Annotated in this window: 147 protein-coding genes, 3 tRNA genes, 3 rRNA genes and 8 pseudogenes (1 of these 161 only partly in view); 73 read left to right on the top strand and 88 right to left on the bottom strand. The window is 41.8% G+C overall.

The features are described from left to right. The first annotated feature begins 83 nt into the window (after window positions 1–83). Window positions 84–545 (top strand): hypothetical protein, encoded by a 462-nt coding sequence (locus IPP77_13275; GenBank protein ID MBL0310596.1) that lies wholly within the window; start codon window positions 84–86, stop codon window positions 543–545. Window positions 546–826: 281 nt separating this feature from the next. On the opposite strand, the gene rrf is transcribed toward IPP77_13275, so the two are convergent. The 5 genes from rrf to IPP77_13250 all read right to left on the bottom strand — a co-directional run bounded on the left by rrf (window position 827) and on the right by IPP77_13250 (window position 6,072). Continuing rightward, window positions 827–939: ribosomal RNA gene (rrf, locus tag IPP77_13270) — 5S ribosomal RNA — on the bottom strand. 212 nt (window positions 940–1,151) lie between these two features. Further along, window positions 1,152–4,027, bottom strand: a 23S ribosomal RNA gene (locus IPP77_13265). A 229-nt stretch (window positions 4,028–4,256) separates the two neighbouring features. Next, window positions 4,257–4,330 (bottom strand) — tRNA-Ala (locus tag IPP77_13260). Window positions 4,331–4,388: 58 nt separating this feature from the next. Continuing rightward, window positions 4,389–4,462: transfer RNA gene (locus tag IPP77_13255), tRNA-Ile, on the bottom strand. Window positions 4,463–4,544: 82 nt separating this feature from the next. Continuing rightward, window positions 4,545–6,072 (bottom strand): 16S ribosomal RNA (locus tag IPP77_13250). The 16S, 23S and 5S rRNA genes sit together here with 2 tRNA genes alongside, the layout of an rRNA operon. A gap of 706 nt (window positions 6,073–6,778) precedes the next feature. Between IPP77_13250 and IPP77_13245 the strand changes: the two genes are divergently transcribed. The 4 genes from IPP77_13245 (at window position 6,779) to IPP77_13230 (ending at window position 14,342) form a co-directional block, all read left to right on the top strand. Continuing rightward, window positions 6,779–7,279 carry a DUF1761 domain-containing protein gene (locus IPP77_13245; GenBank protein ID MBL0310595.1) on the top strand — a complete coding sequence of 167 codons (501 nt, stop codon included), beginning with the start codon at window positions 6,779–6,781 and terminating at the stop codon, window positions 7,277–7,279. Between the two features lie 570 nt (window positions 7,280–7,849). Continuing rightward, a complete protein-coding gene (locus IPP77_13240; protein MBL0310594.1) occupies window positions 7,850–10,918 on the top strand; it encodes a T9SS type A sorting domain-containing protein in 3,069 nt (1,022 codons plus the stop codon). 100 nt (window positions 10,919–11,018) lie between these two features. Beyond that, window positions 11,019–12,680 carry a S41 family peptidase gene (locus IPP77_13235; GenBank protein MBL0310593.1) on the top strand — a complete coding sequence of 554 codons (1,662 nt, stop codon included), beginning with the start codon at window positions 11,019–11,021 and terminating at the stop codon, window positions 12,678–12,680. 6 nt (window positions 12,681–12,686) lie between these two features. After that, a complete protein-coding gene (locus IPP77_13230) occupies window positions 12,687–14,342 on the top strand; it encodes a S41 family peptidase (protein MBL0310592.1) in 1,656 nt (551 codons plus the stop codon). A 60-nt stretch (window positions 14,343–14,402) separates the two neighbouring features. Here IPP77_13230 and IPP77_13225 read toward each other — a convergent pair whose 3' ends face one another. The 3 genes from IPP77_13225 to IPP77_13215 form a co-directional block, all read right to left on the bottom strand. Further along, window positions 14,403–15,872 (bottom strand): right-handed parallel beta-helix repeat-containing protein, encoded by a 1,470-nt coding sequence (locus IPP77_13225; GenBank protein ID MBL0310591.1) that lies wholly within the window; start codon window positions 15,870–15,872, stop codon window positions 14,403–14,405. Window positions 15,873–16,375: 503 nt separating this feature from the next. Continuing rightward, window positions 16,376–17,317, bottom strand: coding sequence for a transcription antitermination factor NusB (nusB, locus tag IPP77_13220; GenBank protein ID MBL0310590.1), 942 nt, complete (start codon window positions 17,315–17,317; stop codon window positions 16,376–16,378). 96 nt (window positions 17,318–17,413) lie between these two features. Continuing rightward, window positions 17,414–18,505: a Glu/Leu/Phe/Val dehydrogenase gene (locus IPP77_13215; GenBank protein ID MBL0310589.1), complete on the bottom strand. Its 1,092-nt coding sequence runs from the start codon at window positions 18,503–18,505 to the stop codon at window positions 17,414–17,416. A 166-nt stretch (window positions 18,506–18,671) separates the two neighbouring features. Between IPP77_13215 and IPP77_13210 the strand changes: the two genes are divergently transcribed. From IPP77_13210 to IPP77_13195, 4 genes are all read left to right on the top strand, one after another. Continuing rightward, on the top strand, window positions 18,672–20,468 hold the full coding sequence (locus IPP77_13210) for an ABC transporter ATP-binding protein (GenBank protein MBL0310588.1): 1,797 nt from the start codon (window positions 18,672–18,674) through the stop codon (window positions 20,466–20,468). 67 nt (window positions 20,469–20,535) lie between these two features. Next, the gene (locus IPP77_13205; protein ID MBL0310587.1) at window positions 20,536–20,982 is read left to right on the top strand and encodes a DUF3276 family protein; all 447 of its coding nucleotides are present in this window, start codon (window positions 20,536–20,538) and stop codon (window positions 20,980–20,982) included. 264 nt (window positions 20,983–21,246) lie between these two features. Beyond that, complete coding sequence (locus IPP77_13200; GenBank protein MBL0310586.1) at window positions 21,247–23,205, top strand: KUP/HAK/KT family potassium transporter; 1,959 nt, start codon at window positions 21,247–21,249, stop codon at window positions 23,203–23,205. Between the two features lie 195 nt (window positions 23,206–23,400). Next, window positions 23,401–23,808, top strand: coding sequence for a hypothetical protein (locus IPP77_13195; protein MBL0310585.1), 408 nt, complete (start codon window positions 23,401–23,403; stop codon window positions 23,806–23,808). A gap of 187 nt (window positions 23,809–23,995) precedes the next feature. On the opposite strand, the gene IPP77_13190 is transcribed toward IPP77_13195, so the two are convergent. Next, window positions 23,996–24,400, bottom strand: coding sequence for a hypothetical protein (locus tag IPP77_13190; protein MBL0310584.1), 405 nt, complete (start codon window positions 24,398–24,400; stop codon window positions 23,996–23,998). Between the two features lie 195 nt (window positions 24,401–24,595). Between IPP77_13190 and IPP77_13185 the strand changes: the two genes are divergently transcribed. Beyond that, window positions 24,596–24,775, top strand: a complete 180-nt coding sequence (locus IPP77_13185; protein ID MBL0310583.1) for a hypothetical protein — start codon at window positions 24,596–24,598, stop codon at window positions 24,773–24,775. Window positions 24,776–24,949: 174 nt separating this feature from the next. Beyond that, a complete protein-coding gene (locus IPP77_13180) occupies window positions 24,950–25,363 on the top strand; it encodes a hypothetical protein (GenBank protein MBL0310582.1) in 414 nt (137 codons plus the stop codon). 3 nt (window positions 25,364–25,366) lie between these two features. On the opposite strand, the gene IPP77_13175 is transcribed toward IPP77_13180, so the two are convergent. The 3 genes from IPP77_13175 to IPP77_13165 form a co-directional block, all read right to left on the bottom strand. Beyond that, on the bottom strand, window positions 25,367–27,940 hold the full coding sequence (locus IPP77_13175; GenBank protein ID MBL0310581.1) for a glycoside hydrolase family 3 C-terminal domain-containing protein: 2,574 nt from the start codon (window positions 27,938–27,940) through the stop codon (window positions 25,367–25,369). Between the two features lie 42 nt (window positions 27,941–27,982). Next, window positions 27,983–30,178, bottom strand: a complete 2,196-nt coding sequence (locus IPP77_13170; protein MBL0310580.1) for an AAA family ATPase — start codon at window positions 30,176–30,178, stop codon at window positions 27,983–27,985. A 117-nt stretch (window positions 30,179–30,295) separates the two neighbouring features. Further along, window positions 30,296–30,652: a hypothetical protein gene (locus tag IPP77_13165; protein MBL0310579.1), complete on the bottom strand. Its 357-nt coding sequence runs from the start codon at window positions 30,650–30,652 to the stop codon at window positions 30,296–30,298. 339 nt (window positions 30,653–30,991) lie between these two features. Between IPP77_13165 and IPP77_13160 the strand changes: the two genes are divergently transcribed. The 10 genes from IPP77_13160 (at window position 30,992) to IPP77_13115 (ending at window position 39,121) form a co-directional block, all read left to right on the top strand. Continuing rightward, on the top strand, window positions 30,992–31,534 hold the full coding sequence (locus IPP77_13160; GenBank protein ID MBL0310578.1) for a hypothetical protein: 543 nt from the start codon (window positions 30,992–30,994) through the stop codon (window positions 31,532–31,534). 211 nt (window positions 31,535–31,745) lie between these two features. After that, window positions 31,746–32,318: a hypothetical protein gene (locus IPP77_13155; GenBank protein MBL0310577.1), complete on the top strand. Its 573-nt coding sequence runs from the start codon at window positions 31,746–31,748 to the stop codon at window positions 32,316–32,318. Beyond that, window positions 32,315–33,613, top strand: a complete 1,299-nt coding sequence (locus IPP77_13150) for a DUF4407 domain-containing protein (protein MBL0310576.1) — start codon at window positions 32,315–32,317, stop codon at window positions 33,611–33,613. Before IPP77_13155 ends, IPP77_13150 begins: the two co-directional genes overlap by 4 nt. Further along, the gene (locus tag IPP77_13145; protein MBL0310575.1) at window positions 33,603–34,154 is read left to right on the top strand and encodes a DUF4407 domain-containing protein; all 552 of its coding nucleotides are present in this window, start codon (window positions 33,603–33,605) and stop codon (window positions 34,152–34,154) included. The genes IPP77_13150 and IPP77_13145 overlap by 11 nt, the downstream gene beginning before the upstream one ends. A 146-nt stretch (window positions 34,155–34,300) precedes the next feature. Beyond that, on the top strand, window positions 34,301–34,561 hold the full coding sequence (locus IPP77_13140) for a hypothetical protein (protein MBL0310574.1): 261 nt from the start codon (window positions 34,301–34,303) through the stop codon (window positions 34,559–34,561). Continuing rightward, entirely contained in the window at window positions 34,554–36,191 is a 1,638-nt protein-coding gene (locus IPP77_13135; GenBank protein ID MBL0310573.1) for a hypothetical protein, read from the top strand. Before IPP77_13140 ends, IPP77_13135 begins: the two co-directional genes overlap by 8 nt. Further along, window positions 36,188–36,691 (top strand): hypothetical protein, encoded by a 504-nt coding sequence (locus IPP77_13130; protein ID MBL0310572.1) that lies wholly within the window; start codon window positions 36,188–36,190, stop codon window positions 36,689–36,691. Before IPP77_13135 ends, IPP77_13130 begins: the two co-directional genes overlap by 4 nt. A gap of 389 nt (window positions 36,692–37,080) precedes the next feature. Continuing rightward, window positions 37,081–37,293 carry a hypothetical protein gene (locus tag IPP77_13125; protein ID MBL0310571.1) on the top strand — a complete coding sequence of 71 codons (213 nt, stop codon included), beginning with the start codon at window positions 37,081–37,083 and terminating at the stop codon, window positions 37,291–37,293. Between the two features lie 11 nt (window positions 37,294–37,304). Further along, a complete protein-coding gene (locus tag IPP77_13120; protein MBL0310570.1) occupies window positions 37,305–37,685 on the top strand; it encodes a putative toxin-antitoxin system toxin component, PIN family in 381 nt (126 codons plus the stop codon). A gap of 200 nt (window positions 37,686–37,885) precedes the next feature. Continuing rightward, window positions 37,886–39,121 carry an ABC transporter permease gene (locus IPP77_13115; GenBank protein ID MBL0310569.1) on the top strand — a complete coding sequence of 412 codons (1,236 nt, stop codon included), beginning with the start codon at window positions 37,886–37,888 and terminating at the stop codon, window positions 39,119–39,121. On the opposite strand, the gene IPP77_13110 is transcribed toward IPP77_13115, so the two are convergent. The 5 genes and pseudogenes from IPP77_13110 to carA all read right to left on the bottom strand — a co-directional run bounded on the left by IPP77_13110 (window position 39,122) and on the right by carA (window position 43,941). Continuing rightward, entirely contained in the window at window positions 39,122–39,709 is a 588-nt protein-coding gene (locus IPP77_13110; GenBank protein MBL0310568.1) for a carboxypeptidase-like regulatory domain-containing protein, read from the bottom strand. A 30-nt stretch (window positions 39,710–39,739) separates the two neighbouring features. After that, window positions 39,740–40,663, bottom strand: coding sequence for a DUF1295 domain-containing protein (locus IPP77_13105; protein ID MBL0310567.1), 924 nt, complete (start codon window positions 40,661–40,663; stop codon window positions 39,740–39,742). A 152-nt stretch (window positions 40,664–40,815) separates the two neighbouring features. After that, a pseudogene (gene eno / locus IPP77_13100) lies at window positions 40,816–42,104 on the bottom strand (phosphopyruvate hydratase). 25 nt (window positions 42,105–42,129) lie between these two features. Then, window positions 42,130–42,831, bottom strand: coding sequence for a hypothetical protein (locus IPP77_13095; GenBank protein ID MBL0310566.1), 702 nt, complete (start codon window positions 42,829–42,831; stop codon window positions 42,130–42,132). Beyond that, a complete protein-coding gene (gene carA / locus IPP77_13090; protein ID MBL0310565.1) occupies window positions 42,832–43,941 on the bottom strand; it encodes a glutamine-hydrolyzing carbamoyl-phosphate synthase small subunit in 1,110 nt (369 codons plus the stop codon). A gap of 101 nt (window positions 43,942–44,042) precedes the next feature. Between carA and IPP77_13085 the strand changes: the two genes are divergently transcribed. The 14 genes from IPP77_13085 to IPP77_13020 all read left to right on the top strand — a co-directional run bounded on the left by IPP77_13085 (window position 44,043) and on the right by IPP77_13020 (window position 57,105). Then, window positions 44,043–44,525 (top strand): YkgJ family cysteine cluster protein, encoded by a 483-nt coding sequence (locus IPP77_13085; GenBank protein ID MBL0310564.1) that lies wholly within the window; start codon window positions 44,043–44,045, stop codon window positions 44,523–44,525. Window positions 44,526–44,549: 24 nt separating this feature from the next. Then, window positions 44,550–45,815, top strand: coding sequence for a DUF2029 domain-containing protein (locus IPP77_13080; protein ID MBL0310563.1), 1,266 nt, complete (start codon window positions 44,550–44,552; stop codon window positions 45,813–45,815). A 42-nt stretch (window positions 45,816–45,857) separates the two neighbouring features. Next, the gene (locus IPP77_13075; GenBank protein ID MBL0310562.1) at window positions 45,858–47,087 is read left to right on the top strand and encodes a 2-oxo acid dehydrogenase subunit E2; all 1,230 of its coding nucleotides are present in this window, start codon (window positions 45,858–45,860) and stop codon (window positions 47,085–47,087) included. Between the two features lie 27 nt (window positions 47,088–47,114). Continuing rightward, window positions 47,115–47,312, top strand: a complete 198-nt coding sequence (locus IPP77_13070) for a gliding motility protein GldL (GenBank protein ID MBL0310561.1) — start codon at window positions 47,115–47,117, stop codon at window positions 47,310–47,312. Between the two features lie 29 nt (window positions 47,313–47,341). Next, window positions 47,342–48,673 carry a carboxylesterase family protein gene (locus IPP77_13065; protein MBL0310560.1) on the top strand — a complete coding sequence of 444 codons (1,332 nt, stop codon included), beginning with the start codon at window positions 47,342–47,344 and terminating at the stop codon, window positions 48,671–48,673. A 107-nt stretch (window positions 48,674–48,780) separates the two neighbouring features. Next, window positions 48,781–49,125 carry a hypothetical protein gene (locus tag IPP77_13060; protein MBL0310559.1) on the top strand — a complete coding sequence of 115 codons (345 nt, stop codon included), beginning with the start codon at window positions 48,781–48,783 and terminating at the stop codon, window positions 49,123–49,125. A gap of 21 nt (window positions 49,126–49,146) precedes the next feature. Further along, the gene (locus IPP77_13055) at window positions 49,147–50,157 is read left to right on the top strand and encodes an AI-2E family transporter (protein ID MBL0310558.1); all 1,011 of its coding nucleotides are present in this window, start codon (window positions 49,147–49,149) and stop codon (window positions 50,155–50,157) included. 36 nt (window positions 50,158–50,193) lie between these two features. Continuing rightward, a complete protein-coding gene (locus IPP77_13050; protein MBL0310557.1) occupies window positions 50,194–50,403 on the top strand; it encodes a hypothetical protein in 210 nt (69 codons plus the stop codon). Beyond that, window positions 50,400–50,756 carry a hypothetical protein gene (locus tag IPP77_13045; GenBank protein ID MBL0310556.1) on the top strand — a complete coding sequence of 119 codons (357 nt, stop codon included), beginning with the start codon at window positions 50,400–50,402 and terminating at the stop codon, window positions 50,754–50,756. The genes IPP77_13050 and IPP77_13045 overlap by 4 nt, the downstream gene beginning before the upstream one ends. Window positions 50,757–50,958: 202 nt before the next feature. Next, a complete protein-coding gene (locus tag IPP77_13040; GenBank protein ID MBL0310555.1) occupies window positions 50,959–52,653 on the top strand; it encodes a TonB-dependent receptor in 1,695 nt (564 codons plus the stop codon). Between the two features lie 149 nt (window positions 52,654–52,802). Continuing rightward, the gene (locus tag IPP77_13035; GenBank protein MBL0310554.1) at window positions 52,803–53,006 is read left to right on the top strand and encodes a hypothetical protein; all 204 of its coding nucleotides are present in this window, start codon (window positions 52,803–52,805) and stop codon (window positions 53,004–53,006) included. A 57-nt stretch (window positions 53,007–53,063) separates the two neighbouring features. After that, window positions 53,064–54,806, top strand: a complete 1,743-nt coding sequence (locus IPP77_13030) for a T9SS type A sorting domain-containing protein (GenBank protein MBL0310553.1) — start codon at window positions 53,064–53,066, stop codon at window positions 54,804–54,806. Window positions 54,807–55,120: 314 nt separating this feature from the next. Continuing rightward, complete coding sequence (locus IPP77_13025) at window positions 55,121–56,290, top strand: NADH:flavin oxidoreductase (GenBank protein ID MBL0310552.1); 1,170 nt, start codon at window positions 55,121–55,123, stop codon at window positions 56,288–56,290. Then, on the top strand, window positions 56,287–57,105 hold the full coding sequence (locus IPP77_13020; GenBank protein MBL0310551.1) for an SDR family NAD(P)-dependent oxidoreductase: 819 nt from the start codon (window positions 56,287–56,289) through the stop codon (window positions 57,103–57,105). The genes IPP77_13025 and IPP77_13020 overlap by 4 nt, the downstream gene beginning before the upstream one ends. Window positions 57,106–57,119: 14 nt before the next feature. Here the strand turns inward: IPP77_13020 and IPP77_13015 are convergent, their stop codons facing one another. Next, on the bottom strand, window positions 57,120–57,467 hold the full coding sequence (locus IPP77_13015; protein ID MBL0310550.1) for a helix-turn-helix transcriptional regulator: 348 nt from the start codon (window positions 57,465–57,467) through the stop codon (window positions 57,120–57,122). 330 nt (window positions 57,468–57,797) lie between these two features. On the opposite strand from IPP77_13015, the gene IPP77_13010 reads away from it, so the two are divergent. Both IPP77_13010 and IPP77_13005 read left to right on the top strand, forming a co-directional pair. Further along, entirely contained in the window at window positions 57,798–58,058 is a 261-nt protein-coding gene (locus IPP77_13010; protein MBL0310549.1) for a hypothetical protein, read from the top strand. Beyond that, a complete protein-coding gene (locus tag IPP77_13005) occupies window positions 58,055–58,879 on the top strand; it encodes a hypothetical protein (protein MBL0310548.1) in 825 nt (274 codons plus the stop codon). The genes IPP77_13010 and IPP77_13005 overlap by 4 nt, the downstream gene beginning before the upstream one ends. A gap of 151 nt (window positions 58,880–59,030) precedes the next feature. On the opposite strand, the gene IPP77_13000 is transcribed toward IPP77_13005, so the two are convergent. The 5 genes from IPP77_13000 to IPP77_12980 form a co-directional block, all read right to left on the bottom strand. After that, window positions 59,031–59,948 (bottom strand): diacylglycerol kinase family lipid kinase, encoded by a 918-nt coding sequence (locus tag IPP77_13000; protein MBL0310547.1) that lies wholly within the window; start codon window positions 59,946–59,948, stop codon window positions 59,031–59,033. A gap of 21 nt (window positions 59,949–59,969) precedes the next feature. Next, on the bottom strand, window positions 59,970–60,749 hold the full coding sequence (locus IPP77_12995; protein MBL0310546.1) for an SDR family oxidoreductase: 780 nt from the start codon (window positions 60,747–60,749) through the stop codon (window positions 59,970–59,972). 93 nt (window positions 60,750–60,842) lie between these two features. After that, window positions 60,843–62,075 (bottom strand): hypothetical protein, encoded by a 1,233-nt coding sequence (locus tag IPP77_12990; GenBank protein MBL0310545.1) that lies wholly within the window; start codon window positions 62,073–62,075, stop codon window positions 60,843–60,845. Between the two features lie 15 nt (window positions 62,076–62,090). After that, the gene (locus IPP77_12985; GenBank protein ID MBL0310544.1) at window positions 62,091–63,182 is read right to left on the bottom strand and encodes a hypothetical protein; all 1,092 of its coding nucleotides are present in this window, start codon (window positions 63,180–63,182) and stop codon (window positions 62,091–62,093) included. Window positions 63,183–63,186: 4 nt separating this feature from the next. Next, on the bottom strand, window positions 63,187–64,977 hold the full coding sequence (locus IPP77_12980; GenBank protein ID MBL0310543.1) for a response regulator: 1,791 nt from the start codon (window positions 64,975–64,977) through the stop codon (window positions 63,187–63,189). 137 nt (window positions 64,978–65,114) lie between these two features. Here IPP77_12980 and IPP77_12975 point away from each other — a divergent pair, with 137 nt between their 5' ends. Next, complete coding sequence (locus IPP77_12975; protein MBL0310542.1) at window positions 65,115–66,386, top strand: alkaline phosphatase family protein; 1,272 nt, start codon at window positions 65,115–65,117, stop codon at window positions 66,384–66,386. Window positions 66,387–66,401: 15 nt separating this feature from the next. Then, window positions 66,402–67,271 carry a lysophospholipid acyltransferase family protein gene (locus IPP77_12970; protein MBL0310541.1) on the top strand — a complete coding sequence of 290 codons (870 nt, stop codon included), beginning with the start codon at window positions 66,402–66,404 and terminating at the stop codon, window positions 67,269–67,271. 486 nt (window positions 67,272–67,757) lie between these two features. On the opposite strand, the gene infB is transcribed toward IPP77_12970, so the two are convergent. From infB to hflX, 4 genes are all read right to left on the bottom strand, one after another. Then, complete coding sequence (infB, locus tag IPP77_12965) at window positions 67,758–70,445, bottom strand: translation initiation factor IF-2 (protein ID MBL0310540.1); 2,688 nt, start codon at window positions 70,443–70,445, stop codon at window positions 67,758–67,760. An 84-nt stretch (window positions 70,446–70,529) separates the two neighbouring features. Beyond that, window positions 70,530–71,786 (bottom strand): transcription termination/antitermination protein NusA, encoded by a 1,257-nt coding sequence (nusA, locus tag IPP77_12960; protein ID MBL0310539.1) that lies wholly within the window; start codon window positions 71,784–71,786, stop codon window positions 70,530–70,532. Window positions 71,787–71,899: 113 nt separating this feature from the next. After that, entirely contained in the window at window positions 71,900–72,298 is a 399-nt protein-coding gene (locus IPP77_12955) for a hypothetical protein (protein MBL0310538.1), read from the bottom strand. A 138-nt stretch (window positions 72,299–72,436) separates the two neighbouring features. Then, entirely contained in the window at window positions 72,437–73,669 is a 1,233-nt protein-coding gene (gene hflX / locus IPP77_12950; GenBank protein MBL0310537.1) for a GTPase HflX, read from the bottom strand. A gap of 181 nt (window positions 73,670–73,850) precedes the next feature. On the opposite strand from hflX, the gene IPP77_12945 reads away from it, so the two are divergent. Further along, on the top strand, window positions 73,851–74,105 hold the full coding sequence (locus IPP77_12945; protein ID MBL0310536.1) for a hypothetical protein: 255 nt from the start codon (window positions 73,851–73,853) through the stop codon (window positions 74,103–74,105). A gap of 284 nt (window positions 74,106–74,389) precedes the next feature. Here IPP77_12945 and IPP77_12940 read toward each other — a convergent pair whose 3' ends face one another. Beyond that, window positions 74,390–79,363: a M4 family metallopeptidase gene (locus IPP77_12940; protein MBL0310535.1), complete on the bottom strand. Its 4,974-nt coding sequence runs from the start codon at window positions 79,361–79,363 to the stop codon at window positions 74,390–74,392. Between the two features lie 798 nt (window positions 79,364–80,161). On the opposite strand from IPP77_12940, the gene rpoB reads away from it, so the two are divergent. Next, window positions 80,162–83,974, top strand: a complete 3,813-nt coding sequence (gene rpoB, locus IPP77_12935; protein MBL0310534.1) for a DNA-directed RNA polymerase subunit beta — start codon at window positions 80,162–80,164, stop codon at window positions 83,972–83,974. A gap of 603 nt (window positions 83,975–84,577) precedes the next feature. Here the strand turns inward: rpoB and IPP77_12930 are convergent. Together IPP77_12930 and IPP77_12925 are read right to left on the bottom strand one after the other, a co-directional pair. Next, complete coding sequence (locus IPP77_12930) at window positions 84,578–85,021, bottom strand: hypothetical protein (GenBank protein MBL0310533.1); 444 nt, start codon at window positions 85,019–85,021, stop codon at window positions 84,578–84,580. Continuing rightward, window positions 85,000–85,398, bottom strand: coding sequence for a hypothetical protein (locus IPP77_12925; GenBank protein MBL0310532.1), 399 nt, complete (start codon window positions 85,396–85,398; stop codon window positions 85,000–85,002). Before IPP77_12925 ends, IPP77_12930 begins: the two co-directional genes overlap by 22 nt. A gap of 85 nt (window positions 85,399–85,483) precedes the next feature. Between IPP77_12925 and IPP77_12920 the strand changes: the two genes are divergently transcribed. Then, the gene (locus IPP77_12920; GenBank protein ID MBL0310531.1) at window positions 85,484–85,777 is read left to right on the top strand and encodes a hypothetical protein; all 294 of its coding nucleotides are present in this window, start codon (window positions 85,484–85,486) and stop codon (window positions 85,775–85,777) included. Between the two features lie 63 nt (window positions 85,778–85,840). Continuing rightward, a complete protein-coding gene (locus IPP77_12915) occupies window positions 85,841–86,602 on the top strand; it encodes an MBL fold metallo-hydrolase (protein MBL0310530.1) in 762 nt (253 codons plus the stop codon). A gap of 223 nt (window positions 86,603–86,825) precedes the next feature. Here the strand turns inward: IPP77_12915 and IPP77_12910 are convergent, their stop codons facing one another. From IPP77_12910 to IPP77_12890, 5 genes are read right to left on the bottom strand one after another with little or no spacing between them, the layout of a single operon-like run. Then, window positions 86,826–87,452, bottom strand: a complete 627-nt coding sequence (locus tag IPP77_12910; protein MBL0310529.1) for a T9SS type A sorting domain-containing protein — start codon at window positions 87,450–87,452, stop codon at window positions 86,826–86,828. 8 nt (window positions 87,453–87,460) lie between these two features. After that, window positions 87,461–87,976 (bottom strand): hypothetical protein, encoded by a 516-nt coding sequence (locus IPP77_12905; protein ID MBL0310528.1) that lies wholly within the window; start codon window positions 87,974–87,976, stop codon window positions 87,461–87,463. After that, window positions 87,951–88,340, bottom strand: coding sequence for a hypothetical protein (locus tag IPP77_12900; protein ID MBL0310527.1), 390 nt, complete (start codon window positions 88,338–88,340; stop codon window positions 87,951–87,953). Before IPP77_12900 ends, IPP77_12905 begins: the two co-directional genes overlap by 26 nt. After that, the gene (locus IPP77_12895; GenBank protein MBL0310526.1) at window positions 88,337–89,860 is read right to left on the bottom strand and encodes a T9SS type A sorting domain-containing protein; all 1,524 of its coding nucleotides are present in this window, start codon (window positions 89,858–89,860) and stop codon (window positions 88,337–88,339) included. Before IPP77_12895 ends, IPP77_12900 begins: the two co-directional genes overlap by 4 nt. Next, window positions 89,857–94,251: a T9SS type A sorting domain-containing protein gene (locus IPP77_12890; protein MBL0310525.1), complete on the bottom strand. Its 4,395-nt coding sequence runs from the start codon at window positions 94,249–94,251 to the stop codon at window positions 89,857–89,859. The genes IPP77_12895 and IPP77_12890 overlap by 4 nt, the downstream gene beginning before the upstream one ends. A 278-nt stretch (window positions 94,252–94,529) precedes the next feature. Between IPP77_12890 and IPP77_12885 the strand changes: the two genes are divergently transcribed. The 10 genes from IPP77_12885 (at window position 94,530) to IPP77_12840 (ending at window position 103,697) form a co-directional block, all read left to right on the top strand. After that, window positions 94,530–96,014, top strand: coding sequence for an amino acid permease (locus tag IPP77_12885; protein ID MBL0310524.1), 1,485 nt, complete (start codon window positions 94,530–94,532; stop codon window positions 96,012–96,014). 35 nt (window positions 96,015–96,049) lie between these two features. Continuing rightward, the gene (locus tag IPP77_12880) at window positions 96,050–97,504 is read left to right on the top strand and encodes an amino acid permease (protein MBL0310523.1); all 1,455 of its coding nucleotides are present in this window, start codon (window positions 96,050–96,052) and stop codon (window positions 97,502–97,504) included. Window positions 97,505–97,635: 131 nt separating this feature from the next. Then, complete coding sequence (locus IPP77_12875) at window positions 97,636–99,156, top strand: sodium-dependent transporter (protein ID MBL0310522.1); 1,521 nt, start codon at window positions 97,636–97,638, stop codon at window positions 99,154–99,156. A gap of 11 nt (window positions 99,157–99,167) precedes the next feature. Continuing rightward, window positions 99,168–99,311, top strand: coding sequence for a hypothetical protein (locus tag IPP77_12870; GenBank protein MBL0310521.1), 144 nt, complete (start codon window positions 99,168–99,170; stop codon window positions 99,309–99,311). A 5-nt stretch (window positions 99,312–99,316) separates the two neighbouring features. After that, complete coding sequence (locus IPP77_12865; protein ID MBL0310520.1) at window positions 99,317–99,856, top strand: adenine phosphoribosyltransferase; 540 nt, start codon at window positions 99,317–99,319, stop codon at window positions 99,854–99,856. A 135-nt stretch (window positions 99,857–99,991) separates the two neighbouring features. Next, on the top strand, window positions 99,992–101,149 hold the full coding sequence (locus IPP77_12860; protein MBL0310519.1) for an acyl-CoA dehydrogenase family protein: 1,158 nt from the start codon (window positions 99,992–99,994) through the stop codon (window positions 101,147–101,149). A gap of 54 nt (window positions 101,150–101,203) precedes the next feature. Then, window positions 101,204–101,398 (top strand): 30S ribosomal protein S21, encoded by a 195-nt coding sequence (locus tag IPP77_12855; protein ID MBL0310518.1) that lies wholly within the window; start codon window positions 101,204–101,206, stop codon window positions 101,396–101,398. An 890-nt stretch (window positions 101,399–102,288) separates the two neighbouring features. Continuing rightward, the gene (locus tag IPP77_12850) at window positions 102,289–102,966 is read left to right on the top strand and encodes a hypothetical protein (protein ID MBL0310517.1); all 678 of its coding nucleotides are present in this window, start codon (window positions 102,289–102,291) and stop codon (window positions 102,964–102,966) included. Between the two features lie 222 nt (window positions 102,967–103,188). Further along, complete coding sequence (locus tag IPP77_12845; protein MBL0310516.1) at window positions 103,189–103,425, top strand: hypothetical protein; 237 nt, start codon at window positions 103,189–103,191, stop codon at window positions 103,423–103,425. Then, on the top strand, window positions 103,416–103,697 hold the full coding sequence (locus IPP77_12840) for a hypothetical protein (GenBank protein MBL0310515.1): 282 nt from the start codon (window positions 103,416–103,418) through the stop codon (window positions 103,695–103,697). The genes IPP77_12845 and IPP77_12840 overlap by 10 nt, the downstream gene beginning before the upstream one ends. A gap of 62 nt (window positions 103,698–103,759) precedes the next feature. Here the strand turns inward: IPP77_12840 and IPP77_12835 are convergent, their stop codons facing one another. Both IPP77_12835 and IPP77_12830 read right to left on the bottom strand, forming a co-directional pair. Then, window positions 103,760–104,311 carry a hypothetical protein gene (locus IPP77_12835; protein MBL0310514.1) on the bottom strand — a complete coding sequence of 184 codons (552 nt, stop codon included), beginning with the start codon at window positions 104,309–104,311 and terminating at the stop codon, window positions 103,760–103,762. Between the two features lie 9 nt (window positions 104,312–104,320). Further along, the gene (locus IPP77_12830; GenBank protein MBL0310513.1) at window positions 104,321–105,265 is read right to left on the bottom strand and encodes a DUF4476 domain-containing protein; all 945 of its coding nucleotides are present in this window, start codon (window positions 105,263–105,265) and stop codon (window positions 104,321–104,323) included. A 228-nt stretch (window positions 105,266–105,493) separates the two neighbouring features. On the opposite strand from IPP77_12830, the gene atpG reads away from it, so the two are divergent. From atpG to IPP77_12785, 9 genes and pseudogenes are all read left to right on the top strand, one after another. Further along, window positions 105,494–106,384: an ATP synthase F1 subunit gamma gene (atpG, locus tag IPP77_12825; protein ID MBL0310512.1), complete on the top strand. Its 891-nt coding sequence runs from the start codon at window positions 105,494–105,496 to the stop codon at window positions 106,382–106,384. Between the two features lie 88 nt (window positions 106,385–106,472). Further along, window positions 106,473–107,105 carry an SMC-Scp complex subunit ScpB gene (gene scpB / locus IPP77_12820; GenBank protein ID MBL0310511.1) on the top strand — a complete coding sequence of 211 codons (633 nt, stop codon included), beginning with the start codon at window positions 106,473–106,475 and terminating at the stop codon, window positions 107,103–107,105. A gap of 44 nt (window positions 107,106–107,149) precedes the next feature. Beyond that, window positions 107,150–107,446, top strand: coding sequence for a hypothetical protein (locus IPP77_12815; protein MBL0310510.1), 297 nt, complete (start codon window positions 107,150–107,152; stop codon window positions 107,444–107,446). Window positions 107,447–107,767: 321 nt separating this feature from the next. After that, a complete protein-coding gene (locus tag IPP77_12810) occupies window positions 107,768–107,995 on the top strand; it encodes a DUF433 domain-containing protein (GenBank protein ID MBL0310509.1) in 228 nt (75 codons plus the stop codon). 2 nt (window positions 107,996–107,997) lie between these two features. Further along, a pseudogene (locus IPP77_12805) lies at window positions 107,998–108,334 on the top strand (DUF5615 family PIN-like protein). Between the two features lie 93 nt (window positions 108,335–108,427). Continuing rightward, entirely contained in the window at window positions 108,428–111,928 is a 3,501-nt protein-coding gene (locus IPP77_12800; protein ID MBL0310508.1) for a gliding motility-associated C-terminal domain-containing protein, read from the top strand. Between the two features lie 86 nt (window positions 111,929–112,014). Then, a complete protein-coding gene (locus IPP77_12795; protein MBL0310507.1) occupies window positions 112,015–113,073 on the top strand; it encodes a PorP/SprF family type IX secretion system membrane protein in 1,059 nt (352 codons plus the stop codon). Continuing rightward, window positions 113,070–115,052 carry a PD40 domain-containing protein gene (locus IPP77_12790; protein ID MBL0310506.1) on the top strand — a complete coding sequence of 661 codons (1,983 nt, stop codon included), beginning with the start codon at window positions 113,070–113,072 and terminating at the stop codon, window positions 115,050–115,052. Before IPP77_12795 ends, IPP77_12790 begins: the two co-directional genes overlap by 4 nt. Window positions 115,053–115,187: 135 nt before the next feature. Then, on the top strand, window positions 115,188–116,147 hold the full coding sequence (locus IPP77_12785) for an rRNA pseudouridine synthase (GenBank protein MBL0310505.1): 960 nt from the start codon (window positions 115,188–115,190) through the stop codon (window positions 116,145–116,147). Between the two features lie 393 nt (window positions 116,148–116,540). Here the strand turns inward: IPP77_12785 and IPP77_12780 are convergent, their stop codons facing one another. Next, window positions 116,541–117,776, bottom strand: a complete 1,236-nt coding sequence (locus tag IPP77_12780) for an MFS transporter (protein ID MBL0310504.1) — start codon at window positions 117,774–117,776, stop codon at window positions 116,541–116,543. 151 nt (window positions 117,777–117,927) lie between these two features. Between IPP77_12780 and IPP77_12775 the strand changes: the two genes are divergently transcribed. After that, window positions 117,928–118,101 (top strand): hypothetical protein, encoded by a 174-nt coding sequence (locus IPP77_12775; GenBank protein MBL0310503.1) that lies wholly within the window; start codon window positions 117,928–117,930, stop codon window positions 118,099–118,101. 158 nt (window positions 118,102–118,259) lie between these two features. On the opposite strand, the gene IPP77_12770 is transcribed toward IPP77_12775, so the two are convergent. The 23 genes and pseudogenes from IPP77_12770 to IPP77_12660 all read right to left on the bottom strand — a co-directional run bounded on the left by IPP77_12770 (window position 118,260) and on the right by IPP77_12660 (window position 147,591). Then, on the bottom strand, window positions 118,260–121,373 hold the full coding sequence (locus IPP77_12770) for an efflux RND transporter permease subunit (protein MBL0310502.1): 3,114 nt from the start codon (window positions 121,371–121,373) through the stop codon (window positions 118,260–118,262). A 6-nt stretch (window positions 121,374–121,379) separates the two neighbouring features. Then, a complete protein-coding gene (locus IPP77_12765) occupies window positions 121,380–122,477 on the bottom strand; it encodes an efflux RND transporter periplasmic adaptor subunit (protein MBL0310501.1) in 1,098 nt (365 codons plus the stop codon). A 17-nt stretch (window positions 122,478–122,494) separates the two neighbouring features. After that, window positions 122,495–123,751: a TolC family protein gene (locus tag IPP77_12760; protein ID MBL0310500.1), complete on the bottom strand. Its 1,257-nt coding sequence runs from the start codon at window positions 123,749–123,751 to the stop codon at window positions 122,495–122,497. 75 nt (window positions 123,752–123,826) lie between these two features. Next, window positions 123,827–124,606: a HAMP domain-containing histidine kinase gene (locus IPP77_12755; protein MBL0310499.1), complete on the bottom strand. Its 780-nt coding sequence runs from the start codon at window positions 124,604–124,606 to the stop codon at window positions 123,827–123,829. Window positions 124,607–124,653: 47 nt separating this feature from the next. Then, entirely contained in the window at window positions 124,654–125,193 is a 540-nt protein-coding gene (locus tag IPP77_12750; GenBank protein ID MBL0310498.1) for a hypothetical protein, read from the bottom strand. Further along, window positions 125,190–125,876: a response regulator transcription factor gene (locus tag IPP77_12745; GenBank protein ID MBL0310497.1), complete on the bottom strand. Its 687-nt coding sequence runs from the start codon at window positions 125,874–125,876 to the stop codon at window positions 125,190–125,192. Before IPP77_12745 ends, IPP77_12750 begins: the two co-directional genes overlap by 4 nt. 810 nt (window positions 125,877–126,686) lie before the next feature. Further along, window positions 126,687–128,423: pseudogene (locus tag IPP77_12740) on the bottom strand (HAMP domain-containing protein). A gap of 1 nt (window position 128,424) precedes the next feature. Continuing rightward, on the bottom strand, window positions 128,425–129,549 hold the full coding sequence (locus IPP77_12735; GenBank protein ID MBL0310496.1) for a sensor protein KdpD: 1,125 nt from the start codon (window positions 129,547–129,549) through the stop codon (window positions 128,425–128,427). Continuing rightward, on the bottom strand, window positions 129,549–130,577 hold the full coding sequence (locus tag IPP77_12730; protein MBL0310495.1) for a porin: 1,029 nt from the start codon (window positions 130,575–130,577) through the stop codon (window positions 129,549–129,551). Before IPP77_12730 ends, IPP77_12735 begins: the two co-directional genes overlap by 1 nt. A gap of 169 nt (window positions 130,578–130,746) precedes the next feature. Then, complete coding sequence (locus IPP77_12725; GenBank protein MBL0310494.1) at window positions 130,747–131,307, bottom strand: K(+)-transporting ATPase subunit C; 561 nt, start codon at window positions 131,305–131,307, stop codon at window positions 130,747–130,749. Between the two features lie 12 nt (window positions 131,308–131,319). Continuing rightward, window positions 131,320–133,311, bottom strand: coding sequence for a potassium-transporting ATPase subunit KdpB (gene kdpB, locus IPP77_12720; GenBank protein ID MBL0310493.1), 1,992 nt, complete (start codon window positions 133,309–133,311; stop codon window positions 131,320–131,322). A 35-nt stretch (window positions 133,312–133,346) separates the two neighbouring features. Beyond that, window positions 133,347–135,046, bottom strand: a pseudogene (gene kdpA, locus IPP77_12715) (potassium-transporting ATPase subunit KdpA). A 128-nt stretch (window positions 135,047–135,174) separates the two neighbouring features. Next, window positions 135,175–135,252 (bottom strand): K(+)-transporting ATPase subunit F, encoded by a 78-nt coding sequence (kdpF, locus tag IPP77_12710; protein MBL0310492.1) that lies wholly within the window; start codon window positions 135,250–135,252, stop codon window positions 135,175–135,177. Window positions 135,253–135,502: 250 nt separating this feature from the next. Continuing rightward, a pseudogene (locus IPP77_12705) lies at window positions 135,503–136,848 on the bottom strand (sigma-54-dependent Fis family transcriptional regulator). 228 nt (window positions 136,849–137,076) lie between these two features. Further along, window positions 137,077–137,553 (bottom strand): GyrI-like domain-containing protein, encoded by a 477-nt coding sequence (locus tag IPP77_12700; GenBank protein MBL0310491.1) that lies wholly within the window; start codon window positions 137,551–137,553, stop codon window positions 137,077–137,079. A gap of 101 nt (window positions 137,554–137,654) precedes the next feature. Continuing rightward, window positions 137,655–138,032, bottom strand: a complete 378-nt coding sequence (locus IPP77_12695) for a transposase (GenBank protein MBL0310490.1) — start codon at window positions 138,030–138,032, stop codon at window positions 137,655–137,657. 504 nt (window positions 138,033–138,536) lie between these two features. Then, complete coding sequence (locus IPP77_12690; GenBank protein MBL0310489.1) at window positions 138,537–139,076, bottom strand: pentapeptide repeat-containing protein; 540 nt, start codon at window positions 139,074–139,076, stop codon at window positions 138,537–138,539. A gap of 53 nt (window positions 139,077–139,129) precedes the next feature. Beyond that, window positions 139,130–140,278: a Na+/H+ antiporter NhaA gene (gene nhaA / locus IPP77_12685; GenBank protein ID MBL0310488.1), complete on the bottom strand. Its 1,149-nt coding sequence runs from the start codon at window positions 140,276–140,278 to the stop codon at window positions 139,130–139,132. A gap of 180 nt (window positions 140,279–140,458) precedes the next feature. Next, window positions 140,459–143,685: pseudogene (locus tag IPP77_12680) on the bottom strand (type I restriction endonuclease subunit R). Then, on the bottom strand, window positions 143,682–144,290 hold the full coding sequence (locus IPP77_12675) for a hypothetical protein (protein MBL0310487.1): 609 nt from the start codon (window positions 144,288–144,290) through the stop codon (window positions 143,682–143,684). Before IPP77_12675 ends, IPP77_12680 begins: the two are co-directional and overlap by 4 nt. 93 nt (window positions 144,291–144,383) lie before the next feature. Next, window positions 144,384–144,800, bottom strand: a complete 417-nt coding sequence (locus IPP77_12670) for a hypothetical protein (protein ID MBL0310486.1) — start codon at window positions 144,798–144,800, stop codon at window positions 144,384–144,386. A 2-nt stretch (window positions 144,801–144,802) separates the two neighbouring features. After that, window positions 144,803–146,023, bottom strand: a complete 1,221-nt coding sequence (locus IPP77_12665) for a restriction endonuclease subunit S (GenBank protein MBL0310485.1) — start codon at window positions 146,021–146,023, stop codon at window positions 144,803–144,805. Beyond that, window positions 146,007–147,591, bottom strand: a pseudogene (locus tag IPP77_12660) (N-6 DNA methylase). The gene IPP77_12665 and the pseudogene IPP77_12660 overlap by 17 nt, the downstream one beginning before the upstream one ends. A gap of 401 nt (window positions 147,592–147,992) precedes the next feature. Between IPP77_12660 and IPP77_12655 the strand changes: the two are divergent. After that, on the top strand, window positions 147,993–148,367 hold the full coding sequence (locus tag IPP77_12655) for a hypothetical protein (protein MBL0310484.1): 375 nt from the start codon (window positions 147,993–147,995) through the stop codon (window positions 148,365–148,367). A gap of 75 nt (window positions 148,368–148,442) precedes the next feature. Here IPP77_12655 and IPP77_12650 read toward each other — a convergent pair whose 3' ends face one another. Continuing rightward, entirely contained in the window at window positions 148,443–149,360 is a 918-nt protein-coding gene (locus IPP77_12650; GenBank protein ID MBL0310483.1) for a ribonuclease Z, read from the bottom strand. A gap of 15 nt (window positions 149,361–149,375) precedes the next feature. Beyond that, on the bottom strand, window positions 149,376–149,744 hold the full coding sequence (locus tag IPP77_12645) for an STAS domain-containing protein (protein MBL0310482.1): 369 nt from the start codon (window positions 149,742–149,744) through the stop codon (window positions 149,376–149,378). Window positions 149,745–150,071: 327 nt separating this feature from the next. Here IPP77_12645 and IPP77_12640 point away from each other — a divergent pair. Beyond that, window positions 150,072–152,616 (top strand): annotated as a pseudogene (locus IPP77_12640) (ATP-dependent Clp protease ATP-binding subunit). A 36-nt stretch (window positions 152,617–152,652) separates the two neighbouring features. Here the strand turns inward: IPP77_12640 and IPP77_12635 are convergent. The 19 genes from IPP77_12635 to IPP77_12545 all read right to left on the bottom strand — a co-directional run bounded on the left by IPP77_12635 (window position 152,653) and on the right by IPP77_12545 (window position 174,632). After that, window positions 152,653–153,612, bottom strand: a complete 960-nt coding sequence (locus IPP77_12635) for a pentapeptide repeat-containing protein (protein ID MBL0310481.1) — start codon at window positions 153,610–153,612, stop codon at window positions 152,653–152,655. A gap of 74 nt (window positions 153,613–153,686) precedes the next feature. After that, a complete protein-coding gene (locus IPP77_12630; protein MBL0310480.1) occupies window positions 153,687–155,345 on the bottom strand; it encodes a C1 family peptidase in 1,659 nt (552 codons plus the stop codon). Window positions 155,346–155,505: 160 nt separating this feature from the next. Next, entirely contained in the window at window positions 155,506–155,895 is a 390-nt protein-coding gene (locus IPP77_12625; GenBank protein ID MBL0310479.1) for a hypothetical protein, read from the bottom strand. Between the two features lie 19 nt (window positions 155,896–155,914). Further along, window positions 155,915–156,613: a phosphatidylserine decarboxylase family protein gene (locus IPP77_12620; GenBank protein ID MBL0310478.1), complete on the bottom strand. Its 699-nt coding sequence runs from the start codon at window positions 156,611–156,613 to the stop codon at window positions 155,915–155,917. A 117-nt stretch (window positions 156,614–156,730) separates the two neighbouring features. After that, the gene (locus IPP77_12615; GenBank protein ID MBL0310477.1) at window positions 156,731–157,555 is read right to left on the bottom strand and encodes a phosphatidate cytidylyltransferase; all 825 of its coding nucleotides are present in this window, start codon (window positions 157,553–157,555) and stop codon (window positions 156,731–156,733) included. Next, on the bottom strand, window positions 157,552–158,433 hold the full coding sequence (locus IPP77_12610; GenBank protein ID MBL0310476.1) for a CPBP family intramembrane metalloprotease: 882 nt from the start codon (window positions 158,431–158,433) through the stop codon (window positions 157,552–157,554). The genes IPP77_12615 and IPP77_12610 overlap by 4 nt, the downstream gene beginning before the upstream one ends. A gap of 236 nt (window positions 158,434–158,669) precedes the next feature. Then, window positions 158,670–159,290, bottom strand: coding sequence for a class I SAM-dependent methyltransferase (locus IPP77_12605; GenBank protein ID MBL0310475.1), 621 nt, complete (start codon window positions 159,288–159,290; stop codon window positions 158,670–158,672). Between the two features lies 1 nt (window position 159,291). Further along, window positions 159,292–159,729 (bottom strand): DsrE family protein, encoded by a 438-nt coding sequence (locus IPP77_12600; GenBank protein MBL0310474.1) that lies wholly within the window; start codon window positions 159,727–159,729, stop codon window positions 159,292–159,294. A gap of 163 nt (window positions 159,730–159,892) precedes the next feature. Then, window positions 159,893–160,585, bottom strand: coding sequence for a MarC family protein (locus IPP77_12595; protein ID MBL0310473.1), 693 nt, complete (start codon window positions 160,583–160,585; stop codon window positions 159,893–159,895). 82 nt (window positions 160,586–160,667) lie between these two features. Then, window positions 160,668–161,675, bottom strand: a complete 1,008-nt coding sequence (locus tag IPP77_12590; protein ID MBL0310472.1) for a HipA domain-containing protein — start codon at window positions 161,673–161,675, stop codon at window positions 160,668–160,670. Continuing rightward, complete coding sequence (locus IPP77_12585) at window positions 161,672–162,001, bottom strand: HipA N-terminal domain-containing protein (GenBank protein ID MBL0310471.1); 330 nt, start codon at window positions 161,999–162,001, stop codon at window positions 161,672–161,674. The genes IPP77_12590 and IPP77_12585 overlap by 4 nt, the downstream gene beginning before the upstream one ends. A gap of 127 nt (window positions 162,002–162,128) precedes the next feature. Next, window positions 162,129–162,338: a helix-turn-helix transcriptional regulator gene (locus tag IPP77_12580; protein MBL0310470.1), complete on the bottom strand. Its 210-nt coding sequence runs from the start codon at window positions 162,336–162,338 to the stop codon at window positions 162,129–162,131. A gap of 382 nt (window positions 162,339–162,720) precedes the next feature. Further along, window positions 162,721–162,996, bottom strand: a complete 276-nt coding sequence (locus tag IPP77_12575; protein MBL0310469.1) for a hypothetical protein — start codon at window positions 162,994–162,996, stop codon at window positions 162,721–162,723. A 202-nt stretch (window positions 162,997–163,198) separates the two neighbouring features. Further along, window positions 163,199–163,591: an HIT family protein gene (locus tag IPP77_12570; protein MBL0310468.1), complete on the bottom strand. Its 393-nt coding sequence runs from the start codon at window positions 163,589–163,591 to the stop codon at window positions 163,199–163,201. A 35-nt stretch (window positions 163,592–163,626) separates the two neighbouring features. Next, a complete protein-coding gene (gene greA, locus IPP77_12565; GenBank protein MBL0310467.1) occupies window positions 163,627–164,100 on the bottom strand; it encodes a transcription elongation factor GreA in 474 nt (157 codons plus the stop codon). Between the two features lie 159 nt (window positions 164,101–164,259). After that, window positions 164,260–165,339, bottom strand: coding sequence for a PorV/PorQ family protein (locus tag IPP77_12560; GenBank protein MBL0310466.1), 1,080 nt, complete (start codon window positions 165,337–165,339; stop codon window positions 164,260–164,262). A gap of 28 nt (window positions 165,340–165,367) precedes the next feature. Next, the gene (locus IPP77_12555; protein ID MBL0310465.1) at window positions 165,368–169,537 is read right to left on the bottom strand and encodes a hypothetical protein; all 4,170 of its coding nucleotides are present in this window, start codon (window positions 169,535–169,537) and stop codon (window positions 165,368–165,370) included. Window positions 169,538–169,585: 48 nt separating this feature from the next. Beyond that, on the bottom strand, window positions 169,586–173,380 hold the full coding sequence (locus tag IPP77_12550; protein ID MBL0310464.1) for a carboxypeptidase regulatory-like domain-containing protein: 3,795 nt from the start codon (window positions 173,378–173,380) through the stop codon (window positions 169,586–169,588). A gap of 244 nt (window positions 173,381–173,624) precedes the next feature. Further along, on the bottom strand, window positions 173,625–174,632 hold the full coding sequence (locus IPP77_12545) for an aminotransferase class I/II-fold pyridoxal phosphate-dependent enzyme (GenBank protein ID MBL0310463.1): 1,008 nt from the start codon (window positions 174,630–174,632) through the stop codon (window positions 173,625–173,627). Window positions 174,633–175,565: 933 nt separating this feature from the next. Between IPP77_12545 and IPP77_12540 the strand changes: the two genes are divergently transcribed. The 6 genes from IPP77_12540 (at window position 175,566) to IPP77_12515 (ending at window position 180,522) form a co-directional block, all read left to right on the top strand. Then, complete coding sequence (locus IPP77_12540) at window positions 175,566–177,707, top strand: SurA N-terminal domain-containing protein (GenBank protein ID MBL0310462.1); 2,142 nt, start codon at window positions 175,566–175,568, stop codon at window positions 177,705–177,707. 127 nt (window positions 177,708–177,834) lie between these two features. Next, the gene (locus IPP77_12535) at window positions 177,835–178,356 is read left to right on the top strand and encodes a DUF2480 family protein (GenBank protein MBL0310461.1); all 522 of its coding nucleotides are present in this window, start codon (window positions 177,835–177,837) and stop codon (window positions 178,354–178,356) included. A gap of 3 nt (window positions 178,357–178,359) precedes the next feature. Beyond that, window positions 178,360–178,641 carry a hypothetical protein gene (locus IPP77_12530; GenBank protein ID MBL0310460.1) on the top strand — a complete coding sequence of 94 codons (282 nt, stop codon included), beginning with the start codon at window positions 178,360–178,362 and terminating at the stop codon, window positions 178,639–178,641. A 44-nt stretch (window positions 178,642–178,685) separates the two neighbouring features. After that, window positions 178,686–179,330 carry a lytic transglycosylase domain-containing protein gene (locus IPP77_12525; GenBank protein ID MBL0310459.1) on the top strand — a complete coding sequence of 215 codons (645 nt, stop codon included), beginning with the start codon at window positions 178,686–178,688 and terminating at the stop codon, window positions 179,328–179,330. 51 nt (window positions 179,331–179,381) lie between these two features. Continuing rightward, window positions 179,382–179,454 (top strand) — tRNA-Phe (locus tag IPP77_12520). Window positions 179,455–180,093: 639 nt separating this feature from the next. After that, window positions 180,094–180,522 (top strand): hypothetical protein, encoded by a 429-nt coding sequence (locus tag IPP77_12515; GenBank protein ID MBL0310458.1) that lies wholly within the window; start codon window positions 180,094–180,096, stop codon window positions 180,520–180,522. Window positions 180,523–180,675: 153 nt separating this feature from the next. Here the strand turns inward: IPP77_12515 and IPP77_12510 are convergent, their stop codons facing one another. Further along, window positions 180,676–180,984, bottom strand: a complete 309-nt coding sequence (locus IPP77_12510) for a hypothetical protein (protein MBL0310457.1) — start codon at window positions 180,982–180,984, stop codon at window positions 180,676–180,678. Between the two features lie 335 nt (window positions 180,985–181,319). Between IPP77_12510 and IPP77_12505 the strand changes: the two genes are divergently transcribed. Together IPP77_12505 and IPP77_12500 are read left to right on the top strand one after the other, a co-directional pair. After that, window positions 181,320–182,135 carry a hypothetical protein gene (locus tag IPP77_12505; GenBank protein ID MBL0310456.1) on the top strand — a complete coding sequence of 272 codons (816 nt, stop codon included), beginning with the start codon at window positions 181,320–181,322 and terminating at the stop codon, window positions 182,133–182,135. 265 nt (window positions 182,136–182,400) lie between these two features. Continuing rightward, window positions 182,401–182,727 carry a hypothetical protein gene (locus IPP77_12500; GenBank protein MBL0310455.1) on the top strand — a complete coding sequence of 109 codons (327 nt, stop codon included), beginning with the start codon at window positions 182,401–182,403 and terminating at the stop codon, window positions 182,725–182,727. 55 nt (window positions 182,728–182,782) lie between these two features. Here IPP77_12500 and ligA read toward each other — a convergent pair whose 3' ends face one another. The 5 genes from ligA to pyk form a co-directional block, all read right to left on the bottom strand. Next, window positions 182,783–184,882: an NAD-dependent DNA ligase LigA gene (gene ligA, locus IPP77_12495; GenBank protein ID MBL0310454.1), complete on the bottom strand. Its 2,100-nt coding sequence runs from the start codon at window positions 184,880–184,882 to the stop codon at window positions 182,783–182,785. Window positions 184,883–184,956: 74 nt separating this feature from the next. Then, complete coding sequence (locus IPP77_12490; protein ID MBL0310453.1) at window positions 184,957–185,193, bottom strand: 4a-hydroxytetrahydrobiopterin dehydratase; 237 nt, start codon at window positions 185,191–185,193, stop codon at window positions 184,957–184,959. Window positions 185,194–185,199: 6 nt separating this feature from the next. Then, the gene (locus IPP77_12485) at window positions 185,200–186,252 is read right to left on the bottom strand and encodes a M42 family metallopeptidase (protein MBL0310452.1); all 1,053 of its coding nucleotides are present in this window, start codon (window positions 186,250–186,252) and stop codon (window positions 185,200–185,202) included. Window positions 186,253–186,331: 79 nt separating this feature from the next. Then, the gene (locus IPP77_12480; protein ID MBL0310451.1) at window positions 186,332–187,282 is read right to left on the bottom strand and encodes a hypothetical protein; all 951 of its coding nucleotides are present in this window, start codon (window positions 187,280–187,282) and stop codon (window positions 186,332–186,334) included. A gap of 29 nt (window positions 187,283–187,311) precedes the next feature. Further along, a protein-coding gene (pyk, locus tag IPP77_12475; protein MBL0310450.1) for a pyruvate kinase crosses the window boundary here: on the bottom strand, window positions 187,312–187,457 show its end. The gene runs 1,285 nt beyond the window's last position; 146 of the gene's 1,431 nt are visible here — the last part of the coding sequence; the start codon falls outside the window, past its right edge; the stop codon is at window positions 187,312–187,314.

The raw sequence follows: 187,457 nt of genomic DNA, 5'->3' as shown, positions 1-187,457 counted from the left end.
GAGTTAGTGAAAAGAAATTCGGAGGGAGCTATGAAATAGAAAATGAAGGCAACTTTTGGGGTGTTACGGAAACTAGACCCTACATGCGATTACTCAGTATGAAGGCAGAATGGTTGATAGCCCAAGGGAAAAGACACAATGCTATGGAGTTGTATGAAAAACTATTGCGACTGCATCCCGATGATGCTATAGGTGCCCGTTTACCACTCCAGGTGCTCTATCTTGAATTCAAGGAGTACGATAAATTTATTGAACTTCAGGAGCGATTCTCTGACGGGTTTTCAGTGCATCATCATTACAACTACGCGCTCTATTTGTATATGGTCCAGGCAGGGGAAGATGAACTGGATGAAGCGATGGATGAGGCTATCGAGTTCAATCCGTATGTTCTTCCATATCTACAGGGCAAAAAGAAAATAAAAGATCAGTATCTTACCCGGTATAATCCAAAAGACGAAAGCGGTGCCACGGTATATTGTGTAGATGCTTTATACCTATGGCATCAGCAATACGGTATTCAAAAATGGCTAAAGAAATTTAGCTGAGATAAAAGGGCATCATAAATTATTTAGAGCAAAACACGAGCAGGACTCATTATCAAACGGCGTGTAAATACCTGAGACACATGGTTAAACTTGGTGCACGAGAAAAAGTAGATAAAATGATCGAGGCATTCAGGAAAAAATATGCCAATCGGCGGGCATTAATAGAGGAACTCAGAAGAGTTTAGATATACCTTTCCGACGGTAAGATAGCCCCCTCCATTTTGCGAGTTGAGTACAAAAAAAAAGCCTCTCCGATTACTCGAAGAGGCTTTTAAAAAATAAGGAGGCGACTACCTACTCTCCCGGAGGTTTAATCCAGTACCATCAGCGTGGAGGGGCTTAACTTCTCTGTTCGGAATGGGAAGAGGTGATCCCCCTCGCTATAGTCACCCTTATCATAAGGGTTTAGTATTTTGATATGAAGTAGATAGTATTTAGATGGATTACCATCTTAACCGTCCGACCGGTATTAAGTTTAAAACTTAATACTAGCTACTTGATACATTTACTAAATCCAATAAATTAACATATTGGTGTTAATGAAGATAATTGATTCAATTCCAGATTCTGCACTATCCTTTTAAGGGGATGAGAGAACTAAAAAAAATTAGAAAGTAAACGGGCAATTAGTATCACTCGGCTTTGATGTTACCACCTTTACACCTGTGACCTATCAACGTAGTAATCTTCTACGACCCTTAAAAGAAATCTCATCTTGAGGTTGGCTTCGCACTTAGATGCTTTCAGTGCTTATCCCTTCCGAACATAGCTACCCTGCAATGCAGCTGGCGCCACAACAGATACACCAGAGGTTCGTCCGACACGGTCCTCTCGTACTAGAGTCAGCTCCTCTCAAATTTCTAACGCCCGCAACAGATAGGGACCGAACTGTCTTGCGACGTTCTGAACCCAGCTCGCGTGCCACTTTAATGAGCGAACAGCTCAACCCTTGGGACCTTCTCCAGCCCCAGGATGTGACGAGCCGACATCGAGGTGCCAAACCTCCCCGTCGATGTGAGCTCTTGGGGGAGATCAGCCTGTTATCCCCAGCGTACCTTTTATCCTATGAGCGATGGCCCTTCCATGCGGAACCACCGGATCACTTTGACCGACTTTCGTCCCTGCTCGACTTGTTTGTCTTACAGTCAAGCACGTTTGTGCCAATGCACTCTACGTACGGTTACTAAGCGTACTGAGGGTACCTTTGGAAGCCTCCGTTACATTTTGGGAGGCGACCACCCCAGTCAAACTACCCACCAAACATTGTCCTCCTTTTCCGGAGTTAGAATCTAATCAAAGGAAGGGTGGTATTTCAAGGTTGACTCCACGAGAGCTGGCGCTCCCGCTTCAAAGTCTCCCACCTATCCTACACATCATTTAATCAAATTCAGTGTTAAGTTGTAGTGAAGGTGCATGGGGTCTTTCCGTCCCGTTGCGGGTAATCGGCATCTTCACCGATACTTCAATTTCACCGGGCTCGCGGTTGAGACAGTGCCCAGATCGTTACTCCATTCGTGCAGGTCGGAACTTACCCGACAAGGAATTTCGCTACCTTAGGACCGTTATAGTTACGGCCGCCGTTTACTGGGGCTTCAGTCGGTAGCTTCGCATTGCTGCTGACCACCTTCCTTAACCTTCCAGCACCGGGCAGGAGTCAGACCCTATACTTCATCTTTCGATTTAGCAGAGTCCTGTGTTTTTGTTAAACAGTCGCCTGGGCCATTTCACTGCGCCCCACCGAAGTGGGGGTCCTTTCTCCCGAAGTTACAGGACTATTTTGCCGAATTCCTTAGCCGCGGCTCACCCGAGCGCCTTAGAATATTCTTCTCGTCTATCTGTGTCGATTTCCGGTACGGATTGCTTTAACCTAGCCTTAGAGGTTTTTCTTGGAAGTCTGATTAGGTGTACTATCACGTCCCCCGAAGGTTCTGTGTACTGTCATGTTTCAGCATCAACTGCGGATTTTCCTGCAATCGATATACCTACGCACTTTAACGAACTATTCCGTCAGTTCGCGGCACTTTCACTACTCCGTCACCCCATCGAAATTTAAGCAAGTAACTGAATATTAACTAGTTTTCCATCGGAGGTCGCCTTTCGGCTGGTCCTTAGGATCCGACTAACCCTGATCTGATTAACATTGATCAGGAACCCTTAGGTTTATGGCGAATAGGTTTTTCACCTATTTTATCGTTACTTATTCCTACATTTTCTTTTCCAGAAGCTCCAGCATGCCTTACGATCAATCTTCGCTGCCGCTGGAATGCTCCCCTACCAGTCTTTCGATGCCATATCTTCGGTACTATATTTGACACCCGGTTATTCTTCCGCGCCCGATCACTCGACTAGTGAGCTGTTACGCACTCTTTAAATGATTGCTGCTTCCAAGCAAACATCCTAGCTGTTATAGCAATCGGACATCGTTTGTGTGACTTAATATAGATTTTGGGACCTTAGACGATGGTCTGGGTTGTTTCCCTCTCGGCAACGGACCTTATCACCCACTGCCTCACTGCTGGATAAATTATATAGCATTCGGAGTTCGTCAGGGTTTGGTAGGCGGTGAAGCCCCCTAGCCCAATCGGTAGCTCTACCTCTATATAAATAATTCCAACGCTGCTCCTAAAAGCATTTCGGGGAGTACGAGCTATCTCCCAGTTTGATTAGCCTTTCACCCCTACCCACAAGTCATCCGGAAGCTTTTCAACGCTTATCAGTTCGGACCTCCATGACGTGTTACCGTCACTTCATCCTGCTCATGGGTAGATCACAAGGTTTCGCGTCTGCCGCCACTGACTATCGCCCTATTCAGACTTGCTTTCGCTACGGCTTCGACCGTTAAAGATTAACCTTGCCAGTGACGAGCAACTCGTAGGATCATTATGCAAAAGGCACGTCATCACACCACGAAGGTGCTCTGACCGCTTGTAAGCATACGGTTTCAGGTTCTATTTCACTCCGCTGTTCGCGGTTCTTTTCACCTTTCCTTCACAGTACTAGTGCGCTATCGGTGTTTGAGGAGTATTTAGCCTTACCAGATGGTGCTGGCAGATTCCCACAAGGCGTCTCCGACCTCGCGGTACTCAGGATACTACTACGTATAAGATTCTTGCGATTACGGGACTATCACCCTCTATGGTGCAACTTTCCAGATGCTTCTTCTGTTAATCTTAATTCGATATTGTAGTCCTACAACCCCAGAAAGGCAAGCCTTTCTGGTTTGGGCTTTTTCCTTTTCGCTCGCCACTACTCAGGAAATCACTAAATTGTTTTCTCTTCCTGGGGGTACTTAGATGTTTCAGTTCTCCCGGTTAGCGTTCTTCTTGCGAAGAACAATACCACTTCATGGTATTAGGTTGCCCTATTCGGAAATCTTGGGATCAAAGTGTATGTGCCACTCCCCGAAGCTTATCGCAGCTTATCACGTCCTTCATCGCCTCTCAAACCCAAGGCATCCACCGTATGCTCTTAGTAACTTTCAAATTTTCATATAATTTTTGCCCATTCCGGCTTTTGCTCCGGAATAGATGAAATTGAATTTTTTTCTTCATTAACTTACCAATATGTCAAAGAACTTTTTTCAGCAGCCAATAGTTTTTGGGAGGATAATCCTACTGGCCAACGTTGTGAATCATTGAATGATTGATTAACTTTGATTTGCTTCAATTTATTTAAAGAACGATCAATTCATTTAGAAGAACTTATTTTTTGTGGAGGATATCGGAGTCGAACCGATTACCTCCTGCTTGCAAGGCAGGCGCTCTAGCCAAATGAGCTAATCCCCCATTTGTCAGTAGGCGTTTACGCGCAGTTGGTTGTACCACTTCGCTTTCGCTGATAATGTAGTCCCGCGCAGATTCGAACTGCGGACCTCTACATTATCAGTGTAGCGCTCTAACCAACTGAGCTACGAGACTAAGTGGCATTTCAAGAGTTTTAATCGAGCAAAATTTTTGAAATAATGGTAGAAACATAGAGCAGAACAGGAAAATGCTCTAAAAAGGAGATATTCCAGCCGCACCTTCCGATACGGCTACCTTGTTACGACTTAGCCCCAGTTACTGGTTTTACCTTGGACAACTCCTTGCGGTTATCGTCTTAAGGTACACCCAACTTCCATGGCTTGACGGGCGGTGTGTGCAAGGTCCGGGAACGTATTCACCGCAGCGTTGCTGATCTGCGATTACTAGCGATTCCAGCTTCATGAAGTCGAGTTGCAGACTTCAATCCGAACTGAGACGGGGTTTTTGGGATTCGCTCCACTGTCGCCAGTTGGCTGCTCTTTGTCCCTACCATTGTAGCACGTGTGTAGCCCTAGGCATAAAGGCCATGATGATTTGACGTCATCCCCTCCTTCCTCTCTGTTTACACAGGCAGTCTCTTTAGAGTCCCCGACATTACTCGCTGGCAACTAAAGATAGGGGTTGCGCTCGTTGCGGGACTTAACCCAACACCTCACGGCACGAGCTGACGACAACCATGCAGCACCTTGTAATCTGTGTATTGCTACAAAAACCCCTTTCAGGATCGGTCAAACTACATTCTAGCCTAGGTAAGGTTCCTCGCGTATCATCGAATTAAACCACATGCTCCACCGCTTGTGCGGACCCCCGCCAATTCCTTTGAGTTTCATCCTTGCGGACGTACTTCCCAGGTGGTAAACTTAACGCTTTCGCTTGGACACTAACAGTATATCGCTAATGTCGAGTTTACATCGTTTAGGGCGTGGACTACCAGGGTATCTAATCCTGTTTGATCCCCACGCTTTCGTGCCTCAGTGTCAATACACGCCTAGTGAACTGCCTTCGCAATCGGTGTTCTATTACATATCTAAGCATTTCACCGCTACATGTAATATTCCATCCACCTCGACGTGATTCAAGCTAAGCAGTATCAATGGCAGTTCCGGAGTTGAGCTCCGGCATTTCACCACTGACTTACAAAGCCACCTACGCACCCTTTAAACCCAGTGAATCCGGATAACGCTTGCACCCTCCGTATTACCGCGGCTGCTGGCACGGAGTTAGCCGGTGCTTATTCCTCTGGTACCTTCAAGGCGGGATGAATCCCACTTTTTATTCCCAGAGAAAAGAAGTTTACAACCCAGAGGGCCTTAATCCTTCACGCGGGATGGCTGGATCAGAGTTGCCTCCATTGTCCAATATTCCCTACTGCTGCCTCCCGTAGGAGTCGGGCCCGTGTCTCAGTGCCCGTGTGGCTGATCGTCCTCTCAGACCAGCTACCGATCGTCGGCTTGGTGAGCCGTTACCTCACCAACTAGCTAATCAGACGCACACTCATCTTATACCACCGGAGTTTTAATATTAAAAAGATGCCTTTTCAATATGTTATGGGGAATTATTCTCAGTTTCCCGAGGGTATGCCCCAGTATAAGGCAGATTGTGTACGTGTTACGCACCCGTGCGCCACTCGTCAGCAGGTATTGCTACCCCTGTTACCGTTCGACTTGCATGTATTAGGCCTCCCGCTAGCGTTCATCCTGAGCCAGGATCAAACTCTCCGTTGTAAAAGAGTTAGATCCCTTTTCAATATGTATTTTAATAATTCAAAAGAAAAGGAAAATTAATGTTGAAGCATCATTTTACCTGTTCATATTTTCTATGTTTCTATCCAATATTTCAAAGAACTTTTGCTATCCCAATATCTTTCGATACCGGTTTAACACTTGCGATTTATTCTCTTTTTTCAAGAGCGAAAAATCAATGTTTCGAAGAACGATTTTGAAACGGGGCGCAAATATATGTTTTTCGCTTTCGCATTTCCAAATCTGTAGCTATTTATTTTCAGAAAATATTTTTCTGTTGCTACGTTCAAGGCGACAAATCCCTGTATCCGCTTTGGCGGACATTAGTTTCTTAACCCTAATGTTTGTTATGTAGTCGCTGTCCCAGCGGCTTAGCTTTTTAAGGTGGCTGCTCTGTGAGCGCTCTTCAATACCTTGAGCTTATTTATGTACTACGATGGACTCCGATAAATCGGTGTGCTTTGTGTATGATGAAAGCGTAATCACTACGCTTTTTTGTCTTTTTTGAATCCCTCAGCTTCGATTTAAAGAACGTTGTTTTTTCTAAGGGAGCGCAAATATAAAGCGGCTTTCGGGTTTTGCAAACAATACTGCATTTATTTTTAGAAAATATTTCTGTGCCGGTGGATATATAGGTAGTCTCACAGTGTAATTGACGTATTATTGAACTCACCAAAAAACAAAAACTATGCAACTTAACTTTCCCATTCTTGCCGCTTCGGCACTCATCCCTCTTGCATTAGGTTTTATATGGTATAACCCCAAAGTATTCGGAAAAGCCTGGATGAAATCTGCCGGCATGACCGACGACACGATGAAGGGCGCCAATATGATTCTGATTTTTGCGCTTACATACGTCTTTAGCTTTTTCCTCGCTATGGGTGTCAATTTCATGGTGATTCACCAATGGCATTTGTTTTCTATGGTGATGAACGACCCCGGCATGAGCGACCCGAACTCTGCTGTCCATACTATGCTTAAAGACATGATGGCAAAATATGGAAATGACTTTCGCAGCTACAGACACGGAGCTTTGCACGGCTTTATAGGAGGGGTGGAGTTTTCCCTGCCTATCATTGGTATCAATGCCTTGTTTGAAAGAAAGAGTTTTAAGTACGTTGCTATCAATGTGGGCTTTTGGGTGGTCTGCATTACTATAATGGGTGCTTTGATTTGTCATTTTCGTTGATTGTTTTCCGTTACTAAAGTAGTCGGACTGTTTTTCATAGACCCGCCGCTCTTTTCTTCTCTCATTTCTATAAGAACGCCTACTGTTTTAATCCAACGCCTAAAAGTGTTGGTTAAAACAGAAGGCGTTTTGCTTTAATTATAGATGGTGTTTGGATTCAATCGCGGGATAAATTGCTTTTGCTTCAATAATTCGAGTTTTTAACGCAAAAGCTCGAATTATAGCTTTAATAACTTGAATTATTGCTCCTATAACTTGAGTTTTTAGAGAGAAAACTCAAGTTATAGCTCCAAAAACAACTATTTTTAGTACATAAACTCGAGTTATTGATCCGATAACTGGAGTTTCTAGAGCAAAAACTCGAGTTTCTAATCCAAAAACTCGGATTTTCTTGCGTGAACCAGTTAAGTCTTTAAATCAATGGATTGTAAAAGATAAAATCTGTTGCAAACTCGAGATTTTTATTTGAAATATGAAGCGGTTACTATTTGGAACAAATATTTAACATCGTTCGACAAGCCCAATCTGCTCTCTGAAAAATTTTACTTTTAAGCCTCAAACCCACTCGCTATGCTTCAAACTTTCCGCGTATCTATTAAGGCTCAGCTCTTGGTCTTGGTTTGTTTCTTCGCCCTGAACCCCGCAAAAGCGCAATGGGTGCAGATACCGGATGCCCAGTTTGCGACTATTTTAGCGCAAGCATTTCCCGGTAGTGTCGTAGGTGGTATGATGGACACAACTTCTCCCGCCGTTCTGAACGCAAAGAGTTTACACTGCGGGTTCGCCGATATAAGCACATTAGAAGGCGTGCAATATCTTGACAGTTTAGAATATCTAAATTGTACTGGTGTAGGGGGGCTCAATATTAATAGTATTCCTGCATTGCCGCCAAGACTTATCGAATTAGTATGTTCAGGAAATCCTCTGAAGACCCTACCTCCTTTACCTAAAACCTTGGCTCATTTATCCTGCCTACACAGTTCTCTGGATAGCCTCCCAGATCTACCAGCTTCTTTGATAAATCTGGATTGCAGTGATAACCTCTTAATAAGCCTGCCTGTACTTCCTGATTCGTTGAAAACGTTATTCTGTGATGATAACTTTCTTAATCAGCTACCTTCTATTCCCTTAAGTGTGCAACAACTCTGGTGTTCTAATAACCAGCTAACTAGCCTTCCCCCGCTGATTGGAGTTTATGATTTAGCGTGTCGGTCTAATTCTCTGATTTCATTATCTTCTCTACCACAAACTATGGGCTATCTGGACTTATATGATAACCCCAATCTTTTATGCTTGCCGCCTTTCAAATTTATAGCTTATAGTATGAGTATTGGGAACACGGGGATTAAATGTTTACCAAATAAAATTGGACATATAAGTTCTATACCATGGCTTGACGCGTTTCCAGTATGCAATTTATTTAATACCGACGGATGCGAGGTAGGATGGAATATTCGAGGTAGTATTTATACGGATGATAATGCCGATTGTGTACAACAATCCAATGAACAGAAGCCGTATCCATTGAAGGTTAATTTATATCAGTCGGGCGTACTGTCGCAGTCGGGCTACTTTCACGGGGGCAACTATTCTTTTGATACAGATTTATCAAGCTACACGGTTGAGATAGATACCGCTGCTTCTATCTTTCATTTGGAAGTTACCTGTCCACTTTCAAATAGTAGAACGGTTAACGTTACGGCACTTGATTCTTTAAAGTACGGAATTGATTTCGGACTAAAATGTAAGCCGGGTTTTGATGTAGGTGTTTGGAATATTCTCGGCAACAGATTTCGCCCATCATGGAATGAACAGATAAATATTAAAGCCGGAGATTTGGCAAATAACTATGGCGTGTATTGTGCCGGTGGTGTCAGCGGTAGTGTCAGTGTTTCGTTTACTGGTCCGGCCAAATATATTTCACCTGCCAGCGGAGCATTAACACCAAACAGTGTTGTTGGGAATACGCTGACTTATAATATTGCTGATTTCGGTGCGGTGAATGCTGCGAAGGATTTCAATATCATTGTTCAAACGTATACTACAGCACAAGCAGGTCAACAGGTGTGCTTTACAGTAAATGTTACTCCAACCGCTGGCGATAATAATCCAAGCAACAATGTATTGACCCAATGCTTTACCGTTCGCACTGCTTTTGACCCGAATGACAAAACAGTTTCTCCTGCGGGGATTATTGATGCCACGAATGATTGGCTGACTTATACCATCCGCTTTCAAAACACGGGCAACGATACGGCGATTCATGTGTATATAGAAGATACGCTCGATACCAACCTCGATATGGCTTCGTTTGATTTGCTGGCTTTCAGCCATCCGAACGTGACGCAGGTGTTGCCGGGCGGTGTGGTGAAGTTCAACTTTCCCAACATCTACCTGCCCGACAGCATTGTGAACGAGCCGCTGAGTCATGGCTATGTGCAATATCGGGTGAAGCCAAAGAGCGGTCTTCCTTCTGCTACACACATCACCAACACGGCCTTTATCTATTTTGATTTCAACGCCCCGGAGGTGACCAACACGGTCGAAAATCTATTCTGCATTCCTGACACCACCAACCTGTTGGGTTACGTATGTCCCGGAGGTGAAGGCTATTTGTTTAATGATACCTTGAGATTTGATACAGGCAATTACAGTGCTTCGCTTATCGGGGATGATGGTTGTGATTCGTTGGTGAACTTGGATTTAACGATGCTCAATGCGTTCCCCTTAATCAATGTTTACGATACGGTCTGTGCCGGCAAGCCCTATTTATTTAAAGATACGGTGATCTACATGCCCGGAGTATATTTCAGAACCTTTCAATCGGTGCATGGTTGCGATTCTGTAGTCAATCTGTATTTGGCGCTTCGCCCTACTAAATCAGTCAGTGCTAATCTCAGCATTTGTTTTGGAGAATCGGTTCTGTTCCATGATACTTTGAGGAGTGTTTCGGGCAGTTACTCGGCTTTATATACAGCGAGCAATGGTTGCGATTCTACTTATGTTCTGAATCTGACTATAAAACCCAAAGCCTATTCCACCTCGTCTGTTTCTATCTGCAAGGGCAAAAGCTACCGGTTCAAAGGACAGGACTTAACTGAACCGGGTACCTATAACGACACTCTGACAACCGGGAATTGCGATTCAACTATCACCATCTATCTGACCGTAGATAGCAATGATGTTTTCATCCATCAGGTTTCAGGAGATACACTGCTTGCCGGAGGTCAAGGCAGCATTACATGGATGGATTGCACGAATAATCAAATTGTGGCAAATCAAACGGATAGTATTTTTACAAGCCCAATCTTTGGCAGGTACGCAGCCATATTTACAAAGAACGATTGTATGGATACCACAGAATGTATGACTGTAGGCTATACCGCGCTTCCTTCATCCGGTGTTTCGGCTTTGAATGTTTATCCTAATCCGAATACCGGTCAGGTTACAATAGAATTGGGAGAGATATTACCTACTGTTGAAGTAACAATCACAAACGTTTTAGGTCAAGAGGTTAGCCACTCCGTGCATCATAATTTATCTGCTATCCACCTTCCAATTAAGGGTGCAAGTGGGGTGTATTTTCTGACGGTGAGATCAGGCGATGAAACGAATGTGGTGAGAATCGTGAAGAAGTGATCTTTACCTCTCTTTAACTTCTTTTCAAACCCTATCCGCAACAAATTCTACATCTTCGCGTTTACAATACATGTCTGCGAACAATTTTGAGAGGAGCCTGATGAATAAAATGAAAAAACACGGAGTGATGGCCGCTATTCTGGTAGCGAGCATCGTTACACTCGCCTTTAGCAGTTCTTCCTATTTCGAAATCACCAAGAACCTCGACATTTTCACTACGCTCTATAAAGAGTTGAATACGTATTATGTAGATACGCTCAATCCTGAAAAGCTGATGCAGAGCAGCATCCATGAAATGCTCAATTCTTTGGATCCCTATACCGATTTTATTTCTGAGGAAGATATGGAAGATTATCGCACACAAACAACCGGTAAATACGGCGGCATCGGCGCACTGATTGGCACCCGGGGTGAGTGGGTGACGGTGACGGAGCCTTATGAAGGTTTTCCTGCCGACAAATCGGGGTTGCGCGCCGGTGATAAGATTATAGAGGTGGATGGCAAGGTGGCCAAAAATTATAAGACCGACCAGGTGAGTGCCATGTTGAAAGGCAAACCGGGGACAGAAGTGGTCGTCAAAATAAAGCGATTGAATAAAGACGGAAACGAAGATGAACTGACGGTGCGTTTGACGCGCGAGGAAATAAAAATCCGAAACGTTCCCTACTATGGAATGATAACCGATGAAGTGGGTTATATCCGGTTGGGGGGCTTCACCGAAAGGGCAAGCATGGAAGTGAAAGCGGCACTGGAATCGCTGGAAGCAAAAAATAAAATCAAAGGATTGGTTTTTGATTTGCGGGGCAATCCCGGTGGCTTGTTGCACGAGGCCATTAACGTGGCTAATATTTTCGTGGATCGAAACCTCCAGATTGTTTCGACCAAAGGCAAACAAGAGGAATGGAACAAATCCTTCCGGTCGCTTAACGACCCGGTAGATCTGAAAATTCCATTAGTGATATTGACCGACGGCGGCTCTGCTTCGGCAGCGGAGATTGTGGCTGGCTCCATGCAGGATTTGGACCGCGCTGTGATTATTGGCCAGAAAACCTTTGGCAAAGGCTTGGTGCAGTCCACGCGCCCGGAACCATATCAGGCCAAGTTGAAAATCACCTCCGCCAAATACTACATCCCTTCCGGTCGCTGCATTCAGGCCATCAACTATGCCGAGCGCAACGAAGATGGAAGTGTGAAACGCATTCCCGACTCCTTAAAAGTGGCTTTCAAAACCAATAACGGCAGAACCGTTTATGATGGCGGAGGCATTGATCCCGATATCATTCTGGAACCGGAGAAGCTATCCAACATCGCCATCAGCCTGTTGAGCAAAAGCCTGATTGCTGACTATGCTACTGAGTATCGCGCAAAGCATGATAAAATTGGCAGTCCGCGGGAGTTCAATATCGGCGACGCCGGTTATGCAGATTTTGTAGCCTGGGTTTCTAAGAAGGATTATGACTACACCACACGCAGCGAAAAACTATTGGAAGAATTCAAATCAACTGCCGAAAAGGAAAAATATCTCGATGCGGTTCAGCCCGATTTGGAAGCGATGAAAAAGAATATGATACACGACAAAGAACAGGATTTGGTGAAAGAAAAAACACAGCTCAAAGAGTTGCTCGAAGAAGAAATCGTTTCCCGCTATTATCTCTACAGCGGCAGGCTTCAGTCGGTTTTTCGCAAAGACCCGGAGGTAAGAAAAGCGATAGAAATATTGAATGACAATTCAAAGATGAACGAAATCTTGGCAAAGAAATAAGTGATCATGAAAAAGAAACTCCTTACCCTCCTTGCCGGTCTCGGATTGTTCATCAGCTTGATGTCCTTTGCCGATTATTATTTTGACATCTCGAAGAACATGGATATTTTTTCTTCGGTGTTCAAAGACGTGAACAATTATTATGTAGATGACATAGAGCCATCTAAACTGATGCGCACGGGCATTGATGGCATGTTGAAAACGCTTGATCCCTACACCAATTATTATTCCGGTTCGCAGATTGAAAACGCCCGCATTCAACAGGGTGGAAAATTTGGTGGCATGGGCATTGAGATTGAAATGATGAATGGCTATCCGGTCATTACTTCGGTCACGCAAGGACAACCCGCCGACAAAGCGGGCATGAAGGTGGGCGATGTGATTCAGATGATTGGCGGAGCCTCGGCAAAGGATCGCAAGAAGGAAGATGTAGATAAAATTCTGGTAGGGCAGCCAAAGGCGCAAATCACTTTAAGCGTGGAAAGAAAAGTTTCGATGGACGAAACTAAAATCCTTCCCTTTGTGATTGCGCTCGAAGAAATTCAGGAGACCAGCGTTCCTTTCAGCGGCATGGTTACGCCGGAAATAGGCTGCATCAAGCTCAAGATATTCAATGAAAATGCCGGTAGAGATGTGAAGGCTGCCTTCGATAGTTTGAAGTTGGCAAACCCGAATATGAAAGGCATCATCCTCGACCTGCGTAGCAACCCCGGCGGTTTGTTGAACGAGGCGGTGAACATCGTGAACGTGTTCTATGGCAGGAATGAACTGGTGGTGAATACCAAAGGGAAAGTGGCCGAGTGGAACAATACCTTCCGCACGTTGAACGAGCCTTCGGATACAAAGATTCCTTTGGTGATGATTACCAACTCGATGAGCGCATCGGCTTCCGAAATTGTTTCAGGCACCATGCAGGATTATGATCGGGGCGTGGTGATTGGACAGAAAACTTACGGCAAAGGCCTCGTGCAAACCACGCGCAATCTTTCCTACAACACCATGTTGAAAGTGACAATCGCTAAATATTATATCCCCTCCGGTCGTTGTATTCAGGCGATTAATTATGCCGAGCGCAATGAAGACGGAAGCGTGAAGCGCGTGCCCGATTCGCTGAAAGTAGCTTTCAAAACTCACAACGGAAGACTGGTGTGGGATGGCGGTGGCGTTGACCCCGATGTGATGTTGCCCAAGCCGGAACAAAGCAAAGTCGCGGCTTTTCTCATTGAGAAACATTATCCTTTTCAATTCGCTACTCAATACCAAATGTTGCACCCCTCTATCGAAGAACCGGGCCGCTTCAAGCTGACTGAAAATGACTTTAATGAATTTGTAATCTTCTTGAAACACAAAGACCTGTCTTACAAAACTGAAACTGAAGAAAAACTGGAAGCGCTGAAAAACGCTACCAAGGATGAAAAATATTTCGATGCAGTCGAAGTCTCTTATGAATCTATCAGCAAAAAACTACTGGCCGATAAACAAAACGATCTGATCACGCACCGTGATGAAATCATGCACCTGCTTGAAAACGAAATCGTAGGTCGCTATTACTATGCCTACGGCAAGGTCAAAAAAAGTTATCAGAATGACACCGAAGTAGCTAAAGCCATTCAGCTACTGAACACGCCTAAAGAATATCAGGAGATTTTGGCGGGGAAGTAAGCCCCTACAGACTTGCTAAGTCTTGAAGACTTAGCAAGTCTTATTTTCCATTTGATTTTGTCAAAGTTCTATTAACCACCCCATTCTCATCGAAGATGTATTCTTCATCTCCAATTTAAAAACATACAAAGCCCTTCCCAAATCTCCGGAAAGGATTCCTCTTTTCTTCCCACTGAAAACCATTTTCCCCGAAAGGTCATAGATAGAAACTACTTCTTCGGCCAAAACGGTTGACCAGGAAATGGTCTTTGAATTCAATTCATTCAAAGCAGTAATCATCGGAAATTCGAAAGCGCCCGCGTCGGGATTACTGCCCTGTGAGCGGGCATTGTTTTCTATATCGGTAGAAGGCACAAAAGCACCGGCCAAAGAAGCCCTGCCCAAATCAATCGCCAAACTGGAGGGAGACAGATGATAATCGTTCACAGCGCTATCGGCAAATAGCAGTGTCGGAACAGATAGCAAAGAATTCAAATCGTTGTTGGTGGTTGATTTCCATTGAGCGAAAGTCATGTTAGTACTTCCTCCGTTATTGCTCATTCTGTCAACCAATACATTATAGTCACTATGAAAACCTGCAAGCGAGGCCGCATCAATGCTGATGCTGCCACGAAAATTATGGGGGCTGTAAAATATATTGTTGAATACAATATTGCCCGAACTGCTATCGCTGATATTCAGCGCCCATCGTGCGTACATAGATTGAAGTATGGTATTGTTCACCACCACATTATTTTTTGCTCCCTCCGCTGCATCTATCCGATATAAAGAGATTCCGCTGGCGTTATTGTTATAAAGCAGGTTGTTCTGAATGCGCGAACTCTGTACTCCATCACAGTTAATTCCTGAACCGCCCGCTTGTCCATTATTAAAAATCACATTGTTCTCTACCAACGCATTACTGATAATTCCATCGCCGGGTTGCAGGTTGAAGTCGGCGTTCATGTGTATTCCTGCGGCATTGTTTCCCCAACAAATATTATTGCGGATGATAGGATTGTCGGCACTGTTGCCAAAATAGATTCCATGTTCAGCAATAGAGCGGCTACACTCGTTGAACTCAATCAAAATGTTTTCGCTGAAACCGGTCAGGATGCCCCACTTGCCGCAACTGTCGGCTATATTATTTCTGAAGATAATTCCCGTGTCCGATACTGCACGGAATCCTGCCCTTGCAACTCCATAAACCTTGAATCCCTCGATGGTCACATAACTGGCTCCTTCCAGATTGATGCCGTCGGTCGTGGTTGCATTGCGAAGGTTGATTAATACACCGGGCAATGCAGCAAAAATAATTCGTTGAGATGGCGTGCCACTTTTAATATGGTAAAACCCCGCGTATGTTCCGGGCAGCACCGATACCGAATCACCGGGCTGCACCACATCAGATGCTTTCTGTAAGGTGAGAAAAGCAGTTGCGGGAGTCAAACCATCGTTGCCGTTACTGCCCGCCGGACTGACATGATAGGTATTGGCGAAAATGGATGGGGCGAGGAGCAGAAATAAAACGAAGGGTAAAAAGTGTTTCATAGCCGGGTGTTTAAGAAAGAAGAGAATCGAAGATAATATCTTCAAAGAATGATGGTGGCAATTGTGTTGGTCGGGAAATTGGTCATTTGGCTTCAGCCATTAGAGGGAAAACAGCCAATGGCACTTTTATTTTCACAAATCCCTTATTTCTTTAAATATCAATCATTTTAACGCCAAAAATGCAAAAATGGATGTCACTATTCCATTTCCCGCTACCCATATTCCATTTTCCCCAGCCATTATTTCATTTTCCCCGGCATCAATTCGGTTTTCCCCGACCTATATTTTATTTCCCCCCACCTGTATTCCATTTTCCCCGATACATATTTTGTTTCCCCCAGCCCGTATCCCATTTTCCCCTGACAGTAATTCATTTCCCTAAAACACAAATTTAGTTTCCCATCCATGTTATCGTCAATGGTCGGGCTAAGGCAAATAATTCAGCGCCTTGAACGCCTGTTGCCTAAAAGAATGGAGTAAAAAGTGATGAAAAAATGGAGATTCTACTCCATCAAGCCTCTGCCGAACTTCTTGATTTCGCCTTTGTCCTGCATTTCGTTTTTGATGCGGTCCAGAACGCCGTTCACGAAGTCCTTGCTTTTGGGAGTGCTATAGAGTTTTGAGATGTCTATATACTCGTTGATGGTAACCTTGATCGGAATGGTGGGAAAGTGTTTGAGTTCACAGACGGCCATCTTCAACAGAATGAGGTCGAGAATCGCCACGCGGTCCATGTCCCAGTTTTTCAGCTTCGGCTGAATGATGGCGCCCAGTTCTTCGTTTAGTTGTATGCACTTGGCCAGCAGGTCGAGCGCAAACTTTTGCTCCTCGGCCCAAGCATCCATGCTCAGAAAAAAATTGTTCTTCTTGTTTTCATCAAAGGCATCAACATATTTGCCGGTGACGTGCAGCAAAAGCGCATTGTCATCATCATAGTTGATGAAATGCTCCTCCAAGTGCTGTTCCAATTCCTTATTGGTAGCAAAAATTTTCTTGAAGATAAACGAGATGATTTCTTTATCCTCTTTGGCCGTTGGTTGTTCCAGTTTGGCATAGTCCTTATACTTCTGCTTAGTGGCCAGTTCGATAAACAAATTGCGAACGGTGCCTTCGCTCACCATGTGGCGAATGTTTTCCTTTTTCACAAAGTCATTGTACAAGGCATCTTGCTCCAGAAACAGAATGATGCGATTAGCGGCAATGGTGGTGCTGGCTTTTTCATCTTCCTCGGTCTTGATGTATTTAGCGAGGCGCTTGGCCTTGTCCACCAGCGAGTACTGACAGACATCCATAAGAAATTGAAGATGGGTGAGATAGAGCGAAACCGACCTTTGAATCTGAGTCTTGAGCAGTCCTTCCAGTCTGGTTAATGGAGTGTCATGATCCATTTCCCAGGCATATAGTGCCTGCATTACTTTTATTCTAAGATTCCGTCTGCCTAACATGATTTTGTTTGTATTGAGGTGCGAAGGTATGAATGTGTCGAAGTGGGGCGGTGTTAGTTTACATCAACACCTGAACACCCCAACACTTTCGTTAAATTATTTGCCCTTTGCTTTTTCAATACGCTCTACCGCCATTTTAATGGCAGCTTCCTGAGTGGGTATCTTTTCGGCTTTTGCTTTGGCAAAAATATCGAGGGTGCGCGGGTAAATATTTTCCACTATCGCGTCTGTTTCTTTTTGGCTGAGGGTATGTACCTCGCGGTAACAGTTGATGACTCCTCCAGCGTTAATCAAAAAGTCGGGTGCAAAGAGAATTCCTTTGTCCACCAACATTCGTCCGTGCAGGTTTTCGTCTGCCAACTGGTTGTTGGCTGCGCCGGCAATGATGGAACATTTCAATTTCGGGATTGTCTCGCTGTTGACCGTAGCGCCCAAAGCACAAGGAGAGTAGATGTCCACGTCGAGGCTATAAATTTCATTCGGATCCACAATCGTCGCCTTAAACTCCTTAGCAACTTCTTCCAGATGCTGTTTGTTCAGGTCGGTAACAAAAACCTTTGCCCCTGCTCTGGTCAAATGCCCAACCAGCGTATGGCCTACATGCCCAACGCCTTGCACCGCTACTTTCTTTCCTTCCAGAGATTCGCTGCCGGTCTGTTCTTTCACGCTGGCCTTAATGCCCAGAAACACTCCGTGAGCGGTCACCGGCGAAGGGTCGCCCGTGCCACCTGCCGAAAGAGGCTTTCCCGTAACATGCTTGGTTTCTTGCATCACCACGCTGATGACTTCGGTCGAAGTGCCTACATCTTCTGCGGTGATATATTTTCCATTCAGACTTTCTACAAACTTTCCAAACCTTCTCCAGAAGGCATCGTCGCGCTTGATTTTATGGTCGCCGATAATGACCGCCTTTCCGCCGCCGAGATTGATTCCGCTGATGGCAGATTTAAAAGTCATTCCGCGCGAAAGGCGAAGCACATCCCATAAAGCAGCAGATTCGTTTTCGTAATTCCAGATGCGGCAGCCACCTAAAGCAGGCCCTAAAACAGTATTGTGCACAGCGATGATTCCTTTCAAACCGGTTTCTTCATCGTTGAAGTACATCACCTGTTCATGCCCCATCGGCCCCATCATTTCAAACACATTCGCTTCTTTCTTTTCTACACTTTGCATTACGCTTCCTGTCATAATCAATTCAATTTTTACTTAGTTTCACATTTTTTTGCGGGCGCAAAGTTGGCAAGGAATTCGGTTTTACCAAACAAAGAAGGGTTTTTAGACCTATGAGAAAGTCGAGCATTGCAGGCCAACTACGTCCGCCGGAGGATTCCCAAAAGTATAATCAAGAAGTAAAGTGAAGCATTTAGCAAGTCTCAATAAATATTTTGTTCGTTATAAATGGAGGATCATGGCAGGAGTTCTGTTCGTGATTTGCGCCAACGCGCTGAACGTTTACAATCCCATCATTACCAAAGACGCGGTGGATCTGATAGCTAAACATCTGAAAGATGTCCATACTTCAGGTGAATTAACCACAACGATACAAACGCAAATAGGCTGGCAAGTGTTTTATCTGTTTTTAAAATATTTGGCTGTTGCCCTTATGGCCGGTGGATTTACTTTCCTGATGCGGCAAACAATCATTGTTGTTTCTCGAAAGATTGAGTTTGATTTGAAGAATGACATTTATGAGCATTACCAGAAATTAGATCTGGCCTTTTATCGTCGCAATAACACCGGCGACCTGATGAACCGGATCACCGAAGATGTCAGTCGGGTACGCATGTACATGGGGCCTGCCGTTATGTATTCGGTCAATCTGATTTTTGCCATCCTCTTCGCACTTACTTCCATGTTGCTCATCAATCCGGTGCTGACCATGTGGGTGATGATTCCCTTTCCGATTCTCTCTTTTATCATTTACTACGTCAACGAACTTGTAGAAAAGACCAGCACTGAAATCCAGACCAAGCTTTCTGAGTTGACTACTAATGCACAAGAAACTTATTCCGGCATCCGGGTGATTCAAGCCTATACCCGAGAAAAAGATATGATGATGCATTTTGAAAGAGAAAGTGAAGAATACAAGCAGAAGCAATTGAAAATGGCAAAGATTAATTCTGTCTATTTTCCGATCATGATATTTTTGATTGGGTGCAGTATCATCATCGTTGTATATGTGGGAGGGATACAGGTAGGTCAACAAAAACTTTCTCCGGGAGCCTTGGCGGCTTTCTTGATGTACACCAATATGCTGATGTGGCCCGTGAGCGCTCTGGGCTGGACCGCCTCCATAGTGCAACGAGCTATTGCATCGCAAAAGCGTATCAATGATTTTCTCGATCAGCAGCCCACGGTTAAAGATGAGATCAGTCTAGAAAAGGAAATAAAAGGAGATATTGTATTTGAGAATGTATCTTTTACCTATCCAGATACCGGCCTTCAGGCATTGAAAGATATTTCCTTTCACATCAAGCCGGGACAACGACTCGCCATTATTGGCCGAACCGGTTCCGGCAAAACTACGCTGGCTGATTTGTTGATGCGCATGTATGACGCTACGCAAGGTGAAATTCGTATAGACGGAACACCAATAAAAGAATTTCAGCTCGGTTCGCTCCGGCGCCAAATTGGATTTGTCCCTCAAGATGTGTTTCTGTTTTCTGAGACTATATCAGAAAACATCACCTTTGGTTTAGATGAATCAGATGAAGAAACCGCCAGCCGCTTTGCAGAATATGCTTCCATCAAAAATGAAATTGAAGAATTTCCAATGGGGTTTAAAACTATGGTGGGCGAACGCGGTGTAACCCTCTCCGGCGGACAAAAGCAACGCATTTCTATTGCACGCGCATTGGCCAAGCAACCGAATATTCTTTTGCTGGATGATAGTTTGAGTGCCGTGGACACTGCCACCGAAAAACGTATTCAGCAAAATCTTGAAAAAGTATTGGATGGCAAAACTGCCATTATTATTACCCACCGGATATTCTCTCTGATGAGGTTCGATAATATAATTGTGCTGGATGACGGCAGGATCATTGAACAAGGCAAACATCAGGAACTTCTGGATAAGGCAGGAGCCTATGCCGATATATATAACCGGCAGTTGACGGAGCAAAAAAACGAATCCGTGGCTGAATCGCTATAATATTTGTTCAGGAATAATATATATTAGCCGACCTAAAACCAGTGGTAACAAACAAAATATAAAGCAAGTGGAGAAAAAAGGTACTAACGACAAATTTGAAGGCTTTTTCAGTAAGAGATTAAAAGCCGGAATCCGAACTTATTTTTTTGATGTGAAAGGAGGACGCGAAGGAGCCTATTTCTTGTCTATATCTGAAAGCAAGAAAAGAAGAGATGGTGAAGGATATGAAAGTCATAAGATTTTCCTGTATCCAGAAGACTTTAAAAAGTTTGCCGAATCGCTTCAGGAAGCCTTAGATTATGTCAAGACCGAACTGATGCCCCAATTTGATTTCGAGGCTGGACGACCAGAACAAGAGCGAACCAGCAACCATAGTTCTCCGGGAAATAACAAACCGCTGGCATCTATGCCTCCGGTTACAGAGAAAAAATCTTTGATTGACCATGACAAATCAGAAGTCAACTCTTCTACTCCTCCGCCCATCACCGACGATGAGCAGATAGATTGGAAATAAAAGACTTCTCTTACTCCATCTATAAATGACCTAACTGTTCTTCCCGTTTCCCATCTTCTTTTCGAAGGGCTGATTTAGTCCGCCTCTATCTCATTTTTATTGATTTTTCTACCATAAATTTTTCATTGGCGATTGGGCACATCCCATTCATTTCCGTTTACATTTGCGCCTTGTTAATTTTTATGCCTTTTTCTGGTAAGCACATTTATAATTATCCCCTTTATCAATATTTACCGGGTTCCACTTTAATCATGAACGGATAATATGAAAACAGAACCTCGCGGGCATGGAATTAAACTAAGTGCCGCTGGATTACTCATCACACTGGGAATTATTTATGGTGACATTGGAACTTCACCGATTTATGTGCTCAATGCCATCGTCGGTGGTCAAGTCATTTCCAATGATTTGGTCTATGGCGGTATTTCCTGTGTTTTTTGGACGCTCATCATTATCACAACAATCAAGTATGTTTTTCTCGCTCTGAATGCCGATAATCGAGGGGAGGGAGGGATTTTTGCGCTCTATGCCTTGATTCGCAGATATAAAGTTCAATGGACGATCATTCCGGCCATCATCGGTTGCGCGGCGTTGATAGCTGATGGATTTATTACGCCACCAATTTCTATTTCCTCTGCCATTGAAGGATTGAGAATTCTGAATCCAAATATACCCACAGTACCCATTGTTATAGCCATTCTAATAGCGCTTTTCACCTTTCAACAATTCGGAACTAAAGTCGTAGGGGCAATTTTTGGACCGGTTATGTTGATTTGGTTCACCATGATTGGCACCTTGGGAATCATTCAAATCGTTCAATACCCCACAGTACTTCATGCGTTCAATCCATATTACGCTATCAATCTGCTGGTAGCCTATCCGGGAGGTTTTTGGCTTTTAGGTGCGGTGTTCCTCTGTACTACCGGAGCGGAGGCTTTGTATTCAGATTTAGGTCACTGCGGCAAAGGCAATATCCGGGCCGGATGGATTTATGTTTTGATCATGCTGGTGTTCAGCTATTTTGGACAATCAGCCCATTTGCTTCGTTTGTATCATGGACAGGTTTGGCCCGAAGGGCATTCTACCTTCTATGCACAAATGCCCACTTGGTTTTTGCCTATTGGGATTACGGTAGCCACTCTGGCAGCCATCATTGCTTCACAAGCGGTCATCACCGGTTGTTTCACCTTGGTAAACGAAGCGATGAAACTTCGATTGTGGCCCACTTTAAAAGTGATCTATCCCACCACGCAGCAAGGACAGATTTATATTCCAGGTATCAACTGGTTTCTTTTAGCCGGTTGTATTGCCGTGGTCATGTTGTTCCGCCAATCCAGTAACATGGAAGCGGCGTATGGACTGGCCATCACCTTCGATATGCTGATGACGACCACCCTGCTCACCTACCTGATGTATATGCATCGCCGACCAGCCTTAATGACTTGGGGTATCCCCGCGGTATTCCTGACCGTAGAGCTTTCTTTCATGATTTCTAACCTGTTGAAATTTGCACATGGCGGTTGGTTCACTATCATGATTGCTGCGATACTTTTCTTTGGCATGTGGATATTCTATAAAGCACGTCAACTCCGCAAGAAACATATTGAGTTTGTTGAAATCAACGATTACATCCCTGCTCTAAAAGAATTGATGCACGATGAATCTATTCCGAAGGAGGCAAACAACTTAGTGTTTATGAGCATGGCAAATGACAAAAGCCATATTGACTCGAACATTATTTATTCCATTTTCCGCAAACGACCGAAACGAGCAGATATTTATTGGTTTGTACATGTCGAAATTACCAATGATCCCTTCGGTGCTACCTATTCGGTGGATCCGGTGGTGAAGCGACGAATCTTCTTCGTACGACTTTCTTTTGGATTCAAAGTAGAACACAAAGTAAATTTGATGTTTAATAAGATTGTAGAGGAAATGGTCAAGAGCGGAGAGATAGATGAGTTGTCACATTACCCTTCGCTACGAAAGTTCAATATGCCTGCCGATTTTAAATTTATCATTCTCAATAGCCGAGTAGCCATTGACGATGCCCTGACTCCTGTAGAACAGTTTTTCGTGAAATCATATCGGTTTATTAAAACCATTTCACTGACAGCCGCCGAAGATTTTGGTTTGGAACTGACCAACGTAGAAGAGGAAACGGTACCCATCCGAATAGCTGCTTCCACCAAAATTGATTTGAGGAGAGTGGATGCTTTATAAAATCACTTATTTTAATGCTATCCTAAACTTTTTGTCAAAAACCATTTGGGTAAAAAGAGGCGATTTTAATTTCCCATTTTGACAAGAACATCAAAGTAGAGAGAATGATGTCAGCCTCTTCTTGCTGGTGACGTTTGCTCCGATATTATTTTGGAAAACTAAACACCAGCAAGAGCGAGAGACCAAATAAATGTGATGTTGGCAGCGGCAGCTTATAACTTCAAGCGAGTCATCAATCAGGCTTCGAAAGTTGACCTTTCTTTCGTTACCCAAAAAACACTTCCTATCCCGATTGATACAGCCGCTCTTTTGATTAAAACAGCGGAGGTTTTGATTAGAAAAGCTGCCTGTTTGACCGATATAGCGGCTGCTTTGATCACAATAGCGGAAGATTTGATTAAGAATGCCGATGTTTTGATTGAATTAGCCGCTCTTATGATTAAGATAACCACGGTTGTGATTGATATAGCAAATGATATAATCAAGATAGCCACAGATATGATTAAGATAGAGAAAGACTTAACCGATATAGCGGCTGATTTGATTGATATAGCGGGGAAATTGATTAAGAATCGGGGGATTATTGTTGATAATCGTTTGTGAGAGAGGCGATTACAAACGTAACACTCAAATCAAATTATTTTTCTACACAATTCTGATTCTTTGATGCAAATTTTCCGTTTCAGGACTTCTGCCTTTGTTGGCGTTTAGTTCATCTTTTGGAAACTAAACACGAGCAAGGGCGAGTGCTTTTTGTCCAAGGAAATGTTTCGGAGGGTATAATCTTCTATCAAAGTAATTTTCCAAACTCGCCAAGACTCCTTTCATAACCCTTTAACAGCAGATTGAATTGTTCCTGAATAGGTGTAAAGTCCTTCGGCAATTTCCTAAACTCGTTTGCTACTGCCTCATTATCCTTGGCTACTTCGCGAAATGAATAATAGAAGAGGATGAATTCATTGAAATAAATACCCATTTCCCGATAAACCGCATCCATTTTTTGGAAATAAACAGCACTTTCTTTCAGCAGGAGGTCTAAATTTTTTGTGTCTGTCAATGAGCGGAGCGTGGCTTCAAAACTCTCGATTAGCTTATAGGATTCCTGATAAGTTTTGATTGACCTTTCCTGTTGCTCACAAAAATCATTTATCACTTCATGAACCGGACTAAGCTTAAAAACGTTTTTACTGGCCATATTTTTCTAAATGTAAGAATCAGGAAGCTAAAATGGGAGGAAATTGCGAAATCCCCAAAAGGAAATTAAGATTTCACTATCGGTTGGTGTCTCACCCACCGATAATCAATCTGCCGCAACTGCGCTGATTTTTGTTGGAAATGGGGAGGATTATGTTGTGCACTAATTCATCGAGGAAAACTTTTAATTTGCTGAATGGACGTGCAGAAAAGTTGGGCGATTGGAAATAATTTTATAAAGGAAGCTATAAAACTTTCTTCAGAAATTTTAGATTCATTAAATAAAAAAATACCTGAGGTGCCCACTCAACAACTGGTTTTTTATGATTTTGCAATCAGGGCACATTGCTGTCTCAAAGCTTCTCGTTTACTTTAGGATGAATTTTTAAACCAAAAACGATTCAAACTTTCTCTAACAATCCAGCTTAGAGTAGGTGTGTTAGATTTTATAACCTTCATTTATCTATATGATTTTCGCAAAGACGAAGCAAAATTTAAAATAGAATATGACAGACTCAATCATACATTTTATTCATGGTTAGAAAATAATATGAAAACTTCACCTCCAGAATCCCGAGAAGAAGTAGATAAGTTTTTAAAGATTCACTTCCCTTTGAAATTTGAACCAGCCGGTGGAATTAAGGACAAGATTAAGGCACCAACGATATTAAATATGAAGGAGGCAACGGAAAGTAGTGACCTTGGTGAATATATTCCAACAGCGTATAATCTTTATCGAATGTTCTCTCAATACGAGCATTATTCAGAAGTTTCCCGAAAGTTTATGGTAAGAGAAGTTGAACACGACTTAGAACTATTTATGGTCGCCATTGATTGTGTCTTTATGCTACAATATTTCAGTTTTCAACTTTTGAATATTGAGAGGGAGTTTATTACAAGATATAGAAACCTACACCATCATTATCTGCTTTCGTATGGTGAAGGCCAAGTAGTAAAAGTATAATTGCTACTCCACCCCCACCTTCACCTCCTTCAAATCCTTATCCGCAGAAGACGAGCCGATGAGTAAAGCGTATTCGCCTTTATCAGTTGTAAAACCTTTCCCTTTTTTAAATGAAGCAAGCGTCTGCGCCGATACATCAAAAGAAACGGTTTTGGTTTCTCCGGCTTTAATCGCTACACGCTCAAAACCTTTCAGTGTTTTAACGGCTTCGCCTACTGCAGTGCCTTTCCCTTTTACATAAAGCTGCACTACTTCCTCTCCATCGCGAGTTCCAGTGTTCTTTACATTCACGGAGATTTTGGCAACGGGTTTAGAAGCTGTTATCGTTCCCCCTTTGGGGGCTAGGGGGCTGTATATAAAACTAGTGTAGCTCAGTCCATATCCAAAAGGATAGAGCGCCTCGCCATCAAAATAGCGGTAGGTCTTTCCCTTCATATTATAATCATGAAAGTCGGGAAGCTGTGCTGCGTTCTTATAGAAGGTGACCGGTAGGCGCCCTGCCGGATTATAATCTCCGAACAATACATCGGCCAGCGCAGTGCCGGATGCCTGTCCGCCATACCAGCTTTCTACAATTGCGGAGATGTTGGCCTTCTCCCAGTTAATGCTCACTGCGCTTCCGTTCACCAGCACCAGTACCACCGGTTTACCGGTGGCCACGATTTTCTTTATCAGGTCTTCCTGAGTAGAAGGAAGTTCCAACGCTATCCGGTCGCCACCGCTGAAGCCGGGTACTTCCACATCCATCTCCTCCCCTTCCAATCTCGGCGACAGTCCTCCGCAGAAAACCACTACATCGGCTTGCCTTACTGCTTCGAGTGCCCTCTTTTCGCGTTCCATATCGGGCAGCGACCAGAGTAACACAAAAGGAGAACGAGGTGCATTAACTCCCACCAGCACCTTGATATGATATGCCTTGCCCTTTTCCAAACTCACCTGTTTGAGCGAGAAATCATTGTCGGGATCATTGCCGTCTGTTACAAGCAAGGAATCATCAAGAAATAAATCGAAATCATTTCCTCCGCGGCAACCGAGATAATATTTTCCTGAAAGTGGCGGCACTAAAACACCCGTCCAACGCACAGAGAAATCACCTTTCATATCCGCAGCCATCACATCTATCTCCGTATCCACTTTTGATTTTACCGGTTCACCTTTGGCCTCTTGGTTAGAGAAGTATTCGGCTTTCAATCCTTTCACCTTTTTATCCGCTGTCGTAAACAAATAATCTACGTTCACCGGTTCTACATAGGGCACACCGGGCGCTACTTCGCAACCGGTTTCATACAAAACCTTCGTATTTGAAGATACCTTGTTTTTGATTCCTTCTAAAGGCGTGGAGACAGAGGTGGGGAAGCCGTTATAGTTCGCTAACAAACAATGTTCATCATTGGCATTGGGGCCAATGACGGCGATGGTTTTTATATCCTTCTTTAAGGGCAGTGTATTCTTTTCGTTCTTCAACAGCACGATGGATTTAAGCGCAGCCTCCTCGGCTAAAATACGATGAGCTTTTGAATCTACCTCCTTCTCTCCGAGTTTAGAAAAAGGAATCTTATCATCAGGGTCAAACATGCCCAGACGAATGCGCGCTTCAAACAAACGCTTGACCGAAACATCAATCTCTGATTCTTTAATCAATCCTCTTTTGACGGCATCTACCAATTTGAAATATTGTCTGCCACAATCCAAATCAGTACCGGCCTTCACGGCCAATGCCGAAGCCTCTGCCGCATCCTTCGCCTGTTTGTGCCCTCCCCATATATCATTAATTGCACCGCAGTCTGAAACTACATATCCCTTGAAACCCCACTCTTTGCGCAAAATAGAATCGAGCAAGGGATCATTGCTGCAACAAGGTTTCCCGCGTACACTGTTGTAGGCGCACATCAGCGAATGTACCTGGGCATCTTCCACACTCATTTTGAAAGCCGGCAAATAGGTTTCGCGCAAATCATATTCTGATACCTCAGCGTTGAAAGTGTGCCGCTCAGACTCCGGGCCACTGTGCACCGCATAATGCTTTGCAGTAGCAATCGTTTTAAAATACTTTGGATCATCCCCTTGCAAACCACGAATGAATTGAACAGCCATTTGTCCGGTCAGGTAGGGGTCTTCGCCATAAGTTTCCATACCCCGCCCCCAGCGCGGATCTCGGAAGATATTGATATTCGGCGACCAGAAAGTCAATCCCTGATAGCGAAGACGCTGACCTTTCGATACGGCGATGTTAAACTTTGCGCGTGCTTCATCAGAGATAGCTGTTGCCACACGGTGCATCAAATTTTTATCCCAAGTGGCAGCTAACCCAATGGCTTGCGGAAAAGAAGTAGCGAGTCCGTTGCGCGCTACGCCATGCAAGCCTTCGTTCCACCAATTATATTCCGGTACTTTCAAACTGTCAATAGCCGGTGCGTGATAAAGCAGTTGTGCGACTTTTTGTTCCAACGTCATGCGCGATACCAAATCATTCACCCGCTCCACTACCGGCGCATCAGGATTAAGGTATTTATAACTTGATTGCGCCTGACAAAAAACAGATGCGACCAGATAGGACAAGAGGAGATATGTTTTCATGATATGGGGTTTTAGTTTCTTGAAGGTATTTATTTCTGGAAATCAGGAGGATTGTTTACTAGCTTTCTCCTTAGCCTTCCAGATTCTATGACTGATAACCATTTTTATTTCAGAAAACTCCACATCGTCGCCCAATTGCGATTTGATACCGCCCATCGTTTCGGGGATCGTGTCCCCCATGGTCTTTTCAATCAGTTCAATTTTGGAAGAAGGCAATACATCATAAAGATTGATGTCGCCAGCTTCTATCCACTTCGCGAAATGCCCTTTGATAGTAGCAGGAGATAAACCACGCATAGCGGCGATTTCGTCAGCACTTTTACCTTGCTTATGCAACGCGAGCGTATCTTTATAAGTGCCGCCCGTTTCCTTTTTGCCGGAGGTGACAGAACTGACCACTTGCGCTATTTGTTCGCGGCTGTGCTTTCTGGGTCCTTCATAAAGTTGCTCATCCATAAAAACTGCATCGTACAAATGATTCAGTTTATTCCAGAAATTGACTTCTAAGGCTTGCACGTGATGTACATATTTCTTGACTTTACTTTTGTATGCCAGTTCTTTGATATGCTCATTCAGCGGTAGAATGAGTTTATCGAAAATATGATCGGTGAAATATTCAATGGCTTTGGAACAACGGAGCTTTAATTCTTCAATGGTGCGCGGGTTTTTATTGTATGCGTCAAGCAGGCGCTCTAATTGCATTTGAAATTTTCGAGCGGTAGATTGAATCGCGTCAATCTCCCCAAAAATCTTTTCGTACAAACTAAGTGCAGCTTCTTTATCCGGAATGTCTTTCTCCATCACTAACTCTCTCCATTCCGAAATTTTGTCGGATAGTTTTATGAATGTGAAAAGTCTTTTGAGCAAGTAATGGGCATATTCCGCCTTCGCTACCTGAAGCGTATTTTCCAACTCATGGGTAGAATGATGCGAATCGGTGAACGAACTGATTCGTTCATCACCGTGCAAAGCATTCTGCGAAATAAGCGAATGAAGCACAATGCCTTCCAGTGTTCGGCAGCGGCTCAAGGCTACATAAACCTGACCGGCAGCAAATGAATGACCGGCATCAATAATTACCTTATCAAAAGTAAGTCCCTGGCTTTTGTGGATGGTGATTGCCCAAGCGAGGCGTAGGGGAAACTGGCTGAAAGTTCCCAGTTCATCTTCTTTGATTTTGTCGGTACCATTTTCAACGGAGTAGCTGATGTTTTCCCATGTTTCGCGATGCAGCGTAAATTCTTCTTGATTATCATTAAAGGTAACGGTGATGTTTTCGCCTTCTATATTCTTCACTACTGCCAGCTTACCGTTAAAATATTTACCGGTCTCCACATCATTTCGGATGAACATAACCTGCGCTCCTTCCTTTAACTGCAATACCCGTTCGCAGGGAAACATATTGTCGGGAAACTCACCGGTAACCTTTGCTTCAAACAGATGAGTTCGTCCCATCAGGTTTCCTAACTCCTGTTGGTTCACGCTGTCGGCTTTCTTATTGTGCGTGCTCAACAGAATATATCCTTCTTCGGTGGGTTTGAAGTTGGGTTGATAACGCTCCTTCAGTTGTTCGTAATCATCCTCCTCCATTCGCTGGTCGCGGATATTCTGGAGCAGACTCAAAAACTTCCGGTCGCTCTGGCGATAAATTTGTTTCAACTCAATCTGCATGGCGTCCAGTTTGTCCCAAACCTGCGAATTGAAGAAATAGGGTGCGGAATAATATTGCTTCAAGATTGCCCATTCGTTGTCTTTCACTACCGGTGGCAACTGGTGCATGTCGCCTATCAACATCACCTGTAGGCCACCAAATGGTTCGGGGTTCCGGCGCACTGTTCGCAGCGTGAAATCTATCGCATCAAGAATGTCGGCGCGCACCATGCTCACTTCATCCATGATGAGCAGCTCTAGTTCGCGCAACACCTTTACTTTTTCTTTGCGAAACTTCATGTGATTATCCAGAAGTCTTCTCCGGTTGGTCACTAAATTCAAATCCACCGAATCGTTAGTGGGGATAAAGGAGGTGAGCGGCAGGCTGAACATGGAATGAATCGTCACCCCTCCGGCATTAATCGCTGCCACACCGGTGGGAGCCACAATGGCAATGTTCTTGGAAGTCTTCGCGGCAATCTGCTTCAGCAGGGTGGTCTTACCGGTACCCGCTTTTCCGGTGAGGAAAAAAGAACGGTTGGTTTGAAGCGCGAATTGTTCGGCAATTTGAAATTCTGGATTTTGCATCGTGGCCCTAAAAATAAAATACGTTGCCTAATTTATAAAGTCCAGTCACCATACGCCAAAACAGATTAGAAAAGGACTAAATACAGGACTCAAATCATTCATGTCTATAACCAAATATTAGTGATATAATTCATCCAGATTTTGAAGTATTCTCACCACCCGCTTGCCTGTTTTTGTGGCAGACTTACCTATTCCTGCGACAGACTTACCTGTTTCCGTGGCGGATTTCCCTATTTCTGTCTTAAGTTTAGGTATTTCTGTCGCAAACTTCCCTATTTCCGTGACAGACTTACCTATTTCTGCTACGGACTTAGGTATTTCTAGGGTGGACTTCCCTAAGTTCATGACAGACTTCCATATTTTCGTCACGGACTTCCCTATTTCCGTCGCGGTTTTGCCTATTTCTGTGACAGAATGAGTCTGGAAATCTTTGGATAATCCACGAATTAACAGAAAAACACGAATAAATGGCATGTTATTGATATTTACCTTTATGTTTGATGGGAAATCTGAAATAGGCTAAAAACATACTTGCCTTCGGCCAATCTATCACAGATGTTTGGCATAAGTTAAGGGAACCATTATTTTTGATGAGATGACAAAGTTTTCCGTAAGCGCTCTGCTCCATGCTACGATAGTCCGAAAATAACGATGATACATATCTACTTATGCAACAAGGAAATAAGCGAAATAAAGAGCCGATTAGATGACCTCGATTTATAAAAATTATAAATTTGCTTTGGAAAGATACCTGCGCCTCTTTTCGGGGAAAAAGATGGGGGCAAAATCAAGTTATGAGAAATGAATAAAACCATGAACAAGATTATATCGTACCTCCAAAGAATTTATCGCTTATCATTAAGTTTCAAAAAACAGGAAGAAATAGTCTGGGAAGAATTAAAAAAACTTCACTCGGCTGCAGAATGGAAATCTGGAGTTTATGAAAAAGAAAAATATATTGAAACCATATTCGAAATTAGTAATGAAAAAGCAGGAACATTCTATTACATGATATATGAAGGAAGCTTTCATTGTAGAGTAAAAATAGTAGAGGGATTCCCTAATGATTTAACAACCGATTTATTTATACTATCATCCCATTTCAACAACCTATTAAACAATGGAGTTGTAGTTATAAACGTAAATAGTCAATACGTTGAATATCATCAGAAAAGAGATTTACGAATTCCACTTTTATATAGTGAAGAGATTTATAGGCAATTAGATCGACATTTTAATACTTCAAAAGACATTTATTCTGCCTTTCAAAGACTTGTAATAGAACAAGAAGCGCCTGCTATTATAATTGCAGATTTATTAAAACATTATGAAAGCAGGGATAATGAGAAAGGATAATACCTCTCATAACAGACCTTTGGCAAAAAGGCGGGTTCAGCGCTTAAACGAACGTTCGTGCCCGCATCAGGCAGATTCAGTGCTGGTAGACAGTTTAGTGCTTCGAAATCTACTACTTCGCCAAGCGCCAAAACGTAAGCTGCAACCATTTGAGGATAGTGCTAAATTGAAACTATCGTTCTAAAACCAGACATTTGACAAACTATGGACAATGACAAACGAACAGACATTGCAACTGCCAACGCATGATTTGAGAATGAAAAATAAAATAACAAGACAAATAAAAAGAATAACAAAAAGTATTGGGCTTTCAGCCCAATGCTTTCTGTTGCTTTTGAAAAACTTGATACTTATTAAAACGCTTCGAGTGAAAAGTGTTTGGCTTTATGACAGGGTTGTAATTCAAGGTAACGAAGTTGAGTTGTTTTGGAAAGTAAAAGGTTGCCACAAAATTAGGGTTGCAGGTATTGGAACAATTAAAGGAAGTCTAACAGGAATAAGATTTAAACTAGCTGACATTACAAAGCCAATTCAAATTTGCTTTTACGGAATTGCGAAAAGAAAAACGGAAACTGTTTTCTTTAATGGTGCAAAAATAAATTTGCTGAATAAGTTTTATACTGATTCTACTTTGCCAATTGCTTTTGCCGTTCCTTATAACAGAGAAAATCTAGACTGCCAATTTTCTAACTCAAAATTAGAGACCAATTTTGAAAACATCACTTTTGAATTTGATTCTTTTGACCTAAATAAATATGAACCATTAAAAATTACACAATCATGAAAAGAGATTTTTACACAACCCCGCAATCAACTCCAATAATGCGTTTCCTCTGGAGTGCATCAGGTGGAGACAGATATATTTTAGAAAGAGCCACATACTCCGACCAAATCAAGTATATGTGTTTAGGTGGAATCATTGTTGCCACTGGTTTAATGGCTGCCTTAGCAGGAGGATATGCTCTATTCACAATATTTTCCCCAAGAGGTTCGGCACTTGAAAGTGAAAGCTATTGCTATTATATTCAGAAAGTAGTTAATAAACAAGCTATGGAAGAATTAGTAATTAATTGGAAATTAATTTTCACAACAATAATCTCAATTGTATTCGGCTGTTTCTGGGGACTAATGATTTTTAACCTTGACAGGTTTATTGTTTCAAGCACAGGCAAAGGTGACGGAACAGAGGCAATCACTTGGGAAGAATTCAAAGGAGCAATTCCGAGAATGGTATTAGGAGCAATCATTGCTCTTACAATTTCAAAACCAGTTGAGATTAGAATGTTCAAAACAGAAATTGATGTTGAACTTCACCAAGCACAAATGGAAAAGCAAAGACAATATCTTTCTCAAATTGATTCTATCTATATGGGAAGAATTGAAAATGGAAAGAAAAAAATTGAAAAATGGGAAAGTGAAATTCAAGGAAAAGAATTAATTCATTCTGATTTAGAAAGAAAATGGATAGCAGAAGGACAGGATGGAGGTTTTAAGGATAAAGCAAATAATATTAAAGGAAGTGTTGATAGAGCTCTTAATGAAGTAAATTTAGTTAGAGAAAAAAACATCCCCTTAATTAAGGAGGGATATGAAAATTTGAAAAAGTTTGAAGACCAAAAACAAAACCAAATTCAGAATGCTTCAATAGTTTCAGCAGGACTTGACGGCTTATTAGAACGAATAAAACTTTCTCACAAAATTGCGGGCTTTTGGATTTCGCTTTTTATCACTTTGCTTTTTATGTCAATTGAACTCACTCCAATATTTTTCAAGTTGATGTTGGTTAAATCTCCCTACGATTTTTTAAAGGACAATGTAGAAGAACTAATGAAAGCAGAACAGGGAATATATATTGATTACAATTATCACAAAGATAAAGAAGGACAAGAGAGAGATTTGATAACTCACTTGCATAAAGAGAAATTGATAGCAGAGAAAAAGTCATTGCAAAAAGTTCAAGAAGAATTAACGGAGTATGCAATTTCAAAATACCGAGAAGAAATGAAAAAGAAAATTGATGCAAATCCCGAACAGTTTATAAAAGTTCAAGAAAACAACACAGAAAAAAATGAATCTTAGAAAGTCGCTTTGCACTTTATCCGGTGACGATTACAGCATCATAAGTAGATGCAGTAAAGATCTACAAAATCGCTTTGCAGCGATTGGCGGTTTTGTGCTTTGTATTTTTGTTTTGTGTTTCGTGAGTAGCTATTTCACTTTCAAAATGTTATTTCAAAATTACATTTTAGGAATTCCAGTTTCAATTTTCTTTTCGTGGATGATTACAAATATTTACTTACTCCTACTCTACACTTTGACAAAAAATGTTTTGCCTCATATTCAAAACGCAAGAGCAAGAATGTTTTCAGTAGGAATAAGATTAGGTTTCATTTGTTTCATTGCGATTATAGTTTCAAAACCTTTAGAGGCACTTGTGTTTTCAAATCAATTGAGCAGTGAGATTGCAACCTACAAGCAAGAACAAATTCAAAAATATACGGTAATCACATCAGAGTATTTTGATGCTGAAACGCAACAACTGAAAACAATTATTGAAAAGCAGAAAAACATTACGGCAATACTGCAACAGGACAAGTTCAACAATACGAGCAACTTTTAGAAAGAAAGGGGAAACAAAAAGCCGAACTGATTTCTAAAATGGAAACTCTCGTCAATCATTCCAACTACTATTTTCAAAGTATTCTTATTCTCAATACAAAATATCCAGCGTGTTGGTTTTTTATAATTATCAGTATTGTAATTTTTATGATGCCAGCTTACTTGAAATATTTTCTTGCAGAGCAAACAAACTTTTATGATTTCAAGAAAGAAATTGAAATGACTCTCATTCAACAAGAGTATGCTTCCTTCAAATCTCAATACAATATTTTGTTTCAAACGAATCACAACTCAAACAAAACATTCGCTGAATGTTTTGTTGATGCACCATTTAACACCATCCGAAAAAAAGACGGAAGAGAATTTTTGAAAGAAGATGATTTAATTGCGGAAATGTATAATGCTTGAATATGTAACTATACAAGAACAAATTGAACGGAGGACCTACTTAAAAGGAAAGTTCAAAGGAAAATTTATTGGCTACCTTGACCACCGGAAGTCAGACATAAGCCACGAAAATTTTTATGACCTTGAAGTTTTAAGCGGAGAAATATTTACAGACAAAGCAAGTTTTCGGAGTTGGAAGGAAGGAGACGAGTTTGAAGAATTTATAGATGTAGAAAAGTTTCTAACAAAACTTCCCGATTCTTTGCCTTGTGAAGTTTCATACACAGGCGGGAGTATAAAACATTTTCAAATAAATCTTAACGAACCCAAGTTAAGCAACTACACACTTTCAAATCAACACTATGACGGCAACAAAATTTTCGGTGATATTTTTGGGGACATTTCAGGATATTTAAAACATTACGATACCGAAGAACACGTGGTTGAAGTTGTTGGAGCAATAACAACCGAAGCGGTTGTTATTGCTCCAACTAAAATTAAAACCACAAAGCAAACAGGAAAGACAGAAGTAAACGGAGATTACAAGCGGTGGGAATATTTTTACGCTGACAATTCAACCTATTGGGAAGATTGGAAACATCAAGGCAAACCAAGAACAGGTTTATCAATTTGGAGCATCTTAATTGGATTGCTTCGACTCATTTCCCTTTTACTTGTAGTCATTCCAATTTTTGTAGCAGGCTGGAAAGTTATTTTACCACTATTAATAATCGGAGGCATTTTTTATTTGTTGTCAGCGTTCCAACTAGTTTTAGCTTTCGTTTGGAAATGGTTGATTCGTTTATTCAGTTTTGCTTTTATCTTATCATTCGTTTTCGGAATCGTTTCACTTTTCACAAATCCAATTCACCCAACAGTAAGAAAACCATACGCAATAGACGACAGCAAAGAAGTTACACAGACGAAACCTGAACCAGAAGTAGCAGGTGACAGTATTATTTCACACCACAGAATTTGGAATGACTATGACAACAACACTTACAGTGGAGACCTTGAAGTAAGAGTCTCTGATTTCAGAAGTGCAAACAGTTTTAGAAATACTCTTTCTAACTCTCTTCAAGACCCATCACAATACAATTACATCATTTCAAGAATTTATAATTTTGACAAAAACAAATTATCAAGAATCTACACAATGTTTGATTCATTGAAAACGAAAAACAGTTTGAACCAAGTTCAATTTGCACAAGTGATTACTTCTTGCATACAAGATATACCATACACTTTAATTTTAGATAATGCTTGCGATGCAAGACAATACAATGACGATTTTATTCGTGACTATTTAGGCAAAGGCGGAAAATGTGAGGGCTACATAAAGTTTGGACTTCTTTCACCAATAGAATTTATGGGAAGTTTAGAAGGTGATTGCGACACAAGAACTTTGTTGCTATTTACAATTCTCAATCATTACCACTATGATGTTGCAATGCTTGGGAGTGAATTGTATAAACATTCAGTAATAGGAATTAACTTGCCATTTAATGGAATTGCAAAATCAATAAACGGAAAACGATATGTAATTTGGGAAACAACCGAACAAGGAATCGCAGCGGGGCTTTTCCCTCGTGAGTTATCTGATATGCGTTTCTGGAATGTAAATCTAATCTCAAACAATCAAGAAATATGACAACAAACATCATTCTTTTAGTAGTAGTTTTAGTAAGTGGCTTACTAACTGTTTTCATTTTCAACTCTATTATTAATTCAAGAATCAAAGGCAAGGTTTCCGAAAATGAAAACCCAATTAGCATTGACATCTTGAAAGCAATTTTGTTTTTATGTGGCGGTTTGCTTTTAAGTGAAATCATAAACACATTTCAGACAATGACAAAAGTTTTGCCTTCCAGTTTTACAGGAAACGATTTGCTTTTAAAAGAGATAATGTTTTTCAGTATTTTTTTAGGAATCGCTTTGTTAGTTCTCTTTGTTAATCTTTGGCTATCCGCAATAATGTTTGGCATTGTATCAAAAGAAAAAAACATTTTCATTGAAGTAGCAAACAATAATCTTGGTGCTACAATTTTATTTGTCGGAATTCTTTTAGCTCTGACATTTGCAGCTAAAGCAGGACTTTCGCCAATGCTTGACCAATTCATCCCCTATCCAACAATGCCAACTTATCACTGATTAATAAAGCTAACGCACAAAAAATACTCTCTTAAAAAATTTCCACTTCGCAACGCACAGTGCTCCACTGAGCGTAGGCCGCGCCAGCGTTCAAGCAAGGTGGCAGCTTATAGTTGCCAAAATGTAGCCCGAAGCTAAACGAAGAAGGCAAATTCCGAAAAAATACGTGGCATCTATGAGGAAGGAACAGTAGGACAGATTTAATCTCTAAAACCGTTAACTTAGCGACATCCATTTAAGACGGGAATGAAGGAACAATTAACGATACAAAACACTTGTATCTTTGTATATCAAAAACAAGCCCGAACGAGTCAAGGAAGGAAAAAAACAAAAAGAGAGCTCAGCTTTTATTTCTTAAAAACGTTTTATCTTCGTAGAAACCTTACATTATGATTAGCACAACAGACAAACTCACTCAAATGCAATTAGAACTCCTTAAAAGCTTCCGTTACATCGCGGACGAAAAGCAACTAGGCGAAGTAAAGTCATTACTTAATTTTTATTTCCGTAGTAAATTAGATCAAGCTATTACACGCGAGGAATCAAACCGTAATTACACTGCTTCCATCTATCAGCAATGGCTTGACAAAGAGAATAAGTAAAAACCTTTATAGTGAAAATCGTTCTTGACACTAACAGTTTTATCAGTTGCATTGGCAAACTCTCCCCTTATAGGAACGTTTTTGATGCGTTTCTAAATCAGCGTTATACGCTTTGCGTTTCGACAGAGATACTTTTAGAATATGAGGAAAAGTTTGACCAATTTTGGGGAGCGGAGGTAACTCATAATCTTCTCGGGACAATTCTTACTGCCGAGAACACTTCTCTTTACGATATTTTTTATTTTTTCCATTTAGTACAAGGTGACGTGGACGACAATAAATTTGCCGACACTTATCTTTCATCTAATTCAGACATCTTGGTTTCAAACGACAGAAAGTTACTCGCGCTTAATCAAAACGAATTCCCACCTATGCGTGTAATGACTTTATAAGATTTCTCAAAGCAAGTTTCATCACCGGACTAACAGCCAACCAAATCCAACGCGGAAATAAACCTTCGTTATTGCTAAAGAATAATATTCACCAATCAAGGCGCACACTGCAACCCCTGCACCGTTATTTAACCGTTTTCCAAAGCCCCTACAAAAAATTAGTCCGAATCACCGACAATAAATAAGTTTGCGGAAGGAGTATGAATCTCACTGAAAACATAAAGCTGGCCTTGCGCGCCATACAGGCGAACAAATTGCGCACCGTACTCACGTTGTCAATTATTGTGTTTGGCATCATGGCTTTGATTGGTATTTTGACCGCTACCGAAGGGATTAAGGGGAAAATGCTGGCGAGCTTTTCGGAGATGGGCTCCAATACTTTTTCTATCTACAACACAGGGATTGTTCAGCGCCGTGGAGGCCCAAGAAGAAACCGCAAATCTGAAAACCCTCCTATCACTCTACAACAGGCGAATGACTTTAAAAAGAATTTTCACTTTCCGGCTACGGTCAGTGTGTGGGACGAGGCGAATAATATCGCTGTGGTGAAGCATGAATCGAAGAAGACCAACCCCAATGTGAAAGTTCAGGCGGTGGATGAAAATTATCTGAAGGTGTTAGGTCAGAATATCGCCGAAGGAAGAAACCTTTCTAAAACAGAAATAGAAAGCGGAACCGACGTGATTTTATTGGGGCGAGATGTCATTACTAAAATATTTGAGCCTTACGATACCGTGGTAGGAAGTCTGGTCAGTATTGGAAGTAAAAAATATAAAGTGGTCGGCATATTGGAATCGAAAGGTGCGAGCCAGGTGGCGACCGATAATCAGGTGATGGTGAGTGTACAAAATGCACGATGGAGTTTTCCCGACAATGCTACCTCCTATGAAATCAGTGTGATGACCAACAAGCCGGAAGATCTGGATTTGGCGATTGACGAAGCTACTGGTTTGCTGCGCTCGCTGCGGCGTTTACGACTGAATGACCAAAACGATTTTGACATTTCAAAAAGCGAGCGTTTGGCAGATCAGATTCTGGATCAGATGAAATATGTAGCCATTGCCACCGTGGTGATTGGCATTCTGACTTTAATAGGCGCCGGAATTGGTTTGATGAATATTATGTTGGTGAGTGTGAACGAAAGAACCCGCGAAATAGGAATCAGTAAAGCCTTGGGTGCCACCAAACGCACCATTAGGATTCAGTTTTTGACCGAAGCCATTTTGATTTGTCAAATCGGTGGAATTATTGGGATTATTTTCGGGATTGGAATGGGGAATATCGTCGGTGCCTTTCTTAAAACAGGATTTATCTTCCCTTATGTGTGGGTGATAGGCGGATGGGCATTTACTTTTATTGTTGGGCTGGCAGCCGGAATCTATCCAGCAATCAAAGCTGCAGAACTGGATCCGGTAGAGGCATTGAGGTATGAATAGTTAAGGCTTGAAATCGGGGTCGGCGGCGCGTTTTTTCTTCTTCAGTCGTTCGTATAAAAAAGAAACCGGGTTATAAAATTTAGGTTTGGGAATGTTGTTGGTGTATTTGGGTGGGGTCAAACCATACATACTCGCTCGTTGCATATCTTTGGCTTCGATGAAAGCCTTTTTAAATTCGTCCATGTCGCGATAAGGGTAGATAGTAACTTCCTTTAGTTTGATGAAGTCGTGAAGCAGTTCAATTTGCAGAATGTAATATTTGGTAGAGTCCACGTCTTCCATGTGCATGACCTTAGAAAGATAACCTGTGGAAGAGAATTTAAGCGTGTCAGTTTTTGAAACGTAGGTGGCAAAAACTCCGTCATTATCGCAAGTGGTTCCTTTGGAGGTACCGTTAATGCGAACGTTTGTCATAGCGATAGGTGCCTTGGTCTGCAGGTCCACTACCTTTCCTTTAATGAGAAATTTACCCTCGGTGAAGTCGTAGTTTAATTGGGAATAGCAGAGTACCGAGCAGAAAACACAGAAGGCAGAGAGCAGGAGCGGTCTGGTTTGGAAAAATAATTTACTCGGTTTGTGCAGCAACATGTCTTAGAAAGCGCAACGAAGATAACGCTGTTACCATAGTTTTGGTATAAAGCGGGAAACGGTTTTCTGATAATTTGTGTAGGCGGGGTATTTAGACGCTGAAATAGTTTCGCTGAAATCAGAACTGGATTGAAATAAAATCAATAATAGCAGACTACCAGTCATACTCCAGTTCATCCAAAACGCGCCTGCCGAAATCGTAAATAGATAAAATATTAGCCAGACCGCCTGTTCTGAAGCATAGTTAGGATGGCGCATTAAACTCCAGAGACCACTACTCACAAACCCATTTGCATATTCTCCATCCAGTTTTTCTCCCGACTTTAAACGCTTCTTTTTTTGCTGCTGAAAATCCCATTGCTGTTGGTCGGCCACAGTTTCTACCACAACAAAACCCACGAACAGAACTGCCACAAGCCAATCGAACCAGTTTAAAGGCTTGTCCTTTCCTACATAGGCCATCATAGCCGGAAGGGTGAAAAGCCAGATAAGTGTATTTTGATAAAGTGAAATAAAGAAGAGGTTAAATAAACGCCAGCGCCAAGTATGACCTTTGAACAAGTGGTTTTGGCGCAGCACTTCCCAACGATAGTCTTCTTCACCTTCCCAAAATCTCCACCGGTAGCCTCCATGACGAGAAAAGTTGTAGGTGAGTCGTAGCCCCCAAATAGTGACGCAGCAAGCCATGAGGATAATCCGATCATTCCAACCGGAGGCAAACGCAAAATACCAGACATAGACCATCGGAACGATACTCCATATTTTATCCACTTGGCTACAATTGCCCGTCCATTCGGCCAGAGCAAAGCAGGAAAAGGCCACTATCAGAGCGATGAGGGCAGAGGTTTGGAGCATAGTCCATTGTAAATCGCTGAGGCTTTGCGTATCGAGGGTGAAAGCGATGATCGGTAAAACGATCAGGGTGGTAATTAGAATAGCAGCGGTTCGAATCATAAAAGAATTGAACCTCGCGGTTCATTATTGTTATTAAAAATCATGATTAAAGCCATGAAGATTGCTCTTTAAGTTTAAACCTTTCATTCAAATTGAAACTGGGATTATCCCTTATCATTCAAGACAATGATAATCAGCGGTTCATTGTATTTTTATAAAAACTTAAAACTCCTGCCCGGATAGTAAGCGAGGGGGCCAAGTTCTTCTTCAATACGAATCAACTGATTGTATTTAGCGATGCGATCGGTCCGCGAAGCAGAACCGGTTTTGATTTGCCCACAGTTGAGCGCCACCGCCAAATCAGCGATGGTCGTATCTTCTGATTCGCCGCTGCGATGACTCATAACAGAGGTATATGAATTGCGGGTAGCGAGGTTGACGGCATTGATAGTTTCGGTGAGTGTACCGATTTGATTGACTTTAACCAAAATCGAATTGGCCACACCGGTATCAATACCTTTTTGCAAACGGTTAACGTTGGTGACAAACACATCATCACCAACCAGTTGAACTTTGTCGCCGAGTTTTTTGGTGAGCAGTTCCCAGCCTTTCCAATCGTCCTCTGCCATTCCGTCTTCGATAGAAAGTATCGGATACTTTTTGCACCATGAGGCCCAATAGTCCACCATCTCATCGCTCTTCATTTTTTTTCCCAGTGGATTTATGGAAGTGATAAACTTTTGTTTTTTCGTTGTAAAACCTCGGTTGCAGCAGCATCCATCGCAATGAATACGTCTTTGCCAGGTTTGTAGCCCGCAGCTTCAATAGCACTTAATACCGTTTCGATAGCTTCTTCATTGCTGCCAATTTCGGGTGCAAATCCACCTTCATCGCCCACATTGGTAGAATAGCCTTTCTTTTTCAAGACAGATTTGAGATGGTGAAATATTTCGACCCCCATGCGCAGTGCCTCACTAAATGAATCGGCACCAACAGGCATCACCATAAATTCCTGAAAATCAATTTTATTATCTGCATGTGCTCCACCATTCAGAATGTTCATCATTGGAATGGGAAGGGTATTGGCATTCACTCCGCCGATATAACGGTATAAAGGCATGCCCAATTCATCAGCAGCAGCACGGGCACAAGCCAATGAAACTGCGAGTATGGCATTAGCGCCCAATTTACTTTTGTTGGTGGTGCCATCTAACAGCATCATAATCTCGTCAATGGCATTTTGTTCAAAAACACCCATGCCCTGCAATTCATTGGAGATTTTATTATTGATGTTATCTACTGCTTTCAATACTCCTTTGCCCATGTATTTTTTCTTGTCACCATCGCGCAGTTCTACGGCTTCATGTTTGCCGGTAGAAGCACCGGATGGAACAATGGCTCTACCCAATGTTCCGCTAGAGGTATAAACATCTGCTTCAACGGTAGGGTTGCCTCTGGAATCGAGGACTTGGCGTGCGTGTATTTTTGCAATTTGGCTCATAATTGATTTTAAGATTTGATGATTACTAAAACTTTATTCCCATAAATTTTTTGGTGGAATCAGCGGCAGCTATTCCATTATGATACAAGGTTTTTTTATTATACAGATAGAAAATTTTGACGGGACCTGCCGTAGGACAACAGAATGAATCCGTATTTTTATAAGCTGGAAATTCTATAATGAGGGCAGTTTGATTATTTGCATAGCTCCCAATATAGATTGTATCTTTTCCTTTATAAAATCCCGGCATGCCGGCGAACATGTGATCTGATTTTATGGATGTTCCCTTTCCATCTTTATCAAACTCCCAAGCGATAATGCTTCCACGTTTGCTGCTATCAGCACTTTGGAGTGCTATATATATTTCCGGATTGTTGTCCTTATTTAAATCAGCAGTCAATACGTTTACTACTTTTCCTACGCGTGCGCCTCTCGCCACAGTATCCTTTTGATTATTAGACGATCTTCGGAGGATATAATAATTTCCCTTGGCTAAACTCCCTGAAGCCTGAATGTCATAAACCAAATTAGATGAAATGATTATGGACTTGGCGTATTCATAAGAACTCTCCATGCCCAATTGCATCGTTGTATCGCTTGCTATAGCCTTCAAATCCAAATTTCCTTCCGGTGTTTGATTTCCTTTTTGATTACAGGAGTTAAAAACAAAGAGAATGAAGAACAGAAGATGGAAAATGGAGAGCCTATAATGAAAGCGAATCATCATTTAGTTGGCGTTCATGTCTTCTATAAACTGGTCGAATAAATATCTGGAGTCATGAGGACCCGGAGAGCTTTCTGGATGATATTGAACACTGAATGCTTTCTTGCCTTTAATGCGAATACCTTCTACAGTATTGTCGTTCAAGTTCACGTGAGTTATCTCTACTTCTTTTGATTTTTCAATGGCTTCGCGCGAAACTTCAAAACCGTGATTCTGTGAAGTGATTTCGCTTCGATTGGTGATTAAATTCTTTACCGGATGGTTGATGCCCCGGTGACCGTGGTGCATTTTATAAGTTGGAATGCCATTTGCCAGCGCTAATAGCTGGTGACCAAGACAGATACCGAACAAAGGTTTGCCGACAGTTTGAATTTCTTTAACCGTAGTCACCGCATAAGACATTGCAGAAGGGTCGCCCGGGCCATTGGAAATAAAATAGCCATCCGGCTTAAACTTTTCCATCTCCTTGAATGATGTTTTCGCGGGATAAACTTGGGCATAAACTCCCCGTTCGGTCAGGCACCTCAGAATGTTCTCTTTGATGCCGCAATCCAGCACGGCTACTTTCAACTTCGATTCGGGGTTTCCGTAGAAATAAGGCTGTTTAGTGGAGACTTCGAGAACTAGGTCAAGCCCCTCCATATCCGGTGCTTGATCCAATTTCTTTTTCAGAACCTCAACGTCGGTTGTTTCCGAACTAATAATACAGTTCATCGCTCCTTTTTTGCGAACATGAATGGTTAAAGCACGGGTATCAATGTCGCTGATGCCTACCAGGTTATTTTTCTCAAAATAATCCTGAAGCGATTCCTCAGCCATTGTTCTTGAATATGCCTGCGCGGCAAAACGTTTGGTGATTAAACCGGAGATTTTTACACTTTTTGATTCCACCTCACTGGGTATCACACCATAGTTCCCAATATGGTCGCTCGTCATGATAATGATTTGACCATAATAAGAAGGATCAGTAAAAATCTCCTGATAGCCGGTCATGCCTGTATTGAAGCATATTTCGCCGGAGGTAGTTCCGATTTTACCAAGTGAATTACCTTTAAAAATAGTACCGTCCGCTAGAACAAGTATCGCAGGAATCGAATTGAAGGGCTTATACATCGAATAGATTATTCGGGCGGCAAATATAGCAGGTCTTGACTATGGTAGAGAGATTTATGGAAAAATGGATTACTTCGTAAAAAGAGTCTCCTAAATATCAAATGAATCATAGTACCGATAACTGGCGCCAAGACGCCCTCAAAAAAAAGAAAGAGCACAAGCGTCTGCTTGAAAAATCCCGCCGAACAAAAGGGGTTGAAAAATTGCTGCCACCACTGCATGAAGAGGCTTTCTCAAAAATTAATTGTCTGGATTGTGCCGGTTGCTGCAAAACCATATCTCCCCGATTTAAAACACCCGATATTGTGCGTATAGCCGATTTTCTCGGTATCAAGCAATCTAAGTTGATTGAAACATATCTCCGCTTGGATGAAGATGGAGACTATGTTGTGAAACAAAGCCCTTGTCCTTTTTTGGGAAGCGACAACTATTGCAGTATTTACGAAGCTCGCCCCGGCGACTGTCGCAAATACCCCTACACCGATTCAGGGGATTTTTTCAAATATCCTCAAACGACTCTTCAAAACACCACGACCTGTCCGGCGGTATATTATGTTTTGGAAAGATTGAAGCAGGTTTGTTAAAACAAAGATGGATAAGAATCTGAGATGCAACGATTGATAGGATTTCTGAAGAACGTCGTCACTTGGCTTAACAATAACAAATTAGCGTCCGCATATATCTTATCCTCTCCATACCTTATTATAAAGGCTTTTTCGAGAGGCGAATTTAATACCTACATCGGAGCAGCCGAGCAGTTAAGGCTTGGAAATTCCTGTTATCATGTGTGGCTGCATTACCAAGGTATCGGTAACTCTCAGTACGGATACAGCCCGTTATTTGCTACCCTTCTAATTCCATTTTCTTATTCACCAGTATGGGTACCGGCTTTGTTGTTTTTGCTGGCAGATGTCTGGATGTTATTTCATATCTTCAAGTTGCTATTGAATTGGCTTGATATATACGATGACTCTGTGCAGAAAAAGGTGGTCTTACTCACCATTGTATTCTCCTTGAGAATGATACTTCACAACTTCGAAATGGTACAAATGAATATTTTATTGTTGTGGGTGACTCTTCAGGGGCTTCAGTATCTATTTTTTGAAAATAAAATTTCCCGTGGGGCGTTTCTCTTAGCTCTGGGAATAAACTTCAAGATACTACCGTTAGTATTCATTCCATATCTTATTTTCAGAAAGCAGTTAACCGCGGTTCTGATAACGTTAATTTTCACTGGCATTACTTTTTTGCTTCCCGCTTTTGTATGGGGCTATTCTTTCAATTTCCAGCTTCATCAGGAATGGCTCAGTGTTATTAACCCTTTTCTGGATAAATATAACACAGGACAAAACGTGGAAAGTTACCGGATACATGGATTGGCTGCTTTGTTTTCCGCTTATTTTTCAAAAGCAGAATCAGGCTCGTTCCAGCTTTTACTATATCCTCTGAATTCTGAAATGTTGAGCCTTTTGACCAATGCCGTTAGACTCTTGTTGATTGTGTTGACATTGTTTTTTTTAAGACAGAGGCCGTTTAACCCCCAAAATTCCTCCAAGCATTTTTTTATTGAAGTTTCCTATCTGCTATTGATTACTCCGCTCATTTTTCCGCAACAAAATAAGTGGGCATTTGTTTATTCCATTCCAGCCTACCTCGTTATATTCTACGCTTTCCTTTCAAAAAGTTGGAAAGAGTATCCAGTAATTATGTTATCGTTAATTATTGTTTTTGCTTTAACGACACTGACAACAGATGGAATTATTGGAAAGCGGCTAAATTATTACACAGAGTCTCTAAAGTTGGTGACTATTGGTACGATACTCATCATTCCCATATTAATGTATTCCAAATTCAGACTTTTTGATAACGATTGAACGATTGAACTTTTCATACATTTGCCCGCAACAGAAAGAACTATGGCAGAAGCGATCAGATTAGGGCGGATAACCGACACAATGGAGGAAGGTTTTCTTGCGGAGTTAAGTGTAAAAGTGGGTGATAAGATTAAATCGGGCGATACGGTTGCTGAGATCGAAACCGATAAGGCCACCCTCCCCTTAGAATCATATTATAACGGGGTAATTCTTCACGTAGCAGCTAAAAAAGGTGATACGTTGAAGATTGGCGATTTGATTGCCGTCATTGGAAAAGAAGGAGAGGATTATTCAGCCTTGCTAAATGCACCGGCTGCACCAGCTCCTCAAGCAAATACAGAAGATAAGTCGGAAATCAGAAATCAGAAATCAGAAACTGCACAGCCTGCATCTCCTGTGTCGCAAACAGCTATCATCCCATCTGATTCCCGGGTGAAAGCATCTCCGCTTGCGCGTATGATTGCGAAAGAAAAAGGAATTGACCTCAGTCACGTGAAAGGTTCGGGTGAAGATGGCAGAATCGTAAAGCGCGATCTGGAAAGCAGTTCTTCAGTTTCTCAAAAAATATCAGTGCCTGCTTTCATCGGCAAGGAAGGTACTAAAGATGTTCGGGTCAGTCAGATGCGTAAGGCGATTGCCAAGCGTTTAGGGGAAAGCAAAAACGGTGCGCCGCATTTCTATCTCACAATGGATATGAATATGGATAATGCCGTAGCGCTTCGTTCCCAATTGAATAATGTACTGCCGTCCAAGATTTCCTTTAACGATATAGTTATTAAGTCCGTTGCCGCTGCTCTGCGTCAAAACCCTTCAGTGAATTGCTCTTGGTTAGGTGACACCATTCGTTATTATGACCACATTCACATTGGTATGGCGGTGGCAGTGGAAGATGGTCTGCTGGTACCGGTAATTAAATTTGCCGACGGCAAAACGGTTCAACAAATTTCTGTAGAGGCGAAATCATTGGCAGAAAAAGCGACAACCAAAAAGCTTCAACCCCAAGAAATGGAGGGCAACACCTTCACCATTTCTAATCTCGGCATGTTCGGCATTGAAGAATTTACTGCGATTATCAATCCGCCCGATGCTTGTATTCTAGCGGTAGGCGCGATTCGTCAGGAACCAACGGTAGTTAATGGAGCAATAAAAATTGGTAGCCGAATGAAGGTAACACTCAGTTGTGATCACCGCGCGGTGGACGGGGCTGTTGGCTCCAAGTTTTTGCAAACCCTAAAAAGTGTGATTGAAAATCCGGTAGCAATACTGTTATAGCTTCTTTACTCACCACCTTAGAAGGATATGAAAAATAAATATGCGGTCATTATTTTTCTGGTGGGCAGCATGCTGGCGGTAATTGGTGCGCTCTTCAAAATGATGCACTGGCCTTATGCTAACACCGCTTTACTTAGCGCCATGTCCTTACAAGTACTGGGAGGGTTTATATTTATTATCAAATTGTTTTTCACCGAAAAAGGCAAAGACTTTTTAAAATCTTAGCTTCAAATCACTATACCAAATCGTTGTCCATGAGATTTCTGCTCACTTCCTCGTTGATTTTTCTGTTGTCGTCCTTATGTTTTTCTCAATCAAACTATTGTATCCCCAACCGATTTGGCGAAGCAACCTATTTCGATACAAGTGAAATAGCAGTTCAACAAAATGTTGTTTATGGCAATGCCTACAACCAGTACACGAAGGTAAATGAAGATTTGAAGATGGATATTTATTATCCAAAAATGGAAGTAGATCTATTACCCAAACGGCCATTCATTCTTTACATACACGGCGGCGGATTCTTAGAAGGTGATAAAAACAGCGGAAATTACAAGTGTACTCAATGGGCTCAAAGAGGCTATGTTACGGCTAGCGTAAACTACCGTATGGGCTGGGCATGTGCTACGACTGCAGCCGCTGCCTTATGTTGGTGCAACGACGGTGCCGGCCTTAAGATAGCAGCCTATGAAGCGGTACAGGATGCCAGAGCTTCATTGCGCTTTCTCAATACACATGCAGCCGAATATGGTATTGACTCTGATTACTTTTTCATATCGGGAGAAAGCGCCGGTTCGATCACCGCATTGCTCACCGCATACATCAATCAAACAGAGGCAGATTCGTTTGACGTTGGGCTTCATTCAGTCTTAGGACCGATTGATTCATCCGGGAATGTCGATCCGCAAGGCTATCATTTACGCGGTATTATTAATAGTTGTGGTGCGCTCACTGATACCTCCATTATAGGTGCAGAGGAGGTCTTACCCACCATATCTTTTCATGATGAAAAGGATTGTTTAGTCCCTTATAAAAAGAATTTATTACTGAACTGTACCGGTACCTGCTATAGTTTCTTTGGGGCTATGGGATCAAGTTTGGTGCACCAAAAAACACAATCGCTGGGTGTATGTAGCAAGTTATATGAAGTAGCAGGCTCTGGTAGCCACTGCTCCTTTCCTCAAGATCAATTAGTGGAAAAATCAAGCTGCTTTCTGCGGGGTATTTTGTGTAATGACTGCCAGTCAGGATTTAGTATAAATCCATACGATACCGTCCCTTGTCAGCAAGATTTGGCAACGACTGTAACCGAAGTGTCATCCGAAACTGGAATCGCATCTTTAAATATTTATCCCAATCCCAGTCAGGGTGAAAGTGTCTTGCTTGTCTTCGAGCTGGAATGTTCGCAAAATATTTCAATCTCTTTCGTTGATATTTTAGGCCGGGAAGTGTGGCGTCGTAATAGCTTACTTGAAAAAGGAAGACATACCATACCGGTTGATGTTCATCATTTATCTTTCGGCGTCAATTACTGTGTGCTTCGCACAGCCTCCGGCTCTCGCTCTACCATTGTAGTTAGGAATTGACATTGTACAATGGTTATCTAATCTTGAGTTAAATAAATTTCGTTTCTCTCCTAAACGAATTACCTTTACAGATAGGTATAGTCCAACTTAAGATTAAACCAATGACTATGAAATATATCTTGATTCTTGTCGCTCTTTTTTCTTCTCTCATTCCAGCACAAGCCGCCGCGGAGTCAGACTCATCTCAAATAGAATTAGTACAGGTTTATCCAGAGCCGTTTCACGAAATCCTGACTTTTGAGTTTAAGGTTTATGATGACCAGATACATCCGGTGAAAATTAAAATTATGAATACCCTTGATGAACTCGTTTTCTTCCAATCGGTTCTGATATATAAGAATCATGAAAAGATTACGGTCAATACCGAAGATTTTTTTGATATCGGCTTGTATTCTATCAAATTAGATTTGGGCAGAAAATACGAAGTCATTAAAAAATATAAACGGTACTAAAATTAAGAAATCAGATTCCAAATGCGCCTAAATCACGACCAACTCAAGCAAGCCGGATTCCTTTTAGTTCTTTCGGCATTGGCCATTCTCCTCTTCTGGTTTTTGAATATTTTTCTCCCCGCCTTTCTGGGAGCCATTGTTTTCTATATCCTACTCCGGCGGCCGTTTTTTTATCTTAACCGGAAGATAAAATGGAAGTGGAATATTTATCTCAATAGCACCTTGTTGATTTTGCTTTCGTTTCTCGTACTCGTTCTTCCGGTACTTCTGGTATCCCTCATGTTGTCCGACAGGGTGGGCTACATTATCCATCATTACGAAGAGATACTTCAACTGATAGTATCGTGGGCGAATCAGGCTCAGCAATATTGGGGAATGAATTTACTTTCTGGAGAAACTGTAGCGAAACTTAGCGAAATCGCGGCGAAGGCATTGCCAGGGCTAGTATCAGCCACTGCAGGTGCTATGGCAGATATTTTTATTTTATATTTTCTTCTGTATTTCATGCTCATCAACGCGGAAAAATTTGAGCGTATAGTGCGAGACAACTTGCCCTTTAAGGATGGCAACGATCAACTATTATTGACGGAATTGAAAAGCCAAACTTTGTCCAACACCATTGGCATACCTATTCTGGCTACACTACAGGCTTTCACTGCTTGGATAGGTTATTGGGTCATTGGGTTGCCGGAACCATTCTTCTGGGGAATTATCACCGGACTGATGAGCGTACTGCCTTTAGTTGGCACCGCAGTTGTATGGATACCACTCACTATCTTTCTATACGCCTCCGGACACCCCGTACAGGGCATCGCGATAGGCTTGTATGGAGCGATTGTGATCACCAATATTGACAATGTGTTTCGATTCGTAGTACAGAAAAAGTTGGGAGATGTCCATCCGCTCATTACTTTTTTTGGAGTCCTCTTTGGATTACAAGTGTTCGGACTGGTTGGTATTATATTCGGCCCCCTGCTGATTTCGTATTTTATCCTGCTTCTGAAAATTTACAGAAAAGAATATTTGGAATAACTCCACCGTATTCCAAATCGGAACTATCTATACTTTATGGCAATCCTTTCATCCAAATTCCTACGCTTCGCTATCGGATTGCCCATTTTACTGATTAGCTCGGCACAGCCGATAATGGCACAAGCCGGTACATTAAAAGGCCATATCGCTGAGGCCGGAAGTGATATACCTGTCGAATTTGCAAATGTGATATTAGAAGGGACCACTACCGGCGCTATCTCTGATGAAAGGGGAATTTTGAAATGAAGGATATTGTCCCCGGTATATACAATATTCGGATAAGCAGTATTGGTTTTATTACAAAGACCATATTTGAAATTGAAGTCACCCGCGCCAAACCATCCGTAATTGTTGTAGAACTGGAGCCTACAGCAAAAGAATTGAATGAGGTCGTTGTTAAAGCAGCCCCATTTTCTAAACAGGCTGAAAGCCCAATATCAGTTCGCACAATTAGCTCTAATGAAATTCAGCGAGCTCCTGGAGGGAACCGGGATATTTCCCGTGTAATCCAATCCTTGCCGGGTGTTGGCTATACGGCCTCTTTCCGGAATGATATACTAGTACGAGGAGGCTCCCCTCAGAAAACCGATTTTACATAGATGGCATTGAAATTCCAAACATCAATCACTTCGCCACGCAAGGTGCCAGCGGCGGACCAGTCGGGCTCATCAATGTAGATTTTATTCGTGAAGTGAATTTTTATTCTGGTGCATTTCCAGCCTCAAGAGGCAACGCCTTGAGTTCAATATTGGATATCCGGATGCGTGAAGGACGGACGACCGGTTTGGTTTCAACTTGACGATGGGATCCAGTGAGTTTGCACTTTCGGTGGAGGGACCTATTAAAAAAGTGAAACAACAGACCGGAGAGAACCAGAATAAACATAAAGGAGTGGAATCTGCCACCATGCTAGCCTCTGTACGATATTCTTATCTGCAAGGTTTGTTCAAATTGTTGAAGTTGCCGTTTTTACCATCCTATCTGGATGCTCAATACAAAATCAAAATCAAGTTTAACCAACAAAATGAATTAATCCTGCTTGGATTGGGTGCTGATGATCGTTTCAAACTGAATCTGTCTGCCAACAAAAGTCAGGAGCAACGATATCTGCTCAATATTCTTCCGGAGCAAAGTCAATGGAATTATTCCGTCGGAGCTAAATACACTCATTACTTCAAGGAATCTTATCTCAATTTAATTCTGAGTCGAAACATGCTCGGCAACCATGCCTATAAATATGAAAACAATAACCCAGATAATCCCAAACGATTTGACTACAACTCTACCGAAGCAGAAAATAAATTTCGGCTTGAAGTAAGCGGAAGAAAAGGAGCGTGGAAATATAACTACGGATTAAGTTATGAATATGCCCGATATACCAACCAGACTACTCAGGAGATCTCATACCCCGGTTCGATTGATTTAGTGACGATTGATTACAACTCACATTTGCTGCTTCATAAATGGGGCTTATTCGCTCAAGTGAGCCGCGGCTTTTTTCGCGATCGACTTGAACTTTCAGCAGGATTGCGAACAGATAATTGCAGCTATAATTCGGTCATGGCCTTCGCTATCCAGGATCAGCTCTCTCCTCGTTTTTCTGCATCCTTCTCTATCCTGCCGGGGTGGCTGGTGAATTTTAATACCGGTTATTATCATCAACTACCTCCATACACCGGGCTTGGGTTTCGGAATAATACCGGTAGTCTTGTCAATAAAAACCGCCTGACCTATATCCATAACGTACATGTAGTTTTAGGAACTGAATATCAAACCAAATGGAACAGTCGCTTTTCGGTTGAGGGCTTTTACAAGCAATACTTCAACTATCCCTTCCAACTGCGCGATTCAGTTTCACTGGCTAACTTAGGTGGAGATTTTGGCGTTATAGGCAACACTGACCTTATTTCAAATAGTGATGGGAGAAGTTATGGAGTCGAACTTCTTTATGAACAGAAATTGTTCAAGGGCTTTTATGGCATTGTAGCTTATACTCTATTCTGGAGTCAGTTCAAAGACCGCCATGGCGCATTTCTTCCTTCTTCATGGGATTCGCGGCAGGTAATCTCTTTGACGGGTGGCAAGAAGTTCAAATACCATTGGGAGGTAGGCGCCCGATGGCGCATCAGTGGCGGCCAGCCCTATACCCCTTATGATATTGAGCGAAGTTCCATTGTGCAGATTTGGAACTTCTATGGTTCCGGTTTACCGAATTATGACCAACTGAATTCAAAGCGCAACCCATGGTTCCACCAGTTAGATATTCGCATCACTAAAAAATGGTTTTTCAAAAAATGGAGTTTAGAACTTTATCTTGATGTACAGAATGTATATGCCTTCAAATCATCGCAGGCACCCTATCTTGATTTAGTGTATGATAAAAATAATCAACCCCTGTTTGTAAGTGGAAGCGTGCCGCCTCGCTATCAAACGGAACTGATAAAGAATCGGAACGGGCAACCCATTCCTACGCTGGGTTTTGTGATTTCCTACTAGTCGCTATAAATACCTATTCTATACTTAAAGCCCCTAGTCGCCTACCGTCCCTTTGGGTGGAGGCTCTGTTCAAAATTATTCTAACCCTTATTGTCAATCGTCATGGCTAAAACCATATAGTCACAGCCGGATTCTCACCACGATGAATCATGAAGTTATTACTCCGCAAATCATGGCAAAGCCGTGGTGCAAAAGCAGCACTTGACCGACATAACAGAATAATTACTGGTTTGAATGGAGCTATTTTCGCCCTTATGGAAATAAGCTTGTTCGGTTTGATTCGGTATTCCCCCAAATTACATATTTCACATGCACAGACAATAGAGATGGCGGTGGGACAAATGCAGCCATAACCATATCAAGATAAAAAGGATTAAAAAATCATCTTTGCAAAATAAACCAACCATAACATGAATAAAATCTACTTTCTTTCCGTCTGGATATTTTTTCTTGTGTTTCTTTCTCCACGACAAGCACAAGCTCAGGAGTTTAATTTCAAAACCACGACTTATTACCATCGTATCGGTCCTGACTCATTGGTATCTACAGGATTAACTTTGGCTTCCTTTAATTATAGCACCGCCAGTCGAACCAACGATTCGTTATTTACCGACGGAATATATTTCCCTGCAAGCGATTGCTTTGGGCGAAATCTCTGGATTCGGGTTCGTCATATTGCCGAAGACCCTAACGGCAAAACGGTCGGAATTAACGTTTCAGCCACTGCTTCATATCCATGTATGGCAGATATTATGATTGGTGGCTGGGCAGGATTTCTTTATGATTTTGAAATATATCGCGATATAAATTTAACTGCCACGCGTGGCTACAACCTTGGAGCATTATATCCCACCAGCATTACGGTAGCTAGTTTAGAAACATTGAGTGGCAGTTGCGGTAGTTCTGAGTGGCTGAGTTTTGAAATAGTAAATTCCAATTCAACCGGTTGGAGTTTAAACTCCACTAAATTCACCGGTATCAATCCGAACAGCAAACCGGCTTTTAGCGACACTATGAAGGTTTATACCACAGGGGGCTGTTACCCTCCTGATGGATTTACCTACTCTTTCCCCGAAGGGTCCGATTCCGTTTATTCTATTAACGGTAATAGTGTTGGGTATTCTGAATATAAAATGAGTGCAGGAAGTGTGTCGCATTTCCACTATGGATATGAATATAGTGGCGGATCCGGGGGCTATCAGGGCATGAGCATGGCATTTGGCTCACCTCCTACTTATACACTTACAGCTAATGACGTAACCTGCGGCCACGGCAATGACGGAGCAATTCAAGTATCTATCAGCGGCGGTATCGGTCCGTTTACTTATGAATGGGATAATAGCGGAGTTGCCGGCAACTCTATCACCGGTCTATCATCCGGGCAATACAAACTAACCGTTACCGATCAGAACGGCTGCGGACAAATAGCCGACACCACTATTTCCATCCATGAACCGTCCGGCTTAACGGTAGTGCTGGATTCATTTGAAACAGATCAAATAAACTGTGGCAACAGCCATGATGGCTTCATCAACCTTTTTGTCAATGGAGTTGCTCCGATTCTTTACGAGTGGAACACTGGAGATACAACTGCGCAGTTGGCTAACTTGACCGTAGGAGTATATGCAGTTACCATATCCGATCAAAATTCATGTTTGCTTTTTATAGAGACCATGAAGGCTCTCCTAACAATAGATACAACGGTAAGCCTAACTGGCAATACCATTATAGCGAATCAACAACTCGCTACCTATCAATGGCTAAATTGTCCGGGCAGCTCAACTATTACAGATAGCACCGAACGAACTTTCAGCCCTTCTGCCGATGGTAGCTACCAGGTAGCTATCAGTAAGGATGGCTGTTTTGACACTTCAGCTTGTATCAGTTTTATCAAAAGCGGGATTTTGGAAAAATATGAATCCAATGTTTCCGTTTATCCGAATCCAACCACCGGGCACGTGTCGGTTAGATTGCAGAAGTCTTATTCTGAAATTGAAGTACAGATTCGCGACATGAGTGGCAGATTAGTTTCAAGCCAAAAAGCAAGTAATAACAAGGAAATCAATTTGTTCCTTGGATGCGCTCCCGGCATCTATCTTATATACATAGATACCAACGAAGGGCGAATGGTGCGAAAGGTGGTGAAAGAATAATGTACTGATTAATTGTGGTTAAAGTATTGAAGGAGTTTGTGGAGGTATCGAGGATATTGCAACTACTTTAAACCTGCAAATTCAACGGTTTTAAATATTCTATACTGTTACAAACATCTGTTTCAAATCATAACCACTTGTTCATCTGTCAATTAACCGTGTCTAAGACTATTCTTGAAAATTACTAGACTGTTTCGTTGGCAGCAATAGTCTAGCTCACAATATAAACAGTCAAAATCGCGCCTGTCGTAGCCAAGCCTACAGCGGGTGCGATTTTGCATTAACAAAATGACGGTAAGGTTTATTTTTGAGCCATGCTATTTACACCCACGCAAATTGGCCCTGTTCTTCTGCGCAACCGTTCTATCCGGGCGGCTGCCTTTGAGGGGATGAGTTCCAATCATGAGGTATCAGAGGAATTGATAAACTATCATCAATCGGTAGCAGCAGGAGGTATTGGGATGACCACTGTAGCGTACGCATCAGTAGAAAAAAATGGACTTTCCTTTCCACATCAATTATGGATGCGACCGGAAATTGTGCCACAGCTTAGAAAACTGACAGATGCAGTCCATTCACAAAATGCGGCGGCCTCTATCCAAATAGGCCATTGCGGCAATATGGCGAAGCGCTCTGTTACCGGTTTGAGACCGGTTGCTCCATCTTCACGTTTCAATTTATATGCGCCGTCTTTTCCGCGTGCATTGACCAAACAGGAAATAGGAGTCGCGGCGAAATCGTTTGGTAAGGCAGTACATTTAGCTCGTGAATCGGGGTTTGATGCAGTTGAGGTTCACGCCGGACATGGTTATCTCATCAGCCAATTTCTGAGTCCCTACACTAATCATCGAAGTGATGAATTTGGAGGTTCCTTATCTAATCGAATGAAATTTCTTCAGCTCGTTATAGATGAAGTGATGGATGCTGCGGCCGGCAAAACAGCCGTGCTGGTGAAAATGAATATGCGCGATGGCTTTCAGGGTGGTATGGAGTTGGATGAGTCATTACAAGTAGCTAAGCTATTGGAAAAAGCAGGTGTACATGCCTTGGTATTGAGTAGTGGATTTGTGAGCCGCGCACCCATTCAGGTGATGCGTGGTGAAATGCCTATTGATATTCTGGCAAAGCACATGGATAACAAAGCAATGGGATGGCTGGTGCGCTTATTCGGAAGAATATTGATACCTCCGGTAGCATTCAAGGAAAATTATTTTCTGGAAGATGCCCGCCTATTTCGCAAGGCGTTGAAAATGCCGTTGGTATATGTGGGGGGGATTCTTTCTAAAGAAAATATAGAAGAGGTTTTGTCATCCGGTTTTGAAGCGGTGGCTATTGCCCGCGCGCTGATTCGCGATCCCGATTTCATCAATAAACTGTTAGCGGAAAAGCAACATCATTCCTCCTGTGATACTTGCAATTATTGTATCGCAGTGATGTACAACGGGCCTGCTCGATGTATTCAAAACTTGAAAGAACCGGTATGACAGAGAGATTGAATGGACCGGTGGCGTTAATCACCGGAGGGACTTCGGGTATTGGTCTGGCTATGGCACATCAACTGGCAGCGGCAAAATATTCGCTGCTGTTGGTCAGTAATCAGGCGAAAGAATTAGAGGCCGTGCAAGCGGTTATGCAAGAGACCTATCCGGTGAGGTGTTTAACTTTTTGTATTGATTTAGCGCTTCCTCAATCGGCACAAAAAGTTTTTGATTACAGTAGTGCACAAAATCTATCCGTCGAAGTTTTAATCAACAATGCAGGCTTTCTGATATTTTCAGAAGTGGTACAAACTGCACCCAAAAAACTGGAGGCCATCCTTCAGCTACATATGAATACACCGGCTATGATGTGTCATCTATTTGGTAGGGAAATGAAAAGAAATAAAAGAGGATTCATTATGAATGTTTCTTCGATTTCGACCGTTATGCCCTATCCGGGGATTTCACTCTATGGTCCTTCTAAAACTTTTCTTCGATATTTCACCCGGGCACTGCGAAACGAAATGAAGGTTTACGGAGTGGGTGTTACTTGCCTGATACCGGGTGCTACCAACACGCCTCTATATGACCCTAAACGAGTCAATATTTCGCTGGCGACAAGGCTGGGCATTATGCAATCGCCCGATTTTGTAGCGCGAAAGGCGATACGCGATATGTTTTGTCGCAAAGCTGAAAGTATTCCGGGGTTGCTGAACAAATTAATTGTGGCACTACTGCCCCTCGTTCCTTCTTGGGCGATTTACTTGATTCACCAGAAATCAAATCTGCTAGAAAAAGGCAGCGATACGATTTTGGAATAAATTGAGCGCGAGGATTATTTATCCGATTGCTGCTGCTTGATAAGGGCGGCAACCTGATTGAGTTGCTCAATACTCATCCCTTTTAATAATTGGTGCAGACCGCTGTTATCTTTCTTTAGTTTATGTAGTTCATGCGATTCGGGAAGATTATCGTCTTTGTTGGCCCTCCAATTCAAAAGGTCGTTTGGGGTACAGTTGAGGATTTTGCAGATAATCTCTACATGCCTCATGCGGAAAACGTAGTCTGCCTGATTTAAAATCTTAGTGGCTGATTGAGGAGAGATTCCAGCTTTTACTAAAGCAGAGTAGGGATTTTCAATTCCGCGCAGCTTAAAAACAGGTCTGAGATCAAAATAAAGCATGGTAACATTGGTTTATTGATGGAATATGGAGCTAAAATTAAGAAATATCATGTAATAAAGGAGCATCATTATCCCATATTTGAATATAACTATCCAATAAAGGCGAATCACAAAGTTATATTGGAATGAAATGATACAATAATGGAGGATGAAGGTAAAATATTAGCAAAATATCATTCAATAATGACGAATTATTATTAAATAATGAAACAATATCACGCTATAATGGAAAACGATGGTGCAATAATGGATGATGAAGGTCGAATATTGGCAAAATATTATTAAATAATGGAAAGAAATGGCACAATATTGCCAAAATATGTTGATAGCATGGCGAATTATCATCCAATATTGGAGAAATACAGAGATGATTTGATGAATCAAGCCTCCATCCTGAGTTTGGGAAATGGCCTAATCATTTTTGTAAAAAGCGAGGTAAAGGTAGCGGCCTTGATGCATCGGGGGAGAGCTATAATGAAAACGGTCTTCATATTATTAACGACCAAGTCTTTTTTCTATACTTGCTTATTGAAACCCAAGACACTTACCATTCCGTTGGATTTGCAATATCACATAAATATTAGTTTGTGAAGCAGAATTCCGATAGAGGCAGATGGTCTATTTTGACCTCCACGCTGACTTTAATAATATGTTTTATCTCAAGCTATGCTTTCTATCAATATTTGGTTCTGCTGTTTGCGGAAGGCTTGGGTTTACAAGCCAACTTCACCTTTAATGAGGTTTTCCTTCCTATGGATCCCAATGAATGGGATCAAGCCAAGGCAACGGAAGTAACCTTGTATCCTTTAGCTATCTGCTTTTTGTTGGGTACTACTATATTTTTCTTGATAAAGAACCAGCGCGAAAGTTGGGGGCGATTTCAATTAGGCGGCTTTTGGACTATGGTTTGCCTCATCAATATCCCCATATCGCAAATTTTATACGCCCCCTTAGGAGCAGGCGACACAAAGGCAGTCTTCTACTATGGATTCGCCAGATTTGCACATGAGAATCACATTTCGTTTGCATTTCAATTAATATTATCCATCATCGGAATTATTGTTGTCATGTATCTGGGCTTTCATTTATGCAAGCAGGTACTTAAATTCTCTCATTCGTATAGCTTTATTGAAAAAAGAGCGGGCAAAAACAAGATGGTGATGCGGATATACGTATTGCCCATATTGATGGCCGCTCTTCCATTGCTGTCTTTAGGAAAGGATGTCGCCACCGTCCGCTTGGCCATCATGGTTTTTGTTCTTATGATTCCGGTCATTGGCATATTTATGCGCAACGCGAGAGCTAATTATCAAGTAAACTTTAAGAAGTCGGGCACCGGTGATTCTTTTCCTATAATAGAGTTAATAGCTGCTGCCGGAATCTGGGCCTTTGTGTATATCTACCTTGCATAAATCTTAGAATAATTTGTTGTCGTTGGTTCAAATAATCAACATAGCACTTGACAAAAGTGCATCTCCATATTATATTGACTTCGGTTTTTAAATGGTTTTAGGGGTAGGGCATCTTTCCGAAGGGAGGGATGCCTCTTTTTTTTAAGATCATTCAATAAAGAAATCGAATAGCCTGAGGAATCATGCTGATTTCTAGAGGAGTATAGCCTACAAAATCTCCATCCATGTCTATCGGAATTTGTTCTGCCATTGCTTCGACCAGCACCTTTTGAGCGCTTTGATAATAGGCTTCGGGGTGATCAATTTTTTCTCCGTGCTGGATATTTGACCAATTTTTTAGATAGTCCCACAGCGAAATCTTTCCACCCAAGGCCAGAAGGAATTTTCCATCGTCCGGTTTTGCTCCGGGAGCAATACATAAACCACCCCCGATAAATTGGCCGTTTGCAATCACTAATTCCATCGCTTTTCCCTCATAGCTCCAATCATCTGCTCGTATCCGAAGCGGTTGCTTGCGATAGTGGAAAAAGGCATAGAAAATCGCATACTGGTACGTCAGAAATGCGCCAAATATTTTTGAGGAATTATCTAAGGACCGTACGATGAATCCACCTATACCGACATCCGTAATATTAACGAAGAACCGTTGTTCCTTCATTCCCTTTAAACCGGTGAAGGTAGCTTGACCTAAATCTATTTCGTGGCACCGGTCGTTGTCTATATAAGCCTTTAAAGATTCTAAGGAGCGGGTAACTCGGATGGTTCGCGAAAAGTCATTACCGGTTCCAAATGGAAGAAGACCTAGACAGATTTTTTTTCGTTGTTCCATTTGAGGTAAAGCACGCATCAGACCGTTGGCCACTTCGTTCAGCGTTCCATCTCCACCAACAGAGATCATATAATTTGCTCCCTCCATCACGGCAGTGGCAGCAAGCTCAGTAGCGTGGCCGCGATGAGTGGTAATGAAAAAATCTATTTTATAATAAGGACTAAAAACAATCCTAATCTCGTCAGAAAGTGCTTGCCTTCTTCTGATTTTTCCGTGAATAATAAAGGCAATCTTCTTCATGAGGAAAAATTATATTCTTCGCTATATTCCGTCAGGGTCATAAAGACGGGCTGCGGTTGGAACCACTATACTATATGGAAATATCTGAGCGACTATTGCTCCAGCCTTGTTCACCAAGCCTGGGATAACAAAAGCCTTATTTTTAAGCAAGCCATCCATTGCAATTTTTACTGCCGGTCCCGGTTTTTGCATAAACCTTGCATTCTTTTTCACAACTTCTTCCATCTGCGCAGGACCAAAAAAATCCGACTCAATTCCACCGGGACAAAAAGCAGTTACGTGTACTCCTTGCTTTCTTAATTCATGACGGATTCCAAGCGAGAATGAAAAGATGAATGACTTGGTAGCTGAGTATATGGTTATAAACGGAACCGGTTGGAAGGCTCCGGCACTGGACGTGTTGAGTAGATAACGCGGCTGGTTAGGATCAGAATGACGAAGGAATTCATGAGCGATTTTGATCATCGAATCCATATTCAGGTGCATCATTTCAAGCTGCTTCTCTAAAGAACCTTCATTAAACTTGCCATAGAAGCCCATTCCGGCGTTGTTGATGAGCATGTTTACTGCTAAGCCTTTCTCCTCAATCCATTCGAATACTTTTTTATGAACCGCATGATCAAGCAGGTCGGCAGCAAATGTATGCACCTGCACTCCTTGGCCTCTAACTTCTTGAGCGACCTCTTCTAACAGGTGACCGGAACGAGCTACGAGTATCAGGTTCATGCCCCTTGAGGCACACTCATGTGCAAATGCTTTTCCGATTCCTTTACTAGCTCCTGTTATTAATGTATAGTTCATTGGATTGATTGATCTGCAAAATGATTAATAGTAAATGTAAAAGTTTCAGCAAGGCTCCATGAAATGAATAGAAGAGGAACGTAGCTCATCATCTCAATTGTTTTTTAAGAGTGTGTTAAACAATTTTTCTGTTACTGTAGAGTCAACAGGCGTCTTCAAGCCCTTGTCAACGCGCGAATAGGAAATGAAACCAAAAGGATCTACTTCTTTTGTATAACCGCTAGTTAAACGACCATTAGTAAATTCGCCGCTGTATTTACTGCCGTTTTTAATCCTAAGTTCTCCATAACCGGTTCGCTGTCCCTCCAAATAACTTCCAAAAAATATCTCTCCATTTTTATTGTTGTCCAGCGATGCTCCGTTCATGAGGACATCATTTGCAAAAATACCGAGATCAAAATTTCCGTTCTGGTATTTTAGCCAGCCTATCCCACTTTTTTTCCCTTCATTGTATCCGCCGCAATATTCATAAGCTTCATTCTTGAGAATTACCGTTCCGGAAATAAATCTTCCCTCCAAAAAATTGCCATCATAATAATTGCCGTTTGAAATAAACAAGCCTATTCCCTCTGGACTTCCTCGCTTCCTAGCACCTACATATTTGGTAGTTTCTTCACTCACCTTTCTCCCTTTTAATAAAGTGGAGATATTTGTCTCGAGTTGACTTCTCAAACGACCTACTGTGGCAGAATAGTAGGCATTGTGCGCATAGAAGGTGTCTTTTGATTGTTTCAGAAGTGCATGAAATTGTTCTATTTTTTGGTTTCCTTCTTCATCCAGTTGTACCGATTCGATGATTGATGCGGATTGAGCCGGCATTATTTTTTTTACAAGCTCCTTGTGTTTTCTTATCCGAAGTTTTGAGAGCGGGTCCAAAATAACTTCTCGTCCATCCTCCGTTTTAATTTTATTAAGAATCGGATAATCACGACTTGTATCTGTAAAGGAAATCAGATAGTTATAGTGTTTTGACAGGTTGAATACGGTATCCATATTTCCAACGTCACTAAAAATTAAACCAGCCCTTGCAGGATCATATTTTACCGTCTGCGCCTTTGGGGTGTTGTCTCCGTTTTTCTCAGAGATAAATAAAATTCTTTTGCCTTGATCATGTGTCAGAGAAAAGGTGTACAGTAGTTTTTTGTTTTTGTCTAACACTTTATATACCGACATCAGAATGCCGCTGCCGATATTGTACTGTGTACGGTCGTAGTAAATTTCCTGAGGAGCAGATTTCCCATCGCTAATTTTACCGGTAAGGAAATTTTGTTCTGCTCCAATAGATAGGATAGAGAAGAGCAGAATCACAGCAAAAGATTTTTTCATCAAACCGATATTCTTTTACTCGCAATTAGTTCCGTCAATTTTCAAAAATCGTCCAACCGGAGTGTAGTAAACATAAGGAGTTGCGGTATAAATTTCATTTCCCTGAACAACCCTTATTTCAAACTTATACTTCAGGTAGCCGGAAGACATTTTCTCTACCAATATCAAATTGTTCAAGCGATTAATTTCTGACAATTTATGTATGACTATGCCACATCCAGAAATAGGTTTACCAATCAGGTCTGCCTTCACTCTGAAAGACGTCAAACTAAATTCTTTTTTAGGATCCTTACGGATAACTGCTTCAGCAATCTTGGACTCGGTTGCCGCAGAGGTAGTCGCGGTGGAAACAGGGGTGCTGACCGCGCCCGTTTCAAAGGAGACAGAATCAATTGCGGCTTTGCTGAGCATGGCCATTTCCATACTATCCTCAGATGAAGACACCTCCGAACTTGGTTCTGAAATTTTCGATGTTTCAGAAATCTGCTTTGGCCCAGATGAAAAAATATTATAGTAAGCAAACCCAGCTATCGTCACAACTGCAAAAATCATAAACAATATTATCGCTGTGCTTCGTCTGACTTGTATGTTATGGACAGGCACTTCCGGCTCTATTTTTATTCTAGGTTCCGGGATGGGAATAACTGTCGGTATATCTTGAACAGCAGCTACCGGTATGTCTTCTATTACTTTTCCCTCTTCAATTTTTTGCTGAAGTTGATCCTGGATTTCTCTTAACAGACTAATGGTTTTCTTCTTATAGTTCTCCGATTCTTCCTTGACCCTTGAAATTTCATTCTTTAAATCTGCTTCTATTCTTTCACGCTCTATCTTTTCACGTTCCAGATTTTCACGCTTCTGGCGTTGAAGTTCATCCAGTTGCCTCTTTAATTCTTCCTGTTTTAAAAATTCCGCATGAGCTTGCTCTTTCTCCTGCAACTCACGCTCAATACGTTCTTTCTCGATACGGAGGCGCTCCAATTCGCCGGACTGGTCACCCAATAAAGAAAATGCCGGGACGAAGAATGGATTCCCTGCACCACATTCCGTACAAAACCTTTTGCTTAACTCTAATTGCCCGCCACAGGTGCTACAAAACTTTCTCATAGTTTCACTTGCCCCTTAAGGTAAAATAAAAATTACTTCCGGCACCGGGAAGGCTCTCCACCCATATTTCGCCACCGTGCATGGCTACAATCTTTTTACAAATAGCTAAACCTAAACCGTTACCGGTATATTCATCCACCCGGTTCAGGCGTTCAAAGGATTCAAATATGAGTTGGTAATATTTTTTAGAAATGCCAATTCCATTATCGCGAACGCAGAAAATGACATTCCCTTCAAACTTATCAAAACCGATATCTACCACCGGCTTCTTTCCTTTTTTGCAAAACTTGATGGCATTGTCCGTCAGATAATAGAGCAGCATTTGTACCAATTCAATATCCGCATGTACTTCAGGTAATGCCGCAACGTTGATTTCTGCTTCTGTTTCTTCTACTTTCTTTTTCAATCGCTTCAATACATCTGCTGCCACGGACTTCATGGATACTTTCGACAGAGAAAAATCATGTTCATTTAGGCTAATGAATATTTTTAAATCGCTCAAGAGTTGATCCATTCGTCCGGCTGCTTCTTTCGCAAATCCGGCATACTCTGAAGCGGCTTCATATTTTTTATTATCCAGGTTATCAGACAACAACTGAACATAATTCAAAATAGTTCGCACCGGTTCCCTTAAATCATGTGAGGCAAGGTGCATAATGCTGTCATTGCTGAACTTACTTCCGTCTGTTCTACCTTTGGGTGCTAATAGATCTGCTTGGTCTGAAACGGTTTCAAACGAGAACAGCTCGTAAAACGCTCCTGATAAGTTGACCGGCTTCAAAAGATATTTAATGCGCAATGTGGCACCGCTCAACAGCCTCAGCACTCCCTCCGATTCCTTATCAGCGAAAAGAGAATGAATAGATTTGTTTTGTAACGACAAGCCCTCTGCTACGATAAATTTTTCCAAAGGCTGGCTTACTATCTCGGAAGATTTTGTTCCGAGTGTTTTAATACCTGCTTTATTGGCGAAAAGAATAATTCCCTCTTGGATCAATAAAACATTCCCTCGAGTAGAGTTTAACAGCGTTTGAAAAACATCTCCCGATAAAAGTGCCTTCTGGCTATCGCCCTCCAGCTTTTCACTTTCTATCAAGAACAGATTTGCCTTCTCATTATTCCATTCCGTTTCGCTGATGCGCAATTCGATAGATAATTGGTTGCCGGGTTTCAGCACCAACGTTTCTTCTTCTTCTAACTCGCGATAGTTCAGGTAGCCGGACAAATGATGTCTCACCGTTTCATTGCTGAGAATGCTGTATAATTTCGTGTTGGCGTAGGCGATGGAATTGTTTTCATTCAGCACCAATACTCCGGCATTAATTTTATTCAATAGTTTGAAAAGTGATTCGTCACGATTGCTGAACCGGCTGACTGCGTTATCTAGTTTTGTTTCTGTTTCGCTTACCTTCAGAATGTTTTGAATAATTTTTTGAAGGTTAAAAAGATTGAGCTTGTTCTTGACAAGATACTCCTCTGCACCGGATAGCTCTACTTGCCTAGCGGTTTCTTCGCGGTCGGTATCCGACAAAAGAATCACCGGAATATTCTGACTCTTCAGCCATTGACGGAGCGCAGAAAAATTCTTATCTCCGGTAATTTCAGAATCAAGGAGCACTACATCCGGCTTTCTATTTTTTAGATAATTCAACCCTTCTTCTACCCCTGGCGCATGGCTCAGACTGAATACATGGGCGCTGGCTTTCAGGAAACGTTGAATCTCCTGCGCACTTTGCTCACTACTGTCCAACAATAATATGTTACGCGCCTTCTCCAATTTTTCTGATTCGCACAAAATAAAGGTGAATTGATAAAGTCACCTTATTAGATTACTAACAACTTGTTGTTTCCGGTTTATGTATAGAAATTACATTCGCCGGAGTGAAAAAAACGCCCCTTTTAATCTGCCTTCTATGTTGCACCATTTTCCTGATGGCGCAAAAAACAAAGAAACCCCGCCTACTGGCAGGGCCGGTAGTGGGCGCGGTCACCAAGACTTCGGCTAAAATATGGATTGCTTACCAAGGGGAAGGTAAAAATGCGCTCATATTGGGAGACACCGCCGAAAAACGAATTTATTATCCCACGAAAGCCGAATATATCACCAACAGCGAGGGAGTGGTAGCGCTCACTATGACTTTCACCGGGCTTCAACCCGATCACCATTATAATATTCTGATCTCGATAGATGGATGGGGCGCTCATGCCAAATACGTCTTCAAGACTCCCGCAGATTCAATCGGGAAGGACTTTAATTTTTTGGTTGGTTCTTGTGTGCTGCTGAATACGGATGTCAGCCGAGGTATTTTCCCGGGATTATCCAACTGGATCTTTTATCGGATGAAAAAAAAACACAGCGATTGCGTGCTATGGCTCGGAAATACTTCCTACTATTTCTATCCCTGGCAGCACAGCAGTTATGAAGCCATGTTCAAGCGGCAGCTAAAAATCAGGAAAGTATATAACAACTTCTACCGCGATTTGCTGGCTGGTCAGGCGAACTACACCATTTGGGATGATCGCGATTATGGTCCTGATAATTCTGACAACACCTTTGCTTTGAAAGATACCTCCCTAAAAATATTCAAAGGATTCTGGCCAAATGAATATCCTGAAGGAACGCAGTTTAATGGCAACTACTATAACTTTCGTCGCTATGATACGGAGTTCTTTATGCTCGACGACCGATATTTCAGAGACCCACCCGGCGATTCTTCAGCGGCTTTTTTGGGCGAAACACAAATGATTTGGCTCAAGCACAAACTGCTATCTAGCCAAGCGACTTTGAAATGGATTTGCACCGGCTCTCAGGTATTAAACGATGACGCGAGTGATTCTTATGCCCGCTATTCCAAAGAAAGAAATGATTTGTTTGATTTCATTGTGGACAACAACATCACCGGGGTGGTATTTCTTTCGGGAGGGCAACACAGCGCAGAAATTTGCAAGCGCGAATGGAATGGCTATCCGATTTATGAATTTACCAGCGCACCACTCACCACCCTGCCGCTTCCCTGGCGGATGATTAAAGCCTATCATAACCCTTGGCGGATTAAAGGGACCGATTTCCCTTTTCGCAATTTTGGGCGAATCTCAGTTTCCGGCCCGGCAGAAGAAAGGATGATTAAAATGGAATTTCTCGGTCGGGCAGGGAAAACCCGAAAGGAGTTTCACCTATCCGAAAAAGAATTGCAGAAGAAATAAATTTGCGCTCCTCTAATGATTACCTATTACCTCATTGCCCCGCTTCTTTTTCTGCTTTCCAAACTTCCTACCAATGCTTTATATCGGCTGGCCGATGTGCTTGCTTTTTTTCTGCGGGTGGTATTTCACTATCGTCAAGAGGTGGTTTACAAGAACCTGCGCAACTCTTTTCCAAACAAATCGGAAGAAGAGATTCAGCAGATTGCTAAAGAGTCTTACACCCATCTGGCCGACCGGATTGTAGAAAACATCCGCTGTATCGGCATGTCGAGAGAAGAAGCCGACCAAAGAATTATCATCAAGAACCCAGAGGTAATTACCGACCTTTACAATCAGGGACGGCATGTGGTGATCATCGTGGGGCACATCGGCGCTTGGGAGTTCAACGTTTACAAACTGAGCGCGCTGACCAAACACGAACTTTTCGGGTTAGTGAGCCGTGTTAAGAATCCCTACTTCAACCGGATGATTCAACGCACACGCGGACGGATGGGCATGAACCTGGTTTATACGCAAGAGAGCAAAGCATTTTTTAATCGAGAGTTCACGCGCCCTTCGCTCACCACTTTTATTGCCGACCAGTCGCCCTCGAATAAATTGAAGGCCTATTGGACTACTTTTCTGAACCAGCCTACTGCATTCTTTACTGGTCCCGAAGGCTTTGCCAAACTTCGCAACGCCGCTGTTTTCTATGCTCATGAAGTGCAGATTCGTCGCGGATATTTTGAGGCTGAGTTTATACCCATTACCTATTCGCCCAATGAAACCGCTCCGAACGAAATCACCGAAAAGTTTGCGCGATTAATGGAAAAGACCATCACCCAATATCCCTCCGACTGGCTGTGGAGTCATAAAAGATGGAAGCACAAAAAAGAGGCAGTTTGATCGTTTGGGTAATTAATGTTTGGGCCTGACCCCTTTTCCCGGCCAAAGCGCCGGGAAAAGGGGTCAGGCTATCGGCTATATCTTTTTCGACTCGCATATTATTAAAGGATGAAAAAGGATGCCGCCTCTATCCTTCGCGCACCCTCCACTCCAAGCTTTGTCCAATTTCCAGAAGACAGAACAATTCATATATCTACGCGCCGTCTTTATCCCCCTTCGAGGGTTAGGCGGCTGGTTCCCTCCGCTAATCAATTCATGCCGTCCGCAACTCAATTCATGCCGTCCGAAAGTTATTTCAGGCCGTCCGCAACAAATTTCAGGCCCTCCGCAACTCATTTCATGCCGTCCGCAGCTCATTTCATGCCGTCCGCTGGAAAATATGTACTGCGCACTATACACTTTATCCTTCCCAAAACAAAAGGAAAGCCCCGTTCTGATAAAATCGGAACGGGGCTTTTCAGTTTTGTTGAAGCGTAATTTGAACTTTTAGAGTTTGCGTTGTATTTCTGTTTCTTCAAATACCTCGATGACATCGCCACCTTTGATGTCCTGATAGTCTTTGACTTGAACGCCGCAATCTAGACCACTCACTACTTCCTTCACATCATCCTTGAAGCGTTTCAATCCAGAAACGATTCCGGTGTGAATCACGATGCCATCGCGAATGATACGGACTTTGGATTTGCTGAGCACTCTTCCGTCGCGGACAAAGCATCCGGCGATGGTACCGACCTTGCTGATATGAATGGCATCTTTCACGTCGAGGTTGCCAATAACCTTTTCTTCAATCTTCGGTTCGAGGAGCCCTTCCATCGCACTCTTGATTTCGTCAATGGCTTTATAGATAACCGAGTAAAGGCGAATGTCAATGTTTTCGGTTTCCGAAATCTTCTTGGCATTTTGTGAAGGACGGACGTTAAACCCGATGACAATCGCATCGGATGCCGCAGCGAGCAACACATCTGATTCGGAGATGGCGCCCACGCCTTTGTGTATAATACGTATTTGAATTTCTTCGGTAGAAAGTTTCAGTAAGGAGTCGGCCAGCGCTTCTACCGATCCGTCCACATCACCCTTCAAGATAAGGTTCAGTTCTTTGAAGTTGCCCAGAGCCAAACGACGACCGATTTCATCGAGCGTGATGTGCTTCTTGGTGCGGATACCCGTTTCTCTTTCTATTTGTGCCCGCTTATTCGCCAGTTCCTTAGCATCTTGTTCGTTATCAAAAACCTTGAATTTCTCACCGGCCTGTGGTGCGCCACTCAAACCCAGCACCTGAATCGGCACCGATGGTCCGGCTGCTTTAACTTTAGCACCGGTATGGTCAAACATGGCTTTTATTCTTCCGTAATATGGTCCGGCCACAATAATATCACCCATTTTAAGCGTTCCGGCCTGAACCAATAAGGTGGTGGTATATCCGCGCCCTTTATCGAGTGTTGCTTCAATCACCGAGCCTATGGCCATTTTTTTCGCATTGGCCTTTAGTTCCAGCAACTCTGCCTGGATGGCAATTTTCTCCAATAGCAAATCAACATTCAATCCTTTTTTGGCAGATATTTCCTGCGACTGATAAGGCCCGCCCCATTCTTCTACCAACAAATTCATAGCCGATAATTGCTCGCGTATTTTATTGGGGTTAGCGCCGTCTTTATCAATTTTGTTGAAAGCGAATATCATCGGTACGCCTGCTGATTGAGCATGGTTGATGGCTTCTTTTGTTTGAGGCATCACGGCATCATCAGCGGCAATCACAATCACCGCGATGTCGGTTACTTTGGCTCCACGCGCCCGCATAGCGGTGAAGGCTTCGTGGCCTGGTGTATCAAGGAAAGTAATTTTCTTGTCGTCTGCTGTAGTCACTTCATAGGCACCAATGTGCTGCGTAATTCCACCGGCTTCTTTATCGGCTACTTTGGTCTTGCGGATGTAGTCCAACAAGGATGTTTTTCCGTGATCCACGTGACCCATGATGGTAACAATTGGAGCGCGGGGCAGTAAGTCTTCCGGCTTGTCGGCTTCGTCTTCTTTAAATGCAGTTTGATCCGCAGCAGAAATGAAGGAAATCTCAAAACCATGTTCAGCAGCCACTAATTCAATCACCGTGGCATCCAAACGTTGGTTGATAGAAACGATCACACCCAATCCCATACAGGTCCGGATAATCTGCACCGGTGACAAATCCATTAAACTGGCCAGTTCGGCAACCGAGGTAAACTCTGCCACCTGCAACTTGTTGTTTTCTAACCCCTGCTTTTCGGAGGCCATTTTTTCTTGGACAGATTCGCGCTTTCCGCGGCGGAACTTAGAGCGATCGCTCTTTGAAGTCTGCGCTTGGATTTTCGCCATCGTGGCCTTGATTTTATCTTCAATTTCCTTCTCGGTTATCTCAGCGGGCTGTGCCGGATCTGCTTTCTTAACTTCCCGTCTGCGCTGGAAGTCATCCACTTTTTTGTTGTACTGCGGATCAGCGGCTAATGGAGCCCGTTCCTTTTTCTTTACAAGCTTCCGCGTACGCTTTTTTGCTTCTCCGTCCTTTGCTTCGTCTTCCTTTTTCTTAGGCTTCTCTGCAAATTTAGTCAGGTCAATAATGCCTATCTGTTTAGGCCCGGTGAGTTGCTGGTACTTTGTTTCGTGCTTCTCTTCAGGTACCGGTGCCGGCTCTTCTTTTTTCTTCTTGGTTTTGGGTTCTTCAACCGGCGGCGCTTCAACAATAGGGGCGGGAACCACCACCTCTTCTACTACTTCAACCACCTCCTCGACTTTCTTTTTGCCCTTCTTCGGCTTCGCCTCCAGATCAATCTTATCAATCACTTTCGGGCCTTCCAACTTCTGCTTAACAGCTCTGATTGGCTCATCTTCTGCATGAGCGATATTGCTCTTGATAATGATTTCCTCTTCCTCCTGCTTTTGAGGGGCCACCGGTTTTTCTGTTGGCATCTGGATGGTTTCCATCGCCGGCTTTTCTACCTTGTTGGTACTGTCTGCCTGCTGCTTAATCGCCTTATCTGAACCAAACTGGCTATCCAACACCTCAATCATTTCGGGCGTTAGTTTGGTGTTCGGATTTACATTGTCAAAACCCTTTTTCTTTAGGGCTTCCATAATATTATCCGAGCTGACATTATAAATGCCTGCTGCCTTACTAAGTCGTACTACCTTTGCTTCTGCCATTTTCTATTTTTTGTGATCACATCAAAGACCATTCCCGAGGGTTGTTTTTGGTGCTTCACGGATTATTTTTTTTAAAGCATACTCCTATTCTTCATCATCCTTAAATTCGCTTTCGAGAATCTTTCTGATTTCCTTGATGGTTTCTTCTTCTAAATCAGTACGACGTACCAACTCGTCTTCGCTCAGCTGAAGAACGCTCTTGGCTGTATCGCAACCTATTTTCTTCAACTCATCAATCATCCAGCCTTCAATTTCGTCTGAAAATTCATCGAGATCAATATCGTACTCTTCAGACTCGCCTTCCTCATTTTCACGATATACGTCAATTTCAAAACCCACTAACCGACTGGCCAGTTTGATGTTGACGCCCCGCTTTCCGATGGCGAGAGAAACCTGATCGGGTTTCAGATAAACTGAAATTCTTTTCTTCTCCTGATCAATATCCAGTGAGGTGATTTTTGCCGGAGCCAGCGCGCGCTGCACCATCAACGATAAATTGTTTGTGTGGTTGATGATGTCAATATTTTCATTCTTCAGCTCGCGCACAATTCCGTGGATACGAGAACCCTTTACCCCCACACAAGCACCCACCGGGTCTATGCGGTCATCGAAAGATTCTACCACCACCTTTGCCTTCTCTCCCGGTTCCCGAACAATGTTCTTGATTACTATTAATCCATCAAAAATTTCGGGCACCTCCGCCTCCATCAATTTAGCAAGGAAGGCATTATCGGTTCTGGAAAGGATGATATAAGGAGTTCCTCCTCTTAGCTCTACTTTCTTAATTACCGTGCGAACTGTCTCTCCTTTTTTAAAGAAGTCAGTCTTGATTTGTTCAGACTTTGGCAACAATAATTCATTGCCTTCCTCATCCAGCATCAGGATTTCCTTTTTCCAGACTTGGTAAACCTCGGCAGAAATTACTTCGCCCACGCGATCTTTATACTTCCGGTAAACTTCGTCTTTCTCCAAATCGCCCACCTTAGAAGCCAGTGTCTGACGTGCGGCTAAGACAGCCCGACGGCCAAAACTTTCTAATTCAATTTTTTCATAGGTTTCCTCTCCTACTTCAAAGTCTTCCTGAAGTATTTGCGCCTCCGTAATTCCAATTTGAGTTATCGGGTTTTCCACCGCAGCATCTTCCACAATTTCGCGGCGGTGCCATATTTCTAAATCACCCTTATCGGTATTGACAATGATGTCGAAATTATCTACATCACCATATTTTTTTTTGAGTAGGGTACGAAAAACATCCTCCAACACCTTCATCATGGTGGGGCGATCAATATTTTTCATTTGCTTGAACTCGCTGAACGAGTCAATCAGTTCTAAACTGTTCATGGTTTTGATTTTTTGTTTTGAAGATTTATTGGTTTTATTATAAAATCAGAATTTGAATTGTAATACCGCTTTCTTTATTTCATCATAACTCAGCACATATTCTTTCGCTGCTTCTAAAGGCTGAACTTCTTCTTTTTTCTTCTTCTTTTTTCTTTCTCTTTCACTTCGCGCAGCCGGATGTTGTCATCAGTGACCGCTATCAGTTCCGCTTCAATACTTGTTCCATCATTCTTCACCACCTGCAAAATTCGGCCTATCCTCTTTCTATACTGCCGCGGCACTTTCAGCGGGTTGTCCATTCCTGGTGACGACACTTCCAAGATATAATTAGACGGCACTGCTCCGCTTCCATCCAAATTTTTTTCCAGAAACCGGGAAACGGTGGCGCAATCATCAATAAGTATCCCTTCATCGCTGTCAATATACACTTCAATCTTTTTGCCCATCGAAAACCTGATGTCCGTCAAGAAGAGATTTTTCTCCTCCAACAACGGCTGCAACCAGCTCTCCATCTTTGCTTTTACCTCGTCAAAATTCATGTCCAAAAAACAAGAGAGGGGACTTTCGCCCCCTCTTTCTGTTAAATACCAAGCGCAAATATATATTTTATCACGGAAACGAAAAACGAATCCGAGAATTCCATCATCAGGTTATCCCTGCTCGCTATAGTCTGTCCAATAGCCCGCCTTATAAGGATAGCGCTCGAGGTAGAGCTTCTTCACCTTTTGAAAAAGCAATTCTCGCAATTCGGCGGTGTTGCGGTTTTGAATGGCAGAAATAAAGATGCAATTATCATGAGTCCTGCTCATCCAGCTATCCTTCAATTCGTCCAACAGACTTTTCTTGATTTCTTCGGGCAGATACTCATCAAATTTTTTCTGTTCATACAAATCCATTTTATTGAAAATGATGATGACCGGTTTGTCTTCACATTTCAACTCTTTCAAAATCTCATTCACTACGTTCATCTGATCTTCAAAAGCAGGGTGAGATATATCCACTACATGCAGCAGAATATCCGCCTCGATGGCTTCATCCAAGGTGGACTTGAAACTCTCTACCAAATGGTGAGGCAGTTTGCGGATAAAACCCACCGTGTCGCTTAATAAAAATGGAATAGCATTGAAGGTTACTTTGCGAACAGTGGTATCCAGCGTGGCGAAGAGTTTGTTCTCGGCAAATACATTTTCTTTTGCCAGCGTATTCATCAGCGTAGATTTCCCTACGTTGGTATATCCTACCAAAGCCACTCGAATCATATTTCCCCGGCTCTTCCGTCGAACTACGTTCTGCTTGTCAATTTCTTTGAGTTTTTCCTTTAGTTGACCGATTTTCTTCTCTGCCACCCGCCGGTCGGTTTCTATTTCCTTCTCCCCTGCTCCTCCCCGCGTACCGGTACCTCCCCTTTGTCGTTCCAAGTGCGTCCACATCCCCTTCAACCGTGGCAGCATATATTGAAGATTGGCCAGTTCCACTTGGGTTTTCGCCTGCACAGTTCTGGCTCGGTTGCCAAAAATATCCAGAATCAACATGCTGCGGTCCAGCACTTTCTTTTTTATGATTTGCTCAATGTTGCGCTGTTGCGAAGGCGAGATTTCATCGTCAATAATCACTAAATCCACTTCTTTGGCCTCTACATAAGCCCTCACCTCCTCCAGCTTTCCCTTTCCTAAATATGACTTGGTATCGGGATGAGGCAATCTCTGAGTAAATCGCTTCAGGGTCTTCACACCGTCGGTCAGCGCCAGAAACTCCAGTTCATCCAAATATTCAGTAGTCTGTTCCTCGGTCTGATCTTTAGAAATCAGCCCTATCAGCACCGCTGTTTCTTCATGGACAATGGTATTGTCCACCTTAAATTTTACTTTTTCGTCTTTACCCATTGGGGCGGCAAAAATAGAAATCCTAAGGGGCTGGGCGAAGGGGATTTGTGATTACGTACAAAAGTCGTTACAAAGTATTGCTCCTCTATTTTTGGGTTGATTATAAATTACGAAGAACTACAATATTCTATTCGCCCTCCTTCAATAAGCAGCAACAGGCTCACCAATTCTTGCGAGAAGTTTGACTATTCGTGCGGCAAACTTCCCTATTTTCGTGGTGAATTGTCCTATTTCTCTAACAGACTTCCCTATTTTCACGGCAGAATGTCCTATTTCCATCGTCAAATTACCTATTTCCGTGACGGACTTCCCTATTTCTGCGACGGACTTAGGTATTTCTGCCGCAGACTTCCCTCATTTCATGACAGACTTCCCTATTTCTGTCACGGACTTGCCTCATTCCGTCACGGTTTTGCCTCATTCTGCGACAGAATGAGTCTGGGAATCTTTGAAAAACATGATAATTAACAAAAAAACAATGAAAAATGGCATATTATAGCTATTTATCATAATGTTTTGGGGGAAATCGGAAAGAGGTAAAATAGTTCATGCACCTTCCGTTTATCCATAATATATGTTTGGCATAAGATAAGAGAAATAAGAAAGTTGGTTATAACCGATTGTGTCTGAGCGAAAAGTAAAGTTGAATCCATAAAAAAGGAGGCAGCTAACCTTCTGCCTCCTTCTTACCTAATATACAAGCCGAAACGACTTCGGTTTTTAGTTTTCGAGTACTATCAGCTTTAATTGTTTCGAATACGGGCCGGATGTTACTGTCAGAAAATAGGTCCCTGAAGCTAATTGGTTCGTCAAGGGCATGAAGTTCTTTCCAACACTCAAGCGAGTTTCTAAAGACTGTATCATTTTACCTGTCAAATCCCAAATTGAAATTCGGGCGCTGGCTTCCACCTCAGCATTCATCAACAAAGTTGCATTAGAGACAAAGGGATTCGGCATCACTATGATTGAAAACTTTTCCTTGTTCGCAATCTCTATGCCACTTATCAAGCCTGCATCAGCAACTACTTCAGCGCCTGATTCTGCATTGCTGTTTTCTTCATCCGTTTTCATGGCGCAAGAAGTTACAGTTATGGGCAAGGTTCTTGTGCTGCTAACACCGCAACCGTTGTATCCCTGCACGGTAACATTGCCGCTGCTATTCCCTATTAGAACAGATACAGCAGTCGTTCCAAGTCCGGATTGAATCACACTCCCCGCGGGGACTTTCCATGAATAGGCAATGGTGCCGTTCACTGGTGCAATGCTGAATAGTTGTGTGCTTCCGATGCACATAGGCGAAGCGGCGGCAGTAATGAGTCCGGGAGTAGCAGGCTTGGAACTTAACGCAAGGCTTCTGTTAGCACTGGTGCCGCAACCGTTCGAGGCGTTGACATAGAGCGTGCCCGAAACAAAAGCAGCGCTTAAATCGAGGAGCATGGAATTTGTTCCTTGACCGTTGGTGACAGAGGTGCCCACCGGTGCTATCCAGTTATACGTCATGCCATTCACGGCGGTCACAGAATAGGCAGCGGTGACATTGCAGTTGCCTGCAGCATTACCGGTAATAGCCGATGGCACAGCCGGTCTGCTGCGACTGATAGTGACTGTTCTGGTTGCGCCTGACCCGCAATCGTTCACGGCTTTTACAGCCAAAGGACTATTTGCCACAAATCCTACACCATAGGTAACCTGAACCAAATTAGAACCCTGACCCGAAGTGATACTTGCCCCTACCGGTGCAGTCCAACTGTAAGATGTTGTATTTGCTAAAAGCGGAACGCTGTAATTAATCACATCGCCGGGACAGGCTTTGGTGATGCCGCTGATGGTGCTGAGCGAACCGGGTAGAGCAGTTCCCACCGATAGTGTGCGGATGCTGCTGTTGCCACAGCCGCTCATTGCCTGCACATAAAGTGTGGAAGTGGTGAAGGCAGCATTGAACGTTACATGGATACTCGTTGTTCCCTGTCCGCTGATTAGATTGACGTTAGCAGGAATGTTCCATTTGTAAGATATGGCACCTTCAACCGGAGCAATAGAATAGATAGCCTCATTCAATGTCCCCCTATAAGAACAAGCGTTGGTTGGCCCAGAGATAGGTGAAGGCAAGGCTGGTACAGATTTGGTAATTGCCAGACTTTGCTGAACCGGTGCGCCGCATGTGCTACTAACATCCACTTTCACACTACCCGAAACAAAGGAAGATGGATATTTAAAGGAGATAGTATTAGTACCTTGACCGGTGAACAAAGTAGAACCGGTTGGAATAGTCCATACATAACCGGAAGCATTATTTGCAGCAACGGAGTAAACGGCCAGACCACCGGTAGCACCCATATACGGACAGGCATTCGTCGGCCCGGTGACAGACCCAACGGTAAAGTTACAACCACCGGTCACCGTAATGACGGTTTGCGCAGCGTTGCTACATCCGTTGCCGTTTGTATAAGAATAGCTTATAGGAAAGGAACCTGCACCCGAAACCGTGGGGTCGAAAGCATTACCACCGACTACTCCGGTTCCACTAAAAGTACCTCCAGCAGGAGTTCCGGTTAAAGGAAATGCCGGAGCAGTAGAAAGGACAGTCGGATAAGATCCTGCATCAACAACCGGAATAGGATTGACGATAACAGCAATATGATTAGAAGCAACACTGCCGCATGAATTGGAATTAGTGACGAAATAATCTCCAGCGCTTGCTACTAATAAGGTAGCTGTATTACTCCCTCCAACGCTCCATATTCCACCATTTGAATTGCCACTTATAAAAACACTCCCGCCATCACAGAAGGAGGTTGGCCCTCCAGCAGAAATAACAGAAGGCACTGGTGGCTGAACCACAGTAACTAATTGAGAAGCTGTGCCTGAGCATCCTACACCATTATTAACGGTAACTGAATAATTTCCGGAAGAATAAACCGGGATACTAGCAGTGGTAGCTCCGGTGGACCACAAATAGCTGGTGCCAGATGAAGCAGTCAGATAAACCGCCCCACCCTGACAGAGGGTGGTGGAGCCGGTTGGCGTAATCGTTGGCGAGAATGAATTGGATATGGTAATATTGATTGGGTTGGAAGTAACCGGTCCACAGTCAGGATTGGGAGTCCGGATGGCAGGAAAATTTACCTGCCAGTTGTTCAAAGTCCCCAAATTATTCTGCACAGCATCAATGATGTGCAATTTCCATTGGCCATTTGGATTAATCACTCCGTTCCCCAATTTTGCAAAACTGGTTTTGTCCATAGTGATGGCACAAATGGTAAATGTCGTTGGCCTTGTTTTATAAACACCGGTATAGGGAGCACCGCTTGTACCTATGCTATCTGTTCCTGCATCGGAAAATATCGTATTGGTAAAATTAGCACCGGATCCTCCGCTGAGTAAGGTGAGACCTATCTTTTCACCAGCAGGAGACTCCAGATACATGATCAATTCTCCATCTGCCGGGTGTGTGATATTTACTGTAATAGTGATCTGCGACGGATCTATAGCTGTTGGCATACCACTGGCAATAATGGTATCAACGGTGTGGTTACAATTTCGCTCAATAATATTTACTGGCGCAGCATTGTGAAATGAAGTCGGCGGAATAGTATTGCCCGATATTACCGCGGTATAACTACCCGACTGTGTGGCCAGATAAGTGGGGGATGTCGCGCCATTGACTGGCAAGCCATTCTTGTTCCATTGCAAATTATACCCGGGGCTCGATGAAGATGATAACAAAACACTGGTACAACTACTGGTTGCAGGTGAAGAAATACCGACCTGTGCACTGGTCACCGTAAGAGCCGTTGAGGCAGAGGTAAAAATATTCCCGCAGACATTTGTACTCACTGAATAATTGCCTGCTTGTGTAGCAGCGTATGAAGAACCGGTTGCCCCAAAGATATTTACACCATTCAACTTCCACTGATAGTTATAATTTGTATTTGCATTCAACGTAAAAGACGAATTGGAACAAAACACAGTCAGCCAACCATTATAAGAAATGGTAGGGTTGTTACCCTCGTTCGGACCACCAACACCCACAGCATACCAAGCAGCGACAGTAGCTGCCGCTTCGGGAGAACAGACACCATACAGATCTTCTGCAGAAAGAACCGAATAAAACCGTGCATCAGCATATTTCGAGTTACTGGTCAGATAGACGGTTAGGGTTCGGAAAGCAATATTAGCGGCCTTCTCCATGCCAATACCGCTCACAGAATAAACACTCCCCTTATCGTTGGTGCCGTTCCCTCCCTGACACAACAAATAATACCAATGATTAAGCACTCCGAGGTTGGTGTGTGCGCCAAAACTGTCCAAGCTGTCATTCTTCCAATAGGTGCCCAGATAAGTATCCGGTTGGAAGTATGTTTTCGGATTGCTTAAACTTCTGAAAGGAGTGCCGACATCTTCGGCAATCGTCCAATCGGCTTTGGATGGCGTCGCATAAAATTCTATGGTAGTACCAAAAATATCACTAAACCCCTCATTCAATGCCCCGCTTTCGCGCGAAGAATTACTAAGTTTAGCAGTAAAGCTCGTCAAACCGTGGGTAATCTCATGTCCGACAATGTCAAGAGCGGTTAGGGGTGCATAGCCGTTTCCCCCATCGCCATAAGTCATGCGGTTGCCATCCCAAAAGGCATTGATATTATTGAGATGCGAAAGGTGTGTAAGATCTGCATGTACATAGTTGAACAATTTAAACCCAGCGTTATTGATACTGTTTCTTTGGAAGGTGTTAAAATAATAGTCATAGGTTTTTTCCGCGCCGAAATGAGCATCAGTAGCACACTGATCTTTGGCAGCATTGATATTATTCCAGATGTTATCAGCGTCTGTAAAATCAACAGCCGCAGCATAATTGTAGCCGCCCGCCATGTTATAAGTCTCCACTCCCAAGCCACGGCCGGTTTCGCGAAGCCGATATGAACCATTGAAAGCATCTGCCGTAATGGGTTGTGTGCCGCTGTAGGCAGTGAAAGCGGTGCCGGTCGCGTTCACATCTTGTATCTGGTCTTCAGAACTAAGCACTTCACCCGTCTCAGCATCCACCAAAACGAATTTTCTCGAAAGCGGCTCTTGTGAGTAGATGTCAAAACGATAGGCTAATTTATATTGACCAGCAGCATCTTTCGCATACATCAATTCACTTTTTGGAAAAAAGCTGGCTTTTTTGCCTTGCTCTCTTTGTATAAAAGCCTCTTCCTCGGGGTGTTCCCATTTGTATGACTTAGCTCCTACAAATTTCAGGGCGCTTTTTAAGAGCACGGCTTCCGACAATCGGCTCTTGACTTCTGAAGGAACCGAGACCACCGTCTCGCCATTAAAACTCTCTACAAGCCCTTGCTTAACGTGAGCTATAAGCATGGTTCCCGCTATAGGAATGTTTAAAAAAGTCTGCGTAAACCGAAAATGGGTAAACCCCATACCATCTTTATCAGCCACGGTTTGAAGTAGACCAAAGCCTACAGCTAGACCATATTTCTGCCGGAGCCATTTATCAAAGCCTTCAATGGGTGGTTTTACTCCCTCTTTAAAGCTGACGTAGGATGGAATGACTGCCGATAAAGATATATTAGAGGTAGGAGGATTTAAAGCTTTTGAGGAACTTTGTGCGTAGCCATAGGCGGAAAAAAGAATAGAAAACAAGGCGATCAGCAAACAAGAGTGGGGTTGGATGGAGTAGTATGATTTTTTCATGGTTTGGTTTTTTTCGTGAACTAATTTGAAGTATAGAAGGCATAAAGCATACCAACGTTGCCAAATCAAAGGTTTTTCGGTACCAACTTCTTACCTATTCAGGTTAAACAAAATATCTACTTTCAATGCGGTGTTCATTTATAATTGTTTTAACTTGTCTTATCTGGGAACTACTCGCTAATCTCACAAAAATCAAAAATTACTCATTCAGCAATATCCTCGTATAGAATTTCTGCAACTCGAAAGGATGCTGTCACCAGATGACAGTACTCAAATTCCATTTTAATGGAGCCTCCTTTGTACAGCTAATGGGACACATTTATATAACCTGCTATTTTGAATGCTATTTATTAATGCAACATGGCTTGCCTTCCGGATGGTTTTAAGTAAGCAAGAAAATCCTCCTAGCAGTTCATTGCACTAAGAAGTTGGACTTGAGCAACCTACCGAATGGAGTTTATTATATTGAAACGCCAACCCCACAACTACGGCTCCGCCGGAGGTGGAGAGTTGTTCAGCGCGAGTGAAGCAAGGGGTAAAAGAATCCATTAAGCCTAGGCTCCAGCCAAAGGAACCCGAGGAGGGAGGGACTAGGAAGCAGGTTATAATATTTTCATAAAATGTTTGGAAATATAGTCCAGTCGTCTATATTTGCCGTCCGTTTTGCAAAACCGGTTCCAAAATATATTAAGTAGAATTTGATTTTTGTCGGATTTCGGGCTCTTTTTCAAGAGTGAAAGCCGGTAGAAGTTCTATTTGTTTTTTGGAAATTTAGAAACTTAATCAAGCATTAACGTTATGGCTGAAATCCTCAAAAAAAGCGCTGGCAGAATCAACTTCGGGAAAATCAAACTGCCCGATGAACAACCCGACCTGCTGGACATCCAGTTGGAAACCTTTATGAAGTTTATTCAGTTGGAGACCACCGCTGAAAACCGTAAATTTGAAGGGTTACACAACGTTTTCCGGGAAAATTTTCCAATTACCGATACACGGAACATTTTCGTTCTTGAATTCATAGATTATTTCGTTGACCCTCCCCGATACACGATTGACGAGTGTATCGAAAGAGGTTTGACCTATTGTGTGCCTTTGAAGGCGAAACTCAAACTTTCTTGTAACGATCCCGAGCACATTGATTTCAAAACTATTGTGCAGGATGTGTTTCTTGGAAACATTCCTTACATGACTCCGAAAGGAACCTTTATCATCAACGGCGCTGAGCGAGTGATTGTATCGCAATTACACAGAAGCCCAGGTGTATTTTTCGGACAATCCTATCACCCGAATGGAACAAGAATTTACTCCGCCCGTGTTATTCCTTTCAAGGGAGCCTGGATGGAGTTTGCCACCGATATTAATAATGTAATGTACGCCTATATTGACCGTAAGAAGAAATTCCCGGTTACTATGTTGTTGCGTGCCGTAGGTTATGATTCAGATAAGGACATTTTGACCTTATTTGAATTGGCCGACGAAATTGAAGTGAATAAGAAGAATGCAGCTAAGTCTATTGGCCGCAAGTTGGCTGCTCGAGTTCTGAAGAGCTGGATGGAAGATTTCGTGGATGAGGATACCGGCGAAGTAGTATCTATCGAACGGAATGAAGTGTTGTTGGAGCGTGATACAATTATTGACACCGACAATATCAACCAGATTCTTGAATCAGGCACTCAGAGTATCTTTGTTCACAAAGACATTCAAGGCGCTGATTACTCGATTATCTTCAATACACTGAACAAGGATACTTCCAACTCAGAAATTGAGGCTTTGAACCATATTTATAAGCAATTGCGCGGCTCTGAACCACCTGATGAGGAAACAGCTCGTGGCATTATCGAGAAGCTATTCTTCTCGGACAAGCGTTATGATCTGGGTGAAGTAGGCCGTTATAAAATTAACAAGAAGTTGAAACTGGATATTCACATGGATACCCGGGTATTGACGAAAACCGACATCATCGCCATCGTTAAATATCTGGTGAATCTTTCGAACCAGAAGGCGGAAATTGATGATATTGACCATTTGAGCAACAGAAGAGTAAGAACGGTGGGCGAGCAATTGCACTCACAGTTTGGCGTTGGTCTGGCTCGTATGGCAAGAACGATTCGCGAGCGGATGAACGTTCGTGACAATGAGGTATTTACCCCGGTGGATTTGATTAACGCAAGAACTCTTTCTTCTGTTATCAATTCATTCTTCGGAACCTCTCAGCTTTCTCAGTTTTTAGATCAAACCAATCCGCTGGCAGAAATCACCAACAAGCGCCGTGTATCGGCACTCGGACCTGGTGGTCTTTCGAGAGAGCGTGCAGGCTTTGAGGTTCGTGACGTACACTACTCTCACTATGGTCGTCTTTGCACCATCGAAACACCGGAAGGACCGAATATCGGATTGATTTCTACTCTTTGTGTTCACGCCAAGGTAAACCGCATGGGCTTTATCGAAACACCTTATCGCAAGGTGGATGAAGGCAAGGTAAATTTAAAGGGCAAGGTTCAGTTCCTAACTGCTGAAGAAGAGGATTTGGTGAAGATTGCACAGAGCAATGTTACCTTAGATGATAAAGGAAAGTTCCTAACAGATAAAATTAAATCTCGTTTTCAGGGTGACTTCCCGATTCTCGGACCGGAGGAAGTTCAGTTCATGGACGTAGCCCCGAACCAGATCGTAGGCGTTTCTGCCTCATTGATTCCGTTCTTGGAACACGATGACGCGAACCGTGCGTTGATGGGTTCAAATATGCAACGTCAAGCCGTGCCGCTTCTTCGTCCGCAGGCGCCTATTGTAGGCACCGGCTTAGAAGGAAAGGTGGCTGTAGATTCACGTAATCTTTTGAATGCTGAAAGAGACGGCGTTGTAGAATATGTAGATGCAATGCAAATCATCGTGAAATATGACCGTAACGAAGAAGAAAAGCTCGTTTCGTTCCGCGATGATAAGGTGACTTATAACCTTCCTAAATTCCGCAAAACCAACCAAAGTACCTGCGTTAACCTGAAACCAATTGTCAAGAAAGGTCAAAGGGTAAAAAAGGGTGAAATCCTTTGCGAAGGATTTGCCACTCAATCCGGCGAATTGGCTTTGGGAGCTAACCTAAAGGTGGCTTTCATGCCTTGGAAGGGTTATAACTTTGAGGATGCTATTGTTATTTCAGAAAGAGTAGTTCGTGATGACGTGTTCACGTCCATCCATATCGAAGAATTTGAAATGGAAGTGCGCGATACGAAGCTGGGAGAAGAAGAATTAACGGCAGACATTCCAAACGTTTCCGAAGAGGCTACCAAAGACTTGGACGATAACGGTATCATTCGCGTAGGTGCCAGAGTTTCTGAAGGAGATATTTTGATAGGAAAAATTACTCCAAAGGGAGAAACAGATCCTACACCAGAGGAGAAATTGCTTCGTGCTATCTTCGGCGATAAGGCCGGTGATGTGAAAGATGCTTCCTTGAAAGTTCCACCTAGTGTAGAAGGAACGGTGATTAATAAGCAGCTTTTCGGCAGAGCAAAGAAGGATAAAACTTCTAAGGCTAAAGAAAAGACCTTGTTGGAGAAATTAGACAAGGATTACGCCAAGAGAATGTCTGAAGTGAAAGGTCTATTAGTTGATAAACTGATGACGGTACTTAGTGGAAAGGTGGCTATGGGCATTCAGTCCGTTTACCGGGAAGAGTTGGTCAGCAAGGGAACAAAGTTCACCGCCAAATTATTGACTGATCTGGATTATGCAGTAGTTGATGGAAACAACTGGACCAAGGAAGATGATAACAACCGATTGATTAAAACCATGTTGCATAACTACAACATGCGGGTGAATGAAGAAACCGGAAGATTTAAACGCGAGAAGTTTAATATCTCTATCGGTGATGAGCTTCCTTCTGGTGTGTTGAAATTAGCCAAGGTGTATATCGCTAAAAAGCGCAAGCTGAAAGTAGGTGATAAAATGGCAGGTCGTCACGGAAACAAGGGCATCGTTGCCAGAATTGTTCGTGCCGAAGACATGCCTTTCCTAGAAGATGGCACTACGGTTGATATCGTTCTGAATCCGCTGGGTGTACCTTCGCGTATGAACCTCGGTCAGATTTATGAAACTGTATTGGCTTGGGCCGGTCAGAAACTGGGTGTCACATTTGCCACACCTATTTTTGATGGGGCTTCCTTAGAAGAAATCGCCAGCTATGTAGAAAAGGCTAAACTTCCTGAGTTTGGATCTACCTATCTTTATGATGGCGAAACCGGTGAGCGTTTCCACCAGAAAACTACGGTGGGCATTATCTACATGCTGAAACTGATTCACATGGTGGATGATAAAATGCACGCTCGTTCTATCGGACCTTACTCTCTTATTACCCAACAGCCTCTCGGTGGTAAAGCCCAGTTTGGAGGTCAGCGTTTTGGAGAAATGGAAGTTTGGGCTGTCGAGGCTTATGGCGCATCAAATGTGTTGCAAGAATTGCTCACAGTTAAATCAGATGACATCATTGGCCGGGCGAAAACTTACGAAGCAATTGTGAAGGGGGATAATCAGCCAGATGCTGGTGTACCGGAATCATTCAACGTATTGATGCATGAACTTCGTGGCTTGGCTCTTGACCTGAAGTTCGAATAATTCAACGATAACAAATTCAAAAGGCGCTGAGAGAAATCTTCAGCGCCTTTTTTTTGCCCAAATCATCAATTGGATACTTTGATAGCGTAAAATAAACTCAAAATGGACCCTGATAGCTCCAAATCGGACCCTCATGATGTCAAATTGGACCCTCTCTGTATCAAAATGGACCCTCTTGATGTCAAAATGGACCCTCTTGATGTTGAATTGGGCCCTCTCAATATCAAATTGGACCCTCATAGCTTTAAAATAAACCCTCTATTGATTTTTTGAACTATCCATTCGAAAAACAATAGTCTATTATGAAGATAAGGGTAAGCTGTAAACGTGTTCAAAACATGATTATTTCTTGGCTAAAGCCAAGCCAGTTTTGCACTAAACGCTCCGCCATAAATGGTGAAATTATAACACCATACTTCAGCGTGGTGAGTATCCGGCTTGTGCTAAATGGCTTTAGCCATGATAATAGCTGCGGGGAGATTAGGCTCAACTACTTATTAGGATGAGCCTTAAAAATAGAAAGTTCTATATGAATATACGACCGCGTCGCGGTCGAAATCCTTAACTTAACGGCATTGTCCATCTGGACTAAATCCGATTTCGCTATTTCTTCTTTTTCTTCACCGAATCCATGATATAGGTGAATCGCAGGGTTAACACATTATTGTATTGACCGCGAATCTTGCTGAAACCATAGCCGGAAGAACTGCGAATAGGGATAGTAGAATATCCATACTTGATGCCTAGTGCATAATGCTTTTGAATCACGAAGTTCAACATACCGAAAACCGACAAATCGAAGCGGCTGGGTTGCCCGCTCGGCGGGTTATCAGTTTCGTTTTGACCGTTTTCGCTGCGCTGTTTATAGCGTATCATAAATGCCGGAGCGATGCCGAGGCTGAACATCACTAACTTCTTATCATGCACGCTGATGGAGATGGGCACTTCGATATAGTCCCACTGAATATTGAACTTATACTGCGAACTGTCGCTGGCGTGCGGAAGGTAGGTCTGTCGCGAACCCTTCATGGTATAGTTGATCTCCATACTGGCCGAAAAAGTTTGTGGAACCTGATCATGGCTCCTACCCCACCGTCAAAGCCCATATATTTAAAGCCGCTATAACCGTCACCGTCCACCTGACAGCCGTTGATGCCTGCATGAAACAAAGCCTTAAACAAACCATCTTTCTTGAAATCGGGAGCTTCTTCTTCTTCATCGTATTGAGGCAGATCATCCTGCTTTTTCTGTTTAGCAGGTTTCAGATAATCTTGTTGTTGGTTCGATTGTTTTTTCTGAACCGTGTCGCTGGCCGTCTTCTTTTTATTGAAATCAAGAGTAATAACCCCGTCTTTGCTGATACCGGTTTGAGCAAAAAGGACAACCGGTGCAAAGAATATCCACAATGTTAGTTTCTTCATCATGCTACAAAATTTCAGAGAAATATTTTCGTTCCTTAATAAGAGTAAACAATACCAGCGATTCAATCATCAATAAATACACCACCAGATGGGCTTCAAATATAATGTTACGATGTTAAAGAAACTGGAAGAAGTTTTCAAAGAGGGCGGCTACACGGTGCGCTACGAGCGTGGAAATTTTCAGAACGGCTTCTGTATTTTAGAAAAAAGGAGGGTAGTGGTCATCAACCGCTTTCACGAACCAGAGGGGAAAATCAACTCTATGATTGAAATACTTTCTACGATTGAAGATTTGGAATTGGAGAATCTTTCGAGCGAAAGTCAGGAATTGCTCCAGCAAATCAAGATGGAGAAAGAAACCCTGTTTAAAATTTCTGGATAAATCGCCGTCATCCGTTTGCTCCATTAAACGGAATTCCTATTTTCATTCTCTTACTATCTAGGTATGGAAATTACTTTTCTCGGTACAGGTACTTCTGGCGGCGTTCCGCTGATTGGCTGTGCTTGCCGGGTCTGTCAGTCCACCGACCCTCGCGATAAGCGACTGCGGTCTTCCATACTCCTTCGCGATAAAGACCTGACGCTCACTATAGACTGCGGCCCCGACTTTCGTCAGCAAATGCTCCGCGAAAAGGTGGATCATCTGGATGCGGTCATTATGACGCATCAACACAAAGACCATACCGGCGGCATTGACGACATCCGCTCTCTGAATTTTTTGAGTGGAAAGGCGCTTGATTTTTATTGTGACTTTCCTACAGAGTTAGGTATCAAGAAACAATATTCTTATGCCTTCACAGAGACCAGCTATCCGTACTTGCCAAAGATGAATTTTATTAGAATTCAGAATTCAGAATTTCAAATTCAGCACTTAAAAATTCTTCCTATTGAAGTGATGCACGCCACCATGCCCGTGCTTGGCTTTCGGTTTGGCGACTTCACTTATATCACCGATGCCAAGACCATATCCAAGGAGGAAAGAAATAAAATTAGAGGCTCGAAATTGTTGGTACTCAATGCACTTCGTTCGGAGCCTCACTATTCGCATTTATCTGTTAGCGAGGCAATGGAAGTGATTGAAGATGTAAACCCAGAGCAAACGTATCTGGTACACATGAGCCATCAGTTTGGTTTGTATGAAGAAATGGAAAAGCAATTACCGCCGCAGGTAAAAATTGCCTATGATGGATTGAAGATTTGTGCTTAGACCTATAATTAAAACGCATTATACACTTCTATTCTATGTGTCAATGGTCAGTGACTTTCTTGATTGTTCGTTTAAGCAGATATACAGATAATTTGGAAATAAGCTAGAAGCCTGAAGGCAAAATCAAAAATAAATCAATTGTACTACTATCTAAATTACACTTTTCAACTTAAGAGCAAATACGTTTTCATACGAATGCCTATTTATCAGAATACCACCCAAACTACCTTGCAACAACTAAGCGGCTTGAAGAAACTGTTCCATTAGGAGAGATAAAACAAACCTGATAAACTCCATTGGTAAAATTGCTCACATCAAACTCGACATAGTGATTGACAACAGCATTCCCTACGATTTCACCGAGATTATTATAGACCATCATCCTCAAATCCTCCTTGCTGCCTTTTATTACAATATCTACCTTGTCGCTGGCGGGGTTTGGACTGATGCTTACTTTGAATCTATCGCCCTGTAAATCACTGACACTATTGATAATGGTATCACAACCGCTGCCCATTAACCCCCCCAACTTGTAATTCACCATATTAGGCAGATTATTGGTGTTCCCAGAAATACATTGCTGATCATTAAATTGAAAATCACAACCTATTCCCAATTCATTGGGTTTATTAATCACATGGAGCGCAAATGCTCCTCCATGCCAGGTTGATAGATAAATTTTTTCATTAGGGGCTAATTGCAGCAATCTGATCGCGTAGTCATCACTACTGTCAATGGTATATAAACGCACCGAATCATGGCCGGTTATGCTATGGAGATCATATTGATTTAAGCTGATTTTATCAGAAGCGTAAAGAAACCTTCCATTGGGACTAAATGCTAAACCCATTGCTCCTGCTAAAGTATCGGGATGATTGTTAAAAAAAAAATGGGATTATTGAACTCACCGCTACATCGGTAAAAATCTAAAACAACAGTAGGTCCCAATTGACAACTGCTGGCCATTTTATCTCCTGTCTGATTAAAAACCGAGGTGCCGTAGAAGTCAAACACATCACCGTTGTAGTTGTAAGCAGGCCCAATACTTTGATAGTATGGACCTGCAATACTATCTGGTGTAATCAAAAATTTGATATACTTATTATCGCTGTCTCCATGCCGTATCAGCCACCAATCTCTCCCATTTCCATGCTTTACGGCGGTCATTCGAGATGAACACATAGGCTGATAAATTGGTAGCCGTACATTTTTTTTAACTACAGCACCTAATCCAAAATTTTCATTCATGTCCACTAAACTGTAGTAAAGCACCAAAGGCGCTGTATTTACCCTGTTTAATTTCAAATAAGAGGTGTCTGCGGTGAGGTAATGAAAAATGTAATAAAGATTACCACTTCCTTGGTTTTGGTACAATCATCACACTTTGATGGCTTGGCAGACCGACCTGATAAACTGTTTGATAAACATTATTAAAAGCCGTGTACCACTGGTCGCTATAGCAAAGAGAATCTCCGTTAAGCATCATATTGCCATATCTATCTCTTACATAGATACCATTGGTAAAAAACAAAAAGTTACCTTGTCGATCACAAATATTAGCTGTGCCGATAAACATACCAATTGTATCATTTACGTGATGGAACTTGATTGTATCATCCCTGAAATCCATAATGGATACGGGAACATCTCCCTGTATCCATTGCACCCCATAATCCTGAGAAAAAAGCTGCATGGATAAACAAAGATTTAGCCATGCAGCTACTAATACCCGTCTCATTTTGCAACAACTAAGCGGCTTGAAGAAACTGTTCCATTAGGAGAGATAAAACAAACCTGATAAACTCCATTGGTAAAATTGCTCACATCAAACTCGACATAGTGATTGACAACAGCATTCCCTACGATTTCACCGAGATTATTATAGACCATCATCCTCAAATCCTCCTTGCTGCCTTTTATTACAATATCTACCTTGTCGCTGGCAGGGTTTGGACTGATGCTTACTTTGAATTTATCGCCAGACAAACCACTAACACTATTGATAATGGTATCACAAGCGCTACCTACTAAAGTACCCAGTTTGTAATTAACCATATTAGGAAGATTTACCGTGTTAGCTGTTATACATTGTTGCCCATTGAACTCAAAATCACAAGCCCACCCATATTCATCCGGTTTGTTGATGACGTGTAGAGCGTAAGAACCCCCGTTCCATTTAGCGATATAGATTTTGCCATTAGGGGCTAATTGCATCGCGCTCAGCCAATAGGGGTCGGTTGAGTCTCTTGTATATAGCCGAACCGAATCATTAATATTAGAAGACCACAAGTCATATTGATTCAGTCCATAGACATTATTGGCATATAAAAATCTGCCATTGGGGCTCAAAGTTGTATATGCAGCACCATACCAGGTAGTATCTTCCAACATGTTGTTGATGGTTATAGGATTGCTGAACTCACCATTGCAGCGGTCAAAATCCAATACGACTATTGGCCCCCAAAAATTGGAAGAAGCCATTTTATCACCGGCCAAAGAAAATACAGAAGCCCCGTAATAATCTATTGCAAGATTATCACGATTATAGGAAGGACCGATTTTTTGAAAATAAGGGCCATCTATCTCATTAGGAGTAATCAGAAACTTAATATAAGTGTTATCACGGTCTCCGTGGCGTACTAACCACCAGTCCCTTCCATTGCCATGCTTTACAGCGGTCATACGAGAGGAACACATGGGCTGATAAATAGGGAGGCGGACATTTTTTTCAATCACGGCACCCAATCCAAAGTTTTCATTCATACCCACCAAGCTATAGTAGAGAACCAATGGAGCGGTCTGCACCATATTTTTTAATAAGTAAGAAGTATCCGTGGTTAAGTAATGAAAGATGTAATATAGATTGTCATTTCCGGGCTTGGGTAAAATCATTACACTTTGCGCACTCGGTAAACCGTTGGGATAAATGGTTTGGTAAACGTTATTAAAAGCAGTGTACCATTGTTCGCTATAACATAGTGAATCACCGTTGGGCATCATATTGCCATATCTATCTCTTACATAGATACCATTGGTGAAGAACAAAAACTCACCTTGCTTATTGCAAATGTTGGCAGTTCCGATAAACATAGCAACATTGGGGGAGTCGGTAATAAAATGGAATTGAACGGTATCGTTTCTAAAGTCCATGATAGATACTGGTACATCGCCTTGCACCCATTGAATGCCATAGTCCTGAGAAAAAAGTTGCATGGCTAAACAAAGATTTAGCCATGCAGCTACTAATACCCGTCTCATTTTGCAACAACTAAGCGGCTTGAAGAAACTGTTCCATTAGGAGAGATAAAACAAACCTGATAAACTCCATTGGTAAAATTGCTCACATCAAACTCGACATAGTGATTGACAACAGCATTCCCTACGATTTCACCGAGATTATTATAGACCATCATCCTCAAATCCTCCTTGCTGCCTTTTATTACAATATCTACCTTGTCACTGGCAGGATTGGGGCTTACCCTGATTGACAATTCGCTTTGCGTTGATTTCTTTGCCTGCTCCATTTTATAGGTTGCTGTTGCGTTGCAAATTTTGTCGTCGTCAAATAACGCTGAGTGATTGACTATATTGTAAAGAGAACGGGCCATATAAACAGCATCACCATCGGAATAAGGACATTGTGACGCTAAGCGGAATAATATTTCCTCTTGTTCGGCCGAAAACGAAGTGATGCCGCGGGCTACCGTATGCAGGTAAATATCGTTTACCGTTTTCCGGTTTTGTTCCGGCTGGATGCTGGCGGCGATGGCATTATTTTTCGATACAGCCTCTTCCCAATGTGCTTCAAAAGAAAGACTGTCTTTCACGAGAGCAGGATTGGTCAATTGATAAACAGCCATGTCATACGCCTTAATCTGGCCAATGCTTTGTTCGGATTTGGCAGCATAAAACTCCTGATACAAATCCTTACTTTGCAGCAGAGAATGATCTTCATCCAAACGATTGAATAGATCCCGCTCCGTCAGCCAGCTTCCGCTTTCCTCAAATCCCAACTCCATATATTCATCTGCTTTACCTTCTGCGATATCCTTGCTGTATAAGTCACCCTGGTTGATCCTTAAACTTTTCCATTGAACACTGCAAGACCAAGCTGTAGAAGTAGATGATTGTAATTTTATAATGGGGTTATATCCAGATGTAGCACCATTTGGTTCGGGTTGCTGGCTGGCAATTGGCGAAATCACTCTAAATGGAGATTGCGAGCCATCTGAGTTAAAGCAGTAAGTACGGAAGGCAGAAGGAGTATTATTAAAAGGTCCGGTAAAGTTGTTGCCATGGGTGAGATTTGCAGCGCCCTGTTGTCCTATAATTCCACCGGTTGCTCCGTTATTTTTGAGCACCACTCCGTACCTGCTGGCACCCAGGATGTTTCGCTTAAACTGGGTACCGTTGCAGCCGGCAATAAATTCTGCGCCATAGCCAATAGAGTTCATGGTGTTATTGCATATTTCGGCGGTGCTGTTGCTCAGCCGGATGCCGGTTCTTCTTTGGTGGGATGAAAATACTAAAGGATTTTCATCATAAACGTTTCCATTTCCAGTCAGTGTATTGACTGTTACCAGCGGCATATTGGCCCCACTGAGGTAGATGCAAGCCTTGGTTTGAGAGGTGACTACGGCGTTAGTAAGGTTAATATTATTGTTGGTAATGCGGGTGCCATAAGCATTGTTTACATAAACTCCATAGACTCCATTATAAATATTGTTTAGTTCAATTAGCGGACGGCAGTCGCGGGTTCCGCCGTTACAATTTACCACAGCATTACTGCTTTCTGTATGCACAATTCCGGCAGGAATTACAAACAAAAAAGTATTGGGGTCCATGTAAGGTTCGTTTAGGTAGATCGTGTTACTTACGGCCTTTGGTATTCCGGCGGCTCCAAGCACATTATTAAAAGTAATTCCGAAATCTGCAGGACTACCATTCAGACCAATATTATTATAGTTGAAATCCAGATTGTGAAATGGGCAGTTGCTGGCGTAAATACCGTTTTTAATCGAAGCCATTTTATTATTTTGAACAACCGCATTAGCAAAGTTTACATAAACACCATAATCGCAGTTATTAAATGCCGACGCACCGAGGTCGGAATTCGTCTGCACCCAAACACTGTTTCCATACAATGATAAAAAGGCGCTGTTACAATGAATGGCTCTTCCGCCATATGTAACATTATTGTAATTACGGATGTTGTTAAAAGTGTTGGCATTAACCCTGACATTACTTTCCGAGGCATAGATTCCGCAGTTGATGCCATCAAAAGTATTTGCCGTGCCAAAAATCACGTCAGGAATTTGCCAGTAGCTGCCGCTGCTGTTATAAACCCCCACCCCGACCGAAGGTCGCTTACCATTATCCGGAGCTAACATAAAGTTCATCAGCGCATTGGCTGCGTCATATTTAAACTCACAGCCATTTACCCGGTGGCGGGTCGCCGCACCGAAAGAGATGTCAAAGCCAACTCTGTTCCGATAAAATTTCGTGGTAGGTTGAAGCGTGACTGTTCCAAGTCCAAAAAGCCCGCCAGTAACCAAACCGCTCACTCCGGCAAGTGCATCGGCTATTACGGTATTGTTTTGCGTAATCAGGGTAGCGTTTATAGCCACCCTGATTCCATTCCACATGTTGTTGGAGCATGCAAGCAAGTAGCAGTTGTCAATAGTCAGAGAACTTCCTGTTGGTATAATAAGGCTGGAATTTGAGGCAAACCGGATGCCCCCGGAGTTATTAAAGACGGTAGAAGTATAAGTGCAGTTTTTGATAGTATAGGTTCCATCCACAGTCAGGTTACCGTTTATGGCGATTTTTTTATCAGTACCAGCGATGGTGTTAAGGTCCAGCACATTCCCCGTACCACAAATATCCTGATAAATTTTGGAGAGGTTGACATTGTAATAAGTTAAATTGACCGTACCCCCTCCGCAGGAAACAGGTTTCGTTACTGTTGTGCCATTACAACAGTTTTGTAGCCAGTTGATAGTGACAGTTTGTGAGGCGGTACAATTAAAGTTGCTGGTTACGGTAACAGTATAAATAGTAGATTGTGTATGGGGTGGTGCATTTACACTCTGAGTGATCGCACCATTTACAGAGGTTATGGGGCTTGAAGCCCAAAGATAGCTTTGAAAGGTTGCCTGATTACCTGCTCCGGGAACTGCGGATAGCAATATATTACCTTGCTGAGTACATCTATTAGTTTCCTCACTTGTCAGCGCCGCGATGATTGGCTTGGGCTGCTGAGTTACAGAAATGTTTGCCGAAGCGCTGCACCCGTTTTGGTCAGTAACCGTTACCGTATGCGTACCGCCTACGCTAATAGTTGCTACCTGGGTGGTGGCTCCTGTACTCCAATTATATGTCACTGGTATGCCGGAAGGGGCAGGGTTTGCTGTTAAAGTGGTGGTGCTTCCTGCACAAAGAATCCCGTTTTGCGTAATAGTGACAGAGGGTGTAGTGAAAAACCAGTTATAATTTTCACCATCAATCTGGTCGGGTAGCGTATAACTCGGATCGTTAATTGGATAGGTAATAGCATGGCCGCTGTTGCTGTACAGAGTAATTCCTAAACCAGCCCCAGCCACACTTGGGGTACCGCTTGTGGTAATTGCCCCTAACGAGCCGGAAGAATTAACTGCATAGATCAGGTTGTTTTTACCCATTTCTAATTGCGTTTTATTATAGCTTGAACTGGAAGCAATAGATGTCATAGCGCCACTGCCAAGACTTATGTCTCGATAATAAAGACCGATTGAACAGGAAGAAAATATTCTGGAAGATGTGTTGTCAAATTCGATTCCCTGCGCCACAGCAGCGCTAGTATAGGTTCTGACATTACTAATAGATGGTGTAGCAAGGTTAACGCTTGCCACATATACGTCACCGGTCTGGGTTTTTACCCAGGAAATAGAATTTTGATCCGGAGATATTTCAAGTTCATCACTTACGGCGTTTAAAGTGGGAATAGTGCCACTATTAGCAATTAGCGTTTCGTTGGTAAAACCACCTCCGGTGATAGTAAATCTAAACAAAGAACCCTGACTCAGAAACAATAAGTACCTCGTCCCCGAAATAAGTTTACTAACCGCTAAGGAGCCATAATTATCTCCGGTGCATTTGATCATGGTAGATTGCTGTACAATCGAAGTGGCTCCGGAAGTATTGATAATCGCATATCCCAATGATGTTCCTGCCAAATTAACATTTGCGGCAGACCAAATCACATAATGTTGGTTACAATAACCAAAACGAGGAATAATAGTTATTTCCCTATTAGGTCTGTCTGATGTAGAATTGGGTACGTTGCAGGTATATGGTAGGGCGTTCAGCGACCCAACCAAGCTACCTGTGCTACTAAATAACTTCATATCCGTTTGTTCCGCTTTTACATAAAAAAGCAAATTTCCGTTATTGTCATATGCACCATTAGCAGCAACATATTGAGTAGAAGTAGCCCCCGGAATAGAGGATGCTGACGGACTTCCACCGGTAAAGTTTACCACATTAGGCGGAAGAACCCAATAATTCATCTGACTTCGCCCTGCATTTGGCCATAACCCTAACACAAACAGAAAAATCCAACAATACCTAACGTAATTAACAACATGGAGTTTTTGTAAATACTTTTTCATGATGGAATAATTTAAGTGGGTTGCCTACTCTATTCCCTTTTCGGCTTCCGGGTGCTTACTCTTGTTTCAGTTTTTCAGCTATCACTGCTTTATCTTTAAACTTGGATTATGGCTGTAAAGTATAAAAATTTTTGAATTTTGATTCAAAAAAAGATGAAAAAAAACTGACTATAATTTTTGTCTGACTTACTTCAACTCCTTTTAACATGTGAATGGAAACTTAATTTAGATAGTTTTACCGCATAAGCCAATCGTTTCACCAAAAAACCACTCCAAATATGTCCTATCTTTTCCGCAAAAAATCATTGTCGCAGTTAATGCAAGACCACTCGGGTGAAAGCGGAGAGCATACCCTCAAAAGAACGCTGAGCGCCATGAACCTGATTTTTCTGGGAATAGGCGCTATTATCGGAGCAGGCTTGTTTGTACGAACCGCAGCAGCAGCGGCCAATAATGCCGGACCTTCGGTAACGATTGCTTTTATGGTAGCCGGTTTAGGTTGTGCTCTGGCTGGTCTTTGCTATGCAGAATTTGCCTCGATGATTCCCATCGCAGGAAGTGCCTATACTTATAGTTATGCCACGATGGGCGAACTCATCGCCTGGATTATCGGTTGGGACTTAGTGCTGGAATATGCACTGGGGGCAGCCACAGTGGGCATAGCCTGGAGCGAATACCTAAATAAATTGTTGGGCTATGTGGGAATGAATATTCCATTTGAATGGTGCCACTCTCCCTTTGACATAGAGCATGCCACCGGAGCACATGGTTTTATCAATATACCTGCCATCCTGATTATTTTGTTGCTTACGCTGCTTCTAATAAAAGGCACAAAAGAATCGGCGGCTGTGAATGGTGCCATTGTCATTGGCAAAGTGGCGATTGTGATTCTTTTCATTGTCTTCGGTTGGTCGTTTATTAGTCCGGCAAACCATACTCCTTATATCCCTCCTTATGAAATTTATCACGATGTACAAGGAATACCGCATCACTTCGGCGGCGTGATGGGCATATTAGCGGCGGCTGGCGTAGTCTTTTTTGCCTTTATCGGTTTCGATGCGGTCTCTACTGCCGCGCAGGAGGCGAAAAATCCGAAGAAGGATATGCCAATAGGCATTCTCGGTTCGCTGGTAATATGTACGGTTCTATATATCCTCTTTGCGCATGTATTAACCGGTGTAGGAAGTACAGAGGATTTCCGAACTTTCGGCAAAGAAGCATCGGTGACTTATGCAATACAGAATCACATGCCGGGTTATGAATGGCTGGCAAAATTGGTGACCGTAGCTATTTTGGCCGGATTCTCTTCGGTTATTTTGGTGATGTTGCTAGGCCAGTCTCGTGTGTTTTACTCGATGAGTAAAGATGGTTTGCTACCAAAAGTTTTTGGCGAATTGCATCCGGTATTTAAAACGCCTTACAAATCCAATTTAATTCTTTTTGTTTTCGTCGGTCTTTTTGCAGCTTTTGTTCCCGGCGATATTGTGGGTGACATGACCAGCATCGGAACACTCTTTGCCTTCATGTTGGTTTGCGCCGGGGTCATCATCATGCGACGCACCGACCCGGACGTGCCGCGTTCTTTCAAAACCCCTTTGGTGCCTTATGTTCCCATTTTGGGCATACTGGTTTGTGGGGCTATGGTTTTCGGCCTGGGGGTTCCTAACTGGTTGCGCCTGATGGCTTGGTTGTTGATTGGCTTTGTTATTTATTTTGGATACAGTCGCCACCATAGCAAGCTCAATAAGGACAAGAAAGACTAAGCGCTGGTTCAACAATCCGGAAAACAAATCTTACGATGAAAGCCCATAAACCTCTCAATTTACTGGACGCTACTCTTATTGTTTCAGGCTCCATGATTGGTTCCGGAATTTTTATCGTGACGGCAGACATGAGCCGAACTGTAGGTGGCCCCGGATGGATGTTGCTTCTGTGGGTGATTACAGGAGTGATGACCATATTCGCTGCTTTGAGTTATGGCGAACTGGCAGGATTATTTCCGCAAGCAGGAGGTCAGTATGTTTATTTGAAAGAAGCCTACAATCCTTTGATTGGCTTTTTGTATGGATGGAGTTTGTTTGCCGTAGTGCAATCAGGGACCATCGCTGCGGTGGCAGTGGCCTTTGCAAAATATACCGGTGTATTATATGAACCTCTGAGCGAACACAATATTCTTTTGCAATACGGCAATCTTAAAATTTCAGCCGCTCAAGTGCTAGGGATTTTTTCTATTCTGGTGCTCACCGTTGTTAATGCCCGTGGCATAAACTATGGGAAAATTATTCTTCGGATTTTCACTTCCACTAAACTGTTAGCGCTCTTTGCTTTGATTGTTTTGGGAGTTTTCATCTGTGCCAATGCAGATGTTCGCAATCTGAACATGGAACACTTTTGGGATTTTGGTAGTTATTCGGAAGGGGCGGATGGTAAAATAAGTTTTGAATCGCTCACCAGTTTCGGATTGGTTGCGGCAATGGGCGTTGCTCTGGTTGGCTCTTTATTCTCTAGTGATGCATGGAACAATGTCACTTTTATTGCCGGTGAAATAGACAATCCAAAACGCAGTATTCCTTTGAGTCTATTCTTCGGCACGGTCATTGTAACTGTTCTTTATATCCTGGCAAACATCGCCTATCTCAGTCTGCTTCCTTTCTTCGGCGATCCACAGGCTGCGGACGCAATGGGTAAGGGAATTATGTTTGCGGAGAAAGACCGGGTAGCGACTTCAGCGGCTATGCAAATATTTGGTTCCCCGGCTACTATCATCATGGCTTTGCTGATTATGGTTTCCACTTTTGGATGTAATAATGGGATTGTCCTTGCCAGCGTTCGCGTATATCAAGCAATGGCGAAGGATGGTTTGTTTTTCAAAAAAATGAAAGACAATAATAAATTCGGAGTACCGGGTTATGCTTTATGGATTCAGTTCATCTGGAGTTCGGCACTGTGCCTTTCGGGTAAGTACGGCGATTTATTAGACTACGTAATGTTCGCCGTGATGCTTTTCTATATCTTCACGGTTATCGGCATTTTTATTTTACGCAAAAAAATGCCGAATGCTGAAAGACCTTATAAGGCTTTCGGTTATCCCGTGGTTCCCATTATTTATATCCTCTTCGCCATTGCTTTTTGTGTTAATCTACTTTTCATGAAGCCCGAAAATACTTGGCCCGGATTGATTATCGTGTTGTTGGGCATCCCCATTTATTACTGCTGGAAACGCACTGCTCCAGTGGTTTCTCAAGATCAGTAATTCATTTCTGCCTCATCTGTGTTTCCTTGCATTTCGCTTGGCTCAACAACGATTTGAACATTTCAATTTTCACCACTCGATTATTTCAATAGATTTATCGCTGAAACGAATCTTTCATTTAAAATCAGTTAATGATAAAAACAGAAAGTTGGGGTACGCGGGTAGGTTTAATTCTGGCAATGGCGGGCAATGCCGTCGGCTTAGGGAATTTTCTTCGCTTCCCGGTTCAAGCCATACAAAATGGAGGAGGTGCTTTTATCGTACCTTATCTCGTATGTTTTCTTTTGATGGGTATTCCGCTGCTTTGGGTGGAGTGGTCTATGGGAAGATTCGGGGGAAAGAATGGACACCATTCCACCCCCTTCATTTTGGATTCGATGGATAAAAAAGCCTTTTGGAAATACATCGGGGTCTTCGGTATTTTCACCAATCTGGCTGTCGCCTCCTATTACTGCTATATCGAATCATGGACTTTGAGTTATGTTTATCATTCCATCATCGGCTCCTTCTCTTCCGAATCGCCGGAGCATGTAGCGGCATTTTTCAACAACTATGTAGCTCTTCAAACGATAGAGCCTATTTTCTTCTGGTTGTTTTGCCTTTTGCTAAACACCTACATCTTATCCAAAGGATTGAGTGGTGGAGTGGAGAAGGTAGCTAAAATTGGTATTCCTCTGTTGATATTATTCGGAGCTATTCTTGCTATCAGAGGAGTTACTATCAAAGCAGGAGTTCATGGTGCTGTTAATGACGGAACACTGGGGCTCAACTTCTTGTGGACACCAGATTTCAGTACGATATGGACACCCAAAGTTTGGTTGGCTGCCGCCGGACAGATTTTCTTTACACTCTCTGTTGGGATGGGTTCCATTCACTGTTATGCTTCTTACGTTCGACCGAAAGATGACATTGCACTGAATGCCATGAGTGCTGGCTGGATGAATGAGTTTGTAGAAGTGGTATTGGGCAGTTCCATTATTATCCCCATATCCATCGGGTATTTGGGAGTGGACAGAGTAGTGGAACTAACCAAGTCGGGAGGCTTAGGACTAGGATTCAAGACGCTGCCTTATCTATTCCAACAATGGGGGCCGACCTTGGCTGTATTGGCAGGCGTTATGTGGTTTGGGCTATTGTTCTTTGCCGGAATCACCTCCTCTTTAGCTATGGGAACACCAGTAATGGGTTTTTTAAGAGACGAGTTCAACTGGGGTCGCGAAAAAGCTGCATGGACGTTTGGTGTAGTAATTTTTCTTTTGGGCTTGCCTGCTGTGCTTTTCTTTAATGAAGGCGTCTTTGATGAATTTGACTATTGGGCAGGAACAGTATCGCTCGTGGTTTTCGCCTTGTTTGAAATTATTCTTTTCGCCTGGGTTTTTGGTATGGATAAAGGCTGGGCAGAAATCAATCATGGTGCAGATATGAAAGTGCCGCCGATTTATCGGTTTATCATAAAGTTTGTTACTCCGGTTATCCTGCTTTTTGTATTTGTTTTCTCCTTGCCTGATATTTGGGCAAAGATTATTGGAGAAGCCTCTATCTACGTTCAGCTATCTCGCTTACTATTGCTGGGTGTCTATGGCGCAATTTGTTGGCTGGTTTATATCGCTTACAAGAAGCGAATCAAAGAAGGTAGATTTACTTCAAAATAAAATAGAAGAAGATGAATACACAAGCGTTAATAGTGATGCTGGCCGCAGAAGGGGTGGTTACCTTTTTCGTCCTGTACTTTTTTATAAAAGTATTGAAAACCCCACCTAAACCAGAACCGGATTCCTATTCGGAGAATGATGATGTTGAAAGATAAGCGATATGGAATTAGAAGCTAAATTGAGAAGCGTTATTCGGGAGGTTCCTGATTTTCCCAAACCGGGCATCATGTTCAAAGATATTACTCCGGTATTTTTGGATGCCGCGCTTTGCGATGAGCTGACAGAGCGTATCATAGGTAAATTTCTCCACAATCACGGGAAAGTAGATGCGATTTGCGCCATTGAAAGCCGTGGTTTTTTTATGGGTATCCTTATTGCTAACAAATTACAGATACCTCTTTTTCCGGTTCGCAAACAGGGCAAACTTCCTGCCAAGACCAAATCGTTTACTTACGAATTGGAATATGGCACCGCCACCCTCGAAATTCATACTGGAGTGATTCAACCGGGCTGGAACGTGATGATACACGACGATGTTTTGGCTACAGGAGGCACTGCGGTTGCCGCAGCAGAACTGGTGAAAGCCGAAGGCGGGACGATTGCCGGATTCTCATTCATCACCATTCTCGATGCTTTGGGCGGGAAAAAGAAGATAGCTCCCTACTCGACTAATGTTGTCGCTATCACCGAGTATTCCTGATTTCCCGGCCTGTTAATTTCCTTCTCTATAACAGAAAAGCCCACGCTGTTTTGTTATCATTGCGCGCAAATTTTTAAAAAATAAAAAAGATCAGAAATGGAGGTAGCCAACATGCAACAAACCGATAATAAAGGCATGAACTTCGATTATAATGACAATCAAAAAATGATTGTTCAAACCGTTCGGGATTTTGCCGAGCGTGAAATTCGCCCCAACCTGATGAAATGGGATGAAGAACAAATATTTCCCAGAGACCTTTTTTATAAAATGGGTGAGTTAGGTTTTCTCGGTGTCTTTGTACCTGAGAAATACTCTGGCTCTGGTTTTGGCTACTTTGAATATGTTACAGTCGTCTCTGAAATTGCCAAAGTTTGCGGTTCTATTGGTTTGTCGGTCGCTGCGCATAACTCGCTTTGCACGGGACATATTTATTATCACGGCACTGAAGAGCAGAAAAAGAAATACCTCCCAAAACTCGCCACCGGCGAATGGATTGGAGCTTGGGCATTGACGGAACCTAATACAGGAAGCGATGCCATGCGTATGAAATGCACTGCCAAGAAAGTGGATGGCGGATGGATTCTTAACGGAACCAAAAGCTGGATTACCCACGGAAAATCAGGCGATGTAGTGTTAGCGGTAATAAGAACCGGTGAATTGCTCGATTCAAAAGGTATGACCAGCTTTATTATTGAAAGAGGCACCAAAGGGTTAAAAGCCGGAAAGAAAGAAAACAAACTGGGCATGAGGGCTTCCGAAACCGCCGAAGTTATTTTTGAAGATTGCTTTGTACCCGATGAGAATGTTTGTGGCGGCGAGGCGAAAGTAGGAAGCGGTTTCCAGCAAGCCATGCAAGTGTTGGATGGAGGACGTATTTCTATCGCGTCTATTGGACTGGGTATTGCCAAAGGCGCTTTTGAGGCATCTGTAAAGTATGCAAAGGAGCGTCAACAGTTCGGGCAGCCTATTGCCAATTTTCAGGCCATCTCTTTCAAATTGGCAGATATGGCTACAAAAATAGAAGCTGGTGAACTGCTAACTATGCAAGCCGCTTACCTGAAAAACGAGGGTAAGAAAATGACCAAAGAATCTGCATTCGCTAAATATTATACCTCTGAGATAGCTGTTCAGATTTCTACCGATGCCATCCAGGTGTTTGGAGGCTATGGATATACCAAAGATTTTCCGGTGGAAAAATTCTTCCGTGACTCCAAACTGTGCACGATTGGCGAAGGAACTTCCGAGATCCAGAAGCTAGTCATTAGTCGGGAGATAATGAAGGGGAACATATAGTTTGGTAATTCGATAGGGTTTTTTAATTTTGCCGACCAAATTTTAAATCAATATATGCTGATAATAGATACTAGAGAGTCCGAATCACTCGACCGCGCACTGAAGAAGTACAAGAAGAAGTTTGAAAAATCAGGCACGTTGCGTCAGTTGCGTGAGCGTCAGGTTTTCACTAAGCCAAGTGTACGTAAAAGAAACGCTGTTTTGCGTGCTGCTTACATTCAAACTTTGAAGAGAGAAGAAGAAGGATAGACCTTGCTAATTTTATAAATGAAAGAACCCGTTTCCCAAAAGGAACGGGTTTTTTTTGCCCTCTTTTGAACAAAAAGCTGAGCTTTCTCAACGTTTCAAGCCTCATAATCCATTATGCCATACCCTTTTAGGCCATTGGCAACTGACCAATTGTCGTTTGGATGCAAACAGGAAAAGATGTGCCCAAAACAGGAGCTATTTGCATACAAATAGCTCCTGTTCGCATCAAAACGGCTCGCGTTTTGGTGCAAACGCGGAGCGTTTTGTGCAAAACACTTGCTGTTTCGGTGCGAATAGATGACGATTGATACAAAACTCTTTCAATTTGCGTCAAAACAGCAAGTGAATGATACAAGACAGATGGGGTTTGCAGCGAAACGAGAGAAACAAGGTGCTGAAAGGCTGGAAGCAAATGTGCAGCATTTCTGATCTATCCTCATCTATCCTATTGCGAAGGTCTTTTACGGTAAAACTTCCTTGACAGTGCTGACGACGTTCACTATATTTTTATTTCACTGGAAGAACTAATCACTAACTACAGCCTTGATATTTTAGTCATAAATCAAGAAGTAAAAAATCATACAAGCGGTTGACGGGAACGCCAGCTAAATAGAAAATAACTGGTGAAACGGTCAATTTGACGGGAGTTGTGGGCAGGATACATGGCGAAGGACAGATGGGTTTTTGGAGAAAATAAATTGGGAAGTGTATGGGATTGATAGTATTTGTACTGGTTATAAATCAGCGGGAGCGGGGGAGCGAATTAAACTTTTCCGGATGGGGGCGATGTTATAGTCTTCGCTATAAATGTCAAGTTTTAGGTGTCGAAAAGTCTATTAAGCTTTTATTATTATTGGGGAATGAAATCACGACATAAACCTAACCACCTTATGAAAATACGCACTTTAGTTGTTCCGTTTTTGGTAATATTTTTTTCAGGATGTGTATCATATGTTCAAATAGTTGATGCGTCGGCCAAATCTGAAAATTTAAAGCAAGAAGGCGAGCAGTTCATTTATGAAAATGACACAGTTAAGGTACGGTACACTTTTTGGGAAGCTAATGGCGTAATGGCATTTACAATTGAGAATAAATGGGGTAAACCTATTTATATCGACTGGAAGAAGTCTGCATTCATTAACTCGAATGTTAAGTTGAGCTATTTTATGGAAAAGGAAACAACAAATACCCAAAGTGTTTCGGTGGGTTCATCTTATCTATACTCCAATATTTTTAATTGGAGTAGATGGTATTCTTTGGGTTTGGGTGTAGGGACATCTAATTCAACTACCATAAAGGAAGAACGGATTTCCTTTATTCCCCCTCATTCAGTTAGTTCCCGTACTACATTTAAAATATTGCCTGGATCATTTATAAAACTGAATAATGTTCCAAAGGAAATTTTAAAAGACCATAACGTAAAGGGCAAAGTAATGACAGCCACGAAAGAGACCTCCCAAATTTTCTTTCGTAACTTTTTAACGTATTCAACGAAAGAATCCTTCGATATAGAGAGCTATATCGATAACGAATTTTATGTCAGTAAGGTTACACAGCTTCCGGGATAAGTTTTTTAGAAGGATACGTAGACCCAAAGCGTTTTATATAAAGCTAAAGATTAAACCCTTCTTCTCTGCCCGTGTTGGCGTTTGAGTTCTCCAAAATAATAGTAGAGCGAATAACACCAATGCCTAACAACAACGACGATTGTTTATTCGCTATTTCCTACTGCCGGATGAAGTTCGCAAATCATTCAAACCTATTTCCGGCATTTCTCTTATCTTCGTTCTATGTTTAAAGAGCCTTCTTCCAATAAATCAGAATCGAAATTTGAAGGGCTTGCTCCTTCCAATGTTCGGCGCAAACTTACTGCACGTGATGTGGCATTAGGTATCGGAAGAAAAGCCTCGGAAGAAGAATTGGACGAATATCTCAGCCGTCCGCCAAGGGAAAGTATTTCGCTTAAACAAGCCATCGGGCAGATAAAAGCAAAGCTGAAAAAGCCCTCCTCTAAAACTTGGAAATAGAGATTAAGGCAAAGGCGTTGAAAACGCTTGATGAAGTCGCCAACTTCTTAGAGTCGCTCAACACGACCGGATCGGGTGGTCGTTGGCTCGATAAGTTTTTTCTGCGGATACAGGCTTATGCAAAACACAACGTAGTTTATGCTTTATGCAAAAACGCAAAACTTGCCAAGAGGAATTTTAGTTGTATCACGTTCAATAACTGGGTAGTGGCGTTCCAAATTATAAAAGGCAGACTCGTGATATACGAGATCATTCACGGCTCATTACTTTAAATCGAGAATGTGCCTCGCTGGATGAAGTTTGTGAACGGGTTGACATTTAATATTTAGGGATACTACCTCACCTTCTCCTCCTCAATCCTTTGTCGAAGCTTTTTGAGATAGGCTTCTTTGCTTAAATCCTTCTTGTCCTTTGCTTTTGAAATCTCCACGTTCAGCAAGCCCATATACTTTTGTTTCAGCGGTCGGTCTCCTACAATCATATTCATGGCAGCTACCATCTCTTTTTCCAAAGGCAGATAGCCTCCTTTTGACGCATACAATTGCTGAAGAAACCCCGGAAAATCGTCTTGCAAAAAGCGTTGCACTAAATCTATGTAGAACTCTTCAACCTTGGCCGATGGGTTTTGGCGGATGGCGGAAAGAGCACTTAGATATTTGTTGTCCTTTGTAGTGAGATACCGTTCACCTATTGCATCCAGCAATTCCTGTTTACAATCGGAGGTGTCGTCGAAAATCCTTACTGAATTTTTGCGGATGAATTCAATCTTCGTGTTAACACTGTCTAACAAAAAACAAGGATGATACAGCATCTTTTTCTGTGCTGCCAACTCTCCAATAGGAAATAGAAGCTCGGCAAACAGAAGATAAAGTATCAACCTCTTCATGTGTTGGGGCTATTGTTTTCCCTGTATATATTCATTCAAATCATCCACGCTGGAACTGAACCCGAATACATTATTAACCTTGAAATAATTATTCGGTTCTGTACATCGCTCATAAGCATATTTGGCAAAGGAAAGTTTGGTCTCCTCAAATCCAAATCCTTTGCAGATTTCGCTGACTTGCGCCGCACTCAGGCAGTTTCCTCCAGCAATTTGTTTTGCAGTAGAAAGCTTCGTTTCATCAAATCCTTGCTTCTTGATGGTGGCTAATGCACTGGCAAAATCAGTGGCCGACATTGCGGTTGCGGCGCGACATCCGCGAGAACGAGCGGGAGATGTTGTGCGGTCGTCAACTATCACCGCGCCACCTGTTGTTGTAGTGGTGGTGTGCGTAGTCGAAGTTTCAACCGTGCCGTTTAACATAGGGTCGGTAATCGTCATGCCTACCCCTACACCGCCAACGTTTACGTTGACCGCGGCAGTATTGCCAACGCCAGTGGTGGTGGTCGTAGTGGTTTGCGTCACCGAGGTGCCGCTAGCCAAACCCGGATTGCCATAGTGCATAACATATACGTTTGTTGGTGCAATAAAGCCCGTCTGGATAGGTGCCGATGAAAAGTATTTCAATGATAGCTTTCCGTTATTTTTATCCTTCTTGATTTTGTAAGCCACATCGCTCATGACATTATCTACATCGGCAATCATCAGCATGTTCTTGCTGATCTCGCCCAAAGTCTTATCCTCAAAAATCACCTTAGCATTATAATATGGCTGCGGCAGGTCTTCCACCCGAAGATTGGTTTGTGCCGTATTATTCTGTCGCTCCCCGTTTAGAATGAGGAAGAACTTATCGCCATCTTCAGAAAAGATAGTGAGGGCGCCGGTAGCCTGTGGCTGGGCTATAGCGTAGAAAATAGAGAGCATAAAACCTAAAAGGAAAAGGATTTTGGGATTCATATTGGTTAATTTCTTGATTATGGTTTTCAATTTGCCTGCCAAAAATGAAGGATTATACCGTTTTTGCAAATTATTGTAGGCTGACTTTCACTATCCTTAGATAATTTGTAGTTGTTCAGAGGTATGTATTCTGGCACAAAACCACTCTCAGCCTTAGCCAATTCTAAGGGATATATCCATTTGGGGGTGCAGGTTATTCTTCTATTTTTGCGCAGCAATTTTTGAATCATGGCAAACCTTAAAGAAGTACGGGTTCGGATTACCTCCGTCAATACCACACAGCAGATTACCAAAGCGATGAAACTCGTGGCGGCCTCTAAACTCAAACGCGCCCAAGACCGCATCTTGATGATGCGCCCCTATTCTGAGAAACTGAATGAAATCCTCAGCAATATCATGAGTAACTTGGGGGCAGGCGTGAACATGGCCTTCAATCGCGAAAGAGAAGCCAAGAATATTTTGATTGTTCTTGTCACTTCTGATAAAGGGCTTTGCGGTGGATTCAATTCCAACCTGATTAAAACGGCTAAAGCAGTGATCAACGACCGCTACGCTACCCAAAAGAAAAACAAGGGACTTACTTTATTGTGCGTGGGCAAAAAGGGCTATGAGTTTTTCAAAAAAGATACCGATTTGAAAATGATTGGCGACTATGTCAGTCTGATGCAGGGAGTCAATTTTGAAAGTTCAAAGGCTGTTTCAGAAATGCTGATGAAAGATTTTTCCAATGAAAAGTATGATGTGATTGAGCTGATCTATTCTCAGTTTGTCAATGCGGCCACTCAAAAGTTCAAGGTCGAGCGCTTTTTACCAGTGGCGCCACCAAAAGAGAAAAAAGAAAATAAGGCAAAAGCCGATTACATATTTGAACCAGAGAAAGAAACTTTGTTGCTGGAATTAGTTCCAAAGATTCTGAACACCCAGTTTTTCAAATCCTTGTTGGATACCAACGCTTCCGAACACGGTGCGCGCATGGTAGCGATGGATTCGGCAACCAACAACGCCAACGAGTTGATCCGCAACCTCAAAATTCAGTACAACCGCGAACGCCAAGCAGCCATCACGAAAGAAATTCTGGAAATTGTGGGCGGCGCAGCAGCCTTGGAAGAAGGAAATTAAATCCGACTTGACAATATCCTGATTTGATGATGTACCAATGAAAAACAAATCATCAAATCGTCAAATGCTCAAATCATCAAATTAGGTTTTGGAGAACATACACCAACATATCGAAGCCATTGTGTTCAGCTCGGAAAGTGCTGTGACCAAAGAAGATGTGGTGCAGACCATGAAGAAGGCTTTTCCGGACAGCACGCTCGACGAGCAACTGGTGGAACAGGTGTTGAAAGACCTGGAAGAAAAATTCAAGTCCGACATTTTTGCCTTTGAACTGCGCGTGATTGGCGGCGGTTACCAGTTTTTCACCAAACCCGAATATCACAACACCGTGTCGGTGCTCATTGGTCAGAAGGAGAAAAGGCGACTTTCTACTGCTGCCCTCGAAACGCTGTCTATCATTGCCTATCGCGGACCTGTGACCAAGGTGGAATGTGAAAAGATACGCGGCGTGAACTGCGATTACTCAGTTGAAAAATTGTTAGAAAAAGAATTGATTGAGGTGGCAGGCCGCATGGAAGATTCGGTGGGCAAACCCATCATCTATAAAGTAACCCAGAACTTCCTCGACTATTTTGGCATCAACTCCACCCACGAACTGCCCAAACTCAAAGACATCCTGCCTCAACCAGATGATAACACCATTGGTGAAACACCAGAGATTATCTCTGACCTGCCTGCGGAAAACTCGGTAAATACCGACACTCCAGACGAAGCCCCCTAACCCCCATCCTCTTTTAATTTTTTAGAAAAACCGCCATCACCAGTGTGCATTTACAGCATTGGGAGGGCAAATATTTTTCATCCGTCAAGGCCTCTACCCCATCAGGGTTCATCTATACCTCGTCAGGGTTGATCTATGACTCGTCAGGGTTCATCTATGACCCATCAGGGTTCATCTATGACCCATCAGGGTTCATCTATGACCCATCAGGGTTCATCTATGACTCATCAGGGTTGATCTATGACCAGTCAGAGTTGATGTATGACTCATCAGGGTTGATGTATGACTTGGCAAAAGAGGTCTCTGTTTTTGCGAAAAGGAGACGTCCGACATCTATTTAGTCCATTTTTATGTTAAAATCATCGAAAATAACACCTTCAAGGCTCTGTCATAAACCCGCTGGTTCGAGCTAAAAATTGAACTCCGCCTGTGTTGAGTTTGAGTTCTCCAAAACAGTAACAGAGTGAACGACACCAACACACAACAACGGCAGCCCAGTGGCATGTATTTTATCAATAACAAAAACTTTATGAAGGAGTAGGAGTTCAAACTACAAAAGTCTTAAAGACTTTTGTAGTTTATAAAACCCAAAGCCCCGCCCGATAGCTATCGGTCGGGGTCTTTGATGTTAAGTTTTTATCTTTGAAATATAATTTAGAGAAATGGATAATTTCCTTCAATACATAGCCATCAATCCTGAAATTCGTTTTGGCAAACCGTGTATCAAAGATACCCGCATAGCCGTTTTAGACATCCTGCAATGGCTCGCATCCGGCATGAGCAAGGAAGAAATATTGTCTGACTTTCCCTCTCTTAAAGAAGAACACATCCGGGCAGCGCTTTCATACGCCGCACACCGGGAAATGCATACCAAATTAATCGCGGCATAGTGATGCGATTATTGCTCGATGCAAATCTATCGTGGCGCTTGGTTCGTTTGCTCGAAAATGATTTTGCTGTGGTCACTCATAATAGTTCATGCCGGTTTAAAGGAGTTTTCGACCGATACGGCTATTTGGAGTTTTGCCCTTGAGAACCAATATACGATTGTGACCAACGATGAAGATTTCTATATCCTGTCATTGGGCAAAGGGTTCCCGCCCAAAATTATTTTATTACGAACCGGGAATCAAAGTACCAAATACATGGCGGCGGTGTTGCTAAAGCATAAATCAGAAATCGAAAAGTTTATTCCCTCCAAAGAGTATGGTGTCTTAGAGATTTTCTAAACAACCTAATTCCATGAAGCCCAATTGGGAGTATGTTATTTGCCCTCCCCTTCTTACCAATACTTTTCCTTAATTTGTAGGAAGAAATTATTGATGAAGGTATTTTTTACAGGACTACTTCTTTTTGCCGTTTTATCCAGCTTGCACGCTACCCAGCCCTGCGGTAATTGTGCCCCACTTATTTTTAAAGAAAACAAGGGACAATGGGAGCCGAAGGTTCTCTACAAAGCCGAAATAAAAAACGGTGCGGTTTTTTTTGAAGAAAACAGCATCACCTTCAATTTGTTCGACACCCGCGATATTATCCGCATCAAAGGTGACCATCACCGCATGGAAAACTATAAGCCCAATATAGATTATACCATTCATTACCATGCCTTTAAAATGAAGTTCGGCAGCACGTCCGGCACGAAACCGGTCGTAGCGGGGGGCGCAGCGATTAAAGAATACTTCAATTATTTTATTGGAAATGATCAAAGCAAGTGGGCATCGAAGGTGCGGGCCTTTGAAGAAATCAGTTATCCTTCATTATATAAAGGGATTGGTTTGAAGATAGCCTCGCAGGATGGCCTGATGAAGTATGTGTATGAAGTGAAGCCTGGTATAGATGCGAAAATGCTGAAGGTAGATTTTGAGGGTGTGGATGGGTTGTCGCTGAACAGTCAAGGGGATTTGGTAATTAAAACCTCTGTGGGTGATGTAATCGATTTGAAACCCTATGCCTATCAAATGGATAAAGGAAATGAAGTTGTAGTGGCTTGTAGTTTTAATCTTTTGGAAAATTCATTGCAGTATCATTTCCCGAATGGATATGACGCATCTAAAACACTTTATGTAGATCCTACTTTAGTTTTCTCTACTTATTCCGGTTCAACATCCGATAATTTCGGATTCTCAGCCACCTTCGACAGCAAAGGAAATGCCTTCGCCGCCGGCACAGTTTTCGGCACCGGCTATCCGGTAACGGTGGGTGCCTATCAGACGAGCTATGTAGGAGGCCCCAATGTTGTTTTTACTACCGGAGGGGCTTATCCGGGAGATGATATCGGAATCACAAAATATTCGAGCGACGGCTCACAAAGGTTGTATTCGACTTATCTGGGCGGCTATGGTCAGGAACTGCCTCATAGTTTGATCACTAATTCATTAGATGAGTTATACGTTTTGGGTACCACCAGTTGTATGGATTTTCCGGTCACGTTGCTGGCTTATGATCGAAGTTTCAATGGAGGAAACGACCCCGGAGTGTTTGACGGAATCGCGGCGCATTACCGGGATGGTTCAGATATTTTCATCTCTAAATTTAGTGTGGATGGCAGCCAGTTGCTGGCTTCCACTTTCGTTGGCGGCAGCGGCAACGATGGGTTGAACTATCGCGCCGGTCAGCCTTATTCTTCACCCGGATTTCTGAGACACAATTATGCAGACGAAGTGCGCGGTGAGATTGAGATTGACCTTAACAACAATATCTATGTAGCCTCCTGCACGCGCTCAGCAGACTTCCCCAGAACGTCGAATACCTTTCAGCCAAATTTTGGCGGCGGACAGGATGCCTGTATCTTTAAAATGGATGCTAACCTGAGCACCATGATTTGGAGCACTACCTTTGGTGGGAGCGATGATGATGCTGCCTATTCTGTAGCAATAGATAAAGAGGAAAATCTTTTTGTAGCCGGCGGAACCCGCTCGTTGAATTTTCCTACACACAGCGGTGCTTTTCAAACTGCTTTTGGCGGTGGTGAGGCAGACGGCTTTTTGACTCATATCAATAAGAACGGACAGGTTCTGACTGCCTCAACCTACTATGGATTTAAGGAGTATGATCAAATATATTTTGTTGATCTGGATAAGGCGAACAACGTATATGTGTTCGGGCAGGCAGATAGTTCTCAAACAAGGTACATCAAAAATGCACTCTATAATAAACCCAATGGTGGGCAATTCATTTCCAAGTTTAACAAGAACTTAGATACGCTAGTATGGGCCACCTCCTTTGGCAGGGGCATTGCCAAAACCGATATTTCACCTACGGCATTTCTGGTGGATGTTTGCAGTAATATATATGCTTGTGGTTGGGGAAGCCAGGGGGTAAACAATATAGTAGGTGGCACCGGTGGCACTACCGGTTTGGATGTTACTTCCAATGCGCTGAAACCGACCACCGATGGTCAGGATTTTTATTTGATGGTGATGCGAGATGATGCCTCGGCCTTGTCCTACGGTACATTCCTCGGTGGCGACTTGAGCGAAGAGCATGTGGACGGTGGAACCAGTCGCTTTGACCGAAAGGGAGTAGTCTATCAATCTGTTTGTGCCGGTTGCGGAGGTCATAGCGATTTCCCCACCACACCCAATGCCGTTTCGCGCACCAATAATTCATCGAATTGTAATGTGGCTGTATTTAAGTTTGATTTGAATCTGCCTCTTATTATCGCAGACTTCACTCCGCAAAATGGTTGCCGTAATCTTCCCATTCCTTTTGTCAATAACAGCAGTTCCGTGTTGTCGCCTTCTTATCAATGGTTTTTTGGAGATAACCAGACATCGTCGCAGCAAAATCCGGTACATACTTTCGCTCAATCAGGCTTGTATGAAGTGATGTTGGTAGTAACCGATCCGGGCAGTTGCAATGCAAGTGATACGATGGTGAGAAAAATTTTGGTGCTTGGCGGTGCAGACACCACTAAAAATTTACCGCCCATCACCATTTGTGAAGCACAAACTACGCAGATTGGTTTGCCCCCCAGTTCGGATACTTCATTTGTATATCAATGGATACCTGCAAATACTTTGAGCGCTGCAAATGTTTCTAATCCGGTGGCCTCTCCTGCGCAAACAACTACTTATCAGCTTCTGGTCAGCAATGGCGATTGCGTGGATACCTTTTATCAAACCGTGGTTATCTTTTCTGATGTTCTGAACGTGGAGGGAAATGACATTTCATGTCTGGGTGATACAGTAAGACTTTCCGTCATTAACTCGCAGCCCAATCAACAATTGACATATAGTTGGGAACCTGCCAATCAGATTATATCCGGTGCCAATACTGCGAACCCGGTGGTAAATCCTGCACAGAATACCACCTTTAAGGTCAAGGTGGTTAATCAGATAGGATGCACCGTAACCGACTCTATACGAATCAACATACTTTCTCAATCTCCAGCAGTAGATGCTGTAGCTACTCCTGCCACCATTGAACTGGGTGATACGAGCCAAATTAGCCTGGCCACCAGTTCAGATGTGATTTCTATAAGGTGGACACCGGACTCTACATTGAGTGCAGAGAATATCTCAGATCCTATGGCCTATCCAAAACAAACACATACCTATTATGTAGAGGTAGAGAATGAACAAGGTTGTCGGAAAACAGATTCGGTTACGGTTAATGTAATCTTTCCTCCCTGCGATGAATCTCAACTTTTCATTCCCACCGGCTTCTCTCCGAACGGCGATGGAAAGAATGATGTTTTGTATGTGCGAGCGAGTTTTGTTGCCAATATATATTTTGCTGTTTATGACCGTTGGGGTCAAAAGATTTTTGAAACAAAAGATATAACAAAGGGCTGGGATGGTTCATTCAAAGGAAAAAATTAGACCTTGCGGTGTTTGGTTATTATGTAGAAGCTGATTGTGAAGGTGGAGAACATTTTTTCTTTTAAAGGAAATGTAACCCTGTTGAGATGATAAAGAGTTTACAGTTCACGGCTCACGGTTTGCAGATAAGAAAGATCTTACTTTGTATTTGCATCGTGGTCAGCGGCCAACTATTAACTGTCAGCGCACAGGACATTCACTTTTCTCAATTTAACTTCTCTCCGCTCAACCAAAATCCCGCTAACACCAATTTGTTTGATGGTGATTATCGCTTCGTGGGAAATTATAAAAATCAGTGGCCTACGGTTCCGGTTCAATACAATACCTTTTCAGCTTCGGTAGATATGAATTTCGTTACGTTGAAAAACAATGACCGCATAGGTGGAGGATTTCTGTTTTATTTTGATCGTGCAGGTGATTCGCGTTTTACTTCCTTTCATGCTGCACTATCGGCCTCTTATACCAAAGCGCTGGATAAAAATGGAAATCACAGTTTAACCGGAGGAATGCAATTTGGTTTGGTCAATCGCAGCTTTGATTATTCTAAGCTCACTTTTGATAATCAATGGACAGGAGATTTTTTTAACCCAAACCTTCCTGTAGATGAGCAATTTACGCGAACCCGCTTTAATTTTTTCGATTTGGGAGCCGGTCTAGCCTATCGTTGGAAGAAAACTGACCGGACGAATGTGGTAGTGGGCTTTGGTGCCGCGCACTTAAATCAACCAAAACAAAGCCTGTATAATGACAACAGCATTAAGTTGAATCCTCGCTTCACGGTTCATAGCCGCGGACAGGTACAGGTTTCGGACAAAATAGATATTGTTCCCGAATTTATGTTTCAAATTCAAAGTGTAAAATATGAGGTTGATTTGGGGGCACATCTCAAGTATTACATTCCCTTAAAGAAAGCTCACCGGTTGGCGCTGAACCTAGGTGCATACAGCCGTATGGCTGATGCAGGCTGGCTCTTGGCGGGTTTTGATTATGATCAATTACAAGTCAATCTTAGCTATGATGTGAATTTTAGTCGGCTCACCTCTGCCAGTCGCTATAATGGCGGTTTCGAAGCCTCTGTGATTTATATTTTGGCAAGAGTTAAAAAAATCAATAAGCCGGGGGCTATTTGTCCTGCCTTTCTATGAAGATAAAACTGCTGATTGTTATTGTGCTTACTATGCCTCACTTCCTGTTCTCACAGAGTGCTGCACAATTCGTTAAAGCCGGAGATAAGAAGTTCGGAGAGGGTGATTACTATGCTGCATCGCTCTATTACACAAGCGCTTTGAAAAAAGACAAGGAGAGCGCAGCGTTACAATATAAATTCGCGGAATCAGCCCGAATGTTTAATGATTATAAAGTAGCTGCGGAGGCTTACGCTGAGGTGGCTGCAAGCGATCAGGAAAGCGCTTTCCCGCTGGCTAGTTTTTGGCAAGGTGTCATGTTAAAGAGTTCAGGTAAGTATGACGAGGCAATCAAACAATTCAAATTGTTCAGAGGTAAGTATCGCAAGAAGGATTATTACATTCTTAAAGCACAACAGGAAATCGAATCTTGCTTATGGGCAAAGGATCATCTAAAACCCAACGAGCAAATCAATATAGAGCATCTGGGCAAGGAGGTAAATACCGGTGCCTCTGAATTTAATGCAATCCATGTATTCCCAGATAAGCTTCAGTTTTCAGCGATCAGAAATATTTCGACGGACAAGAAGCATGAAAAGTATTTGGCGAGAATATATAACCAACCGCCTTCACCTGAAAGTATATTTCTCCCTGCCGGGGCAAACGAAGAGCAAAATATTGGTAATGGCAATTATTCTTCAGATACCAAGAGGTTCTACTTTACTCAGTGCGAGCAAAAAGACAAGACCACTACCCGTTGTGATATTTACGTATCGCGATATGAAAATTATAAATGGAGCGCAGCCGAGAAACTGAGCGACCATGTAAACGATCCCAAATTCACCAATACCCACCCCGCTCCGGGATATGATTTATCGGGCAATGAAATCTTGTTTTTTGCTTCTGACCGAGAGGGTGGGCAGGGAAATATGGATATATGGACGAGTAAGTTGAATGCAGACGGAACCTATCAAACGGCTGTCAACGTCGGCAATAAAATAAATACCCCTGGAAATGAGGTCACTCCGTTTTATGAATTGAACGAAAAGAGACTTTACTTCTCCTCCGATTGGCATTACGGTTTCGGAGGCTTCGACATTTTCGAAAGCACTGGTGAATCGGTCAATTGGACGGAGCCCAAAAACCTACTTACTCCCATTAATACTCCTCAAAATGATTTGTACTATTCCGTAGCTAGTGATCTTTCAAAATCATACATCACCTCCAACCGCGTAGGCTCCTATTTTATTGAAGCAGAAACTTGTTGCAACGATATCTATGCTTTTGCAACCGACAAAAAAATAAAAAGAGTTGTGGACATTCCGGTGGGGGAAATCAAAAAGGATATCGTGCTGCATCAGGTGGATTCACCAACCATACCTATAACTATCCTGCCAAGCTTTCGTATAGATGATAAAGTGAAAAATATTCAACAGCAGCTTCCGGTCACACTTTATTTTCATAATGACGAACCGGATTGCTGCAATCTTCGAGATACCACTTCTCTTGATTATAAGCAAACCTATGAGGCCTACACAGCATTGCTGAATGAATACAAAAAAGAGTTTGCCGGGAATCTGAAAAAAGATGAAAAGGAAAAGGCAGGAGAAGAGATTCTAAATCTCTTTATGAAGAAAGTGGATAAGGGTTATTACGATTTGGTGTCGTTCAGTGCTCGACTTTTAGAACTCTTACAAGCGGGGAATAAAATTGAAGTTACGATCAAGGGATATTGCTCGCCACTAAATGACAATGCCTATAATATCCATTTAGGTTACAGACGTATCGCCTCTTTGAAAAATTATTTCTTCCATTATCGCGAAGCGATGTTGATCCCATTCCTAAAAAATGGTTCTTTGACTTTGAAGAATGAGTCTTTCGGAGAAGAAACCGCAGCAAAGGGGATCAGCGACAGCAGAACAGATACCCGAAACTCCGTCTATAATCCGGCAGCAGCTTTGGAAAGAAAAGTCGAAATTATTTCGGTAGAGCTGAAATAATTACTGATACCTATTCACTAAATATTTTTCGTTTAGCATTACCAACTCATCAACTGTCACAACAGTTCTTATATTTGAATCGTGCCGAAGAAACCATTAGACTCATCACCGAAACGTGAAACCAAAACATCTTCTATCCCTTATAAGAAATGGGATAAGAAAAAGAAAAACCCTGTGCTGGTAGCTGCCGCAAAAAGATTGATTGCTGACAAGCCTGCTTATAGTCAGAGAAAAAAGAAACCAGTGGAAGCGGCTGACGTACAAAATATCTCTAAGGATTTCCCCAAAAAAAGATATCGCTCAGAAAAGGATTTGAGTTCTGATGAGAAAGAAATTTATTCTGAGGATCAAAAAATTGAAGAGGAAAGTCGTCTGAATAAATATATAGCTCATGCCGGGGTAGCTTCTCGTCGCGCGGCAGATGAGCTGATAAGAAATGGCCGGGTGAAAGTGAACGGGCTTGTAGTGACCGAGATGGGTCATAAAGTTAAGCCAGACGACAAAGTGGAGTTTGATGGCAAAGTCCTTTCACCGGATAAAAATTATTACGTTCTCCTCAACAAACCCAAGGATTTCATCACGACTGTAAGCGATGAAAAAGATCGCAGAACAGTCATGCAACTGTTGCGAGGTGTCTATACACAGATCAAATCTATCAAGAAGCCTCGCCTTTATCCGGTAGGGAGATTAGACCGTAATACCACCGGTGTATTATTGATTACCAATGACGGCGCACTGGCTCAGAAGCTCACCCATCCAAGTGGTGGAGTGAAAAAAGTCTATCATGTAGTGTTGGATAAAAAACTGCTGAAAGAAGATTTTAATAAAATAGCAGAAGGAGGCGTGGTGCTCGAAGATGGCATTGCCGAGGTGGATGAAATTGCATACCCAAACCCTAAGAACAGAGCGGAAGTAGGTGTAGAGATTCACACCGGCAAGAACCGATTTATTCGCCGCCTGTTTGAAACACTGGGATATGAAGTCGTTAAGCTAGACCGAGTTTATTTTTCCGGCCTCACCAAAAAAGACCTGCCTCGCGGGCGCTGGAGGTTTCTAAACGAAGAAGAAGTTCGGATGCTTCGCCATTTTATATAGGGCTTCCAAATGATAGATTGACTTTCACCCACCTCATTCTTTGACCACCTGCCTCATCACTCTGAACAACTCTCCTCTTTCGAAGGTTATTACCATAATAAAACCAACCTCATTCGGTAGAAAACTTAAATTAATGCTCGTAGTATAGCGTTGGCTGAGCTTGATTTCTCATTCAGATATAGGCCGTTCTAAACACCATAACGTACTGCTAAAGCCATGCACCCTTTCCACCACTGCTCCGCCATGAATGGCGGTTTATAACAGTACACTTTAGCGTGGTGAGAATCAGGCTCTTACTAAATGGCTTTAGCCCTAATAATTAATATTCGGCAATTAGGTTTCGAAGACTTATAGGCACAACTCACACCCAGTTATGACCCTACGTATAATTACTTAGGCTTTCACACCAACACTATTTCTTTCATGGGCTTTTATCAAACCATGATACCATGCCACCCCAATAATGTATAAAACCACGGTAATGAAAATGATATTCGAGTAGGCAATATTAGCTTCTCGAAGGATGGAGAAGATTTTAGCACTAGCAAACCAACAACCACTCCAAATGGCGGCATTGAGAGCCGAAATCATCTCCCGGTTACGCTCTCCTACATAGCTAAGCGTTAATTCTGAGGTCATCGGTCCGGCCATATTCATCAGTGGTTGGCGGATGATAAACGTGCCGACAGCAATCATGATACCATAGGGAGTATGGTTGTACCATTCCGTCGTACCCATGATGAAAAGTGCTATGATCGCAAATGCCTGAACCAAGGTGATAGCCACCCTGTATCCAAATCTCTTTTTGATTTCAGGCACGATAAAACCTCCAAGAGCCACTAAGGTAAAGGCCGCAGAATTCATCAGAGAAAAGGAAGCAGACTTCATTCCATGAACATTTTCAAAAAATAAATTGATGAAGGGAATAGTGAAACCGGCACCAAGAGCAATAATAAAAGTGGGAACAACAGCTTTAAAAATCAGTCCCCAGTCATGATTCGTATGAAGGTTAGCCACCGGAACCCGCACACCAAGGTTCTCCTTATCCGGCAAACGGAGAATGAAGATGATACCCAAAAAACCAAGTGCTGAGTAGATAATGAGTAGCAGTTCGGTATTGAACATGAGATTGATTTGTGGAAGAAGAAAACTCAGTATCCCTACCAAAATAGTAGTGATGTTACCGGCTGAAAAAAACAGCGCAAAGGATTCTGTTTGGTGCTCCTTGCTTCCGTTTAGCAACACATAGGGTAAGACCAGAATCTGCAAGAGGGAAAACGTGATACCCCAAAGAGACATCAACATACGGATGAGTTCCGTATTGTGATAATGAATTCCCCAAATCAAAAGAAGAGCAACGATGGGCGATGAGATAGCCCCCGCCAGCATAAAAGGTTTTAGCCTTTTCCCCTTTGCCAATATGGCTAGGGGCAGTGAGCAAAGCAGCACCGTCAGATATCGGTTGCTGACCATAGAGGTGATTTCGTAGTCCTTAAAACCATGATCAAGCATTTCATAGTTCAGCAAAAGCGTAAAAGCCGCATTGATAATTTGGATAAAGAAATCCGCCATCATCAGATGGATAATCACTGGAGGGATAGAAAGATAGCGGGCGACGATGCGCTTCAAAAGAAGACAGATAATTTGAAGCGCATATTTAAGGATTTACAGAATGATGTAACCGAATACGGGGATATCATCATTAATCGAGGTCAACTTCTCTAGGCAGAGGTACAGCCATAAGGAGGCAGAAACCTGTTTTGCAAGATAGTGCCTCTTCATGGCTAAAGCCAAAAAACACAAAGCAGATTTGCACAACGCCGGAGCGTGGTGTAATAAACCGCCATTCATTGGTGGAGTGCTAGATGTAAAACTGGTCACAGATTTAATCCTATGCTTGCTTGGTTACTACTTCAAAGTAGCTACGCCGTTTCTCCATCCGGTGTATGCGTGACCGGTATAGCCTGCCGCGGATACATACATATCGGAACAAAGTGGTGTGAGAGCCTCTCGTCGTCAGAGACGTCTAGTGGGGCAGGCAACTTGATTAGTTCACCCCATCTTTCAGTCGTGGTTGGGGATCTGCCGCTGTACCGTCCGGAAGAAAAACGATTATATCATCCTAATATTTCTCTTTTTCTCTCTTAAATGCAGGGCTTTGTGATATACAATTGGGAAAACCAATAGTGTAAAAACAGTTGCTGTAACTAAGCCACCAATAATTACGATCGCCAGTGGCTTTTGACTTTCAGAACCAATGCCTGTGCTGATAGCTGCCGGAAATAACCCAATAGCTGCCATTAACGCTGTCATTACAACAGGGCGTGTTCTTACTTTTACAGCATTCACAATTGCCTGATTGAGGTCGTCTAAGGTTTCGGCTTGCTTGTGAAATTCCGAAATGAGAATTACTCCGTTCTGAACGCAGATACCAAACAAGGCAATGAAGCCAACTCCCGCTGAAATTCCAAAATTTATCCCTGTTATATGCAGAGCAAGGATGCCGCCAATGAGTGCGAAAGGAACATTGATTAACACATAACCTGCATCTTTCGCATTGTTGAACATAATGAAGAGTAAAACAAAAATGAGTATCAGGCTTATGGGAACAACCTGCGATAATCGGTTGCTCGCCCTCACCTGATTTTCAAATTCTCCAGTCCATCCAATTTTATAACCTTCGGGTAATTTAATATTGGCATTTACATTCTTCTGTGCTTCGGCAATGGTGCTTCCCAAATCTCGTTCACGAACGGAAAATTTTACACCGATAAATCGTTTTGTATTATCACGATAAATAAAAGCAGGACCTGTTGTTTGTTTTGTTACAGCTATTTCTTTAAGTGGTATCTTGTTTCCGGTAATTGTAGGAACCATGAGCATTAAAATATCATTTTCATCTTTACGAAAATCCTTATCGTAACGAATTCTGATGTCAAATTTTTTTTCGCCTTCGTATTTCTGTGTGGCTGTTTTTCCTCCGATTGCCATTTCAATAACGGCTTGAGCATCAGCTTTTGTAATGCCGTAAATCGCCATTTTTTCTTCATCCAATAAAACACTTATCTCGGGCTGACCGATGTTTCGCAATATGCCTACATCTTTTATTCCGGGCACATTTTGTATTTGTTCAATTACCTGATTGGCATACTCGTCTAATTTATCCAAATCATCACCGTATATTTTTACAGCATTAGAGGCATTCATTCCGGCAACGGCTTCTGCAACATTATCAATAATTGGCTGCGAATAATTATAGTTTATTCCCTGATATTTTTTCAAATCCTTGTCCATTTTCTCCACCAGTTCGTCTAATGAAATTTTCCTGTTCCATTCTTCTTTTGGTTTTAGATTTACTTGCATTTGCACATAATAAAACCCGTTTGGATCGGTTCCGTCATTGCTTCTTCCTGTTTGAGATAATACGCCATTTACTTCGGGGAATTTCATCAGTTCCTTTCGTAACACGCTGACCATTTCGACAGTTTTCGGAAGTGAATAACTCATGGGCATTTTTGCCTCCACCCATAATGCTCCTTCATTTAATTGCGGTAAAAATTCTGTTCCAAGCCATCGGGTAGAAAATATAGTGAGTGCAAAACAACCTGTGGCAATCAATAGTGTTACTTTTTTATGAGCAAATGTCCAGTTAAAACCTTTTGCTACTATTTTATTTACATTTTTTGTAAAGAAATTATCCTTTTCTTTCACATTCTTTTTAAGCAACATAGAACTTAAAACAGGAACTAAAGTGAGTGTGAGAATCAGTGCACCAATCAAGGCAAAACCGAGTGTCCAGGCTAAGGGAGCAAACATCTTACCTTCTACTTTCTCGAATGAAAAAATGGGAAGTAAGGCGGAAATGATAATGAGTTTTGAAAAGAAAACAGCTTTTCCCATTTGTATTCCTGTAGTTTTTATCAAGCCCATTTTTGCCAAACGGTTGAATTTCTCCATGCCTGTTTTACGGGCTTTGTGGTCCAAGGCAACAAAAATTCCTTCTACCATGACGACTGCACCATCTATGATAATTCCAAAATCAATCGCACCCAACGAAAGTAGGTTAGCACTCATGCCTTTGAGGTGAAGCATGAGAAAAGAGAAAAGCAGAGAAAGCGGAATAACAAAAGCTACAATTACAGTAGTTCGCCAGTCAGCCATAAAAAGAAAAACAATTACTGTAACAAGTATGATGCCTTCCAATAAATTGTGCATGACAGTTCTGGTGCAGTATGCCATTAGGTTATCGCGGTCGTAAAAGGTTTCCATTTTTACATCGGACGGTAAAATGGAAGTGTTGAGTTCAGTTATTTTTTCTTTTACTCTTGTCAAAACTTCACTCGGATTTTCCCCTTTCCGCATTACTATAATGCCTTCTACCACATCGTCATTCTCATTTAATCCAACCTGACCTACACGGGGCTTGCTTGCTTCCTGCACCGTTGCAACATTTTTGACTAATAGCGGATTTCCATTGAAAATGTCCACAATGGTGTTTTCAATATCTTGCTTACTATCCAAAAGACCAATGCCCCTCACAACAAACGCCTGCCCGTTTTTTTCAATCACATCACCACCTACATTCAGGTTGGATTTACTTACAGCTTCATAAAGTTCCAACGGAGTTAAATCATACTGTTGCAATTTTACAGGGTCAACAGATATTTCATAGATTTTATCTTGTCCGCCAAAGGCAACAATATCCGCTACCCCCGGCACTCTGCGAAGTTCACGGTCAATTATCCAGTTTTGAATGGTGAGTAAATCTCTTGTGTCTCGTTCATTACTTCTTAAAACATACCTGAAGATTTCACCAGTAGGTCCGTAAGGAGGTTGCACATCGGGATCAACGCCTTCGGGCAACTGCACATTTGTCAATAGATTATTGACCTGTTGCCGTGCAAAAAAATCTTCTACATCATCATTAAAAATGATTTTAATAACCGACAAGCCGAACATGGTAATGCTGCGAACATTGGTTTTCCGCTGCACACTGTTCATCGCAATTTCAATGGGCGTGGTAACAAATCGCTCTACTTCTTCAGCACTTCTGCCGTTCCATTGCGTTACAATAATAATTTGTGTATTGGTCACATCGGGAAATGCTTCGATAGGAATCCTTATGAAACTGAACGTTCCGGCAATGACTAAAATACCCACCCAAAAGAAAGTGAAGAATTTATTTTTTAGCGAAAAGCTGATTATGTTTTTTATAAAATTATTCATGGGCGATTAGTCGTTAATGGCATCATAAATCAATAACGCATTTTTGGATATAACTGTTTCTCCGTGTTGTATTCCACTTTTTATATAGGTGGTATCGCCTAACTGCCTGTATATTTCTATTTCTCTTGTTTCAATATTATGCCTGTCTTTAAATACCATCAACCAGTATTTACTTTTATCAAAAATGAGCGCAGATGAAGGAACTGAAACCATATTTTGGCTTTCGGAAAATTCTACGCTTACCGTGCAATTCATTTCGGGTTTAAGTTTTAAATCGGTATTAGGAACTTTTATTCTCACTTTCATAGATTTTGTTGCAGGGTCAATGGCATTAAATATTTTATCTATTTTCCCTTTATAAATCACATCGGGAAAAGCAAGCGTTTTGATTTCCACATCATAGCCAACCTGTATTTTTGAGATGTCACTTTCATTTACATTGGCTAATACCCATACTTCGTTTATGTCGGCTACTGAAAATATTGGTTCGTTACCATCAGAACGTAACTGTTCATTCTGATTGATTCTTTTTGTTACGACAAATCCACTGATAGGAGAAGTAATGTTGTAAACAGAGCCCGTCTTTAACTGATAAATGCTGTATATTTCATTGATGCGGGATAATTCAGCTTTAGCTTTGTCCAACTCTCTTTCGGCAGCTAATACATCTTTTTCTGAATTCAGTTTTCCAACATACAAGTCTCTTGCTACTTGCAAGTTTTTTTCGGCAATGGCAACGTCATTCAGAGCATCCAATTTTTCTTTTTGAAAATTTGCCACCTCGCTGCTTTGAATGCTTGCCAGCAGCTGATTTTGTTTTACATAATCTCCTAACTCAACATCAATAGATTTTACTACTCCGCTCATTACAGGAAAGACTTGGGCGGTTTTATTGTTATCTGCTGTTATTTTGCCAAACAAGCGGATTTTGTCTTTAGCAATTTGTGTTTGGGCGACAGAAAAACTAAGACGGGCAAACATGGTGTCGCTTATAGAGAAGGCAATTTGTTTTTCTTCTGTTTTATTTTCGTTACATCCACTTAGAAGGATTAAACTAAAAATTAGCAATGCTAATACTTGAATGTATTGTTTGTTAGTATTCATATTTTCTATGTGCTGTTTTAGTAAATGTCTTTTCCAGTTAGCAGGTTCAATTCTTCGGCAGAAGACACCAATTGAGTTTTAATTCTTGTTAGTTCGGTCAACACTTCATTGTATGCTTCAAAAAAGTCAATGAATTCTATAATTGATACATTTCGCTTTTGAAAATTTTCAGTCATTCCATTAATGGTAATTTCAAAATCCTGATTGTATAAATTGGTTGCCTTTTTATATTCCGAAATGGTTTGTGAGTAATACGCATAAGCGTTTTGTATCTCTGTGTTTATTCCATTTTGCAGTGACTGAGTTTGATATTGACTTTCCTGTAATTTATATTGAGCTGTTTTTATGTTTCCCTGATTTCGGTTCCATAATGGAAGCGGAATTGAAATGCCTGCATTGACTTGATTTTGGAAAGCTCCTCCCCTTTGGTCGTAAGATGTAAACAGGTTGATGTCGGGCACAGCTACCCTTTTTTGATACTGAAGATATTGTTGTGATAAAAGGCTGTTCTGTTGTACAATTAATAAATCAGGTCGGTTTGCAGATGCAATCACTTTGAGTTCATCCAATGAAATAAGTTTTACATATTGTACTATATCATCTTCGGAAAATTCAAATTTTACGACAGCAAATACTTGCAGTACTTTTTGTAAAGTGGATTGAGTAGCGAAATATTCTTTAAAAAGCTCAGCACGGTCGTTATTCAATTTGAGGTATGCTCCTTTCAGTCGAACTAATTCTTTCAGTGGGATATTTCCTTTGTCCACTTGTGTTTGATAGGCGGAAAGCAAGCTGTCCAATAAAGTAAGTTGTTGATTGTATTTGTGCAATAAAAATTCCTGCTGCCCTACAGAATAAAGACTGCTATGCAACTGATACTTCAGATTACGGGTAAGTTGTTGAAATTCCAATTCGGCAATGGCGACATTCGTTTTCGCCATTTCTATTTCCGATTTCCGTTTGCCCCCTAATAAAATAAGCTGTTCAAACTGAAATGTTTTTTGCCCTGTTTCGCCTACATGAAATGCTCTGTTGTTTTCAGTGTCGTAAGTATTAAAGTCGGCTGTAAAAATGGGGTTGGGATAGAGTTTCGCTTGTATCATTTGCGCTTTCTGCGCTTCTATATTCATAGAAGCAGCCAGCAGATAAAAACTATTTTTTAGAAAAATACTATCGGCTTGATAAATATTTATTTTTAAAGTATCCTGTGCCTTTATTGATGTGGAGACTATAAGAGTAATAAAAATAATTTTTCCGAATTTGCTAATATTCATTTTTGCTTCGCTGCTTAAAAGTGCGATGCGAAGGTCAATAGAACAACCTTAAAGAAACCTTAAAGCGAATAAAATTTAGCTTAATGGAAATCGGAGCTCAAATACATTGAGGTTTGCAGAAGGATTGGAGTAAACAATACTGCCGGAATTGAGAACGATTATCTGTTTCGCAAGAACCAAACCTAACCCAAAGCCTGTTATACCCCGACTATTTTCTCCTCTAAAAAAATGATTGAACAAATATTTTTCTTCTCCTTTTGAAACAACTTTGCCAGTATTACTAATGAATATTCTTAACTCCTGCTTTAACCTACAATCAATTTTTACTTCAGCTTTTGAATTATTGCTGTAAGCAATACAATTACTTAATAAATTTTGAATTGCCTGCCTGATGAGCATTTCATTAATATTCAAAATTAGATTATTGGCATCTGGCTCTTGGGGTAAGTAATTTATTTCAAAGTTAAAGTTAGGATAAAGCGTATTTAGTTCTTCAATACTGTCAAAAATAATTTCATCAATTCGCATTTGCTCCCTGCTGATAGTCTGCCCTGCTTCGACTTTTGAAATTTCAAGAAGCACATTGATAATATCGGCTAATGATTTGGTTTTAATGATTTGATTTTCAAGTTCTGATTTTATTTTTTCTGCTTCATTATAGCTTTTTATTCTCTCCAATTCAGAGATTAAAACTGTAATGGGTGTTTTTAACTGATGAGAAATGTGATGGATAGAATGTTTTTGAAAAGCAAATGCTTCATGCGTTCTTTGAACCAGCTCATTAAATTTCTCATTAAGATATGAAATTTCAAAAGTTGTTGTTTTAATATTTTCGGGTAATCGATTTTCACCCAATCTGTATAAACTTAGTAGGTCAGCGAGGCCGGTTAGTGGTTTTGAAATTATTTTTGCAAGATAAAATGAAACCAGCAATACAGCAGCTGTAATGGCGATAACAGAAACGAGAAGAACGTTGCGAAGAAAAACAATTTCGCATAGCCAAATGTATCATACGCTTTACTGATACCGAAATAAGTCTTCCCATTTTGTTCAATATAAGTTCCAATTACATCATATAATCCATCTTTGGTTTCAACCCATCGGTTCTTAGAATCTAATTTAGAAAGCATTTCTTTTGAAACAGGAACAGGAGTGTCATCAACACTTGAATAGATAAGTTCTTTTTTGTCATTAAAAAGCAATAATTTTTCATCAAATAAATCATTGATTGTCAGGTGGTCTATGGCTTCGATCAACTCTTCATCAGTTTTTCTTATTTCAGACAGAAAATATAGCGTTGTTGAAATTTTTTGTTTCTGTCTTTGTTGAAATTGTTCTTCCCTGTTAGCTGAAAAGAAAAGGTAAATGATAAAAAATGTAACACCTACAAGAGAGATTACCGTGCTAGAAAAATAGATAAGTATTTTATTCCTAATCTTCATTCAATATCTAAATAATAACCATAACCAACTTTTGTTTTAATAGTATTTTTACCAAAGGGCTTATCTAATTTGTTCCTTAAGAAATTTATATACACTTCAATCGTGTTTGTGTTGGTACCAACTGCCCCGCCCCAGATTTCTTTTATCAGGTCGCTTTTGGGGACGATTTCCCCTTTGTTTTCTGCAAGTTTTAGTAAAATCTGGTATTCTCGTGGTGTGAGTAAAATCTCATTTCCCTGTCTTAAAACCTTTTTTGTTGCTTGATTAATGATTATATCTCCTGCAATTATCTGTGTACTTTCCTGACGATTGGAATTTTGATTTTTGTTTCGCTTAATGAGTGCATTAATCCTTAAAATCAACTCCCGCATAAAGAAGGGTTTTGTGAGATAATCATCTGCACCGCAATCAAACCCTTTCACTTTATCGTCCAATTCGCTAAATGCAGTTAACATCAGGACTGGTGTCGTGGCATTAAATTTTCTGTATTCACGGCACAACTCAAAACCTGTCTTTTCGGGTAAGTTAACGTCCATTACGACACAATCGAAATGGCCTCTTTTCAGCATCCTTTCTGCCAACAAACCATCAAAAACACTTTCAGCATTTAGGTTTTCCGCCCGCAAAGCCTCATTAATATTTTTGTTCAAAGTTGTATCGTCTTCTATTACTAAAATGTTCATAGCCTAAAGATACGATTTCAACCAACCCAATGTTTATTGCTGGAGGAGAAATTGGCTCTTTTTATAGATTGTTATGGCTTGGTTTATTTGCCTGATTAAATCCCGAATGTCCCTATGCGCGTCGGTTTTTATGTCGTTTTCCCGTCTGTTCATTTTTAGCACTACCTGTCTTTTAAGGTTACTTGTAACTTGTTTATAAACACAACTTTATCGCATGAATCTCTTAAGATTTCAGGATATAAAGTGAAGGTTTTAGCCAAAAACTCTGTCGCTTCACTTTTCTCTCCATTTTTTATTTGCTAAATTTCAAAATCACCAAATGGGCTGTTTATTTCTCCAATCTTCTTACTGCTAACACGTGTATTTATCGCCGCTGATTCTAGCTATCGAGTCCCCAAGCAAATCACTCTCGGGGTGTTTTAATTCGATCAAAAATAGCAGGTCCTCTATCTTATACCAAACATCTATGATAGATAAGCGACTGATGTATAATGTATTTAATATATTTAAGATTTTAAACCAACCATGATGATAAATAGTTACAATATACTATTTCTTCATGTTTTTCTGCTAATTTGTATGTTTTCGGCAAATATCCAGACTCATTCTGGCGCAGAAATAGGCAAGTCTGCCGTAAAAATAGTCTGGTTTATTGCGGGGAGAGACAAACCAGCCGGAAAAACAAGTCAAAGTTTAGTGAACAGACTCGGTTCAATAGCAGAGAATATCTCATATATAATGGAGCCGGGAATGAGGAAGGTTGTAGCCCGTATTCTGTATCAGATTTAATGTATTAAACCCCGAAAAGTATCATGCCGGTGATTTGTTTAATGCAATTGAGAAAACACTGCCCTTTCCCACCTCGCTTTGTAGAAAAATCTCTCCTGCTTGGGCTTCAATAAATTCCTTGCTAATGGCAAGCCCAAGCCCCGTTCCTGATTTGCTGCTCCCGGGAATTTGGAAATAGCGGTCAAAAACTTTATGCTGATATTTCTGGTCAATACCTTTACCGAAGTCCCTTACCAAAATCTGAATTTTGTTTTCAACTTCTTTTACCGTAATCAACACATTTGAATTTTCGTAAGAATAGTGCACAGCATTTGACAAAAGATTGGTAAGTACCCAAGCGGTTTTCTCACAGTCTGCATTTACATTCGGAATGTTTTCGGGACAATTAGTTTCAATGGAAATATTCTTTTGTTCTGCCTGAACTTTTACAGCTTCCAAAGCATAGTGAATGATTTCCTTGGGTGGAGTGGGCTGCAAACTCAATTATATTTTTCCTGTTTCAACCTGTGTCATGTTCAACAGTTCACCCGTAATTTTTAATAACCGCTCACTATCCTCCTTTACACTTTGAATTAGTTGCTTCTGTTCTGAATTGACCGTGCCTACTTTTTCATTCTCCAAAAGAGCTAAACTCATAAGAATAGAGGAGATAGGTGTCTTGAGTTCGTGTGAAACGGTGGCTATAAAATTTGTTTTGGCAAAATCCAGCTCCTTGAATGGTGTAATGTTTTGAAGAATGATAACATCGCCAATATGTCTGGATTGTTTTTCGGCTGTGGGAATAATTGAAATAGGAATGATCTCTTCTTCAAAGAAACTCTCTTTATTGTCAGCAAATATTTTTAGCAGCCGTTGCTGCTTATTTCCGTTGCCATTTGGTTTAAGCACATCTCTAATTAATGAACGGATTAAATCATTATACACTGCAATTTCCTCTGCGGGCTTTCCTACTACATCATCCAGTTTAAGCCCTGATATTCTCAACGCTTCATCATTTATGAACAGTATTTTCCGGTTCTCGTCCAACCCAATTACCGGGTCGTGCATATTGTTGATGAGCGCTTCAATTCTCCTTTTCTCCTGCATCAATTTGGCAAGATTGCTGTTGTTGTATTCCTGTAGTTTTTCTGCCATGACATTAAATGATTGTGCTAACTCTCCAAATTCATTGTGCTGTTCAAAATGCACACGCTGCGCATAGTTTTTTGCAGCGATTTCTCTAACACTTTCAGTAAGTTCTTTAATAGGATTGGCAATATTTGATGGCAGGTTTAAGAGCAGTGAAAAAGCAAGTAGAAAACAAAACGTTCCGATTAAGGAAATCATAATGGTTGCGGTTCGGGCAGTCTGCTTTGCAATTTCGCTTTTGCGTTGAATGGCTTGCATATTCAGTAGCATTATATCGGCAAGGTCGCTTCGGATGCTTACATACACCGAACTGTCGTGGCGATTGGCTTTCAACTTTTCAAAATCAAGTGTGAGCTTGGCAGTGAGTTGTTCCTCGCCCTTTTCGGTGATATTGTTTTGCTGATTGGTAAGATTATGCTGAAAGGTGTCAATAGCCGTATAGGAGACAACAACCATATCCAACGCAATGAGCATTTTGCGCGAATCATCAATGGTGTTGTAGTTGTCGACTAAGATGTTCTGTGTTTCATTTGAAATCTGATTAGTGTATTTTAGACCTGCAGCAATCAGAATTACTATCAGCAAAAAAAGAAAGCTGACCCAGAGAGTTAGTTTTGTTTTGATTTTCATATTACGATAGAATTACAAGATCAATATCAGATGCTGACAAATTATTCAGCAACTCATTAAAAATATTTGTAGCCAAAATTATTTTAAACAAATTCAAATGCGGCTTACCAATACAAATGGTAGTGATGTTGTGTTTCTTCGCCTGTTCGATCATGGCAAACGGAATATTCTTCTCTTGCACCCGAATTACTTGCCCGCCTAACTCAGTAGCAAGTTTAAAATTGTTGATGAGATGTCGTTGCTTGTCCAAAGGAATTTTCGCGGTGTCCTCTGCTGGAATTTGAACATACAGCACAAACCATTGTGCGTTGTAGTAACTGGCTAACCTAGAGGTCTTGTGGATTACATTCTTTGCGGTCTTCTCGTTGCTGCTAATACAAGCCAAAAACTTCTCATGGCGATGAGCAATATTTTTCGGCACTTCAATATCCACTTTGCGCTCTACCTGCGATGCCACTTCTTTCAATGCGAGTTCGCGCAACTGCAAAATGTGTTCTGGTTTGAAGAAGTTATTTAATGCCGCCTGAATTTTTTCGGCCTGATAAATTTTCCCTTCTTTTAAACGAACAATCAATTCATCGGCAGTGAGGTCAATGTTTACCACTTCATCGGCAAGAGCCAGAACTTTATCAGGAATTCGTTCTGCCACTTCAACACCTGTGATAGCTTTTACTTCTTCATTCAAACTTTCAATGTGCTGAATGTTTATAGCACTGATAACATTTATTCCTGCTTCCAAAATCTCCAGTACATCCTGCCAACGCTTTTCGTTTTTACTTCCCTGAATATTGGTGTGTGCCAACTCGTCAACAATCACCACTTCAGGGCGAAGCGAAATAACCGCTTGCACATCTAATTCCTCTAACTCTTTGCCTTTGTAAAAAAGTTTCCTGCGTGGAATAACCGAAAGCCCTTCCAACAAATCATGCGTTTCTTTCCGGTAATGAGTTTCTATGTAACCGATTTTTACATCAATACCAGTTTTGAGAAGTGTATGAGCTTCTTGCAACATGCGAAATGTTTTTCCCACACCAGCACTCATGCCGATATAGATTTTGAACTTTCCGCGTCTTGACTTTTTAATCAGGTTGAGAAATTCTTCAGCAGACTTTCTTGTTTCTTCCATCAGAATGAAACGGCAAGTGAAGTGGTTAAGAAATAATTGTTTTTGTTGGGTTTATCGTTCAGCATAAAAATTTTGTCTTTGCTTGAAAATCCCCTTCCCTCCACACGCCACAAAACATTATTATGAATGAGATAATCAAAGTTTAATGAATATCCAAAGGTCTGAAAATTGTTGGGAGTTCCGGTTGCAATAATTACTCCATTTGCATCGCTGTAATATTCGCCTCTTGCGGCAATGCTGAATTTATCGGTGGGGCTTACTTTAAGAATTAAAACAGGCGAATACCAAGTGTTGTAAGTGCTGCTGTTTTTTGATTGCTGTTGCGCGCCAATGTCAAAGCCAACAATTATCCCGAATTTTTCGTGCAACTGGAATTGTCCATACAGATTGTGGAAGTAGCGCATTTGTCTTGTGCTGTCGGGCATATCGCTGCCGACAAATGAACTGCTGTTGAGGGTGATTTTTGAATTGGGTTTGAAAGTGAGTTGATGACCGAAGGCGGGAAAATTATTTCCGTCTCTGCGGTAAATGCGCTGCCAACCGTTCAGAATTAGTCCACTTACAAACCATTTGCCGTTGTCGGTGGTGTAAGAAATTTTTACCCCTGTTTCATAGTAAGGAGAATTGTCGGCTAAGATGCTGCGGGTTAAATTCCAACAATCTTTACCGATTGCACTTTCAAAGCCAATGTGAGAAACAAAAATTCCCGCATCAATCCAAAGGTTTTTCTTTTTTAAAATCTTGACCCCTGTGTTAGCTTCAAAAACATTTTTCAATACTCCAGGTTCTGCCGAAAGATTGTCGTTGCTGTATACCCCCGCCATAAGTGCAATGTTGGCACGAATATTCTCCGTCGCAAAAGCTAGTTTGATGTACCCCAAATTCAAATTGAATTCATTGTGTCTATTGAATGAATAAACAAAAGGCTGACGAACATGATTTGCAGGGTTTGCAAAATCATAACTGTAATAAGTTTCAAGTAACCGGAAATGGTTAGTGCTTTTGAAATTTGCCCAATAGGTTTTGATGGTTCGCTTTTCAAACTGTCTAACACTTCCTGTTTTATCTGCTGAATAATGACTTGCCTGTCGGCTTCAGATAAAGTTGTTTGCGCGTTAAGTGAATTAGAAATTGAGAACTGAAAGGAGAAGATTAAAAATGCAATACTGTAGTTAATGGAAGCTTTCATTTTGATCTTTATTTAAGATTGTCTAAGGCGATGTTGAGTTTTAAAACATTGATGTGTTCTGTTCCGAACAAACCGAACAAGGGCTTCTCGGTGTTTAAAATAATGAGTTCCTGAATTTTTGCTTCGGCAATGCCGCGAATTTTTGCAATGCGCTTAACCTGCACCTTAGCAGCTTGCACAGAAATGTGAGGGTCTAGTCCGCTACCGCTGGCTGTTACTAAATCACTTGGAATTTCTGATTTGTCAATGCCGGGGTTGTGAACGAGGAAAGTGTCAATGCGCGATTGCACTTCGGCTAAGTAATCAGGATTTGAAGGACCTTTGTTGCTTCCTCCACTGCCCGCCGCATTGTATGCAACAGCCGACGGACGCGACCAGAAATAGTTATCGTCCGTAAAACTTTGCGCGATATTGCTATAATAGGTTTTACCATTGTGGGTAACGATATCGCCTTTACCGCTGTTTGATGCGAACTGCGAAATTCCGTAAATAACTAAAGTGTAGATGCCACAGAAGAACACTAATAAAAGCAGTGTGAGTTTGATGGCCGGAAGAATATTTGATTTCATATTATTTGAGTTTTAAAAGAATAGAGAAACAACTAAGTCAATGAGTTTAATGCCGATGAACGGAACGATTACGCCACCCAAACCATAGATGAGAAGATTTCTGCGCAGCAGCGCACTGGCTCCAATAGGTTTGTAGGTCACGCCATTTAGCGCAAGCGGAATGAGCAAGGGGATAATGATGGCATTAAAAATTACAGCCGAAAGAATGGCACTTTCAGGACTATGCAATTTCATAATGTTCAAACCTTGCAAAGCGGGAATTGATGTGATAAAAAGCGCCGGAACAATGGCAAAATATTTTGCCACATCGTTGGCAATACTGAAAGTGGTGAGTGTGCCGCGTGTCATTAAAAGTTGTTTCCCAATTTCAACCACCTCAATCAGTTTGGTGGGGTCATTATCCAAATCAACCATGTTGCCGGCTTCTTTAGCTGCCTGTGTTCCGCTGTTCATTGCAACACCAACGTCAGCTTGCGCCAGTGCCGGAGCATCGTTTGTTCCATCACCCATCATGGCAACCAATCTTCCTTCTGATTGTTCCTTGCGGATATAATTCATTTTATCCTCTGGTTTTGCTTCGGCAATAAAATCATCCACACCCGCTTTTTCAGCTATATATTTTGCTGTGAGCGGATTGTCGCCTGTTACCATCACAGTTTTAATTCCCATTTTTCGAAGACGCTCAAAGCGTTCCTGGATGCCTGGCTTGATGATGTCCTGCAATTCAATGACACCTATCACCTTTTCGTTTTCAGAAACTACAAGCGGAGTTCCTCCATTGCTTGAAATCAGTTTTACCTGCTCGGCAGTTTCGGTTGGAAAACTGCTTCCTGATTTTTCGCACAAATTTCTGATTGCATCAGATGCCCCTTTACGAATACGAGTGTTTTCAAAATCAATACCTGAACTTCTTGTTTCAGCCGTGAATTTTATGAAGCGTGCATTCTCAATCTTGTAATTGAGTGGATTTATACCTGCTAATTCAATGATTGATTTCCCTTCGGGTGTGCTGTCGCTCATGGAGCTGAGCACGACTGATTTGATGAACTGTTTTTCGTCCATACCATTAGCGGGATAAAATTTGGTGGCTTTGCGATTGCCGATAGTGATAGTTCCCGTTTTGTCCAACAACAACACATCAATATCGCCTGCGGTCTCCACCGCCTTTCCGCTTTTGGTAATTACATTGGCTCGTAAAGCCCTGTCCATTCCTGCAATGCCAATAGCAGAAAGTAAACCGCCAATGGTTGTAGGAATTAAACAAACGAAAAGTGAAATGAATGCAGCAATGGTGATGGGGGTGTTGGCATAATCAGCAAAGGGTTTGAGCGTAACGCAAACGATGATGAACACCAATGTGAAACCTGCCAATAAAATAGTAAGTGCAATTTCGTTCGGTGTTTTTTGACGGCTTGCACCTTCCACCAGCGCAATCATTTTATCCAAGAAACTTTCACCGGGTTGTGTGGTAACGACTACTTTAATTCTATCGCTCAACACTTTTGTTCCTCCGGTAACAGAACTTTTATCTCCCCCCTCTTCACGAATAACGGGTGCACTTTCGCCTGTGATAGCACTTTCATCAATAGTTGCAATACCTTCAATAATTTCTCCGTCAGTGGGAACTGTATCTCCTGCTTCGCAGATAAAGATGTTGCCCTTTTTTAGCTGAGAAGAAGGAACCGTTTGGCCGTTTTCCAGTTTTGCAGGAGTTTCTTCGCGTGTTTTACGCAAACTATCGGTCTGTGCTTTTCCTCTTGCTTCAGCAATTGCTTCAGCAAAATTGGCGAAGAGCAAAGTGAGCAGCAACACTATAAAGACAACAAAATTATAAGCAAATGAACCTTGTCCAATTGCACCAGATATAGTCCAAAGGGAAACTATGAGCATTACCAAAGTGCCAATCCAAACGGTGAACATGACCGGATTGCTGAACATGGTTTTCGGGTTCAGTTTAATGAACGATTGTATGAGTGCCTCTTCCAACAGTTGAGATTGAAACAAGGATGTACTTTTGCCTTAGTCATGACTTATAAGTTTTAATAGAGTGAGAAATATTCTGCAATCGGTCCTAATGTGAGTGCAGGGAAAAATGAAAGTGCTGCTACAATGGCAATAACTGCAAAAACCATTAAGCCAAATGTGGCAGTATCTGTTTTTAATGTGCCGTTGCCTTCAGGAATAAACTTTTTAGATGCTAAACTCCCCGCAATCGCAACAGGGCCTATAATAGGTAGGTAACGTGCAAAGAGCATTACCAATCCGCAAGCGATGTTCCAGAAAGGTGTATTGTCTCCCAATCCTTCAAAACCGCTTCCGTTGTTGGCTGATGAGGAACTGAACTCATAAAGCACTTCGCTGAAACCGTGAAAGCCCGGATTTGCCAACCAACCGGAAAATGCTTCGGGGTTGCTTGTGTAAAGAAAACTCGATAGAGCTGTTCCTGTCAAAATCAGGAATGGATGAAGCAAGGCTATGATCATAGCAATTTTCATTTCTTTAGCTTCAATCTTTTTACCTAAAAATTCCGGCGTGCGGCCTACCATTAAACCACTAATAAAAACAGCCAGAATGATGAAGATGTAGAAGTTCAACATTCCTACACCTACACCACCATAAAAGGAATTTATCATCATTCCCAGCATTTGAAACATTCCACTTAAGGGCGTAAAACTATCGTGCATGGAGTTAACACTCCCAGTTGATATTACAGTAGTAGCAATACTCCAATATCCTGAAGCTGCAGAACCGAAACGGATTTCTTTTCCCTCCATACTTCCCATGTTCTGGCTTATTCCCATTTCAGCTATTTTCGGATTCCCTCCCATTTCTGACACAATAGTTGGAATGGTTAGCAGAATAAACCCAAGACTCATGACTCCAAAAATCATCCAGGAGAGCTTTCGTCTTTTGATAACAAAACCCAATGCAAAAATCATGGCTATAGGAATCAACATTTGTGTAACCATTTCAACTATGTTGGTGAAGTAGCTTGGATTCTCAAGAGGATGAGCAGAGTTTGCACCAAAAAAACCACCCCCATTTGTTCCTAAATGTTTAATCGCAACAAAAGCAGCAACGGGACCTCGGCTTATCTGCACGGTGTCGCCATGCAATGTTGTTATCGTGTCTTTGCCTTCAAATGTCATGGGTGTTCCGTTAAAAACAAGCAGCAAAGCCACTACAAAAGCAAGCGGTAATAAAATGCGTGTGCAGCTTCTCACAAAAAAGAAATAAAAGTTGCCAAGTGTTTGAGCTGTGCGCTCTTTCATGGCAAGAAAAACTACTGCACAAATTGCAATGCCTGTTCCAGCACTAATGAACTGCCACAGCATTAAAATGAGTTGACCGAAATAAGATAAACCGCTTTCGCCTGAATAGTGTTGCAAGTTGGTGTTGGTAACGAAACTCACGGAAGTATTGAAAGCAAGGTCGGCAGACATGGATGGGTTGCTGTCAGGATTGAGCGGCAGCCAACTCATATTAGTAAGCGTGAACATGGAAATGAGAAACCAAAAGGTATTGATGATAAGCAATGCCACCAAATGCTGTTTCCAGTTCATTTCTTTAGTTGGGTCAATACCACTCAGTTTAAAAAGAGTTGGTCAAGCGGATTGAAAATTTTATCCAGCCATGTTTTTTCATCGGTAAAAACTTTACCGATGTATCTGCCAAGCGGAATGGCAAGAGAGACTACCGCGACATACATCAAGATTATTCCAAGTATTTCAGTATTCATTTTGTTTGTTGTTTTTAGAACTTAAATAAGACTTTGGCCTTCCAGTAAACAAGATAGAGCATTGACAATGTGAATAGCATGGAGAGAATGAATACTACTGCCTCTTTTACTTTTTCCCAATTCATGGTCTAGAATTTTTCCGGTTTGAGTAATACATAAATCATGTAGCCGAAAAGAAAAATAGCGATGATGAATAGTGCGGTCATGTTGTTTAGATTTTTTCAAAGAAGTTGATGGATTTGTAAAACAGCGTGAAGCATAAAAGCCCGGCTGCGATAAGAATTACGGTTGTCATGGTTGTTTCTTTTTTGGCAATAGGAATTACCAAAGTCGTTCCATATCACATTCTGGAAGGCAAAACCCTTTACAGACAAAGGGTTTGAGGAATTTTAGGAAAAATGTGGGATTGAAAGCCGTTGCAAAATGAAACGGTGAGGCATAGCAAAACGCTATGCTTTAACTGATTTTAAACTCCTCAAGTTTGCGGTAAAGGGTAGTTGTGGCAATATTTAATAGCCGCGCAGTTTCAGTTTTGTTTCCGCTGGTGTAGTTCAGCACCTTCTGAATATGAAGTTTTTCGGCACTTGCCAAATCAAACGCGGAAAGTTGCTTTCCGTGTTTTGAAACGGAACAAACCCTTTGTAGCTCAATAGGTAAATTTTCAAAAGTTAGTTCATCATTGTTTGATAAAATCACACTCCGCTCAATTACATTTTTCAGTTCACGAATGTTTCCATTCCACTGATGTTGTTTTAGTGCCTCAACAAAGTCACTAGACAGCGATTTTATTTTCTTATTGATTTTGGCCGAGAAGAAGGCTGTAAAATGCTTAGCCAAAGGTTCTATATCTGCTACTCTTTCACGAAGTGAGGGTAATTCGATTTGAAATACGGATAAGCGGTAAAATAAATCCTGCCGAAAATGCCCGTCTGAAATTTCTTTTTGCAGATCTCTATGTGTAGCAGCAATGATGCGGACGTTGGTTTTGCTCGTTTTACTTTCTCCTACTTTTATAAATTCACCTGTTTCAATTACCCGAAGTAACTTTGCCTGTAACTCTAAACTCATTTCTCCGATTTCGTCCAAGAAAATAGTTCCGGTATTGGCTTCTTCAAACAAACCTTTTTTGTCCTTGTTTGCTCCGGTAAAGGCTCCGGCTTTGTGTCCAAACATTTCACTTTCCAAAAGTTCTTTGCTAAATGCAGAACAGTTGATAGCAACAAACGGCTTGTTTGCCCTACTGCTTGCGCTATGAATGGCTTGAGCAAAAACTTCTTTGCCTGTCCTGTTTCGCCCAACAATAAAACTGTAGTGTCGGTGTCGGCAACTTTTTGCGCTAAATCAATAGCTGCACGAATTGGTTTTGATTTCCCGATGATGTTGTCAAATGAATACTTGTCGCCAACTTGTTTCTGTAACTGTTGCACACGCTTGGCAAGAGTTACCTTATCCATAGCACGATGCAATAGCGGAATTATTTTGTTGTTGTCGTCTCCTTTTGTAATGTAGTCAAATGCTCCGTTTTTGATTGCTTGGACGCCGTCAGGAATGTTGCCGTAAGCGGTCAGTAAGATGACCTCAATGTGCGGAAACTTGTCTTTTATTCTTTTGGAGAGTTCAACCCCGCTTCCGTCAGGCGGCTTTACATCGCAAAGGGCAATGTCAAAGTCAGTTTGGTCTAACTTCTTTAAGGCCGCTTTGCAGTCAGCCGCCTGCACCACCTCAAAGCCCTCCAAACTGATAATGCGTGTCAGCAGGGCCCGAAGTTTTTCTTCATCGTCTATTAGTAATATACGGCCCAAATCACACTCATTGTTCAGCAACAAAGGTAGAATTTTAAAGTGGGGGATTTGATATGAAGTGAAATAAAACTCGATGAACTTATACTCTTTTTGTATTGCTTACAGTGGTAAAATCAGGTCCGGGCAGACCAAAATGTGTGTAATGGGTGTTAGCAATAGAAATTCAATTTCCTTTGTGCGTTGGCGGAACCGTCACTTTTGCAAAATACCGGTTAGTGGCTGGCGTTATTATTTCAGTTTTATTGGTATCCAAATTTCTTCTTCTGATGCTGGGTCATTTTTTCTGTATTTATCGCCCAACACCTCAAAATGAGGTCTATCATCTAAACCATAAGCAGAACTTGGCAGCCATGTTCCAAAAATGTATTGAAAAATACTTGGGTCGTTACTTGAACCTATATATTCAAATACGGCATAAAGTCCGCCGGACAATAAGAATGTTTCCATATCTGTCGGCACCTTGTCAAAATCTACTACTTCAACAGTTGCCCATTTTTCAAATTCATTTGTTGGTTTAAAGTCTGCAAAATATGTCGGTTTATAAACTTGCATTGAAATCAAATCGTTCGTAACACTGTTTGTTATTTCTCTGCGTTTTAGCATAAAATTTTGCCATAATCCTCCTGTCTTGTTGTTGGCCAAACTCATAGTTAGACGTTTACCAATTAGCTTCTTTTCCTTCAAATCTTCAATTCTTGGTGTCATCCTTTTTGCTCAATTATTTTTGTTCAATTTCAATATCATATTTGTCTAAAAGACCTGAAACACCGAAGATGGAAAACCTTGCACTAGACCTCTTTCCAAAATCAAATAGGCTTAGTTAGTAAGTTAGCAATAGCCGCGATTAGGTTGAGCCGCAATTTGAACCTTCTTCTTCTGTTTGAATTTTCAGCCAGTATTCTGAATATTTTGAGTTTTCGGATGATATTCTCGATAGCCACCTGTGGAGGATATCCGTTGGTTTCTTTGTTTATCTGTTTTGGTAAGCGGATTTTCTTGCTTCTTTTCTTTGGTATTTCGGTATTGGGATGTGCCTTTTGTAATCCTTGGTATCCGGTATCTACTTCTGCGGTTATGGTGGGATGGATGGGTGTTTGGCTTTGTTTATACAGCTTGTAATCATGCTTGCGTCCATTTCCCACTTCGGTGCAAACAATCTGTCGGGTATTTTGGTCTGCTATTATCTGTGATTTTAAGTGTGTCTTTTCTTTTTACCTGAGTAATAACGCCGCTGTTTTTGGTCGCTCAATAGGGGTTTCCGTCACATCTATCCAGACTAAGCTCAAACTTATTTTCCGGACAGGTAAGTACCTTTTTGCCGGGCAAATGAAACGGGATCGTTGATGAGCTTATGCTCCGTATCCATAATTATTTTGCAAACCGCCGATTCACTAATGTCATAGGAACGCCAATATGGAACGTCGTTCGATACTCCTGTAATACATCAGGAGCATCAAAACCTTGTCCTCTAAACTTAATTTGGAGCCACTCCACGGCTTGGGTGCTTTCGCTTTGTGCCTCTTCTAGACCTGCCCATCAGATGAAACACCTCTCCGGTGACTCTGTACTACGTTTAAACTGTGCCTTTGGCTGTTTTGAATAATTGCCCATCGCTGAAGCAAAGAAATTATCAAACTTCTGTTTTCCACAATTCAATCAACAGAACACATAGTCTAGTGTACTTATTTTTAGAATAAACCCATTTTGGAAAGAAGTCTATTCTTAATTCGGTTTATTTCCGGATCAATAGAATAGTTGAAAGAAGTCCGAAAATCCGCTTTTTCAATATTAGTGTTTTCAAAAGTGGCTCTGGTCAAATCACAGTTTTCAAAAACAGAATTATTTAGGTCACAATCCGCGAAATCAATTTCTTGTAATTGAGAATTTTTGAAAATCGTTTTTTTGATTTTGATTTTGTAAAATGAAGAGTGGTTAAGTTGGCAACAATCAAACGAAAAAGAAAGTCCAAACTCATTACAAGTATCAAAACGAAGCCCTAACATTTTACAGTCTTTGAACATGATGTCTCGAAAGGCAGTATTGTTTAGTTTGGCTAAACTTAAATTGCAACTTAAAAATTCACATTCTATAAACTTAAAGTCTGAAAGGTCATTGTCGGCAAAGTTGCAGTTCATGAAAATACAGCTTTCGTATTCACCTTTTGTCAAAGGAATTTTCGAAAAGTCGTATTTGTCAAATATTTTGTCTTGTATGTATGTTTCTGTCATTTTTCTGTCTGTTGGTCTTGGCACGGCATCTTTTACTCATGCCACTAACGGGTTTAGTCATTTTCATTTTGGGTTTTAAGTGTCAGCCGAAGCCATATAAACCCAATTGTCCCAGCAATAAGTGAAGCAATAAGAATTGCAATTTTTGAATCGTTAATTATGTCTGCATTGTCAAATGCAAGAAGCGCAATAAAGATTGACATTGTAAAACCGATACCACCTAAGAAACCTGCTCCGATAATATTTTTCCATTTCAAGTCTGTCGGCAAAACACAAAGCCCTAAACCCACACCAATAAATGAGAAAAGAAAAATGCCTAAAGGTTTCCCAATTACAAGTCCTGCCATAATACCCAAACTGTTTGTTTGCCCTAAGCCACTTTGCCAATTGTCGCCAACCGCAATACAAGTATTAGCAATTGCAAACAAGGGTAGAATGAAAAATGCAACCGGTTTATGTAAGAAATGTTGTAGAATAGATGAAGGAGATTTTTCTTCACCGTTGCCAAATGGAATTGCAAAGGCTAACAAAACGCCTGTTATTGTAGCATGAACACCTGAGTGCAACATAAAATACCACATGCCCACACCACCAATTAAATAAGGAATTAGGTTGTGAACTTTCAGTCGTTTTAGAATTAGTAGAACACCAAAGATGCCCAATGCAATAAATAAATTTACAAAAGCGATGGAGGTCGTGTAAAAAATTGCAATTACGATTATTGCACCTAAGTCGTCCATTACCGCCAATGCTGTAAGGAATATTTTTAGAGAACCTGGAACCCTGTTGCCCAATAAAGATAAAATGCCAATAGCAAATGCAATGTCGGTCGCCATTGGAATACCTGCACCTGCTTGCGTGTCTGTTCCAAAGTTGAGTAGTAAAAAAAGTCCCGCAGGAACAAGTATTCCACCTAAAGCTCCAAAGATTGGCAATGAAGCATTTTTTATGTCGGAAAGCTCCCCTTGATAAATTTCTCTTTCTAACTCTAAGCCAATGAGTAAAAAGAAAATAGTCATTAGTCCATCATTAATCCAATGAACGATGCTGTGTCCGCCAAGATCGAAATGCCAAAAGTTAATATAGTCTGTCTGCCAAGGCGAGTTTGCAAGTCCAAGTGATAGAACTGTTACAAAAACCAAAATCAGTCCACCTGTTTTTTCGCTGTTAAAGAATTCCTTGAAAAGTCTTGTTAGCTTCATCTTATTGTCTACCTGTATCGGGGTCTGTTATGTGCTGGCTTTCTGTCTGTCGTTGCTTGTCCATTCATTATTTACAGTGTCTTGGTGCGTTAGCTTGGCAGCTCTGTTGCATTTTTTTTTGCTAGGCTTTGTACCTCGCAAAAAATGCAAATGTGCTACCAAAAGCGTTGGCTATTGTGTCTAATTGTTCTTCTTAAAATTCTCTGCCTGTTCAAATATTTCTACATATACCTCATCTCTTTCCACTGGCGGATAACCAAATTCATCAAGCAAGAGAATCAAACCAACTTTCAATGCTGATTTGATGTCGTCCCGTTTGTTCCAATCAGGGAATTTGGCTTGTCCGTCAACAAGGTTTTTAACGGCTTTTGCCAGTGCTATCATTTTGTCCTCAGGATATTTGAAATCATATTTTACACATAGCTCCAATAGAATATCGTAAAATGCTTTCTCCTCAAAATCAATTCCCAATGCATCACCCGCCGAAAATTCTTTGTGAACCTCCCAAATCAATTCAGTCAATGCTTCCGCCATTTCCTCGTACACTTCACTTCGCAAAACATCATTTTCGTCGCGCTGGTTATAGCGCTCAACAAGCGTTTGCATCCTTTTAGAAAAGTCAATGCCTTTTACTTTGTTCACTTTTCTTATTTCACCAATCACCTTTGCAAGCAACTGTTGCAACAATTTGATTTTGGTATTCGGCATCTTAATCTTATCAATCTTTGCCAAATAATCTGCGTCAAAAATGTCTTGTTCGGATTCTGCTTCATCACCGAGTTTGAAAATCTCTTCTACTCCATCACTTTGCAAGGCTTCTTTTATCATTTCCCGAACTTTGGCATTCATCTGTGCGGTGTCGGGTGCGTTGCCTTTCGTGAGTTTGAAAACAATAGAACGAACGGCCAAATAAAAATGGGTGAAATCTCTTTCGGTTTGTGTCAACTGTTCGCTTCCTGCACAAATATCATAAGCGGCTTTCAGTCGTTTCACCAAACCCATAAAACGGGTTTCTAACTCTTTTGTTAGTTGAACAAATTCTGCGGCCATGTTCAAAGTGTTCAACTGTTGCAAAGTTGTTCCCTTAAAATATTTTGAGCTGTCAAACGGATGAAACAGTTTCGCCAAAAGGTCCAGATGATTTCTTACTATGATGATGGATTCAGCAATGTCTTCAAAATTGTCTTTGTCGCCTTCGCTATATTTTTTCAGCGCCAAATTCATTTGTTTTTTGATGCCGATATAATCCACCACTAAGCCTTTGTTCTTGTCTTTGAACTTTCTGTTTACTCTTGAAATGGTTTGAATTAAATTGTGTTGTTGAATTGGTTTGTCAATATAAATGCTATCCAAAAACGGCACATCAAAACCAGTGAGCCACATATTTACTACAATGGCAATTTTGAAGTTTGATTTTTCGTTTTTGAATTGTCTGTCTAATTCTCTTCTACTATCTGCTGTGCCTAACAAATCCCACATTTCCTTTGGGTCATCCTTATCCCTTACCATGATCATCTTCAAGCGTTCAATCGGCTTCAATTCTCTGCGGTCAGTTGGGGCAATCCCTTGCGGTTGCCCTTCTTCTTCTGGGGTATCCGCAAGGGATACCCTTACCCATTCGGGCCTTAGTTCAATAATATTTTTATAAGTTCATACGCAATCTCACGGCTGCTGCAAACAAACATTGCTTTACCTTTTACGGTTGCACCTTCCGAAACCCTGCTTTCGTAATGCTTTACAAAATCGTCCGCTATAGCTTTCAATCGTTTCGGGTCGCCAAGTATGGCGTTCATTTTTGTCGTTTCTTCTTTGCTCTGTTCTATTTGATAATCGTTAGCACCTTCTTCGGCTGCACCCTCGTAATATTTTTCAATCTTTTCCAGTTCACTATTGTTCAACACCACTTTTGCGGCTCTGCCTTCATACACAATTCTAACAGTGATTTCATCTTTCACCGATTCAGTCATGGTGTAAGCATCCACCACTTTTCCAAACACATCAAGCGTTGCATCTATGGGTGTGCCTGTAAAGCCTACGAATGTTGCATTGGGTAATGAGTCATGTAAATATTTCGCAAAGCCAAAAGATTTGGTAACACCTTTGGCTGTTACTTTTATTTTTTGGTCCAAATTTATTTGACTGCGATGTGCTTCGTCACTGATACAAATTACATTGCTTCTATTTGTTAGCAACTCTGTATCTTCTGTAAACTTGTGAATGGTTGTCAAAAAAACGCCTCCGCTTTCTCTGTCTTGTAGCAACTCTCTCAAATTGGCTCTGCTTTCCACACTTACCACCAAATTATCGCCAATAAAGTTTTTGGCATTGGTAAATTGCCCCGAAAGTTGATCGTCTAAATCGGTGCGGTCTGTAATCAAAACAATAGTCGGACTTTCAAAGTATTCGCTTTTCATCAGCAACCGGGTGAGGTAAAGCATGGTGAAACTCTTTCCGCAACCCGTAGCACCAAAGTAAGTTCCGCCTTTACCGTTTCCGTTTGGTTTCTGTGCTTTCTTTATCGTTTCAAATAAAGTTCGTGCTGCATAGTATTGAGGATAGCGACAAACAATTTTTTCATTCTTCTTTGATGTGTCGGGTATGTAAATGAAATTTCGGATAATGTCTCTCAACCTATCGTGTTGAAACATTCCCTGCACCAACGTAAACATGCTGTCAATACCGTCCACATCTTTTGCAAGTCCTGCAACTCTTCGCCAAGCATAGAAAAACTCATACGGTGCGAAGAAAGAACCGGACTTATTATTCACTCCATCACTGATAACGCAAAACGCATTGTATTTAAACAGTTCTGGAATGTCTCTTCGATAACGAACCGTGAGTTGCTTGAACGCATCATAAATAGTGGCATCTTCCCGAATGGCACTCTTAAATTCAAACACTACCAACGGCAAGCCGTTGATGTAAATAATTCCGTCAGGAATTCTTTTTTCATCGCCAACTATTTCTAATTGATTGACAAACTTGTAAATATTATTATCTGGTCTGCTAAGGCCACCATCATCAGCCACCAGGCTCAAAAGTTGCTCGGCTTCCGGCTGCCGGTGTTTGTTTAACCCGTTATAGTCAATAAACTGAATGTAAATGTCTTTGTTGTTCCGGTCTTCTCGTTTCAGAATAAAACCGTCTGAAAGCATTTTTAGAAAGGTTTTATTGCTTTCGTATAAATCAGAAGCTGGTAATGATTTTAACTGTAGGATAATGGACTTGACTTCGGTGATGGTGATTCCTTGCTTTTCGTATTGCTTCAATAGAAACTTTTGTAAATCTTCTTCTATCAATACTTCTTCGGGTTTTCGAACAATGCTAATCCCTAAGTGATGGGGAAAGCCTTCTTGCCCCAACAACTCAGTAAACGCTTTTTCTAATTTTTCTTCTGTGAATTTCATTTACAATAGAATTTATCCTCCGACCATTTTGCGGGATTATTAATAATGTAATTTGAAATGGTTTGATAGGATTGTTCGTTGCGAATAATGTGTTCGTAATAATTGCGTTGCCACAATTTCCCCATCATTTCATTTTTTGATTTGAATATTTCCAAACACGCATTTGCCACCAATGATTTGTATGCACCAATAATGTCACCAACCGTAGGGGCAATCCCTTGCGGTTGCCCATTATTATGTTGCCCATTTGGCCCATTGTTTTGGGCAGGGGTAAACCCCGCCCGTACATCATTTTGGGCAGGGGTAAACCCTGTCCGTACGTTTATAATTCCATGCATGTGGTTGGGCATTATTTGAAATACATCCAATTCAAAATTGGGGAATCGTTCGGGTAATTTTGCCCATTCATTGTATGCAATGTTTCCCATTTCATTCAAAATCATTTCATCGTTTTCAATATGTCCAAAGGGCAACCGCAAGGGATTGCCCCTACGGGTACAACAAATGGTTATAAAATACAATCCCGCCTGCGAATAATCATATCCTTTTAATCGGATAGATCTGCGGTGGTGAATTTGGGGATTGTATTTTGGTTTGTCGTTCATTGTTTGTTTTGGTAGGGGCAACCCTTGCGGTTGCCCTTTTCGATTGTTTGCGTTTGTTTTATTAGGGCACGGGTGAACCGTGCCCCTACCTATTTAAAATTCTTTATTCCATTGCGGCAATTTTCCGTTTACATCAAAATACCGTCGCATTAAAACCCCTTCCACATATCCCGGCAAATCATGATTGGTTTTATCCATCGTTACAAACCAATAAATATCCAAACCATCCATATTTTCATCTGTCATTTTATCTTCAAAATATTCCTGCCGTTTCATGCCATCCTGTTTGTTGTTGATTCTGCCTTGCAATTGTTGGTTTTTAAATTTACCCGATTGTAACACCGTGCCCGATTTACCAATATAAACCAAATCTACCTTGCCTTGTGCAAGGCATAGGATGTAATAAACGCCCGGCAGTTCAGGCACATCACGGCTTTGTTCTTTTAAACTGTTTCCTTTTTTAAAAAAGAAATGACCTTGTGTTTTATATTTTTTTGTTTCGTCAAACATGCTCAGTTTTCTATAGTTGCAAGTTTGGAGAGAAGAATTGACAATAATTCTTTCATATTAAAATCTGTTTTTGCAGTAACACTAAATTGAGCATCTATTGATTGAAAAAGTTTTGTTACTTTTTTCAATGTTGTTTCATCAGGAATAATTATTTGATAGGATTTTAAAATTTCTGTTTTCAAATTATTGAAAACACTCCCGTTGCTTGATGAAAGAATTTTAGTTCTGTTTAGCAACAAAAAATTATAAAGAAATTCTTTTGAAAGGTTTTTTTTGTAGTCATCAAAAATTAACCAACCATCATGAACGCAAGCATCAATCATCAAAAATTTTGGAAGACCTGGTGATGCGCTGTTTGATAAAATCAAAGTTCCGATAGAAATTTTTCTACTTTGCTTCACACCTGCACTGGAAATATATTCGTTCGTTTCAAACAAATATTTTGTTGCACATGCAGTTGCATCAGCAATTTTTACCCAAGGCATTCCAGTATTGTCTTTACTCATGTAATCATCAATAGGTCTTGGTGATGCTCCTCTTATTATTGTGACTGCATCTTCCAAAGGAACAACTTCCCAACCCTTCGGAATCTCCCCCAACTCACTTTCCACCATTTCGCCACCATTGCTTTTATAGGGTTGTCCGTTTTCGTTTGGAAATTCAAACTCAACAAACCATTGCTTATAAATTGCCTGTGCAGTTTCTTCTAATTTTTTTATGACTTGGTTGTTGAGAGCAATGCGGTTTACAATGGTATTGTATTCTTTTACTATTTCTTTTTGTTTGTCGGGGTGGGGAATGGGTAATTTTAAATTTTCAAAATCTTCCCATTCTAAACTTCCTCTTACACCGCCAACAGCGTGAAAACAAGCTTCACGGTCAAACTCAGAACGGGCAAACCACATCATTAAATATTCAGGCAAAAGTTCCTTTTCGTTTTTTACTTCAAATATTGGGTAGGCTTGTGAAATAATTGCTTCATCCACTTCTTGCAATAATGCAACAGGCATTTTTTTGTCTCGCCTTACTTGCATTGTGCTGCAAGCAAACTGATTCCTGCGAATGATTTTATAGTTCTCCATATCAGTTCCAATAATATTGGCAACGGAAGGAATAAACTGTTTTGAAATGCTCAAACCCAACAACTGTTTTACTTGCAAACCTTTGTTGCGTTCATCAACCAATCGGATATGTTCGCCAATGCGTTTATAATTTGATTTCATAACCCAACTCTTTAAAAACGGTTAGCAAATCATTTTTACTTTTTGTTTCTGCTTGCAGCAATTCAACAAACTCACTTTGAAGGCTTGTCATCTTTTCATCAAAGTCAATATTCTCATCATGGTTTACAAACTCAATGTATTTGCTTGGCACCAAGGAAAAATCTTTTTGCTACTTCATCAATACTGAATGTTGCGTAATAGCAAATTCAGGAATGTTTTCTGCCTTTTTCTTTTGGGGTTTGCCAAGGTTGCCCCCCCGCTGGTAAATGCCTGCTATTTGTTTTATATCGGCTTCCGAAAATTGGGTAAATTTCTTCTCAAATGGTTCTCCCATTTGTCGCAAATCCATAAACAAGATTTCTTTTTCTCGGTTTCGGTAATGTCGTTGTTCATTCCCAATATTTCGGCTCGTGGCTTTCTTGTTTTTATTTAATATCCAAAGCGTAACACTAATGTTGGTGGTGTAAAACATATCTTGTGGCAATACCAAAATGGCTTCCACCAAATTATTTTCAATCAGTTTTCTGCGTATTTTATATTCTTCGCCACCGCCACTCAATGCACCATTTGCCAATATAAAACCTGCCATTCCATTGTCTGAAAGTTTGCTTGCCATATTCAATATCCAAGCATAGTTGGCATTGCTTTTTGGTGGCACATCATAGCCCATCCATCGTGGGTCGTCTTTCAATTCGGTTTCTGCTCGCCAATCTTTTTGGTTAAAAGGAGGGTTTGCCATTATAAAATCGGCTTTTAGGTCTTTGTGTTGGTCATCCCCAAAAGTGTCGGCTGCTTTTTCGCCCAGGTTTCCTGCTATGCCTCGTATGGCAAGGTTCATTTTTGCCAACTTGTAGGTAGTGCCTGTGTATTCTTGTCCGTAAATAGAAATCTCTTTTTTATTTCCGTGATGACTTTCAATAAACTTAATCGATTGTACAAACATACCGCCACTACCACAAGCAGGGTCATAAATAATTCCCTTGTAGGGTTCAATCATTTCGGCAATTAGGTTTACAATACTTTTAGGCGTGTAAAATTCTCCTTTGCCTTTTCCTTCTGCCAATGCAAATTTTGAAAGGAAGTATTCATACACTTTGCCAACGATGTCTTGCTGTTTGTCCTTGAGTGGTATCAATGTCGTCAATGGTACTAATCAAGGCAGCCAGTTTTGTAATGTCTAAACCCAAACGAGAAAAATAATTGTCGGGCAAAGCACCTTTCAATGCTTTGTTGTCTTTCTCAATGGTGTGTAGGGCTGTGTCAATGATTAAAGCAATATCATTTTGCCTTGCCTTTTTTACAATGTAACTCCACCGGCTGGTTTCTTCCAAAAAAAACACATTGCTCATATTGTAGAAATCGGCAAGCTCAATGTATTTTTCTTTGCCTTCGGCAATGAGTTTAGCTCGGTGTTCTTCAAACTTGTCGCTGGCAAACTTTAAGAAAATTAAACCCAATACAACATGCTTGTATTCGGCTGGCTCAACGCTACCTCTTAATTTATTAGCTGCTTCCCAGAGGGTTACTTCAATTGCTTTTTCTTTTATTGCTGCCTTCTGTTTCGCCATTTTATGGTGTCAATATTTTAAATTTCTATTGGTCGTAAAGTTAGTTTTTAAAACCCTGTTATTGTCAAAGTTGCTCTCAAATTGTCCAATGTCCACTGGTCGAGTGGTGGGTGGTTTTTGTGTCGGGCAAAACCAAATGTGCTAAATGTGTGGTTGGCTTTTATGTTGTTTTTCCGTCTATTCATGTTTAGCACTATCTTCAACCGTGCCCGCTAACCTGTTTATACCTGCGTATCCATCGCCAGTTATTTCGGGTTATGAAATTCCTAAGTAATTCTATAATACCCTGAGGATTTTCATTTCATCAAAAATAGCAGTTCCTCTATCTTATACCAAACATCTATGATAGATAAGCGGCTGATGTATAATGTATTTAGTCTATTTCTGATTTTCAGCCAAATATGATGATAAATAGCAATAAAATCGCATTTTTTCATGTTTTTCTGTTAATTAGCCGTTTTTTCGCAAATATCCAGACTGTTTTTGTCACAGAAATAGGCAAAACCGCGGCAGAAATAGGCAAGTCCGTGACGAAAATATGGAAGTCCATCATAGAATTAGGGAAGTCCATCTCAGAAATACCTAAGTCCGGCGCAGAAATAGGTAAGTCTGTCCCGGAAATAGGGAAGTCTGCGACGGAAATAGCTATTTCTGAGATGGAAATAGGCAAACTCGCCGTGGAAATAGGGAAATCTGTATCAGAAATAGGCAAGTCTGCCGTAAAAATAGTCTGGTTTATTGCGGGTAGAGACAAACCTGCCGGAAAAACAGGTTAAAGTTTTGATTCAATAGCAGAGAATGTCTTATATATAATGGAGCCGGAAATGAGGACGGTTGTAGCCCGTATCTATTTAGCTACCCACGTTGAAAATCTTTCCTTCTTCTGCCAGAAAAGTGTTGGGGAAAACGCTGCGACTTTCTTCCAGCAAAACGCTGAGGTCGCTATAGCGGGCAGAGAAGTGACCGATGAGTAGGCGGCCAGCATTAGCCAGCCGAGCCATTTGTGCGGCTTGTTTGCACGTGGAGTGAAAGGTTTCTTCGGCGCGAGTGGCATCTCCTTCCATAAAAGTAGCTTCATGATAAAGTAGGTTCACTCCCTGAAGCTGCTCAGCGATAGTTGTTGTGTAGGCCGTATCGCTGCAATACGCATAGCTCCTGGCCGGAGAAGGTTCGCGGGTGAGTTCGACATTAGGAATAGTTCTCCCATCGGGATGTTGGTAGTCGGCCCCTTTTTTAATATCCGAAATCTGGTGGTGCGGTACATCGTGTTGAGCTATTTTCTCGGGGATAATATGGCGCAAATGCTTTTTTTCCTTAAAAAGAAAACCGGTGGTGGGCAGCCGGTGTTTCAGAATAATAGTTTCAACGGTCAGTTGTTCATCCTCGTAAATAATCCGTGGGGCATCGGCGTTCAAGGCATGGAAGTAAATATCAAAACGCAGCTCGGTATTTGAATATTTCAGTTGGACATTAATAATGTCTTCCAGGCCTGCCGGTGCGTATATATGCAGCGGGTTTTCTCTCCAGTGAAGGCTGAAGCTAGTGATTAAGCCAATTAGTCCGAAGTAATGGTCGCCATGGAGATGTGAAATAAAGATGTGGTCTAACTTTCCTCTTTTTATGCCATACCGGTTCATCTGGAACTGCGTCGTTTCGCCGCAATCCACGAGGAAGATGTTTCCATTATGGTTTACAATCTGTGCAGAGGGATGACGATCATAAGCCGGAACAGCACCGTTGCTGCCCAAGATTGTCACTTCAAAAATCATCAGGAATAAGACGTATTAGGTGCGCAGGTCGCGATCCAGTTCTTCCATCATCACATAATCAACCGACTCGGTCAAGGAGGGAACGATGTTTAATATCGGCTCAAGTTGAGATATTTTTATCAGCTTTTGTATATGGGGATTTAGACCAGTCAATACAAAAGTGCCGGAGGCTTCTTTGCAAAGACGGTTGCCTACCAACAAGGCACTCAAGCCGGAGGAGTCCACATACTGTACATCGGATAAATCAAGCACAATATTTCTGAACCCTTCATTATTGAGAATCACCAATTCGGATTTCAGTTGTGGCGCCAAATTACTCAATAGCTTTTCTTCATTGAGTTTCACGATTACCAAACGATCTCTTTTGTCAACTTGAAATTTCATACTTGATTTGTTTCTTTAAAGATGCCCCCAAATATACGTTAATAATGAAGATTTGTTTTTGCCCTATCGGCACGCGAAGGTGTATTATAAATTGCTCTTTTCAAAATATTTGGTTAAAATAAGAATATCTATTCAAAACCTAGTCTGTTGAGATTATGTATTTTTATACAGATTGTTCTTGTACCGTCCATCACTGCAAAACAAATTCTTTGTCTATTACATAGAATTCACTTAGGTTTGACGAGGAATAGAAAATTAAAAAAACGACAAAACGTCTGATTATAAAGAGAATCAGCAATTGGCTTGATTATTGAACAAAAGGAAACTATGGAAGCAAAATTTTCACCGAAGGTAAAAGAGGTTATTTCGTATAGCCGCGAAGAGGCACTGCGCTTGAATCACGACTACATTGGCATTGAGCATTTGGTGCTCGGCCTAATCCGCGAAGGAGAAGGGTTAGCCATCAAAACATTGAGAACGTTAGATATTGATCCGGTGATGTTGCGGAAGAAAATTGAAGATAGGATCAAGGAGAAAGTGGCCAAGGGGAACTTCAATCCAAATAATCTGCCGTTGACGAAACAGGCGGAGAAGGTATTGAAGATTACCGTGCTGGAAGCGAAAGTGATGAAGAGTGATGTGATAGGCACGGAACATCTGATGCTCTCTATTTTGAAAAGCAAGGATAATCTGGTGACTCAACTGCTCGCTCAGTTTGATATAGATTATGAAGTATTTAAGTCAGAACTGGATACCGTTCAAGGCGATATAAGGGCAGAGCTACCAAGCGATCCCGGTGAGGACGAACCATTTGAAGAAGAAAAGGGGAAGAGTTATGCGCAGCAAGCAAAAAAATCGGGAGGCACTAAATCCAAAACACCGGTGCTTGATAATTTCGGCAGAGATGTAACCCATCTAGCAGAAGAAGGCGCACTGGATCCGATTGTAGGACGTGAAAATGAAATTGAGCGCGTATCACAAATTCTATCGCGCAGAAAAAAGAATAACCCTATTTTGATTGGTGAACCGGGCGTTGGTAAAACTGCGATTGTAGAAGGTCTTGCCTTGCGCATTATGCAGAAAAAAGTTTCGAGGGTTCTATTCAATAAAAGAATTGTGATGCTTGATCTGGCTGCTTTGGTGGCCGGAACGAAATATCGCGGTCAGTTCGAAGAGCGCATGAAAGCCATCATGAACGAATTGGAAAAGAATCGCGATGTCATTTTATTTATTGATGAAATCCATACCATCGTCGGAGCGGGTGGTGCCACCGGTTCTTTAGATGCGTCTAATATTTTTAAACCGGCGCTGGCAAGAGGTGAACTACAATGTATTGGTGCTTCTACGTTGGACGAATATCGTCAGTATATAGAAAAGGATGGAGCCTTGGCTCGTCGTTTTCAGCAGGTAATGGTAGACCCGCCTTCACCGGAAGAGACAATTCAGATTCTGACAAATATTAAATCCAAGTACGAAGAGTATCATAATGTTGACTATTCAAAAACAGCTATCGAGGCCTGCGTGAAACTTTCTACGCGGTATATAACGGACCGGTTTCTGCCCGACAAAGCTATTGATGTGATGGATGAAGTGGGTGCCAGAGTACACCTGAAAAACATTCACGTTCCCAAAAATATTATTGACCTGGAAAAGCAGGTAGAGGATATTAAGAACCAAAAACCAGGTGGTGAAAAGCCAGAAGTATGAAGAGGCTGCCCGCTTGCGTGATAGTGAAAAGCGGTTGTTAGAAGATTTGGAAAAAGCAAAATCGGAATGGGATGAAGAAGCCAAGGTGAAACGCTTTCCGGTCAACGAAGAAGATATTGCAGAGGTGGTAGGCATGATGACCGGTATTCCGGTAAGTAAAATAGCGCAGAGCGAAAGCAACAAGCTAATAAATATGAGCGCGGAAATCACCGGTGCGGTGGTAGGTCAGAACGAAGCAGTGATGAAGGTGACCAAAGCCATTCAAAGAAACCGCGTAGGTCTGAAAGACCCTAGAAAGCCTATTGGTACTTTTATTTTCTTAGGCCCTACAGGCGTTGGAAAAACAGAGTTAGCTAAAGCCATTGCCCGCTTCTTATTCGATTCTGAAGATTCGCTGGTGCGGATTGATATGAGTGAGTACATGGAGAAGTTTTCCATTTCGCGTTTAGTAGGCGCTCCTCCGGGATACGTGGGCTATGAGGAAGGTGGACAACTGACAGAAAAAGTTCGTCGCAAACCATATAGCGTGGTGTTATTGGATGAAATTGAAAAAGCACACCCGGATGTATTTAATATTCTGTTGCAGGTATTCGACGATGGAATCTTGACGGATAGTTTGGGAAGAAAGGTAGATTTCAAAAACACACTCATCATCATGACGTCAAATATCGGGGCTCGTGATTTGAAGGATTTTGGTCAGGGAGTGGGTTTTGCCACAAAGTCCAAAACAGATCAAACAGACGACTTCGCCAAGAACGTAATTACAAAGGCTTTGAAAAGAACTTTTTCTCCCGAGTTTCTGAACCGGATTGATGATATCATCATATTTAATTCGTTAGAGAAGGATTCCTTACACAAGATTATTGACATCGCTCTATCAGACGTAACGAAAAGAATTAAGGAACTTGGCTTTGATATTAAATTGACGAACGAAGCCAAAGACTTTCTTTCTGACAAAGGTTACGATCCCCAGTTTGGGGCTCGTCCGCTTCATCGCGCTATTCAGAAATATGTGGAAGATCCATTGGCAGAAGAAATTCTTCGCTCTAACGCCAAGCAGGGTGATATTTTCATGGTGGATCTGAATAAGGAAGGCAACGAACTTAAGATTACACACAAAGTACCAAAGAAGAAGGCAGAGTCGCAACCGGGTTCTGATAGCTAAGGCTGTGGTCTCCTAACTTCGTTGGTTTAGGTCAATCTATTTGATATCTAAAGGCTTCAATTCGTTTAAAGTTGTGTAACGACTTTCTTTTAAACTGAGCGTAAAGTTACTTCCCTTTATCCAATCGGAAGTTTCTGGAGCACCGGCCAAGAAGGTGCTATTGTCAAGAAGCAGACCTTCATTCATTTGTGCTTTATTGAACTTGGGAATTCCGTAAAACAAACAACGCTTTAATTCCAGATTTTTCTCAAACTCTGTACTCATCATCTCAAATCGGGCATAGAATATTGAAGTATTCAAAACGGCTTGTGCCTTGAACTTTGCGTAGTTAAAAAACACGTGGCCTCGAAACGTACAAACACTAAAATCGGCATAGCCCAAGAATTTCGCCACGCTCCATTGCGCATCGTAATTAAATATCGAGTTTTGGAAACTTACAACTTTACTAAAAACAGCTTCCATCCAATTTGCTTTGTACGAATAAAAGCCATTTTGAAAACGGGCTTCTTCTTCAAATTTAGACTTGGTAAAATAGGCCTCACCCAGAAAGCGTGTCCCCTCAAAAGAGGTCTTGCCTTTGAATACGCTGGATGAAAAATTGGCTTTCCCCGAAATCACACTTTCCTGAAAAGAAACTTCCTTGTCCATTTCACAATTTGAAAACGCCAAGTTTTTTTCAAAGGAACAAACCTTTGTTTCTTGGTCGTTTGATTGGTAGGCATTAATCTTCCCTTTAAAATGGCAGGAGATAAAAGTAACACTGACCGCCACGTACGAGCGAACCATGCTGCTACTTTCGGTATATCCATCCAGTTTTGAAAAATCCAAATCGCCTTCCACCGTTTTATTTTCAATAAAAACCGGTTTGCCATTTTGAATCGCCTGAATAATCTCACCGGCTTGAATCACCGGGCCACTACCAATACTGTTTTGAGGCATACAGGACATAAAGGTAACAGGCATCGCAAAGAGGACAAATAATAAATGGTATTTCATGACGTTATTTCTTTTATAAAAAAGTCACCGATTACTCCGTTGGGAATAATCGGCGACCACATGCAAAAAATGAACTACTTATTATCAGAAATGGGCTTTGATTTCATCTTGCTTGTTAAAGCATTTTGAGGGTGCATACTGATAAAGCTGTTTAACTTGGACTGCCATCTTCCGGTCTTCTTTTCTATCTTAATCATGTCCTTGATCTCATCAGGGGAATAAGCATTGGGATTTGTCTGATTTACCGCGGTTACAAATGGATGAATGCGCAGGTTAGCTGCTACCGGTTGCATCGAGTTCTTTAAACGAAATTCGGAAATCGGCTTAGCTGGCATTTCTCTTTTACCTACTCCATTCATAAACGTAATAGGGTATTGGTTCGTCGTATAGAAAAGGTTATTGGTTTCATCATTCTCTGTAATTACATTCAGCGGATCCGCTATTAGTACCAGATAATAATAGCCGGAAACATTATTGGGCACATAATAGTATTGGGAAATGAAGGAAGAACTGAACATGGTGTTTGCCAAATCATCACCTGCCCCAATATTAGCATTGAAGTGAACTACGCCATTCCCATCTGTGTACTGAGTTCCAGGTGAAATGGAATTATCTGCTGCGTCCACAATCAAAAAGCCGTAATCATCGGAATTGTAGGCGTTATAATAGAGATAGTACAATGCCCATCCGGTAGAAGAAGAGGCAGTTTGGTCGCCGATATTATAAACGTTGAACTCAATATACCTCTCCGTAGGATAGCTAAGATTATAAGTGTTGACATCAGTAAATGCCCAAGGGGCTAAATCTACATAGCCGTTTGAAACCGGATCGGGTGCAGGGGGAGTGGGTCCGCCATCACTATTCGTCGCGATAAATACATTACCTCCGAAACAAAAAGTATTGATGAAAAAATTATAGTCCACCCATATTCTTCCTGCGTTGCCCCAGTTTTCGCCCCATGAGTTGATAATTTCAAAAGCACCGTTGGGGCCTTTAGCATCATCATATCCGGCTATGGCCAATGCGTGATAAGCATGTTGCCCTACCTGATCAAAACTGGTATTAGAAGATAGAACATCATCACTATTCCATTGCATAAAGTTATCGGCCAATTTAGCGCCGCAGACGATGGGTACATTAGTAGAGATGTACGACTTTATTTCATTAACGGTTAAATTGATCCGCCGATAGTTTTTTATTTTGTAATTGTTGGCTTCAGTAGTCCATGAAGACTGAAGTGTAGATTGGGTACAACTTCCTAAACCCGTATAAGGAACCGTTTGCATAGTTGCAATACCACGGTTCAAGATAATGTCCAAGGCATCTGTAAAGTCAGCTCCGTTGCAATCCGCTCCTTTTTTGCTATCAGGCAAAGCAGTAAATAAATCTTTGGGGGAGAACTGGTTTGCGGAACTGGCAAGCTGAGTAGCATTAAACCCTTTATCCATTCCATGGATAGCGGTCTTTACGCCATAGCCCACTGCCCAAGCCACGCAGGTGCCGTATTGTCCTTGATTACCGATAGGCGGAAATTTTGAAACAATGCTCGCCGATGCGGGATAAGTAGCGCCGGCAGCGAAGTTGATCGAGTTAATAGATTGAGGGACCTTAGTGGGGTCATCGGTTCCATTCCAGCCAAAGCCGTATGGCAAATCTGTTTTATTTGGGTTTTTTTTACAGCCTCCAACCATTAGCAACATCAAAAGTAAAACCGGGGTAAATAGCTTAATCATAATGGTACGTTTTTTATGAACAATAAAATGATAATTGAACGCAATGTAGAAAATATTCCAAAGACGAAGTCCTAAAACTATGGACTATCTGTGGGCATCAAAAGTCGCTGATACCTTGCGAATATTTTCATCGCCCTTATGAATTCTGCAAACGAGCGTCCTAATCCAGTTTAGCACCGGAACAGCACTTGCCTGTGGAGGCGCGCTGACAAGATTTATTTTTATCTGCATCTGCTTTACAACTAGCAGCACCCTCCTTTTTACAAGATTCTCCAGTTGCCTTTTGACAACAATCTTTACCGCCCTTTTTGCGCATGTCTTTAGTGCACTGCTTAGAGTCGTAGGCCCCCTTCTTGTCTTTGCAGCAAGCAGCAGCACCCTTTGAAATGCCACCGGGACAATTGGCCATCGTCCCAGATGGACGAGCAGCATCAGTGCTATTCACCGCAGAGTTCATCTTGTTCGCAGGAGTTGGATTACTATTCCCTTGAGCGTTGACAAACATTAAACCAACACACATCAGAGCAAACAACATTATTCCCTTCTTCATTTTCTTTACTTTTTAAATTTTATAAAATGGAATCAAAAAAACCTGACTTTTCCTCTTTTTCCGGCAAGGTTCCTATAATAGTAACGCCTCCCTTTACTTTTTGTTTTAAACCAACATCAATCTTGGTTCCAACCGGAAGAAACAAATCAACCCGTGAACCAAACTTAATAAAGCCCAACTCTGCATTTTGCTCCACCTCATCTCCTTCACGCAGATACCAGCGGATTTTTCTGGCCAATTTCCCGGCAATCTGACGGACAAGAACTTCCATACCTGTTTCATCATGTTCGATGACCAAAGTATTCCGTTCATTCTTTTCAGAAGACTTAGGATGCCAAGCCACCAGATATTTCCCCGGATGGTATTTCTGATACTTCACCAAGCCGCTGATGGGATTGCGGTTGATATGTACATTGGTCGGGCTCATAAAAATGGAAACCTGAATACGCTTATCTTTAAAATACTCCTGCTCCTGTACTTCTTCTATTACCACAATCCTACCATCTGCCGGGGCGATAATATGGCTATCACTGCTTAAAAATATACGACTGGGGTTGCGAAAAAAGTAGGCGAAAAATATCAGGATGACTAATGAAGAACCTCCGGTGATGTAATGCACCACTATATTATCGAAAACAATAGATGCACTAAGATTGATGAGTAGAAGAACAATACCGGAAACGAGGAGGATTTTATATCCTTCTTTATGAATCCTGATTTTCTTTTTCATGCCTGATAATACATTGGGTTTGCAAATGTAAGGTAAAATCTATCATACAGACAAAGACCGCGACTTTTGAAGTTCTCTTTATGAACCATCCATTGTGGGTTGTTCCTAAAAGAAATCGCTTCGCCTGACAAAATCAAAGAGCCAAAGCGCCAGCATGACAAAGGGAACCGTAAAGAAGTAAGCATCAAAACGATCTAAAAACCCTCCGTGTCCGGGCATAATACTTCCCGAATCTTTCACTTGATAGCTTCGTTTAAATGCAGATTCCACCAAATCACCAATGGTGGCACATATAACAACGACCAAAGCAATCAATAGCCATTCAAGACTGGATAACTCCGCTAGTTGAGGAATCCGGTTAAAAAAATAAGCGATGATGAATGTAATAACGATTCCTCCCTGTGCCCCTTCAATGGTCTTTTTAGGAGACACATGTTCCATCAGTTTATTCTTACCAACTAAAGAGCCAACGATATAGCAGCCCGAATCATAAATCCAAATGAGTGAAAAGATCGCGAATAGAAAATAGGGCCCCTTTTCAAAAAAGATTTGATTGGTCAGCATTATTGGAAGTGAAATCCACAATACCGGTAGCAAATCATGTTGCGTCTTTGAAAAAGGCTGCTCCGATTTAAAAAACAGAGGCCTAGCCAATAGCTTGAATGCTAATACGCCAATCAAAACGGCTACCGGTATTTGAGGAAGAAAAAAGGATGCCGCATAAAAGAACCAGAATATGAACAGCACCAATCTAGTGCTCCGTTTATCTTTCTCTTCCGAATGGATGATGATGAAATATTCATACAAACTTCCCATCAGAATGACGGACATCAACAGAAAAAAAGAATATTGATTCCAAAAAATACCGACTACCATCAACGCGGCGAAAAGGAGCGCCGTCGCGGTGCGAATCCAAAATGTTTTCATCATGATTGTTCTTCTTCGTCCGAAGATTCCATTTCATCCGAATCATCTAACTCAGATTCTTCTAAAGCAAAATCGGGAGTGTTTCTCCATTGATGGAAAATATACAGGCATCCGACAAATAATAAGGAAGTGATAAGAGTGACATAAAGAGGTGCGGATGTTTCAGTCAAGTCGGTGCTGACAGCACCTATATTATGCAGATACTTCAATAATACCTGAAGAAAATTGTTGACAAAATGTACCACGATGGGCAACCATAAACTTCCCGATACATAATATAAGTAACCCAATAAACCACCCAAGGCCCAGATGGCTAAGGTGTTTTCATATTCCATGTGAACAACGGCAAATAACAATGCTGAAATCAAAATAGACACTACCACATTCACCCGGTTCTTTAATAGGTTACCTAAAATCAATCCTCTAAAAAACATTTCTTCACCCACCGCAGGAATCACCGCAACCACAAAAGACACCGCAATAAATTCACCGATACTCTTAAAATCTAACAGGGCTTTGATGACAGAACTCATCTTTTCTTCCTGTTCCTTTAGAAATGCAAGAGATTGAGGCAGGGGAATCATTCCGTTCAGTTTTACCAGCATCTCAATAAAAAACTGTACTAGGAGAATAGCGGCAATCCCTAAGAAAATCATTCGAAGAGAAACCGGAATATTCAACCGAAGATGCCTTTTGAATTCTCCGGTCTCCAACACTGAAAACATCATGGGGGTGAGAATAAACCCACCGATAGAGCTCAATGCCTGAATAAACAGGAAGGCATTTATATCTGCACGTGAAGTGAATACCCCTGATGCCACCTGCATGGCATTCTCCACCCCAAAAAGAGGGCCGATACACCATACACCAACAAAGGACATGACGCCAAGGTTGACGAGAAAAAGTAAAAACATGAATGCAAACCGAAAGGCCAGAGGAAAATTTCTGAAAGGAGGAGTCATAGTACCAAGGATATTATCGGAACCAAAATAGAATTAATTCTGAATTCGGAGTTTTGCAATCAATTCGACATAAATCGTGCCTCCATATATCACAACATATTTTTGGACAGGTGCTGTCTTGTGTAGTACTATTTTTCATCCGAAGTCGTTTCCTTTCAATTATGCAGGTCAGTCCGTTTGAAGCTACAAAACAAAAAATTCTGTGTGGTGTTGAATGGAGTAGCGTGGTCTTCTGTTACGCACTTTAATTTTTCAAAACCGTCTTTGAGTTGTTGCTGTAATTCGTCTTCGGTGTATTGGTGAACATCCAGCATACTACATTTCTTTGGTCCCTTATCAGAGAATGTTCCGATGGCCATAAAACCTTTTACTGCTTGTCTTGCTGTGGTGAGATAAGTATTTACATCGTCTGCACTTGTCAAGAAATGGAATGTGGCTCTGTCATGCCAACAGTCGTAAGAAGTGGCTGGATGAAATTCTGTTACATCACTAACTATCCAATTTACCTTTTTTGATCTGTCGCCAAGTCGTCGCTTTGCTCTTTCAATTGCATTTTCGGAAATGTCCAGCACTGAAACATTTTCAAAACCTTCGTCGAGCAAGTAGTCAACCAATTTGCTATCGCCACCACCAATGTCAATGATGCTTGCCGCTTTTGACAAATTAAAACTGTGAACAAAATCCAAAGATGTTTTTGGGAGCTCCTGTGTCCAGCTCACTTCGTGCGGTTGTTTAGATGCGTAAACCTTTTCCCAATGTTCTTTTCTTGTTGCCATTTTAGAAGGTAATTACTTTTTGTGATTGTTTTATAAGCGCATAAAGTTCTGCCATCGTTGAAACAGGGCAAAGCGCATTGCCCTCTGTGTGGCGCAGTTTTAGACAAGTTCCGCAAGCAAGAATTTGTCCACCTGCGGCTACAAAACTTTCCATTTGTCTTCTTACATCAAAGTTTTCCGATGTCAGGTTCTGCGCTTCAACGCCTTTACCTAAAAGAAAGATTTTAACGGTGTCCTTTTGTGATGCGGCAAAGTTTGCAAGTCGGAAAGCGTTCCAAACTGTTTCCGTGTCGTTGGAGTGAATGACGATTGCCAAATTTGATCTCCCTATTTGTGTAACTGCTTTAGCGTCGCCACAAGTACTGCTTGTTTGGGCATAAGCTGTTAGGATTGTTGTCAGGCAGATAGAAAAGGTCAGTAGTATATTTTTAAGAGTCATAGTCGTATATTGTTTGTTCAAAGGTAGAATGTTTCAAGTTAGCCGTGTTTCCAAAAGATGTCTATAACAGTTCGAGCTTTTCGTTCGCGGAGAGTTAGAAACACTTAACTGTCTGACAACACTGAATCCACCGGAGGCAGACATAAGTTTTCAATCTTGCCCTTCAACCCTCCTGACGCAAAACCCGTGATAACTGTACGATTAGTTGAGTAATGCCTTCAGCAGCTATTTGCAGTCCAACACAAAAGATTAAAAAGGCCATAATATTATTGACTATTCTCTCCCGTTGCGAGCCTAAATACTTAATTAGTCTATCTGCATTGACATAACAAATGAACACCAAGAAGCACATGGCTGCTACAGCAATCAGTATGGCACTGGTATTTATTAAATACTGTGCTATGTTTTTATTTGCACCATGTGCGCTTAATGTGAAGAGAACGGATATGGTACCAGCTCCGGTGGTAAGCGGAAAAGTAATTGGGTAAAATAGTTTGCTTTCTATTTGTTGACTTAAATTTTCACTCTCGTTTATTGGCTTCTCTGTATTACTTTGTTTTGACGGCGCAAGGAAATCCCATCCTGTTTTGCAAATCATCGTTCCACCTGCCAATTGAATAATTGGAACAGTTACTCCAAACAATTCTAATATCCAATGCCCAGTTAGCAAAGTAAATAAGCATATAGCAAAGGCATATAATGCAATTCGTTTTATAGCATTTACCCTGTCTTGTCTATCTAGTCCAGAAAAATAGGGATTTACGATAAAAGCACTTCCAAGAGGATTGACAACTGGAAAAAGTGCAATAAATCCGGCAAATATAAAATGAACAAAAGAGTAAAAATCAAATGCCATTACTTTTTGGTTTTTTGTTTCAAATCACTTATTCATAATCAGGTATGTATTCTTCATTAATCATGGGTATCAATAAAATCTTTTAATCTGCGGTCAGGTAGTTCCTTTTTGTGATATACATCAGTAAGTATCCTCTCTTGTTGGCATCGCTTAAAAATGAACGGCTAACTAAGGTTTCCATTAAAGATTGCTTTTCTAAAAACGGATTCAGCAATTTTTCTACCCTGGTTTCGGCAACTCCTATTCGTTTGGCAAATTTCTTGAAATCAGTTTTAGCAGGGTGCCCGTTTTTTTTATATCGCTCACTTTTAAAGCTATCCAAAAATAATCCTTTATCCAAAGCAAAGTCTGAATCGTCCACATGCAGTTTAGTATTTACTAAATCATACGCAGGACTAAGCAAGTAATCGCCTTTGGATGATTCAAGCAAAGAGAAATTTTTTAAGTGAGCATCGCTATTTGAAAACAAAAAATTGAAAACTACCAATGAAAAATACTTCTCAATTTCTACCCGCCATGCCGGAACAAATTTTTGTATCAGTTGCCCAAGCTCTTCGTAACTGTATTCATATTTGAAGTTTGCTCCGGCATTGTCTTTTGTTTTACCGGCAAGTGTTGCAAAATCTTCCTTGCCCCATTTGCTGCCATCTCCCTTTACATCAAATCTTTTGGTGATGTAGGCAGGCGAACCATTTTTGAAAAAAACCATAGCACTTTCTGCAGTATTCAATCCATAAACCTGTTTTGCTATTTGCATGGTTAGGTGTTCGTTAGCCGGAACCTTATCAACCTTCTTTAAATCTTTTGGTATTGGTTTGAGTATGTAGGTTCCCTGTTCTCCTTCTTTTGTCAAACGCAATAGATTTTTTTCAAGAAGCAAACTCAATTTTTCTTGCACACCCGATATGGATATGCGTTTGCGATTTTCCATGAACTGCTCCGCAACCTCTTCGCTTTGCTGTGGTTGTTCATATGGCAAAACATGATTTACCTTTTTACCATTAAACATATTCCGTAAGCAACCCGGGCTGTAAGTAGTAAAACCTTCAGCCAAAGTTCCGGGACAATATTTCAATTCATCCAAATTCATTTTGCCTCTATTGGTTTTACAGTTACGGCTCCTATCGTATCATATTGGGCGGTTGCAGCCAGCAAACCAAAATTATCCTCTTCATCAATCCTCAGTTGTGTGCTTTGTAATTTCCTGTTTACCCCTTCACTAAGCATATTAAAGAAAAATGGAAAAAGAAATTTGCTGCTATATTCTTTTTGTGTTTTTGGAAGCGTTAAACTGATAGCCGGTTTGTCTGAATCATTAAAATAATTGTCATCATACCTGAACACAAAATGCTGACGATTTTCTTCTGTCAGTGTTCCAGCCAAAGTTCCGTTGCGGTATATCTCCACTATTCTCATAAATGAAAAACGAAAAGTGAAAAGTGAAAAGTGAAATTCATTTTAGATTTTGTTTGGTTGATTTAATAGAATACACTAGCATGGCAATTAACTCTTTAGAATTAATTTCGCCATCACCTTTGATTTTTCACTTTACCCTTTTCACTTCCATAACCAGCTCCATCCCCAATACTTCTGCTAATTTGTTCAATACATCTAATGAAGGATTGCCTTGTCCCCGCTCTAATTTATACAAAGTGTTGGTGCTCACTTTTGCCAACTCAGCTAAGTGGGGCTGAGTAATGCCCAACTCCTTTCGCCTGATTTTTATGGTTTCTCCAAAATTCTTGACTAACATTATACTGTGATTTATGTGTCAAAAGTAGCTTTAATTTTTCAATTATGCAAACAAAATCACAGTATGATGTGATTTTAATGTAAAATCATTTGGATTAAAAGGTTAAAACTGCCTAAATCACATTTTAATGTGATTTTCATACTTTAATGCACCCTTGTTTTTGGGTCAGTGGCACAACGCATATCCCTTACAAAGAACTCTGACATTTATCAATAATAGAATTCCCTCTATCCTATACCAAATATCCATGATGGATAGACTGCATTACGTATATAGTTTTGCCGTCTTCTAATTCCCCATTAAATATGAAGACAAATGGCAATAACATGCCGTTTTTTCGCATTTCTCTGTTAATTAGTTGATTTTCCGCAAATACACAGACTCATTCTGTCGCAGAATGAGGCAAAACCGCGACGGAATTAGGCAAGTCCGTGACAGAAATAGGACAAGTCGCCACGAAAATAGGGAAGTCCACCGCAGAAATACCTAAGTCCGTTGCAGAAACACCTAAGTCCGTCACGGAAATAGGTAATTTGACGATGGGAATAGGACATTCTGCCATGAAAATAGGGAAGTCTGTTAGAGAAATAGGACAATTCACCACGAAAATAGGGAAGTCAGCCGCAGGAATAGTCAAGCCTGTTGATGAAATAACCAAGCCTGCCGCAAAAACGGATTAAAAATCTGGCACATTCGTCTTGTGCAGATTGGCCTGGTATGGAGAAAGAGATGTAATCAGAAGGACTTAAATACGGTTAAGTATGGATGATGTTCAAGCCTATTTAATACCGAGCGTTTTGACCCAAACGGTTACTATTTATTTCAGGACGGGCGAGAAGTGCTTTGTAAGGGGGGATTTCTTACCTAATTTCCCAACGGATGCTCTCCGCGATTTGTTCCATTTCTTCCTTTTCGATTTTCAGTTTAGGTCGGCTGAAATCAATGTCATGAACGGAATAGAGCGGAACGAGATGAATATGTGCGTGAGGCACTTCCAAGCCCACCACCGCTACTCCTACCCTCTTGGAGGGGATTGCTTTATCAAGAGCCAGCGCCACTCTTTTTGCGAACAGGAACAGGCGCGATAAGGCAGCGTCATCCAGATCGAACAGATAATCCGTCTCCTGCTTTGGCACAACCAATACGTGGCCTTTTGCCAGAGGGGCAATATCCAAAAAGGCAAAGCAGTGTTCGTCTTCTGCAATTTTGTAGCAGGGTATCTCGCCCGATATTATTTTAGAGAAAATGGTCATAGTGGCTGGTGGTTATTGGATACGAATGGTTCAGCCTACAAACTTATTTTGAGTATTTCAAGTTCCATCACTCCGGCCGGCGTTTGGGCCTTTACTACGTCGCCTTCGGCGCGACCCAATAAAGCTTTGCCGATAGGAGAAGTAATCGAGAGTTTGTTTTCCTTCAGGTTGGCCTCGGCTTCGCTTACTAACAGAAACTTCATTTTCTTATTTAGCTTCTTGTTCAGCACTTCGACGTAAGAAAGGATACTGGCTTTAGAAGCATCAAGTCTGCTCTCATCTATAACGCGCGCATTGGCCAAAGAAGTTTCCATCTCAGATAATTTGGCTTCCAGATGTCCCTGCTCTTCTTTGGCAGCATGGTATTCGGCGTTTTCACTCAAATCGCCTTTTTCGCGGGCTTCGGCTATGGCTTTAGCAATTTCAGGACGTTTTACTGTTCGCAAGTATTTCACTTCATCTCGAAGTTTCTCGAGACCCTCTCTGGTCATGTAGAATATGTCTGACATTTTAATGGAATTAAAGTGTGAAGTATCTAAAGCTATCAGGATGGAAAGTTAGAACTAACTCTCCCTCTTTTTATCTTCTTTAAGTTCGTACGTTTAGCTAAAATGAAAAGACGCCCCTCGAAGAGGCGTCTCCGTAATTTAAAGATACAAATTTAGGAATTATAAATTAAACCGCAAACCGATGCTGTGCGTACCCATAAATGTCCGGGTAGCTCTAAAAGAATAATCAATAGAAAGGATGGGGCCGCCTCCGTCCTTTTTGAAAGGAGCCTGCACGGTGAGGCCCGCGGCTAATCCGGTATAGGCGCTCAGGCTGGTTGATTCCTTGAACATGCCGTTTTCGAAGCGGTAAGCAGCACGCAACATCAGAATTTCTTTCCATCCAAACTCTGCTCCTACTCCATAATAGTCATATCCAAAAGCATTGGAGGTGAAGTTTGCAAGGATCGTCAGGCGATAATCTTGTTTGAAGACTTTAGCTTTAACTTCTCTTTTCTTTCCCATCCAGATGTCATAAGCTGCACCGATGTTGAGTTGTGTAGGCAGCTCAAATTTATTGGCCCGCTTCGAAGCCGTCAGTTGATAGGTAGAACTGGAAACAATAGTGACAGAAGTTGCCAGGGCATCGCCTCTAAAGGTCATGGCCGTACCTACATTACGAAGAGATACGCCGAAGTGAATGTTATCCTTCTTACCGGTTACATACTGCAATCCGGCATCAACAGAAAGCCCGAATGCATTGATATTCCCAAGCCCCTCGTTGACTAAACGAAAGGTAACTCCGCCAGATATACTGTTGGAGAACCTATGGGCATAAGAAATACCGATGTTTACAAAAGCCGGGCGGAAAGTACCAATGCCTCCTTCCGGGTTTTGAGCGGTAGTCCGCTCTATGATGCCGAGGCTCAGTGCCTGTACACTGATGCCAATATAATGTGCGTTTTTAATGTTCTGAGCAATACCACCGTGTATCAATCCTACACCCGAACCCTGTAGCCACAAAGTATAAGCAGCGGCCATTTCCGTTTTCTGGGTGAAAGCCAACCCTGCCGGATTGATTCTTTCAGACTCGATGCCAGCTACATTGGCTGAATTCATACTGAAAAAACCGGAAGAACGCCCCCATCCATTCATTACCAGTTCATAAGCTCCGGCTTCACCTCTCCGGTCAGGATTTCCAGCAAAAAGATTCCCGGAAACCAGAAGCACTAACGCAAGTACGGTTAAAATTCTCCTCATATAATCACTTATTATTTATCCTATCGTTTTAGAAATTAGTAGTATCTGCCGGACGGACAGCACCAAACCATTTAAGTGTTCTTTGTCCAATTCCCGGTGCTTCCACATGAACTAAATAAATACCACTGGCAATTGGAACACCCTTGTCGTTCTTTAAATCCCAGGTAATGGTATTGTCTATGTTCCCTCCGCTGACGGTGCCACCGTCGCTGATTTCCACTTTGCGATTCGTTATAGGATCAACACCTATAGCGCGGCTAAGTTTTCGAATAATCACCCCGTCAATCGAGAAGATCGTAATGTTACAAACATTGGGCAGGTTGGTGATTTTAACCGCATTGGTATTCTGGTCTGTTTCATAGTCAGAATAGGCCAGGTATGGGTTGGGAACTACCCGAATAATATCTAGAGCACTTTTAGCCATTTCAGGATTTTTTTCTGTTGCACCGATGCCTTTGGTGCTGAACTGATAGCGGGGCAAGGTTGAATCCATTCCCGAAGAAGCACTTGTTGCAAACCGGTCATACGGCTTTTCTACCCTCAATCGAACAGCAATCTCTGTTGGCGGAATATATTTTTGTCCATTTCCATCAGGCAGGAAGTTGTAACCCGCTGAAAGATAAGGAATGGATGTCCACATCAGGCTTTGATATAAAGGATAGAGCGTTCGCGGAATTACTAACTGTTGAGTAATAATACTATCATACGTTCTGAGCAGTAATTGTTGCGCTGCATAGCCTTCATCATATCTGGTATCCATGACGTAGATAAAGTGCTTCCCACCAAAATAAGGTTGGAAAAGGGGGCTGTATAGATTCGGACTTGGATTCCAAAACATGTCACGACCATTCTGGTCACCCTGATCGGAACTTTCTCCAAAAGCCATATTCAGGCGCTCTCCGGTTTCTACATTGATCGCATAGCCAGGGAAATAGGAACGTCCGGTATCTGCATCCGGGCCGTAAGGATCCACGCCAACCAAATTGCCGTTGGCATCCAGAACCTTGGAATAGGCCATCCTTATCTGTCCCTTTAGTGCTCCCCGGTTTTGCACCTGCGAATTACTAATTGTTCGGTTGTATATTTCGTTTCCCTGATTGATACTTTCATCTTCTCCGGTTTCAAACACGACACACCTCGACCATTTGCTTCTGTCTGGCGTAATCACAATATCCACACTGGCCAATTTGTCAAGGGTGTTATGTGGCGGTGGAATCGGGTAGCCACCATAGTTTCTCCATTTGAATCCCGGCCCATACGCATAGGGTATTGATGCCGTAGTGGATTTATTGGCATAGTTGGCAGCCAGACAATAGGGTGCCCAGGTTCCATTCAGGATTTTACTAAAAATATTGTTGGTGTCGGTATAAATATTGTCTCCTTCTGCCGGATCGGAAGGGGGAACCGGACCCGTAAAATACCAATTAGCGTCATAGACTCCTGCTAAAGGATTAGCGCCGCCACCACCTGGTTGTTGTTGGCCGGCTGCATTGGAACCCGAGCGAATCCAATTGCTTGGAGAGTTAACCCCTTCATCTTCCAGAAAGCTAAGCCATTGCTGCGTCGGAATCTGGTAGGTGATAGACGATTGTTCGGGAAGCGGGTCATAAACAGCTCGCTGCGGCAATCCTTGAACGGGATAGTTGGCGAGTATCGTATAGCGCTTTGCCGGTGTTCCTAATTTAATAGAGAAACCATAGTCTAATCTATTACCATTTTTGGTCAGGATAATTTGCTGTTCATAAGGACGATCCAGCGTGCGTTCTGAAAAAATAGTGTCTCCGTTGGTTAGGTCGTGTAAAAACCAACTGGTGGTAATACCGATATTGTTTGTAACGGTGTCCTTAAAGTTCAACTCGAAATCAGCTTCCAGCAAGCTAACCGGATCCGTAACGCGAAGCCCAATAGGATCTAAGCCTTTTTGATAAACTAAGGTATCTGCAATTCCATAAGTGCCGGAAGCCAGAATTTTCGCAATGGACTCAGGAGTCAGCATTAGATTACTTCCGCCGTTTCCTTGCCCCTCAATTCTTTTTACTTCTACCCCATCTCCCCAAACTGAATTCAATATGGTTCCTTCATTCCTTGGATCTGGAATATGAGGTATTGCGGTATATACTTTAAAGTTTCCGCGACCTTGCAAATACGGCAATAATTGCCCTCCGTCTGAAGGATTACCCTGCTCGAATTGCTTGTAATTATTATAGGCGTAGGCTACTGCCGTGTAATAATAGGTTTTATGATTCACTAACTGTTTGTTGTTTCCGGTGGCAAAAAGATCCTGAGTAACCCGGAAAGAATTCTCAACGCCTGCATCGGTTCCATCTACTTCCAATACAGGAATAAACAGACCCAAGGTAGCGTCCTTTTTAAAGTTAATAATTTTCGATATGCCATTCTTGACATCCACCTGAGCATATAGCTTTGCTTTATCGGGATCGTTCAAATCGGTGGCAGAGACATCTCTTCTGCTCAATTGATAGACTTTATAGCCTTCAAAGGTGAAGGTCGAATCCCCCTTACCACCGGGTAATTGCGACACAGACTGTGCAGTTGCACCGTCCACTTCGTCGTATTTCTCCCCAAAGTTATTGGAACCCGGAAAGTTTACCAGATTGATAATAACCTCGTTGCTTAGTTCTCGGATTTTTAAAGAAGGTGCTTCTGGGCCGTCCAAGAGTTTGAAGCAAGTATTAAATAGCTGCTGTGCCTTATCATCGGCAGGAGCAATGGTGGTAGAAAAGTTAGGGCATAATCCAACACCCTGCCCGGATGGACGAACGAACACACAGCCAACGGTCACCGATTGCGGCACTCCCGGCAACAAAGTAAATGGACCGGATGTTTGAACAAATCGGCGGTCAGCGGGCTGAAGAATTTCTGAAACAGCTTTTTGACATTCGCTCCATGAGTCAGGATCGCTTGGATTGCCGGGGAAGAGAAATTTAGTTGGTGCCCCCCCTGAATTATATCCGGTTCCGCCCGTTGTAAATGGCGTTCCATCGTTCCAAAAACCTGTTTGATAGTTTCGGTATTGCGCAGCAGACCCCGGATCTTGCTGAGAGAAAACGGCTCCGTTGGTGAAATAAACAAAAGAACTCAAGCCCAATTGTTGTCCGCTGTCGCTTATTGGCCCTTCAAAAAAGTCAAAACCAACAATAGGAAGCTGTGTGCCATATCCGTTCTCCTGTTGGCAGTCAGGGTCAGGGGTTGTTCCGTTATAGCAAATGCCTAAAGACCGCACCGTATCACAACCAATTTTGTCATTATTAAAACATCCCAAATCAGGATCCACCCACTGCGATATGTAAGTCTGATTCAGTTTGTTGGTGGACTTATTAGTGATTTCATACTTGTAAAACGTCATGTTGTCAATCTCATCCGTTGTTTGGAATCCAAAGGCCAGTGCATTGACTTGAACCCCAATAGCCTGTCCATTAGACTCGGTATGGATGTTCCCTGCATCATTGAAAACCCAGAAAACCATCTGGTCTCCATAAGCTATCGGGTCGCCGGATGGGCAAGGAATGACAGGATAGTCTCCTTTTACCGGATCATAGATACCGTCTCCGTCCGCATCTTTAAACGGGGCCAGATTCTCGTTAATGTTAAAAGTTTGTCCCACAAGCGTAGGATCTGTTGCCAGATATTGATTCCCTTTTGCCGGCCAACCTAAAAGCCCGCGAGGTATATCTGCTAAAGTAGTAGCCGAACCCTTTTGAAGGAAGGCGGTTTGTGCCGCAGCAATATCTCTTCCATACACATTGAAATGGCGGTCAAAGCGGCTGCATGTAGCACGATCTGTAGAGGCCGAATTATCTAAAGGGCCAGGCCAGAAATCATTTCCATTTTGGCGATAGCGAACGGCGGCACATTTTAAATTGTTACCATCATCCAATCCGGTAATCCATATCGAACCGGCAAAAATTGCATGTAAATCAGAGCCTTTGGGAACCTCATACTTAGGCAAACTACTGACGTCCCACCAAGCATCTCCTCCGGTTAAAAGTCTCGTCCGAACGTTATTAATGTCCATATCAAACTGAGCAATAGAAGCGGTACAATCTCCGGCTTCTGTTTTAAAAGTTGATCTGGAGTTTGTTTTTTTAGGCTTATTAAACTCCTCTCTTGCCTGAGAGGCAACACTCACCAAAATGAGAACAGCCCAAAGTGCCGTTTTAAAAAATTCCTTTTTCATACTCTTGATTTTTGATAACTAATTTATGGTTCTTTGGTTGTGCTCTATTTAAAAACTAAATAATCCTCCGAGGAAAATTCTTCTCGGAACGCTGTAATTGCTTGGTCTGTTGATATAGGCTGCATACTGATCTTTAAATGCCTGAGGATTTAAGGCAGCCTGAATGGTAGGCGAACTTGCTGGATCGCTCAGATAACCATCATCATTTGGGGTGCCCGTATAACGATATAGTCCTACCACATTTCTACTATCCAAAAGGTTCTGAATTTGCACATACACTTGAAAAGACAGTTCGCGTTTGTCGCTCTTCTTAGTCTCCTTATTACCCACGCGGAAAGAGAAATCCTTCCAGACCTTGAGATTCAAACGGAAGTACCAAGGTAATCGAGAGCCGTTAATGGTTCCTTCAGAAATTGGTCTGCCCGGCTGACCTTGCAGTGCATTAGGGGTGGCATTTTGTTGGGCGGTGTAAGGAGTTCCTGAACGACCGGCTACCTGTAAACTTATTCCGGAATTAGAAAGAATCTGAGAGTTTTTAATCACAGGGCCATTATAATCTTTCCCGGAACCGTAGCTATAAGCGGCGGTGGCATTGATTACATGACGAGCGTCGAAGTTTAAATAGTTGATGGAGCGGAAATTTGGTTGGCCTCCGTTGATAATATTAAACTGAGTTCCGGCATCTGAACCTGTACCCTCAGCAAAAGATAGCGTGTAATTTGCTTTCAAGGTGAAGTTGCCGGTACGGCGCATATCGAAATCCAGTTTTATGGCCTTATAGGTTCCAAAATCAATATTGTCAAAAGTTATATAATCTTTAGGATAGGCATTTATAATCTTGCGCACCTGAATCAAATCTCTAAATTCACGATAAACTGCCGAGATAGTAACCGCTGAGGTTTTGCTCACCACCTGTTTAAACCCTAACTCAAAATCAATGGTTTTGACAGGTTTTAGTCCTGCGTTATTGAAAACTCCTCCTACAGAGTTTTCGAAGTAAAGCCATTGGGTAGGATCCGTGATTACCTGTCCGGTAGGTCTTTGTGAAAGAACATCATAGTGTGCAAAGAATAAAGCCTTGTCTGTCAAGTTAAATGAGAACTGCAAGCGAGGCATCACCACAATCTGAGGGGTATAGTCCTTAAAGGTCCCGTTGGGATCAAACGTGTTCGGGTCCTTTATATCCCGACTCTGACCTTTGAGGTAGGGCTGAATACTTCCTGTAGCCGATGCTAAAGCCAAAGAGTTGCCACTGGCCAATTCATTACCAAAACGATCATACCAAGTATTTCCATTCCGGTAACCGGTGATATAACCAGGTTCCTGAGCTTTTGTATTATCTACATAAACATAATAGTCGCTTCCGATATTGGCCGGGTGCGAAACGTCGTTGTTCCCGATACGGGTTACTTCCGAAGCCGTGTAAATTGGATATAAAGAGTATGGATCTTTCAACACCTTTTCGTTTGCATCAAAGCGGTCAACACGCACACCAACGTTAAAGGTCAGATCTTTAAAATAGAAACGGTCAGAAAGATAGGCAGCGGCATATACCGGACGGAAGGCGGGAATTGCTCTTTCGAGTTCGCCGTCTGCTCTTCTCTTTGTAAAGAAATCATTCCAAGAAGGCTGCTTGCTATACTTGTTTCCATATTGGTCATAACCGCGATAGCCGACCAAAGAGGCTCCATCCTGCAACAACTCTTCGGGAGAGAACATTTTGATATTCAACTGGCTTGGATCCAAAGCATCCACATCAATCCAATCTGTTCCATTTTCAGCTAGCTGGAGTGATTTTCTTAATGATTTATCAAAGAAAGCCTGATCCGAAGCCTTATAAAGGCGATTAAATAAGATAGTATCAGTTACATAAAAATTAGGGCGATTTAAGTCATCATAGGTGTAATTAACTCCATTGATTCTTAAAACAGGGTTAGCTCTATCCAATTCTGTCAGGTGTTTATTGGCTAAGGCTCTTGCTCTCTGCCATAAAGCCAACGGAGAAACGGAGTAATACCTGTTAATACGTTGCTCATACTCCACACCAAATTCAAAATTGTGTTTGTTTCTGGAAGCCGATCCTGGCTTCAAAATATCAAAGGAACCTTCTAAACGAACCCGGTACTGGTCATTATCTGCTCCAACGCCAAAACCATTGTATTGTCTGCCGGTATTGAACCAAATATTGTTGACCACATTGGAACGAGTTCCATTGATTAAAGCCTGATTGGCCTGAATCTGGTCTAAGTTGGAGGTAAAGTTGGCATTGTTGTCTCCATACACCTCGTAACGACCATTTTGGTCTGGCTGGGCACCCAACAACTCATAATACTGCTGAGTGTATCTGGTTCCGAAAGGATTCAATGTGCCCGGCGTAAATAATACGGCAGTGTCGCCGTTTCCATTCTGTATAAACCCGCGAAAATTCTGATTGGTAATCGTATCTACAAATGTGTTAAACTCAAAAGTGGGTGAACGCCTTGTTTCAAATTTCCCAATATGACCGTAATCAAAGGCATTAAATCCATGCGAATCGTCTCCATTAGTTTGGTAGTACTTTTCATAGTCCACCTGAACCATGTAATAGGCATTTTGAAAAGCCGATGCCTTCTTTTTATCATCGTCGGAGGTTTTGGATTGAATGGTATGTGTGAACCTTCCATAAACTCGGTAATTCATATCCTTGAAGTAAGGATTGTTTTCTGTGTTAAACAGTTGGTATTCTTCTACCCAAGAATGGTATCGGTTATGAGCAACCGTTCCGCCAAAGGAAAGTGTGAAATTGTCCGCCGGCCTTAAATCAATACGGGCATTTCCTTTAAAATTATGCGAGTAAACATTATCCTTTGTTTTCACCTTATACATATCCTTATAGGTGATATTGTCTGAACTCAGATTGAAACCTGTTTCCGTCAACTTCTTTTGAAGTGGTGACCTCCGCAACGAGTCCAATACATCAGGTCTTATTTTCCAAACTCCGACAGCAGATGGGTCTCCGTCTTTCTGTCCCAGATATTCGGCAGCAAGAAAAATACCGAGAATCGTCTTTTTGGTTTTCTTTTCCTTCCAAATAGGGCCGGTCACGTTGGCATTAACCAAGTTATACCCTCCGGCATCCAAACCCTGCGAGGTGAGATATTCTGCGCCACCATTCCAAGTGCCCGATGGGCCTTTGGTCGTGATATTAATGATACCTCCTGTCAAATCACCATACTTGGCCGGCACACCACCGGTGATCACTTGAATCTGCTCAATAGAAGAGGCAGGGAGGGAGGGAGAACCGATGACCTTTACTCCATCCACATAATATTGCGTTCCTTCACCTCTTTGTCCACCAATGTTGATGCCTCCTCCTTGGTCGGACTGCACAATACCGGCACCTGAGGCCACTAAGTCTGAAACATTTCTAGAGGCATTCTGCTTAATCTGTTCTGAACTGACCACCTCACCTCCAGAAGTATTACCCGGATCAATCAGGGGCTTTTTATAAGCGATAATTTCTACGGCATCTTTATCTACTCCTACCAAGCTCAGTTTAACATCAATGAAGGTAGCCTTGTCCGCGTTCACGATGATTCCTGACTGAATATAGGTTTTGTATCCCATAAACGAAACACGAACGTTATACCTTCCGGGAGTCAGTGGCTTTAAAGCATAGTTACCATCAAAATCGGTAATAGCTCCCCGACCGGTAAACTCTCCTTTCGAATCAATAATTTCCACCTTCGCAGAAATCATCCCTTCGCCGTTTTCATCTAAAATCTTTCCGGATATTTCACCATTCTGGGCATGGGCAACAAAAAAACCAGCCAAAAATCCAAGCAGCGTAAGTATTCTTTTCATAAGCTATTGATATTTGCTCTCTGACAAAAGCGGTCAAAAATATCTTTTTTCATGAAACATGTTAAAGAGTTGTTAAAGCCGGGCGCTCCTGATATTAGCTTGTTCATAATTATTCCCAATTTGTTTTTCTCGTTTTCAAGACTGACCACAAATATACGGACGATTTATCCTAAAAACCTAATTAGAATTGTCATTTAACTGTCATTTTTTGAGGGGCTTTTCCACAACACTTTTCGGGGTCGCCTCAAATCTTTCTCAGTATGCTCAATGTATTGGATAACATTTCATCGGTAAAATCCAGATGAGTCACCATACGCAATTGGGTGGAAGAAAACGGTTGTATCAGCACCTTCTTCTTTTGAAGTGCTATCGCAATTTTCTTTGAATCGGCTACTTCAAAAATTACAATGTTTGTTTCAACCGGTAGGATACTTTTTACCCAAGAGCATTTTCCCAATATTTTTTCAAGCTCTTTCGCACGCCGGTGGTCTTCTTTTAATCCTGAAACATGCTTATCTAAAGCATACACACAAGCTGCTGCCAAAATTCCCGACTGCCTCATACCTCCCCCCATCACCTTTCTGATTTTTCTTGCTCGACGGATGAACTCTTTGCTCCCCAACAAAACACTTCCTACCGGAGCGCCAAGTCCCTTACTCATACATACTGAGATGCTGTCAAACATTCCTTCCAACGCTATTGGCTTCTGCCTTAATGCAGTCAGGGCATTAAAAATACGAGCTCCGTCCAGATGAAGTGCTAGATTTTTTTTGCGACAGAAATCAGACACCGATTTCATTTTCTTCATTGAATAAACGCTTCCTCCTCCTTTGTTTACCGTGTTTTCTATGGCTACCAAACGGCTGTTAGGTAACCAGTCGAAATCAGCTTGAATACATTTTTCAATCTGTTCTGCCGTCATAATACCCCGCTCTCCTTCCGTCAAACGAACAGAAACGCCGGAGTGAAAAGCCCATCCGCCTGTTTCATAGTTGTATATATGACAGAGTTGATCGCAAATGATTTCATCCAAGGGTTGCGTGTGTACCTTGATGGCGATTTGGTTGGTCATAGTTCCCGAAGGGCAAAACAAACCCGCTTCCATACCAAACATTATAGCTACCTTTTGCTCCAACGCGCTGACTGTCGGGTCTTCGCCGAAAACATCATCGCCCACTTCGGCAGTGAACATCGCTTCTTTCATCCCCGGAGTAGGACGGGTAACTGTATCGCTTCTTAAATCTATAAGCATTGTTTGTTTTTAGACCTACAATATTAGCGAGCCGGGGCAAACCTCAAAAGAAAGCGGTGCTGAATTTAGTTGTCACACATTCATCGCCACCAATATGTTGGCGCTGACCCGCGCTCCATCCAATAAATCAGTCCTTATGTTTCAGAGTACTTCTAACACTATTCAGGATAGAAATTTATTGGTGCCTGAGCGATATTATACCCGCAAAAACCAGCTATTCAAAGGGAAATGACGACAAAACAAGAACTTTATAATAGATCGTTACATCTTAGAAAACAGGCTAAAAGCACTTGTTTTTGCCAGTTTTGGTGTAAAAAGAAGCCATTTGCATCAAAATGATTTGAGTTTGTGTCAGTTCCTCTATAGAGGGGTACAAAACCTGGATATAAACGATTAAATCTGCCAAGCCCCACCCTCAGATGAGATGGATTACCCATTTTGTTTGGGGAATGCTTACATAGTTTATTGCAGCGTACATCTTATTAAAGAATAGAAATGAGCTATGGAACACTTTAATAAGACCAATCTAGCTTCTCTCTTCCTTCACATCCAAAAGCACATTGAAGGCGTGAGTGATTGGCAACAAAAGTTTCGTCCTCCTGTATCTGTAATCTTGAAGGAAGCATATTTGGTTATAGGCGCCGTCCTTTGATGGGCGCTACAAACAATTGACACGCTCTATTATCTGTTCAACCAAAAGGCTGCGGCTGCAACTATAAAAAATGAGGCCGATTACTATACCGTAAATCTTGATATCCGGTTTTTACCTTCAATCAACCGAGCTAGATTTGGCATCCTCCTAAGTGCATCAATCCATCCGTACCGATTTTCCTTTCTATTTTTCGATATTTTCCATTTAATTTGCCCGCCTTTTAAAAAACAGTATAGTTTAAAGACTATACCAAAACGAAAATTAAAATTTAAAATAGATACATGGCAGCTATAGGTAAGATTCGTCAGCACTCGGGTTTGCTGATTTTTATAATTGGTGCGGCAATTGTGGGGTTTCTGGTTATGGATGCCACCAATTCGCAGTCGGGAGTGTTGAAAGGCAGGAGTGATACGGTGGGCAAAGTGAACGGCGAAAAGATTTCTATCACCGACTTCAACAGAAAGTATGATGAAAACGTAAAGAACTTCGAGAGCCAGATGAAAGGAATGGCTATCAGCGAAGATCAGCGTAATTATTTGCGTACCCAAACTTGGAACGAGATGGTGAACAGTTCCATCTTCGACAAAATCTATGAGAAATTGGGCATCGGCGTGACCGCAGATGAAATGGGCGAATTGGCTACAGGAGAAAATGTATCACAGTATATCAAGAACGACCAACAGTTCAAAGACCCTAATACCGGGCAATTCGATCCCGCTAGAGTGCGTTTGTATATCAGTCAGTTGGATGCTCCGCGTGAAGGGATAGAGCCGGGAGTAGTGCGTGAGCAATGGCTGAATTTTGAAAAGCAGTTGAAGAAGAATCAGTATCAGGCCAAGTATGACAACCTGATTAATAAAGGTTTTTATGTTGCTAAATGGATGGGAGAAATGATGTACAACGAGCAGAATCGCTTCGTCAATTTCCGTTATGTACAGTTACCATACAGCGAGGTGAATGATGCTGATTTAAAAGTGAGCGATGACGAAATGAAGAAGTATATCGAAAGTCATGCTGCAAAGTTTAAGGTGGATGAAGAAACTCGTAAGGTTCAGTATGTTACGTTTGACATTGTCGCCTCTTCATCCGACACGGCTAAAATCGTAGAAGAGTTGCAAGAAAAACGGGATGAATTTGCAAACGGGGCAAAGGTTGCCGATGATTCTGTATTTGCAAAAATATATTCAGAAACACCTTTTGATGAAGCCTATTATGATAAGGAGGAAATGAATTCACCGGTTAAGGATTCCTTCTTTACCTTACCGGTCAAATCGTTGGTGGGCCCTTATGTAGATGGCAAATATTTGAAGCTGGCAAAAATCAGCGATCGAAAGATGATTTCTGATTCGGTGCACGTTCGCGAAATCAAAATTTCTTTTGAAGGCATCAATTCGCAGGAAGCTGCCGCTGCTAAATTCAAATTCATTGATAGCGTTTTGGCACAAATTGATTCTTTAAAGCAAGATTTAGGATTGTTTGCAGTGACGTACTCGGACGATGCGCTCTCCAAAATGAGAGGGGGCGATATCGGTTGGGTGAAAAAGGGTGCGAAAGATAAAATGTATAACGATTTGATTTTTTATCACGCTACAAAAGGACGCGCTTATAAAGTTCCTGCTGCTACAGAAAATGCGATTTATATCGTTCAGGTAGTGGAAGATAGACCCACCAAGGCCGGCGTATTGGTGACTTATCTGAGCAAGGAAATCATACCTAGCCCTGAAACGGAAAGAACGATATATGGTAACGCCACCACTTTTGCCAGCGAACATCAGAACGAAGCGAAATTTAAAGAAGCCGGACAACAGCTAAATATAAAAAGCGTAGAAAGCCTGAAAAAGGATGACTTCACCATTCAAGGGCTTGGCGCGGCGCGCGATATAGTGAAGTGGATTTTTGGTGACAAAACAACCAAAGGCAGCGTGTCTTCTGTTTTCACAGTAGAAAGAAAGCACGTGGTGGCTTTAGTTGAACAAATTCGCCCGATGGGCTTGCAAGACTTGGAAGTCGTACGCGACCAAGTTAAAGCAGAGGTGATTAAACAGAAAAAGTTTGAATTGCTTTCTAAAAAAGTGACCGATGCAAAAGCGGCTAACATAGATGACCTGGCGGCCAAGTTGGGTAAAGCAGCAACAGACGCTTCACACGTTTCCTTCAGCAATCCAAGTATTAATGGAATGTTTGAGCCTAAAGTGACTGGAGTAGCGATCAACACAGCGGTTGGCAAAATGTCTTCTGCGGTGGAAGGTTCTTCCGGTGTATTTGTAGTTCAACCGGTTTCGGTAGAAGAGCCTGCTAAAATTGAAGACTATAGTATGTATGCTTTCCAATTGAAACAACAGTTGCAGAGCAAAACAAGGTTTGCACAAGAGGTACAAAAGAAATTAGCCAACGTGACCGACAATCGGTTCAATTTCTTCTAAAGATTATTTAGATCACAATTATTCGGAGCGTACCGCGTTTTAATATCGTGGTACGCTTTTTTATTTCCTTTAATAATTATAACAACCCGAACGGTTCGTACAGGTACGAATTGATTAGCTTTGCATGATGGACGCAGTGAAACCCATAGTGAATAAGGTGGCCCAAAGCGCACTGATAACTTTAGCCCTCGAAACCTTTTTCCCGAAGGAGGAAGAGATTGCCTGTATTGACCTGAAAGACTTCTTGTTTCGAGGTTTGATATTGAGAGAAGAAGAATTCAGAAATGCGGTGAAGAATAAAGACTGGGAGGAGTACCGGGATAAGTGTGTAGCGATTTATTGTTCTTCAGATGCTATCATCCCCATGTGGGCCTATATGATCTTGAGCGTATCGCTTTCTTCTATTGCCAAAGATGTAGCAGCAACTGCTCCCCTTCAAGCACCAGAAACTTTTTTGTTGCGAAATTTGATCCGATTAGATGCTAACCTATTTCAAGATAAGAGAGTCCTGGTGAAAGGTTGTGGAGATAGAAAAATATCTGAAGCGGCTTTTGTTCAAATTGCCGACCTTCTGACACCGGTAGTCCGGTCGCTGATGTATGGCGAAGCCTGTTCCAATGTTCCCATCTTTAAAAAAGCAAACCAATAGAACGTGGAATTCCCTAAAAAATATCGTGCTCCGGTATTTATCGGTTTGTTTTTGGTACTGGGCATCACCTCTTCCGCAATTCTATGGAACAATCTGGCCGGTTTAAATAAACCGGTCAATATTTTTGAGCGCACAAAAGGTGAGTGTCCTTATATCCAATGGACAGATGTTATTGATTCATCCAACAAGGTGTATCCAATACACATAGAAGGGGAGTTGCAGTTGCGGGCGAACGAGTACCGCTGGAAGACCCAGAGGTCAAGGAGCGGCTGGACAGGGAGTTGAACGTAAATGTTTATTGGCATTCCAATACCTTGCTAAATATGCGAATGGCCAATCGTCATTTTGATGAAATAGAAAAAATATTGATTGAGCAGGATGTGCCCACCGATTTCAAATACCTCGCTTTGATAGAAAGTGGCTTTCGTCAAGATGTGTCCCCTGCGGGTGCCTCCGGATATTGGCAGTTTATGAAACCCACCGCTAAATCTTACGATCTAGAGTTGAACTCCGAAGTAGATGAACGATATCACATAGAGAAATCTACTATAGCCGCTTGCAACTACTTGAAAAGCGCCAATGAAAAATTAGGAAATTGGACTCTTGCCGCCGCCTCTTATAATCTTGGGATTCCGGGTATGCTGGAACGAGTGAAGGACCAAAGGACCAACCATTATTACGATATGTATTTTAATCAGGAAACCTCAAGATATATATTTCGGATGTTGGCCTTGAAAATTATTTTCTCTAATCCAGAGAAGGCTGGTTTCTATATAAGGCCAGAGGATTTGTACCAACCTTATAGATTCAAAGTGGTTGACGTGGATACCCCCATTCTGAATATTGCTGATTTTGCCGCTAACTATGGATTAAAGTACAAGCATATCAAAATGTTGAACCCTTGGTTGCGTGAAGCTCGATTGACCAATCGGGATCATAAAAAATATCAGATAAAAATTCTCGAATCAAACTGAGTAGGAGCTTGGCAAAGAACCGGAAATATTTACTTTTGCCGACCTCAAATTGGTGCGGTAGCTCAGTTGGTAGAGCAATAGACTGAAAATCTATGTGTCGGGGGTTCAATTCCCTCCCACACCACAAATAAACCCTTCTTTCTCCTATGAAAGAGGGGTTTTTGTTTTACGGGAGGAAACTAAAGGGAAAATTTTTGAGGATTGGGAGAAATTTCCCAACCTGCCGGCCTTTGATTTACTGCCGCAAGTCCATAGGATTCCTTTAGAGGTTCTTTTCTTCTTTTAATTGTTTTGAAAAAGGAAGCCCCGCGGGGATAAATCGGCTAATTTTCCCTTTCAGCGCGCTTATTTTTGATTTAAGAGCGCTTATTTTGAATTTAAGCGCACTTATGGCCGAGGCAAGCGCGTTGATTTTCAATTTAAGCGCACTTACGGCTGGTGCAAGTGCGTTGATTTCCGCCAGTAGTGCGTTTAACTCCTGTGGTAACACGTTTAGCTCAGCCGATAGCGCGTTGCGCGGAGCCGTTAGCGCGTTGTCACCGCATTTTTAACGCGTTACATTTAGCCAGTAGCACGCTACTTTCCGCCAATAACGCATTGCGCTGAGCCATCAACGCGCTTAGCGGTGGTGGAAGTGCGTTGATTTGGGGGGGGAAATGGGGTGTGATGGTTGGTGAAGTATGCAATAATTTTATTTTTATGGAATGCTAAACGCCAACCACGGCTGAGAATAGCGCAGAAGTAGAAAAAATAAATTCCCTAAATGCCAATCTACCTACACCCCTCAAATCTTGTTGTTGATAAGAAGGCGATAGCAAGCAAGTATATTGGAGGAATTGAGGCGTTCCGGGAAAAGTACATCACCCAAAATGAGCCTTTCAATCAAGAGGATAATCAAATATTCTCCATTTCAAGATGGAATCCAGATGAATTTGATATTGACGAACTTGTTGAGAATGGATTGTTCTATGATGAAAAAAGAAATTATTCAACTGACTTCACTATTTGCACAAGGTATTGGGAAGATTCATGGCATCTCGATTGGATAAAACAAAACAAGGTATTTGCTGGGCATATAGATTGTGATGAGAATGAGAAAATGGAAGTAGAAAGAATCTCAAATTTGACAGTAGATGAAATAGGGGAATTGCATGATAAGGGTCAAAACCCTCTTAAAACCATTAAATCCTAAATTATAATTTTTGACTTATCCGGAATCAGCGAAAAGGCAAATGAAAAAACCGAAAGAGCCTTTCTTAAAATCAAGGAAGAAATGATGCAGAACTTTTTGAAAGTTGTCAAATCTCCTCTCTACTTTCTATTTTATCTAATTTGGGCACTATGCTCATAAACACCTTTGCCACAAACGATTATCAACAATAATCCCCGGAATATCAATCATTTTCCCCCGAATATCAATAATAATCCCCCGATTCTTAATCAATTTCCCCGCTATATCAATCAAATCAGCCGTTATATCGGTTACATCTTTCGCTATCTTGATCATAGTAGCCGCTATAGTGATTAAAGCATTCGCTATATTAATCAAGAATGCCGCTTTCTTAATCATAAGAGCGGCATTCATAATCATATCTTCCGCTATCTTAATCACAGCATTTGCTTTATCAATCACACCATCCGCTTTTCTAATCAAAACCTCCGCTGTTTTAATCAAACCAGCGGCTCAATCAATCAGGATGGGAAGTAATTTTTCTTCGCCCCGTTGGTGTTGGTTTCACCAACAGGAATAAACAGATGGTTGTTGACCTGCCTGCGGCAAACAGGCGCTGGTTCTTATATTAATATTGGAAAGGTAATCACCAACCAAGGCGAAATCTCTACTATTACCGCATTGAGCTGAGCCATAAACGCGTTTGGCGCTGGTGGAAGCGCGTTGATTTGGGGGCGAATGGGGAGGATTATAAGTTTAATCCAGTGAAGAACTTAATTTTGGTTTCTTTGGAATGATTGATAATCAAAAGGAAATATATGGGCTCAAAGGGAGCTTTACGGAAAGCTATAGTTCTTCACGCTGACATTTTAGGTTTCAAAAGCATTTTAGATAACTCCGTCCATGAAGGTGACTACTCCTTAAAAAAATTAATAGAGGCTCTTGATCAAGGAATAAATACCCTTAATTTATTTAAGGATACACTGGACCAGGCTAAACTCGAAGTAAATACATCATACAAATTATTTTCCGACAATCTTTATGCATCATTTTCATATCAGGAGGGTTCAGAATTATCCTTTGGCGATGCCTTTACAAACTGCATTCTGTTTGCTCGCGCCTATTTTTCTATAATGCTTGATAATGAATTTCCAATCCGAGGCGGGATATCTTTTGGGGATGATTATTCTGATGAGAAAATGATTTTTTCTCCAGCCTTAGCAGATGCCTATGAGTTAGAAACTAAGAAAGCAATCTACCCAAGGATAGTAATTGCTGAAGCATTAATTGAAAAAGTAAAAAATAATCTACAGCTGCGAGGTGATCTCGTCAATAAGGCGATCAGCAAAAGCTTGTTAATGGATACAAAGGGGGTGTATTTTCTAAATCCAACCGGTTTTGAAAAGGAGTTAAATATAGGTTACGAAAATCTTGATGCCGATCAGGTTTATAAAGGTTTCGTAAGTCGTGGTATAAACTTTTGTAAAATTCAGATTAAGTTAATGGAGGCTAAAAATGACTCCCACGCCAAAGAAAAATATGAATGGCTTTTGGATGTTCTGACTTGGTATCTCAACGATCAAAAAACGAAACCAAAAGAAACAATTGGAACAATCGCTTTTCAAAAAATTTAATCATAGAAAAATGAAGTTTATACATGCGTATCGTTTAGGTTTAAAAAAACAATAGCAGTGCAAACGTCACCGACAATGGCCTGCAATTTTTCTTATTTTGTGTAACCTCGATGTATTAGATACTATTTAATAGGACATGCTTAATTAGATGATAAGATCGTTAATGTTTTTCTTTAAAAAATCGAGACTTTTATCCAAGATTGCTGCTGAATCCAATCGAAAGCATTTCGACGAAAGTGAAATTTTGAGTCAAACAATTAAAAGTATGACTCAAGGAAAGACTTTAAATAAGCGAGAGGTGTATATTGAACAATTGCTGACATTATTAGCTAACGACAGGCCCACAAATCATTTGCTCGCCGAATATGGAAGAACGTTTGATGATATTAGAAAAATTATCAGCAAGCTGGAATTGATTGGCGCTGGTCAGGTTGTGAAAGGGCATTACGTTGCGGTTTCATCGATCGCCTTCTTGGGACAACTCCGAAATATTTTACAAAATTGGGATGGTGAAAATTTTCAAATTGACAATTTAGACAGCTATAACTCAAATATGAAAATGGCTTCCAATCTTATTCAATCATTTGAGTAAGGCAGGATATGTATCGTCCCAATCTAATTTCTAAAATCTAATAGCTCACAGCTAATTATTCAATCAACTTCAAAAACTCCTCCTCAGTCAAAATCTGAATAGAAGGAATCTTCTTCGCCTTAGATAGTTTGCTTCCGGCATCGGCACCGGTCACGAGGTAGTTGAGGTTGGCGCTCACCCCGCTTAATAGTTTGCCTCCGTTTTCTTCTACCATTTGTTTGGCGCGGTCGCGATTGAATTGTTGCAGCGAGCCGGTGAAGAGAAATGTTTTGCCTTCCAGTTTATTGTTTTTGGCAGTGGCATCTTGCGGACGGTTGTCGGTGTTCACGCCCAGTTCTTTCAGCGAGCGAAGCAATTCTACATTGGCATCGGTATGAAAGAAGTCCTGAATACTCTGCGCTACTTTCGGGCCAATACCTTCTATGTTCGTCAAATCCTCGAGGCTCAATTTGGCGAGGTCGAAAATACTTTTGATGTGTGAAGTCAAATCTTTGGAAGTGGTCACCCCCACATGGCGCACACCAAGCGCATTGAGCAATCGCCAAAGCGGACGGTCTTTAGAATCTTCAATTCCCTTCTTCAGTTTCTCCACCGATTTTTCTCCCCAGCCATCATAAGTCTGAATCGCCTCATAAGGCAGGCGATAGAGGTCTTCAATTTTTTTCACGATTCCCTTTTGGATAAACTCGATGACGCTCTTCGCTCCTATCTCTTCAATATCCATCGCATCCTTGGAAACAAAATGAATCATTCGCTCTTCTACTTGTGCGGGGCACTCGGCATTGTCGCAACGCCATATAGCTTCCTCTTCCGGCTTGATTAAATCTTCATTGCAGGAAGGGCATTGACGCGGAAAGTCAATCTTCTTTTCATTTCCATCGCGTAAGTCAGCCACAACGCCCACGATATAAGGAATCACTTCACCGGCGCGCTCTACAATCACCGTGTCGTTGATGCGTATGTCTTTCTCCAGAATAAAATCTTCGTTGTGCAACGAAACAGAGGCAATGGTAACCCCCGCCAACGGCACCGGTTCTATCTTCGCCACCGGTGTGATGGCACCGGTTCTTCCCACCTGAAACTCTACATGGAGCAATTTCGATTGTGCCTGCTTTGCCTGAAACTTATAGGCCATAGCCCAGCGTGGATGGTGCGAAGTGTTGCCGCATTGCTGCTGCATCTTCAAATCATTCACCTTGATGACCATGCCATCGGTATCAATTTTAAAATCTAGGCGCTTGGTATCCCAAGTCTCAATAAATGCCTGCGCTTCGGAAATGTCTTTGCACACTTTCAATTCGCGTATCGGAGTTTTGAATCCGCATTGATACAGCACCTCGATACAGTGATAATGTGATTCTAATTTCCCGGCAAGGAGATTGTTGCCGTTCTTATCCTCCGCAAAACTGATGTGATATAAAATGGCTTCGAGGTTGCGAGTGCGCACCTCGGCGGGGTCTTTGATGCGCAGCGAACCGGCGGCGGTGTTGCGTGGATTTTGAAAAGTCTTTTCTCCTCTCTTGGCGCGCTCTTCGTTCATCTTCACAAACACATCGCGCTGAATGATCACTTCACCGCGTATTTCAATTTTATAAATCCCGTGCTTGGAAAAAGCAGCCGACAAAGGAATAGAAGCTAGAGCCATTGCATTGTTGGTGATGTCTTCGCCCACCGCTCCATCACCGCGCGTGGCAGCACGTATCAGCAAATCGTTTTCGTAAACCAAAGCAATACTCGCCCCGTCAAACTTCGGCTCTACGCAATATTCTACTTGTGTTGTTCCAGTCAAACCTTTCACCCGGTTATCGAACTCATTCAGATCTTCAACATTGTAAGAGTTATCCAGCGACAACATCGAGACGAGATGATTCACTGATTGAAATTCATCGGTCAAAGCCCGAGCGACACGCTGCGTCGGAGAATCGGGAGTGGTGAGTTCCGGGTTTTCTGTTTCGAGTTTTTTTAAAGTTTTGAAAAGCTGATCGTAATCGTAATCGGTAATGAGAGGTTCGCTCAAGACATAATATCTCCAGTCATGATAGTTGATGACATATCGCAGCGACTCAATTATTTCCTTCAAAGAAAAATCCGCTGAGGATTTAATGAGTTGCTCCGTGAGTTGGTTAAGATGCTTTTGCTCTTCGTTGGAATACATGGTGATGGTTTCAAAAACAAAGGACGTATCTTTCGATACGTCCTCGCAAATTAAAATCTTTCAGGGGAAAATATTCAGGAAACTAGCTTATCAATGGCTGCCGCCAGTTTGTGGTCTTTCTCCGTCACAATATTCCCGGCGCTATGTGTATTCAACGTGATTTCAACGCGGTTATAGACATTCACCCAATAGGGATGGTGGTCCATCTTTTCGGCAATCAAAGCAACGCGAGTCATAAATGCAAACGCCTCAGAGAAATCTTTGAAAGTGAAGGACTTCTCCAGTGCGTTATTTTCTTCCGTCCAGTTCACCACGATTTATTTAAAGTCCCAGTTATATTTATCCAGATTGCTGATGCAAATTTTGAGTAAGTCCACATTGCCTTTGATATCGCCTTTGTGTGCCATCTCAATCACCGAGTGAATGTGGCGGGTAGGAATAGAAACGGCTCCGGCGATGGTTCCGTAAGTAGCCATACGCTGCATACCGGCAGTATCGGTTCCTCCGGCAGGCAGTAGTTCCGGTTGCCATTTAATTTTGGCTTTGTCAGCCTGCTCTTTCATATAGCGCACCATGCGATAGTCGCATATAGCAGATGAATCCATCACCTTAATCGCCACGCCGTCACCTAATTTGGTAACACACTCCTCCGGCTTTGCCCCCGGTGTGTCAAATGCAATGGTGGTATCAATACAGAAACTGAAATGTGGGTCAATATGGTGAGCCGCAACTTGTGCGCCGCGAATACCAACCTCTTCCTGAACCGTAAAGGCCCCGTAGAAATCGTATGGAATCGTTTTCCCTTTCAATTCTCTCAATGTTTCAATTAGAATAAAAACAGCTACGCGGTTGTCAATGCTTTTACAATTCACGCAATCGCCCATCTCAATCAGTTCGCGGTCGCGGGTTACTACATCTCCGATTGACACGATTTTATCCACCTCTTTTTTGGGCATGCCAAGGTCAATGAAATAATCCGTGAGTTGCAAGTTCTTTCCTTTCTCTTCCGGCTTCATCAGGTGAACCGGCTTGCTGCCCATCACACCGATGATTGGTTTCTTCCCATGGACTACCACTCGCTGTGCAGTTAGTGTTTTTGGGTCAAAACCTCCCAGTGGATGAAAATGAAGGAACCCCTGATCATTAATATGATGAACGATAAAGCCAATCTCATCCATGTGCGCCGCAGCCATTACCTTCTTCGCGCTGCTCTTGCCTTTCTTTAAAGCAATCAGGTTGCCCATATTGTCCACGCTGATGTCATCTACTATTCCTTTGAGTTCGCGCTTAATTAGTTCACGGACTTTTTGTTCATGTCCGGGTACGCCGGGTAATTCGCATATTTCTTTTAGTAACGCAACGTTTATCATATTGAATGTGAATTTGTTTTAGTGAATAATTATAAAGCGGCAAAAATAAAATTTAAGCCTATCTGGATAGGCAATTGCTTTAAACATTCATGAGGTTCCAGTTTTGGTAAGAGAATATTTGCTTCCCTCCCATTAGATTCTGTTCAAAGATGTTGAGACACCTGTATTTAAGTCTTTCATGTTTGAAGAGACTACGTTTCGGCAATGGGAACTCTTTGTAATTGAGTTGCCCTGCCCAGTCGAATTGCTCAATAAAGGATTTCATCACTTCGGGATGTGTTCCCTTAAATACGGGCAGTCTTCCAAGCGGACCATAGTCGAACACCTTGCTTTTCTTTCCATATTTATTCTCAACCCACTCACTGCCTTTGTGAATGGTCTCCAAAGACTTTGATTTTGCTTGCATCAGGTGCGGTGGCCGCACCCATCCATAGTGATAGATATAAGCATCTACCGGTGCGACATTTAGTTTATAGGCGCCATTTTTCTGACGGTAGCTTTTGCCATCAAATGTCGGAATCCGACGAAAAGATTGAGCAGATTCAAAAGAGTGGATGTCCGGTTTATTTCTCACAATTCTGATTTCATACGGATACCATCCATGAGCTACGGCATAGTGCTGGTAATCACCCCAGAAATGCAGATAGTTAAAGAGAAGTCCTTCAACTCGCTCATCGTCCTTTAAATCTGAACACCTCTTATAAATGGTGTCTAGATATTTTTCATGAACCACTTCGTCGGCTTGCAAATAAAAAAGCCAATCACCGGTACAGGATTTCATAGCAATGTCTGTCTGATGCGCATTCTCCATTCCATTCGGGAAGGATTGGATGTCCCATTTGGTGTGAATGATTTTGATTTTTGATGAGCCAATAGAGTTGATTTCCTGCAAAGTAGTATCGTCGGGATCGCCATCTCCCAGAGCTACAACAAACTCATCAACAATAGGTAACACTGACTGAATGACTGCTTTGATGGGATAATAAAGTTTGGCCGCATTTTTCACCATCGTAAAACCACTGATAGTCATGACCTTAAATTTATTGGAGAAAGTGAGATTTAACCCACACGAGTAACCTTAATCATATTGGCTCTTCCCTTGGCACCTAATGGCATACTGCCAATATTGACAACAATCTCACCTACTTTCACCAGATTATTTTCTTTTAGAACCCTGATAACATCGCGTATGGAGGTGTCTGTAT

It is taken from the genome of Bacteroidota bacterium, assembly GCA_016722375.1.
In the GTDB taxonomy this organism is placed as follows: domain Bacteria; phylum Bacteroidota; class Bacteroidia; order Chitinophagales; family LD1; genus Bog-950.
Note: the sequence above shows the minus strand (reverse complement) of the source record. Positions and strands in the feature narration are given on the sequence as shown.

Coding starts and splice junctions, on each gene's coding strand:
- IPP77_13040 (MBL0310555.1), top strand. CDS start 50,959: ATGGGATCCAGTGAGTTTGCACTTTCGGTGGAGGGACCTATTAAAAAA.
- IPP77_12985 (MBL0310544.1), bottom strand. CDS start 63,182: ATGAGAAAGTTTTGTAGCACCTGTGGCGGGCAATTAGAGTTAAGCAAA.
- IPP77_12645 (MBL0310482.1), bottom strand. CDS start 149,744: ATGAAATTTCAAGTTGACAAAAGAGATCGTTTGGTAATCGTGAAACTC.
- IPP77_12810 (MBL0310509.1), top strand. CDS start 107,768: ATGGATAATTTCCTTCAATACATAGCCATCAATCCTGAAATTCGTTTT.
- IPP77_13030 (MBL0310553.1), top strand. CDS start 53,064: ATGAATAAAATCTACTTTCTTTCCGTCTGGATATTTTTTCTTGTGTTT.
- IPP77_12775 (MBL0310503.1), top strand. CDS start 117,928: ATGGCTAAAGCCAAAAAACACAAAGCAGATTTGCACAACGCCGGAGCG.
- IPP77_12515 (MBL0310458.1), top strand. CDS start 180,094: ATGCCAATCTACCTACACCCCTCAAATCTTGTTGTTGATAAGAAGGCG.
- IPP77_12850 (MBL0310517.1), top strand. CDS start 102,289: ATGAAAATACGCACTTTAGTTGTTCCGTTTTTGGTAATATTTTTTTCA.
- IPP77_13145 (MBL0310575.1), top strand. CDS start 33,603: ATGAATCTTAGAAAGTCGCTTTGCACTTTATCCGGTGACGATTACAGC.
- IPP77_13170 (MBL0310580.1), bottom strand. CDS start 30,178: ATGCAAAATCCAGAATTTCAAATTGCCGAACAATTCGCGCTTCAAACC.
- IPP77_13230 (MBL0310592.1), top strand. CDS start 12,687: ATGAAAAAGAAACTCCTTACCCTCCTTGCCGGTCTCGGATTGTTCATC.
- kdpF (MBL0310492.1), bottom strand. CDS start 135,252: ATGACCGCACTATTCATCATCGCTATTTTTCTTTTCGGCTACATGATT.
- IPP77_12975 (MBL0310542.1), top strand. CDS start 65,115: ATGGCGCAAAAAACAAAGAAACCCCGCCTACTGGCAGGGCCGGTAGTG.
- IPP77_13075 (MBL0310562.1), top strand. CDS start 45,858: ATGGCAGAAGCGATCAGATTAGGGCGGATAACCGACACAATGGAGGAA.
- IPP77_13245 (MBL0310595.1), top strand. CDS start 6,779: ATGCAACTTAACTTTCCCATTCTTGCCGCTTCGGCACTCATCCCTCTT.
- IPP77_12890 (MBL0310525.1), bottom strand. CDS start 94,251: ATGAAAAAGTATTTACAAAAACTCCATGTTGTTAATTACGTTAGGTAT.
- IPP77_13215 (MBL0310589.1), bottom strand. CDS start 18,505: ATGACAGGAAGCGTAATGCAAAGTGTAGAAAAGAAAGAAGCGAATGTG.
- IPP77_12835 (MBL0310514.1), bottom strand. CDS start 104,311: ATGAAGAGGTTGATACTTTATCTTCTGTTTGCCGAGCTTCTATTTCCT.
- IPP77_13235 (MBL0310593.1), top strand. CDS start 11,019: ATGAATAAAATGAAAAAACACGGAGTGATGGCCGCTATTCTGGTAGCG.
- hflX (MBL0310537.1), bottom strand. CDS start 73,669: ATGGGTAAAGACGAAAAAGTAAAATTTAAGGTGGACAATACCATTGTC.
- IPP77_12795 (MBL0310507.1), top strand. CDS start 112,015: ATGATAAAGAGTTTACAGTTCACGGCTCACGGTTTGCAGATAAGAAAG.
- IPP77_13125 (MBL0310571.1), top strand. CDS start 37,081: ATGATTAGCACAACAGACAAACTCACTCAAATGCAATTAGAACTCCTT.
- IPP77_13105 (MBL0310567.1), bottom strand. CDS start 40,663: ATGATTCGAACCGCTGCTATTCTAATTACCACCCTGATCGTTTTACCG.
- IPP77_13000 (MBL0310547.1), bottom strand. CDS start 59,948: ATGAAGAAGATTGCCTTTATTATTCACGGAAAAATCAGAAGAAGGCAA.
- IPP77_12725 (MBL0310494.1), bottom strand. CDS start 131,307: ATGAAATCAAATATTCTTCCGGCCATCAAACTCACACTGCTTTTATTA.
- IPP77_12940 (MBL0310535.1), bottom strand. CDS start 79,363: ATGAAAAAATCATACTACTCCATCCAACCCCACTCTTGTTTGCTGATC.
- IPP77_12915 (MBL0310530.1), top strand. CDS start 85,841: ATGGAAATTACTTTTCTCGGTACAGGTACTTCTGGCGGCGTTCCGCTG.
- IPP77_12930 (MBL0310533.1), bottom strand. CDS start 85,021: ATGGAGATCAACTATACCATGAAGGGTTCGCGACAGACCTACCTTCCG.
- greA (MBL0310467.1), bottom strand. CDS start 164,100: ATGTCAGACATATTCTACATGACCAGAGAGGGTCTCGAGAAACTTCGA.
- IPP77_13060 (MBL0310559.1), top strand. CDS start 48,781: ATGAAATATATCTTGATTCTTGTCGCTCTTTTTTCTTCTCTCATTCCA.
- IPP77_12885 (MBL0310524.1), top strand. CDS start 94,530: ATGTCCTATCTTTTCCGCAAAAAATCATTGTCGCAGTTAATGCAAGAC.
- IPP77_12655 (MBL0310484.1), top strand. CDS start 147,993: ATGATGATAAATAGCAATAAAATCGCATTTTTTCATGTTTTTCTGTTA.
- IPP77_12560 (MBL0310466.1), bottom strand. CDS start 165,339: ATGAGGAGAATTTTAACCGTACTTGCGTTAGTGCTTCTGGTTTCCGGG.
- IPP77_12525 (MBL0310459.1), top strand. CDS start 178,686: ATGGCCAATCGTCATTTTGATGAAATAGAAAAAATATTGATTGAGCAG.
- IPP77_12630 (MBL0310480.1), bottom strand. CDS start 155,345: ATGATTAAGCTATTTACCCCGGTTTTACTTTTGATGTTGCTAATGGTT.
- IPP77_13225 (MBL0310591.1), bottom strand. CDS start 15,872: ATGAAACACTTTTTACCCTTCGTTTTATTTCTGCTCCTCGCCCCATCC.
- IPP77_12735 (MBL0310496.1), bottom strand. CDS start 129,549: ATGGAAGAAACAAGAAAGTCTGCTGAAGAATTTCTCAACCTGATTAAA.
- IPP77_12770 (MBL0310502.1), bottom strand. CDS start 121,373: ATGAATAATTTTATAAAAAACATAATCAGCTTTTCGCTAAAAAATAAA.
- IPP77_13035 (MBL0310554.1), top strand. CDS start 52,803: ATGAAGTTATTACTCCGCAAATCATGGCAAAGCCGTGGTGCAAAAGCA.
- nusA (MBL0310539.1), bottom strand. CDS start 71,786: ATGAACAGTTTAGAACTGATTGACTCGTTCAGCGAGTTCAAGCAAATG.
- carA (MBL0310565.1), bottom strand. CDS start 43,941: ATGTATAAGCCCTTCAATTCGATTCCTGCGATACTTGTTCTAGCGGAC.
- IPP77_12580 (MBL0310470.1), bottom strand. CDS start 162,338: ATGTTAGTCAAGAATTTTGGAGAAACCATAAAAATCAGGCGAAAGGAG.
- IPP77_13175 (MBL0310581.1), bottom strand. CDS start 27,940: ATGAAAACATATCTCCTCTTGTCCTATCTGGTCGCATCTGTTTTTTGT.
- IPP77_12760 (MBL0310500.1), bottom strand. CDS start 123,751: ATGAATATTAGCAAATTCGGAAAAATTATTTTTATTACTCTTATAGTC.
- IPP77_12800 (MBL0310508.1), top strand. CDS start 108,428: ATGAAGGTATTTTTTACAGGACTACTTCTTTTTGCCGTTTTATCCAGC.
- IPP77_13150 (MBL0310576.1), top strand. CDS start 32,315: ATGAAAAGAGATTTTTACACAACCCCGCAATCAACTCCAATAATGCGT.
- IPP77_12910 (MBL0310529.1), bottom strand. CDS start 87,452: ATGGGTTTAGCATTTAGTCCCAATGGAAGGTTTCTTTACGCTTCTGAT.
- IPP77_12750 (MBL0310498.1), bottom strand. CDS start 125,193: ATGAAGATTAGGAATAAAATACTTATCTATTTTTCTAGCACGGTAATC.
- IPP77_13020 (MBL0310551.1), top strand. CDS start 56,287: ATGACAGAGAGATTGAATGGACCGGTGGCGTTAATCACCGGAGGGACT.
- IPP77_12830 (MBL0310513.1), bottom strand. CDS start 105,265: ATGAATCCCAAAATCCTTTTCCTTTTAGGTTTTATGCTCTCTATTTTC.
- nhaA (MBL0310488.1), bottom strand. CDS start 140,278: ATGAAGCTAACAAGACTTTTCAAGGAATTCTTTAACAGCGAAAAAACA.
- IPP77_12610 (MBL0310476.1), bottom strand. CDS start 158,433: ATGTCCTTTGTTGGTGTATGGTGTATCGGCCCTCTTTTTGGGGTGGAG.
- IPP77_12860 (MBL0310519.1), top strand. CDS start 99,992: ATGAACTTCGATTATAATGACAATCAAAAAATGATTGTTCAAACCGTT.
- IPP77_13010 (MBL0310549.1), top strand. CDS start 57,798: ATGGCGAATTATCATCCAATATTGGAGAAATACAGAGATGATTTGATG.
- IPP77_13080 (MBL0310563.1), top strand. CDS start 44,550: ATGCAACGATTGATAGGATTTCTGAAGAACGTCGTCACTTGGCTTAAC.
- atpG (MBL0310512.1), top strand. CDS start 105,494: ATGGCAAACCTTAAAGAAGTACGGGTTCGGATTACCTCCGTCAATACC.
- IPP77_12600 (MBL0310474.1), bottom strand. CDS start 159,729: ATGACTCTTAAAAATATACTACTGACCTTTTCTATCTGCCTGACAACA.
- IPP77_12970 (MBL0310541.1), top strand. CDS start 66,402: ATGATTACCTATTACCTCATTGCCCCGCTTCTTTTTCTGCTTTCCAAA.
- IPP77_12590 (MBL0310472.1), bottom strand. CDS start 161,675: ATGAATTTGGATGAATTGAAATATTGTCCCGGAACTTTGGCTGAAGGT.
- IPP77_12585 (MBL0310471.1), bottom strand. CDS start 162,001: ATGAGAATAGTGGAGATATACCGCAACGGAACTTTGGCTGGAACACTG.
- IPP77_12880 (MBL0310523.1), top strand. CDS start 96,050: ATGAAAGCCCATAAACCTCTCAATTTACTGGACGCTACTCTTATTGTT.
- IPP77_13155 (MBL0310577.1), top strand. CDS start 31,746: ATGACAAACGAACAGACATTGCAACTGCCAACGCATGATTTGAGAATG.
- IPP77_13055 (MBL0310558.1), top strand. CDS start 49,147: ATGCGCCTAAATCACGACCAACTCAAGCAAGCCGGATTCCTTTTAGTT.
- IPP77_13015 (MBL0310550.1), bottom strand. CDS start 57,467: ATGCTTTATTTTGATCTCAGACCTGTTTTTAAGCTGCGCGGAATTGAA.
- IPP77_12535 (MBL0310461.1), top strand. CDS start 177,835: ATGGACGCAGTGAAACCCATAGTGAATAAGGTGGCCCAAAGCGCACTG.
- IPP77_12855 (MBL0310518.1), top strand. CDS start 101,204: ATGCTGATAATAGATACTAGAGAGTCCGAATCACTCGACCGCGCACTG.
- IPP77_12500 (MBL0310455.1), top strand. CDS start 182,401: ATGACTCAAGGAAAGACTTTAAATAAGCGAGAGGTGTATATTGAACAA.
- IPP77_12665 (MBL0310485.1), bottom strand. CDS start 146,023: ATGAAATCAAATTATAAACGCATTGGCGAACATATCCGATTGGTTGAT.
- IPP77_12955 (MBL0310538.1), bottom strand. CDS start 72,298: ATGGAGAGCTGGTTGCAGCCGTTGTTGGAGGAGAAAAATCTCTTCTTG.
- IPP77_12990 (MBL0310545.1), bottom strand. CDS start 62,075: ATGAAAAAATCTTTTGCTGTGATTCTGCTCTTCTCTATCCTATCTATT.
- IPP77_12790 (MBL0310506.1), top strand. CDS start 113,070: ATGAAGATAAAACTGCTGATTGTTATTGTGCTTACTATGCCTCACTTC.
- IPP77_12925 (MBL0310532.1), bottom strand. CDS start 85,398: ATGATGAAGAAACTAACATTGTGGATATTCTTTGCACCGGTTGTCCTT.
- IPP77_13195 (MBL0310585.1), top strand. CDS start 23,401: ATGTTGGCAGCGGCAGCTTATAACTTCAAGCGAGTCATCAATCAGGCT.
- IPP77_13115 (MBL0310569.1), top strand. CDS start 37,886: ATGAATCTCACTGAAAACATAAAGCTGGCCTTGCGCGCCATACAGGCG.
- infB (MBL0310540.1), bottom strand. CDS start 70,445: ATGGCAGAAGCAAAGGTAGTACGACTTAGTAAGGCAGCAGGCATTTAT.
- IPP77_13110 (MBL0310568.1), bottom strand. CDS start 39,709: ATGTTGCTGCACAAACCGAGTAAATTATTTTTCCAAACCAGACCGCTC.
- IPP77_13045 (MBL0310556.1), top strand. CDS start 50,400: ATGAAGGATATTGTCCCCGGTATATACAATATTCGGATAAGCAGTATT.
- IPP77_13165 (MBL0310579.1), bottom strand. CDS start 30,652: ATGCCATTTATTCGTGTTTTTCTGTTAATTCGTGGATTATCCAAAGAT.
- IPP77_13275 (MBL0310596.1), top strand. CDS start 84: ATGCGATTACTCAGTATGAAGGCAGAATGGTTGATAGCCCAAGGGAAA.
- IPP77_12995 (MBL0310546.1), bottom strand. CDS start 60,749: ATGAACTATACATTAATAACAGGAGCTAGTAAAGGAATCGGAAAAGCA.
- IPP77_12485 (MBL0310452.1), bottom strand. CDS start 186,252: ATGATAAACGTTGCGTTACTAAAAGAAATATGCGAATTACCCGGCGTA.
- IPP77_13185 (MBL0310583.1), top strand. CDS start 24,596: ATGGACGTGCAGAAAAGTTGGGCGATTGGAAATAATTTTATAAAGGAA.
- IPP77_12765 (MBL0310501.1), bottom strand. CDS start 122,477: ATGAATACTAACAAACAATACATTCAAGTATTAGCATTGCTAATTTTT.
- IPP77_12570 (MBL0310468.1), bottom strand. CDS start 163,591: ATGACCATTTTCTCTAAAATAATATCGGGCGAGATACCCTGCTACAAA.
- ligA (MBL0310454.1), bottom strand. CDS start 184,882: ATGTATTCCAACGAAGAGCAAAAGCATCTTAACCAACTCACGGAGCAA.
- IPP77_12650 (MBL0310483.1), bottom strand. CDS start 149,360: ATGATTTTTGAAGTGACAATCTTGGGCAGCAACGGTGCTGTTCCGGCT.
- IPP77_13160 (MBL0310578.1), top strand. CDS start 30,992: ATGAACAAGATTATATCGTACCTCCAAAGAATTTATCGCTTATCATTA.
- IPP77_12550 (MBL0310464.1), bottom strand. CDS start 173,380: ATGAAAAGAATACTTACGCTGCTTGGATTTTTGGCTGGTTTTTTTGTT.
- IPP77_12745 (MBL0310497.1), bottom strand. CDS start 125,876: ATGAACATTTTAGTAATAGAAGACGATACAACTTTGAACAAAAATATT.
- IPP77_12670 (MBL0310486.1), bottom strand. CDS start 144,800: ATGTTTGACGAAACAAAAAAATATAAAACACAAGGTCATTTCTTTTTT.
- IPP77_12545 (MBL0310463.1), bottom strand. CDS start 174,632: ATGCTTATAGATTTAAGAAGCGATACAGTTACCCGTCCTACTCCGGGG.
- IPP77_13200 (MBL0310586.1), top strand. CDS start 21,247: ATGAAAACAGAACCTCGCGGGCATGGAATTAAACTAAGTGCCGCTGGA.
- IPP77_12875 (MBL0310522.1), top strand. CDS start 97,636: ATGATAAAAACAGAAAGTTGGGGTACGCGGGTAGGTTTAATTCTGGCA.
- IPP77_12700 (MBL0310491.1), bottom strand. CDS start 137,553: ATGACACCAAGAATTGAAGATTTGAAGGAAAAGAAGCTAATTGGTAAA.
- IPP77_12845 (MBL0310516.1), top strand. CDS start 103,189: ATGTTTAAAGAGCCTTCTTCCAATAAATCAGAATCGAAATTTGAAGGG.
- IPP77_12675 (MBL0310487.1), bottom strand. CDS start 144,290: ATGAACGACAAACCAAAATACAATCCCCAAATTCACCACCGCAGATCT.
- nusB (MBL0310590.1), bottom strand. CDS start 17,317: ATGTTAGGCAGACGGAATCTTAGAATAAAAGTAATGCAGGCACTATAT.
- IPP77_12865 (MBL0310520.1), top strand. CDS start 99,317: ATGGAATTAGAAGCTAAATTGAGAAGCGTTATTCGGGAGGTTCCTGAT.
- IPP77_12625 (MBL0310479.1), bottom strand. CDS start 155,895: ATGAAGAAGGGAATAATGTTGTTTGCTCTGATGTGTGTTGGTTTAATG.
- IPP77_13085 (MBL0310564.1), top strand. CDS start 44,043: ATGAATCATAGTACCGATAACTGGCGCCAAGACGCCCTCAAAAAAAAG.
- IPP77_12895 (MBL0310526.1), bottom strand. CDS start 89,860: ATGAGACGGGTATTAGTAGCTGCATGGCTAAATCTTTGTTTAGCCATG.
- IPP77_13095 (MBL0310566.1), bottom strand. CDS start 42,831: ATGATGATTCGCTTTCATTATAGGCTCTCCATTTTCCATCTTCTGTTC.
- IPP77_13050 (MBL0310557.1), top strand. CDS start 50,194: ATGGCAATCCTTTCATCCAAATTCCTACGCTTCGCTATCGGATTGCCC.
- IPP77_12870 (MBL0310521.1), top strand. CDS start 99,168: ATGAATACACAAGCGTTAATAGTGATGCTGGCCGCAGAAGGGGTGGTT.
- IPP77_13180 (MBL0310582.1), top strand. CDS start 24,950: ATGAAAACTTCACCTCCAGAATCCCGAGAAGAAGTAGATAAGTTTTTA.
- IPP77_13140 (MBL0310574.1), top strand. CDS start 34,301: ATGATGCCAGCTTACTTGAAATATTTTCTTGCAGAGCAAACAAACTTT.
- IPP77_13135 (MBL0310573.1), top strand. CDS start 34,554: ATGCTTGAATATGTAACTATACAAGAACAAATTGAACGGAGGACCTAC.
- IPP77_12635 (MBL0310481.1), bottom strand. CDS start 153,612: ATGAAATACCATTTATTATTTGTCCTCTTTGCGATGCCTGTTACCTTT.
- IPP77_13065 (MBL0310560.1), top strand. CDS start 47,342: ATGAGATTTCTGCTCACTTCCTCGTTGATTTTTCTGTTGTCGTCCTTA.
- IPP77_13190 (MBL0310584.1), bottom strand. CDS start 24,400: ATGGCCAGTAAAAACGTTTTTAAGCTTAGTCCGGTTCATGAAGTGATA.
- IPP77_12505 (MBL0310456.1), top strand. CDS start 181,320: ATGGGCTCAAAGGGAGCTTTACGGAAAGCTATAGTTCTTCACGCTGAC.
- IPP77_12555 (MBL0310465.1), bottom strand. CDS start 169,537: ATGAAAAAGGAATTTTTTAAAACGGCACTTTGGGCTGTTCTCATTTTG.
- IPP77_12540 (MBL0310462.1), top strand. CDS start 175,566: ATGGCAGCTATAGGTAAGATTCGTCAGCACTCGGGTTTGCTGATTTTT.
- IPP77_12690 (MBL0310489.1), bottom strand. CDS start 139,076: ATGACAGAAACATACATACAAGACAAAATATTTGACAAATACGACTTT.
- IPP77_13130 (MBL0310572.1), top strand. CDS start 36,188: ATGACAACAAACATCATTCTTTTAGTAGTAGTTTTAGTAAGTGGCTTA.
- rpoB (MBL0310534.1), top strand. CDS start 80,162: ATGGCTGAAATCCTCAAAAAAAGCGCTGGCAGAATCAACTTCGGGAAA.
- IPP77_12615 (MBL0310477.1), bottom strand. CDS start 157,555: ATGATGAAAACATTTTGGATTCGCACCGCGACGGCGCTCCTTTTCGCC.
- IPP77_12920 (MBL0310531.1), top strand. CDS start 85,484: ATGGGCTTCAAATATAATGTTACGATGTTAAAGAAACTGGAAGAAGTT.
- IPP77_12595 (MBL0310473.1), bottom strand. CDS start 160,585: ATGGCATTTGATTTTTACTCTTTTGTTCATTTTATATTTGCCGGATTT.
- IPP77_12605 (MBL0310475.1), bottom strand. CDS start 159,290: ATGGCAACAAGAAAAGAACATTGGGAAAAGGTTTACGCATCTAAACAA.
- IPP77_13070 (MBL0310561.1), top strand. CDS start 47,115: ATGAAAAATAAATATGCGGTCATTATTTTTCTGGTGGGCAGCATGCTG.
- IPP77_12900 (MBL0310527.1), bottom strand. CDS start 88,340: ATGAGACGGGTATTAGTAGCTGCATGGCTAAATCTTTGTTTATCCATG.
- IPP77_13240 (MBL0310594.1), top strand. CDS start 7,850: ATGCTTCAAACTTTCCGCGTATCTATTAAGGCTCAGCTCTTGGTCTTG.
- IPP77_13025 (MBL0310552.1), top strand. CDS start 55,121: ATGCTATTTACACCCACGCAAATTGGCCCTGTTCTTCTGCGCAACCGT.
- IPP77_12480 (MBL0310451.1), bottom strand. CDS start 187,282: ATGACTATCAGTGGTTTTACGATGGTGAAAAATGCGGCCAAACTTTAT.